200 protein-coding genes (2 of these 200 only partly in view) are annotated in these 230,686 nt (G+C 45.5%); 83 read left to right on the top strand and 117 right to left on the bottom strand.

Translation table 11 applies throughout. The features are described 5' to 3' along the window. On the top strand, nt 1-693 hold the 3' portion of the coding sequence (locus J4N23_RS09540; protein WP_207426737.1) for a zinc-dependent alcohol dehydrogenase. The gene continues 462 nt to the left of window position 1, outside the view; the window shows 693 of its 1,155 coding nt (coding positions 463-1,155); the start codon falls outside the window, past its left edge; the stop codon is at nt 691-693. A gap of 11 nt (nt 694-704) precedes the next feature. Beyond that, entirely contained in the window at nt 705-1,196 is a 492-nt protein-coding gene (locus tag J4N23_RS09535) for a hypothetical protein (protein ID WP_207426736.1), read from the top strand. Nucleotides 1,197-1,226: 30 nt separating this feature from the next. Here the strand turns inward: J4N23_RS09535 and J4N23_RS09530 are convergent, their stop codons facing one another. Both J4N23_RS09530 and J4N23_RS09525 read right to left on the bottom strand, forming a co-directional pair. Then, nucleotides 1,227-1,958, bottom strand: a complete 732-nt coding sequence (locus J4N23_RS09530) for a DUF481 domain-containing protein (RefSeq protein WP_207426735.1) — start codon at nt 1,956-1,958, stop codon at nt 1,227-1,229. Between the two features lie 162 nt (nt 1,959-2,120). Then, on the bottom strand, nt 2,121-2,744 hold the full coding sequence (locus tag J4N23_RS09525) for a carbonic anhydrase family protein (RefSeq protein ID WP_207426734.1): 624 nt from the start codon (nt 2,742-2,744) through the stop codon (nt 2,121-2,123). Nucleotides 2,745-2,891: 147 nt separating this feature from the next. Between J4N23_RS09525 and J4N23_RS09520 the strand changes: the two genes are divergently transcribed. Further along, on the top strand, nt 2,892-3,563 hold the full coding sequence (locus J4N23_RS09520) for a TetR/AcrR family transcriptional regulator (RefSeq protein ID WP_207426733.1): 672 nt from the start codon (nt 2,892-2,894) through the stop codon (nt 3,561-3,563). 109 nt (nt 3,564-3,672) lie between these two features. Then, a complete protein-coding gene (locus J4N23_RS09515; RefSeq protein ID WP_207426732.1) occupies nt 3,673-5,085 on the top strand; it encodes a hypothetical protein in 1,413 nt (470 codons plus the stop codon). On the opposite strand, the gene J4N23_RS09510 is transcribed toward J4N23_RS09515, so the two are convergent. Next, nucleotides 5,067-5,531: an XRE family transcriptional regulator gene (locus J4N23_RS09510; protein ID WP_207426731.1), complete on the bottom strand. Its 465-nt coding sequence runs from the start codon at nt 5,529-5,531 to the stop codon at nt 5,067-5,069. The genes J4N23_RS09515 and J4N23_RS09510 overlap by 19 nt on opposite strands. Nucleotides 5,532-5,656: 125 nt before the next feature. Here J4N23_RS09510 and J4N23_RS09505 point away from each other — a divergent pair, with 125 nt between their 5' ends. The 3 genes from J4N23_RS09505 to J4N23_RS09495 all read left to right on the top strand — a co-directional run bounded on the left by J4N23_RS09505 (nt 5,657) and on the right by J4N23_RS09495 (nt 7,581). Beyond that, a complete protein-coding gene (locus tag J4N23_RS09505) occupies nt 5,657-5,902 on the top strand; it encodes a hypothetical protein (protein ID WP_207426730.1) in 246 nt (81 codons plus the stop codon). A 45-nt stretch (nt 5,903-5,947) separates the two neighbouring features. After that, the gene (locus J4N23_RS09500; protein WP_207426729.1) at nt 5,948-6,730 is read left to right on the top strand and encodes an NYN domain-containing protein; all 783 of its coding nucleotides are present in this window, start codon (nt 5,948-5,950) and stop codon (nt 6,728-6,730) included. A gap of 68 nt (nt 6,731-6,798) precedes the next feature. Continuing rightward, the gene (locus tag J4N23_RS09495; protein ID WP_207426728.1) at nt 6,799-7,581 is read left to right on the top strand and encodes a hypothetical protein; all 783 of its coding nucleotides are present in this window, start codon (nt 6,799-6,801) and stop codon (nt 7,579-7,581) included. A gap of 66 nt (nt 7,582-7,647) precedes the next feature. Here J4N23_RS09495 and J4N23_RS09490 read toward each other — a convergent pair whose 3' ends face one another. Next, nucleotides 7,648-7,881: a hypothetical protein gene (locus tag J4N23_RS09490; RefSeq protein ID WP_207426727.1), complete on the bottom strand. Its 234-nt coding sequence runs from the start codon at nt 7,879-7,881 to the stop codon at nt 7,648-7,650. Further along, nucleotides 7,882-11,775: a T9SS type A sorting domain-containing protein gene (locus J4N23_RS09485; RefSeq protein ID WP_207426726.1), complete on the bottom strand. Its 3,894-nt coding sequence runs from the start codon at nt 11,773-11,775 to the stop codon at nt 7,882-7,884. 393 nt (nt 11,776-12,168) lie between these two features. Between J4N23_RS09485 and J4N23_RS09480 the strand changes: the two genes are divergently transcribed. After that, entirely contained in the window at nt 12,169-13,116 is a 948-nt protein-coding gene (locus J4N23_RS09480; RefSeq protein ID WP_207426725.1) for a sterol desaturase family protein, read from the top strand. 42 nt (nt 13,117-13,158) lie between these two features. Here J4N23_RS09480 and J4N23_RS09475 read toward each other — a convergent pair whose 3' ends face one another. Genes J4N23_RS09475 through J4N23_RS09465 form a run of 3 tightly spaced genes read right to left on the bottom strand, consistent with a single transcriptional unit; the run spans nt 13,159 to nt 15,727 of the window. After that, nucleotides 13,159-14,133, bottom strand: coding sequence for an MlaD family protein (locus J4N23_RS09475; protein WP_207426724.1), 975 nt, complete (start codon nt 14,131-14,133; stop codon nt 13,159-13,161). A 2-nt stretch (nt 14,134-14,135) separates the two neighbouring features. Continuing rightward, a complete protein-coding gene (locus J4N23_RS09470; RefSeq protein ID WP_207426723.1) occupies nt 14,136-14,909 on the bottom strand; it encodes an ABC transporter ATP-binding protein in 774 nt (257 codons plus the stop codon). Between the two features lie 5 nt (nt 14,910-14,914). After that, the gene (locus tag J4N23_RS09465) at nt 14,915-15,727 is read right to left on the bottom strand and encodes an ABC transporter permease (RefSeq protein WP_207426722.1); all 813 of its coding nucleotides are present in this window, start codon (nt 15,725-15,727) and stop codon (nt 14,915-14,917) included. A gap of 450 nt (nt 15,728-16,177) precedes the next feature. Here J4N23_RS09465 and J4N23_RS09460 point away from each other — a divergent pair, with 450 nt between their 5' ends. Both J4N23_RS09460 and J4N23_RS09455 read left to right on the top strand, forming a co-directional pair. Next, nucleotides 16,178-16,468 carry a hypothetical protein gene (locus J4N23_RS09460; protein WP_207426721.1) on the top strand — a complete coding sequence of 97 codons (291 nt, stop codon included), beginning with the start codon at nt 16,178-16,180 and terminating at the stop codon, nt 16,466-16,468. Between the two features lie 116 nt (nt 16,469-16,584). After that, complete coding sequence (locus J4N23_RS09455; RefSeq protein WP_207426720.1) at nt 16,585-16,944, top strand: hypothetical protein; 360 nt, start codon at nt 16,585-16,587, stop codon at nt 16,942-16,944. Between the two features lie 74 nt (nt 16,945-17,018). Here the strand turns inward: J4N23_RS09455 and J4N23_RS09450 are convergent, their stop codons facing one another. Then, nucleotides 17,019-17,450, bottom strand: coding sequence for an SRPBCC family protein (locus J4N23_RS09450; RefSeq protein ID WP_207426719.1), 432 nt, complete (start codon nt 17,448-17,450; stop codon nt 17,019-17,021). Nucleotides 17,451-17,670: 220 nt separating this feature from the next. Between J4N23_RS09450 and J4N23_RS09445 the strand changes: the two genes are divergently transcribed. From J4N23_RS09445 to J4N23_RS09425, 5 genes are all read left to right on the top strand, one after another. Next, nucleotides 17,671-18,123, top strand: a complete 453-nt coding sequence (locus J4N23_RS09445; RefSeq protein ID WP_207426718.1) for an SRPBCC domain-containing protein — start codon at nt 17,671-17,673, stop codon at nt 18,121-18,123. Nucleotides 18,124-18,313: 190 nt separating this feature from the next. Further along, nucleotides 18,314-19,090 (top strand): ThuA domain-containing protein, encoded by a 777-nt coding sequence (locus J4N23_RS09440; RefSeq protein WP_207426717.1) that lies wholly within the window; start codon nt 18,314-18,316, stop codon nt 19,088-19,090. Between the two features lie 46 nt (nt 19,091-19,136). Then, nucleotides 19,137-20,120, top strand: a complete 984-nt coding sequence (locus J4N23_RS09435; protein WP_207426716.1) for a DUF2157 domain-containing protein — start codon at nt 19,137-19,139, stop codon at nt 20,118-20,120. Next, a complete protein-coding gene (locus J4N23_RS09430) occupies nt 20,107-21,273 on the top strand; it encodes a hypothetical protein (protein WP_207426715.1) in 1,167 nt (388 codons plus the stop codon). The genes J4N23_RS09435 and J4N23_RS09430 overlap by 14 nt, the downstream gene beginning before the upstream one ends. 167 nt (nt 21,274-21,440) lie before the next feature. Further along, nucleotides 21,441-21,644, top strand: coding sequence for a hypothetical protein (locus J4N23_RS09425; RefSeq protein WP_207426714.1), 204 nt, complete (start codon nt 21,441-21,443; stop codon nt 21,642-21,644). Between the two features lie 85 nt (nt 21,645-21,729). Here J4N23_RS09425 and J4N23_RS09420 read toward each other — a convergent pair whose 3' ends face one another. From J4N23_RS09420 to J4N23_RS09390, 7 genes are all read right to left on the bottom strand, one after another. Beyond that, nucleotides 21,730-22,194: a DUF6252 family protein gene (locus tag J4N23_RS09420; RefSeq protein ID WP_207426713.1), complete on the bottom strand. Its 465-nt coding sequence runs from the start codon at nt 22,192-22,194 to the stop codon at nt 21,730-21,732. A gap of 74 nt (nt 22,195-22,268) precedes the next feature. Then, nucleotides 22,269-23,765 (bottom strand): hypothetical protein, encoded by a 1,497-nt coding sequence (locus J4N23_RS09415; protein ID WP_207426712.1) that lies wholly within the window; start codon nt 23,763-23,765, stop codon nt 22,269-22,271. A gap of 244 nt (nt 23,766-24,009) precedes the next feature. Beyond that, nucleotides 24,010-25,557, bottom strand: coding sequence for a DUF5689 domain-containing protein (locus J4N23_RS09410; RefSeq protein ID WP_207426711.1), 1,548 nt, complete (start codon nt 25,555-25,557; stop codon nt 24,010-24,012). A 24-nt stretch (nt 25,558-25,581) separates the two neighbouring features. Continuing rightward, nucleotides 25,582-27,150, bottom strand: a complete 1,569-nt coding sequence (locus J4N23_RS09405) for a SusD/RagB family nutrient-binding outer membrane lipoprotein (RefSeq protein WP_207426710.1) — start codon at nt 27,148-27,150, stop codon at nt 25,582-25,584. 4 nt (nt 27,151-27,154) lie between these two features. Then, a complete protein-coding gene (locus J4N23_RS09400; RefSeq protein ID WP_242689169.1) occupies nt 27,155-30,436 on the bottom strand; it encodes a SusC/RagA family TonB-linked outer membrane protein in 3,282 nt (1,093 codons plus the stop codon). 639 nt (nt 30,437-31,075) lie between these two features. Next, on the bottom strand, nt 31,076-31,378 hold the full coding sequence (locus J4N23_RS09395; protein ID WP_207426709.1) for a hypothetical protein: 303 nt from the start codon (nt 31,376-31,378) through the stop codon (nt 31,076-31,078). A 122-nt stretch (nt 31,379-31,500) separates the two neighbouring features. Then, a complete protein-coding gene (locus tag J4N23_RS09390) occupies nt 31,501-31,851 on the bottom strand; it encodes a hypothetical protein (RefSeq protein ID WP_207426708.1) in 351 nt (116 codons plus the stop codon). A 300-nt stretch (nt 31,852-32,151) separates the two neighbouring features. Here J4N23_RS09390 and J4N23_RS09385 point away from each other — a divergent pair, with 300 nt between their 5' ends. From J4N23_RS09385 to J4N23_RS09370, 4 genes are all read left to right on the top strand, one after another. Further along, entirely contained in the window at nt 32,152-33,579 is a 1,428-nt protein-coding gene (locus J4N23_RS09385) for an MATE family efflux transporter (protein ID WP_207426707.1), read from the top strand. 609 nt (nt 33,580-34,188) lie between these two features. Continuing rightward, entirely contained in the window at nt 34,189-35,613 is a 1,425-nt protein-coding gene (locus J4N23_RS09380) for a hypothetical protein (protein ID WP_207426706.1), read from the top strand. Between the two features lie 31 nt (nt 35,614-35,644). Next, complete coding sequence (locus J4N23_RS09375; RefSeq protein WP_207426705.1) at nt 35,645-36,040, top strand: GreA/GreB family elongation factor; 396 nt, start codon at nt 35,645-35,647, stop codon at nt 36,038-36,040. A gap of 92 nt (nt 36,041-36,132) precedes the next feature. Further along, nucleotides 36,133-36,537: a GreA/GreB family elongation factor gene (locus tag J4N23_RS09370; protein WP_207426704.1), complete on the top strand. Its 405-nt coding sequence runs from the start codon at nt 36,133-36,135 to the stop codon at nt 36,535-36,537. A 153-nt stretch (nt 36,538-36,690) separates the two neighbouring features. Here J4N23_RS09370 and J4N23_RS09365 read toward each other — a convergent pair whose 3' ends face one another. Then, nucleotides 36,691-36,963 (bottom strand): hypothetical protein, encoded by a 273-nt coding sequence (locus J4N23_RS09365; protein WP_207426703.1) that lies wholly within the window; start codon nt 36,961-36,963, stop codon nt 36,691-36,693. Between the two features lie 173 nt (nt 36,964-37,136). Then, a complete protein-coding gene (locus tag J4N23_RS09360) occupies nt 37,137-37,787 on the bottom strand; it encodes a hypothetical protein (RefSeq protein WP_207426702.1) in 651 nt (216 codons plus the stop codon). A gap of 287 nt (nt 37,788-38,074) precedes the next feature. Between J4N23_RS09360 and J4N23_RS09355 the strand changes: the two genes are divergently transcribed. Beyond that, entirely contained in the window at nt 38,075-38,395 is a 321-nt protein-coding gene (locus tag J4N23_RS09355) for a hypothetical protein (RefSeq protein ID WP_207426701.1), read from the top strand. Nucleotides 38,396-38,423: 28 nt separating this feature from the next. On the opposite strand, the gene J4N23_RS09350 is transcribed toward J4N23_RS09355, so the two are convergent. Both J4N23_RS09350 and J4N23_RS09345 read right to left on the bottom strand, forming a co-directional pair. Then, nucleotides 38,424-39,005, bottom strand: a complete 582-nt coding sequence (locus J4N23_RS09350) for a YdeI family protein (protein WP_207426700.1) — start codon at nt 39,003-39,005, stop codon at nt 38,424-38,426. Between the two features lie 23 nt (nt 39,006-39,028). After that, a complete protein-coding gene (locus tag J4N23_RS09345; protein WP_207426699.1) occupies nt 39,029-40,441 on the bottom strand; it encodes a glycoside hydrolase family 28 protein in 1,413 nt (470 codons plus the stop codon). Nucleotides 40,442-41,198: 757 nt separating this feature from the next. Between J4N23_RS09345 and J4N23_RS09340 the strand changes: the two genes are divergently transcribed. Continuing rightward, nucleotides 41,199-41,603 (top strand): endonuclease domain-containing protein, encoded by a 405-nt coding sequence (locus J4N23_RS09340; RefSeq protein ID WP_207426698.1) that lies wholly within the window; start codon nt 41,199-41,201, stop codon nt 41,601-41,603. A 579-nt stretch (nt 41,604-42,182) separates the two neighbouring features. On the opposite strand, the gene J4N23_RS09335 is transcribed toward J4N23_RS09340, so the two are convergent. Beyond that, a complete protein-coding gene (locus tag J4N23_RS09335) occupies nt 42,183-43,634 on the bottom strand; it encodes a PLP-dependent aminotransferase family protein (protein ID WP_207426697.1) in 1,452 nt (483 codons plus the stop codon). 93 nt (nt 43,635-43,727) lie between these two features. Between J4N23_RS09335 and J4N23_RS09330 the strand changes: the two genes are divergently transcribed. The 9 genes from J4N23_RS09330 (at nt 43,728) to J4N23_RS09290 (ending at nt 52,552) form a co-directional block, all read left to right on the top strand. Next, entirely contained in the window at nt 43,728-44,627 is a 900-nt protein-coding gene (locus tag J4N23_RS09330; protein ID WP_207426696.1) for a DMT family transporter, read from the top strand. A gap of 11 nt (nt 44,628-44,638) precedes the next feature. Continuing rightward, a complete protein-coding gene (locus J4N23_RS09325) occupies nt 44,639-45,331 on the top strand; it encodes an aspartate/glutamate racemase family protein (protein ID WP_207426695.1) in 693 nt (230 codons plus the stop codon). Between the two features lie 42 nt (nt 45,332-45,373). Next, a complete protein-coding gene (locus J4N23_RS09320) occupies nt 45,374-45,745 on the top strand; it encodes a DUF4406 domain-containing protein (RefSeq protein WP_207426694.1) in 372 nt (123 codons plus the stop codon). Between the two features lies 1 nt (nt 45,746). Then, nucleotides 45,747-46,319 (top strand): GrpB family protein, encoded by a 573-nt coding sequence (locus J4N23_RS09315; protein ID WP_207426693.1) that lies wholly within the window; start codon nt 45,747-45,749, stop codon nt 46,317-46,319. 18 nt (nt 46,320-46,337) lie between these two features. Continuing rightward, the gene (locus tag J4N23_RS09310) at nt 46,338-46,910 is read left to right on the top strand and encodes a DJ-1/PfpI family protein (protein ID WP_207426692.1); all 573 of its coding nucleotides are present in this window, start codon (nt 46,338-46,340) and stop codon (nt 46,908-46,910) included. Continuing rightward, nucleotides 46,907-47,374, top strand: a complete 468-nt coding sequence (locus tag J4N23_RS09305) for a GNAT family N-acetyltransferase (protein WP_207426691.1) — start codon at nt 46,907-46,909, stop codon at nt 47,372-47,374. The genes J4N23_RS09310 and J4N23_RS09305 overlap by 4 nt, the downstream gene beginning before the upstream one ends. A gap of 216 nt (nt 47,375-47,590) precedes the next feature. Next, nucleotides 47,591-48,523, top strand: coding sequence for a hypothetical protein (locus J4N23_RS09300; protein WP_207426690.1), 933 nt, complete (start codon nt 47,591-47,593; stop codon nt 48,521-48,523). A 490-nt stretch (nt 48,524-49,013) separates the two neighbouring features. Beyond that, nucleotides 49,014-51,281 (top strand): catalase/peroxidase HPI, encoded by a 2,268-nt coding sequence (gene katG / locus J4N23_RS09295; RefSeq protein ID WP_207426689.1) that lies wholly within the window; start codon nt 49,014-49,016, stop codon nt 51,279-51,281. Between the two features lie 158 nt (nt 51,282-51,439). Further along, on the top strand, nt 51,440-52,552 hold the full coding sequence (locus tag J4N23_RS09290) for a hypothetical protein (RefSeq protein WP_207426688.1): 1,113 nt from the start codon (nt 51,440-51,442) through the stop codon (nt 52,550-52,552). 25 nt (nt 52,553-52,577) lie between these two features. On the opposite strand, the gene J4N23_RS09285 is transcribed toward J4N23_RS09290, so the two are convergent. The 5 genes from J4N23_RS09285 to J4N23_RS09265 all read right to left on the bottom strand — a co-directional run bounded on the left by J4N23_RS09285 (nt 52,578) and on the right by J4N23_RS09265 (nt 56,388). Then, the gene (locus tag J4N23_RS09285; RefSeq protein WP_207426687.1) at nt 52,578-53,069 is read right to left on the bottom strand and encodes a hypothetical protein; all 492 of its coding nucleotides are present in this window, start codon (nt 53,067-53,069) and stop codon (nt 52,578-52,580) included. 41 nt (nt 53,070-53,110) lie between these two features. Further along, complete coding sequence (locus J4N23_RS09280) at nt 53,111-53,551, bottom strand: hypothetical protein (RefSeq protein WP_207426686.1); 441 nt, start codon at nt 53,549-53,551, stop codon at nt 53,111-53,113. A 25-nt stretch (nt 53,552-53,576) separates the two neighbouring features. Beyond that, nucleotides 53,577-53,855, bottom strand: a complete 279-nt coding sequence (locus J4N23_RS09275) for a hypothetical protein (RefSeq protein WP_207426685.1) — start codon at nt 53,853-53,855, stop codon at nt 53,577-53,579. 1,212 nt (nt 53,856-55,067) lie between these two features. After that, entirely contained in the window at nt 55,068-55,475 is a 408-nt protein-coding gene (locus J4N23_RS09270; protein ID WP_207426684.1) for a hypothetical protein, read from the bottom strand. Nucleotides 55,476-55,695: 220 nt separating this feature from the next. After that, the gene (locus J4N23_RS09265; protein WP_207426683.1) at nt 55,696-56,388 is read right to left on the bottom strand and encodes a hypothetical protein; all 693 of its coding nucleotides are present in this window, start codon (nt 56,386-56,388) and stop codon (nt 55,696-55,698) included. A gap of 194 nt (nt 56,389-56,582) precedes the next feature. On the opposite strand from J4N23_RS09265, the gene J4N23_RS09260 reads away from it, so the two are divergent. The 3 genes from J4N23_RS09260 to J4N23_RS09250 all read left to right on the top strand — a co-directional run bounded on the left by J4N23_RS09260 (nt 56,583) and on the right by J4N23_RS09250 (nt 58,090). After that, nucleotides 56,583-56,831 carry a hypothetical protein gene (locus J4N23_RS09260; protein ID WP_207426682.1) on the top strand — a complete coding sequence of 83 codons (249 nt, stop codon included), beginning with the start codon at nt 56,583-56,585 and terminating at the stop codon, nt 56,829-56,831. Between the two features lie 188 nt (nt 56,832-57,019). Then, nucleotides 57,020-57,442: a hypothetical protein gene (locus J4N23_RS09255; RefSeq protein WP_207426681.1), complete on the top strand. Its 423-nt coding sequence runs from the start codon at nt 57,020-57,022 to the stop codon at nt 57,440-57,442. Between the two features lie 243 nt (nt 57,443-57,685). Next, complete coding sequence (locus J4N23_RS09250) at nt 57,686-58,090, top strand: hypothetical protein (protein WP_207426680.1); 405 nt, start codon at nt 57,686-57,688, stop codon at nt 58,088-58,090. Nucleotides 58,091-58,173: 83 nt separating this feature from the next. On the opposite strand, the gene J4N23_RS21085 is transcribed toward J4N23_RS09250, so the two are convergent. Continuing rightward, on the bottom strand, nt 58,174-58,296 hold the full coding sequence (locus tag J4N23_RS21085) for a hypothetical protein (RefSeq protein ID WP_255534794.1): 123 nt from the start codon (nt 58,294-58,296) through the stop codon (nt 58,174-58,176). A 272-nt stretch (nt 58,297-58,568) separates the two neighbouring features. Beyond that, nucleotides 58,569-59,582, bottom strand: coding sequence for an LLM class flavin-dependent oxidoreductase (locus J4N23_RS09245; RefSeq protein WP_207426679.1), 1,014 nt, complete (start codon nt 59,580-59,582; stop codon nt 58,569-58,571). 551 nt (nt 59,583-60,133) lie between these two features. Here J4N23_RS09245 and J4N23_RS09240 point away from each other — a divergent pair. The 3 genes from J4N23_RS09240 (at nt 60,134) to J4N23_RS09230 (ending at nt 65,363) form a co-directional block, all read left to right on the top strand. Further along, entirely contained in the window at nt 60,134-60,826 is a 693-nt protein-coding gene (locus tag J4N23_RS09240) for a protein-L-isoaspartate(D-aspartate) O-methyltransferase (RefSeq protein ID WP_207426678.1), read from the top strand. Nucleotides 60,827-62,241: 1,415 nt separating this feature from the next. Then, nucleotides 62,242-63,564 carry a serine hydrolase gene (locus tag J4N23_RS09235; protein WP_207426677.1) on the top strand — a complete coding sequence of 441 codons (1,323 nt, stop codon included), beginning with the start codon at nt 62,242-62,244 and terminating at the stop codon, nt 63,562-63,564. Between the two features lie 164 nt (nt 63,565-63,728). Continuing rightward, on the top strand, nt 63,729-65,363 hold the full coding sequence (locus J4N23_RS09230) for an ABC-F family ATP-binding cassette domain-containing protein (protein WP_207426676.1): 1,635 nt from the start codon (nt 63,729-63,731) through the stop codon (nt 65,361-65,363). Between the two features lie 154 nt (nt 65,364-65,517). On the opposite strand, the gene J4N23_RS09225 is transcribed toward J4N23_RS09230, so the two are convergent. After that, nucleotides 65,518-67,113 carry a calcineurin-like phosphoesterase family protein gene (locus tag J4N23_RS09225; protein WP_207426675.1) on the bottom strand — a complete coding sequence of 532 codons (1,596 nt, stop codon included), beginning with the start codon at nt 67,111-67,113 and terminating at the stop codon, nt 65,518-65,520. A gap of 671 nt (nt 67,114-67,784) precedes the next feature. Here J4N23_RS09225 and J4N23_RS09220 point away from each other — a divergent pair. Then, nucleotides 67,785-68,018, top strand: a complete 234-nt coding sequence (locus J4N23_RS09220; protein ID WP_207426674.1) for a thioredoxin family protein — start codon at nt 67,785-67,787, stop codon at nt 68,016-68,018. After that, the gene (locus tag J4N23_RS09215) at nt 68,018-68,281 is read left to right on the top strand and encodes a DUF2024 family protein (protein WP_207426673.1); all 264 of its coding nucleotides are present in this window, start codon (nt 68,018-68,020) and stop codon (nt 68,279-68,281) included. The genes J4N23_RS09220 and J4N23_RS09215 overlap by 1 nt, the downstream gene beginning before the upstream one ends. Before the next feature lie 26 nt (nt 68,282-68,307). Here J4N23_RS09215 and J4N23_RS09210 read toward each other — a convergent pair whose 3' ends face one another. Continuing rightward, a complete protein-coding gene (locus J4N23_RS09210) occupies nt 68,308-69,756 on the bottom strand; it encodes a PLP-dependent aminotransferase family protein (protein WP_207426672.1) in 1,449 nt (482 codons plus the stop codon). Between the two features lie 248 nt (nt 69,757-70,004). On the opposite strand from J4N23_RS09210, the gene J4N23_RS09205 reads away from it, so the two are divergent. Beyond that, nucleotides 70,005-71,729: a hypothetical protein gene (locus J4N23_RS09205; RefSeq protein WP_207426671.1), complete on the top strand. Its 1,725-nt coding sequence runs from the start codon at nt 70,005-70,007 to the stop codon at nt 71,727-71,729. Between the two features lie 226 nt (nt 71,730-71,955). Here J4N23_RS09205 and J4N23_RS09200 read toward each other — a convergent pair whose 3' ends face one another. The 5 genes from J4N23_RS09200 to J4N23_RS09180 all read right to left on the bottom strand — a co-directional run bounded on the left by J4N23_RS09200 (nt 71,956) and on the right by J4N23_RS09180 (nt 77,736). After that, nucleotides 71,956-72,966 (bottom strand): S41 family peptidase, encoded by a 1,011-nt coding sequence (locus J4N23_RS09200; protein ID WP_207426670.1) that lies wholly within the window; start codon nt 72,964-72,966, stop codon nt 71,956-71,958. Between the two features lie 2 nt (nt 72,967-72,968). Beyond that, nucleotides 72,969-73,766: a hypothetical protein gene (locus tag J4N23_RS09195; RefSeq protein ID WP_207426669.1), complete on the bottom strand. Its 798-nt coding sequence runs from the start codon at nt 73,764-73,766 to the stop codon at nt 72,969-72,971. Between the two features lie 70 nt (nt 73,767-73,836). After that, on the bottom strand, nt 73,837-74,808 hold the full coding sequence (locus tag J4N23_RS09190) for a glycoside hydrolase family 43 protein (protein ID WP_207426668.1): 972 nt from the start codon (nt 74,806-74,808) through the stop codon (nt 73,837-73,839). A gap of 680 nt (nt 74,809-75,488) precedes the next feature. Next, nucleotides 75,489-76,511, bottom strand: coding sequence for a polysaccharide lyase family 1 protein (locus tag J4N23_RS09185; RefSeq protein ID WP_207426667.1), 1,023 nt, complete (start codon nt 76,509-76,511; stop codon nt 75,489-75,491). A gap of 670 nt (nt 76,512-77,181) precedes the next feature. Then, the gene (locus tag J4N23_RS09180) at nt 77,182-77,736 is read right to left on the bottom strand and encodes a hypothetical protein (protein WP_207426666.1); all 555 of its coding nucleotides are present in this window, start codon (nt 77,734-77,736) and stop codon (nt 77,182-77,184) included. Nucleotides 77,737-77,836: 100 nt separating this feature from the next. On the opposite strand from J4N23_RS09180, the gene J4N23_RS09175 reads away from it, so the two are divergent. Then, nucleotides 77,837-78,100: a hypothetical protein gene (locus J4N23_RS09175; protein ID WP_207426665.1), complete on the top strand. Its 264-nt coding sequence runs from the start codon at nt 77,837-77,839 to the stop codon at nt 78,098-78,100. A gap of 8 nt (nt 78,101-78,108) precedes the next feature. Here the strand turns inward: J4N23_RS09175 and J4N23_RS09170 are convergent, their stop codons facing one another. Beyond that, the gene (locus J4N23_RS09170; RefSeq protein WP_207426664.1) at nt 78,109-78,339 is read right to left on the bottom strand and encodes a hypothetical protein; all 231 of its coding nucleotides are present in this window, start codon (nt 78,337-78,339) and stop codon (nt 78,109-78,111) included. Between the two features lie 375 nt (nt 78,340-78,714). Between J4N23_RS09170 and J4N23_RS09165 the strand changes: the two genes are divergently transcribed. Continuing rightward, the gene (locus J4N23_RS09165) at nt 78,715-79,377 is read left to right on the top strand and encodes a hypothetical protein (protein ID WP_207426663.1); all 663 of its coding nucleotides are present in this window, start codon (nt 78,715-78,717) and stop codon (nt 79,375-79,377) included. 327 nt (nt 79,378-79,704) lie between these two features. Next, nucleotides 79,705-80,028 (top strand): hypothetical protein, encoded by a 324-nt coding sequence (locus J4N23_RS09160; protein ID WP_207426662.1) that lies wholly within the window; start codon nt 79,705-79,707, stop codon nt 80,026-80,028. Nucleotides 80,029-80,135: 107 nt separating this feature from the next. Here the strand turns inward: J4N23_RS09160 and J4N23_RS09155 are convergent, their stop codons facing one another. Both J4N23_RS09155 and J4N23_RS09150 read right to left on the bottom strand, forming a co-directional pair. Next, entirely contained in the window at nt 80,136-80,618 is a 483-nt protein-coding gene (locus tag J4N23_RS09155; RefSeq protein WP_207426661.1) for a hypothetical protein, read from the bottom strand. Between the two features lie 8 nt (nt 80,619-80,626). Further along, the gene (locus J4N23_RS09150) at nt 80,627-81,589 is read right to left on the bottom strand and encodes an HNH endonuclease (RefSeq protein ID WP_207426660.1); all 963 of its coding nucleotides are present in this window, start codon (nt 81,587-81,589) and stop codon (nt 80,627-80,629) included. A 167-nt stretch (nt 81,590-81,756) separates the two neighbouring features. On the opposite strand from J4N23_RS09150, the gene J4N23_RS09145 reads away from it, so the two are divergent. After that, complete coding sequence (locus tag J4N23_RS09145; protein WP_207426659.1) at nt 81,757-82,920, top strand: hypothetical protein; 1,164 nt, start codon at nt 81,757-81,759, stop codon at nt 82,918-82,920. A 94-nt stretch (nt 82,921-83,014) separates the two neighbouring features. Here J4N23_RS09145 and J4N23_RS09140 read toward each other — a convergent pair whose 3' ends face one another. Beyond that, nucleotides 83,015-85,126: a DUF3427 domain-containing protein gene (locus J4N23_RS09140; RefSeq protein WP_207426658.1), complete on the bottom strand. Its 2,112-nt coding sequence runs from the start codon at nt 85,124-85,126 to the stop codon at nt 83,015-83,017. Next, nucleotides 85,120-86,157: a phospholipase D-like domain-containing protein gene (locus J4N23_RS09135; protein ID WP_207426657.1), complete on the bottom strand. Its 1,038-nt coding sequence runs from the start codon at nt 86,155-86,157 to the stop codon at nt 85,120-85,122. Before J4N23_RS09135 ends, J4N23_RS09140 begins: the two co-directional genes overlap by 7 nt. Before the next feature lie 587 nt (nt 86,158-86,744). Between J4N23_RS09135 and J4N23_RS09130 the strand changes: the two genes are divergently transcribed. Both J4N23_RS09130 and J4N23_RS09125 read left to right on the top strand, forming a co-directional pair. Beyond that, nucleotides 86,745-87,803, top strand: coding sequence for a nuclease-related domain-containing protein (locus J4N23_RS09130; protein ID WP_207426656.1), 1,059 nt, complete (start codon nt 86,745-86,747; stop codon nt 87,801-87,803). A 308-nt stretch (nt 87,804-88,111) separates the two neighbouring features. Continuing rightward, entirely contained in the window at nt 88,112-89,545 is a 1,434-nt protein-coding gene (locus J4N23_RS09125; protein ID WP_207426655.1) for a serine hydrolase, read from the top strand. 176 nt (nt 89,546-89,721) lie between these two features. Here J4N23_RS09125 and J4N23_RS09120 read toward each other — a convergent pair whose 3' ends face one another. Together J4N23_RS09120 and J4N23_RS09115 are read right to left on the bottom strand one after the other, a co-directional pair. After that, entirely contained in the window at nt 89,722-90,162 is a 441-nt protein-coding gene (locus tag J4N23_RS09120) for a GyrI-like domain-containing protein (protein ID WP_207426654.1), read from the bottom strand. 8 nt (nt 90,163-90,170) lie between these two features. Continuing rightward, complete coding sequence (locus J4N23_RS09115; RefSeq protein WP_207426653.1) at nt 90,171-90,344, bottom strand: hypothetical protein; 174 nt, start codon at nt 90,342-90,344, stop codon at nt 90,171-90,173. Between the two features lie 942 nt (nt 90,345-91,286). Between J4N23_RS09115 and J4N23_RS09110 the strand changes: the two genes are divergently transcribed. From J4N23_RS09110 to J4N23_RS09100, 3 genes are all read left to right on the top strand, one after another. Beyond that, on the top strand, nt 91,287-91,856 hold the full coding sequence (locus tag J4N23_RS09110) for a hypothetical protein (RefSeq protein WP_207426652.1): 570 nt from the start codon (nt 91,287-91,289) through the stop codon (nt 91,854-91,856). A gap of 81 nt (nt 91,857-91,937) precedes the next feature. Continuing rightward, the gene (locus J4N23_RS09105; RefSeq protein WP_207426651.1) at nt 91,938-92,690 is read left to right on the top strand and encodes a DUF4262 domain-containing protein; all 753 of its coding nucleotides are present in this window, start codon (nt 91,938-91,940) and stop codon (nt 92,688-92,690) included. A gap of 27 nt (nt 92,691-92,717) precedes the next feature. Continuing rightward, on the top strand, nt 92,718-93,506 hold the full coding sequence (locus J4N23_RS09100; protein ID WP_207426650.1) for a DUF2711 family protein: 789 nt from the start codon (nt 92,718-92,720) through the stop codon (nt 93,504-93,506). A gap of 225 nt (nt 93,507-93,731) precedes the next feature. Here the strand turns inward: J4N23_RS09100 and J4N23_RS09095 are convergent, their stop codons facing one another. Next, on the bottom strand, nt 93,732-94,883 hold the full coding sequence (locus J4N23_RS09095) for a glycoside hydrolase family 43 protein (protein ID WP_207426649.1): 1,152 nt from the start codon (nt 94,881-94,883) through the stop codon (nt 93,732-93,734). A 288-nt stretch (nt 94,884-95,171) separates the two neighbouring features. On the opposite strand from J4N23_RS09095, the gene J4N23_RS09090 reads away from it, so the two are divergent. The 4 genes from J4N23_RS09090 (at nt 95,172) to J4N23_RS09075 (ending at nt 100,060) form a co-directional block, all read left to right on the top strand. Next, complete coding sequence (locus J4N23_RS09090) at nt 95,172-95,852, top strand: GNAT family N-acetyltransferase (RefSeq protein WP_207426648.1); 681 nt, start codon at nt 95,172-95,174, stop codon at nt 95,850-95,852. Between the two features lie 101 nt (nt 95,853-95,953). Further along, nucleotides 95,954-98,041: a PAS domain-containing sensor histidine kinase gene (locus tag J4N23_RS21230; RefSeq protein ID WP_207426647.1), complete on the top strand. Its 2,088-nt coding sequence runs from the start codon at nt 95,954-95,956 to the stop codon at nt 98,039-98,041. Between the two features lie 123 nt (nt 98,042-98,164). Beyond that, nucleotides 98,165-99,214 carry a DUF6688 family protein gene (locus tag J4N23_RS09080; protein ID WP_207426646.1) on the top strand — a complete coding sequence of 350 codons (1,050 nt, stop codon included), beginning with the start codon at nt 98,165-98,167 and terminating at the stop codon, nt 99,212-99,214. 285 nt (nt 99,215-99,499) lie between these two features. Beyond that, a complete protein-coding gene (locus J4N23_RS09075) occupies nt 99,500-100,060 on the top strand; it encodes an RDD family protein (protein ID WP_207426645.1) in 561 nt (186 codons plus the stop codon). Nucleotides 100,061-100,149: 89 nt separating this feature from the next. On the opposite strand, the gene J4N23_RS09070 is transcribed toward J4N23_RS09075, so the two are convergent. Next, nucleotides 100,150-102,723 (bottom strand): TonB-dependent receptor domain-containing protein, encoded by a 2,574-nt coding sequence (locus J4N23_RS09070; RefSeq protein WP_207426644.1) that lies wholly within the window; start codon nt 102,721-102,723, stop codon nt 100,150-100,152. 488 nt (nt 102,724-103,211) lie between these two features. On the opposite strand from J4N23_RS09070, the gene J4N23_RS09065 reads away from it, so the two are divergent. After that, complete coding sequence (locus J4N23_RS09065; RefSeq protein ID WP_207426643.1) at nt 103,212-105,359, top strand: PAS domain-containing protein; 2,148 nt, start codon at nt 103,212-103,214, stop codon at nt 105,357-105,359. Between the two features lie 99 nt (nt 105,360-105,458). On the opposite strand, the gene J4N23_RS09060 is transcribed toward J4N23_RS09065, so the two are convergent. From J4N23_RS09060 to J4N23_RS09005, 12 genes are all read right to left on the bottom strand, one after another. Beyond that, a complete protein-coding gene (locus J4N23_RS09060; RefSeq protein WP_207426642.1) occupies nt 105,459-106,343 on the bottom strand; it encodes a hypothetical protein in 885 nt (294 codons plus the stop codon). A gap of 253 nt (nt 106,344-106,596) precedes the next feature. Next, nucleotides 106,597-108,417 carry a RagB/SusD family nutrient uptake outer membrane protein gene (locus tag J4N23_RS09055; protein WP_207426641.1) on the bottom strand — a complete coding sequence of 607 codons (1,821 nt, stop codon included), beginning with the start codon at nt 108,415-108,417 and terminating at the stop codon, nt 106,597-106,599. 16 nt (nt 108,418-108,433) lie between these two features. After that, entirely contained in the window at nt 108,434-111,532 is a 3,099-nt protein-coding gene (locus J4N23_RS09050) for a TonB-dependent receptor (RefSeq protein WP_207426640.1), read from the bottom strand. A gap of 322 nt (nt 111,533-111,854) precedes the next feature. After that, nucleotides 111,855-112,400 carry a GNAT family N-acetyltransferase gene (locus J4N23_RS09045; protein WP_207426639.1) on the bottom strand — a complete coding sequence of 182 codons (546 nt, stop codon included), beginning with the start codon at nt 112,398-112,400 and terminating at the stop codon, nt 111,855-111,857. Between the two features lie 106 nt (nt 112,401-112,506). Next, nucleotides 112,507-114,702, bottom strand: coding sequence for a TlpA disulfide reductase family protein (locus tag J4N23_RS09040; protein WP_207426638.1), 2,196 nt, complete (start codon nt 114,700-114,702; stop codon nt 112,507-112,509). A gap of 446 nt (nt 114,703-115,148) precedes the next feature. Beyond that, nucleotides 115,149-117,344, bottom strand: coding sequence for a glycoside hydrolase family 97 protein (locus J4N23_RS09035; RefSeq protein ID WP_207426637.1), 2,196 nt, complete (start codon nt 117,342-117,344; stop codon nt 115,149-115,151). 67 nt (nt 117,345-117,411) lie between these two features. Beyond that, nucleotides 117,412-118,974 (bottom strand): alpha-amylase family glycosyl hydrolase, encoded by a 1,563-nt coding sequence (locus tag J4N23_RS09030; protein WP_207426636.1) that lies wholly within the window; start codon nt 118,972-118,974, stop codon nt 117,412-117,414. Between the two features lie 37 nt (nt 118,975-119,011). Beyond that, nucleotides 119,012-120,388 carry an alpha-amylase domain-containing protein gene (locus tag J4N23_RS09025; RefSeq protein WP_207426635.1) on the bottom strand — a complete coding sequence of 459 codons (1,377 nt, stop codon included), beginning with the start codon at nt 120,386-120,388 and terminating at the stop codon, nt 119,012-119,014. A 62-nt stretch (nt 120,389-120,450) separates the two neighbouring features. Further along, entirely contained in the window at nt 120,451-121,509 is a 1,059-nt protein-coding gene (locus tag J4N23_RS09020) for a SusE domain-containing protein (RefSeq protein ID WP_207426634.1), read from the bottom strand. 31 nt (nt 121,510-121,540) lie between these two features. Further along, a complete protein-coding gene (locus J4N23_RS09015) occupies nt 121,541-123,109 on the bottom strand; it encodes a RagB/SusD family nutrient uptake outer membrane protein (RefSeq protein WP_207426633.1) in 1,569 nt (522 codons plus the stop codon). A gap of 18 nt (nt 123,110-123,127) precedes the next feature. Beyond that, entirely contained in the window at nt 123,128-126,127 is a 3,000-nt protein-coding gene (locus J4N23_RS09010) for a TonB-dependent receptor (RefSeq protein WP_207426632.1), read from the bottom strand. A gap of 547 nt (nt 126,128-126,674) precedes the next feature. Further along, nucleotides 126,675-128,327 (bottom strand): DUF6377 domain-containing protein, encoded by a 1,653-nt coding sequence (locus J4N23_RS09005; protein ID WP_207426631.1) that lies wholly within the window; start codon nt 128,325-128,327, stop codon nt 126,675-126,677. A gap of 461 nt (nt 128,328-128,788) precedes the next feature. Between J4N23_RS09005 and J4N23_RS09000 the strand changes: the two genes are divergently transcribed. The 8 genes from J4N23_RS09000 to J4N23_RS08965 all read left to right on the top strand — a co-directional run bounded on the left by J4N23_RS09000 (nt 128,789) and on the right by J4N23_RS08965 (nt 138,247). Continuing rightward, entirely contained in the window at nt 128,789-129,373 is a 585-nt protein-coding gene (locus J4N23_RS09000) for a hypothetical protein (RefSeq protein ID WP_207426630.1), read from the top strand. Nucleotides 129,374-129,445: 72 nt separating this feature from the next. Beyond that, complete coding sequence (locus J4N23_RS08995) at nt 129,446-129,811, top strand: VOC family protein (RefSeq protein WP_207426629.1); 366 nt, start codon at nt 129,446-129,448, stop codon at nt 129,809-129,811. Nucleotides 129,812-129,830: 19 nt separating this feature from the next. Then, nucleotides 129,831-130,115, top strand: a complete 285-nt coding sequence (locus J4N23_RS08990; protein WP_242689168.1) for a YciI family protein — start codon at nt 129,831-129,833, stop codon at nt 130,113-130,115. Nucleotides 130,116-130,315: 200 nt separating this feature from the next. Then, nucleotides 130,316-130,894, top strand: coding sequence for an RNA polymerase sigma-70 factor (locus J4N23_RS08985; protein WP_207426627.1), 579 nt, complete (start codon nt 130,316-130,318; stop codon nt 130,892-130,894). A gap of 49 nt (nt 130,895-130,943) precedes the next feature. Then, nucleotides 130,944-131,978 (top strand): FecR family protein, encoded by a 1,035-nt coding sequence (locus J4N23_RS08980; protein WP_207426626.1) that lies wholly within the window; start codon nt 130,944-130,946, stop codon nt 131,976-131,978. A 160-nt stretch (nt 131,979-132,138) separates the two neighbouring features. Beyond that, nucleotides 132,139-135,507: a TonB-dependent receptor gene (locus J4N23_RS08975; protein ID WP_207426625.1), complete on the top strand. Its 3,369-nt coding sequence runs from the start codon at nt 132,139-132,141 to the stop codon at nt 135,505-135,507. 2 nt (nt 135,508-135,509) lie between these two features. Continuing rightward, entirely contained in the window at nt 135,510-137,093 is a 1,584-nt protein-coding gene (locus J4N23_RS08970; protein ID WP_207426624.1) for a DUF4397 domain-containing protein, read from the top strand. 38 nt (nt 137,094-137,131) lie between these two features. Further along, nucleotides 137,132-138,247, top strand: a complete 1,116-nt coding sequence (locus J4N23_RS08965; RefSeq protein ID WP_207426623.1) for a hypothetical protein — start codon at nt 137,132-137,134, stop codon at nt 138,245-138,247. A 125-nt stretch (nt 138,248-138,372) separates the two neighbouring features. On the opposite strand, the gene J4N23_RS08960 is transcribed toward J4N23_RS08965, so the two are convergent. Both J4N23_RS08960 and J4N23_RS08955 read right to left on the bottom strand, forming a co-directional pair. Continuing rightward, the gene (locus J4N23_RS08960; protein WP_207426622.1) at nt 138,373-138,999 is read right to left on the bottom strand and encodes a chloramphenicol acetyltransferase; all 627 of its coding nucleotides are present in this window, start codon (nt 138,997-138,999) and stop codon (nt 138,373-138,375) included. Between the two features lie 2 nt (nt 139,000-139,001). Continuing rightward, entirely contained in the window at nt 139,002-139,694 is a 693-nt protein-coding gene (locus J4N23_RS08955) for an HAD family hydrolase (protein ID WP_207426621.1), read from the bottom strand. A 73-nt stretch (nt 139,695-139,767) separates the two neighbouring features. Here J4N23_RS08955 and J4N23_RS08950 point away from each other — a divergent pair, with 73 nt between their 5' ends. Continuing rightward, nucleotides 139,768-140,340, top strand: a complete 573-nt coding sequence (locus J4N23_RS08950; protein WP_207426620.1) for a Crp/Fnr family transcriptional regulator — start codon at nt 139,768-139,770, stop codon at nt 140,338-140,340. 17 nt (nt 140,341-140,357) lie between these two features. Here the strand turns inward: J4N23_RS08950 and J4N23_RS08945 are convergent, their stop codons facing one another. Genes J4N23_RS08945 through J4N23_RS08935 form a run of 3 tightly spaced genes read right to left on the bottom strand, consistent with a single transcriptional unit; the run spans nt 140,358 to nt 142,260 of the window. Continuing rightward, nucleotides 140,358-141,011 (bottom strand): HAD family hydrolase, encoded by a 654-nt coding sequence (locus tag J4N23_RS08945; RefSeq protein WP_207426619.1) that lies wholly within the window; start codon nt 141,009-141,011, stop codon nt 140,358-140,360. A gap of 8 nt (nt 141,012-141,019) precedes the next feature. Continuing rightward, nucleotides 141,020-141,631 (bottom strand): sugar O-acetyltransferase, encoded by a 612-nt coding sequence (locus J4N23_RS08940; RefSeq protein WP_207426618.1) that lies wholly within the window; start codon nt 141,629-141,631, stop codon nt 141,020-141,022. 44 nt (nt 141,632-141,675) lie between these two features. Then, nucleotides 141,676-142,260, bottom strand: a complete 585-nt coding sequence (locus J4N23_RS08935; protein ID WP_207426617.1) for a Crp/Fnr family transcriptional regulator — start codon at nt 142,258-142,260, stop codon at nt 141,676-141,678. A 155-nt stretch (nt 142,261-142,415) separates the two neighbouring features. Here J4N23_RS08935 and J4N23_RS08930 point away from each other — a divergent pair, with 155 nt between their 5' ends. Continuing rightward, a complete protein-coding gene (locus tag J4N23_RS08930) occupies nt 142,416-142,799 on the top strand; it encodes a hypothetical protein (protein WP_207426616.1) in 384 nt (127 codons plus the stop codon). Nucleotides 142,800-142,831: 32 nt separating this feature from the next. Here the strand turns inward: J4N23_RS08930 and J4N23_RS08925 are convergent, their stop codons facing one another. From J4N23_RS08925 to J4N23_RS08880, 10 genes are all read right to left on the bottom strand, one after another. Then, nucleotides 142,832-143,296 (bottom strand): GNAT family N-acetyltransferase, encoded by a 465-nt coding sequence (locus J4N23_RS08925; protein WP_207426615.1) that lies wholly within the window; start codon nt 143,294-143,296, stop codon nt 142,832-142,834. 180 nt (nt 143,297-143,476) lie between these two features. Further along, nucleotides 143,477-144,568 (bottom strand): phytase, encoded by a 1,092-nt coding sequence (locus J4N23_RS08920; RefSeq protein WP_242689167.1) that lies wholly within the window; start codon nt 144,566-144,568, stop codon nt 143,477-143,479. A gap of 15 nt (nt 144,569-144,583) precedes the next feature. Then, the gene (locus tag J4N23_RS08915) at nt 144,584-147,385 is read right to left on the bottom strand and encodes a TonB-dependent receptor (RefSeq protein ID WP_207426614.1); all 2,802 of its coding nucleotides are present in this window, start codon (nt 147,383-147,385) and stop codon (nt 144,584-144,586) included. Nucleotides 147,386-147,488: 103 nt separating this feature from the next. Continuing rightward, nucleotides 147,489-148,292, bottom strand: a complete 804-nt coding sequence (locus J4N23_RS08910) for a DUF4197 domain-containing protein (protein ID WP_207426613.1) — start codon at nt 148,290-148,292, stop codon at nt 147,489-147,491. 113 nt (nt 148,293-148,405) lie between these two features. After that, a complete protein-coding gene (locus tag J4N23_RS08905; protein WP_207426612.1) occupies nt 148,406-149,446 on the bottom strand; it encodes a DUF2235 domain-containing protein in 1,041 nt (346 codons plus the stop codon). A gap of 4 nt (nt 149,447-149,450) precedes the next feature. Beyond that, a complete protein-coding gene (locus tag J4N23_RS08900; RefSeq protein ID WP_207426611.1) occupies nt 149,451-153,473 on the bottom strand; it encodes a cache domain-containing protein in 4,023 nt (1,340 codons plus the stop codon). Between the two features lie 48 nt (nt 153,474-153,521). Then, on the bottom strand, nt 153,522-153,959 hold the full coding sequence (locus tag J4N23_RS08895) for a DUF5675 family protein (protein WP_207426610.1): 438 nt from the start codon (nt 153,957-153,959) through the stop codon (nt 153,522-153,524). 27 nt (nt 153,960-153,986) lie between these two features. Further along, on the bottom strand, nt 153,987-155,258 hold the full coding sequence (locus J4N23_RS08890; RefSeq protein ID WP_207426609.1) for a hypothetical protein: 1,272 nt from the start codon (nt 155,256-155,258) through the stop codon (nt 153,987-153,989). Next, nucleotides 155,255-155,677: a hypothetical protein gene (locus J4N23_RS08885; RefSeq protein WP_207426608.1), complete on the bottom strand. Its 423-nt coding sequence runs from the start codon at nt 155,675-155,677 to the stop codon at nt 155,255-155,257. Before J4N23_RS08885 ends, J4N23_RS08890 begins: the two co-directional genes overlap by 4 nt. A 10-nt stretch (nt 155,678-155,687) precedes the next feature. Further along, entirely contained in the window at nt 155,688-156,872 is a 1,185-nt protein-coding gene (locus tag J4N23_RS08880; RefSeq protein WP_207426607.1) for a hypothetical protein, read from the bottom strand. 134 nt (nt 156,873-157,006) lie between these two features. On the opposite strand from J4N23_RS08880, the gene J4N23_RS08875 reads away from it, so the two are divergent. Beyond that, the gene (locus J4N23_RS08875; protein ID WP_207426606.1) at nt 157,007-157,768 is read left to right on the top strand and encodes a LuxR C-terminal-related transcriptional regulator; all 762 of its coding nucleotides are present in this window, start codon (nt 157,007-157,009) and stop codon (nt 157,766-157,768) included. A 106-nt stretch (nt 157,769-157,874) separates the two neighbouring features. On the opposite strand, the gene J4N23_RS08870 is transcribed toward J4N23_RS08875, so the two are convergent. From J4N23_RS08870 to J4N23_RS08820, 11 genes are all read right to left on the bottom strand, one after another. Continuing rightward, nucleotides 157,875-159,797: a PAS domain-containing protein gene (locus J4N23_RS08870; protein ID WP_207426605.1), complete on the bottom strand. Its 1,923-nt coding sequence runs from the start codon at nt 159,795-159,797 to the stop codon at nt 157,875-157,877. Between the two features lie 87 nt (nt 159,798-159,884). After that, on the bottom strand, nt 159,885-160,934 hold the full coding sequence (locus J4N23_RS08865; protein ID WP_207426604.1) for an aldo/keto reductase: 1,050 nt from the start codon (nt 160,932-160,934) through the stop codon (nt 159,885-159,887). A gap of 78 nt (nt 160,935-161,012) precedes the next feature. Then, nucleotides 161,013-161,492: a YdeI/OmpD-associated family protein gene (locus J4N23_RS08860; RefSeq protein WP_207426603.1), complete on the bottom strand. Its 480-nt coding sequence runs from the start codon at nt 161,490-161,492 to the stop codon at nt 161,013-161,015. Between the two features lie 145 nt (nt 161,493-161,637). Continuing rightward, a complete protein-coding gene (locus J4N23_RS08855; protein ID WP_242689166.1) occupies nt 161,638-162,675 on the bottom strand; it encodes a glycerophosphodiester phosphodiesterase family protein in 1,038 nt (345 codons plus the stop codon). Nucleotides 162,676-162,685: 10 nt separating this feature from the next. Further along, complete coding sequence (locus J4N23_RS08850; RefSeq protein WP_207426602.1) at nt 162,686-164,185, bottom strand: calcineurin-like phosphoesterase family protein; 1,500 nt, start codon at nt 164,183-164,185, stop codon at nt 162,686-162,688. Nucleotides 164,186-164,253: 68 nt separating this feature from the next. Next, nucleotides 164,254-165,747, bottom strand: a complete 1,494-nt coding sequence (locus tag J4N23_RS08845; RefSeq protein WP_207426601.1) for a SusD/RagB family nutrient-binding outer membrane lipoprotein — start codon at nt 165,745-165,747, stop codon at nt 164,254-164,256. A gap of 65 nt (nt 165,748-165,812) precedes the next feature. Continuing rightward, the gene (locus J4N23_RS08840; RefSeq protein WP_207426600.1) at nt 165,813-169,022 is read right to left on the bottom strand and encodes a SusC/RagA family TonB-linked outer membrane protein; all 3,210 of its coding nucleotides are present in this window, start codon (nt 169,020-169,022) and stop codon (nt 165,813-165,815) included. A gap of 189 nt (nt 169,023-169,211) precedes the next feature. Continuing rightward, a complete protein-coding gene (locus J4N23_RS08835) occupies nt 169,212-170,255 on the bottom strand; it encodes a hypothetical protein (RefSeq protein ID WP_207426599.1) in 1,044 nt (347 codons plus the stop codon). A 121-nt stretch (nt 170,256-170,376) separates the two neighbouring features. Then, on the bottom strand, nt 170,377-171,186 hold the full coding sequence (locus J4N23_RS08830; RefSeq protein WP_207426598.1) for an SDR family oxidoreductase: 810 nt from the start codon (nt 171,184-171,186) through the stop codon (nt 170,377-170,379). Between the two features lie 69 nt (nt 171,187-171,255). Continuing rightward, complete coding sequence (locus tag J4N23_RS08825) at nt 171,256-171,459, bottom strand: hypothetical protein (protein WP_207426597.1); 204 nt, start codon at nt 171,457-171,459, stop codon at nt 171,256-171,258. A gap of 84 nt (nt 171,460-171,543) precedes the next feature. Further along, nucleotides 171,544-171,939: a (deoxy)nucleoside triphosphate pyrophosphohydrolase gene (locus J4N23_RS08820; protein ID WP_207426596.1), complete on the bottom strand. Its 396-nt coding sequence runs from the start codon at nt 171,937-171,939 to the stop codon at nt 171,544-171,546. 215 nt (nt 171,940-172,154) lie between these two features. Between J4N23_RS08820 and J4N23_RS21080 the strand changes: the two genes are divergently transcribed. The 4 genes from J4N23_RS21080 to J4N23_RS08805 all read left to right on the top strand — a co-directional run bounded on the left by J4N23_RS21080 (nt 172,155) and on the right by J4N23_RS08805 (nt 173,999). Further along, the gene (locus J4N23_RS21080) at nt 172,155-172,289 is read left to right on the top strand and encodes a hypothetical protein (RefSeq protein WP_255534793.1); all 135 of its coding nucleotides are present in this window, start codon (nt 172,155-172,157) and stop codon (nt 172,287-172,289) included. 222 nt (nt 172,290-172,511) lie between these two features. Then, nucleotides 172,512-173,243, top strand: coding sequence for a DedA family protein (locus tag J4N23_RS08815; RefSeq protein WP_207426595.1), 732 nt, complete (start codon nt 172,512-172,514; stop codon nt 173,241-173,243). Nucleotides 173,244-173,485: 242 nt separating this feature from the next. After that, nucleotides 173,486-173,701: a hypothetical protein gene (locus J4N23_RS08810; protein ID WP_207426594.1), complete on the top strand. Its 216-nt coding sequence runs from the start codon at nt 173,486-173,488 to the stop codon at nt 173,699-173,701. 61 nt (nt 173,702-173,762) lie between these two features. Continuing rightward, nucleotides 173,763-173,999 (top strand): hypothetical protein, encoded by a 237-nt coding sequence (locus J4N23_RS08805; protein ID WP_207426593.1) that lies wholly within the window; start codon nt 173,763-173,765, stop codon nt 173,997-173,999. 9 nt (nt 174,000-174,008) lie between these two features. Here the strand turns inward: J4N23_RS08805 and J4N23_RS08800 are convergent, their stop codons facing one another. Both J4N23_RS08800 and J4N23_RS08795 read right to left on the bottom strand, forming a co-directional pair. Next, complete coding sequence (locus tag J4N23_RS08800) at nt 174,009-174,668, bottom strand: hypothetical protein (RefSeq protein ID WP_207426592.1); 660 nt, start codon at nt 174,666-174,668, stop codon at nt 174,009-174,011. 11 nt (nt 174,669-174,679) lie between these two features. Beyond that, the gene (locus tag J4N23_RS08795) at nt 174,680-175,369 is read right to left on the bottom strand and encodes an outer membrane beta-barrel protein (RefSeq protein ID WP_207426591.1); all 690 of its coding nucleotides are present in this window, start codon (nt 175,367-175,369) and stop codon (nt 174,680-174,682) included. Between the two features lie 402 nt (nt 175,370-175,771). Here J4N23_RS08795 and hemW point away from each other — a divergent pair, with 402 nt between their 5' ends. The 6 genes from hemW to J4N23_RS08765 all read left to right on the top strand — a co-directional run bounded on the left by hemW (nt 175,772) and on the right by J4N23_RS08765 (nt 182,965). Further along, nucleotides 175,772-176,911, top strand: a complete 1,140-nt coding sequence (gene hemW / locus J4N23_RS08790) for a radical SAM family heme chaperone HemW (protein WP_207426590.1) — start codon at nt 175,772-175,774, stop codon at nt 176,909-176,911. Nucleotides 176,912-177,027: 116 nt separating this feature from the next. Beyond that, nucleotides 177,028-177,906, top strand: coding sequence for a carbohydrate kinase (locus tag J4N23_RS08785; protein ID WP_207426589.1), 879 nt, complete (start codon nt 177,028-177,030; stop codon nt 177,904-177,906). A gap of 88 nt (nt 177,907-177,994) precedes the next feature. Continuing rightward, nucleotides 177,995-179,095 (top strand): VWA domain-containing protein, encoded by a 1,101-nt coding sequence (locus J4N23_RS08780; protein ID WP_207426588.1) that lies wholly within the window; start codon nt 177,995-177,997, stop codon nt 179,093-179,095. Nucleotides 179,096-179,171: 76 nt separating this feature from the next. Beyond that, nucleotides 179,172-180,683, top strand: a complete 1,512-nt coding sequence (locus J4N23_RS08775) for a sigma 54-interacting transcriptional regulator (protein WP_207426587.1) — start codon at nt 179,172-179,174, stop codon at nt 180,681-180,683. A gap of 94 nt (nt 180,684-180,777) precedes the next feature. Continuing rightward, nucleotides 180,778-182,037, top strand: coding sequence for a metallophosphoesterase (locus J4N23_RS08770; RefSeq protein WP_207426586.1), 1,260 nt, complete (start codon nt 180,778-180,780; stop codon nt 182,035-182,037). Nucleotides 182,038-182,059: 22 nt separating this feature from the next. Then, entirely contained in the window at nt 182,060-182,965 is a 906-nt protein-coding gene (locus J4N23_RS08765) for a UbiA family prenyltransferase (RefSeq protein WP_207426585.1), read from the top strand. A 72-nt stretch (nt 182,966-183,037) separates the two neighbouring features. Here J4N23_RS08765 and J4N23_RS08760 read toward each other — a convergent pair whose 3' ends face one another. From J4N23_RS08760 to J4N23_RS08750, 3 genes are read right to left on the bottom strand one after another with little or no spacing between them, the layout of a single operon-like run. Further along, complete coding sequence (locus J4N23_RS08760; protein ID WP_207426584.1) at nt 183,038-183,724, bottom strand: response regulator transcription factor; 687 nt, start codon at nt 183,722-183,724, stop codon at nt 183,038-183,040. Between the two features lies 1 nt (nt 183,725). Next, nucleotides 183,726-185,393 carry a sensor histidine kinase KdpD gene (locus J4N23_RS08755; RefSeq protein WP_207426583.1) on the bottom strand — a complete coding sequence of 556 codons (1,668 nt, stop codon included), beginning with the start codon at nt 185,391-185,393 and terminating at the stop codon, nt 183,726-183,728. 11 nt (nt 185,394-185,404) lie between these two features. Further along, nucleotides 185,405-187,285, bottom strand: a complete 1,881-nt coding sequence (locus tag J4N23_RS08750) for a S9 family peptidase (protein WP_207426582.1) — start codon at nt 187,283-187,285, stop codon at nt 185,405-185,407. A 155-nt stretch (nt 187,286-187,440) separates the two neighbouring features. On the opposite strand from J4N23_RS08750, the gene J4N23_RS08745 reads away from it, so the two are divergent. From J4N23_RS08745 to rfbC, 3 genes are read left to right on the top strand one after another with little or no spacing between them, the layout of a single operon-like run. Continuing rightward, complete coding sequence (locus tag J4N23_RS08745; RefSeq protein ID WP_207426581.1) at nt 187,441-189,252, top strand: tetratricopeptide repeat protein; 1,812 nt, start codon at nt 187,441-187,443, stop codon at nt 189,250-189,252. A 27-nt stretch (nt 189,253-189,279) separates the two neighbouring features. Then, complete coding sequence (locus tag J4N23_RS08740) at nt 189,280-189,582, top strand: DUF4286 family protein (protein ID WP_207426580.1); 303 nt, start codon at nt 189,280-189,282, stop codon at nt 189,580-189,582. A gap of 2 nt (nt 189,583-189,584) precedes the next feature. Next, on the top strand, nt 189,585-190,133 hold the full coding sequence (rfbC, locus tag J4N23_RS08735) for a dTDP-4-dehydrorhamnose 3,5-epimerase (protein WP_207426579.1): 549 nt from the start codon (nt 189,585-189,587) through the stop codon (nt 190,131-190,133). Between the two features lie 60 nt (nt 190,134-190,193). On the opposite strand, the gene J4N23_RS08730 is transcribed toward rfbC, so the two are convergent. The 19 genes from J4N23_RS08730 to J4N23_RS08640 all read right to left on the bottom strand — a co-directional run bounded on the left by J4N23_RS08730 (nt 190,194) and on the right by J4N23_RS08640 (nt 210,192). Then, on the bottom strand, nt 190,194-191,024 hold the full coding sequence (locus J4N23_RS08730) for an OmpA family protein (protein WP_207426578.1): 831 nt from the start codon (nt 191,022-191,024) through the stop codon (nt 190,194-190,196). A gap of 10 nt (nt 191,025-191,034) precedes the next feature. After that, nucleotides 191,035-191,697 (bottom strand): DUF2461 domain-containing protein, encoded by a 663-nt coding sequence (locus J4N23_RS08725; protein ID WP_207426577.1) that lies wholly within the window; start codon nt 191,695-191,697, stop codon nt 191,035-191,037. A 388-nt stretch (nt 191,698-192,085) separates the two neighbouring features. Continuing rightward, the gene (locus tag J4N23_RS08720) at nt 192,086-192,361 is read right to left on the bottom strand and encodes a hypothetical protein (RefSeq protein ID WP_207426576.1); all 276 of its coding nucleotides are present in this window, start codon (nt 192,359-192,361) and stop codon (nt 192,086-192,088) included. A 57-nt stretch (nt 192,362-192,418) separates the two neighbouring features. After that, complete coding sequence (locus J4N23_RS08715) at nt 192,419-192,958, bottom strand: DUF420 domain-containing protein (protein ID WP_207426575.1); 540 nt, start codon at nt 192,956-192,958, stop codon at nt 192,419-192,421. A gap of 7 nt (nt 192,959-192,965) precedes the next feature. Next, nucleotides 192,966-193,658, bottom strand: a complete 693-nt coding sequence (locus tag J4N23_RS08710) for an SCO family protein (protein ID WP_207426574.1) — start codon at nt 193,656-193,658, stop codon at nt 192,966-192,968. Further along, entirely contained in the window at nt 193,658-194,005 is a 348-nt protein-coding gene (locus tag J4N23_RS08705; RefSeq protein WP_207426573.1) for a cytochrome C oxidase subunit IV family protein, read from the bottom strand. Before J4N23_RS08705 ends, J4N23_RS08710 begins: the two co-directional genes overlap by 1 nt. Nucleotides 194,006-194,022: 17 nt before the next feature. After that, the gene (locus tag J4N23_RS08700; protein ID WP_207426572.1) at nt 194,023-194,715 is read right to left on the bottom strand and encodes a cytochrome c oxidase subunit 3; all 693 of its coding nucleotides are present in this window, start codon (nt 194,713-194,715) and stop codon (nt 194,023-194,025) included. Between the two features lie 6 nt (nt 194,716-194,721). Then, complete coding sequence (locus J4N23_RS08695; RefSeq protein ID WP_242689165.1) at nt 194,722-195,300, bottom strand: cytochrome c oxidase subunit 3; 579 nt, start codon at nt 195,298-195,300, stop codon at nt 194,722-194,724. Between the two features lie 14 nt (nt 195,301-195,314). Then, the gene (cyoE, locus tag J4N23_RS08690; protein ID WP_207426570.1) at nt 195,315-196,187 is read right to left on the bottom strand and encodes a heme o synthase; all 873 of its coding nucleotides are present in this window, start codon (nt 196,185-196,187) and stop codon (nt 195,315-195,317) included. Between the two features lie 10 nt (nt 196,188-196,197). Then, entirely contained in the window at nt 196,198-197,253 is a 1,056-nt protein-coding gene (locus J4N23_RS08685; RefSeq protein ID WP_207426569.1) for a heme A synthase, read from the bottom strand. Between the two features lie 80 nt (nt 197,254-197,333). Beyond that, nucleotides 197,334-199,229, bottom strand: coding sequence for a cbb3-type cytochrome c oxidase subunit I (locus J4N23_RS08680; protein WP_207426568.1), 1,896 nt, complete (start codon nt 199,227-199,229; stop codon nt 197,334-197,336). 22 nt (nt 199,230-199,251) lie between these two features. Beyond that, the gene (locus J4N23_RS08675) at nt 199,252-200,553 is read right to left on the bottom strand and encodes a cytochrome c oxidase subunit II (RefSeq protein ID WP_207426567.1); all 1,302 of its coding nucleotides are present in this window, start codon (nt 200,551-200,553) and stop codon (nt 199,252-199,254) included. A 32-nt stretch (nt 200,554-200,585) separates the two neighbouring features. Continuing rightward, nucleotides 200,586-201,821 (bottom strand): quinol:cytochrome C oxidoreductase, encoded by a 1,236-nt coding sequence (locus tag J4N23_RS08670; protein ID WP_207426566.1) that lies wholly within the window; start codon nt 201,819-201,821, stop codon nt 200,586-200,588. Between the two features lie 18 nt (nt 201,822-201,839). Next, the gene (locus J4N23_RS08665) at nt 201,840-202,424 is read right to left on the bottom strand and encodes a cytochrome c (RefSeq protein WP_370527249.1); all 585 of its coding nucleotides are present in this window, start codon (nt 202,422-202,424) and stop codon (nt 201,840-201,842) included. Continuing rightward, nucleotides 202,417-202,953 carry a DUF3341 domain-containing protein gene (locus J4N23_RS08660; RefSeq protein WP_207426564.1) on the bottom strand — a complete coding sequence of 179 codons (537 nt, stop codon included), beginning with the start codon at nt 202,951-202,953 and terminating at the stop codon, nt 202,417-202,419. Before J4N23_RS08660 ends, J4N23_RS08665 begins: the two co-directional genes overlap by 8 nt. A 5-nt stretch (nt 202,954-202,958) precedes the next feature. Further along, complete coding sequence (nrfD, locus tag J4N23_RS08655; RefSeq protein WP_207426563.1) at nt 202,959-204,422, bottom strand: NrfD/PsrC family molybdoenzyme membrane anchor subunit; 1,464 nt, start codon at nt 204,420-204,422, stop codon at nt 202,959-202,961. 28 nt (nt 204,423-204,450) lie between these two features. Continuing rightward, complete coding sequence (locus tag J4N23_RS08650; RefSeq protein ID WP_207426562.1) at nt 204,451-207,561, bottom strand: TAT-variant-translocated molybdopterin oxidoreductase; 3,111 nt, start codon at nt 207,559-207,561, stop codon at nt 204,451-204,453. 41 nt (nt 207,562-207,602) lie between these two features. Then, on the bottom strand, nt 207,603-208,964 hold the full coding sequence (locus tag J4N23_RS08645) for a cytochrome c3 family protein (RefSeq protein WP_207426561.1): 1,362 nt from the start codon (nt 208,962-208,964) through the stop codon (nt 207,603-207,605). A gap of 253 nt (nt 208,965-209,217) precedes the next feature. Beyond that, the gene (locus tag J4N23_RS08640; RefSeq protein ID WP_207426560.1) at nt 209,218-210,192 is read right to left on the bottom strand and encodes a deoxyhypusine synthase family protein; all 975 of its coding nucleotides are present in this window, start codon (nt 210,190-210,192) and stop codon (nt 209,218-209,220) included. Between the two features lie 176 nt (nt 210,193-210,368). Here J4N23_RS08640 and J4N23_RS08635 point away from each other — a divergent pair, with 176 nt between their 5' ends. Next, nucleotides 210,369-211,457: a BamA/TamA family outer membrane protein gene (locus tag J4N23_RS08635; protein WP_242689164.1), complete on the top strand. Its 1,089-nt coding sequence runs from the start codon at nt 210,369-210,371 to the stop codon at nt 211,455-211,457. A gap of 231 nt (nt 211,458-211,688) precedes the next feature. On the opposite strand, the gene J4N23_RS08630 is transcribed toward J4N23_RS08635, so the two are convergent. Further along, nucleotides 211,689-212,474, bottom strand: a complete 786-nt coding sequence (locus tag J4N23_RS08630; protein ID WP_207426558.1) for an O-methyltransferase — start codon at nt 212,472-212,474, stop codon at nt 211,689-211,691. A gap of 148 nt (nt 212,475-212,622) precedes the next feature. Here J4N23_RS08630 and J4N23_RS08625 point away from each other — a divergent pair, with 148 nt between their 5' ends. Beyond that, nucleotides 212,623-213,489: a transglutaminase-like domain-containing protein gene (locus J4N23_RS08625; RefSeq protein ID WP_207426557.1), complete on the top strand. Its 867-nt coding sequence runs from the start codon at nt 212,623-212,625 to the stop codon at nt 213,487-213,489. Between the two features lie 48 nt (nt 213,490-213,537). Here J4N23_RS08625 and prfB read toward each other — a convergent pair. Further along, nucleotides 213,538-214,615, bottom strand: a protein-coding gene (gene prfB / locus J4N23_RS08620; protein ID WP_207426556.1) for a peptide chain release factor 2 whose coding sequence is annotated in 2 segments (ribosomal slippage) — nt 213,538-214,554 and nt 214,556-214,615 — 1,077 coding nt in all. Because the reading frame shifts where the segments join, the coding sequence is not laid out codon by codon here. A 43-nt stretch (nt 214,616-214,658) separates the two neighbouring features. Between prfB and J4N23_RS08615 the strand changes: the two genes are divergently transcribed. Beyond that, entirely contained in the window at nt 214,659-215,420 is a 762-nt protein-coding gene (locus tag J4N23_RS08615) for a COG3650 family protein (RefSeq protein ID WP_207426555.1), read from the top strand. A 59-nt stretch (nt 215,421-215,479) separates the two neighbouring features. Next, entirely contained in the window at nt 215,480-217,126 is a 1,647-nt protein-coding gene (pgi, locus tag J4N23_RS08610) for a glucose-6-phosphate isomerase (RefSeq protein ID WP_207426554.1), read from the top strand. Between the two features lie 47 nt (nt 217,127-217,173). Here pgi and J4N23_RS08605 read toward each other — a convergent pair whose 3' ends face one another. The 7 genes from J4N23_RS08605 to J4N23_RS08575 form a co-directional block, all read right to left on the bottom strand. Continuing rightward, nucleotides 217,174-218,226, bottom strand: coding sequence for a glutaminyl-peptide cyclotransferase (locus tag J4N23_RS08605; protein WP_207426553.1), 1,053 nt, complete (start codon nt 218,224-218,226; stop codon nt 217,174-217,176). Nucleotides 218,227-218,238: 12 nt separating this feature from the next. After that, nucleotides 218,239-218,595 (bottom strand): YraN family protein, encoded by a 357-nt coding sequence (locus J4N23_RS08600; protein WP_207426552.1) that lies wholly within the window; start codon nt 218,593-218,595, stop codon nt 218,239-218,241. Between the two features lie 61 nt (nt 218,596-218,656). Continuing rightward, nucleotides 218,657-220,603 (bottom strand): DNA primase, encoded by a 1,947-nt coding sequence (gene dnaG / locus J4N23_RS08595; protein WP_207426551.1) that lies wholly within the window; start codon nt 220,601-220,603, stop codon nt 218,657-218,659. A gap of 13 nt (nt 220,604-220,616) precedes the next feature. After that, nucleotides 220,617-221,561, bottom strand: a complete 945-nt coding sequence (locus J4N23_RS08590) for a hypothetical protein (protein WP_207426550.1) — start codon at nt 221,559-221,561, stop codon at nt 220,617-220,619. Nucleotides 221,562-221,618: 57 nt separating this feature from the next. After that, the gene (locus tag J4N23_RS08585; protein ID WP_207426549.1) at nt 221,619-222,803 is read right to left on the bottom strand and encodes a M20 family metallopeptidase; all 1,185 of its coding nucleotides are present in this window, start codon (nt 222,801-222,803) and stop codon (nt 221,619-221,621) included. Between the two features lie 6 nt (nt 222,804-222,809). Further along, nucleotides 222,810-226,118 (bottom strand): preprotein translocase subunit SecA, encoded by a 3,309-nt coding sequence (secA, locus tag J4N23_RS08580; RefSeq protein WP_207426548.1) that lies wholly within the window; start codon nt 226,116-226,118, stop codon nt 222,810-222,812. A gap of 149 nt (nt 226,119-226,267) precedes the next feature. Further along, nucleotides 226,268-226,768 carry a hypothetical protein gene (locus tag J4N23_RS08575; RefSeq protein ID WP_207426547.1) on the bottom strand — a complete coding sequence of 167 codons (501 nt, stop codon included), beginning with the start codon at nt 226,766-226,768 and terminating at the stop codon, nt 226,268-226,270. Between the two features lie 85 nt (nt 226,769-226,853). Between J4N23_RS08575 and purD the strand changes: the two genes are divergently transcribed. Then, nucleotides 226,854-228,128, top strand: a complete 1,275-nt coding sequence (gene purD, locus J4N23_RS08570; protein WP_207426546.1) for a phosphoribosylamine--glycine ligase — start codon at nt 226,854-226,856, stop codon at nt 228,126-228,128. Between the two features lie 53 nt (nt 228,129-228,181). Further along, nucleotides 228,182-228,721 (top strand): hypothetical protein, encoded by a 540-nt coding sequence (locus tag J4N23_RS08565; RefSeq protein ID WP_207426545.1) that lies wholly within the window; start codon nt 228,182-228,184, stop codon nt 228,719-228,721. 14 nt (nt 228,722-228,735) lie between these two features. Here the strand turns inward: J4N23_RS08565 and J4N23_RS08560 are convergent, their stop codons facing one another. Further along, the gene (locus J4N23_RS08560; protein ID WP_207426544.1) at nt 228,736-229,866 is read right to left on the bottom strand and encodes a TlpA disulfide reductase family protein; all 1,131 of its coding nucleotides are present in this window, start codon (nt 229,864-229,866) and stop codon (nt 228,736-228,738) included. Continuing rightward, on the bottom strand, nt 229,867-230,686 hold the 3' portion of the coding sequence (locus J4N23_RS08555) for a formimidoylglutamase (RefSeq protein ID WP_207426543.1). 365 nt of this gene lie beyond the right edge of the window; the window shows 820 of its 1,185 coding nt (coding positions 366-1,185); its start codon lies beyond the right edge, outside the window — the gene reads right to left on this strand; it ends in the stop codon at nt 229,867-229,869.

Genomic DNA, 230,686 nt, shown 5'->3' with positions numbered 1-230,686 from the left:
GATGCCGTTTTGCTTACGGACGTTGTCCCTACAGGGTATCAAGCAGCAGAGATGGCTGGCATCCAGCCAGGCGATACAGTGGTAATATTTGGCGCCGGACCTGTAGGAATCATGGCAGCGAAGTTCTCCTGGTTTTTTGGCGCGGGACGCGTGATCGTTATTGACCACCTGGAATACCGTCTGGACTTTGTGAGAAAGTACGCACCCTGCGAAGCCTACAACTTCAAATCCCTTGAGGACCCTGTGGTGTTCATCAAGAAAACTACCGACTGGATGGGCGCTGACGTCTGTATAGACGCAGTTGGCGCCGACGCTTCAGGAAGCACAATGCAATCCATTACCGGAAAAAAACTATTGCTACAGGCAGGAGCGGCTACAGCGCTGCATTGGGCAATTAACTCGGTAAAAAAAGGAGGAATTCTGTCGATCGTGGGGGTATATGGACCAACAGGAAACCTGGTACCTGTAGGTAATATTCTCAATAAAGGAATAACTGTACGAGCCAACCAGGCCTCGGTAAAACGGCTCCTGCCCAAACTGATTAAGCATATTCAGGAAGGACGTGTAAGTCCGAAAGACATCATTACTCACCGCCTACCATTAGAGGAAGCAGCAGAAGGATACCGGATGTTCGCGGCAAAGCTTGATAACTGTATCAAGCCTGTATTGATTCCTCCGGCAGCCAAAGTTTAATCGACACTACCATGGAAAACAAACCGATAGACTATAAGAATATCACCGGATGGGGAGTAGATGCCGACCCAAAAAACGACCCTACCTATCCGATGAAATACCGAACTGATGAAGAACAAAAAGGCTACACTTGGGATCGGCCGGCACAACAACCTGTAAATATTGAGGTGCTGCACTCGATCGAACGACCGAACGTGAGTGCTGTATTCGGCACCGCACCTCCACCGCAGGGCCTAAGCGGTCAGATTCGCCGTTTTGCCTTCCGATATTCTGAATCGAGCTTTGCGCACTGGCTCCCGCTCATTTTAGCTGACCGCGTAAATGTAGTAGAAGGCCTAGTTGATGATTTCAAGCGGGGACATGTTCCAAATCTGGCCGCAGAACTAGGCTGGAAAGCGGAATGGAAACACAACCGAAAGAACTTCCTGAAGAAGATGATCGGACGAGGCTTCATGATCTATGCACTGTATAAAGTATTGAGCCATAACTCAAAGAAAGCCTGATAAAGCGCTGCGATAATGCTAAGGCCGGCTCTAGAAGTACCTTTCTAAGGCCAGCCCGTAGCTAAGCAGCAAATTTTCCCGGTCAGTGCGAGTGATCCGGTTGTAACCGAGACTACTGTTAAGGTTTAACCAACGGTTTAGGCGGATAGAGATGCCAGTAGTTGACCGAATTATATAATCAGAGCGGGAGTTAAGTGAATTTTGCAGATACCCAGACCCTTCGAATATTACCACTTCGCCAATACGGAATCGAAAAGCGAGGCGGAAGGAGTTACGAAGGGTTTGGTATTGCTCATCTTCTCCAGAGCTAAGTCGCAGGTCGCTGGCTTCATAAAGGAGACCATTGCTCAGGTTTAGCCAGTTTCTTTCAGTCTCAATAAAATTATAGGCTAGCCCCAGCCCTGTCTGAATTTGCTTTTCAATTTTTAGCGAGAAGCTGCTAGTGTAGTTTCCCAGGCCCCAGTAGTAAAATTTAGGGCCCCATGGATGGACATTGAAATCAATGTAGGAACTGTAATCATTATTGGATAGCTTGTCATTCTGCTTTCCATATACCCAACCCTGGGTTGTATTCAATGAAATCTTCTTCTTTTTGATGCTAAATCGCAAGTTGTTATTCAGCAGGTGCGATTCGCTGGTATTGGTCCTGTTTAGGTTACCACTGGACGCCAGACGAAGAAAATGGTGAGTACTGTCGTTGAACTGAGCGAATGCCGTTAAGACGTTTAATAAAAGCGACAGCGATAAAACATGCTTCAACATAGCTAAGCTGCGAAGATATGGATTAGCCGAAAATGTTTATCGAAATACTGTCGTGGTAGTCCAACCTTAAATTGAACGAAGGGTGGTGCAGAAAAGGTAGAATTTTAGCAGAAAAGTCCCGGTATACGCTATACGTTCCCCGGGACTCTTGTATTTTATTAACTATTCAAAAAAATCTACAGCGCCTGTTTCCACATTGTACATGCCGCCTACAATTTTTATTGCGCCTTCTTTCTCCATCTCGGCCAGTATCGGGCTCTCTTTTCTGATACGATCAATAGTAAGATGAACATTGATCTCAGCTACATTATCAACGAAGGTGCTGTTTTTGCTCGTCCGGTCTTCTGTCGTACTAGTTTCACTCTTCACTGCCGGAGTAATTTTTTCTATCAGTTTAGTAAGATTGCCTAATTCTACTCCGTCGCAAGCACCTTTGATAGCACCACATTTAGTATGTCCCAAAACCACTACAGCTTTAGAACCCGCTACCTTACATGCAAACTCCATACTTCCCAAGATGTCCTCATTCAAGATATTCCCGGCAATTCTCGCGCTAAAAACATCTCCCAGCCCCTGGTCAAAAATCAACTCGGCCGAAGTACGAGAGTCAATACAGCTCAAAATTACTGCGAAAGGATGCTGACCGGCAGAAGTTTCGTTTACCTGCTGTAGCAGATTACGGTTAGCCTTCAGATTATTAATAAATCGTTCATTACCTTTCTTAAGGATGTCAATTGCCTGCGCAGGAGTCATTGCGTCCTGAAGCTCTTTTGTAAGGGTTCTCATATGTATTTTCCTAGTCTAATAATTAAAATTATAATGGAGGTTTGAAAATGCAATACTACAAAAATTAATAGCAATACTATTAGAACGCCCCCCTGAAACAGAACCTTGCCTGTAGAACATTTGTTACATTTGCAGAAATAATACATTATGGAATTCCAGTTATCCTTCAAGTTAAATGAGAAAATCTATTTAAAAGATCCGGAGAGTACTGACTTGGGGAAGAGATTGGTGAAGCAAGCTATCGATTTGATTCATGCACTCGGCTTTGAAGGCTTTACCTTCAAAAAGCTGGCTTTAGAAATGGGAACCACCGAAGCAACAATCTACCGCTACTTCGAAAATAAACATCGACTACTGTTATATATCCTCAATTGGTACTGGTCTTACATGGAATTTTTGCTCATGGTGCGCCTACAGAATATCAGTGATGCCAAGGAGCGACTGCACATTATCGTTGAGCTGCTAACCCACGAACTTCCGGAAAGTTCGGGCCAACTTGATTATAACAAAAAAGTCTTGCATCAGATCGTAATCTCTGAAAGCAGCAAATCTTACCTCGTTAAAGAGGTGACCGAAATTAACAAGAGCCAGGTGTTTAAGCCCTACAAGGACTTGTGCGGAAGAATAGCCGAAGTTATTGCAGAGTATAACCCGGGGTATCAGTACCCTCGTTCTTTAAGCAGCACGCTTATTGAAGCATCCCATCATCAGGAATACTTTAGCAATTACCTGCCGAAGCTGACGGATGCTGAGGGTGAAGATAAGAACGAGTTCGCCGCAAAATTCCTGAATGACCTGCTCTTTAAGGTATTGAGCTGAGGCGCTGATTCAAAGCATTTTATTGTAACCAAAGTAATACTTTGAATATACTGCATCTGCCTGTTTAAGTTTGTAATATTGGCTTTACCAATATAAACTCTTAGCGCACATGCAATTCGAACTAGCCCTTGCAACGCTGGCAGCCTCGCTCGTATTGAACTTCTCAGCAAATGCTCAAATAGGCCGACGGTTCCCTTCAGAACGTAAAGTGGTAAAGGATTCGGTAACAGGCAATAAACTGGTTTTTTTAACGAGCAAACCCCACGGTGATAATAAAATATATCCAACCCACCCGCAGTGGACTTCTGACGGACAATGGCTGATCTTTCGTTCGCAATTGGCGGAGGGAGAAGCGCTGGCCGTAAACGAAAAAACAGGAGACATTGTGCAAGTCTCGGAAGGTGGCTATACGGGCATGCTCAACATCGCACAGAAATCGATGAAATTGTATTTCATGCGGCCTACCGGACCTAGAACCACTCTTACCCCCGGGCAAAGACCGGCGCCACGCCCGCTACAGATTATAGAGGTAGACCTTGCCAAAGTATTTGCGGACAGCAAAGCCGGGAAAATGAAGGCAGCGGAAACCTACCAGAGAGTGTGTGGTACAACGCCTGTAGAAATTGAAGCAGGTGGTGACATGGCCCTGGATGCAGACGAGGAATGGGTGTATTTTCGAGTAGGCAAAAACGAAGCCGCAAAACATTTACCCGCAGGAACTAAGGTAGAGGAGAACTTTGGACCACGAAATATGGGTGCAGGACCTTCGGGGATAGCCGGAATGAATATAAAAACCGGTGCACTGAAACACATTATATCTGTGCCTTTTCAAGTTGGTCACATCCAGGCTAACTTATGGAATCCAGGGGAAATCGTTTTTTGCTGGGAGACGGGTGGAAAATCGCCGCAGCGCACGTGGACAGTGATGGCTGATGGTACCGGACTTCGTCCACTATACCCAGAAGCACCTTACGAGTGGGTGACACACGAAGCAGTCATCTCGAAGGATGAGGTAGCAATCGCCATTATGGGGCACCGCCCTATTGCAGGAGGAAAAAGTGCTGTAGATGCGCCGGCTACCGGCGTTGGAGGAGCTAATCCTGGCCAGGAAGCTGCCTGGGGAGCGGCAGGAACGCGGGAAAAGCCCACCGGACTAGCCATCGTGAACCTTCGCACCCGGGAAATGAGCATCGCTGGTCAAACTCCTTCCGGCAGCGGTCTTTGGCATGTTCACGGTTCGCCAGACGGCCGCTGGGCGGTGGGCGATGATTTCAGCAGAAGTGTGTACCTGATTGATAGAACTACGAGAGAGATGCAATTACTGACCACCGGCCACAAGCCCACAGCAGCAGATCATCCGCACCCGACCTTCAGTCCCGACGGAACTAAAATTCAGATACAGTCGGCCATGCTATCCAAAGACAACCGAAGTATGAATATCTGCGTAGTGCCGATACCAAAGAAGTGGATGAAGAAAAAGGCAGTCGGTGCCTGCCATTCTTTTCAGAGACTTTTAAAATAGAAATAGAACATCGCCTTTACAATCTGCGACATGTTCCGCTCGCCGGTTATCCAGCCCGAAATGTCTTTCCGGTCCAAGCCCGTATCAAACGCGATCTGCTTAATCCGAACTTCCTTCTCCTGCATCTTTTTATCTATCCAGTCGGGAGTGACTACCATCGCCGGCGACTCCACAAATTCCTTAGGGAGCACCTGAAGCTTAATAGAGTTCGGCAGTATCTTATCAAACACCTCTCCTGTTCGTTTTATCAATGTCTTGTAATTAGCATAATTGCCCGTCGTTTTTCCCTGCTCTGTTTCTACCGTTAAGGTATTATCCTCCAGGCTCACCAGTGTAAATTCAAGGTTAGACTGCCTCTTATGCAAAGAGGCGGCAGCATCTAGTTTCTGCAGCTCCTGCTCTTCTAAAACATCGGCTAGCATCTCCAAATTCTTGATTGTACTCATTCCTTCAAATTTTCTTTTCTTTCAGTAATAAGGCAATAACGGCCAATTTGTTGAGGATTAATGTAAGTGCCTACACCTAAATGAAATAAATAGACACCATTTGATCAGCATGTTGTTATAAGGGTATGTTTATTTTGTTCAAGCGCCACGGAAAAAGGAGAAACTTCAAGAAGTTCACATCTTTCAATGAATTATATGAAGAGATTGCAAGGGGGCATAATGAAAAGTTCCCGGGGAACAATCAGTTCTACTACGACTGCAACACTAGCGACATAGAGATCCTCAACCGGCGTCTCTCGGTAGTTGAATGTCAGGAATACCTGACTGCCTGCAACCTGGAACAGAAAATTGCCGAGAACGTAAACTCCTAAAGCGAAGTTAGGACACTCGGCCTTTGTAAATACCTTAACTATGAAATGCAGAACTCGAAAGACCTTCGGCTGGCTGTTTTAATAGATGCCGACAATGTTCCTTATTCCAACATCAAGGGAATAATGGAGGAGATTGCTAAATACGGCAATCCAACCACCAAAAGAATTTACGCAGACTGGACTAAGCCTACCGTTTCGGGCTGGAAGAATGTTCTTCTTGAAAACGCCATCACTCCTATTCAGCAGTACAGCTATTCAACAGGTAAAAACGCTACAGACTCTGCCATGATCATTGATGCGATGGATATCCTTTACTCTGGCAAGGTAGATGGATTTTGTATCGTTTCCAGTGATTCAGACTTCACCCGTCTGGCTACCCGCCTTCGCGAAGCGGGCATGCTGGTGATCGGTATTGGCGAAAAGAAAACACTTAATCCCTTTATCGTAGCCTGCGATCGCTTTATTTATCTGGAAATTTTGGGCGACAACGACAAAGAAAAGGAGCCCGAAGAAAGCGCAAAACCTGAAGTAAACCCGACTAAGAAAACGACTCGCAGAAAAGCCAAACCTAAGGAACCAAAAGTAGGAAGAGCCGTTGTTAAACTTATATCAACTTCAATTAACGACCTTGCCGACGAAACAGGATGGGCTTACCTGGCAGATGTCGGAAGCCTGATCATGAAAAAACAACCGGACTTTGATCCGCGCAACTTTGGCTTCCAAAAGCTTACGCCACTGATTCGTTCTATCAATTTAATCGAGATTGACGAAAGAGACACCGCGAATAAGGGCATCAAGCATATTTACATCAGAAATAAAACACAATAAGAGACCATGGATGATGTTGCGTTCCGCAAAGAATCGTCGTACTGACAAGACTTAAAGAAAGCAACGCAATGAACTTAACAAAAGCCCTACTGGCAGTGGTTGTACTAATGTTCAGCCTCTCGTGTAAAAAAGAAAACTTTACCCTTTCGGAGGAAGAAAAAGAACATGCAGCAGACCTCAGTGCTGCCAATTCCCTTCTAACCGTAGAAGTACTACTTAACGAGTTAGAATACATGGTGAGACATGTCCCGCAAAGCCAGCCGGGCACCAGCTTCTTATCCTGCGCCTCTATATCCCGACAAACGGTAGGCGGTGGAGAACAATATGAAGTAACGTTTTCACCCAACTCTACCTGTTCCGACAACTCAACAAGATCAGGAAAAGTGGTTCTATCCTATGATTCAGCTTCTGGCAGCGTAGTTTTAAGTCCGAATAATTACAAGATAGGTGAGTTAAGTGTGAAAGGCACCTATACTTTCACCCCTTCTACCTACCAGCAAAAAGCAGTCATGAAGTTGATGGTATTGAACGGAGAGTTCAGCGTGCCAGGAGGGGATTACATCCGCTTCACTGCAGAACGAGACAATCATTTCAAAACTGGCAGCAACACGACAGCATTAGAAGACGATGTTTTTGAAGTGCTGAATTCGAGCTATGGATTAGAGACGTTTTCCGGGGGTGTGACCGCTGAAATTGAAGGTAACAACGACGGCGCCCTGCTGGTGAAGTATGAGTGCTCCCAGCGTTTCAGACCAAGGGGTGGTAAAATTTCCTTTGAGCGCGATAGCCGTAACTCAAAGGCACTTGTTTTCGGTACGGGTAATTGTGCTGATCAGCCATCGATGCAATAAGATCATAAATATAAAGGCGGAAGAATGGATCTGTCCGCCTTTTTTTTTATTCGAGTGTCTGATATTTTAATCCCGAGGAACTGCGGAAACAATTTTTGGCCGCATCATCACAGCTCCAACAGCTATCCCTGCAACAACAAGCAAGATCGCTCCGTCATCGAGGGGTACATTTGTATCATCATCGTAACAACCGGGATCGTCGAGATCCTCACAGTCTGTTCCGCCCGGAGGTCCGTCAAATTGAGCGAAAGCAACTAAGTTTGTAAACACGAGTAATACAAACAGGATGAATCTTCTCATCTATTCCTTAATAAAAGTTGCGCCACCCACTTTTTTCCCCGACTTGAGATCGACAACTTCGGTTATATACATTCCTGATACCAGCCCTGTCACATCTACACGAGACGTCTTCTGACTTAGCATTTTTGCACCACTCATGGTAAAAATATTAATTACATAACTACCCTCATTCATGTTAATACCCCGAACTCTGATCTCATGTACCGCCGGGTTCGGATAAACGATTAACCTCGTTTCCGTCGCCGATAGTTCCACTAGCTCTACTTCTGAATAGTAGACTGAACCGTCCGCACTCGTATTTTTAAGGCGGTAGTAGTTGATACCCGGAGAGGGATAGCGATCGAAGTAAGCCATGGCAGTTGAAGCGGCATCCGCCTTATCTTCTACCCGTCCGATAGGATAAAACGTCGTCCCATCTACCGAGTGCTCGATATCGTAGCTCAATCCCTTCAATACCCGGTCCCAGCTCAGCTCCACTCCAAACAGTTTCTTATCTGCATTGAAGTTTCTTTTTGCCGTACTTAGTCCAGCCTTCGGTTTGATAAGCAGACTAAAACGCTCCCCGCCAAAACTCGCAGTATTGTTCCTGTCAATCTGAAAGCTATAAGCACTGTCCGCGTATAAGTTTACGATTTTGTTGAGATAGCGATCTTTCAAGAATACTTCAGCAGATGGGAAAGGACTTCTGGCAGAAAGTGAGAAACTGTAAGTACCGGACTCTGCTGCGGTTGCATAAAGGGCCACTTCCCGCTCAGCCGAAGCAGTGGGCATATAGTTTATCGCCAGGTACTTTTTATCCTCACTTAAACTCATAAGCGTAACGCTGGCCTCTCCCTGATAACCTACATCCTCCTGATCTGAAGCGGTGCTTGTTCCCTCTCTGAATACGATAAGAGTTTCGTCGCTGGTAAATTCGTCTTTGGTCAGAATCAGCCCTATCTTATTTGTTTTCTGGGGAGCCGCCGCAGCTATTGAGGGAGCTGCTGCCTCTCCGTTTAAAAGCTGTAAAGAGGATTCGTGAGCGCTCAACAATCGGCCTGGGAGAACGGAGGGCACCACTTTAGCCGCTTCGGTAAAAGTGATGGAAGGATTAGCTGCACGTGCTTTGACAAAGAAACCTTGTCCTGGATAGATGTACTGAGAGCCTCCGTTGGTACTTTCAGTACCTTTGTAGACAGCGAAAGTCCCGTTCTGTTTTTGCACCCAGATGGTACTTTCCAGATTATTCTTTTGAATACCTGCGCTATTCCAGTCAATAACCGATGGATACGGGTTGCCGATCAGGTTGAAACCATTGCCGGCATCTCCAGCATGGTTGGTAAAGGTGAGGACAGGAGAAATATTCCCGGAGTTAATGGTTCCATAGTACTCCATAGTTACATTCTCCGGCAAAGCATAGCTTCCGTTCTTCCGCACCGTCTTGCTGCCATTTGGGTCAAGCCTGTTCCCTCTGAAGTAAAAATAAATCCCTTTGCCTGCCGGAATGGCTTCTGAAATATTAGCTGGATACAAATACTGGTTCTCATTCGATTTCTTCGGCTCGTTGTAGTATTTTATAGTAGAACCATTGGTTGCCGATGGATCAAAACCGTTAGCCTCACCTCCCGGCCCAGTTACCAGCATTGTGCTTTTATAGCCTAAAATTTTATACCCCTTGGTTGGACTACTTATGTCGTGCACAGGAGAAGAAACGGTACGGAAGCTTCTGTAAGCAGAAGAGCTACCTGTAAAAAAGCTTTGCACCCTTACATTGCCTAGTACTGAACCTCCAGCGGTAAGAGGAGCGATGCTTGCTGTGGCACTAGCTGTAGACTCAAGCACCAGCTGCCCGTTTGAATACAATGCAGAAGAGCCGGTAATATCTAACCGTCCCTTAATAACCAGCTTATTCTCCAAAATCACATTTCGGCTATTCCCGTTGATGGTTAAAGTTCTCAAACTGTTACTGCTTCCCAAACTAGTCTGATCAAAACGAAGGTACTGATCGGCAGAGCCGTTTAGGATAAGGCCGCTATTCCCACCTCCCACAATAGCACCTGTTCCCGAGATAGAATTAGCTGTTAGAGTGAACCCATTTAGATAAACTTTGGAATTACCCTGCAGAATCAGATTGTTAACCGAAACATTTGCATTTAGGATAAGGCTCTTTGGAGTTTCCGGAATGGTAACATCTGCGCCAGCCGCCGGAGCGCCGGATGAACAAGAGCTCCAGTTTGAAGCATTATTCCAGGTAGAATTACTACCTCCGGACCAAGTGTACCCACCAAGAATTACCTCTATAGGCACACGCGAGGAACTGGAACTTCCACTATAAGCCTCAACGTAGTAGGTTCTACTGCCTGTGACATCGGAGACGGTGTAGGATGAACCGGTTGCTAGTGGTGAGCCACCACTTTTAGTACTAAACCAACGCAGGGAATAGCCATCAGATGCCGTGGCAGAAAGTGTTGCGCTACCACCGCGGCATGCGGTAGCAGAGGTAACGGAGGTAACACCATTTACATTGACCTGTATGGTAGCAGGTGGACTTACGCAACCGTTTGCTGTCTGGGTTACATAATAAGTAGCTGTACCTACAGTTTTAGTGGAAGGCACCGGCGCTGTGCTGGTTTCATCAGTAGTGACAGAAAACTCAATATGCTTCAAAAAATTTGTAATGAAAGTGTGATCTGTAAGAACTACCGCACCTGTAGGATCTGCTAGCGGATAAACTGGAGCAACGCGATTTACTGCAAATTGAGAGTTACCTTGAACAATTCCGATATAGTAAACCCCGCGTGTTTTTAGGCAATAATTAAATTTGCATGATACTAGTTGGGGATGGGAACCTGAAGATCGGGTAATAATATCGGTGGAGGCTGCCAGAAGAACGCCATTCGCGTCGTAGATACCCAGTTGGAGATTACTAGCGCTTTGATTGGCCGGTAAAATATACGTAACGCGAGCTAAAGTCACATTTGGAGCTTGGGTTTTAAAGCTGATTTTTCTAGAATCAATATATTCTCTTTGGAGGTAAAAGATAGTGTCCGTATTGTTAAATACCTCCAAAGAACTATTAATACTGCTTGTCCAACGTAGATTAGTTCCTGTTGCTGAAAGTGGCGTCGCAGTAGCTCCTTGAACAAGATTTACCATAGGCGTTACAGCTGGAGCGGGCGTGGAATGAACATTGACTACAATAGTTGCAGGACTGCTTTTTTTACCATTTATGGTTTGGGTAACCGAGTAATTTTTTGTTCCAGCCTCATTTGTTGGAGGAGTTGGTGCAACGGAAGACCGAGCTGTATAGGAATATTTTATATTTGAAAAAAGCCTGATTCCGTGAGATGTCCCGGTGATAATCAAGGGAGTTGTACCGATTGGAGCGCTATAGTTTTCATGGGAAAATTGTCCTGCTCCTGCTACTAAACCAATACTGTAGGTTCCCGCAGCTTGAAGCACGTAATTAAATGCATTGGAAATCACCGCTCCCGTATATCCGCCACTTTGCGACGTAACTGTAGAGGAGGAAGCTATTAGTTGACCTGCAGAGTTATAAATGCCGAGACGAATTCCACTCACACTGTTCCAGGCCGGAATAGTGAAATCCACAGAATGAATCGTGACATTCGGAACTGAGGTTGTAAATTGCGTTTTTTTATTACTCCAGGAATTATCGGCATGTTCGTTTGAGTCCGAAATTTTTCCTGTCCCGCCAACAGAAGCACTTTCCGTACTTATCCATTCTAGATTATTTCCCTGGGCAGTCAACGGACTTGCAGGATCGCCCAAACATAAATTCACCGGACTCACAACAGTAGGTGGCGGAGGTGTCTGCCCGTTCGCTTGCTGACAAAAACCAAGCGAGATAAAAAGTATAAGTGCCCTCGATTGTTTGTGTAAAAATACCCCCATAATATCATACATTTTAAAATAAAAAAATGCAAACGCCCTTTCCAACGGCTAGGAACCGTCGATGGATGTTTCCGCTGTACAATGGACAGCTTCACCAGGGAGGCGATTTTTTGAGCGTTAATTATGAGAGCGCTCCCCGACGACTCTTCTTTCGCAAAAACGAGACCGCTTTTCAAATTGGTTAATTAAATAGCCCATAAGGAGTAAAAATGCGCTAGCACAAGCAACGCAACACGCTTTAATTCCTAACAGGAGAAAAACTATCCCCAAAACGAGAAATATTATCTCATATCCTAGTTGGGATTGAAGGTTTGCAGCTGCGCGTAACATCCTGGTAACTATCAAACCTATTTGAAATTTGGCCGTTAGGTAAAGAAAAAGAACTTAGCAGGTATGTCATTCATTGCAACGTTAATAATTGGGGCAGAAAAAATAGCTTTTCAGGATATTACCCGAATGGAGGATACAGCTCCTGATCTTATTGTTTATGCCATCCCTTTTATGGCTTTCTTCACCTTCCTTGAAATTGGCTGGTCCTGGTATGAAGACAGGAAAATTTATAAAACCAAAGAATCTATTGGTTCTACCTTAGTGGGTTTAGGGAATGTAGCAATCAACCTGGGCCTGAAGGTGGGGCTTCTGTATGGATCAGTGTGGATTTACAACCTGGTGCCCTGGCGGTTGTCCCTCAACTGGTGGACACTCATTCCTTGCTATATTCTGTTTGATCTGCTAAGTTACTGGGCCCACCGCATCTCGCATACCAACCGGTTTTTCTGGGCGACCCATGTGGTGCATCATTCAGCCGAACACTACAACCTCACGGTAGCCTACCGCCTTAGCTGGATCCAAAATCTTAAAATAATGTTTTTCCTCCCGGTCGCCTTTGCAGGCTTCCATCCCGTTATATTTTTTGTAGTCAGCCAGATCAGCGTGCTTTTTCAGTTCTGGGTGCATACCGAATATATCCCAAAGTTGCATCCCCTCATCGAGTACCTTTTTGCCACCCCTTCAAACCACAGGGTACATCATGGCTCACAGGAGAAGTACCTCGACAAAAACTACGCAGCTACGTTCATCTTTTGGGATCGGATTTTCGGTACTTACCAGGTAGAGGAGGAAGAGCCGGAGTATGGATTAACTTCTAAAATAGGAAACCGCATGGACCCTCTATTTCTGAACTTTCATGAATTCCGGGACATGGTGCAGGACGTCAGGCAAGCCAAAGGATGGAAGGATAAGCTATTCTTTTTATTTGGCAGTCCTTCGGCGGTGTATCACCGAAAATTAAAAGACAAGGAAATAGCACCAGCGTTCGAAGCGCAGCGAGAACCGGCCTAAAAGACCGGCTGCTTCAATCCGGAAAGGCTTGTTCCTGGAAGACTATTCTTGTTCTGCCGCCTGCTCGCGCTTCTTCTTGAAATATCCCCTGAAAAGGAAATTACTTTGTAAAGCTTTTAAATCCTCATTAAGATTATGACTGCTTTTCTCCAGATTGATTAAAATCTGCTTCACCCGCTCAGCCGACTGCTGATCATTCAACAACACACCGGCAGGGTTGTCGGACTGGTTTAGTTTAGCAGAGGCAGCGTTTAAATTTGCCGCCATGGCTGAAGCAGACCTGGATGCCTGTTGCAGTTCATTTACCGAACTACGAAGCCGGGCAAAAACGGCTGTATCGGTTAACAGCTGATCTGCAAGACCACCCTTTGTGTTGAGTGTACGGGCAAAGCGGTTCAAATCCATCATCATCCGGTCTGCTGCCTGCGTTGTGGCATTTAGGTTGGCAATCGTTGATTTCAGATCGCGAGCCATTCCTTCGTCAGATAACAAAGCTCCTGCAGCTCCCTTTCCAGCTACCAGGTTCGAAGAGAGCTGCCTAAAGTCGCCCGTAATAGCCACTAAATTCTTGTTATTCTCCTGAAAAGTGGCCATAATTTCATCGGTGGAAAGGGTACGATTCGCCTGAATTCGGTCGCCGTCCTGGATGATAGGAGCTTTCGGACTGCCGCCACTAATCTCCACAATCCTGTTGCCAATGAGACCATCGGAACTCAAGGTCGCCGTAGCATCTTTATGGATGTACTGTTGTGCCTCCTCCTGGATATTCATTGACACGAGCACTTGCGAGCCGCCATGAAATTCAATCTTTTTGATTGTGCCTACCTTCACTCCCGAAAACCAAACATTGCCACCGGTCTTTAGTCCTTCAATATCATCAAAAACCACACTAACGGTCACTCGCTCACCAAAAGCCTTTTTCTGGCTTCCAAGCGTAAAGATCCCGATCACAAAAATCAACAGCCCTATAAATATGAAAATTCCTACCGTGATGTGGCGCTTATCTGCTACCTGCATTTCTATTGTATAAAATTATATTCGTAAAAAGTTTTTACTCGTTCATCGTCAGTATCAAACACCTCGCTAAAGGTGCCCTGGCGTTCAAACTTACCGTCCAACAACATAGCCACCCGATTCCCTACCTCCTTCGCACAGGCAAGGTCGTGCGTAATCACAATTGAACTGGTATGAAAGCGCTCCTGCACTTCATTGATCAGGCCATTAATATCGAGACAGGTAATCGGATCAAGCCCTGCGGTTGGCTCGTCATACAGCATAATTTCAGGCTGCAGAATCAGGGTGCGGGCAATACCTATCCGCTTCCTTTGTCCTCCCGAAAGCTCAGACGGCATCTGGTTGATCGCCTTCAACAAGCCCACCGCGTCGAGCATTTCCTCTACTGCGCGCTTTTTTTCTGCCCGGGTCAATTTCCGCTGATTGCGCACCAATGGAAATTCCAGGTTTTCCCGCACGGTCATACTATCGTACAAAGCACTGTTCTGGAAGGAAAATCCCACTTTTAACCGAAGGGCCAGTAGCTCCTTATAGCTAATATCCACTACGTTGTTCCCCAGTACCAACACCCTTCCGCTATCGGGTTTCAACAACCCTACCAATATCTTAATCAAAACAGACTTTCCTGTACCCGATTTCCCCAGCACGACCAGGTTCTCGCCTTTGTACAGATCAAGATCAACGTGCTTAAGCACTTCATTACTTCCGAAAGACTTGTTCAAGCCCCGGATTTCAACTACACGCTCCGCGTTTTTATTTGTAGGCGGCTTCTGCTCCATCTTTACTAAGTAGTTCTGAATAATGCAAAAAACTGTACCGAAATCACCTCCTCCAGGAAGATCAGGAACATGGCAATTACTACAGAGGAATTAGCTGCCTTTCCAACGCCTTCGGTACCTTTAGACGAGTTGTAACCCTGATAACATCCCACCATCCCAATGGTAAAGCCAAAAATCACGGCCTTTACGGTAGACGCAATGATGTCCAGAAAAGTAATAGATTCTAGTGAATCCTGGACAAAGGCCTCCATTGTAGTTCCCTCGTTCACCGTTACATTAAGAAAAGCGCCCAGCATCCCAACCAGGGCAGTATAAAAAGTAAGAATCGGGATAGTGATAGTAGCCGCTAACACCCGCGTAGATACCAGGAATTTAAAAGGATTAGTGGCCGAAACCTCCATGGCATCAATCTGCTCTGTAACCCGCATCGAGCCAAGCTCGGCACCAATACTCGAGCCTACTTTTCCTGCCGCAATCAATCCGGTCAGCAAGGGAGCAAGCGTGCGCAACAGAGCTATGGCCACCAGCGAAGGCAACCAGGAAGTAGCGCCAAATTCTGCCAGGGAAGGCCGCGACTGCTTGGTAAATACCATCCCGGTAATAAGTCCGGTAGTTGAGATCAACAGTAGCGAGCGGTAACCGATGTTATAGCACTGGTTGATTAGCTCCCGGCCCTCGTAGGGAGGTAGAAAGCCCTCTTTAAAAAATCGCGTCACAAATTGTCCCACATCGTACAGGGAGAGAAACATCCGGGCTAACTTCCCCGGGGCTTTCACTGTTTTGTGGTCAACCGGCGATTGTTCACTTTTATTATTCATCGACGTGCAAATATAAGGCCTCAAATCAAAAGGCACCCGAATTCCTTTGAGGAATCAACCATCCTGACAAAGAAATGTTAAAAAGAAATGAAGAGAATTACAATTTTAGCGTCTCTGTCCGCGCTGAATCGCTAAATATCCCATTAACTGGTAACACCATGAACAACAAGCAACTTCACTGGTAACCTTTTATTTTAATTGGAAAACAGTGCTGCTACAACACTCACCTGCAGTCCTGTCATCCGCTCATACTGCGCGGCCTGCCTCCAATCCTCTCACTCAGCATTAACCACGGGCCGGTATCCGCTTCTGCCAGGTTTAGCTTACAACTTCAGTATTTCAATCCCCTCTTCCCGGGCCGCCGCCATTTTTGATTTCAGCAAACCAAGAACAATCGACCTTGTTGCTTAGTCAAAGAAACTTAGTACACATCTACCAAAAATTACGGATATGGAAAACGAACAAGAAAAAAACCCAAACGGAGCCCAGGAAGCGGGTCATGACAATACTATAGGTGGAGCTCAAACTAATCAGCCGGATCCCGAAGCAACCAATGACACGGGCTATCAAGGTACCACGAATGCCGTTAGCGAATCATTCAACGAGGAAGACGGGTACAAGCTGGCAGTTGAGGATACGATGATCGGCTATGACGGCAACGAAGACCAGATGAACATGGATTTTATGGACGAGGAGGCTAAAAAGCGGTCGGGACATTCCGGTGCTGATGATAACTCTTAAATTCCAGAAAGCAGAGCTCCGTCAAATACGCTCTGCCTTTCTCAAGCGTACGGATTGACATTTCGTTAAACCGATTCAGGGGAAGCAGGTTAAGTGTTTACATAAAAGCATCTACTATGAACAGACCAATTTCAAGAAAAGCACACGGGGTAGCAGAACTAATCTATCCGGTGCTTACAGCTCTGGCACCAGAGCTCCTAAAATTCAAAGACGACAAGAAAGCAACCACACTAGCAAGGGCGATGGCCGGAGGTATGGCAGGTTCAGCACTACTAACCCGTTCAGAGTGGGGAGCTGTTAAAGTCGTTCCGTTTAAGGCTCACCTGGCAGCCGACGTTGGCTTCGGACTGTTTTCAATTGCAGCTCCCTGGCTGTTTAAGATCGCCCGAAATACTTCTGCAAGGAACGCCTTCCTGTTTGTTGGCATTTCCAGTTTGCTGATTGGAGGACTACTGACGGAGCGTAAAGAGATGTAAAGGCTTTCGGCCTGGCAACGAAGATGTTCTCATTGAGGCCAGCCGGAAGTTAAAGTTTAATACTGAAGCTGCCCTTATTGCTGCGCAGCTTCGGTATATTTCTTAAAATTATCCAAAATAGCCTGCCAGCCCTGACGCTGCATATCTTCCGGATGGGTCGTTTCCATATCAAAAGTTTCTACCAGGGTGGTAGCGCCGCCCTCTTCACCGAAGAGAACCTCTACTTTGCGACCGTCGCCCAGCACATATACCAACCTTTTATTTTCCTCCACAACCTCATAAGTACCTTCAAAATCGAAGCTAAAACTACCATCCTTTGCTGCCATGGTAGTTCGCAGCTTACCGCCTGGCCGAAGGTCGTTCTCTGAAAACGGAGCATGCCAGTCTTCTGTGGCAAAGCACCAGTTCGTGATGTGCTCAGGTTGGTTCCAATAGTTCCAAACTACGGACATAGGTGCTTCAACTCTTGTTTCTACGGTGATTGCTTTTGAATTTACTGTTTCCATGGCCTTTAATTTTGTTGACCTTACAAAGATACGAGGGGAATATACAAGGCTTCAAGTGCATTTCCGACAAATCAAATGGCTTTTTACGACAGCTACCTGGAAACGGCTATTGCGAACTTGTCGCAAACCCCACCTTTTTTGTCGCTTACAGCCTCCCTTTTTTTGTCGGGAAAATTTAAACTTTGCAGTGATAACAACAAGAAAATCAGGAAAAAAACAAATGAAAAAGCAAACCTTCAGCATTTTAGTCGATGCAAGTCGGGAAAGAGTCTGGGAGATTCTTCTTGGCGAAAGTACTTATCCGGTATGGACCTCCGTTTTCGCAGAGGGTTCGACGGTTGAAACGGACTGGCAGGAAGGCAGCAGGGCTGTTTTTCACGATGGGAAAGGTCAGGGAATGGTATCGCACATTGAACGCAACATCCCCAACGAGTTTCTTTCTATTAAACACCTTGGCTTTATCAAAGATGGCGTAGAGGACTTTGATAGTCCCGAAGTAAAAAAATGGGCCGGTGCTCTCGAAAACTACACGCTCAATGAAACGAACGGCAAAACGGAATTAGTTATCGATCTTCACGTGGATGAAGAGCACCTGAAATATTTCGATGAAACCTGGCCAAAGGCGCTGGAGAAAGTAAAAGAGCTTTCCGAAATGCAGCAAACACTCGCCTAAAAAGAAGGAGACAGCCTGTAAAAGCTGTCTCCCTGACAAATGCCCCCTTCTTGCATTGCCTATCTCCCCTTCTTCTGAATATACGTACGAGATAAATGTTAAAAGGGATGTCCTTCCTCCTAAACTTTTTACATTCATACTTCCAGAGCTATTGCCTGATTTAGTAACTTAGTCGATCACACCAATAAATATGAACCTACGTAAACCCGCGACCTTCGTACGCAAGCCTTTGATGTTTTTTAGCTTCCTCGCAGCACTAATGCTGCTACAGTCGCCTTCGCAAGCACAGTCTTCAAAAAAACCGTTGCGCATATTATTAGTTACCGGGGGCTGCTGTCACAACTACCCTTTCCAGACAGAGGCGATGAAAAATGCCCTCGCAAAAACTACTACAGCAGAATGGACGGTGGTAAACGAGGGCGGAACAGGAACAACTGCTACGATTGCGCTGTATGACGATCCTCGATGGGCCGCTAGTTACGACGTGGTAGTGCATAACGAGTGCTTTGCAGACACCAAGGAACCGGCCTATCTGAAAAAAATAACCAGCGCCCATTTTGCAGGAGTGCCGGCAGTAGTGATCCATTGTGCGATTCACAGTTACCGGTCGGCCGATGTTGACGACTGGCGGCAGTTTCTGGGTGTTACCAGCAGACGCCATGATCACCAGAGTCGCTATCCTGTCAAGAAAACTGTAAAACACTACATTACAAAAAAACTTCCCGCAGATTGGACGGGACCGAAAGATGAGCTATACATTATCGAGAAAGTTTGGCCTGCGACCAAGGTACTGGCTACCTCAGTCAGTGAACGCGACAAAAAAGAACACCCGGTTATCTGGACCAACAAGTACGGAAAAGCCCGCGTTTTTGGTACTACTTTTGGCCATTCAGACGGAATGTTCAGCGACCCTGATTTCCTGACGATGCTTTCCCGCGGAATCATCTGGGCAGCAGGGAGAGATTAAGGCCAGCCGCCCCATTTACTTAATTCTTTTTCCAAAGCTTATCACAATGCGTCATCCTTACTTTGAACAACTGCGAAATGAAGGCCTGCTGAGTCAGGAGAGTTTCGACAGGATAAAACAGCAGGAATCAGGTCCTTTCTCTGTACATTGGGAGCTAAAAACCTTGCTTTACGCAGGCGTACTGATGTTGAGTACAGGACTTGGCATCCTCGTCTACAAAAACATCGACAGTATTGGTCACCAGGTGATACTGCTTTTTATTGCGCTGCTTACTGCAGGATGCCTGGGCTGGTGCGACCGCCATAAAGCACCCTTTCAATACGAAAAGGTAGTGTCTCCTAACGCGTTCTTCGACTACATGCTGTTACTCGGCACATTGAGCTTCCTGACCTTTGTAGGCTATCTCCAATTCCAGTACGAGGTCTTCGGAAACAGATACGGGTTAGCCACCTTTATCCCGATGGTGGTACTTTTCTTCCTGGCTTATTATTTTGATCATCTTGGCATTCTTACCCTGGCTATTACGAATCTTGCGCTTTGGATGGGCGTCACTGTCACACCTAAAGAGCTGCTTAGCAATACTGATTTCGACAACGAAACTATTATTTACACCTATCTTTTGCTCGGACTTCTGTTGCTTGCCGCAGCTTATGCAAGTACTCGCCTCCACATAAAAAGCCACTTTTTCTTTAGCTACCATCACTATGGAGTACATCTCACGTTCATTGCGCTGTTAGCCGCCTACTTTCACTACGATTTCGGCGCCTCTTTCCTATGGCTGGCTTTGCTGCTGGTCGTCGCGTGGCTGCTTTACCGCCGCGCTTATAGAACCGGTTCTTTTTACTTCCTGCTGCTTTGCGTGCTTTACAGCTATATCGGCTTAAGTGGCCTGGCTGTCAGAACACTCATTCAAATGGAAGATCTAGCGGCTGCATACCTTATTTTTATTTATTTCATCGGATCTGGTATTGGCTTAATCCTCTTCCTTTCTGATCTAAACAAGAGTTTAAAACGCCATGATCATTTATAACCTAAAATGGTTGTCCAACCTCCTGCTGGTTAATGAGGTGGGAAACAAGCACCAGGAAGGGTTGCTATCCGAAGAAGAGCTGAAAAATATAAAGAAAGAATATCCGGTAGGATTTTATTCCCCCAACATCTTTGTACGTGCCGGAATGTTCCTGCTTACGCTTGTTATCTCCTTTTTTTCATCTGCACTTATCAGCTTATTGTTTGCGGAAGCAGGGATCGTCGATTCCCCTGGTTGGCTCGTATTTTTGGGCATCGGTAATTATGTTGTCTTGGAAGCGAAAGTTCAGGCCAACTACCATTACCGTTCGGGAGTAGACGATGCGCTGCTCTGGATCTCGGCTGGTTTGTTCAGTGGAGCCTTCGCCTGGGCGGTCAGCAACAGCAACCTTGCGAATATCCTGACCGCGGCCTTTGTGTTTGTGCTCTCCCTCACCCTGGGCCTGCGTTTCATTGATAGGCTTATGGCCCTGGTATCTTATCTATCATTGCTTGCACTCATCTTCTTCTGCTGGCAGGAAACCGGATCTTTCGGAACCAGCACCATGCCTTTTATACTGATGGGCTTCTCAGCCGCTGCTTACTGGTTATTCAAGAGAAGTACGGCTTTTGCCGGCAACAAGTACTACAACAACAGCCTGAGGCTGCTTCAGGTGGCTAGCTTGCTATCCCTGTACTGCAGCGGAAATTACTTCGTTGTAAAAGAGCTTGGAGACTTGCTGAATGGCAGCAAAAGCAGCAGTCTTCCAATGGGCTGGTTCTTCTGGATGTGGACAGTGGGACTGCCCGTTAGTTATATCGCTATCGGTGTCAGCACCAGGAACCGAATTATCCTGAGATCGGGCCTCTTGCTGATAACAGCCGCTGCGCTCACCTACCGCAATTATTATCAGCTAATGCCCGTGGAACTGGCGCTGAGTCTGGCAGGAGTGCTTGCTCTAGCATTTGCCTACTTCTTTAAAAAGTATCTGGCTATAGAAAAATATGGTTTCACTTCAAGGCCTGCAAGCTCCCGGAACGAAAAAGAAGAACCTCCGATGGAATCACTGCTTATTGCGGAAACCTTTTCTGAAACTGGAAAGCCGGTAGTGGATGATGGGGCGGTATTTGGAGGAGGCGAGTTTGGAGGAGCTGGAGCCACTGGAAAATATTAAGGAGGCGAAGATGAGCCGCGACATTTCTATACTTACCCGCCATGGCTCGGTTTTAGGAACAGCGATAGAGTAAGAATTCCTTTAGGAGAGGCCGGAGAGCGTGCCGAGGCTGAAATCAAAATTGGCCGGAAGCTTGTTAAGCTTACATGCATCTTTAGCCCCAGGCCATGAAAAGAATCAGTTTTTACATCCTCGCAAGTATCCTTTTTTCTGCTTGCGGAAGATCGGATCGCCCCGCTACGGGTAGCGACTCTAGCGCCGTTAAAAAGCTGGATACAAGCGAAGCTTATACACCAAGCGTCAATCCTGACACCACCCGAAGCAATATGCCTGTGTTGGAAGACACGATAAACGACGTGCCGAAGTATTGATGCTCCGTTCACTGGTGAGCAGGACATAAAAAAACCGCCTCGGCTAGGCCGGGCGGTTTTATATTTAGCTTTTCTAAAAAGCTTCCTACATGGAAGAAACTTTAGCGTCAAACTTGCCTTCTGAAATAACCATTGTCGGTCCTCCCCCTAACACTTCTCCTGTAAACTCGAAGGTTCCTTTCACGCGACTGGAAGACCATTCCGTAATCTTTACGTTTCCACTGACGCCCATGTAATTTCCGCTGGTACTCGTATTAGCCAAATAGCTGACCATAACTTCGTCTGAACCAACGTTAAAGGTCCCCACCTTAGGCTCCTGGACCATGATAGAGATCCCTGAGCCGCCGCTGAACTGCCCCATAATTTGAAGGGTCTTTTCAGAAGCATAATGCATCGCCACCGGCGCATTCATGCTTGTTTTGGTAGTCCCCGCAACTTTAGCTGAAAAAGATGGATCAGAACTCGCGTCATCTCCCTTGTCTTTCTTGCAAGACGAAATTGCTAATGCGAATACAAAAAGCATTAGCACTGCAGATTTAAGTTGTTTCATAAAATTTATAATTGTGATGTTAAAAAAATGCACTAATTGATTTGAAAGGTTTTATCACCAATATCCGAGCTGTTCTACCAGCTGATCTGATATAGGTCCACGTCGAATTTAATCTTACCAAAGGCTGTCTTCATGTCTAAAACTGGTAAAAAGTAGCCCTGATCTGTAAATAGCATGCTGCTGATATTTCCCACGCTGTCTCCCGCAACTTTTGGAGGTTCAATCAACTTGATCTCCTCGACCTTACCTGAATTGCTACTAACCTTCGCTTGGAGCATCCTACCTTTATCCTCATGGGATGCAAAAACATACCAGGTGCCATTTTTATGATGCGCCTGAATCTCGGGAGTTGATCTATTATTAACCTTTCGGGGAAGAGCAGTAACAGATTTTATATTCAGGTCTTTATCCATACTATATACCAAAAGACCGTTGGCCTTAAAGGTCGGGGGAGCAGCGCCTAACTGCTGCTTATGTACGTCGCTGAGTAGCAAGAGATACCCGTTATCAGACTCTAATATTTGTAGAAGCTCCACGTCCTTAGTACTCCCTAGTTCTAATGACTTAAAATCTTTGGAATTTACAGGCGTATAACCTTTTTCAAAAGCCTTGAATTCATCCCTCGTAAAAGACTTTTTAAACTTCTTATGATTACCTGAGTTAAATTCATACTTATTAAATACGCACACGAACTCATCTTTTTCTTGAAAAGAGCCCGATATGTAGACGACATTGTTATTGATTGTATCTGAGAAAAGACGTAACTGCTCGCCCAAGGTACCACCTCCCAGTAGTCCACGTCCAACGTAATCGTAAGAATCGGTTACTGTTTTTGAAGGTTTCTCCTTCCCTGCTTCGAACCTGGTAATACTCACCCCAGTCTTGCCGTCACAAACAGCAATATATAGATCGTTGTTAAGCGTTTTTACTGCTCCAATGAATTCGCCTGCGGGTACTACCGGAGAAAGAGCTTCTATCACTTCAAGGGAAGAATTGAATGACATAGTCGTAAAACGCCTGACCTCTTTGGCTTCGTTCGCCATCTTTTTTGCAACGACCATTGCGCCCAAGGCACCTGGAGCCACTTTTACATTCCGCTTTACTCCTGTTTCACGGATAATCAAACTGAAGGTTTTTGCATCCTTTCCGACAACTACATCGAGCTCAGTGTAATATTCGTCATTCCCGTTGAAAAGGAGTTTTTGGTTTTCAATTTTTCCGGTTTTGGAATCGAGCAAATAAGCCTTGTAGGTACTATTTTCACGTGTAAACAAAGTAAAGTCCGTACTTACTACTACCAGAACCTTACCTCCTAAACATCCCGCATGTTGCAGGTATCCCTCCATGCTCTGCTCCCATTTTTTTGCCCCAGAGCTGCTTAATGCTACTAGCTTAACCGCCTTGTCGTTGTCTTTTGACGCAAAATAAAGCTGGTCGCCGGACTTGAAGGTGGTAATTCCCGTACTCCCTTCGATTAGATCTGCTGTTTTGTTAATTGTTTGCGCATTTAGGGTAGCTGAGCCTAACAACAGCGACATAGCTACAATGCGATAGCATGAATTCTTTCTCATTTAAAAATTGTGATAATTACTTAAGTTTTTCCCCGAGAGGGTTAAGCTTATACGGAAGAAATATTTAAAAAGATTTAGGAAAAATAATATCGTTTTACGGACAGCCCTTATGAGAGGGCAAGTGAGTCGGAAAAGGTCTCTCGAGATCCGAATTTGAAGCACGAGCTATTACTGACAAGGCTACAAAACAGCAAACCGCCTCAAAATTTCTTTTGAGACGGTTTGCAATGAAAGTGCGCTGGTACTACTTCAAGGTTGTAGCGCCTTCCCCTTCTATTTCAGAAACAGCAGAAGTTTTAGTAAGAATGATACTTGTTTGCGTACGAGCTTTTACCCATCTTCCCAAAGCGGGGTTGTAAACTCCTCCCAACTTGTAAAAGTATCCCACATCAGCGGTTGTATAGGCGAAGTTCATCGTATTTGATCCTTGTCTGTAGTATGGCTGAGGCTCAAGCGTAATAGGATTGATCACGTCATACAAGTCCGTATTTGCTATTTTATATCCCTGAGCAGGGGGCCCCGGAGTAAACAAGCTTCCTCCTGTCCCAACAAAGATCACATCTATAGGCTTACTATCCCGGGTAACATTAGTCCCCTCGAACACGGCGAAGCCAGAGGCGTTTCCGCTGTTAGCGAACAAGCCCCCGTTTTTTAGACCAAAGCCATCTCCGTTTGTCGTGGTATAGTTAAACGCTCTTATCCAATTCAGAGAACTAATGTTTGTAGAGTTGGCCCCATTTATCATCTTGCCCGAACCACCCACATAGAAGAAAGTACCTTTCGCCGCAGTACCGGAGGTCAGGTTGAACTTGAACGTCCTTGCCGTAGTATTAGCGGCAGCACCTGCACCTGTTGCCCAGCCGTTAACAGGGAATCCGGCAGGACTGGAAGCGCCGGCGTTGCTTGTAACTACAACGGAAAAAGGTGTTTGAGCAAAGTCGATATCGCGGGTAGCCATGAACTGCATGTACTCGTAATTACCATCTCCACCTTTTACATCACTAATGAAGCCTGTAATAATGATTGGCGTAATTTCGATGGTTGAGCTTAACACCTGTACGTCTGTAGACTGTCTGATCTGCAAGCGAGGTGTCAGTTTACCATCAGCAGCTTCTGAGTTGAATATGATGCCGTAGAAATTAGCACTTACAGGTAGCGAGCTGTTCGCGAAAGCAGCTTTAGACTCTGTATGCATGGTTATATTATCGAAGCCATCGTTCAGGATTTTGTCACCTGTAAACACCTCACCAGGAGCCGGCAGTGGATCAAAACCTCCTTTAACGATTGCTACCAGCGTGCTCTCATATCTGGAAGGATCGGACAGGATGGCGCTGCTTGTAACCCGGTTAGGAGGAATTACATTTCCTGAAGAAACTTTTGTAACAGCATTTGCACCTACATTGGTTATTTGCAGGATTCCGTTCATCCGTTTCAAGGTTCCACCTTCCACGTCTACAATTACAGAATCTCCAGGTACAAAGCTCGCTGCGGCAGCGCCAATAGGAATTGAGATGCCGCGCAGCTGTTGCAGCCGTCGCTTGTCCTGCAGGATTAGAAGTCCTTCCGGAAGATTCCCCCCAGAGTGATCAGATACCACTACACCTGTAATTTTACTTGAGCCGAACATCGCCTCTTTTGTCAATGCGACTTCCGATCCCTTGTATAGATTTCTCAGATCATACAGGGATATATAAGGACTAACAGTACCTCCCGGGTAGTTGCCTCCTTCTTCACAGCCTATCCAAAGAAGTGCTGAGAATAAGATTAAAGAATAAAATAGTGTCTTTTTCATGTTTACCATCTTCGTTTTCAAAGCTTATTGTTTTTGCCACCAGACAGGAGTTGAGATTGCATCGCTTCCTTGTGCGGCAACAGCTAATTGGTAGTTGGTTGGATTAGCAGATTGAACGTATACCGGATATACCATCCGCGCCGGCATTACGCCACCATTCCTTAGTCCTGGCCCCTTCGGCAGAACAGGGTGACCGGTGCGACGGTACTCAAACCACTGCTGCAGGTCGGTGAGGAACATGGCGTAGTATTTTTGAAGATGAATCTTTTCCATTTTCTCCTCTTCGCTTAGTGATTCATCCCAATCCAAGTCTGCACTAGTCAGGTACTCACGAAACTCAGGGCTTGCGATGGTCGCCGGAGTTGCAGGAGGTGTACCCGCAGCCGTGGGGTTTGGCCACATCGGCAACCAAAAAGTGATTCCGTTTAACACGCCGGTTTCCCAGTATGTCTTCGCCGACCCTGTAATCCAACCCTTCAAAGCCGCTTCTGAAAGGATAAACTGCAGCTCTGAATACGTCATGATGATTCCGGTCATTGGATCGTTTTGCAGTGAGGTTTGCTGTTGATCGCGCGAATAGAAATAGGACTGTTTCGCCTCGCCTGTTCCGGGAACATATCCACTGGCTACTCCTGCAAAACCATTCGACCCCTGCGCAATTCCCAGCCTGTTTACTCCTCCTTTACCATAAACCGGTATGTTAATCCGCGGATCGTTCCAATCCCTTAGGTGCCTAATGAAGAAATCACCAATAGCCGGACCTCTAAAATCCTGATCCCTTACGTTATTTACGTACGGAGAGGTATAAGGACCAACTCCTGTCCAGCGTAACACTGCTGAGTCGTCGTTGCTGGTCATGATTGGATAAGAAGACGCTTTTTCATTCACCATCTCTTTAATCTTGGCGATAACTTCTGAAGAAACCTCCGACTTACCGGAAACCCTTAGCAATAACCGCAGGTAAAGTGAATTTCCGAACCGGCGCCATCTGCCTACATTCCCATTGAATACAGGATCGCTGCTGGCTGTAATAGCTGTATTAGAACTTAATAAGGTATTGGCTTCCTCCAGCTTTTTGAAAATATCCAGGTAGATATCCTTTTGTTTGTCAAACGCCGGCTCTATTATTCCATCTCGGGCCAGGTTGGATTGAAAGTAAGGAACATCACCATAGGTATCCGTTAGCATAGAATAGATCCACGACTGGCAGATCAGGGAGATGCCCTGATAAGATCTGTTTAGCGTGATGGGATTACTGGCTTGTGTATACAAGTCTTTAAAGTTGGTGAGCTGTAGGTACCAGGAATCCCACAAGTAGTTAGAAATCGTGTTACGGAACTCATATCTAAAGACGGAAGCGTCTCCGTCACTCAGACTGACTGTAACCTGCATCAATTCATTGTTAAAATTGCGGTTCCGCAACGCGTTAGCAGTCACTGTTCCAACCAGGGCCGGAGCCAGGAGTTGTTGAGGCAGTGCGTTCGGCGTATTGATGGGATCAGTGTTGATAGTTTCAAAATTATCCTTGCATGACTGAAGTACTACGCTAAGTACTATCAGGGCACTGAGGATTTTATAAAAGTTCTTTTTCATGATGTTAAATTCCAATGGTTAAGTTAAGACCGAAGGTCCGTGTAGACGGGAACTGCGCTGTTTCAAATCCGGTAACGATATCGGTTCCGCTAAGGGTTCCAAATTCAGGATCGAACATAGGCCAAGGAGACCAGATATAAAGGTTTCGTCCATAGGCGCCAATGGTGGCACGCTGCAATCCTAACATCTTTATGGTTTTTGCTGGAAGCGTGTAATCAAAGCGTGCCTCTCTGAACTTGATAAAGTCTGTGCTGAAGGTACTTCCCTCGGCATTGTCGATCCCCATATGAGAGCGATAGTATTCATCGATATCGTAAGTGATTTTATCATTAGGCCGGTACGTTCCGTCGGCGTTTTGAATCACACCGTTACCGATAATTCCGTTGTATCTTCCCGGTAGCGTACTTTTCAGCTTGCCTTGCTCTACCAACTTGTAGTTCATAAGTGAATGAGCTACGGCTCCTACCTGCGCATCGAACAGAACATTTAATCTGAACTGCTTGTAGGAGAAGTTACTGCTAAAGCTTGTTCTGAATTTGGGTATAGTGTTCCCTAGGTAAACCACGTCAGAAGAAATTTTTGCGAAACCGGTGTTCTCATCGTACACCACCTGACCATCAGGTGAGCGAACATAACCACGACCGTAAAGGTCGCCCATACTACCCCCTACCTGAGCAACAATTTGCCCTCCACCAACGGGACCGGTTCGTAATACTACTGAGCTGTCGCCTAGCTCGGTGATTGTATTCCGGTTGGCTGAAAAGATAAAATTCGTACTCCAATTAAAGTTCTTTGTTTTGATAGGCTTAGCATTCACACTCAGCTCCAGTCCCTCATTATTCACCTGCCCGAGGTTGATCAGCATATTGCTAAAGCCTGAGGAGCGGTCGATTACGCGGGTAAGGATCTGATTTTTTGTATTTCCCGTATACAAGGCAAGATCGAATCCCAACCGGTTGCTAAAAAAGTTGACATTCGCTCCTACCTCGTAGGCTGTAGTCATAAGTGGCTTCAAGTCAGGGCTAGGCAACAGCGTTGGATTCGACAGGGATCCACCAGGATATAAACCTCCACCTGCGATACTATAGTTGTAAGATGTTCTGTAAGGCGTTGTTCCGCCGCTACCTACTTGTGCAACGGATGCACGAAGCTTAGCAAAGCTGATCACTTTTGGCAGCTTAAAAAGATCAGAAACAATTAAACTCATGTTTGCAGAGGGATAGAAAAAGCCCACATTGTCAGTTCTCTCCGGCGTCGCCAGTACACTGCTCCAGTCTTGCCGGCCTGTAAGTTCCAGGTGCAAGAAGTTCCGGTAGTCGAAACCGGCTATTCCGTAAAAACTGTTGATGCTATATTTGCTCCTGTCAGGCATGCTTACCAAGGGGCCGGCTGCGTTAGCGATCGTGTAAACTCCCGGATAGGTTAATGAGTCGGCCCTGATCTCGTCTCTATTATAGTTGTTGCGAAGGATGCTACCACCTGCAGATAAAGAAAAATCAAAGTCCTTGCTAACGGCTTTTGCGTACTTCATCAGGAAATCACTACTAACCTCCTGTGAAAAAATATTCTGACTGCGGTAGGATCCTTTGGGCATCCTGGTTCCTGCGTCGTACGGTCGTTCCTGAGCCCTTTGTTCGTATCCCATATCCATTGAGGTACGCAGCTGAAGGCTAAGTTCCTTGCTAAAGTTATAAGTAGCAGAAATATTCCCGGTAACCGTATTACGGTTTGATCTATTGATAAACTCATAGGAAACTGCGTATGGATTTTCCGGAAACGAGCTGTACGGATAGAAGATCCTGCGATTTTCCTGCCCCTTTACCCAATAGTTTTTGAGCCAGTCAAGATCGGCGTTGGGTTGCCAGAAGATAAACCAATACATCAGGGACTGATTACCATAACCAGCTCCCGGAAGATTATCGCTAGACCTGTTATTATAGTTGATCTTTGAAGAGATCGTTAGTTTGTCGTTCACTTTGGAGTTGACCGACAGGGCAACTGAATTCCTTCCATAACCCGTATTGGGAGTGATCCATTTATTGCTCACATTCGTAGCCGAAAAGCGAGCTGTGGTTCTGTCTGTACCACCATCTACACTTACAGTGTTGGTGATTGTCTGACCTGTTTCAAAGAACTTACGAATCTTGTTAGGATAGGCTACCCAGGGAGTACGTTCTGTCCCACGGGCCTGAGTTACCGGATCAAACTGGTAAAACATTTGGCCGTCAAACCGGGGGCCATAGGCCGAACTTGTTCCGCTCGTACTCGCTCCGTCTGCACCCGCTCCAAAGGAGTAGTAGGCCGCGCCGTCTAAGCCCTGCCCATATTCGAACTGCATGTCTGGCCAGCGGTTCACACTCTCCATAGAAGCGTTCGAGTTGAAGGTAATACCCAGTCCTTTACGCTTGCTGCTACCCGCTTTGGTAGTAATAACTATGGCTCCGTTTGCCCCTCGCTGTCCATAAAGAGCAGCAGCGCTGGGTCCAGGAAGTACCGAAACAGATTCAATATCTTCCGGATTAATATCATTAAGTCCACTTCCATAATCCGCAGGCATATTGTCACTTGAAGTACCATAAACAGATTCTCCCGTGTTAGCTGTTCTCCGACCACTACTGTTATTGATCACCACACCGTCCACCACATAGAGCGCCTCATTGTCGCCTGTCAGGTTGTTCTCCCCACGCAAAATGATCTTATTAGAGCCAGCAGGTCCACTGTTTGACCTTACGAGATTCAAACCAGGCACTTTCCCGGCCAAAGCATCCGTCCAGTTACCCGCAACAGCGTCAGTGAGTTGTTCGCCGGTTATAACAGTAGCAGCATAACCAAGTGTCCTTTCCTCCTTTTTGATACCCAGCGCAGTTACTACTACCTCATTCAGATTACTAGTAGAGGGAACCAGACGAATCCGAAGACCAGTTTTGTTTTCTGACAGCGTTAACTGATAGGTCGTATAACCTAGGGCAGTAAAAGAAAGTTGAGTTCCACTTTCCGCAGTTACCCTAAATGAACCGTCCAGTCCGGTCACTGCAAGCGTTCTTTTGTTCTTATCTACGATGCTCACTCCGGGAACCGGTTCTGAATCTTTATCATCAAGCACCACCCCTGTGATGGTTACGGGTGCCAGTTTTTCAATTCCATTAATGCTAGTTGCCAGCAAGGGCAGTTTGACCGTGCAAACAAGCAGCATTGCAATCAAGGCAATTTTCAGCGGGGCCGAAGTCTGAGAAGTCAAGGCCACAGGGGCTCCCAAACTATTCCAATGACCAAATCTGTTACTCATGTCTATTTTATCTGTATGTTATCGTGTAAGCTTTTAAGATTGCGGATGCCGGGGTAGCATCAACTATAATTTCTAATCCCATCAAAGAATCGCTTTTTATCATTTTAATCAGGAAAACGGTCGCTGCCATCGCACTTGCCAATGCTCATGAACCAGCAGAACCACTTCATTATCAGACTGCGAAACTATCGGGGATTTGTTAGGAGAAGACTAAAGCAACATTAAGCTTAATTGCCATAAAGCGTCGGTTTTTTAAATTTTCATTAATTTTTGAGAAAAAAATGACCCCTTGAGGAAAGATCGACAACATTGAAACTACACAGTCCTAACATTGAGATAACTTAGAACAAGTATCTACCTGCAACAGAGTTGATTAAGAAATGAGGGTGGTGTTAAGAAACACATTCAGTAGAAAGAGTGAGAAAAAACCGCAAATAGACATTTTAAGAAGGAGTGTCATTTTCTGCCCCGCTATCGCTAAGCAGGAACTTGGGCTTCGTTCCCTGAGCGGGGAGGCGGAAAGCGTTTACCGCCGTACCTAAAAAACAAAATGTCCGACAACGCAAATTGTCGGACACTTAAGCTGACTTGCTGGTTGAATCACAACCGTCAAGTTCAGGGCACTGCAAAAAGAAGGTTTTATTTTAATCTGGATGGATTGTACGCGATCAGATAGTCGGTTCCAGCTCTTACTCCTGCCATTTCATTTTGGGGAGAGGTTAATTGAAGGCCTTCCTTCACACTCAGGAAAACGCCCGTCAACAACTCTGGCATAAGCCGTGCGGAGAATGTGGGGTAATACTTTTTTTCGAGCTTTTCTTTTTCGGATGCCGTTCCCATGCACAATTCCCAGCCATCCACCTTGAAGCCATACTCGTTGGCGCAATTTTTCAATTCAAAGATGTAGCTTCTTACCTGATTCTCAACTGTTAGTTTCGACATATTTATTTCTTTTTATGTTTAAATTGTAATTCGTCCTTCGACACCAGTGTCTTTCCTGCCTGATAGGCTGATTTCTCCTTTTTTCGCGAGACTAGCTAAAGGAGCTTTTTTCTTGTCTCTGCTCATGATTTATTCAACAGCATGGCCGTTTCGAGCTTGCGAATATTGGATTCCACCAATACGATGTTCAGGTTCTCATAATTATCCACTCTGTACTGCTTCAGCCGTTCTAAGCCTTTTGCTCCTTCTTTAAGAAGTAGATTGATATACGATAGCGCACCCGCTTTCGCCATTTCCATCGCCACAATCAAACCCGGATATTCATAGAACATCGAATCCCCGAAGGGAAGGTGGTAGGACGAGGGCTTGCCATCGCGGGCCGCAATCACGTTACTCTTAAAGTCGTTAGCGGACATCGGGGATACGGCAGTGCCGTTTTGATACACCCGGTAATACATAAAGATCTTCTTCATTCTATTTGTACGATTAAAGCGGCGCTTAAATACTACCGGAGAAAATGGCAATGCCTAAGTGGAGGGCTGTTTGGAATTTCTTAAATGTACACATTATTTATTGATAATCAGCGTGTTTTATTCACTGAACTAAAAATACCCCTTCTATTCGAGCAGATCCGCGTCTAAACGTGATTCGCAGGGAATGACGCAAATCCCCCGTTAACTTGTCGGAAACCGTCCCCTCCTACTGCGGGGACATCGGTATTTTTGCATGGCAGCTTGTACCATTTGCCAACTAATCCTTCAAACGAAAAACCAATGAAAGAAGCACAAATACCTCAAGACCTGGCCGTAGCTCCCCGCACCTCCATCTGGAAGGAGCTGAAGGATGTCATTATGGGCACAGAAGCCGACTATACGCAAATCCGCCTGAAAAAAGCCATCTTTCTACTGGCAGTACCTATGATACTGGAGCTGGTAATGGAATCTACCTTTGCCGTGGTAGATATCTATTTTGTGAGCCGGCTCGGCGCTTCTGCGGTGGCAACGGTAGGACTGACGGAAACCTATTTATTCCTGCTGTACTCTATTGCGATGGGATTATCGATGGCCATTACTGCCACCATTGCCCGAAGAGTGGGTGAAAAAAACAGGGAAGATGCTGCCGTGTCGGCCATCCAGTCGATCTTTCTCGGCCTGCTCGCTTCTATCCCTTTCGCCCTGGCTGGTATTTTCTACGCGAAAGAGCTTCTTAGCTTAATGGGCGCTGACCAGTGGTCTATAGACCATGGCTACCGCTACACCCGGTGGATGCTGGGTGGGAACGTGGTTATCGTTCTCCTGTTTGTCATCAACGCTATTTTTCGGGGGGCCGGAGACGCCGCTATTGCCATGCGGATCTTATGGATCTCCAACGGATTGAATATCATCCTTTGCCCCCTTCTTATTTTTGGCTGGGGACCTCTTCCTTCGCTGGGTATTGAAGGAGCGGCAATCGCCACCACTTTAGGCCGGGGAATAGGTGTGCTCACTCAGCTGTGGCTCCTTTTTAAGGGAGGAAAACATATCGGGATCAAGCTGTCTCAGGTACGCTGGCACTTCAAGATCATGGCCGGCATCTTCCGGACGTCCTTGGGAGGCATCGGGCAAATGGTAATTGCCATGACTTCCTGGATCTTTTTAATGCGCATCCTGGCAGAAGTAGGTAGCGAGGCTGTCGCCGGATCTACCATCGCTATGCGTATCATGATGTTTACGATGATGCCTGCCTGGGGAATGTCTAACGCGGCAGCAACACTGGTAGGCCAGAACCTGGGCGCCGGCAACCCGGACCGGGCCGAGTCTGCGGTTTGGAAGACCGGCTTTTACAACATGATCTTCCTGGTCTGCGTCTCTATCGTCTATTTCTTCTTCAACCGCGCACTCATGCAAATTTTTACACAGGATGAAAGGGTGATAGCTGTAGGTGCCGAGTGGCTGCGCATCCTTTCCTTCTCCTACTTTGTATACGGCTGGTGGATGGTCTCTACCTCGGCTTTTAACGGTTCAGGAGATACCAGGACTCCAACCCTGATCAACCTTGTTTTTTTCTGGCTGATACAGATTCCCTTGTCCTATTTCCTCGCAATTCAACTGGACCTCGAGCAGACAGGAGTTTTCTGGGGAGTTTTTGTATCGGAGACTTCCGTAGGCATCTTTACCGTATGGCTTTTTAGCCGCGGCAGCTGGAAAAGGGCCAAAGTCTGAGAAAGATAATAGAGAGCCTGGGAGGTATGGCGATGTTTGAAATAACGCAATCAAACAAAAGCCTTTTTCTTCCGTCCTTGGAGAAAAGCTTTGACGACATGTAACAATCTCGTCAAACTACGACTGAAAAGCTTTTGCACTTGCGTAAGTCAATTAAAGTTAGACATTTGTATTTGTGAAACAGCCATTGCACTCCTATCGCTTCTGTCAAAGCACCTCTATCGAGGCCCGGCGTTGTCGTGCAATTATTTCAATTTCTCATCTCTCCTACGCTTTCTTAAAAAGTAGTAAAGACTTTATTAATTAAGCCCCAGCGTGTCTTCATGACGCTGGGGAGCAGTGATTAAGTATCCATTTTTTACTGTCTTAATTATTTTTTATGAAGTTCCTTCAAGATGCTAAATTTTTACTCCGCCTCCTTGAGATTGCAGTTAAAACTGTGATGAGGGCGTTGTTGAGCGTTTATTACCATCTTGTATCGACTTACACCCATTTCGGTTATTCTTTTCGTACAGCGAGCAAAGACTTTATCAAGTAAGCCCCAATCCGACAATCGGCATTGGGGCCAGTAGAAAAACTTCCCGTTTTTAACTGTCTTAATAAAGTTTCATGAAAAAATTGCGATGTCAGTCCCGGCTGGGGCTTGGCCTTATTTCCCTTTTTCTGATCAATTGTCTACTGGTAGCATGCACGCTACTTTCCGCGCACTCCCTACCTGCTGTTGCGGCCATATTACTGGCCTCTTTTCAGCTCTTCATTCACCACCGGTTGCAAAAAAACGATGGATCAGATAAAGGGCGGCGTTTTATAAACCGCTTAATCGAGCGTGTCTGGTTCTATGTCCCAAATATCGTCAGCAACGGGAACAAGTTGCGAGCGCTTACCAGAGCTGAACGCATCCTCATCAAAAGAAGATCTGCCAAGCAGGCGGTAGAGAAACATCTGCTCAGCTTTGCAGCACAGCTGGATGGCCTGGACACCAAGGGCACTCATCTGATGTTTGACCAGAATCTGAAAGTGAGTATCGGCACGTCAGCATGTAAAAAGCCGTATCTGATGAGTGTTTTAAATGCTGGTGTTTCCAGTCTTAGCCGTTTTTCTGCGGACACTATTTTTTCTCTCAGCGAAGCATCCAATGTAGAGGGTTTTGGGCTGGCCACGGGGATAGACGGCATCCGGCCGGAACACATCCGGGGAGGCGGCGACTTGCTGTGGCAGTTCAGTCTCGATTATGTTACTATGAAGAACTTTTTAGGTTCTCCCGAAGAGCTGGCATTCCGGAGGAACTCGTCAAGGGCCTATGTAAAGATGATTGAGTTGCTTATCACCAGCCCGGATAAAGCTAAATCCCTGAACATTCCAGCGCTATTCAAGCAACGGATTGGGAAAGACGGGGAGGATGGGACAAGATCGCTCAGGGAAATAAAGGAAATCCTTCAATTTATTGCAAAGCTGAGAGAGGTCTCGGGAGGAAAGCCCGTGGGAATCAGAATACCTATTCGCGGAACAAGTACGCTGATCTCCTTAACGCTTGGTATGCGGCAAACGGGCTTGTATCCGGATTTTATCACCATCGACGAAGAACTTTGCAGCACCAGCTTTTCAAAAAATGGCGCGACGGTCCAAAAGACAGCGCTTGAACTTCTTTCGTTCAGCCAAAAGTTATTTGAAAAGTTCCGGGTGCCGAGTGCACTGCTTTTTTCAGGGATGGTAGTAACGGAATTGGATGTGTTAAAAGCCCTCTCACTTGGCGCTTCTGCCTGCATCTCTACGCTCCCGATGGCTTATGCCTCCCGAACGGCTCACTCCTGGTTTTCGGAAGACCCTTATGCCAGGAGCATGCACGTAGCTAATTATCATAGAAACATAGTGGCGGGATTGACGGCTCTTTCGAAGACGCTGCGGGCGAGTCAGTCGAAAAATGATAATGTGCCACCACCATATTTTCTAAAAACGGAGAGCCCTTTCACTGCGGCGCCGGTATTCATATCGGCCCGGATGAAAGACAGCTTTCCACCTATAATGAACAATTAATAACTACCGATATCATTCTAAAAAAAATTAAATGGAAACTACGCAAATAGTAATTCTAAAAAAGGATGAGGAAATCCTGAAGACCCACTTAGCAAAAAGTCAGCTATCGGATTTTAACAAGAATAAGTTAGCGTCTGAACTAGAGAACGCCCAAATTGTGAAAGATGGCGTACTTCCCCCCGACGTCGTTTGCATCGACTCGGAAGTGGAAATCATGGCGGTAGAAGGGAAACAGAAGTTCCGCTTTCAGCTGGTGATGCCCGCCGAGGCAAATATGAAAAAGAACAAAATCTCGGTATTCGCTCCCATCGGGATCGCCCTGTTAGGTAATAAGGTTGGAGCGAGAGTACAGTGGGAAATGCCCAACGGCCTCCAGACATTTGAAATCCTAAAAGTGGATCAGAAACTATTCGAGCGGAGCTTATAAATCTGCTCCGCTCAATCAACCTCTCGTTGCGGAGGGTAAGCTTTTGGTATGGAGAGGCCGGAAGGCAAGTTTTAAACACTTAATCTTTTGTAATGAAGAAGAACCACCTGATACTTTGTGAGAGCGACTTTGAAGCTTTAACAAACTATTGTTCAACCAGCAATAATGCCCTTGGTGCCCATAATCAGGAGAAACTGATGGTCGAGCTGAGTGAGGCGAAAGTGGTAGCAAGAGACAATTTACCACTGAACGTAGTGGCTACTAACTCTAAAGTACTTATCTGGAATATGACCAAAGGACAGACGTTTACTGTACACATTGTAAGTCAGCAGGAGATGCACAGAAAAGATCACCGGATTTCGGTTTACGACTCCCTGGCTATTGCTTTGTTAGGATACGCTACCGGGAGTATTGTGGAGTGGGAATTAGGCGATGGGCTGAACCGCTTACAGGTAATGTCGGTAACCCAGTTGAACACTGAAACGTCTAACCACTAAATCACGAGAGTTGAAAAAATTACTAAGCGATACTGTGGATGTACAGTAACCAGACCAGCTAAACACACACAATTGAAGTAAAAAAGCCGACACCATCTCCTGCTGTCGGCCTTTTCCTTGTACTTCCCTGTTCCGGAGGTGTTTTCCCTCCTTCTACCACATTGAACCGTAGACCGGGCCTGTATAGGAAGAATAAGCAACAATTTTTTGAGGAAAGTCGTCGGCAGTAACGACCTTTCCGGCAGTTGGCGAGCTGTCCGTCGATGAACTGCCTGTTTCCGACATAGTTACCTGCGCCTGTTCTGTTAATGCGGAAGTTTCCGAATCAACACCACGATTAGCTGTAGTTGCATCAGGGCTTTCTTTTGAAAAGCTGCGGAGGCCCAGGGCTCTGGCAGCACTATTAAGTAAACGAAACAAACCCATAATCGTAAAATTAAGTTGTCAGAGAAGTACAAAGAAGGTGCCAGAGGACACCCGTTCCAAGTCGAACTGGCTAGCCGGGAGTATTCATAGCCAGCAACGCTAATGCTTGCCCTGCCCTAGAGTTCTGAATGCAAAAGTGTCCTGTCTGCGAAAATAAAAAGGTCATTGCTGTCCTATTTAATTACGAGATCAAACTTCAAATTGGCATTGATATAAAATTCCGCACTTTTGTCAAGAGCTGGCGTGTAACGTATTCCCGGGCCAAGATTGAATTCAAAACTGAATACATCCCACACCGACTTCTGGATACCCCAGGTTCCGTAGCCAGCAAAAAAAGAATTATGTTTTAGTCCTTCCACGTTCGTCTTAGCATCAAACATATAGCTAGCTCCTAATCCCACGAAATCAAAGGAGTTATTGGAAACATTCTTCTTTCGGGCCGTTCTCTTTTTGATGTTGTAATAATGCCTCAGCTCAGAAGAGATAGCTGGAACCCAGGAGTAAGTATTCTTATTTTCGAAAGCCGTTTTAACATAGCCGCTTCCGTCGTAAAAATCATAAGATGACTTGGCGGGATCCACGTAGCTATAACGCATGTACAAGGCGCTTCCCGCCATATAATTGACCGAGCTTTCGATATAAACGGTCGCCGAAGCCGACAACTTTCGCTCATAGCTGGCGCCGGCTCCCAGGAGCTTCAGCCCCGCTTTAAATTGATGAGCTTTGAGAAGGGAGTCTTGAGTCTGGGCCGTGGAAGATAAAGCCGAAAATAAGATAAATAGAAAAGGTGCAATAAGTACGTGATAAAGTAAAGGTTTCTTCATCCCGCAAATTTATATCTTTCACAAAACCGCAACAAGAGGAAGAGTTTATCATTTACCGGATTGCGTGTGGGCCTTTTAGAGACGGACAATTCGTAAGCAGGCGATTTCGAAGGCACGTTAGAACTTAGAATGGAGCTGCCTCTCTGTTGATGCTTCAAGGATCCGGAAGGTGCAAGTCTCTACTTCAAAGGAAACGCTGTCCTTCATTTTTCCATAAACTTTAGCACTTTTATGGACTAGGATTGTTAATATGGTAGCGCCTTCAGGGGGTGGGACTAAAAAACGACATGGAAATATCTTATACACCCGTCGCCTGGGATTACAGGGAGCAGATCGAAGAAGCAATCAACAAGAAGAGCAGCGGCAAAATCTTTTACTTCGCGGCTGACCAGACAGTTGCTGAGCTTTCAGGGGGAATACGTGAGATGCAAGATCAGCGCGGAAAAGGAGTCTTTATCCACTTAGAACCGTCTGGTAGTATCAGAATCGACCGGATTATTACTTTGTTCGGCAAGCCTGCTGCGGCCTACGACGAGTACGATGCCTTCGCCAATGCCTGCCTGGATTGTATGGGCGGCTATGATAAGGACCAGCTGGACGCTATGTAAAAGCGCTACACTTTGGGCTACACCTGCTCTATCGGAATTGCTTCGGTTTCAGCTGCTGGCCTGCAAGTTCTGCTATCTCTGCAATGCGTTTCTGCCGGGTATCTGCCTGCTTTGCCAGCACCAGCCATGTTAAAATTTGCTTCTTCGCAGACTTGCTTAAACTCATAAAATAATCCCTCGAACCTGGAAAATTTTGGAACGCTGCATCCAAATCTGCCGGAATGTTAAGTTCTTCCACCTCATCCAGAATAGACCAAAAGCCATTTTGTTTAGCTATCTCAATACTGGCAAAACCAGCTTCGGTCATCAAGCCCTCTCTGATTAGGCGCTCCACTTTTTCCTTGTTGATCTTCGACCATACGCTTTGAGGCTTCCTTTTGCAAAAGAACTGCATCAGCCGCTCTTCGTCCAGCGCCCTCAGCGTGCTGTCGATCCAGCCGAAACACAGGGCTTCGTCTACCGCTTCTCCATAACTAAGCGTGCTTTTGCTGGCCTTCGGTTTATAATAAACCAACCAGACAGAGGGTTTGGAACGATGGTTTTCTTCCAACCACTCCCGCCACTCCTGGCGATTGGCGGGACAGAAGCTTTCTATTTCTTTTTTTTCCATGTCTGTTCTCTAAAAATCACCTGCTACTTCAGCTGATAGGATGCTGCCGGAGCCGGAATTGGAGGAAGAACTTTGGTCGGCTCCAGTGCCGCGGCCTCTTTAATACCTTTTCCGCTTACGTTATAAACGCTTAGCAAAGGACCAGAATAGCCGGTGACCGTTATGTCCCTGATTTCCGCCTTCCTGATGTTTGCCAGTGAAATCCCTTTGCGACAGGTGCCGCTTATGTTCTTTAACGAAAATCCCTCCAAGGGCTTGTCCGGATGAATGGAAGTACCATCTACCAGCACAGGAACATCCGTCACACGCACATTTGAAAAATGAAAATCTTTGATAGTAGGAATCCCCTCATGACCCGGCACCGGCACCTGATCCTGCAGACCACTTCCCAGGATATTGAAACGAAGGAAGCCGCCTTCCATGCCTGAAACTTCCAGATTCCGGCAAACGATGTTTTCTATAAAGGCGCCTCTCCCCGGTCGGCTCTTGATATAAATCGCGTGGGTCTTGGCTTTCGTGAACTTGCAATTCTCTATGAGCAAGTTTCGGATCCCACCTGAAGTCTCACTTCCGATGCCAATGCAGGCGAAGATAGTGTCGGCAAAAGTGCAGTTGCTGATATGGACATCTTCGGTGGTTCTTAGCAAGGAATAGCCTTCCATCCCCCGACCCGACTTCAGGGAGATACAATCGTCGCCCGTTTCAATATCACAGCCATCAATCCGCACGTGCTTGCAGGAGTCGATATCAATACCATCTCCATTACCACCCGTACTCCGGATGTAGAGATTTTTGATGGAAATGTGATTACATAAGGTGGGATGGATGGACCACATCAAATAATAGCTGGTAGAAAAATCTTCCATCCGGATGTGGTTACAGTTGATCGGCTCAATCAAGGCCGGGTGACGCAAGGGGTTCTGCGCATTCGGCCTCCCGCCCAGTGCCCGGTTGCCGGTAATTTTCCCCGGTCCGACGATCCCGATATGGTCAGCATCAAAAGCATAGATCAGACTTACGTGTCCTTTGATCCATTTACCCTCCCAGCGTACCTGACTTACGGGGTAATCAGCAAAATCGGGTGTTCCAAGTATCTCCGCATCTTTCTCCAAACGAAGGGTGGTATTGGAACGCAGCTGTATTGCCCCTGTCAGATAGGTTCCTTTCGGAAAAAGCACCTCCCCTCCTCCCAATACTCCGCAGCGATCGATCGCTTGCTGGATCGCCAGCGTGTCTTTCGTCTGCCCATCGCCGGCCGCACCGAAATCTCTCACGTTGAGGACTAGTTTCGGCTTTTGGGTATCTGGTGCCGGTGAAATAGTACTTTTTTCTGTGGGATAGGATTCCGCAAAGCCAAGTCTCGATGCAAGAACTCCAGCTCCGGCAAGAGCCGATGTTTTCAAAAATAAGCGACGTGTATTATTAGTATCTTTCATTCTTGAGGATGATGGTTTGTTAGTACATCGGTTTTAATGGATAGGCAATTGCCCCGTCTAAACTTAGACAATGTGATGGTGAATTGCAAGGATGGGGTGAAGGTGAAGTTGAACCACCTCCGCCTGCGGCACCTCCGTGACAGTCAAGACGGAAATCTGGAAATATTCCACCTCCGCCAGCGGAGGACAGTTGTTAACAGCACATGTAGGTTAATAACCAAAGTAGTCTTTATCAAGAACCTGCCTGTTGCTTCAATACATTGAAAAACGTATGCCCTCAATAGCACTGAAGCCGAGCACCGCTGTCCTCCGCTGGCGAGCCTGTCCCGAATCAAATTTCGGGAAGGTGGCGAAGCCGGAGGTGGTATTTAATTAAAAAACGATCCTACATTTACTAAAAACTCCCCTCTTCCAAACAATCGACAGACCGTAAAACCTATTTCCAAATAATTTGAAGCTTTACCACCTCTGTCCGAATCAGCATGTTTTACCACCTCCGCCTGGCGGCACCTCCGCCAGCGGAGGACAGTTGTTAACAGCTGTTGTAGTTTAATAAGTAGAGTCATTTCTATCTACAATTTCCCTTTGCTCCCATATTGTGAAAAAGGTCTGCCCTCATTAGTGCTGCAGCCGAGCACCGCTGTACTCCACTGGCGAGCCTGTCCCGAATAAAATTTCGCGAAGGTGGCCAAGCCGGAGGTGGTGATAGCATCCAAAATTCAATAACAAAAACTTATCTTAGAGTTTGTACCTAAACATGAAACCGCAGCAACCAGACCAATTCAATTACTACAATTCCAACCTCCAGCCTTTCGCCTATCGCCTTAGAAGAGAAATGACTAAAGCCGAGGCCTGCTTGTGGAAATATGCGTTGAAAGGCAGAAAGCTCAACGGAGTACAATTCAGAAGACAAAGACCAGTTTTGAACTATATCGCCGACTTTATGTGCCAGGAACTTGAATTGATCATCGAGGTAGATGGGTGGACACATACCTTGCAAGAAGTCGCCGACAAGGACGAGGAACGGCAGAAAAATCTCGAGGCTGCAGGATTCACGGTGCTTCGCTTTTCTGACGAAGAAGTACTTCAAGATATTAATAAAGTCATTTGGGCAATAGAAGATAAGGTAGCGGAGCTGAGGAATAAGGACCAGGACTTGTAGTCATTCCCTCCGTTTTGGCTTTAAAAATGGGAGTGAAGTTGCACCACCTCCGCCTGCGGCACCTTCCCGATGAAGCGGGACTGGCTCGCCAGCGGAGGACAGTTGCTAACAGCACATGTAGCTTAATAACACATGTAGTCTTTATCAAGAACCTGCCTGTTGCTTCAATACATTGAAAAACATAAACCTTCCATTGGCACTAAAGGCGAGTAGTACTGTCCTCCGCTGGCGGAGGTGGCGAAGCCGGAGGTGGTGGTTTACTCCGAAGTATACGCAGCTAGTTGCGTTTTTGCTTCATCATTGAAAAACAGACATCCTAAGCTAACACCAAAGGCGAGCACGGCTGTCCTCCGCTGGCGGAGGTGGCGAAGCCGGATGTGGAGATTTTAACCCGAAGTAGAGGTAGCACAGTAATCAAAGTTGAAATGTGCGTTTTTGCTTCATTCCCATTGAAAAAAACATTCTAAGCTAGCACTAAAGGAGAGCCCTGCTGTCCTCCGCTGGCGAGCCTGTCCCGAATCAAATTTCGGGAAGGTGGCGAAGCCGGAGGTGGTATTCCTCCCCAAGTCGCCGAAACTATCACCCAGCCTTCCTGATTATATCCCCTGCTAAAGCACCCAGCGTCTTTAATGCAAATTCAATTTCCTTATTTAGCGGTGTGCCGAAGCAAATGCGAATGCAATTGGTAAAGCGGGCATCGGTACTAAAAATATGGCCGGGAGAAATACTGATATTATATTTCAAGCCGAGTTTGAACAGTTCAAAAGCATCAATTTTAGGATCCAGCTCCAGCCAGAGTACGTACCCTCCCTTCGGCTGACTTACCTTCGTCGACTCGGGGAAATACTCTGAAATTGCTCGGGTATACAGCAAGCTTTGCGTATGCAGCGTCTTTCGCAGGTTACGCATGTGCAGGTCGTAGCGGCCTGTTTCAAAAAAGCGTCCCACCGCAGCCTGGTTAGGTGTAGCGGAAGAGACGGTATGCATCAGCTTAATATGCATCACCTTGTCCTTAAACTTACCCGGAATACACCAACCTACCCGGTACCCCGGAGCCAGCGACTTCGAGACGGAAGAGCAAAGAAGCACCAGACCTTTTTTATCGAAACTCTTGCAGGTCCGGGGTCTCACATTTCCGAAATACAATTCCCCGTAAATATCATCTTCGATCAGCGGAATCTCTTTTGCGGCCAGCAGTTCCACCAACTGCTTTTTCTTCTCATCCGGCAGGGTGCATCCCAATGGATTGGTAAAATTGGTTACGAACAGACAAGCCTTTATCGGCACCCGTTCCATCGCGCTCTCCAAATACTCCAGACTAATCCCGTCTTGCGGATGTGCAGGTATTTCGAGCACCTTCAAGCCCAGGCTTTTCATTACATTAAAAATGCCAAAGTAAGTGGGTGTATCGATCGCTATGGTATCTCCCGGCTCTGCCACTGCCTTCAGACAGAAAACCAGGGCTTCCATACATCCCTGGGTGGTCACAACGTCCTGCTCCGTGACATTCCCACCCCAGTTGAAGGCGTACTTTGCTACCTGTTTCCGAAGGCTTACATTTCCCTGTGTGCTTTCATAGCCAGTGCAAGCGTCGGCACTTTCCCTGATCGACTCACTCAGGGTTTTGCTCAACTTCTTAACCGGAAGAAGTTCTGCAGAAGGGACAGCGATGGACAGCCGGATCAGGCCTTCTGCATTTAAATTCCCGTACACCATCGCTACGATATCATCCACACTGGCTTCTTCGGGAACTCGCTTCTCCAGCGTCGTAGTAGAAGGAACGGAGCGTGCTGTTCGCCTAGAAACGTAATAGCCGGATTTAGGCCGGGCTTCCACCAGCCCCTTTATCTCCAGTTGGGTATAGGCCTTGAAAGCAGTAGAAAGACTAACCCCCTGCTCTTTACTCAAGGCACGCACCGAGAGCAGCTTCTCCCCCGTCTTTAAAACTCCGTCCAGAATGTTCTTTTCCAGCTTATCCGCCAGCTGGTTGTATAGAAAATCTTCATCTGCAAGGGCAACTTCTGCTTTCATACCAAAAATCTGTTATGCTCAAATTTATAAAATCTGAATCTGTTTTCCTCTTTCTTTTTGACTGACCTTTGAGCTATCATAATCTAACGGAGCATGGAAGTAAAACTAAAAGCATACCTGGCACTGGCGTTCATTTGTATAGTTTGGGGAACTACCTACCTCGCCGTACGTGTGGGAGTGCAAGACTTCCCTCCCTTTTTGTTCATGGGAATGAGGCAGTCCATGGCGGGAATCCTACTCTTCGCTTTCGTGATCATTTCGGGCAAAAGAGCGAGCCTGAACTGGAGCACTGTGCGACTACAAATCGTTCCCGGCATCTGCATGATCACGTTTGGGAACGGGATTGTAGCTTGGGCAGTGCAGTACATTCCCAGCGGTATTGCAGCCCTTATTTGCTCGATGATCCCACTGTATGTGATCCTGATCAACCTCATGATCAATCGGAAAGAACGCCCCAACTGGCAGATCATACTCGGAACTATACTCGGTCTTGCCGGCATCGTCCTGATTTTTCGGGATCACCTCCTGGAGCTAAAAAACAGGGAATACCTGGCAGGGATAATCATCACCATCGCTTCCTGCATATCCTGGGCGGCGGGCACCATCTATACACAGAAAAACAAGAGTGCGTCTGATCCTATTCTGAATGCCTCCATTCAGCTGTTTATCGGGGGTGCCGCTCTCCTGCTGATCAGTACAGTATTTGAGAAAGATACGGTTATCCCGATGCTATCCGGGAAGGCGCTTTTTGCCTGGATCTACCTGGTGCTGTTTGGTTCGGTAGCTGCCTTTGCTGCTTATTTATATGCTTTATCCAAGCTGCCTGTCGCACTTGTTACCGCCTACGCGTATATAAATCCGCTGGTGGCAGTGATCCTCGGCTTTCTGCTGCTGAACGAGCAAATCAATAGGTACACTGTTTTGGCTGCCTTAGTAATTGTATGCGGAGTATACCTCGTGAACAGCGGCTATCGCCTTCAACATAAATCATAACAAAAAATGCAATGAAAAAAATCGGACTAATTGCAGGGATGTCATGGGAAAGCTCTGCCATCTATTACAAACACATCAACCAGTTGGTAAACAAGCGACTTGGGAAAGCGCATGCTGCTGAAATTATCATGTACAGCGTAGACTATGAACCTTTTCTGCAATTAGGCGCAGAAGGCCGGTGGGATATCATATCGGAACGCACAAACAATATCGCTGAGAAGTTGAGCACCGCCGGGGCTGATTTCCTGATGATCTGCTGCAATACCGTTCACCTCGTGGCGGAGGAGTTGGAGGAGCAAGTACAGGTGCCTTTTATTCATATTGTGGATCCCTGTGGGGAGGCAATTCAAAGGCATGGCTTAAAAAAAGTGGGACTACTCGGAACCCGCCTTACCATGGAACGTGATTTCTTCAAGCAGCGTTTGGCAGAGAAATTCGGAGTCGAGACAATGGTCCCGGAAGCAGCAGACCGCCAATATCTGGACAATGCAATCAAGAACGAGTTTTGTAAGGGCGAGTTCCTTCCCGAGACTAAAAAAGAATTCCTGCGGATCATTGAAAAGCTGCAAGCTGCCGGCGCCGAAGGGGTAATTCTGGGTTGTACAGAAATTCCGATTCTTATCCAACCTGAAGATGTGGCCCTTCCAACATTCGATACAACGTTCCTTCACTCGCAAGCCGCAGTTGAGTTTGCATTGAATTGATCCTATGTAATTGTTAATTTCCTTAATCACTTCAATATGACTATGCCTAAAACATCTCTAATGATACTCGTGGCCGGACCGTATCGTTCGGGCACAAATGACGATCCTCATTTGATAGAAGCCAATGTGAAGGCCATGACCGACACCGCATTAGAACTTTATACAATGGGACACCTTCCCGTATTAGGAGAATGGTTTGCTTTGCCTTTAATTGAGGCAGCGGGTTCTAAAGAAACGGGAGATGAGATCTTCAACCGAATCTTCCACCCGGTTGCCATCCAGCTGATCGATCATTGCGACGCGGTGCTTCGGATAGGAGGCCCTTCCTCGGGTGCAGATGAAATGGTCAAGACCGGTAGGGAGAAAGGGAAACGTATCTTTATGAGCAAAGACGAAATACCTACCTTGAGTTGACATGATTCAGATAATCCCACATAAAGCAACATGGCGGCAGGAGTTTGAACAGCTGGGCCGGGAACTGACAGCTACCCTCGGCAACCTCATAGAGGGCGTCCACCACATCGGCTCGACGAGCGTGCCCGGCCTTGCTGCAAAAGATGTTATTGACATCCAGATCTCGGTAAACGATTTTGAGCTTGTCCTAGTGGAGCAGCTCAGCACCCTCGGATACCGGCAACTGGAGCATATCAAGAGCGACCATCGTCCGCCTGGAATGGAGCACCTTCCGGAAGCTGATCTTTACAAGTGGTTCTTTCAAAAGGATGATCGAGCTGTGAACCTTCACGTCCGAAAGGTCGGTACTTTTAATCACCGCTATGCCCTGCTCTGCCGCGACTATCTCCGAAGTAATACCGCAGCGGCTAAAGCCTACGAAGCGGTAAAAGTGAATTTAGGGAGGTACTTTCCGCAGGACATGACCGCCTACTACCATATCAAAGACCCTGTCTTCGACGTCCTGATGGCAGGGGCAGAAATCTGGGCTGCGGGAGAGAACTGGCAGCCGGAAAAATTAGATATCATCAGTTGAAATAAAACTAGCAAGCACATGAAAACCGCAGTAATCATCATATTTGACGACTTTACAGATATCGACGTTTTTTTACCATGGGATCTTCTCAATCGGGTGAAAGCCTTTGTTCCTGACTTTACCGTTAAGATCATCGGGACAGGCAGCGTACACACATCTTCTACAGGAATAGATCTTGCAACCCATGCTTCAATTGAGCTCTGCTCTACCGCCGACCTGGTAGTCGTTGCCAGTGGAAAAGGCACAAGGACCTTGATCAAGGACAATGAGTTCCTGAGTCGCATTCACCTTGACCCCGACCGCCAGGTGATTTGTTCTCTGTGTACGGGTTCACTTATTCTCGCGGCGCTCGGTCATTTAAAAGGTCTTTCTGCCACCACCTATCCTACTGCATTCGACCTGCTTCGCTCCTATGAGGTGGACGTAATTGAAAATGAGTCGCTCGTTATTCAGGGCAATATCGCAACTGCCGCCGAATGTCTTGCTGCCATCGAACTAATGAGTTGGGCAATAGGGAAACTGTTTGGGGAAGATATCAGTTCAAATGTTTTAGCTACAGTGACCCCAAACGGAAAAACGATAAGTGTATGACAAGCGGAATCTACCAGGCAAGTCCTCCACTTTATCCAAACCTGATTGATATCTGGGAGACCTCCGTAAGAGCCACCCATCATTTCCTTGCAGAAGAAGATATCGGATTTTACAAGGAGTTGCTTGCCACGTATCTTCCGCAAATAAAGGTTTACTGTGTGAATCATGGTAATCAGCTGGCAGGATTTATCGGTTTGAGCGAGGGGATGGTGGAAGCCCTTTTTGTACATCCTGCATTCACAGGGAAAGGCATCGGCAAAAGACTTTTGCAGTTTGCGGTACAGGAGCACGGAGTGAACCGGGTAGACGTCAACGAACAAAACCAGGAAGCCCTGGGCTTTTACGAGCACCATGGCTTTGAAATTATCGATCGTACTGAGCTGGATCCGGCTGGCAAAAACTATCCCATCCTCATGTTGCAGTTGCCAAAGGAGTATCGAGCGAAAAGACTACCAGTAAGTTAAGGGCCTTAAAGAAAAAGATTGGCTGATACTACAGCAATTACTGCGCAGGCGGCAAAGCCAGACGGGGTATTTGTACCATCTGTTCACTTATGCTCCTCTTGCAAAATTATTACAAGAAAAAATTCGAATGTAATGTATCTTCGGACCAGGAAACAGCTGACAGGCATTTACCTGCCGACAGCAAATTGACAACCACATTATAAGACGAAATATTGCATGAAAAAGCTCTTCACCTATCTGATAGGAATACTCATGTGTTCCTCTGCATTTGGACAGAAAAACCACCAGGGACCGCGGAAGTTCTTGCTCCGTGATGAGGGTCTTTCACAAGTGAGTTTGGTAAACCTTGATGATTCTACCAGGAATTGGATGGTGAAAGTGCCTGCGGGCCGGGATCTGCAGCTGGTAGGGAACGGACGAGTGTTGATCGGAACCGGCAATGGTTATGAAGAACTGGATATCACTTCCGGAAAGAAGCTGAAAGAAGTAACAACCTATCCGGGAGCGGTGATGGCCCGGCGTCTAAAGAACGGCAACACGCTGCTTGTAGGCTTTAACTGGGAAGGTAAAAAGGGGGCAGTGCTCTTGGAAGTAGCAGACGACGGCAGCAAAAAGAAAGTCTTGAACTTTCCGGAATACGACTACGTGCGGCTGGTGAGGGAAACGAAGAAAGGCTATCTAGTTCCTGCTAATAAAGTCGTGTTTGAATCAGATGCTAACGGAAAGATCATTTGGAAAGCACAACTAACCGGACCACAAAAAACGAACTCCTGGCAGGCTCTGCCTGCTGGCAAAGGAAAAATTGTAGTGAGCGCCGGGTACGCAGGTAACTTCCAGATATTCGACAAAGAAGGCAAGGCACTTACAACCTTCACCGGTCCTGAAAATGTAAATCCTAACTTCTTTTCAGGCTACCAGATCCTGAAAAACGGCAACTATTTAGTAACCAACTGGCAGGGACATGGCCCGAACTATGGAAAAAGCGGCCACCAGCTGCTCGAGTTTACGCCGCAAGGAGAACTGGTGTGGTCCTGGAAACAAGATCCCGCTAAGTATTCGTCCTTACAGGGCGTTCTGGCATTGGATGGATTGAATCCGGAATACCTGTACGTCGAGGGCAAAAAAGGAAAACTGAAAAAGGTAAAATAAGATAACCGATTCAGAAAATACAAAAGGCTGACAGCGTTTCAAACGCTGTCAGCCTTTTTTGTTAGATATCCTCTCGTTATTAATACGAATACTTCATTTCGCAGAACTCCTACGTTAAATATTCCACTGCCACAGCGCCTTCTGCTTTCCTTTGATATTTCTTGCTATCGCTTCGAAAAATTTTGCGGCTATATGCTTTTTCAACATTAGTGATGATATCATCACCACCAGCCGATCGTCTACTCACCCCACTGTTGCCTATTTCTTAAAAATTCGTGACGAATTTTTGCTTTGTTTATGCCGAAAATCATTTTGAGTGGAGAAAGATGCTGCAAAATTGCGACTGCAAGCAAGTAAAGCACAATGAACATAGTTTTCAGCTATCCCATATAGATTAAAGTGATTGTGAGCTCACCCTTTCTTGTCATAGTTTTACAGCCTGATGCTTGCGGAACAGCAGCACAATTCAACTAATTTAAGTTCAACAACTATGGATAAAAACTCAAACGACATCAGCAAATGTCCGTTCCATAACGGCAGCATGAAAAATAATGTTGCCGGGGGCGGTACCCGAAATCAGGATTGGTGGCCTAATCAGCTCAAGTTAAACATCTTGCGTCAGCATTCTCCGCTATCGAACCCGATGGACAAAGATTTCAACTATGCTGAAGCCTTTAAGACCCTTGACCTTGAAGCCGTTAAACAAGACCTGCATGCCTTGATGACCGATTCGCAGGATTGGTGGCCTGCAGATTTTGGACATTACGGTGGTCTGTTTGTCCGTATGGCCTGGCACAGTGCCGGTACCTATCGTGTGACTGATGGCCGCGGTGGAGGTGGTGCAGGCCTACAGCGCTTTGCTCCGCTTAACAGCTGGCCTGATAACGTGAACCTGGACAAGGCCCGCAGACTGCTTTGGCCAATCAAGCAGAAATATGGCCGCAACATATCATGGGCAGATCTAATGATCCTTGCAGGTAACGTAGCGCTTGAATCTATGGGCTTCAAAACTTTTGGATTTGCTGGTGGGCGCGAGGATGCCTGGGAAGCTGACGAATCAGTTTACTGGGGATCAGAAAGAACATGGTTAGGTGGCGATCTGCGGTATGCACACGGCTCAGAAGGAGTAGTCGAAGATCATGGCGTACTGGTTTCTGACGATAATGCAGACGGAAAAATCCACAGCCGTAATCTGGAAAAGCCGCTTGCTGCAGTTCAGATGGGTTTAATCTACGTAAACCCTGAGGGCCCCGATGGCAACCCCGACCCTGTTTTGGCCGCTAAAGACATTCGCGATACCTTCGGACGTATGGCGATGAATGATGAAGAGACAGTTGCCCTGATAGCTGGCGGACATAGTTTCGGCAAAACACATGGCGCCGCATCTGCGGAGCATGTAGGTAAAGAACCAGAAGCTGCTGATTTGGAAGCGCAGGGATTTGGCTGGAGTAATAGCTATGGTTCAGGAAAAGGTCCGGATACCATTACCAGTGGGTTAGAGGTTACCTGGACGAAGACCCCGACGCAGTGGAGCAATAACTTCTTTGAAAACCTGTTTGGCTTTGAGTGGGAACTCACTACCAGCCCTGCCGGTGCTCATCAATGGGTGGCTAAAGATGCTGAAGAAATTATACCGGACGCGTATGATAGCACCAAAAAGCATCGCCCAACCATGTTGACGACCGACCTGTCTTTAAGGTTCGATCCCGTTTACGAAAAAATATCCAGACGCTTTCTGGAAGATCACGACGCATTCTCCGATGCCTTTGCCCGTGCCTGGTTCAAATTGACCCACCGGGACATGGGGCCGAAAGCACGTTACCTGGGCCCGGAAGTTCCTCAGGAAGATTTGTTGTGGCAAGATATCATTCCGGCTGTGGATCATGTATTAGTTGATGATACTGATATCGCCCTACTCAAACAACAGATCCTCGCTTCAGGCTTAAGCATTTCTGAACTTGTTTCTACTGCCTGGGCTTCAGCTTCTACCTTCCGGGGATCGGATAAGCGCGGCGGGGCAAATGGTGCACGGATCCGCCTGGCTCCTCAAAGATACTGGCGGGTAAACAACCCGGTACAATTGCAAAAAGTATTAGGTGTGCTGGAGGGTATCCAGGCAGCATTTAACAGTGCTCAAACAAGCGGCAAAAAGATTTCATTAGCCGATTTAATTGTATTAGCGGGGAATGCTGCAGTAGAAAAAGCGGCTAGTGATGCGGGCCACGACGTAACCGTTCCGTTCAAGCCTGGCCGCATGGATGCTTCCCAGGAGCAGACTGACGTGGAATCCTTCGGCTACCTCGAACCTCTTGCTGACGGTTTCCGTAATTACCGCAAGCCTGGTCTTCGTGTATCTACAGAAGAACTCCTGGTAGACAAAGTTCATTTACTTACGCTTACGCCGCCAGAGTTAACCGTACTGATGGGAGGCCTGAAGGTAATCAATATCAACTTTGACGGTTCCAACCATGGGGTACTTACCTCCAGGCCGGGTCAGCTGACGAATGATTTCTTTATCAACTTACTTGATATGCGTACGGCATGGAAGGCTAAGTCACCAGACAAAGAACTATTTGAAGGAAGCGATCGTTCTACCGGAGCGCCAAGGTGGACAGCTACACGGGCAGACCTGGTGATCACTTCACATGCCGAGTTAAGAGCAGTGGCAGAGGTCTACGGAAGTGCGGATGGTGGAGAGAAGTTCGTGAAAGATTTTGTAGCGGCCTGGAACAAAGTGATGAACCTCGACCAGTTTTAAGGTATAAACTGATCCTAAAAATGGCTTTACCAGTGGTAAGGCCATTTTTGGTTAACCTCCGCCTGAAGCGCCTACTAGGGAGCTTCTCATCGCCACTGGTGCCAAATTTGGATTTATGGAAAAGCTCATAAATTTCATCCTAATGAAAAACCTTTTCCATGAAACAGCTGAACTTCTTAACCCTCTGCATCCTGGCCATACCACTCCTGTTCTTTGCCTTTACCCCAGAGAAATACAAGGACAACGATCCCAATGAGCTGTTATACTCCGAGCAGGCCATTAAGCGACTTCAAAAGGAGATCGAATTGAAGAATGCGAGCTTTAGAGCGGATGTCCCGGCCTCCTTCCTCTCTGTACCCCAGGGGACGGCCGCTTACCTTTCAATAAAAGGAGATGGGGTTGCTCAAATCAAAAAACTAATAGATGGCGGGTCTCGCTGGCAGCAGGTCTCTGCCCTTCTGAAAGCTGGAGAAAGAGCCGACTCGATCTACTTCATCAAAATAAAAACAGAGAAAGGCGTTTCCTTTTATCCTCTGGAGCTGAACAGGGAGAACTGGTCATCTGTCGATACAAAAGTACCGGATCACTACGACCAGGATTTAACCGGTAGCTGGGTCTATTCACACTATCCCCGAACGAGCTATAGTAATGAGCGTCTCGTCGCCCTCTTTATCCGAAAAGAGCTACGGCCCAAACTACTGCCCCAGGCGGCAGCCGCTTGCATTCGCTACGCCGATCACTTGATCGACACGAACAGCAGCATCTTTACCAAGGCTGGCAACAACACCTTCAGAGGTTTCACTTATGGTAATAACCCCATGGTGGATAGGGTATTGAAGCTGGCACACAGTCTGCCCGGCAAACCCGAATGGAAGGCGAACGTCAGCGAAACGAACCGGCAGAACTATGAACAGCAGTACAATGACTGGGAAGCAAATAGAAAAGCCGACCTGGAACAAAAGCTGTCGAAAACGGAGGAGTTCCAAACAGCTTTGACAGCTGCGTATAAGGAGGTCATAGCCAATGACACAGCCAGTCATTTGTACATGAACGAATTCGAAACCTATGTGGAGAAGTACCTGTCGCCCGCAGCCGCCCTGGATTTGAAGCGCAGGCGGGTGGTGGTAGGTGCATGCAGCATGGACCAGTCGCCCATCATGCACGCTGCGAATATCGCCAGGCTTGCGGGTGAAACTTGCTGTATGGAAATTCCTGCCAAGAAGTTGCACACCTGGCACGGGTGGGGGCCCTTCAAAGGGATCTGCACCTAGCTAATCATCGATCACTTGCTTTCACCTACAGCATGCAGTTGGTGATAAAATTCGCGCCCCCCCTTTCAGCTATCAACTTCAAATTATCGATTATTGGTCCCCACATCCCGTTCTTCGAATGCCATTCAGCACCAGTATTTCTCTTGTCGTTTTCGAGGCTTGTCTTTCTCGCACAAATGGCTTCTGAAATCTTCTTAATTAAAAAATCCGGTGTACTTTCAGCCCTTTTTCTAATTACTTCAGGGTCTTCGGAATAATAATATGAAATTAAATAGCCAATCAGCCCCTCTAAAAATAAGTTGACATCAATCTCATCGTCCAAGATATTACAGACTTTAACCCAAAACCTCATTTCAAACACTTGCTCATTTTGTGATAAATAATCCTCTATGTATTTTTTATAGCTACCAAAGGGCCAATGTCCCCCGTATTCTCGATCTGGAATATAATACTTGTCCTTTCCCAAAACAAAGTCGAGTAGTTGATCACTTTCGATAGCCTCTGAAAATAAATTCATTATTTAGTTTTGTTTAGTTTTTGAAAGGCTTAATTCATTTATTATGCTTCAGCATTTCCCGCCTTCCGAATGATCTCATTTAATAATTCCTCAAACCCTGGTTTCGAGGAAAATATATCTCTTGACTGTATCACCTCTTTCAACTTACTCCTATAATCTAATTTTATTAAATCATTATCTTCTATATATTTCAGATAGGTTCGTAAATAGTCTAAAATCAATAATACATTTTTGCTAGTGACGGGAATATTTTTAAAAACCTCCGATATTTTGTCTCTTGATATCTTTCTTTCTAACAGTAGAATATGTAAACCTATCAAAACCTGTGATGGAACGGTTGGCGAGTATTCAGTGGAATATGAAACTCCCAATCCATCTTCACCAATTAAAACCGCCTTAATATGGCCTTCTAGTACCCCGCTGCTAATCTTTTTGTATGTATCCGTACCTTTAAACATGGTTATATATTCTGGAGTTATCATGCTTTTTATAACAGAGTGATTAAACTTATAAACCTGCCCTTATTTCTTCAATCTCCAGCTCTAGCGTTGTTCTGTTAAACCTCTCTGGATAGTTGGAATAATAAAGCTCGGATTTCAAAAAAGGGATCAGACGTAAATCCTTCCCATAGGCTAATCGAACAATAGGAGTGGACACTTCGCAAAGCAGTATATCGATGTCCGTTGCCCCTTCATAGGCTTTTGAAGAACCCATAATTGACCTATGAGAAAAAATAGCTCGGGCAATCGTCATCGCCAATTGGGTATCGAATACTTCCTGGTCCAAAAAATCTTCGCATATTTTAATAGCTCTCGCCAATTATCAAGCCTCTGTCTAGTGCTAAGTTCCAAAAAGTTCTTGATCCTGATTTGTAAGTCCATTAATGGTGCGGAATAAAATATATGTTTAGGGCTACCGTATACTTTTAAAAATCTCTGATAATGTCAGGCAGCTTTTCCTTTTAAGTGCCGACGATTAAATGAATATGATTTCCCATTAACACCCAAGTATAGATTTTTAATCCTTTGCACGCTGACAATAGCGCAAGCTATCCAACAGTTTCCCTGTACACCTCTTGGGCGAACATATCCACCCATTGATGCATGGTGCAGGTGATAAAGTACGGCCGTACTGATCCTTTATGGTATAAATTAGGCCCATCTTTGCCGGATTAGATGATCTATTGATGTTGTTAATTTAACTAAGATTTTTCTTTTATTAGGAAGAAATTAGCTTCAAGCTTGGCAAAGGATAACGCGGTTGCAAATCCCTTTTTATCAGTTAATTCGACATGCCATAGAAAACATGCCGACCAGATTTATCATTCAAACATCTCCTATTGTAAAATGACATTTTGAAAAGTTATCAAGAAGTCCTTGTGTATTTGCAGTAAGTCTCCAATTATAGCTTTGAGGTCTCCTTTAGAGGTACTAATCGGCAGCGAATACTCCAACTCTTCGCCGAAGTATTTGTCTAGTGAAGAAGCTATTCCGTCGAAACGATCCATAAAATACGTTTCGTCTCGAGTATCCTTTATATTTTAACACAAATTTCACTGCAAATAGTCCAATAGCCTCCCGGTGAACAAAACTCCGTTCTACGCTAACAAATCTAGGAGAGATTCCCTTATCTAAAAATATTTTCTCAACCTCTTCCTCGGTCGGTGCTGCCATGAACTCATAGTTACTATGATTAGTACATAATGCTTTATACCGATCTAAAAATCCTATTAAGTTTAGTACTTCAACAATTTTCTCTTTCATATCTTATGAAATTAAGGCTTAGTAAGATAAGGACTGTAATGAGGGGGCAGTATGTTCATTGTAATTTAATTCTTTCAACCAATTACACAGTTCGACACGAATCACACAGCTTAAATAAGTGAAATAATCTCTCTACCATTTTTAAAAGATATCCGCCTAAATGATCAGCCATCTCAACCAATCTAGCTAATTCTTCCTGTTTAAGCCTTCTCATATTAGCTATCTCCCAGTTTTCCTATTTGCTCCATTCAGGCACATGTACGAATATTCCTTTGGTACCCGCTATCTTATTATCGAGTAGTATTTCTGTGATTCTATTTTTCAGGACATATTCCATAAAGCTTGAAGGCATAAAAAAACACTCTCCATGAATGCTTTTCAGTTTAAATATAGGGACGTCCTTTTGGGGATGCGATATTTCAAACTCTAGCCCTTTTTTCTCTTCTAGGATTTCTCTCATAAAAAAGTGACAGTCACTATCAAAAGGTGTTCCCCCTTCTTTTCGTTGATATAAAACCGCTTTTTGCGAACTTTTGAAGAACAAATAGGATGCCTCCTTTCTAACAAAAAAAACACCCGCATGGTATTCCACGTCGACCTCCGTGTAGCAACGAAAGACCTTGTTTTCAATTAATTCTATCATAATTATTTATTAAACTCTCCGTCTGATGTTCCCCGCTCATAATCATGGCCAATTGTGAAGACCTTAGCTTAATAAAATCTAACACCTTGCTAGCGGAAGCTTGTAGCTCGTGCTTTTTACTCCAATTATGACTGTAGCAAAGCTCACTAATCTAAGCCGGGAGTTTTATATTCATTGTGATAGGCTCGATTTGCGGTCACTACTCAAGAATATTAGAAACCTACGTATTCAATACCTTAATTTCATAACTCGTGTCAAAAAACTCTACGCCCATCAAACCCGCATCTTCGATCTCGTTTTTTAATCTTTCCGACGCTAATTTATCTCCAGAAACACGATCCATACAAAAGTCAAACGGCTCTTTGCAGCAAAGAAGCTTCACTTTCAGTTCTTTATCCAGCTCCCTTCCATAATACCGCCTAACTTTCAAATATTCGTCATAGCTATAGATTCTCTCCATAATGTAATCTTCATTTTGCAGATAAAATACGGAATCTGGAAAAATTATGTTATGAACTGTATCTGGGGTAAATTGAAAGAACCAGTAATCTAACTTCTCTCCTTTGTATAAAAGTTTCGATTGGTAAAAATGGTAAGATCCAATAATCTTACACTTTTCTAATAACCTTTTAAATGGTTGTGAAATATACCAACCAGTCATAATACTACCTACTCCGCGCAACTGATGCAAGTCTTGTATGCACCATTCCCACTCCTTTTTTGGGCCAAACGATTTCAAATGAAAAAAATCAAATATAGGGGCGTCTTCAATTATCTCACCTTCTCCTATCCGGGCAAAGTAGTACTTTCCATTGGGCACAGCTTCACCGCTCACTCCGGGAATATCGCTCGGCAATCCCCTCTCCTTTCGTTCAAAATCTATTATCTTTTCTTCAATCTTAAAATATCTCATCATTCTCATGTAATTAGAAATTCGTAATATCGTCTACATTCTTCGTCCCTAGTAGCACGTCTTTTCTCAACCTTTGCTTAGTTTTATTAATCAGTTTTTCGATCATTTCAGAAGTATGATATTAACGATGAATGAACAGCCAGCCAGCACACATTTCTCACAAAAACCTAATTTTAAGTAATAAAGCGAAATCAATGATCTTGAATTTTTATACAACAGAACCGGGCAAATATCCTGAAAAAAAAGAAGAAGCCGGCGAAGATGAATTTATAGGTAATGGTTGGAGCGTAAAAAAAATAGACGAGCGTTTTTTTCTAACTTACCTATCTGGATCTTTACAGGGTGAACTTAAAACCATCGAAATTTCTGGGGGCGACTTTAAGTCTGCGAGAGAAGGATTGTTACAGCTGGAGGACTTTTGCATAAAGTATGGAGTCTACTAGAAAGAGATATTTTTTGCTAGTCCTTGCAAGCGCCCTGTGACCGCGCGTGAGTAACTGTTATTACTAACTGGAAGCAGAATATTAGCGATCAGAAACTGGTTGATCATAGCAATTGATCGCTTAGAATTGCAAATGCTGGCAAACGGATGCGCCAGCCAAAGAGGTAGCATTAATGACTTTAGCAAAAAATGTATAATATAAAAATAGAGAACTCTGGTGGAACACAGATAAGGATCGATGGAAAATTGTTTCATTTGCAATACCGGTTTCACAGCGCTATAGAATTTGATGAAGTAATTGTATTTCATTGTTATCCAATGACGGCAGACGGGGAGGAAATTAAAACTGGCTTCACACTTGAAGGAAGGAATTCTCTCTTTGGGGTCGATAAGATCACGGGGGCCTGCATTTGGGAGATGCCTGACGTGGAAGAAGTGTATCCAGAGCCTGTTAGTTCAAAGAAGGTCACCGACTTTGTTTCAAAAAAACATTTTGAAGCATATCTCCAGGCTTTTCAAGGAAGAAGCCTTATTTCGGTCTATAGCAGCGAGACCCGAAAGCTAGTCGACGCTATTTCGGGCCAAATATTAGGTAGTATGGAAGTGAGATAAGTATTTTGCTGTTCGGCATCCCCCTTGCTAGCGCCCGCCTGCCGAGTGTGGGTAACTTTTATTTTTAATGAAATAATATTACTTCTGAATATGACATTAACAATCAGGAACTGGTTGATAGTAGAAAATTAAATTCTAAAGAAGTTGCACAGGCGGCATGGGTGCGCTAGCCGAGAGACTGGAAGTATCTCATCCACAGATAAAATTTCAAATAAACGCTTTAGAAGACTTTGTAAAATAAAGATGGAACTTTCAATTGCTAAGGAAAAATACCGGTCTTTAAGGGACATAAAGACTAAGCTGTCGTACGAGAAATGGGTGGATTACATTGATAGAAATAGCGATTACTATGAATGGCTAGAAAATACTGAACGAGGTAAAGAACGATTAAAGAACATAGAGAAAATTCCAGAATCTTTTAGACTCGGAATTCTCCAGCAATTGAATAAAAGACAAGCATTTGCGCAATTTAACCCGAAGAAGGGATGGCATGAAATTGTCATTGATTTCCACATTGAGCTAGGTTTAATAAAGATAACTAATATGAAAAGGCTTAAGCAGCAACAATTAGGTAGATTGGTTGAGATGGCTGATTATTTAGGCGGATATCTTTTAAATAATGGAACAGAGATTATTTCACCTATTTAAGCCGTGTGACGCTCTTATTCTCTCCTGTTCGACCTGTTCCGCAGGGTATAGTCGAATTGGTCGATAACACGCCCCCCTAAAAATTACTCCTTCGCCTCTGTCAGAAAACCTTTCCTTACGCCGTCGATCGGCGCATCGATATACAGATATTCCTCTTCCTTTTCTACCACACCTGCCCGCACCGAATTCTGGTGTATGTAATTCAACTTCGAGTGGAAATTCGTTTGTCAAAATTGCTTCTGCATGGTAGCCTTCTTGGCAGAAGAAAATTTCCCCTTCCTTCTTCAACAGCCACAACGTCAACGATTTCTGCTTTCCTGAGTATTTGTTTCTATTTGTGCCCTGTCCGTAGCTTGTATCCCGGGTTCAAGCACAAGGGACTACGGATTGGCAAATAAAAGAGCGTTTCTAAACTCCTTAAGAAACCTGCTTTTACTGGCGCACGTGACTGGCAGTCATCACGCTACCCCTACTGCCCTCAAATCCCTTTATTGATCTCCTCCATCACTTCCGCGAATAATCTTACCGATTTGAGGCGATCTTCCAAGGTGTAAGTGGGAGAAACGATAATGAGCTCGTCGACTTTCGTGGCGTCCAGGAAAGACTGAATTTGTGTCTTGACTGTTTGTTTATTTCCTACGAAAGTATATTTCAGCATCTGATGCAAGCCCGGATGTCGCAACGCATCTTTCAAATCAGCGTCCATCTCTGCAGGAGGCTGCAGCGGTTGAGGCACTCCGGTAAATACCCCGATAAACATTTTAATCAGCGTAGTGAACAGCCGTTCTGCTTCCTCATCCGTGTCTGCCACGAAGACGTTGACGCCGGCTATCGTGTAGGGCTTGTCGAGAAACTCCGAAGGCTGAAATTCTTCGTGATAAATTTTTAGCGCGTTGAACAGGTGCGTAGATGCAAAGTGGCTGGCGAAAGCATATGGCAGTCCTTTTTTTGCCGCCAGATGCGCACTGTCGGTACTGGAGCCGAGGATATAAATGGGCACATCGGTTCCTTCTGCGATGGATGCCCTTACTTTTGAAAACTGGTTTTCTATGGAAAAGTACTCCTGGATCTTTTCTACTTCGCTTGGAAAAGCATGTGCTGCCTCCATAAAGTCGTAGCGGATGGCCTGCGCTGTTTGCGGATCAGTTCCCGGCGCTCTGCCAAGTCCCAGGTCTATCCTATCCGGGTACAGGTGAGCCAGGGTTCCGAACTGCTCTGCTACGATCAATGGCGAGTGGTTAGGTAGCATTACTCCACCAGAACCCACCCGGATCGTCTCCGTATTTTCCGCGACATAACCGATGAGCAACGAAGGAGCGCTGCTGCCGATATAACCGCTGTTATGATGCTCGGCGAACCAAAAACGTTTATAGTTCAGGCGTTCTGCCTCTTTAGCGAGCGCAAGCGAATTATTCAGCGTTTGTTTGATGGTACTGCCCTGCGGAACAAGGGCCAGTTCCAATATAGAATATGCGATATTTTGTTTTGCCATGTCTAGACGTGTGCTGATCAAAAGATCCCGAAAAACCTCCCGGGAACAGCACGCAGCAAAGGTAGCAGATGACGTGCCGGGATACATCATCTGTGCGTCAGAAGCAATTGGACCCGGGAACTCGAGTAATCTTTGACGGGATGCTGACGAAACTGACGGACTGACAGCCCCCTTGCTCACCTTCCGGCTACCTCCTCACGACCAACCGGCTATCTCATTCGGATCTTGTTGGTTGGATATGCACCAGGCGGCCTTACAGATAATGAGTCTCAGATACGAAGCATATAATGGGCAAAGAGCCAGTTGTAGGGAGGTGATCGAGCGGGAATAGGAGATATCCTGGTTTCAGCGGTTCCGGCTTAAAGCGCCCACCCTGACTAAACCCCATTTGTGATCCAACTATAAAAATCCGCCAACACTCTTCACCCTCAACTGTTTTATAGCCAACGGCTTCAAGCTTTCCACAGCTGCCCTACCGGTAAAGGGAGACCGCGGTGGAGGCTGACAAGCGGCCGCTCTTTTCATTCCAGTCTACCTCAATTGCTTTCATCATGAAACTGCTTTTAAAACTCCTCCTACCCCTGTTTGTATCGCATTCCGCTTCTTGCCAGAACCATGAGGAGCTACGAGAGAAGATGGTCCGCAGGCAGCTGGAAGGCCGGGGGATCAAACACGAGCCTACCCTCAAAGCCATGGGCAAGGTAGAACGACATCGCTTTATCCCCGTGGATTACCGGGATCAGGCTTACGAGGATACTCCCCTCCCCATCGGCTATGGCCAGACCATCTCACAACCCTATGTCGTTGCTACCATGACAGAGCTCATCCAGCCGCGACCCGGGTTCCGGGTGCTGGAGATCGGCGCCGGTTCCGGCTATCAGGCAGCGGTCCTGGCCGAGATAGTAGATTCTGTTTACACGATTGAGATTGTAAAAGAGCTGGGCGAGCGAAGCAGGAAGCTACTGAAGGAACTCGGCTACAACAACGTTCGATTGATCATTGGTGATGGCTATAAAGGATTGCCCGAGAAAGCCCCCTTCGATGCGATCCTCGTCACTGCCGCCCCTGAGGAAATTCCCCCGGCACTGATCGAACAGTTGAAAGAGGGAGGTAAAATGGTGATACCGGTGGGTCCGGCCCGCGATATCCAGTCGCTGAAACTGGTCGAAAAAAGAAATGGAAAACTGAAAAGCCGCGAAGTCTTTCCTGTCCGTTTTGTGCCTTTCACCCGGAAAAAGGATTAAGCGGATGGCATTCGTCCTTGCAGGGCCACCTTCCCTCCTCACAGAGTCACCTACGCGGAAGCCATAGCAAAGGAAGGGACGCTGCGTCTTCCTTAGATATTCAAAATCGCCCAGATTCTTAAGTTAAAAATAGACCCTGGCTGGCAGAAGTAACCCCAATGCAACAAGACATATTTAACGAAGGCAGCAGAACCGCAGAGTCCCTAAAGGAGACGCTGCGGGAAAGAGAAAAACCTGTGCCTGCCGGAATTAATATCTTTGCAACAAGACACTTTTAACGAAGGCAGTAGAACCCGCAGAGTCCCTAAAGGAGACGCTGCGGAAAATAAAGGGTCGCTGTGTCTTCTTTGGATTGTATCGTTCCAAATCTTGCTTCCTCGCAGAGTCACCTACGCGGAAGCCATAGCAAAGGAAGGGACTCTGCGTCTTCCTTGGATTGTATCGTTCTAAATCTTGCTTCCTCGCAGAGTCACCCGCACTGGAGCCATAGCGAAGGAAGGGACGCTGCGTCTTCCTTGGATATTTAAAATCGCCCCGATTCTCAAGATAAAAATAAAACCTCCCTGGCAGAAGTAATCTGATGCAACAAGACATATTTAACGAAGGCAGTAGAACCGCAGAGTCCCTAAAGGAGACGCTGCGGGAAAGAGAAAAACCTGTGCCTGCCGGAATTAATATCTTTGCAACAAGACACATTTAACGAAGGCAGTAGAACCCGCAGAGTCCCTAAAGGAGACGCTGCGGAAAAGAGAAAAACCTGTGCCTGCCGGAATTGATATCTTTGCAACAAGACATATTTAACGAAGGCAGTAGAACCCGCAGAGTCCCTAAAGGAGACGTTGCGGAAAATAAGGGACGCTGCGTCTTCCTTGGATTGTATCGTTCTAAATCTTTGCTTCCTCGCAGAGTCTCCTATGTAGAAGCGCCTGGCTGAAGTAAATCTGATGCAACAAGACATATCTAACGAAGGCAGTAGAGCCGCAGAGTACCTAAAGGAGACGCTACGGAAAATAAAAGCGAAGGCTTTAGCTAGAAGAGAGCTCGCTTACACCGATAAACGCTCTTTAACCATAACCCCTTCCTGCAGGATGAAAGCGGCATTTGTATGAAACAGGTTAATTTATCAGTTTAGCGGAGGAGGACAACGATCCTGCTAGCCAGCAAGATGGCACCAACTCATAAGGTTCATTGGAATTCCTCCACAAAATTCATAGCTTGGCGTAAAAATAAACCTGTTCGCCCAAGGCTTTGAAGCGCAAGGCGTTTTTTAAACCGAAGGATAAATTACAAACCAAATGCCTGTTAGTCGTACCTGGATGAACTGCAAACTATTCCTTGCGCCCCTTCATGTAAGAAACTAACTACATTGCTAACAATAAACTCGTAACCAACACCAATAAATTAAGGGCATGACCATGAAAAAGATCTTCTACTTCATCCTGCTTATAGCCGGTGCTTTATGTACAACAGATACTATTGCTCAATCAGCGGCAGCACCTCAAAAGTTCAGACAGAATCCCGATCTAAAAAAGGTCGGAACTACCCCTGCAAAAGTCAGAAGCATAGATTCACTGCTGCAGTCGTTCGTGGATCAGAAAAAAGTGCCCTGTGTAGTAGGTTTTGTAGCAAAAGGGGGCAACGTGGTTTATAAGAAAGCTTTTGGCTGGAAGGATCTGGAAAACAAAGTGCCCGCTACGGTAGATGATTATTACATCATGTTTTCGCAGACGAAAGCAGTAACCAGCGTCGCCTTCATGACACTTGTAGAAAAGGGACTGGTAAAAGTAGATGACCCGGTTGCTAAATACTTCCCCGAAATCTCTGATAAGGTCGTGACAGCGGTTCATCCTGATGGAACGTACGACACCCGTCCTGTTTCACGGCCAATGACCTTTGCACACCTGCTATCGCACTCCTCAGGTTTAGGTGCGGGCTTAGTGGGGAAGATCCGTCAGATAGAACGGCAGAAGGCAGATTCTACCCGGAAAGCCTCGGGTGAAGCAACTGCTAGTACTCCTGACGGCCAACGCACGGGAGGCACCGGATCTGCCCGATATCTGAAAGATGAAATGCTGGCACTGGCCAAGTACCCGCTCGGGTTCGATCCTGGCTCCGAGTGGAATTATCATGTGAGTACCAATATGCTGGCCTATATGATTGAGCGAATTTCAGGCAAGCCCCTACGTGAATATGTCAAAGAGACTATTCTGGTTCCGCTGGGCATGAACGACACCGACTGGTACTTCGAGCCCGAAAAGCTGAGCCGCTTCGTAAAGGTGTATAGTGCGGTGAATGGAAACCTGGAGCCTGCCCCGAATAGGTTCAGCGAGGCAACTATCAGTAAAAATCAGACCTATGCCGAAGGAGCTATCGGACTTAATGGACCGATCGACGATTATGCAAAGTTCTGCCAGATGCTCTTGAATAAAGGGACTTTTAATGGCAAGAGAATTTTAAAGCCCGAAACCATTGACCAGATGACCAAGATCAACCAGCTGCCTGAGAAGAATTCGGGAGGCAAGGGATTCCAGTTCGGACTCGGATTTGAGCTTTATAATGCGGAGAAAAAGCCGACACCGGAGGTTTCAAATTCGGCCTTTGCCTGGGGCGGACTATACGGTACAGAATACATCATCGATCCCGAAAACGACCTGATAGCTCTATTCTATATCAACATGGCCAGAAAGGAAACATTAGTGCCGAAGTTTTTGAGCAAGGCGTATCAGTTGTTCAGGTAGCCGCGGGTCAATGAGACTCGCTACAGGGTAATCAGCGAAATGGGCGGGCGGCAAGAGCTAAGGAAGGCTACAAAACCGGAGCTTCCAACCAGAGATTCTACGCGAATTCAGCGGATTCTTCTAAAATCCACTATCTTTGCCGCTCATTTTAATTTCCTGATTTCGTGATTAATGTAAATAATATTTCGGTTTCTTTTGGCGGAACCACGCTGTTTAGTGATGTAACCTTTCCGATTAACGAGAACGATAAAATAGCGCTGATGGGTAAGAACGGTGCGGGCAAGTCGACCATCTTAAAGATAATTGCCGGTGCTGCGAAACCTACAACCGGTAGTGTTACCGGGCCAAAGGATGCCGTGATTGCCTACCTGCCCCAGCATCTGCTGACGCAGGACAATGTGACCGTATTTGAAGAAGCTTCCAAAGCTTTTCAGGAGGCACAACAACTGCATAAGGAAATGGAGGAGCTGAATGAACAACTCACCATCCGTACCGACTATGAAAGCGACGATTACATGAAGTTGATTGAGCGGGTATCGGAGCTGAGTGAGAAGATCTATTCGGTAGAAGAGATTAATTACGATGCGGAAGTAGAGAAAGTATTAAAGGGTCTAGGCTTCCAACGAAAAGACTTCACCCGCCCCACCTCTGAGTTTTCCGGTGGATGGCGCATGCGGATTGAACTGGCAAAGATCCTATTAAAGAAGCCGGATCTGATCCTGCTGGATGAGCCGACGAACCACATGGATATTGAGAGTATTCAATGGTTAGAGGATTTCCTGGTGAATTCGGCCAAGGCGGTGATGGTGATCTCCCACGACCGGGCCTTTGTGGATAACATTACGAATCGTACGATCGAGGTCACTATGGGCCGGATCTACGACTATAAAGCGAAATACAGTCACTACCTGCAGCTGCGTGCCGAGCGCCGCGTGCATCAGTTGAAGGCCTACGAAGAACAACAACGCTTCATTGCGGACAACCAGGAATTCATCGATCGCTTCAGAGGTACCTACTCCAAAACGCTGCAGGTGCAGTCGCGCGTAAAAATGCTCGAAAAGCTGGAGATCATTCAGATCGATGAAGTCGATACCTCGGCCTTGCGTTTGAAGTTTCCTCCCTCACCGCGTTCCGGCCAATATCCGGTGATCGTCGAAGAGCTAAGCAAATCCTACGGCGACCATGTGGTATTCGAAAAGGCCTCGATGGTGATTGAGCGGGGAGAAAAAGTGGCCTTCGTCGGAAAAAACGGAGAGGGTAAGTCGACCATGATCAAAGCCATTATGGGCGAGATTGAGTATGAAGGAAGTCTAAAAATCGGGCACAACGCCAAGATCGGCTATTTCGCGCAGAACCAGGCTGCCCTGCTGGACGAAAACTTGACGGTATTTGAGACCATCGACCAGATCCCTTTAAGCGATGGAACCGTAAAGATCAAAGACCTTTTAGGTGCTTTCATGTTTAGCGGCGACGATATTACCAAAAAAGTAAAAGTACTTTCCGGGGGTGAGAAAACCCGTCTGGCGATGATCAAACTATTATTAGAACCAGTCAACCTACTGATCCTCGATGAGCCGACGAACCATTTGGACATGAAGACCAAGGACATTATCAAGGAGGCGCTGCAGGATTTTGATGGTACGCTGATCCTGGTATCTCACGACCGTGATTTCTTAGACGGACTGGTTAAAAAGGTGTTCGAATTTGGCAATAAACGCGTTCGCGAGCATTTTGAAGATATCAAAGGTTTCCTTGCCTACAAGAAAATGACGAGCTTAAAGGAGATTGAGCAGGGGTAGGAAAAAAGGCTATAGGGAAAACGTGGGTGGAGTGAAAAGTCGGTCTTAGGGGGACCCTAGGACCAGAAGCAGCGGCCCCTAATGCAAGAAGGGTATCAACCCTGGCTTGAAACGTAGCCGGGGATGATACCCTGTAAAAAAGTCTTCGTGAGTTCTATTTAAGATTACTCGCGGTGCTTGTCTTTTCCAAAATGGTATATTTCTTAGTTTGAGTGAAGGTCTTACCATACATATCCGTTGCTTTAACTTCAATCGTATGTTCACCCGGTTTCAAATTGGTAGGAACTGCAGCTCTCCATAAATGCTTGCACTCCGCAGCATTACTTGGACGCCGTCCCGATAACAGTGTCTCGGTATGATCCCATTTGTGCAGTACGTCTAAGAAGGAAGGGTCGCTTTCAGGCATATACACCATCTTTTTCCAGGTACCATCGTCGATTCTGAATTCAACCTTATCGTTTTCTGAACCCATAAAGAAATTTGCATAGATGCCGGCTGATGTTCTCGCTTTGTGCTCCACAACTTTTGGTGCCGATAGCTCGATCTGGTAGGCCTTCGGCTTACCTGCCGCCTTATAGTCGACGTCATATTGATTTCCCTTAAAGTTGATGAAGGCATACCCTTTCGGAGTGCCATCGCTCATGGTCGATACTGGAATCCCCTGCTCATTCAGTTCGCCTGAATACCAGTTGCCCGAGGTAGTACCGACATTGTAATGATGGTGAGCCTTCTCCTGTTTCCAGCCGTCTTTTTTATGAAAGAAAATCTGCTTTTGGTTGTGGGTATGGGCCGACAAGGACAAAGTATTGGGGAAATCCGCCAGTAATTCAAACAGTTTAATTCTGTCGGCCTCCCTGAACGCCTCATTATTACCAGCCTGGTCGATTGGAATGTGGAATGCGATCACTATCAGCTTGTCCTTAGGAACAAACTTCAGATCGTTGGCAACAAACTCCAGTTGATCTTCCCGAAGGCCTCCCCAGTAGGATTTGCCATCCCTTGGATCCGGGTACAAGATGTCGTCCAATACGATAAAGTGAACGTTGCCATAGTTAAAGGCATAATTAGCAGGGCCGAAATGAGCTTCATAGGATTCATCTGAATATTTATCCTCTTTCACGTCAAAGTTGACATCGTGATTTCCCAGCAGGTTGTACCAGGGAATTCCGACTTTCTTCACCGCCTTGATATATGGCATGAACAGATCCGGGTCGTTTCCTACGAGATCCCCCATGCTTAGGCCAAAAGCTACATTTTTAATTCCCGCAACTTCAGCGACTATTCCTCTGTCGAAATAATCCACTTCCTGCAGGGTGTAGGGTTGCGGATCGCCAAAGATCAGGGCGGTAAAGTTAGGATCTTCTTTTGCAGGGCTAAGGGCGAAGTCGATGGAGGCTGGTAATTTGCCGGTCGGTGCTACCCCCTTATATTTCAGCGCAGGCGAACCTGCGGGTTTATGGTTATAGAAAAACTGGGGAAGCTGATTTTCATCCACCCGCACCTTGTATCCCGAGGGTTTGATCACCGAGATGATCTGATCCTCACTTACCGGAAGCTCATAATATCCTTTTTTATCTGATAGAACCACTTCCTTTCCGTTTGTAACTGCCACTCCAGAAATGCCTGCTTCCGACTTCTCACGTTTTCCGTTTCCGTTTTTGTCTGTATAAATATATCCTTTGGCAGTTTCTTGGGCATACGCGCCATAACTCAATAGCATGCCTGCTATAATCACATTAAGTGCTTTCATAAAATTCTTGTGTGTCTCCCCGGTTAGATCACGCTTCCGACAGTGGAAAGTTCTCTAACCATTTTTCAATTATGCTGCGAAGGTCACAAGCACACGTTAAGACGAGGTTAGCTCATTGTTATATTGTTGGTAAAACTTAACGTTTGGATGAGCACGAAAAACGCAGCTTTGGAAAGATCGGATTGTAAATCCTGCGATAGGAGCTTCGGAATTACAAATTCCGAAGAGCAAAGGTTCGCCAGCTGAGGACAGCGCTATTCAACCATCTACTAAATTCAATTGCTGTTTTCAATTACCCCCCTCTCCACATCCTTCCTCGCAGAGTCACCGATGCGGAAGCCATAGCAAAGGAAGGGACGCTGCGTCTTCCTTAGATATTCCAAATCGCCCCAGATTCTTCCTTAGATATTCCAAATTGCCCCAGGTTCTTACGTTAAAAATAAAACCTATACCTGTCAGAAGTAATATTGAGGCAACAAGACATATTTAACGAAGGCTGTAGAAAGACCTATTTAACGAAGGAAGTAGAACCGCAGAGTCCCTAAAGGAGACTCTGCGGAGAATAAAGGAAGACCAATCAGCCGAGCCAGTTTTTCCAAATTGCCTAAAAACTGGATCCCTTGCAAGCGAGCGCAGGGCCGCATCTTTGAAGCAACGAAAAAAGAAATACTATGGCAAAGACAATTTTTTACCACGCAGGATGTCCGGTTTGTGTTAGTGCAGAACACGACATCTTACAACTACTCGAGGCAGGCAATGTAGAAATAGTCCATCTTGGCGAAGACAACAGCCGTGTTGAAGAGGCGGAAGCAAAAGGAGTAAAGTCGGTTCCGGCATTAATAACTCCTAATGGAAATGTGCTGCACATCAATTTCGGTGCTAACCTAAGCGATCTGAAAAGTTAATGAAAGTAGCAGTATACGACACTTACGTGCAGCGAAAGGATCAAAAGCTGATGCATTTTGATATCCTTGTCCCCGACAGCCTGTCGGATCAGGAGCTGATCTACAGCTACGGCAAAGCCTTCCTGAACAGTAAAGGCATCGATCATGAAGCCTTCGAAACCTCCAGGTGCAAGTTCTGTCACGTGGAGGAGGTACCGGCCAACATCCGGGCTGAGATAGGATCAAAAGGGCATTACATCGTTGAGCTGGAGAATTGTAACTAGGAATTAAGGGTTGACTTGCTCAGCCCTTAAATTACCTCTGCAATTTTTTTGATTCCCTCTTCCAGCTCTGCGGCGTTTAGGGAGGCATACCCTAAGCGAAGCGCATTCAAGGACATGCGTTCAAACGAGAAGTTTTCGCTGGGAATGACCGAAACGCCTCGTCTTAGCAGCTCTTGTTGTAAATGCAAGGTACTTTTCTCCTCCTTAAAACGAAGCCAGTAGGCCAGGCCTCCCTGCGGAGCGTGAAAATCGCATTTGACTTTCAGGTGTTTATGAAGCAGTTGCTCCATCAGCAGGAAACGTTCGTGGTAAATCGCCAGTGCTTCCCGCGCATGCCTGCTCACTTCCCCGTCCTGCATCAGCTCTGCCAGGGCCTGCTCCAAGGTTACATCTCCCTGCCGGTCAACCATCAGCCTATATGCCGCTACAGCCTCTATAAAATCTTCCGGACCTACCACATAGCCTACCCGTAACGAGGGGGCTATTAATTTACTCACCGAACCAATATAGATTACATTATGACTGTTGCTATAACTTTTCAATGGCAAGTTGCGGTTAGCTGCATAATGATACTCGTGATCGTAGTCGTCTTCAATAATGGCAAATCCAAAGCGATTGGAAAGACTTACTAAAGCTTCTCTCCGCTCTTTGCTCATCGCCACGGTAGTGGGAAACTGATGATGAGGTGTGGTATATACCGCCTTGATCGGAAGTTGCTTACATAAGTCCTCCAGTTTATCCACCTGCATTCCCTGACCGTCCACCGCGACGGGCAGGATGCGTGCACCGCATGCTTTAAGGATATCCCAGAATGGAGAATAGCCCGGATCTTCCACCGCCACGCAGTCGCCCGCCTTTAACAAGACCTTTGCGGTAAGATACAAGGCCATCTGACTGCCACGCGTGACGCAGATTTGTAATTCATTAAGAGATAAGGCCCGGTCGTGCGTGAGCATATTGCAAAGGGCCAGCCTTAAGGATTCGTCGCCCCGCTCATGGCCGTAACCCAGCATTCGCCAGCGTCCTTTCCGCTGTATAATTCGCCGGTAGGCATTGCCTAATTCCTGTATGGGTGCTAAACGCACATCTGGTAATCCATCATTGAAAACGATCGTACTCGTTTCTGCATGTGGGAGAAGGCGCAAGGATGAGGGTGGGGTATTCAGCGTGTAGGTATACTTGTTCGCAGCAGGAACAGGGTCAGTCTCCGGAATGCTTTTCCCGGAGGATACGAATGTTCCCTTTTTGGCTACTGTTTCCAGCCAGCCCCGGATGGTCAGATCTTCGAAAGCCATCACAATCACTTTCCGGCTTACCCCCAGTTCCTGTGCAAGGATCCGGGTGCCCGGTAAGGCAGTCGCCGGCTTTAACCTGCCCTTCCGTATTTCTTCGATGATTCCGTTGGCTATCTGGGTATGTAGTGGAGTAACGCATTCAAAGTTTAAGTGAATGAAGGTTTTCCAGGGTCTGAGCATGTCGCGAATTTAAGGATTGTTGGCTTATTACGGGAGTCCATGCTGCGACGCAAAACAGAACTTACTGGTGAGGACAACAGCAAGGGAAGAGCATTACCCTGTTTCGCCTGACACTGCCTCGCCACACTAGAGGGGTATGTTTAAAAATACTAACTAGTGGGTATTGAGAAGGCCCAATCCTTATTAATATTTTTGTTCTTTTGCCGGCGTCCTAAATGCCTGGCTTTATTGATGAGCAAACTTTACATATGAAATATAATTTTACTTACCTTTTAGGATTTGTAATCCTTTTAATGTTCTTCCCCATCCTTAGTTGCAAAAAGGATAAAAAAAATGCAGAGATAGAGCTTGTTACTTTAAGCACTGGTGACGGATCATTCGCGCCGTTTGAGCTGGTGCAACTTGATCTGCCGGACATCACGACCGAAAACGCCGAAACCAACACCGAGATCAATGGAAAAAGTGTGAAGGTTTCGATTTTGAACAATCAAGCTATTTTTGTTGTTCCTGACCTTGCTCCCGGCTCGTATACCCTAAAATTCACAGCGGCTGAAAGGACCTTTACCGCCGCCTTAAAGGTGATAGCGGCTCCATCAATAGCGCAGCCGGCACAGTATGCAGAACGTGTGGAGGAGAGCATCGACAGTTCAATTTTAAGTCTGCAGCAGTATGCGAACCATGCAGAACTGAGTACAGAAGCTAAAAGTGCTGCTAGGGCCGACGCTCAGCTGTATTCACAACTGCTATCAACCTATAAACAGCAATACGAGCAATTGACCGCAGAACAAAAACAGGAGTTTGCAAGGGTGATTGCTGCTAACCTCGACTGGATCACGGAAATAAGATCTTCTCTTTCGGCCACTAACACCAAAGACTATTTACGCCTGTCCCGTCAGCCCTCTACCTTATCGACAGTAGCGGATTTTGAACAGGCGCAAAGAGATGCTATCTCTAATTGGTTACGCTCTACCCGTGTTTTGTTAAGGAACATCACCAAGCTTGCGGCCCTTCTTTATGCGATGCCGGTTACAGGAGCCATTCCTATTGTCGGAACCCTCGCAACTGGAATTGCAGTGGGATACATGTTCACGGAAGTAATGAGTTCTTTAAGTCAGAACATGACCTTAATGGGAGTGGTTGTAGAAACAGCATTCCTGCCCTATCAAAACCTCTCACTCGGCGATTTTACCAGCGACGTATATAATAATGCGCAGGAAAAAGTATATACCGCGAAAGCAAGCTTCCGTAAACTGATGACAGGCGACGAGTCGGGTGCAGAAGCTGGGGAAACACTGCAGCAGTTTCTAACTAACTATACGAACTTTAAAACGTCTATAGGAAGCCTTATACAAAAGCTTCCTAACAGGTTTAAACCCAGCGTTTGGATCGCCGACTTCAAAACTGGTGTTCAGGCAGTGACCCGTAACGTCAACAGCAAGTATATTTCAATCAGTAATATATCCAATTCCGCCGTTCAGCTTACTGCCACTAAACTGACAGACGGCTCTGTAAAACTTGTCGCTCGTACAAGTGCCACCACAGATCAGGACTTCAGCTATGATGTCACTTACAGCAACCCGGCAACTTCTTCCAAGGAGCTTAAGAAAACTGTTACGGCAAAAGTAAAAGCAGAAGTTGATTCTTCCTCTATTTATGCAGCAGCGGCAGCAGGCACATGGATAAATACCTGGCCAGAAGGGCAGGTGGATGAAATCCAGTTAAATGCAGGAGGAACGGGCCAGCGGACGCATTACACGATGCCTAACGGCGGTCGTCAATCCATCCCCATAGGTGACTCGAGAAATATTGTGACCTGGCGCGTATATAAGTCGGAAAACCGTTACTATTTGTCTGTGGGATACGTGAACTTGAACGTAAATATAGGTGGTCTTATCAGTAACTATCCTAATATGGTAGTGATTGGCCGTCCACGGATAGGTGATCCTACCTATACCACGACGCTAAGAAAATAGAGAGGACCGCGAGTAACTAAGGCATATCGAGCTGAAAACCTGGAACCGCTATTGTTTTTACAGCAGATTCTAAATCAGGCCGACTTCTGTCGGCCTGATTCGTATTTTTTCTACTGTCTCTTCTGCGCGACTTTGGCGCAAGTGTGAAGCGCTGCCAGCGCGGGCGGTACTTGTGCCTCCTTGTAGTAAGTCTTAGCGAGGCGAAGATCAGGCAGCGCGATCCTGCTTAAGGCGAAAGCAGGTGAACTGCCGCCTTTTCCAATATCCGATCAATCCCAGCTTCTGCATCCGCGGGGGTATTCTTCACTGGAATATCAGGATATAGTCCGGTGTTTTGAAAGTCACGCCCGGAAGGCAGCATGAGTTGTGAATTCGATACCCGAAGCAGCCATCCATTTGGCAACTCCCTTACTAATGGTATTGCACTACCGCCACCTGTAGTATCGCCCACCAGCGTTACATTAGGCAATACATCAGCTTGTAGCACAAACCATTCGGTAGCGCTATAAGTATGTCTGTTGGTGAGGATTGCAACAGGTTTATTCATATGAAACCCGTTCTCATCCGGAGACACGAAGACATCGATCCAGTCACTAAAATCGTTATGCGCTGGCCCGTTCCGGACTCTGTACTTACCGGCATAGCGCTTTGAGTCTGCAAGTCGGCTTGCAATGATTTTACTGTTCGAAATTTTACCACCGAAATTTGATCGCACGTCTATAATCAGCGCCCGGGTCTGATCTAAAAGATGAAGGACAGAATCGATTTCTTCGAACCGATGCTTATCTCCCTCAAAGGTTTTGATTCTAATGTAGCCGATATTGGAGTTCTTCAGTTTGCCGTAGTCAAATATCCGACCAGGATAATAGTATTCAAAATAGGGTTCACTCCCGGGAGCGATCTGATTTACCTGATATTTCTCAAAGTATTCGGTATTACCCCCTATTCCTTTGTGAGTGAATATATTGGTGTGCGCATCTTGCAGCAGGTTGGTAGTTTGGGCAAGTAATTTGAACAAGCTGTCTTTAGACAATCCCGGCTTGATCCTGCCCCTGTAGGCTGAATACACCGAATCCCAATTCAGCTTGTTTTGCCCGAAGAATGAATAGTGTCTGTCTACTTCTTTCCAGTAGGTATCGAAAATATATTCCGCATCATCGCCCCTGTTCTCAAACAGATCCTTTTTACAGCCGGCAATGAATACCACTAAAATAACCAAGTAAAAGTTGCTCTTCATCGCTAGAATGTTTTACCTACTCCTACCAGATACGAAAATCGCAGATATTTATACTCGCTATCAGCCGAGTATCGGCGATAGGTTGCGGCATACTCCGCCATCACTCCAAAGCCGCGTGAAATTTCATACTTGTAAACAGCTGCAAAAAAGGTGTTTTTGTATTCTTTAAGACCATACACCTTCCAATTCATTTTACTGTCCAAACCGGTTTGTTTCACATAGTTCTCGTCGGGGCGCGCTGCATAATGCAAGAGCGAGTGCCCGGCTTTGAAAGTCAGATCATTTTTTTGCAGGCTTAAATTGATCAATAAAGCAGGAGAAAAGCTAAGAGCAGAAATAGCATAGGATTTCCGAAACTCATCAGAGTCGCCATACAGCAAGCTTTTATAATCTTGCCTTTGCAGGGTAAGATGAGAACTGCTCTGAATGCCAATATAGGCCTGTAGATAATTCCCCGGCCTCGCTATTTCACGAAAGTATTCAAGTGCAAGTTCTGTGTCCCGATGTTGAATGTAGTTATAGGCATAGTAATTATCCGTCAGATCGACAGGTTCCAATCTCGCGGCCTGGTAGTGCAGGTTTAGTGTGATAAAATTTTTGCTTTTGACATACCAAGCATACAGATTGATAGGCACTGCATTTCCTGCATAGTTATGATAGTTTAAGAGCTGGTCGTGTGTTGTTTGCTGTATAAAGCCGGTTCGAACATAAAGGCTCATCGTATTTTGCGCCCCCTGTTGAGCATAGCTATGTATTCTACAGCTAAAAAGGACAAAAACGATCAGGGAAAGCACTTTCATTTCAATCGAAAATAGGCAAAAACCTCCCCGAAGGGAGGTTAATGACAATACCAGCATCAAAGTTTGTTAATTAATACGTTGGCCAGCCACCGGAAAAGTATAGGTCGCTTATCAGCATCTTCGGCGTGCCATTATCATTCGCGTCGTAGGCATGACGTATCATGATATTATTTCTGTAAACATCCTGTCCACCTGGTCCTCTCCACTGTGTATTCCCGGCGTCTAACACGGTAGCTGCGCCATTTAGCATAGAACCGCCATTTCTATCGGTATAAGGGCCGGTAATACTGGTTGATCGTCCGTACGCGATCTTGTAGGTACTGCTGGTACCCTGGCAGCAACGGTCAATGGACACAAACAAATAATAATAGCTTCCATTCTTTACGATACAGGGAGCCTCAATTCCTCCGCTTCTTCTGGCTATAGCCCGTACTGAGCCAGTAGGTTTCATGGTCGTACCATTCAATTCAACAATTTGGATTCCATCGAAAAATGATCCGAAGGTCATCCAAACTCTTCCGTCTGAATTCACAAATACGTCGGGATCGATTGCGTTGTAAGCTGTATTTGATCCTGATGAAATCACCAGGCCATCGTCGCGCCAGTCGCCGTTTTGAATACTTGTGCAAGAAGTAAGACCGATGGCAGAATTTTTAGAACCAAAGGAAGATACCGAATAATACAGCCAGTATCTGCCGTTGCGATAAATAATATCCGGTGCCCAGATATCATTGGTGGTCATATTAGGAGCATATGTCTTCCACCACGAGAGTGCGCTCGGGAATCGTTGAACTCCCTGAGTCCAGTTTCGGCCATCAGATGAATATTTCACCCCGATGCCTTGTCCTGTTGAAAAAGACCACCAGGTTGACCCTGCTTGTATAAGAGTAGGGTCATGAGTAACGGTATTGCCTGAGAGGCCCCAATGAGCAGCTGAGGCTTCATTTACCTGCGCAGCGTCTTTTGAAATGTTGTCGTTTTTAGAACATGAAACGGCCGACAGCAGTCCCAGAAATGCGAAGGTTTTGAATAGTTTTTTCATAATTTTAAGTTAATAACTGGTTAATTGGTATTGATTAGCTGGTATTGATTTAGTTCGGTATTGGTTAGTTGGTTTTTTTAAATAAACTTTCACAGGTTTAAATACATTAGACAGCTCGAGCCCTTTTTTACCAAAAGTTTTTATGGTTTTTTTTCAATAAATCGCCTCAGTAAGAAACACTTAAGCATTGTTCTGATAGGGTGAGTACTTGTATGGTAGGCTAACAAGGGTTCCGCTTTACTACCCGACAATACTGATGAGAGTAATACCGAAAGTATCCACCTCCGCCTATCGGCACCTCCGCCAGCGGAGGACAGCATTGCTCAACACTGTGCTAATTATTCGATACCTATCACTCCAACTGGTTGTAGCGTCTCGCTACAACCTTAGTACACACCTTGCTGCACAACGCTAATCCCCTCCGAGCTTCCGAGAGACAAAACTCACATAACTTCTTCGCTTTTTTAACAAAAACAGGGGTACTACCTTACATAAAGCGTCTATGGACGTCTTGCTCTTTACAAAAACCGATTCTTCGCTGAATATTTTGCCCGGATACAAGAAGAGGCTGGAATCTCAACGATCCAGCCTCTTAAAGAAAAATAGAGGTTTCTCAGCTAGTTTTTCCGCTATTTGAGAGCGTTACTGCAAGCTATTTGCCTAATTATTCCCACTTAAATCTACTTATTTCCTGCACCGCCAGTAACGATTGTTTTCACGTTGGAGCCGGCATCAAGGGTATAAGAATAAGGAATACTGAAGGTAGTGGAAGAGTTTGGCGCCCAGGTAGGAACTGGTGAGTTAACAAAGGTATTGCCGCTGTTCCATTTTATACGATAAGTTGATCCATTGCTGTAGTCAGCCCATGGGCGTCCCTGATTTTCGAAATAGTTGCTTTCCAAAAATATATCCGCTTCGTATCCTACTCCTACCGTGTAGTTGTCTGAGTTAGAACCATAGAAGTTGTTGTAGCAGTGCACCTTTCCGAAGCGCACACGAGGCTGACGCTCTACCACGCCCACATCGTACCAATTATGGTGCATCGTTACGCGCAGTTTGCCTCTGTCGCCTGTTGCTGAATCGCTGTTACCAATCAGGTTACAGAATTTGTGGCTTGTCTGACTAACATAGCGGAACCGGCACCAGGATACTGTGACGTTGTCTGACGCTCTTACCACATCCAGCATCCCGTCGGCACAGTCGGTGAAAGTACATTTCGTCACAAAAACTTTGGTACTTCCGGATATCTCAAGACCATCTCCGGTTCCCACTCCCGAAGGATTCGTAATGTTGAGGTTCTGGATGATGACATTAGTTTTGCCACTGACCCTCAGGTTGCCCTTAATTCCGGCAGTTGCAGTTGCACCGATAATGGTTTTGTTTGAATTGATCAGCACGCTGGTGCTTCCGAGATCAATGTTGCCCGATACGGTTATGATCTGTGCTGTGCTTGATTCAGCGGCGGATTTAAAAGCAGCAGCCGTGCTAACAGTAGTGGATGTGCCCCCCGCACCACCTGTAGTACCTGTAGCGAAACCGTCGGCGGTAGCTACTGTAAAGGCAGAAACAGATCCTGAGGCAAGTTTCGAACTGATAGAAGCCTCGTCCGCTTCAGCCACCTGCTCACTTTTGGAGCAGCTGAAAAAGACAATCGAAAGTAGAATTACTAAGGCATGTAGTGAGATGGATTTTCTTCGTTTCATTTTTTTTAGTTTAAATGTTTACAATTGGAATTGCTGAGAAACGTATGAAGAATAATTAGTTAGCAAGGGGTCATTGAGACATGTGGATGCCCGGCTCGGAAGGATCCGGTGGGTACAATGGAAGGAGTCGTACCGGCGACGCTTTTCCTTCAGAAACATTGGGCCTAAGTGCAGAATACTGATTCACAGAAGCACGCAAAATTGCCGCAGATTCCGATAGCGATTTCATATCTCTGGTTATAAAATTGGTTAGTTAGCCGAGCGCTTGTTGTGTCGCAATCTGTAAAAAGACTACGCATTAATAACTTCGATATGAGGAAGTTGTTGGGAAAATTCTACGCAATCGATCCCGCAAACGATGCCGTAATGGAAGTGGACTCGCTTTTCAGCTGCAGCGACTTATTTGCGGAGGCTTGCATGGAGTGCAAAAAAAAACGATCTCGGAAGATCCTTGATTTATCTATGTCTCAGCACAGTCTCTCCCAGAGGGCTCTACCTTGCAGCAGGCCAATCCTCTTCCCAATCTGAACCTCCCGCTAAGACTTACCAGAGCAAGTTGCAGTTTGTTATTCCTGTTCTTAGCGAGGCGCTAAGCCGAATTGAAGTTTTGCCGTAATTATATAGGTACGAATTAAGAAGGGGGCCTTCCGCCCCCTTCTTAGAAAAACGCCTAGACTTCCTTAACTGTGGTATTGCCGGGTATATCTTTAGCAATAACAGTAATGGTCCCGGTAGCGTAACCGGGGTTATCGGTTTTGGCGATATATACCCAATCGTTCATGCTTTCCGAAAGCGCAGCAGGTCCCTGCTCAATCAGCGCACCGGCTTCGTCTTTTAATTGCACAGTGACACTCTCCACCTGAAAATCATCCATTACCCGCATACTTATTTCATCTCCCGTTTTTCCGGAGTAAGCTTCTGTATAAATGCTCTTGATCTCAGGCGCTTTGCAGAAGTCGCTAACCGCAAGGTTGTAGGCGGACGTATAGCGAGAGGCTTTTGCCTGATATACTTCCTTTCTTGCAGGATCATTGCAAACTGCTTTGGCGTAAGCTACTGCCATACGGAATTTCTCTTTTACCAATTCCTGTCCTTCAGAGTCTGGCACTTCCTTTTTCCTGGGTCGTTTAGCGATGAAGGTTTTGCCGCCTCTCTGGCGAAATACGAGCATATTGCCGATGCGGCCTGTTGCTCCCTGTACTAAGTCGTTGTTTACTGATTCCATTGATTTAAAATTTAATGTTCATACTCTGTTTCGCATTCTCTATTTACCGGTAAGCAATGCTTGAAACAAACATAAAGTCGGTTTTTGTAAAGTTCTAATAATGAGTAGCATATCGACTGCAAACGACCGACATCGGGAGAATTTTACCGATTTTGACCGCTTATTACCGGGACTGATATGGAGAGGCGCTAATGCCCGAACTTATTCCTCCGTCGGAGGTCCGTCCAAAGCCCGTCCAAGCTCCGCCGGGGGAAGAGTGGGTGATGAAGGGAGCTTTGCAGGGTGTTTTGAAGATAGGCGAGTGATGGTAGGTAGCAGATTTTTTCAAAAAAAAAAGCCCCGGGATTTCCGAGGCTCGAACTGAAGTGTTTCCTAGGTTTTTCGACTGACTAAAAAGGGGTAAGACTTCAGGTAGGGAAAAAGCTTTTCAACAGGAATGCCAAGGAATTCGCTGGCATGGTAAACTGTAAGCTGCTGATGTGGCGCGAGCTTGAAAAATTCGCGCATTTGTTGCAGCACTTTTCTGCATGCTTTTTCTCCTTTACCGCTGATTGTCATTAGGTCCATTGTGTAGAAAAAGAGTCTTGTAACTGTTGTGCTCATAGTTTTAATTTTTTTCTTTAAAATTAAATATGAAACCAAGCCTTGTCACCTTGAATTTGCATTTTTAACAGTTTCAAAAATGCTGTTTTAGTCGCGTTGAGAATTTCGAAAGAGCTGAAGAACGAGCTTTATGAAAATGGCAAAGGGTGTTGAAGGGGTATTAACAATTTGATAATCAGGAAAATTGCAGAAAATGGGGAATTTGACGCACAATTCGTTAAAATTCTGCGTGAAAAGAAGGTGGGTAGGTTTCTGACTAGTCTTGCCCGTTACGAAAAACCCAATTCCAATTCAGCCTTGATTTATCTCCCCGGAAGAAGGAAAATCGCACAAACAAACCTTTTTTTTATTTTAGTGCCTGCTTGACCCTATATCATGAAAATTCTTCTTTCATTCGCCGTACTGGCTCTCCTGCTTTCGTCCTGTATTGGTACCAAACGATATCACCGATATCTTAGCGAAGGCTACAAAACCAGTTCCGGTATTCCAGCGGCCAATTCAGCCAATCTCAGTATTAAGCAGAATCCGCAAATTGTAGATACCGAGCTATCCACCAAGAATAAAAAGTCGCAGTTTATTCCAGCTATCATTCTTTGGCAATGGGAAAAGTCCATTTCCTGCAGCCTTGCAGAAAAGCACCAGGCCAATAAGGTGGAATCCTATTTACGCGCTTATGCCGATACTTTGCAGCTGGAGCAAAGCCTGAAGGGCCGGCAACTTGAAATTACAATTGAAAGCGCTCCGGCGAACTTCACCTATACCAGCAAAGGACATGTCCTGTTTCTTTTCCTGGCTTATGCAACCAGCGTTTCCGAAAGTATTAGTCCCGAGTATAGCGATCTGAGGCTTTCGTACAAACTTCTTACCGACAACCAGATCAGTAAACAAGGCGAAATTACGGTGCTCGACAAAAATGAAGCGGTGGCAAACAGATGGAAATCCACCAGGAAGTTTAGTCGGTACTATCTAGATCGATACGAAAACAACGTAAAGGCAATGAGCAAAGACGCGATTGTGAAGCTGGCGAAGGAGATTTGAGAAGAAGGTTGTCGGGTATCAGCCGACACGTCTTTCGCAGAACATTTTGAATCGAACAGTACAAGTGTCAAAAAACACATGAGACAGCAAGGGTGGCAGCTAAGCGTCCACTCTTCATAGTTCCCGCCCGAACGGGGATTTGGCAAATACCCAGTTACGACCCCTACGGATTAACCTAGCGGGGTGCCTAGAAGCGCCCCGCCCCAAATGAGCCTGCACTTGAGAACTGAACGTAATCCGAATTGGAAGATATGTTGAAAAGTTGCTGCTTTAGCAACAGTAAAAGAGCAAGGATTTTAAAGATATTAGCACTATCAAAGATCTGCTATGAATAAATACAAAAATCCCCTTTACTGCGACGGTTGTGGGGAGATTATACTCGATCCGAAAGAAGCAATCGTTGAATATTTTGATCGCGGCGAGGATCTTTTCGACTTCAAGATCGTTCACAACTTCTCCTCCTCTCCTCGGCAACTGATTAAGGGTGGCTGTTTAATTAATAGCAGCCATTCGAACACTCTGGACCTTCGAGACTTCGTGGGCCAACAGCGAGAAAAAACAATATCAGAGCTAGAGGGAGCGCAAGCGGACGAAATCGACAAATTGCTAGCACGAATAGATGAGGCAGGGATCAAATCTAAAAGTTGCTAGCCTTAGCCCCGATAAGAGTTACTATAACTGATAGCATCTTGTTAATTCCTCACCTTTGCGAGACCAAACGGCTTCAATCTGTCGCCAGTGTTATAACAATGAAAAGATCACTCGTCCTTTTGATCATTGATATATACAGAGAAGTAAACGTCGAAAAACTGATATATGCTTAACATAAAAATAACGATCACGAGTATAAAGCAAATAAACGCAATTCCATTGAGGACATCTTGAATAACACTGTGGGAAAACGCTACTATATTGAGAGTTGGAGCATACTTACATATAGAAGCAATGAGAAATAATATTGCGGCAATTACAAACTCAACACCCATCTGCGCTACCGTTTTACTCTTGTCTTGATCCCTACTTTCCAGACTTCTGGACCAAGAGAAGCAGACATTCCCCAGCGCTACAAACATTAGAAAACCAACATTTGATATCTTAATTGTCTCTTCGTTCTGGTCTATAAGCGCCACAAAAGCTACAATTAATATTACAATTGGCACAAAGATCACAAACAGACGAGCTACTAGTTTGATGATTAATATCGAAAGCCAATTGGCTACTGAGATTAGAGTTCTTTTCACAATAATTTTTATTTAAAAATATTACCTCTATGCCAATCCAAATTCTCCAACGACGGATAATACCTCGACCCAAACGGCAAACGCATCTTCCGGCCTTCCAACTGCTTCAAGCTATAGGGATGGTTATCATTCTCGGCAACATGGGAAGAAACAATAATCCGGTAAGAGTTATCAATGGAAACCAGCCCACGATCAAAAGCACGATGCAGGTTCGGACAGAGCGCAATGCCGTTATTCACCTTATCATCATGACTGATGCTAAAAGGCACAATATGGCAAGCGTCTATGAAGTTATGGCCGAAGGTAGATTCGAGTCGCATCCCTGTGAAGCTGCAGGTGGAGTCATATACTTTTGGTACCAGCTTTTTAAACAGGCCGCCTCTTACAAAGACATCTTCTTCTGTTTCTATTTTGATGGTTCGATACTCGGCTTCCGGCTCGTTTAACAGATAGCTTTCCATGTCATGAATGTAGCCTTCGCCCTTCTGCTTGCTCTGGATATAATGCTGCTTAGTATCTGGGAAATAGGTATCTAACAAAACAGATTTAATAACATTCCGGGATACCGGATCAGTTAGAAGAAGATAGAGTGTTTCTGAGAAGTATGCATATTCCAATACTTCCGACAGTCGCGTTACACTCTTAATATGTGCATTGATCTGACAACCCAGCTTCGCCTGAAGAAACCAGATTTGCTGGCCTTCTACCTTCTCGCTTTGCAGGTAGTAGAAGGGCTGGGTAAAATCAGACTGGTGCAGCGTGTTTACCAGTAAGCGCCAGTTCTCCTGAAATGCCGCTACCAGATCTGTGTTTACATACACCCTGTTTTCTGTTACCAGTCCTTTTTCAATTAGCTCAATGATAGAAATTAGGAGAACAGGTTTATGAGGAGCCCTTCCGTAGACAGTATTTGCACGGTTGAGACGGGTGAATTTGGTGAGGTGTTTATTTAGGGTGCTTAACGGACTCATCTACTAGAGCTAAAGTAGTGGATAAAGGTTCGAGTTGCAACTAGAAACCAGCACACGTAGGAAGTTAGACGAGCAAGAGTCATCTACCTGCTTTAAAATATCAATCCCATTCTTTGCGAGAACGCTAAAACCTAAGCAGTTAGTAGAATTGAATTAGTAACTTTGGAATGCAAGAATTAAACATGCAGGAGCCGTTGAAAGATACCAATCTAAGTATTGCCGAAGAAGTAAAAAATGTAACTGGTTTTATTTTGGAACACAAAGTTGCGACAAAATTGGAAGCGTTAAAATGGAACGTTATTCATAATCGTTACTACCTTGACGATTTTCAACCATTGCAGAGAGAGATGGATCTCGTTGCTTATAAAATGGAATACGTCGATAATATTCGTGTATTTACAACCCTCCTAATTTCATGCAAAAAAAGCACCTTCAAAGATTGGATATTTTTGACCAGAAATGCTAAAGGGATGAAGTCTAATGTAAAAAGCATGCCGTTCGTTTATTGGTCCAATGTTAGACCCCTCAACTTCCAATTTGACTCAAAAAAAGGTCAGGATATTATACTAGGAAAAAACGATGCTTTCAAAACTCTAAAGAAGCTATATGACTATAAAGATACAGTGTTCGCGTTTAGAGAATACGATCGCCAGAAAACGAAAAATCGGTTAGAGAATGACACTGCTATATTTGATAGCATTATTACGCTCCTAAAGTCGCAAGCCTACGAACTTGACACTCTTCCCGTCCGGAGAGAAGGGGTCTCATGTTATTACAATTTCAACCTCCTAACGATAGCGGATGTAGAAAAATTTCTCGAATTGAAGTGTAACGATGAGGAGATTACGGAGAAAGAAATTTCTCGAATTAATTACATCAATAGATTTATCATTGCCAAGAAGGAACATCACGCTCGCATAGAATTCATAAAGTATGCTAAGCTTGACAATGCTCTCCAGGACTACGAACATCTTCACTCCCTCAACAAAAAAATTGTCGCCGACCTTTACAACGACTTTTTTGCCGTCCAATTCAGGAAGTCCTATTCGGCGCGTTCAATAATAATTCAAGAATTTGGCTCAAAACTCCTAAACTCACTCAGGTGGGCATGTTATGATAAAGCGGAATATACGTCAGAAGATTTTAAGACGCTTTATTTATCGTATAACGAAGAAACAGCAATTTTAGAGATTGCATGTACCGAATCTCAGAATTTAACGAATTTTCTAAATTCAGATCCAAGGGTAAATAAAGAGACATCAGAATGGCTCTTACTTTATTGCAAGTACACGGAACAATTCGTCTTCCAAGTTGATCTACTCCCGTTCTAATGCTTAGTGCGTCGACTTCAAAGCTGAGATACCCGACGCAACCGATGAGGATGAAACCGAGTGGGTTTAATATAAAGAATGGTATTTCAACGTCCTACCCCACCGCCAGCTTCCCGCTCTCCTTCCACAGATAAGCCGGCATAGGTTCATTTAATTTCCATTCTATATTCATCGGCTTGGAGCCGCTTGATTTCATAAAGTTTGCATCTCCTAAAAACACATAGGACATCGTGTTTCCATACTCATCGTCGTTCTGTTCCCTTACAAAAAGCAGGATGGTTTTATTCAGCTGCTGATGTTTGAGATAGGACTGCCCTTTCGATGATTCAGGCGAAGTAGCGTTTTGAGATTGCCAATGAAAGAGGTATTCGTTGATGGCATAGTCATCGTAAAGGGTAGTCGGAGAATACTCTTTTTCTGATTTCTTTAGGGTAATGAATAAGGCTTCTACATTGAGCTCTTTGTTTAATGCTACTCCCTCGCGGTTGGAGGAGGCTTTTTCAAAAGTATGCAGTCCTAATGCTGTAAGGATCTGGTCACGGTTATAGCGGCTGTGTAGTTTCAGAGGGCTCGGAAAGGGAAGTTCGATATCGTTCTCCACGAAATCAATTTGATCGATCAGGTAATCCACCAGCTCTTCCACTTCAGAAATCATTACCGGGTTGCTTCTTAGCACGGAAAGGCTTTCAGTCACATTTCTATATCCTAGCTTGGTTCCTGCCTCCCGCCAAACGTCATAGTGAAGCATCAGGAGCAGTACTTCTTCCTCTGCTGTTGGCTTTGCTATTTGCCAATCTTCCTTTATTAGGCGCTTAATGAAATTCAGATAGCTGTAGGAATTGCAGGAGAGCAATCGCGTCATAAATCTCGTCAGTTCCTTTTCTTGTGGCTCAACAAAGTCTGCTAAAATACCTGCCGCAGCCAGCAATCTCTTCCAACTTCCCTTTTTATAGAGCAGAGGTAATTCCAGATGATTGAATTCCAGAAAGTTCTTTAGCGTTAAGGGAAGGGTGGAATTGAGCGGAAATCTTCTGATCTTAGCAATGAGCTGGTTCCTGTTAAAGCCTATGGCCTCTCTGATATTTCGCAGAATCACTTCCTTAGCTTTTTTCTCAAGTATTATTGAGCAGCCTAAAGGCAGATGCGGAAACTCGTCTTCTATTTCTTTCTCTATGGAAGTGTGAGTTTTGCCTACTAATGCTCGGAATTTATGTTCGAAGTCGTACTGGGCGTTTGCATTACCTACAAAATCGAGCACGGTCAAACACTCTTTAGCATCAGCTAAGCGGAGTCCTCGACCCAGCTGCTGCAGAAAAATAGTCAAACTCTCTGTCGGGCGAAGAAAGAGAACGGTATCAATTTCAGGGATGTCTACCCCCTCATTGAAAATATCCACCACGAAAAGGTAGTTGATTTCCTTGTTCCTTAGGCGTTGCCGCACGCCATCCCGGTCGCCAGGACTATTGCTGGTCAAATATTCAGCTTTCAAACCTGCCAGAACAAACTTCTCGGCCATGTACTGCGCATGCGCCTGACTAACGCAGAATCCCAGAGCCCGAACTTCATGCAGATCTGTTAAATACTTGTCGCAGTTCTCCAACACTTCGCCTACCCTTCTGTCTTCCGCAGTATAGAGTTTTGTCAATTCGTTGATATCGTAGCGACCGTTTCTCCAGGCTATTTGGCTCAGGTCAACCGAGTCAGAAACAGCGAAATATTGAAAAGGAGAAAGCAACTTCCGGTTAATTGCTTCCGGCAATCTGATCTCTGCAGCGATCGTGTTGCAGAAATCCTTCACGATGTCTTCGCCATCCATCCGTTCGGGAGTGGCAGTTAATCCTAAAAGAACTTTTGGAGTAAAGCGATCGAAAATAAAGCGGTAGCTGGTTGCAGGAGCGTGGTGAACTTCGTCAATGATAATGAAATCATAAAAATCAGGACTAAGCTTCAGATCTACCATACGGTTTCGCAGCGTCTGTACCGAGGCGAAAACGTACTCTAAATTACTTGGTTCAATGCCATCAACCCATAACTCTCCAAAGTTCGCGTTGCGTAGGACGTGTCTGAACGTTTCCTGTGCCTGTTGCAGAATCTCTTTCCGGTGAGTAATAAAAAGCAGTCTGGCCCGCTCCTTCTGGCTCTTGAACCTTTTATAGTCGAAAGCAGAAATAACAGTCTTTCCCGTTCCGGTTGCTGCGACTACCAAATTCTTATATCGTTTATGTACAATTCGCTCGGATTCGAGCTTAGCAATATTTCCTCCTGATAAGGAAATGGCTTCAGATCGAAAAAGGCCGTAAGGCCGGAACGTTCTTGGAATCTCTGCGTTTTTAATGCCCTGCTTAGCTTTTCGGCGTCCCTACCTGTTCGGTAATATTCGAATTCTTTGTCCTCCCAATATGTCTCAAAGGTCTTTTTGAACTTATCAATGATATGATTGATCTCCCTCGTGGTTACTTTTAAGTTCCACTCCAAACCGTTGGTTAAGGCAGAACGGGAAATGTTTGAGGAACCGATATAGCCAGTATGAAAGCCTGTGTTCCTTAGAAACAAGTAAGCTTTCGCGTGCAGTCGCTCATGATCTCCATTATAGGAAACCTTTATTTCTGTGTTCTTAAGACCCGAAAGAAATTCAACGGCTTTCAGATCGGTTGCTCCCATATAGGAAGTGGTGATGATCTTTAACCTCCGTCCGCTGTTTGTAAACTCTTCGAGCTCTTCTTTAAATATCCGGATGCCTGAGTATTTGATAAAAGAGACGAGCCAGTAGATTTCATCCGCAGATAGAATTTCCTTCCTGATTTCGCTTTCCAGGGAGATCCCCACGTTGTTGCCTGTAAAAAGCTCGCTTTGAGATAAACGGGTGTAAGGGGTTATCTGCTTCAGACGCTCCCCAAAGTTGGTGTAAGGGGAATCTAGCTTTGAAAACACAGCCTGCAAAACCTCCCCGCTTTTCAGGAGATTGTTTGAGATGTCCAGTTTAGGAAGTTCATCAATCAATACCTGGATGATCTTATTGGATAACTCTACCTGTTTCAGCAAGCTGTCGTCGCCCTTCAGTTCACTTAAAGCAAAACGAATTGTTTCGGACAGATACTGGCTTAGATAACGGGCAGCCTCTTCCTTGTCAAGAACGGTAGTTTTAACAAAGAATTCTTCATCTGAAATCGTCTGAAGCTTGTTGTAAAAAAGTTTATTAATCAATTGCTCGTATAAGCCGAGCTCGGTCTTCATCATACAGGACTGAGAGTACTAAGGTTTCCATACCCTCCCTATTCCAAATGTAATTGAATATTTCAATAGATGATAAGGGCGAATAAAAATTTGCGGGAAGTTAGATTGCTATCCCGATCTAGAACGGCTGCTCGATAGTGAGCGGGAGAAAGTAGAGATCCTGAGAGGTGAGGCTTTTCTCCTCAACTATCCCAGCATTTCCCTAATCCTTCGTTCCGCCTCTGTTTTAGTTATTCCCGCATAATAATCCTGCACAAAGGGATGTTCGCAGGACTCATGAGGATCACCTCAGGTCGCAAACATTTGTGCGTGTCCTCAGCTGTCGCGAGCATGTAAATAGTTTGCTAGTTAGAGTTTGTAACTCGAACACCTTATTTGTAATACAAAGCGAACTTGCTATTATTGTTAGATGATCAGAATTATTGCCGAAATTCTTCGACTGAACATTTATTTAAAACTGTCATTTATGCTTCGAGTATTCCACTTCGCCATGTTGCGAACCAATACCGGGGAAAAGTAGCAACCCTGAATATTAATAATCGACAGACAAAATGTGCAGGACATATAGAACAATTGGTTCACTTACTGCTTTGAAATCACATTTAGAAGAAAGCAATATTCGTGAGTTCAAGTCCTTGAAGGAAGTGATTAGTTTTCGAGGGGCGTATCCAACTTTGCGACAACAATTGATTGCTGAACATGAAGAACTTATCGAGCAGGAGAAAAGTATACTGAATGCACATTTGCCGCAGTTAGACCTCACAATAGAGACAAAGAAACACCAAGAGGAACAAAGATTGACGAATGAAATTGCTCAACTGAAACAGCAATTAACCCATCTAACATATGGCGACTCAACAAATTTATTTCAGAGACTGCAAAAGAATCTAAAGCAATGGATTTACAAAAGACAAGTCTTTGAGAAAGAACGAAATTTTGATAAAAAGGTAGCGAAATCAATTAGCGAACTTGTTGAGCTTAGTAAAGCAAAGAAGCATCGGTTGCAATTCATTACCTCGCAGTTTGATACAGCTGTTGAAGAAAGTGCTAGATCATCTTTGTGGGAAATCGACAGAAAAAAATCAGTTATTGAAGAAGCAAGCAATCTCATTTATGGAGCCTTGGGGGAGCAAATGGTCGTTAAAACATTGGAAGCTCTTCCAGACGAGTATTTTTTAATTAATGATTTTGCAGTTTCTTTCTCACCTGCCATTTACGATCGCCAGGAGAATGACTATATCAAATCAGTTCAAATTGACCATTTACTTGTAGCACGATCAGGTATATTTCTAATCGAAACCAAAAATTGGAGCGACAAATCGATAGCAAACTTAGGTTTACGTTCACCAGTAGAGCAAATCAAGAGAACTAGTTTTGTTTTATTTAAATTACTTAACAATGAAATAAGCAACCATCATTTAGGGTTGGATAAGCATCATTGGGGTGAAAAAAGGATATCGATTAAAAGCCTCATTGTTTTGACTAATACAAAACCGAAAGAAGAGTTTCAATACGTGAAAGTTTTAAGTGTCGGCGAACTCCTTGGCTATGTAAAGTATTTCAAACCAATTTTTACAGGAGTTGAAACACAACGAATTGCAGAGTTCTTGTTAAGAATTGCTGACGAAAAGACTATCGAAACAAAATGATAGTAATTCCCAGTCCGGTTTAAGTACACCTGCTGCTCTTCGGAATTTGTAATTCCGAAGCTCCTATCGTGGGTCCTGTGAACCGATTAGAACGGTTAGTCAAATTTTATTACAATGAATCTGGATTGAAAATCCAGCGATACGGCTTCGAGATTGCGAATCTCGAAGAGCGGGTATCATTAGGTTTTGTCCCCCACTCACCGCCCTAAACCCCTGACTTACCGAATAGTTCCCTCCGCTGGCCTATTCGCTTGCCGTTAAATCACACTCTCCAACCTACCTTTGAATCTGAACTAACACCTGCTCTCATGACTAAAATCATTACACTCCTCGGCTTCCTGCTCATCAGCTGCGGCTTCGCTCAGGCACAGATACAAACAGAACAAATCCAGGCTCTTATTGATAGAGAGGTGGCGAACAAAAGGGCAAAGAGCATCATCGTAGGCATTGTTGACAGTAGCGGGCGGCACATCATCAGCGCTGGAAGGCTTAGCGATACAGACGGGCGAAAACCAGATGGCAACACCATGTACGAGATCGGCTCTATTACCAAGGTTTTTGCAGGGTTACTGCTGGCGGATCTGAGTCTGGAAAACCAAGTTCAGCTGGACGATCCGGTTTCCAAGTTCGTTCCTTCTTATGTTAGGGTCCCCGCTATGAATGGGAAGCAGATTACGCTCCGGCATTTGGTTAGCCACCGGGCCGGCTTCCCCCGTAATCCTGTCAATGTAGATCCTGGGAATTTAGACAACCCCTTTGCCGACTATACCCCGGAACTCTTGTACGAGTATATCTCGAACTTTACCCCTACCCGGGAAGCCAATGCAAGGTTTCAGTACTCCAACAGCGGATTTTGCCTGCTGGGGGAGGTCGTGACCAAAGTTTCCGGAAAGGACTTCGAAACACTCACCAAAGAAAGAATTAATGCTGCATTGGGAATGGACCGCACGGTATATAAATTAACCCCTCAGCTCCGAGAGAATCTTGCGCCGCCTCATCTGCCCAATGGCGCTCGAAGCAGCGAATGGGATATTCAGCTGGTGGCAGGGGGAGGTTTGCGTTCCTGCGCGAATGATCTGCTAACTTTTGCTGCTGCCAATGCAGGACTGGTCCAAACCCGTCTTCAGCCCGCTATAGAACTCTCCCATCTGCCGCAGGCAAAAAAAGAAGGCAAAGAATTTATGGCGATGGGCTGGACGCTGTATAATCAAAACGGTGAAAACATCGTGTACAAAGACGGAAGCACGGGCGGTTATTACAGCTTTATTGGCGTGGATAAGGTTAGAAAAAGAGGGATCATCATTCTCTCTAACACCAGCAACAGCGTGACGGATCTGGGCAAACATCTGCTGGATTCGAGATCACCAGTGGAAACCTACACCTACACCTGGGCGGTTTACGATACCGTTTATTCCACTGTTAAAAAACGGGGCGCCAAGAAAGCGATCAGCCTGTACCAGGAACTAAAAGCGCAGCAGCACCCTCGCTTTAGCTTCGACGAGCAGCAGCTGTTGTATGTGGGCAATGAGTTGCGTCGACAAAACAAGATCAAAGAGGCCATCCAGATCTACCAGTACAACCTGCAAGAGTATCCCAAGTCGGTAAACACCTATGATCAGCTTGCGGAAACCTACAAACGACAGGGCAATAAGAAAATGGCGATCGAGACATTCGAAAAGCTGGCGGCGATGGATGACAACCTCCGATGGAAATGGATGCTGGCGAAGCTAAAAGCGGAGTGAGGTTGTTCTTTGGAATTTGAAGTTCCGAGGCCCTATCGTAGGTAATGCGCATCGATCAGAATGGTTAGTGTAATTTGATTACGCTGATTTGGATTGCAAATCCGCCGATACGGCTTCGAGATTACAAATCTCGAAGACCGGAGAAGCTGCAAGCGGAGTGATCCTGGAAATATCGTCTAAGCCACCGGCTCTCTTAGTATCGTCCGCAGCTTAGCCGCCGGAGTCTTTCTAAAATCGCTGAGGTAAATCTCCTGATGATGCCCGTTCCGCTGCAGGCCATTGTTCCTGATAAATTCTTCCATCTGCTTCAGGCTCTCCGGCTCGTTAGCAAAAGGGCCCAGGTGCAGCATTTGCACAAAAGCACCGGCGGGTATCTCAAAGAACTCTACGGACTGGGCCAAGGGATTCTGCTTTTTCTGCATTATGGCCAGCTTCGCCTGTTCCACGTCCTCTTCCCCCACGAAGTCAGGGATCCGAATCAGGGAACGGTACTCCCACTCACTCCGCGGAACCTGAAGCGGAGTCTCAGCTGCCGTGGGCAGACCGTATTTCTCCATGTCATACCACCACTGTCCTTCCAGTTTAGCCACCACAAAGTCTTTCCCCTGCGCTTTCATCGCAAACTTTAAGGCAAGGCTACCGGGTAAAGCGCCTCCAACCTGCGGCGATAGTCCTCCTCTTCCGGATCTCCCTTGCCCCTGATCGCCAGATATCGGGCCTTTTCCAGGTTCACCAGCTCGGGTTGCCGGGCAGCTGTGTAGTAGCGCTTGTACAATTTCGTTAGATCTATTTTATTCATGGTCTTTTCTTTTTGGCAAAGGAAAGTGAGTGAGGTGACAAGGGTATGTCAGCAGGCAGCAAGCTTTTTTTCTTTCAATAGCAGGGATGAGAGGAAGGCCGCTGTTCGATGTTCTGCAGGTATTCCAAAGAGCCGTTTGCGGGCTGGCCTTGCTGCTCTTTGGATTTTGTAATTCCGAAGCTGCTATCGTAGGTTCTGTTAACCGATCAGGATGGTCAGTCAGATTTTATTACGGTGAGTTGGATTAAAAATCCATCGATATGGCTTCGAGATTGCAAATCTCGAAGAGCGGCGGCCGTACTAAAGTGACATATCTGTAGCATGCTGCTCTTCGGAATTTGTAATTCCGAAGCTCCTATCGTAGATTCTGTGAACCGATTAGAATGTTTAGTGAGATTTTATTACGCTGAGTTGGATTGAAAATCCATCGATACGGCTTCGAGATTGCAAATCTCGAAGAGCGGAAGCAGTTGTTTTAGCTGCTCTTCGGAATTTGTAATTCCGAAGCTCCTATCGTAGGTTCTGTGAACCGATTAGAATATTTAATGAGATTTTATTACGTTGAGTTGGATTGAAAATCCATCGATATGGCTTCGAGATTGCAAATCTCGAAGAGCAGCGGCCGTACTAAAGTAACATATCTGTAGCATGCTGCTCTTCGGAATTTGTAATTCCGAAGCTCCTATCGTAGGTTCTGTGAACCGATCAGAATGGTTAGCGAGATTTAATTAAGTTGAGTAGGATTGGAAATCCATCGATACGGCTTCGTTGCAAATCTCGAAGAGAGAATTTTACCCGTGTTCTCGGCTTCACAAAATTTCCATTAAACTTATCTCCGAAATTCCTACATTCCATCAGGTTTTGTGCGGCAATGATAAAGCTTTATTTCACCGACTTTGCAAGACCTTATCCTAAGAAATAACAGAGCAAAAATCTAAATCATTGGAAAAGCAACATTCGGATATTGACAACTTAAAAGAGGCGCAGCGGGATATGCGGGAGGGCTACGGTTATGGTTCAGCAGGCATTCTCGTCTCCGGTTTGGTATGGCTAAATTCCGGTATTACTGCAACTATTTATTCGCAGCAATGGGCCATCTGGACGTTAATTATCGGCGGCGCTTTGATAATGCCGATCGCGACGCTACTTGAAAAACTAATGGGTATTAAAGGAGTCCACGACAAAAACAATCCGCTAGGAAAACTGGCTATGGAAGTTACCATTTGGATGCTGATGTGTATCCCGCTGGCTTACGGTTTGTCTTTTCATAAAAGCTCCTGGTTTTTCCAGGGCATGCTGCTGATCATCGGCGGCAGGTACCTCAGCTTCGCAAGTATTTATGGGCTGCGTTTTTACTGGCTCTTGGGAGCGGCACTGGGATTAGCAGCCTATATTCTTTTCTTCCTGAATGCAAGCTCCTTTTCATCTGCGCTGACTGGCGGTTTAATCGAAATCGTGTTTAGTATACTGATGTATGGGATGTACAGGCAGGACAAAAAATCTTTACTTTGAATAGAAGATTTTAAGCATTGAATGCAGACAAGCTCCTGAAGATGCCTTAATAGCATGTTTCAACGGCATAATTAAAGAATAATGAAAGCCCCGGATCAACATCATTGTATTGACGACGACAAGTTCGCAAGCGACATAGAAAAATATGGCTGGATTGTCTTAATGATCCCCGCATCTGATTATTTACCATCCTTTGCCTATACCGTTGGGTTGTTGAAGCACTTCAATCACCCCGAACTGATCTGTTTTGGCATGAAGGAGCAAGTCGCTAACCAAATCCTGAATGACGCGGGCGAGCTGATCCGCAAGGGGGAGGTGATTAAAACGGAAACGAACTATGATCTTTTCGAGAATTCCCGTGCCGAGTTCATCAAGGTAGACAAGCGTTCAATCGGCGACTACTTTGGTTATGCGATCAGCTACTACAAGACCGCCGAGCTTCCAGCGCTGCAATTGGTTTGGACTGACCGGAACAACAGATTTCCCTGGGAGGATGGTTTTGAGGAGGTATTTCGATATAAACAACCCCTTCTAGACAGAAACGCTAATTTCAAATTCCGTGAGCCTGCTAATCTCTGTGTTTTCACCAGCCGACAGCATTTGGAAGAGGATAAGCCCATTTTGTATGTAGTGCACGAGCATGATGGCGACTGGCAGTTTATAACAGGCGATCAGGTAACAACAGAAGATGGCAGAGTCGTGTCGCTCGAACGGATGGTATTAAGGGATAATACCTTGAACGAGGTTTTTGATCTGGAATACGGAGAAGAAGCAGAAAGAGACGTCGTTGGAGGGAAATGGCGCAGATCGAGGTTCGAGAGCGTGGACGATTAAGCAAATAATTTCAACATTAGATTTACTATGGACATTTTCAAGGAGCAGAAGCTTTATACGTATGAGGAACCCTTCAAAAAGCATTTCTCTGGGGCGTTCGATTGGGTGTTTATCAGCTGGTTTCCTTTTTTCAAAATAAAGACCCATACGGACAATGGGGGGAGCTTTAAAAAATCCGTGGAAATATCGCTGGAAGAAGCGAGAGCAAAAGATCCAATCTATGAAAAGATCCAGGCCACCAATGCCGTCATCTATGCTCACAATGAAAGCTATCCCGGCAAGTCTGAGATTCTTCAGCATGGACAGGAAGTTAGTTGGGCAGATATCAAAATTAAAGCCGGCATGAATAGCTACTCAGATGTGTATAAAGCGCTGAAAACCTCCATCGGAGCGTACAATAAAGCATTTGCTCGTCCTGATCTGGAAGAAAATCTGGAACTGTTTTTACAGAAGGAGGCGATCTGGCAGCCGGGGGAAGGGAGCTTTGATCCGCGTACCCTTAAAAAGATCTATTCGCTGTTCAAAACATTCACCAGCCCTCATATTGTAGTAGAGGATGAGTTTTTTGACTCCAAAAAAGAACTCGACTTAAGTCGTTTAACGGTAGAGGATTTTGTAGAAGAAATAGGAGGACGTGATTATTATATCTATGATGTAGAAAAAAGCCTCTTTTTTGCAACAGAATGGGATAGTTTCTTTCATCTGATCTGTTCCTCTTCTCCAATAATAAGGTCCGCTGTAACAGAGTTGGGGTTTGAAGGCTTTTTCGCCGATACCGCTACCAGGCATGGATGGGAGCATCAGGATGAGGAGTAATCCCGCTGTTCGACATGTTCCGCAGGTCGAGCGTAAGATAAAAGGGATTTGTAATCCCGCTTAGTCAAATGCCCCAATAAAATCTCATAGGGTTTAGAGGATTCCAAATCCTCATTATCTGTTCTTCGACATGCCTTACAGAACATGTCGAAGAGCCGTTGCGGCTAGAACTCGTAGTGCTACATCACTATTTCCGGTGTAGCATGATTTATGAACTCCCCTTTTTCAAGGCTTTCTCCCCGTCCCCGATGGCATTTTCTGTGGTTCCGTCGTCGGCCCGTGCACCGTGATCTTTCCTTTTTTCACTTCCATCCGATCTATAAATACTACCCGTTCTTTGCCTGTCGCGGTTGTTCTGCCGTGGTACACACAAAACATCTCCTTACCGTCGGGAGAGTAGGTGATGCTGTTGTGCCCTGTGCCGGTAACCGTGCCTCCTCTATGTGTATTTTTCTGCAGTACGGGATTGCTTTCTGCCTTCTTGAATGGTCCTAAAGGTGAAGATCCAGTGCCGTAACCCACGGCATAGTGTTCGCCTCCAAAATGGTTGGCGGAATACATGATGTAATAAATGCCGTCTTTTTTAAATGTTACCGAACCTTCCGTCCAGCGCCGGTTCACTTCGCCGGTGGTTACTGAAAGGCTTTCCCAGGCGGCTTGTTTGTCGTTTAACTTTACCGGGGGACGAAGCAACAATACCGGTTTCCCGATCACACCGGAGAAGTCGGGCTTCAACTCGATGCCGTATATCCAGCTTTCCTCAATCTCTTTGTACTTACCGTTTTTTCGCGCCTGCTCTGCTATTTCACTTTCTACCGAATGTTTATAGGCCGCCCGCGAATAATACAAGTACGACCTGCCGTTCGTATCAAAAAACACATTTGCATCAATAATGGGGTAGCCGGGATCGAAGAGCGGTTTCGGTGCCAGATCAACAAAAGGGCCGGTAGGCTTGTCGGCTACAGCTACACCGATCCTGAAGTTCTCCTCTTCTTTTGCTGGATTTACCTTCCACTGTGCACTGTAGAAGAGGTAGAACTTGCCTTTTACTTCATATACTTCCGGAGCCCAGTAGGCGCCTCCCCAGGCTGTGTTCGGATCGCTCCAGCCGTTTTTATTATTGTGGAAATAGACCTGTCCTTCCGGCTTCCAATTGACCAGGTTTTTAGAGGAATAGGCGGAGAAGCCTTTGTCTGCTCCACCTCCGGTGCCGTACATGTAATAGGTCCCTTTGTTGAATAATATAAAGGGATCGCCAAACTCTACCTTCAAGGGATTGGTATAAGAACTTTGCTGAGTGGCTGAACTCACCTGAGCCAGTACCGGCTCCGCGAATAGCTGGGCGAACAAAATAATAAGCAGGACAATCTTTTTCATAAGGCTTACCAGTTAAATGAGATGGTGAAAAAGCAGGGCCAACTTAACCACTTTCCTACCGGCAGAAGCAATTACTCCAGGCTGATAATGGCCTACTATTCCATGAGGTTGATTAGTATTAAAAATAGCAATTATTGAAGGATAATCAGTTGGTTGGCAAAAATATAATTGCGGAATCCAAAGTATTGTAGGAGTGCAGATGGTCGTAACAGATAACCGGCTGCCTTTAACATCATCCCGGAACTAAAACAATCCGTATCTTTGCCGGTCATACCTCAAAATAACTTCTTGGAACACCTATTAGATAATCCCATTTGGAACGCTTTAAATACCGGAAATGCTCGTCTGGCGCAAGGAAACGATCATGCCCGCTTTTTCCCGGAAGATTTCGCCGGTTTTGCAGGCCTAAAAAATAATAGTGAGCGTGATTTTGAGGCGCTTTGGCAACTGCTTCCTCCCAAACGGACCGTGGTGCTTTTTTTGCCGGAGGTCGTCCGCATCCCTGCCGGCTGGACGGTTACAACGGTGAAAGACCTGTTGCAGCTGGTATTCGAGCAGGAAGAGTTGATAGAAAGCGGCGAACCGCAGATACAGCCATTAACGGCAAGGCATGTTCCGCAAATGCTAAAGCTGGTGGAAGCAACCAACCCCGGGCCTTTTTTTCAGCGGACCATTGAGTTTGGAAACTACCAGGGGATCTTTGATGGGGATACATTGGTAGCGATGGCGGGCCAGCGACTTCAGCCTAGGCCTTATGTGGAGATCAGCGCGGTTTGTACAGCCCCCGACTACCTGAAGCGTGGGTATGCTGCTGCCCTCCTGCGTCAGCAAATAAGAGCAATAAAGCGTGCCTCCGCTATTCCCTTTCTCCATGTGCTGCCTGAAAACACCGCCGCACTCCACCTGTATGAAAAGCTGGGTTTCAGAACCCGGAAACTGATGCAGGTATATGTACTGGAAAAACAGTAGCCGGGACCGGAACCAGCGCAGGTCTTCAGCTGGCTAATATCCCCCGCACACCTTCCCCTCCTCTTCTCCGTTATAATTAAAAGTTATTCTATTTTTATTGCGTGAAATATTTCAATGAGGCTAGCCGGATGGGGCGCCTGATTAATGCATACCCCTGGGAAAAAAGTTGTTTAGGAAAGATTGAAGACTGGCCGGGTAACCTCAGGACTTCTGTTTCTAACATTCTTGAGGCGCAGATACCGATGTATATTGCATGGGGACCGGATTTCATCCAGTTCTATAACGACGCCTATATCCCGATTCTTGGCGAGAAAAGGGAAAATGAAATCGGCAAGTCTACCTGGGATACCTGGAAGGAGATCTGGGACGTGATAGGCCCCATGTTTGAGAGCGTCCTGCACGAGGGAAAAAGCCATGGCTTTCCGGGCTTCAACCTGTTCCTGCGAAGAAGAACGACCAGCTTGATCGAAGAAACCTTTTTTGATTTCTCCTATAGCCCTATCAGAAACGACGACGGTTCGGCGGGCGGCCTGTTTCTGAGCTGTCTGGAAACCACAGATAGGGTATTGCATGAACGCAGGATGGAGACGCTGGCGACGGCCATCCCCATCCACTACGAGAAGGAGCGTTCCGATCAGTTTCTGCTGGAGAGTCACAAGCAGCTCTCGCTCAGTCCTAAAGACCTACCCTTCTCTTTATTTATTGAACAGGACCTGGCTAGCGGACATTTGCGCTGTCTCTCCTCATTTGGGGTAAGAAACGGCCTGGGGACCCAATCCTTTCTAAGTCCCGAAGGAGTACAAATCGTCAAGTCGATAGAAACCGAGGAGCTGTTTGACACTAGCCTCGTTTTGAAAAGCGGACTGGATTTCTACCTGAATCCCTGGGAGGAGCAGCCCCGGCAATGCTACCTAATCGCTTATTCTTACAATCATTATAAAAAGCGAAATATCGTGCTGATGGGACTGGGCGCCCGGGCGGTGTTTAACGACAGCTATAAGCAATATTTAAGGCTGACGGGCAAGTACCTTCAGAACCAGTACGAGCACTTCCAGATGCGGAAGCAGGAGGAAGAACAGTTGGAAGCAATTAAAGAGCTATCGATTAAAAAGGATGAGTTTATCAGCGTTGCCAGCCACGAACTGAAGACACCACTGACGAGTGCGAAAGCTTATTTGCAGCTAGCCGCCAAAACAGCCAGTAAGGACGGGAATGAGAAGTTTATTAGCGGAGCGTTGAAGCAGCTCGACAGGCTGCAGAAGTTGACATCCGATCTGCTGGATGTATCGAAGATCAATGCGGGTCGGCTGGACTATAAGATGAGCGAATTCGACTTCAATGAGGTGTTGGAAGAGGCGATAGCGAGCTACCAGTCGACCATCAGCAGTCATACTATCGAGCTGATCGAAAAGGTACACGTAAAGATTGAGGGAGACTATCAGCGGCTGGAGCAGGTTATCAACAACATGATCAGTAATGCGGTGAAGTACTCGCCCAAGGCGGACAAGGTGCTGGTCCGTTCCTCTTTGATCAATGACCAGCTAGTAGTTTCTGTACAGGATTTCGGTATCGGCATCCCGCAGGACCGCATCAACAGGTTGTTCGAGCGGTTCTACCGGATCGAAGAAACTGCCATGCACTTTCAGGGAATGGGACTCGGCTTGTTCATCGTGGCCGAGATACTGGGCCGTCACAAGGGAAGGTTCTGGCTGGAAAGCGAGCAGGGCAAAGGCTCCACCTTCTATTTTATGCTGCCCCTTAAAGATGGCTCTGCTAAGGAAGCCACCGTAGTCGACGAAGTTGACTTCTACTCCAACCGTTTTATAAGCATCAAAGCCGACGGGGAGCAAAAGTGGCTGTATGTCGACTGGAAAGGTTTTCAGAATAGCGAGAGCGTACAACGCGGATGTATGAAAATGCTTGAACTGCTGAAGCAGCACTCCTTCAGCAAAGTATTGAATGATAATACAAATGTTCTGGGCACCTGGTCGGATGCGGCCGAGTGGGTGGGGAAAGACTGGTTTCCGATGATGGAAGCTGCAGGCCTAACACACTTTGCGTGGGTCTATTCGCCGAGCAGGTTCAGTCAGCTTTCCGCCGATAAAAGCGTGAACGTTCTGAAAGCTGGGGTAACTACCCGTCTGTTTAATAACCTGAATGCGGCGGCGGAGTGGCTGAAAAGTGTGTAGGAATTGAGGGTAAATAAAAGGGGCAACCAGATATAGATTGATCTAACAGATTAGGGAGAAAAATCATCATTAATTCTCACTCCTTAAATACCCTATATTTGGGCTAAGGAAAACCGCCTTATCATGTTTATCATTGTACTTCTCTTAATTGCCATTCCAGCCATCTTGCTTTTAGTCGAATTTCTCTACTTTACTATTTCCGGTGAGCAAGTCCTCTCGCGGCAGTTGTTCAATGCGGTAGAGCTGTGGAACGTGGTGCTGCTTCCCCTGCTATTTCTGACGGTTGGTGATGAGACTAAAAATGATTGCTGTAGCGACTCTGCCTTTTTTTCCCCTGAGCATCGGCTCAGCATGCTGAGCTTGATTGTTTTATGCTGGGCTGCCTTCCTTTACTCCCGCTGGAGAAGCTTGCTGGCGCCACCCCTTTTAGAAGTTGCGGTAAACTGTCTGCTGCTTATCGGGATCGGCCTCAATATCCTGATGATGATCCATCATTCGGATGAATTGCTACATCTGTTTCACCTACCGGTGATCGTACATTTCATTTATGCGCTTGTTCAAAATCAACGGCTTTTTATGGAAGAGGCTGGTCTTGATGAAAATTACAGGCAGGGCTTTTCCGCCTCCGTGCTGCGTTTACCCGCATTTGTAAAATATCCGATATTACTGCTGCTGTGCCTCCCGCTGATCGTTGTGCTATCGACGATTTTATTGTTATTCGGACAGCGTCCCGACTCCATGATTCGCGCTTTTACAGATACTTATAAACATGGTTTTTCTCAACTGGACTACGAATGTAAAGAAGTAGTTTGCCCACAAGGGCATTTTCTCTGTTCAGTGGCGGCAAAGGGACATCCCGAGCTCGTAAAACCGCTCAGACCGGGTATGAGAGGAGGAGTGGCCATTCTTTGCAACAGGCAGCTACTAGTTTCCAATGCCTTCGAGGAGCTCCTTGCGGAAAAAGTTCCATTCATCCATGGGCAGATCAGAAGACAGTACAACAAAATCGGGAGTTTAATTCACCAGTATTACGGGATTTTCAATCACAAATGGGTATCGAACATTATTTATATCCTGATGAAACCCCTCGAATGCTTCTTTTTGCTGACGCTTTACACTTTCGACCGAAAGCCCGAGAACAGGATTGGCCGGCAGTATTTAGGGAATCGCTGAATGGCCGGAAGGTGTTTATTTTTACGTTAACCCTGGTATTCTCTACTTTTCCACATCTTCAATGGCATCTGCCACTGCAGGCAATCCCTTTCGGATTCAGAGCGTGAGTAGGTCATATAAAGGGGGAACTACCTGCTTCGCGATAGTCAAGCTGTCTTCTTCCACCTGCTTCCGATGCTGGATCGATACATTTTCTGTGACGGCTGAAATTGCTTACGAATCTCATGTTTATCACTATTCGATTTTTAGCTCGCTGTTCCTATCTTTACTTAAACCCAATCACAATTGAAAAGAATATCTGAAATCGCTATCACCCGTAGGGTAGGTCGTCCATACCGTGGAGCAGACGGCCTGCTATACTATGAATACCTGGATTACACGGAAAGGTATAAACCGAACGTAGAGAATGATGTGCTACGGTTTTGGGCTAAGTTGATTGATCTTCTCCCCTTTCTTATACCTGTTTATGGCTACCTTGTACGAGTTGGCTTATCTATCGATATTTTCGGTCTGGAGGTAGTGGCTGTTGCCATCTCTGTTTCCATGGTAATAATTTATGGGTCGGTTATGGAATACTACTTCGGGACTACCCCGGGCAAATGGTTGTTAGGGCTTTGTGTCATTAATGACCTGGGGACTAAACCGAATTTTCGGCTATCGCTCAAGCGCAACATCCTCTGCCTGGGTAATTTGGCCAAAAATCCCATCTTGTCACTATTTTCCTATCCCTGGTGGAGCGCTACCGGCCGGGTAAAAAGAGGTACTATGAGCTTTAACAACGATGTTTGTACTACCTACGTGGTGGAAATAAAGAAGTTGAAGGAGATTCGGGAGCGGTTGAAATAGAATCGAGGGAGAGGTACACAGCAAAGAACAGAGCCGACACACCATCTGCGTCGGCTCTGAAAAGGCATCCACGAACGTGGAGGTTGGAATTATAAAACGTATCTTAAAGTCAGACCGAGGGTACGCGGATCCCCAAGTACTCCCGCATAATGGCCTGCATTACCGCCTGCCGGCAGCAATTGCTCAAAGTAGTTTTTATCGAGCAGGTTGCGGGCCCATAGATAGGCAGACAAGCCGGTAGTTGATCTAAAGCCAATTCTTGCATTGACAAGAGAATAAGCATCGATATTCAAGTAGGCTGAAGGTGATGGACTGGAAGAAAATTCAGAGCGGTAAGAAGCATCAAGAGCGGTAAAGAATTTAGACTCGCGTTCGAAAAGCTTCGCCGGAGTAGTGAACTCACCTCCTAATGATCCGGCCCATTTAGAAATACCCGGCAGGCGGCTTCCTGAAATGTCCTTAAATGCTACTTGCTTTCCATCCACGGTCAGTCCTGTTTCTTCCAGCGGAAGCGGCGCATTGGTAAAGCGTACGTACTTCCCATCGGTATAGGCACCAGCTCCGAAGAAAGAGAAATGACGGCCCGCCCTCAGGTTGGCATCAATCTCAATTCCTTTTACATTGACCTTCTCGGCATTAGCGAGGTAGCCACGGTTTACGCCGATCTCCGGCGACTGCACGTTAGTCTGGTAGTCGTCAATATCTGAATTATGAAGTGTTACGTTGAACGTCAGATAATCTGTAGGATTTGTTTTCACACCTACTTCATAATGCTTTGTATCCTCCGGTTTAATTACAGCCAGATCTGTGGCCACTGCTCCGTTAATGGTTGGCAAACCAGAAACATTCACCCCGATAGGTTTGAAGCTGGTCGAGTAGGTTGCAAAAGCATTCAGGCGCTGATTCGGTTTGTAAGCCAGCGTCAACTGATAGGTAAAGTTGTCCTCATCTGCATCGGCCTCATAGGCCTGGTTGGTATAAATAAGGTTTTTCAGCGCAAGCAAGGCGGGATCATTTGTTTGCAAACCTCCGTAGGTAGTTCTGTTGTAAACTACGTCCTTTCTATCGTAATTAAAACGGATACCTGGCTGAATGTGAAAACCTGGAGTAGCTTCCCAATCGACGTTAGCAAAGACTGCAGCGCTGAGAGATTTGATGGAAAAGCGGTTCCTGATTCCGTAACCTTCGAAAAGGCCGGGGGTTTTCCACAGATCACTAGTGGTACTTTGCGAGAAACGCCAGGTAGCAGATCCTGATTCTTCGATTGCTACCGGATCGGTTTGTACTTCCTGATCGATGTAGAACAGGCCTACCACCCCACTTAACTTCGAACTAAACTCTCCCGCATACCGAATTTCCTGCGACCAGTTATGGTGCCTGGAGTAGTTGTTCGATTTAGCCAGCGACTGCAGACCCGTAAAATCCCGGTCGTTAGAGGGATCCCATTTCCAATAACGCCATGCAGAGGTAGATGTCAGCGTGCCGGGACCAATTTTGATATCTGCATTCAGCGATACTCCTCCCAGGTCATTTCCGGAATTCCATGGCGTATCGTGGTCTACTTTACGATCGAAAGGATTGGTACTTGGAAGTGAATATCCAAGATCCGCAATGATCGAATTAAACTGGCGGTATTGAGGACGGAGTGTGGGTGCTACTCCTGCAACTACCTGTGCATAGCCGTCGGGACGCTGGCGGGAATTATCCCCCGCAAGGGTAATTGATAGATGGTCTGTAGGACGGAAAAGCAACTGAGCGCGGAAACCCAGGTTATTGATGTCGTTGATGTTTTTCAATGTGCGCACGTTCTCGATCAGACCGTCGCGCTGTGTTCCCGAGAAAGATAAACGACCGGCAAAATACCTGCCCAGCGGTCCTGTCACAGATGCTTTCGCCTGCACATAACCGTAATTACCAAAGCTGGTCTCAAAACTTGCAGCAGGGGAAAAACTTGCTTTGCGGGTCACAATGTTAAATGCGCCGGAGCTGGTGTTCTTTCCAAACAGCGTTCCCTGCGGACCACGAAGCACTTCGATACGCTCCACATCGATAAAGTCGAGCGTAGCCGCTGCAGGACGGGCGTAGTAGACGCCATCTACGTAAAATCCTACGCCCGGATCAATACCATCATTGGTTAGTCCGAAAGTGGACCCTAAGCCCCGGATGTTCAGCGTCGTGTTACGTGGATTGGAAGAATACAGCTGCACGGTAGGGATTATTTCTTTCACACGGTTGGCATTAAAGGCTCCCGCCTGATCGATCTGTGAGCCACCCACTACCGATATGGGAATAGGCACGTTTTGAAGTACTTCCGAACGGCGTCTGGATGTTACCACTACCTCCTCCAACAGGTCGTCCTGCAAAAGAGTTATCTGAAAGGGTTCGTCTTGAAACCTAAGCACCTGGAAGTCCTGTGGCTTGTAACTAACAAAACTTACCCGCAGGTAGAAGGGAGTTTCGGTATTGACGGTTAGTTTGAAATTACCGGCAGTGTCAGTAGTGGTAGAAATAGTGGTTCCTCTTACCTGAACGTTGGCGCCGGCGAGCGGTCCGCGGTTGTCTTTTACATTTCCAACAACCAGGTGCTGAGCAATTGCGGGACTAAAATAACCGAGAAAGGAAATAAGGAGTAACAGTTTTAATGCATATGAAAAACGTTTCATTACTTGAATTTTTGTTAAGTGATTGGGTGATCGAAAAAAATTTAAAAGGAATCATTGAGCACTAGTCCCGACAAGGACACAGCGAACAACAGACTGAACGATAAGTAAGACAGGTGATGTTAGTAATTGACTTCTCCATTATAAGCTACTTTTATTATATACTCTATAGATTTGGTAGACAAATATAGATTTGCTTTTCTGGTTTGCAAAATATTTTCTCAGGCAACTAACTTTCTTTTAGATGGGATTCAGGTGAGATGTCGTTAGCGGGGCCAGTGGCGGCGCTAACTTTACGTGCTGCCTTAGCAAACTATCGCGGACCTGTAAAGCCACAACAGCTAACAGTGCCAGGGTGCTTCGCTTCACCGAGCTGTGTATAGCACTACCACCTTATTATCGGATCACAATTTTGTTACAATCACCGGCTATATCCTAATTCTTCTAATTTAGATGATCGATTTCGCTCTCGGAACTAATCAACACCTGCTATGATATTAATTGTTGACGATACCCCCGAGAACCTATTTTCACTTAAAAGTGTACTTGAATATAACCAGTTCAAAGTTGATACCGCTTCTTCTGGGGAAGAAGCTTTACGAAAGATCTTAAAAACCAGTTATACGCTGATTTTGCTGGATGTTCAGATGCCAGGAATGGATGGCTTCGAAGTGGCAGAAATCCTGTCGGGCTACAGCAAGGCGAAAGATTCTGCAATTATCTTCCTATCAGCCAACTATACCACTCCTGAGAATATTCTTCAGGGCTACGGCGTAGGTGCAGTTGATTACATTACTAAGCCTATAGATCCCACCCTGCTTCTGACACGTGTAAAAGCGTTATACGAGATTGTTCAAAACCGCATCGAGATAAAAAGGCAACAGGAGGAAGTAAAGCGCCTGTTTGATCATCAGAAAAAACTGGTACTCTCGCTCTCCCGCGAACGGAAAAAGCTGTTGATCACGCAGAAGCTGGCCAAGATCGCCAGCTGGGAGTATTATTTTGAAAATGAGGAGCTGGTATGCGCCCCTGAAGTGTACAAGCTTCTGGGCCTGAATGGAAAACAGGAGCTCACCCTGAATGATTTTCTTAGTTCCCTTTCGCAGGAGGATCATGAAAAATACCTTTATGTGGTGAAGAGGTTTTCTGAGCACCGCGCGACCTTCAGTTTTTCTCATTACTACGACACTCCGATTGGAAGAAAGTACCTGCATCAGGCCGGGAAAGTAGAAATACGGAACAACAAGCCCTATAAAATAATTGGAGCGGTACAGGATAAAACGGAGGAAAAGAACAACGAACTCGAATTTTTGAAGCTTTATGAGCGATATAAGCTGGTTAATAAGGCTACTAACGATATCATTAGTGATTGGGACGTGATGTCGAATACCTTGGACTTCAACAGTAATCTCGGGAAAGTGCTTGGATATAGCAAGGAGAGCATCGGCCATCCGGAGGACTGGTGGGAATCGGTGGTACATCCCGACGACTGGCATCACATGAAACGAACCTTCGAATCGGCGATCTTCAAAAGGGAAAATAACTGGTCTGCCGAGTGCCGGGTGCGGTGCAGCGATGGTTCCTTCAAAGAACTGTTTGCGCAGTCCTTCTGCCTGTATGACCAGTCAGGTCGTTTGCTCCGGATGGTCACCGCATCAAAAGACCTGAGTGGATTCCGGAATATTGAAAACAAGCTTCACAACACGGAGCTGAAATTGCTGCAAACGGTTGAATCGATTAACGAAGCCTTCTTTACTTGCAATATAGCCTGGGAGATTACTTATTGGAATAAAAAGTGCGAAGATTTCCTCGGACTGAAAAAGCAGGAAACATTGGGAAAAGTATTGTGGGATCTTTTTCCGGGAAGCCGGGAAACCCGCTTCTACAGTGAGTATTCTGCTTGTCTCCGCACAGGTAGATCCTGCTCCTTTGAAGAGTACTATGTTCCTTTAGAGAAATGGTTCAGGGTAAACGTGCATCCGAGCGAAGAAGGACTGGCTATCTACCTGGATGACATGACCGAGGAACTGATGAGAGAACTCGAGTTAAGCCGGGCGCTGGAGAAGGCAGAACTGATCAAGGCAACCAGCCATGATGTAATATGGGAAGCAGATCTAACCACGAACCATGTCCATTTCAACAAAAACTTCTTTACCGAATACGGCTACCCTGCCGATATTTCTACTACTCTTGATTGGTTTGAAGCACGAATTCACCCCGAGGACCGTGAACGCGTGGTAACCACCGTGCACGAGTGCATGGAGAACAATAAGAATTTTTGGGAACAGGAATACCGGCTATTAGATGCCCAATCCAACTACCATCACGTGCACGGGAGGATACACATTGTACGGGATCTGAATAACAGACCGACCCATTTAACCGGCTCTATTATTAACCTTCAGAAGCTGAAAGAAAAAGAATCCCGACTTGCAAAAATTGCCTTTTCTAATTCGCACCTGCTCAGGAAACCACTTGCCAACATTCTCGGGCTACTCGACCTGCTTAACACCGAACAGCTGGAAACTCAGCAGGAGATCATCAGCTTGATCAAGGAATCGGGGCTTGAGCTGGACGATATCATTAAGCAAATCGCTAATACGGCATCGCAGGACAGTGCTACTTCATCCAGTCTTTGAAGAATACGATGCCCGTTGCGATCAATATAAAAAGGGATCGTCCCCGATGAACGATCCCTTTCTTTTTTACCTGATAGGCTTGTAGGGTTTAGTCCCTGCTCAAAACAGGATCGGGTCAGAGGGAGCTAACCACTCCGGACTTACCGTCACCGAAAAGTTGGCCATCGGACTGCCAGTCGGAGTAAAAAGCCGGCCGCGTAATAAGGTCATCTTATTCTTAACAGTAGTTACGCTAGTCACTACTTTTTCAGCAATAACTTGATTTGTAGCGTTGTAGGCTCTAATGGTAACCGATACAGGTTCGGCCGTATTTCCAACATACATAAAGAGCTTTTTACCCGTTTTATTCTCATCATCCCGACTTAGCAGGAAAGTCTTTGACTTGGTAGTGTTCGCGCTGATAACCGGTTCCTCCCGTTCCAAACTGTAGCTGTCCGCTTCATTCGACACCAGCAATTCAAGTTTCGAGGTATTCACCGGGATCGGATCAGTTAATGTTACTTCAATAGCCGATACAATTCTCGCCAACCTGACTTGTTGCTCTATATCCTGGCTTCCGACGGTGAGGCTCATTTTTTTAACAAATGTATCGTACCAATCGCCCCTTGGCATGAAGTACGGTAAGTGCAAACTCACATAACCATTTCCCCTGAAGGCTGCAAAATACAGTGTATATTGCCCCGCGGAGAGCTGATCTTCTATCTGGCCAAAATTACTTGCGGTACTATCCTGCACGATAGACTTGACGAACATTCCAACCGAGTCATAAACATGGTACTCCAGCCGACTGGCATAATTTAGTAATGTGTCCCCTGCGGCGGATGTCCTCGCAGTCTTCCCATAATTCACAATCTCCTCACTAAAATCTGACACGGCAAAGGTCACATTAACCTTTTTCTCACTTTTTTCCGCTAATCCCTGTTCTTCTTTGCATGAGAACAGGACACTGCTAGCAACAGCGATGGTCAATAGAAACTGTTTCATAATGTATTAATTATAGGTGTTTAAAATGAGCATGTGATAGACGCAGGATGTACTACGTCAATTAAGGCTTAGATGGGAAGTTTGTTTCAGGTAAAAAGAATTGGTCCAAAATGGACTGTTTCGGGTGTTTAAAGACCAGGAGGAATGAGAGGTGTGGTAAGGCTTGATCTGGAAGGGAACACTGGAGCAAAAAAAACGGGAAGCCTGTAGTTATTCCTTCAGTGCTTCCCGTTGATTGTATTAAGCGGCCGCCTTAGTAGCCGTTATTCTGGTAGTATGTTCCGCCCTCTTCAATGGTGTTGAGGAAGTTGGTTGGAATTGGCCGCACTTCGTTGACACCGTCTCTGAAGAACTGGCCAACATCCGGGTTGGTTTGAGTAAGATAGCTCTTGCTTAAGTTTTTGGTACGTTTCAAGTCGTAAAAACGCACATACTCGCCACACAATTCCCGGGCGCGCTCGTCAAGAACCGTTTGCATCGATGCAGCTCCGGTTAAAGGCTGTGCACCTGCGCGTTGACGCACCTTATTGATGTAGCCCATCGCGTTTGCACCACCATTTGCATAAATATCCGCCTCTGCTGCAATCAAGTAAACCTCGGGCATCCGCATCATGAAGGTAGCATTAAGATTCCCGTACCGGTTGCTATTTGCGTTATTCACGTAATAGTTGCTGCTATTGTGTTTAATAAGCGAAGGATAAAATCCGAAGAAAGGGTTGGGTGCCTGGGTTCCCGGATCTCTGTTAACCCGCGTATAGGTCATTTTTACAGTCTTGGTAACCGGGTCATACACGTCATTATAATCTACCACCAGATATTTCTGGTCTAACTTTGTTGCAGCCTTTGTCGTGTAATCAGGATCATTCGGATGAATAAAGTCGATCGCTGTATTCCCTGCCGCCAGGCTGCTGCTGGTGGTAACTGCCGCACTTCTGTCGAAAGTAGTAAGATTGGCACTGCTCCAGGTGAAAGAGGGGCGGTTCACTGTCCAGGTGGTTTGAAAAGACTTATGATAGCGGGGATCCAGTGTACCATCCGCCTGCACGTACAAGCTTAGCAAGTGGTGCGATGGCATAAAGCTTCCCCCGGAACGGCGGCCCCAGGTAGTGTAGTCGGCACCTGAAAACTGCATAGCAGGAAAATCAGTAACCACGGCATAGAACAACTCGTTATTCATATTCATGAACCAGGCCTGATTGCTTACCCCTCCTACTACAAAGCGGTGTGACCACAATGACTCCCTGTTTTGCAGATTGTTTGACTCCCGAAACACCTCGTCGAAGGTTGGATACATGAAGGTGTTGTAAGTAGAGCCTCCAGTCTCGCAATCTTGAATAAGGGTTTTTGCAACTTCCAACGCTTTCGGTGCAAATGCTTTTGTATCATCATACTCCACCGTTTGCAGATAAGCTCTTGCAAGGAAGCCCATCGCCGACTTTTTAGACGGAGAGGTAATTCCGTTATTCACCGGCAGCCATTGTGCAGCAAATTCTAGGTCAGGAATGATGATGGTTTTATAGATTTCGAGGGGAGCAACGCGCTCCGGACGAAGATTTACCGTAGCCAGGGGCTCAGTAGGAGCTGTGACTCCACCAAATTGCTCTACCAGATTGTAGTAGTACATGGCACGCAGGAAATAGGCCTGTGCTACCAAAGCGTTTTTCTCCTGTTCCGTTTTGAAGGGAGCTATGTCGGCGTATTTAATGGCCAGGTTACAATAACCTATCCCATCATAACATACATTCCACACAGTGTTCAATGTGTTGGCTGGAATATTCGAAGCTCCTCCGTACTTAAAAAAGTTAATATTAGACGTCGGGCTGTTTTTCTGATTGGTCCAGATATCAGTTCCCGCCTCGGTGAACATCATCCACTGGTTGAAGCCGTATAACTGCCGCTCCATGCCGAAGTAACAGTTGTTCAATATCTTCTTGTAGCCATCCACTGAAGATTTCGCCACCGCTTCCATCGTGAAACCGGAGGGATTATATTCTTCAAGAGAGGTGTCACAGGCCGACAGACCAGCGGTGATCAGTGCAAAGGATATATTTCGGATTATCTTTTTGAATTTCATTGCTATTGTTTTTGAGTTAAAAAGAAACATTAAGGCCTAATACAAAAGTTCGGTACAATGGGAAGGTATCAGATCCATTGTTTTCCGGGTCGGTACCTTTCAACTTTTCTTCTTTGGTAAATACGAGTGGATTATAAGCGGTAGCATAAATCCGGGCATTAGACATGAAAGCCGCACTTCTGATCTTCTCTGGCAGTGTATATCCTAATGTCAGCGTTTTTAGCTTCACGAAGGATCCGTCAACATACTTCAAAGACCCGATACCGGAAGTGCTGGCGATACCCGGACGTGGGAAGTAGGCTGACTGATTTTCTGGCGTCCAGTAATCTACCCCAGCCGGCTGACCGTCATCGTTCGCCCTGTACCAGCCCAGCAGCGAGCTGTTGATCATCTGTCCCCAGCGTATCATCGCGAAGGCGTTCAGGTCAAAGTTTTTGAAGGTGATTGTGTTGTTTATTCCCAGTAACCATTTAGGCACATTGGATCCAAGGATCATCCGATCGCTGTCCGTGTATGGATGAGCTCCGCCGTCTCCTACTCCGTTTGTAAACTTCTCATTAGTAGCCACCTTTACGTAGCCCGGTTGAGCTCCATATTTTGCTGCTTCTGTTGCCTCGTCCATTGACCAAATGCCCTGATAGCGGTAATCATAAAAGGTCTGAATGGGATGCCCCTCGAACAGTCTTTCAGATATTACATCACCGTTAGGCAGATCTACGATCTTCTCCTTGTTTCTGGTAAAAGAGAAGTTTGAACTCCAGTTAAAGGCCTTCTTATCGATGTTCACCGTTCTCAAAGTAAGCTCGTAGCCTCTGTTGTTGGTCTCGCCAATGTTTTGCCAGGTCTGCATTGGAGAAGCCCAGGCAGTAATGGCTGCCGTAACAGGCAGGGTACGTCTGAAGAGAAGTCCTTTAGTATCCGTGTTGTACACATCGGCCGAAAGGCTGATGCGGTCCTTCAGCACTGAGAGATCAAGTCCGACATTCAGGTTGTAACTCTTCTCCCAGGTGATTTCCGGGTTCGAGAAAGTACCCACGTTCTGCAGGTTAGGAACCAGGGCTCCGTTTAACGAAATTACCTGATAAGCATAGGCCTGGGTTTGTGACGAGTAGGCATCCATACCTCCGGAGTTACCTGTTACACCGTATCCTGCACGCAGTTTCAAGTCGCTAACTACTCCTCTTACCCCTGACATGAAGTTCTCATCAGAAATCCGCCACGCGGCTGATGCTGCAGGGAAGGAAGCCCACTTATGCCCCTCGGCCAGGTGCGATACGCCGTCCCAGCGGTTGGTGAATGAAAACAGGTACTTGCCCTTGTAAGAATAATTCATCCTTCCGGCAAAAGACAAGCGATTTTTTTGCTGATAAGCAGAAGCGATGCCGGTTTTCTGGGTGCCCGTACCAATGTTGTAGAAAAGGTAGTAATCTAAATCCTGGCCCTGTCCCAGCGAATTATTCCGATCGAAGCGGCTGTCTGCGTAAGAGGTAATTCCGGTCAGGGTAACATTATGATCAGTGGCAATCGTTCTGTTATAGGTCAGTGTATTTTCCCACACATAGCCATAACCGAAGTAATTATCGAGGGTGGCCACCGGAAGCGCGTATCCTGAGGGTGGGAGTGCCGTCGATTGCCTTCCGAAATAGCGGCCCTGACGACTGCTATTAAGGGTTAAGCCGATATTAGACCGTAAAGACAAGCCTGCCAAAGGCGCCAGTTCTACATAAGTGTTCAAAAATCCAAAGGTTGACCTGGTATTGTCAGCATACTGATCAGGGATCTCATCACCCAGCGGGGTAACTTCGCCGTCGATAAATTGAGCATTAATATTTCCATCGGCATCGCGAACCTCTCCCAACGGAAAGGCGCCCAGTGCCTTAGTGAAAATGTTATTGTTTCTGGCGTTCCTGTTGGTATAGTTCACATTGACATTAGTCCCCACCTTTGCCCACTTCAGCAGTTCGTGATCGAGGTTCAAGCGGAAACCCGCCATCTTTTGGCTTTCACGGGGAAGCAAGCCTCCCTCATTGGTATAGGTGAAGGAACTATATACTTTCGTCTTTTTCACTCCCGTGCTGAACGACAGATTGTACTTCTCCTGAACCCCACTTGTGCTGGTAATTTCATCAATCCAGTCGATCCACTTACCCTCGTTGTAGGCGTTTAGAATATCGCTGTTAGTGAAAACCAGCGACATATCTGCAGGATAGTTGCCGTTTGTGGTACGGTAAAGCTCTCTCCGATAATCGGTGTATTCCTGTCCGGTCATCCCTTTATAGAAATGCGGACGACCGTTGAAGCCGTAGAACATATCGAAGTCAATAGAAGACTTCCCTTCCCTACCCTTCTTAGTGGTAATGATGATTACTCCGTTCGCACCCGCTGATCCATAAATAGCGGTGGAAGAAGCGTCCTTCAACACGTCGATACTTGCAATATCTGAAGGGTTGATTTGGGAATAGGTGGAAGGAATCCCGTCCACTATGTATAAAGGTGAGTTGTCGCCATAGATACTGCGGGTACCGCGGAGCAACACGCTGGCGTTAGTACCTACCGCACCCGAACTACGCATGATGTCAGCTCCGGCAATTTTTCCTTGCAGGGCTTCCATGATATTATTCACCGGGGTAGCGGTAATATCTGCTTCTCTAATTGAAACCACCGATCCGGTGAGATCTCTCTTTTTGACCGTCCCGTAGCCGATTACCACCACCTCGTCCAGTGTAGAGGCGGACTCTTCGAGTGTCACATCTATCGTGCTCCTTCCTTCGGCCTTGACTTCTTTAGTTACAAAGCCCAGCATACTGAATTGAAGGGTTTCAGTGCCGTTTGGTAGTTCGATACGGAAAAGTCCGTCAACATTCGTGCTCGTTGCTTTTCCGGTCTCCTTCACTCTGACCGTTACGCCCGGCAATGGTGTGCCTTTACTATCTCTTACGGTCCCACTTACTGTGACCTGGTTTTTCTGAACGGCAACTTTTGCCATCAGTTTGAGACTGGAATTGCCTTCAACAGCGGAGGACGCTATTGGCAACAGCAGGGCAAAAAGTAATGGAGCGCTCTGGCCCATTAAAGTCTTACCCTTCATGGAGGACTTTCGCAAAGGTAACTTCATGATTTTGTGTTTATAATGTTAGTTAATAGTTCATAGCAAGCCTACTTCCTTGAGGAATATGAGGTATTCAAGAGCTCTTTAGATGTTTTGTTGGTTAATCTCGCCGCGGAATCCTTTTTCTTTCCAGGCTTGTTAGTTAGTTAGTTCAACAGGGGATAAAAATCTCCAATTGCAGAGATGGAAGACTGTATTTTTTTAGCAAACCTGTGTAGAATGTTAGCATGATAGCTCGAAGTAGCAGGCCCTGAATGAAAAACAGGGGATGAATAGAAAAAATATGAGGGTAAAATAAAACCTACTGCTCACCGGAAGTTCACTACTGCTACAGCGTGTTAGCAGTTCGGACTAACACGATTGTATCGGCATAATCAGCAGCAAAGTTCTCCGGTAGTTGGTCAGTTTTAATAAATCCCGCCTTTTGGTAGGACTTGATCGCATTTAAATTCCGGCTGGAAGGAGCCACGTAAATGGCTTCGCAGTCAAACGATCTTTCGAGATAGTTGCATAGTATTTTTACTGCTTCTGTACCTAAACCTTTGCCGCTAAATTTCCGGTCAGCGAGCCAGATATCTATTTCTGTCGATTTTCGCTGCGGGTTAATCACGTTATAGTTAATCTGGCCGATCTCCTGTCCTTCGTATTCCAAAACAAAACAGCGCCCTTTCATTGGCTGGGAGCCATCGAAATAATAATCCAGATAGTCGCCGTCAAATTCTTCCCAGTTGGGAACCGGATTATCGGGAAAGGTTGGAGGGCCAAGCATTTCAGCCGTGAGGTTGGAGTTCGTAAGCCAATTGAATATTTTGATTTTGTCGCCGAGCCTTGCGGGACGCAGCGTTAATAATTCGGATGACAGGAGTTTTTTCATTTGGTCATCGGCTTCCATCGTCTTGGCTATGTATAATCCTTTATTCTTGTCTTTCGGCCCTAAAGGAGTTATTTGAGCTCCGAACGGACATCATGCCTGATAGCTACTATTGTTGAGCCAACAGTTTTTTCAATTCTCCATCAAAGTTGTGCATCGCAAAATCATCGTTCAACACCTGACCTTCCCGGTTAATTACCACATATCGAGGAATACCGTTGAACTTAAACAATTGGCGCAGGTAGCGGAAGTCATCAGCAGATAAGCGATAGGTGTGCTGCAGCTCCTGCTCTTTCACAAATGCATTATAACGCTCTTCCGGCGACTCCTGTGCAGACGTCAGGAAGATAAATTCAATATCCTTACTTCCCTTATAATTCGAGCGAACAGATTTGTTTGCCTTGATGGACGCTACACAGGGTCCACAACTGGTTGCCCAAAAGTCGACAAACAGCATCTTTCCTTTGTACTGGTCGATTACTTTTCTAAAGATCTCCGTTCCTTTTCCGGCAGGCAGATCATAAACGGCCTTAACACCTGCCGGGTAGCTGCGATGATAGAAGGCTTCCACCATCTGAAGAACGGATTCATTCTTCATCCCCCTCTCCAGTGTGCTTAGGTAATTTCGAGCTTCCTCCTTCTGACCTTTCAAATGACTGTTGAAAACATACTTCAGAGAACGGGCTTTCAAGATATCGTAAATGAGGTTATGCTGCAGTCCGAAATAATTGACCAGCAGGCTATCCTTGACCACCCAGTCGCCTAGAAAGCGTTCAGGAATAGTAGGGCTTTTCTTTGCAGGATACTTCGTTTCATATTGATTCAGGTACTTGCTGTACTTCTTTTCAAAGTTTTGACGGGGCTCGTTTAGGGCAGACACCAGCCGAAATCGCTCGGCCGCACTTGCTGCTTTACTCAGCCTATTATTAAGAGCAGCAAGCGAGTCGAGATAGGGCCGATCATCAGCACCCGCTTTTAATTTCAGCTCGTCGAACAGGAAGACATGGAAAGGTTTCCGTGAATACCTGTCGGGCAGAGTGATGAGTGCGCTCGTGAATTCAAAGCGATTAGCAAACACCCAGAAGTCGGGAGCGACAAGCAAGGTCCGGTCGTTCAGGTTCATGTTTTTAAGAAAGTCATAATAGTCGGGAGCCGCTTTTATCCGCACGATTTTGTTAGCGGTGTCTTTCCGGGCAATCGACTCCCGGTTGCTTAAAAAATCCAGCATGCTGGCGGCGTACGCAAGGTCTACCTCACTACGAAGGATTGCTTGTGCCTGAGGGGAAATCGGGTTGGCGCTCATCTCTTGTTCCAGTCGGCCTTTACTTGTATTCCAATGCACTGTCAACATCTTTTTAAACTCATCGGGTTTCTGCTTGGTTATCGCCTGTTGAAGTTCTTTGTAGTCGAAGGTCTGGATTTCCACGCTATTCAAATCCTTATTTATAGTCGCAGAAGGTCCAGCGAATGCTATATCCTTAAAACGGTACCGGATGTTACGGAGCCTGTCGGCAGTCAGGAACTCTTCCCAGTTCAAAACCATTGACAGGGTCTGTCCAGGTTCCAGATAAAAGTTGATGATGGACCTTTGAAAAGCGACGTAGGTATGTTTCGGAAAGTACATGGGAATAGACGCTTCAAACCGGCCATCGTCGTGGATGTTTACCACCAAAGGATAATCTTCATTAGTGATCTCGTTCTTCCCATAGATCATTCCGGTATTGAAGCCTGCCCGGCGATCATACCCTTTTATGTACCCAATGAGGCGGGCAGTATCAGGACTGAAAAACTCAGCAGCACTGTAATCAACTAGCGTCTTCCTTTTAGCCCTTGCATGTTCTGAATCGAGCCAGGATTGTACACGGGCGGGAATGCCTGATTCTTTTGGAGATCCCGAAGCCCTGGGATTCAACGAGAGTCCGAAAATACTGGCCTTGTCATCCTGTCCGTAATGTATTTTTTTGACGTTTTTCGGTAGCGCGGGAAAGACGAGCACAAAGCTGGAATCGCCGGAAGCGCCCATAAAGATCTCCTTATCAAAATCACCTCCTTCCATTGCCTCCGGGAAATACTTCTCACCCGAAACCGCATCTTGTATAAAGGTTTTCTTTGAAAACCTGACCCACCATTTGGGAAGAAACTGGCAATGGATGAAGAGCTTTGTTTCTTTCCTAGTTAACTCAATCTTCTTGATATGGGTAACACCTGAATTGGAAAACTCAAAGGAGGGGTGATTAATGACGGTCTTTGCCTGAATCGAGCTAGTTAGCAACAACAGAAGAAAGGCAAGGTGAAGGGCTTTCATCGACTTTTAGGTTTGGTTACACACTTGGTTAATTATTTAAAGCTACTAATAATATGGAAATAAGAAAAAATCAGGAGAAGGCAAGCAACATGCATCGGTTTGGCAGCTGAGAATGAATTTCTATCACAAAACATCCCAGAGATCCTTTGAAGTAGTGCTATTTCAGAGGTACCCATATAGAGCAATCTGAAAATCGGCAGGAGTTTATTCATCTTATCAAACAATCCGATTTGGAGGGAGACGAAATTATTAAGCAGACTGCGTCATCTATTCATTAAGATAGCTATCTCGTCCGGGCAGATAAGACAGCTCCGATGCTTATTCTTCCTAATCAGATGAAGCCTTCCGCAAAAAAGAAACCGCCGACAGATTCCGATCTGTCAGCGGTTGACTATTGTCCGAAACAAAAGACTAAAAAGAGGCCGCAGCTTTGAGGTAGAGCTAATTTAAAGCTTAGGCAAGCCTTTTATTGCTCCAGGGCTCGCTTCTACAAAGCTTATGGCATACCCGCCACCAGGTGCTACAAATTGTTGCAGTGCTGATTTGTTCGTTACAGCCACCCGTTGAATGTTGTAGGCCTGTGGGTTCGTTTTATAATGGGCGGTCTTCGCATCTGAATATATGGTAGCGATGTAGTTTTTACCCGGCGTCAGAAAGTCGAATTTGATCTTAGACGTCCTGGCGTTGTCGCCGCCCACACTCCCTAGAAACCACTGGCCAGTTTTCTTTGCCTTCCTGGCCACAGTTATGTACTGGCCAGGCTCGGCTTCCAGGTATTTGCTATCGTCCCAGTCTACCGCTACGTCCTTAATAAACTGGAAAGCATCGGGAAACCGCATGTAATTCTCGGGCAGGTCGGCGGCCATTTGTAATGGACTGTACATCGTCACGTAAAGCGCCAGTTGATTGGCAATCGTACTGTTTACGTGAGAGGTGTTCTGAGGATTGATCTTACTGATATCCATTTCAAAAATGCCGGGAGTATAATCCATCGGTCCCCCAATCAGACGGGTAAATGGGAGGATGGTCACGTGATTCGGCTTATTTCCACCGAAAGCCTGGTATTCAGTACCCCGGGCGGATTCGTTCCCGATCAAGTTAGGATAAGTTCGTGCAATACCTGTAGGCCGGACTGCTTCATGGGCGTTCACCATGATCTTGTAGTCGGCTGCCTTTTCCAGCGCGTACTGATAGTGGTTCACGATCCATTGACTGTAGTGATTTTCACCCCGCGGCAGAATATTGCCCACATATCCGCTCTTCACAGCATCGTAACCATTGTCTTTCATGAATTGATAGGCCTTGTCCATGTGGCGTTCGTAATTGCGAACAGAGGAGGAAGTTTCGTGATGCATGATCATCTTTACCCCTTTCGACTTTGCATAGTCTCTCACCTCGCTAACATTAAAGTCAGGATAAGGCGTTACAAAATCGAACACGTAATCTTTTGAATTGCCAAACCAATCTTCCCAGCCAATATTCCAGCCTTCTACCAATACCGCATCAAAGCCGTGCTGAGCAGCGAAGTCGATATATTTTTTCACGTTGGCAGTAGTCGCACCATGAGTTCCGTTAGGCTTTGCCTTCGAGAAATCAGTGATTCCCAACTGTACCGTAGGATACTCGTTGGTATACGACCAGCTGCTCTTTCCGGTAATCATTTCCCACCAGACACCCACATATTTCACTGGTTTGATCCAGTCGGTGTCTTTGATCTTGCTGGGCTCGTTGAGGTTGTAAGTCATCTTGGACGCGAGGATATCCCGTGCGTCATCGCTTACAATTACCGTGCGCCAAGGTGTGGTACAGGGAGTTTGCATGTAGCCCTTATCACCCTTTGCATCAGGAGTTAACCAAGATTGGAACACCATGTTCTTATCGTCCAGATTCAGGTGCATCACGGGATAATTGATCAATGCAGCTTCGTGAATATTAATATACAAACCGTTCGCAGCTTTCATCATCAGCGAAGTTTGGACACCTGTAGGAGAGAAAGACATTTGGGATACGTTAGCCGTCACTGCCTTTGCCATCACGTTTCTGATTTCTGACAGCTTACTGGTGGTGTAGTCGTACTCCTGTGTATCATAATCGCCCGGTAACCAGAAAGCCGTGTGATCGCCTGCCATGGCAAACTGGGTCCGCTCCTCCTTGATCACGAAGTAGCTTAGGTTTTTTTGGGAGGGAAACTCATAGCGAAACCCGAGACCGTCATTGAACAATCTGAATCGGATGATCATCCTGCGATCTGTACTTTTCTGATTCAGCGTCACTTCCAGCTCGTTATAATGATTGCGAATGTTACTTACTTCGCCCCAAACGGGTTTCCAGGTTTCATCAAAGGTGGTTGTTTTGGTCCCGCTAATGCTGAAATTATCGTACAGGGAACTCTTCTGATTAACCGACTTCAATACCATATCGCCCTCAGAAGTAGTGCTCGGCCGCTCCGTTTTCAACTCCAGCCCTAACTTGCCCGGCTTCAAGACTTCTTTGCCTTTATAAGTCAAACTGTACACGGGTGTCCCGTTGGCCTGAAGTGAAAACTTCAGCACGAATTGTTTATCCGGTGATCTTAGCTCCTGCGCATTAAGGGTCTTAAGTACCAAGAGGCAAACGACTATTAATGATAGTATTCTCTTCATATTCATTTTGTTTTTTGAGGATCGTCCTCGAATTATCTCTTACTAATTTTCATCCTGTTATTTCCACCTAGCGACTCAGCACGAGGCTACTGTAAGCCGGCAATTGCACCAACCTATTTCTTACAGACGCCTTTTTGTTCTTAAATTCCACCTTGCTGTAAACGCTGTAAGTAGATGGCAACTGTACCGTCTTTTCCTGAGAGGATAAATTATGGAGCACAAGTACCGACTCTTGTTCTGTCATCCTTACAAAAGCGCATACTTCCGGATATCCTGTTTCCAGGGCCTCCACCTCTCCGTAGCTCAGTGCCTGGCTGTTGTTCCTTAGTTGAATTAAAGCCTTGTAATGATTATACAGGGAACTTTTATCCGCCATCTGCCTACTGGCCGGCACTACTGTTGAATCGGTACTATACCGGGGGCTTATCCATTTGCTTCTTACCTTATCTTTCATGGCGACATCCCAGAGAAAGGGTTCCCGGATATACTCATCTGGTTTCTTGCCGCGCATCCCCAGCTCCTCTCCGTAATAGAGATAGGGTGAGCCCGGCAGTGTGAGCAGCAGGGCGGCAGCCATCTTTGCCTTGTCGATGTTATTGTTCACCGAACTCATAATCCTGTTCTGATCGTGGTTGGTAAGGAATGTGGCATCTACATAGGCCGGATTAACAGACTGGTAAAAGCTGCGGATCTTTCGGTGCTTGAACACCAAAGAATCAGCCCTTGCTGAGTTTACGGCGTTAATAATTGCCCCGCCCATGTCGAAGTTGAATAGTGCGGGCAAGCCCTGCATGTACGGTCCTACCACTTCTGCAGGTGCCCATACCTCTCCTACCAGATACACCTCCTTGTTTACTTTCTGCATCTCGTTACGGAAATAAACCCACCATCGGTGATTGTCTTTAGCGCGATCATCTGGAAAGATGTGTCGAGCAGCGTCGAGGCGAAAGCCGTCCACTCCTACTTCCGACATCCAAAAGCGGCCAATCTTGAAAACCTCTTCCCGCAAGTCAGGGTTATCGTAATTCAAATCCGGCATTCCTCCCCCGAAATAGGAGTAATACAGGTAATCAGAATCATCCAGCTTGTTCCAGCGGTTCACATTATCCGAGTCGCCCGCAATGATCTTCCCTTTGGTTTGCACCTGCGGGTCGTCTTTATGTGCCCAAACGAAGTAGTTGCGATATGGACTATCCTTCTTAGCCTTAGCTTCCAGAAACCAGGGGTGCTGCGAACTCGAATGGTTCAGCACCAGATCCATCACCACTTTGATATTCCGCTTATGCGCTTCACGGATGAAGGTTTTGAAATCGTCTAAAGTGCCATAGTCCGGGTGGATATCGTAGTAGTTCGTCACGTCGTACTTGTGGTAGGAAGGCGAAGGGTTGATGGGCATGAGCCAGACTCCCTCCACCCCGAGGGCTTTCAGGTAGTCCAGCCTGGCTGTCATCCCCCTGATATCCCCAATACCGTCATTATCAGAATCGGCGAAAGCCTGCACAAAGATCTCGTAGGTGACGCCCCGCGGCCACTTGCTTACCCTGGCCTCCTGCGCGACTCCCGCAGTGGGCTCCGCTACAGTGAACAGACCAAGCAATAGGAACAGATAGAGCTTCAAAGACAGTGTCATAGATTAATTTCCTGTTTTTTGTAAGTTCTTAGTGATTTCAATTTAACTCCTTCGGTGCATAAACAGCGTAGCTTTTCCCCTTGCAGGTAATGGTAGCCATGCCCGATGCATCTGTGCTTACATCCGCATTTGCCCCCGTATAATCTTTCAGCAAGGTATTGGCCCAGTTGCTTTGTACCCTCCGGCTGACATCGGAATTGTTGATATTAAAATAAGCAATCACGCCCGGAGTGCCATTTCTCCGCAGAATGTATTCATACTGCGAGGACAACAGCGTTTTTGTAGAGCCTGCGGCCAGGTTTTTCTTCACCCAGATCAGCTGATTCAACTTCACTTTATCCAGCCCCGCCTCAAAATCTTTATAGAAAATGCAGGGCGTCCCCTCAGCAACCATAATATAGGCATAAGCCAGCGGTTTAGACGCAACGCTGATCTCGTCTACATCGTGATTTGCAACGAAAGTGTAAGCCTGAGCCGGGTTTGCGGCTATCAAGCCTTTCGACTGCAGTTCAGCTAGGTTTAAGCCATCGAAAGCAGCTTTCATGGCGTACATCAGGGGAAAGTCGAACGCGGCGCTGTTGGCCGCTTTACACCAGTTATTCACCAGGTTCACATCCCCATCCCAGTACTCTCCAATGGAAATCCCACCCACTGCTGCATTCCAGCTCTTAACTACCGAGGGACTGAAGCCTTTTACATAGTCGAAGCGCCAGCCATCGAACTGAAGACTATCACGATAGTACTTCCCAATCCCGTCGGGTCGGTTGTACAGCCAGTCCTTCACGTTCTCTGTATGATGGCAGAGGTCTGGAAACTCAGCAAATACGCCTTCATCATTCGCATGCAGGGCATTTGGATGAAAATCTTCAAAAGACCTGAAAAACTTCCCGGACCTGGGGCTGAACCTGGTCCAATAGCTCTTTTTGGAGTAGGGACTGTATTCCAGGTCGCCGCCCGAGTTGTGATTCAGAACGATATCAGCAATGAGTTTAAAGTTCCGCGCTTTCGCTCGTACGATGAGCGATTTCAACTCAGCGAATGAACCGAAACGTGTTTCTATGCTGCCATGCTGGTCGTACTGGCCGAAATCAAAATAATCGTAGGGGTCATATCCCATCGAGTGTATCCCACTTTGTCCCTTCGATACCACCGGCAGCCACAAGGCAGTAACACCGGAAGACTTCCAACTGTCGAGTTTTGAACTGATCGTATCCCACCAGGTCCCCTCAGGCTTCACGTCCCAGTAGAACGTTTGCATCAGGATTTGAGCATCCGGCCTTACTGCTTCCGCAGAAGACACAAATTGTTCGGTGTCGGAGCTCCCATCTTTGGAGCACCCTGAATGGAAGAGCCCAAGGACAGCAACTATCAGGCAATAAAAAGTGCTATTCGCTAGTTTGGTCACAGCTGACATGATTTTAAGATGAGGGAGGCTCAACCCGGAAGCAGGACGTTCCGGGTTGAGCCTGTTAACTACTAAAGTTTTGTCAATGTATAGGTGTTGGCTGTGGTGTTGAGCTCGATCTTGTAAGTACCGCCTATGGTCACCGCAATGTCTCCCCCGCCGGCTGTCAGCGTTCCGTTGCTTCCGCCCAGGTTTACCCCCCAGTCGTCATTAAGCCTGAACTTGAAGACGCCAGGAGTCAGCGTGGTGGTGATGCTCCAGGTTTGAGTGCCATTGTTGTACTTCATATCAGTATCGGTAGTCCATCCTCCCGCGGTTGAGGTTCCAATAATTCCCCAGGAATGCCGGCTGAAAGCAATGGTGTTAGCGTTTAAGTCCACTGTCACCTTAAGAGTTCCGGCATTTGGAGCAGAAAGGTCGCCACCTCCAACTGCAATACTTCCAGCTGTTGCCCCCCTTCCATATTCGGGAGGACCCCATGATTTCTTAGTAAGTACCTTGAATCCTAAATTTCCAGGAGTAAACTCGATAACGCCCTCATATATACCATTAGAGGTGAGCGACACCAAGCTGTCAGCATTTGCTGGATTCCAGCCTTGATATGCACCTGGCACGTACAGGTAAGACACCAGCGCAAATGGAGTGGCGGTGATCGTTACAGGAGCGGAATAAACAGGAGCGATGGAAACTGCCGGGCTCTGCACTGTCCCAAGCGTGCTCACTTCTGATTTAACCCGTAGCTCTACCTGAGAGGCAACGCCTGTAGGCAGATTGAGGGCCAACAAAACGTTGTTGAAATCCAAGCCATTAAAAGCCTTTTTAGGAGCAGCATCGGCGGCAAAGGTTCCAACCGGCACCGACTTAGGATTGGCGAAGTTATTTCCTTTCTTATCTACTTCTATGGTGTAGAGGACGCCGGCCTGGTAACCGAAATCGGCCTTTGTCCAGCTAAAGGTTGCCACCGTATCGCTGATCGACTGTTTGGACAGAACGACGTTCGTATTTTGAGCAGTAAGGCTGGCCGGGGTGACGCTTTCACTTACCATTGTCATATCCCCTTCTTTTTGGCAGGAAATTGCTGTGACTGCTACCAGCAGCGACAGTAAAGCTTTCCAAATATATTTTTTCATTTCTATATCAATTAATGATTAGACATCGGGCTTAGTAGCCCTTATTTTGAGTCAGATTAGGGTTGGAAGAAATATCAGAGGCTGGCAAGGGATATAGTTTCCTATCTGCACTGAATTCCCGCCCAGCTTTAACACCACCCTTGAAAGGCCACAAGTAGGTACCCTCAGAAAAGCGGTTGAACCGGATTAAATCTGTCCTTCTAAACCCTTCCCAGTAAAGCTCGCGTCCTCGTTCATCAATAATATCATTTAGTGTGTAAGCACTGATATTTCCGGAAGTGTTACCATATGCCCGCTGCCGCAGAAGATTCAGGTAATTGACTGCAGTACCTTCATTTCCTCCTGAGCCTCCTCTTTTCACTGCTTCAGCATAGATCAGATACATTTCTGCCAGACGGAATAATGGGAAATCGATGGAGCAGACACGCCCCTCATAACCTGGAACGATTTTGTCGTCGGAGGTCAGGTTGTTCCATTTTGCTACGGCCAGCCCTTCATCAAACACATTGTAGTCATCCATTTTGGGATCATTGCCTTTAAACATCGCTCTCTTATCATTTGCATTTGTAAAGAGAGCCGGCAGATTGTCACGCGAGTGATTGCCGGCCCATCCTGCTTCAGGTCCTGTCAGTCCGAACTCTGCTTTCCAGTCGCCTTTAATAGCAGCATTCACCAAAAAGGTAGTCCCTCCAAAATTCTGAGAATTAACTCCGTCATAATTGATGCTTAGGATCACCTCGTTATTATTCAGATGATTGTCGGCACGGAACAGGTTTCTATACTGCGGCATTAGTGAATATCCGGCATTGATCACTCTGGAAGCGTAAGTAATGGCCTCGGTATATTTCGGCTCGCCTGTATATACTTCTGCATTTAAGTACAACCGGGCAAGCAACGCCCATACGGCCGCCTTATCTGCTCTTCCGTATTCGTTTTGACGGGCATTTACCATCAGCGGTTCGATGGCCAACAGCTCTGACTCGATATAGTTGAACAAATCCTTGCGACTAGTTTGCGGGGGCAGGTTTTTCCCAATTGGGCTCTGCTCAGTAACAAAGGGCGGATTTCCGAAGATATCTAACAACACCCAGTATTGGAATGCCCGGATGAAACGTGCTTCGGCAGCAAAATAGTTGATTTGTTCGGCTTCGGCAGAAAGGCCACGGGAGCCGATTTTCTCATCTGTGGTTTCCCGGAGAAAAGCATTGGCGACGGTGATCTGGTATAAACTCCTCGTATACAAACCCTGAATCTGTACATTGTCAGAAGTCCAGGTATTTGTTTGTAAATCCACCAGGCCGCGGTCGCCCCAGGCATTCACTGCTTCATCGGTAGGCATTTCCTGCAAGTTCCAGTACAGCCTCAGGAAATCCGAGTTTCCAGCATCAATGCCACCCAGGTCGCTGCTGCGCACACCGTTACCCGTTAACGCATAAGCTCCGTACACTTTCGCCAATACCTGCTTATATCCCTGCAGGGAGTTATAAGCTCTGTCGGCAGTAATATCGTTTGTTGGTTCCAGGTCCAGGTCCTGCTTGCAGGATATGAGCACCAGGAGAAATAGTGCGATGATGCTCAGACCTTTATATTTCAATTTCATGTTAAGCTCCTTTACTAATTAAAAGTCAAGATTAAACCCTAGTACAAATGTGCGCGGACGCGGATAGAAGTTATTGTCGATCCCGCTGCTGATCTCAGGATCCAAACCGCTGTATTTAGTGATTACAAATACGTTTTGGCAGGTTGCATTGATCCGCAGTGTGCTATTCAGGTTTCTGAACACCCTACCTGCATTGTAACCAAGTGTTAGATTGTCCATTCGCACGAAAGAAGCATTCTCTAGGTAATAATCAGACAAAAGCTGACGGTTAGAGAAATTACTTCTGAAAATTTCGGTTGTAGCGTTACCAATTACGTTGGTAGTTGTACTGATCAGGTTATTCCTGGTGGCAGTATTCGACGAAACGTTGTTGTACACGTAGTTGCCAATGTTTGAGCGGACGATGGTGCTTAAGCTCCATTTCTTATAGCTAAACTGGGAGTTGAAGCCGATGATAGCATCAGGAGCCGCTTTTTCAGAAAAGCTAAGGTCCGATTCATTTACCAGGCCGTCTCCGTTCACGTCTTCATAAACCCCTTCAATGGGCCTGCCGTCGGCGCTATACACCTGCTTGTAGAGGTAGAAGGTACTGGGAGCATAACCTAAAGAATGGATCTGCACGTTCGTTCCCGTACCTCCTGAAATTCCACCGGTGGAAATGCCTGCAAAGGTTGGATCGTCTACCAAAAAAATCTTGGTCACCTTGCTTCTGTTATAGGTAAAGTTTACTCCCACATTCCAGTTAAGTTCCTTATTGGTAACAGGCACTGCGTTAAAACTGAACTCCACACCTCTGTTTTCCATATTACCTACGTTCGTTAAGAGGTAGTTGCTAAAGTTAGTACCAACTGATATGGGTACTGTCGCCAGGAGATCTTTCGTCTTTTTGTAATACACATCCACGCTACCGTTAATCCGGTTGTTCAGGAAGCCATAGTCCAGGCCGGCGTTATAGGTGTCTGTAGTTTCCCACTTAAGGTTCTCGTCGTAGGCGGTTGGTGCATACATCGGGTAGAACTGGCCGCCGATCTGATACAGTGCGTCAGGACCGCTAATGGCATAGTTGGCCAGGTAAGAATAGTTAGCAATCCCCTCCTGCTGACCAGTGACCCCGTAGCTCAGGCGCAGCTTCAAATCAGAAAGTGAGTTGAACTGTTTGAAGAAACGTTCCTCGTTCATCCTCCAGGTTAAAGCAAGACCAGGGAAGGTCCCCCATCTGCCGTCAGGATTAAAACGGGAAGAGCCATCCGTTCTGAGGGAAGCCGATGCGATATATTTATTATTCAACGTATAGATCAGACGACCGTAATACGAGATCATCCGGTTTGCCTGATCCGCGAAAGGAAAAGCAGGTTCGCTGGCCCCCGGAGCTAACTCTCCATTAGCGCTGTAATTCCCATAAAAGTAGTTGCGGGACTTGTTATCGTAATATCCGTACCCGGCAACGGCATTGATATTACTGTTCAGATTCATCAGGTCTTTGTTGTAGCTGAAATAAAACTCGGCCACTTTATTGTTATTTTCCTGTAGATACGGGTTGTTTCTGCCGAGACTGGAAATAGCCTGGAGCGCGTTCGGCTCGACATAGTCGCGGCCTTTCCCTTCTGAAATATCATATCCCAGATTCAAATTAGCATGTAATTCGGGCAGGAAGTGGAAGGAGTAGTCGAGTTGAACGTTCCCGAAGCTCCTTTGCACCTCCCCTTTATTCTCGCGCTGCTCGATTTGTCCAAGCGGGTTCCTGGGCGCAAAAGACTTTGGATTTCCATTGCTTTCAAGCCACTCGAAGTATCCTCCATATTCGTTCTCTGCATAAACGGGCTGGGTCGGATCAAAACTGATGGCAGAACCGATAGCGTCGGTGTTAGCAAAGCGCGAGTTGGTGATAGAACCCTTGAGGTTTAGCTGTACGGACAGGTGCTTGTCAAAAAACTTCGGACTCAGGTTAATGCTTCCGGTAGTTCGCTCCAGCCGGTCGCTTACCAGCAAGCCGGTCTGGTTGAGATAACCTACAGTAAAGCGGTAAGGCATCGTTTTGTAGGTACCAGAGAGGCCAAGACTGTTATCCGAGGAAAATCCACTCTGGTAGATCACATCCTGCCAATCCGTATTAGCAGTTCCTAAAAGTCCCTGGAAGGCCGGGCTGCCGTTGGCGCCTACAAAGGAGCGAATCTCGTCGGCAGAAAGCAGATCGAGGCGATTGCGCAGGGTTGAAAAAGAGTTCTGGGTATTGAAAGTAAGGGCGGGTTTTCCCGAGGATCCTTTTTTAGTGGTGATCAGGATAACGCCATTCGAAGCCCGGGAGCCATAAATAGCAGTAGACGCAGCATCTTTTAGTACCGTGATAGAAGCAATATCGTTAGGATTGATCGTGCTCAGAATGTTTGTCGCGCCTGAAATTCCCCGATCATTACCGCCTCCGGCTTTCATTGGGTCAGAAACCGGAACTCCATCGATCACAATGAGCGGATCATTACTTGCGTTCAATGAGGCGCCACCTCTGATGCGGATCTGGCTACCTGCTCCTGGCTGACCGCTATTTGAAGTTATTTGCACACCGGCTACCTTGCCCGTGATCAACTGTTCAGGTGTAGAAATTACTCCCTCCTGAAAATCTTTCTCGGAAACGGTGGCAACTGAACCCGTTACGTCGCGACGGGTAGTAGTTCCGTAACCAATTACAACTACTTCATTTAGGGCTTTCGGATTAGGCTTCAGATTGAAGTTAATAACGGTATTCCCGTCTACGGTCACTTTACGCTCCAGGGACTGGTAGCCGATGAAAGAGATTGCGAGGGTCAACTCCCCGGAGGATAAACCGCTCAGACGGTAACTTCCATCAGGGCCGGTAGAAGTTCCTTTCCCGATATCCTTGATGGTAACAGATGCTCCTGGCAAGGGAAGGTTATTTTCATCGAAAACCGTTCCCGAGATACTTCCCGCCTGCGCCAATACCAGGAAGGGGAATAGTAGTATCAGGCATAAAAAAGCACCTCTTATTGTAGAAATTCTTTTCATTTTACAGATAATTTAGTGGTTGTTTTGAAGCAATTTGAACTTGGTTAGTGCAAGATTTAGAGTGGGCATGAAAGAACCCAAATGATCCTCCCCGCCGCGGTAGTCTTAACCGTGCTCTCTTCTGCAGGCTTGCTGCCACCGATGCAGATTACACTCATTATTCGTTTTCATAATATCAGATTTGATTGGTTACTATTGGTTATCGCCAGGCGACTTAGCGACCCCGACATAATTGACTAATGCAAATCTGAGCAACTTGTTCTCATTTAGAATGCGTATAGAGATTTTATAACAAAAAGCGCTATTAAAAACAACTAACTTCTTGATTAGGAAGAGAATACAAACAAGTGACAGTCGAAAAATTTAAGAGATTTTTAGCCGATAATCTTAAAAAAACGGCTAAAAGACGCGGTACTCGTTCTTCCCCTGCTGATATCGGAAGTTAACAGACCAAAGTGCGAAGCTTCCTCTGCTGGGCGACCTGCCGAAGGTTGAGATTAATTAGGGGTGAGTGAAGATTTTCAGGAAGGAGAACAGAAGATCGGAACTACGCGGGAATAACTTCCGGGGATTCGAGGGACGCCCTTTTTTGTGTTTCTACTGCCTTTATTGCCATCAACCTTTTCTGAAATTCATCACCATGTACCAAGGCTTTGGCTTTGATCCGCATCTTATACACATAAATGGTCTTTTCAGAATATTCAAGGACGTTAGCGATAGTAGCGTCGTCTTCAATTCCCATCCTGATCAGGGCAAAAATTCGCAGGTCGGTTGTTAACACCTCGTGTTCTTTCGGCCACATCTGATCTTCGGGCTTAAACAGCTTGTTGAATTCCGAGATAAAGTTCGGGAAGATCTTCAGGAAGACATGGTCAAAGGTATTGTAAAGGGTATCCCGTTCTTTCTTGATGTTAATCTTATTGATAATGGCCTGAATATCCTCGAACCTCTTCACACTCAGCTTCATCTCCACAGAGTGTTTCAGTTTTTCCAGCTTCAGGATATATTCCGAAATAACATTGAAGAAGTATCCGATATAGTTCTCTTTAATGGCAGTACCCTCTACCAGCTGCTGGTTAATCAGTTCGAGTTCGGCGTTAGTTTCTTCGATGATGCGCTCTTTAGCCTTTAATTTTTGCAACTGCTTGTACAGCAACACAGAGAAAACCGCAATGACAGCAGCGAGGAGCAGCACGGATGCCAGGACAATCAGAAATTGATTCTTTTCACGTTCTGAGTTACTCACTTTTGCGCCTGCAATAATCGGCAAGACAGTCCCTATCTGAAACTTCCGTTGACGGGCGCCATAGAACTCTGCATCCTGCATAGCGTGAGTAATATAACCGTAAGCAACTTCCACATCGCCTTTTTTATATAAAGCTTCGGCGAGCCAGAACAGGGCCAGCGTTTCCTTAGTAGACGATCGGATATCCGCCATAGCAGCTTCAATAAGTAAGCTCTGCGATCGATTAGCATCCCCCTGCCTGGCATAAATCGTGCTTAAGGTAGACGCCACAATAGCATATTGGTGTTGTGTTAACCTATCGCTACTTAAAATTTTCTCAAACTTAGCCCGGGCCCGGCTATACCTCTGTTGCTTCAAATCCCGGTAGCCATCCCAATACTTTCGCTCAAAAGAGCCAGGCTCCCAGAGCTGAATGGCCGAATCGATATAGCGATTGGCCAGACGATTGTACTCAGGTGCATAATAATTATCACTGTCGTAAGCGGCCAAATCGAAATATGCCCTTGTCAGCATACTATAGTAATTCTTTTTCCCTCCGGCTGATAAGTTCGCAGGGTTAACGTCCTCTACGCTTTCAAAAGCCTCTTTAAACATCCCCGACGATAAGAGGATAAATCCTAGTTTTACTTTTGAGTCAGCCTCCTTCGACCTGTCATTCAGTTTGGTCGCCAGGATCTGCAACTGTTTTAAGTAGACATAAGCACTATCAAACTGATAAACTTTGTACTCTTCGTAGATATCCTCTGCAATAGTATATCTCCTGAGCGAGTTAGTGACCGGGGTATTGGCTAAGTTGTTTTTCAGCCGGCGTATACGAAGTTCCTTGGCTTTATCGTAGCGATCCTTTTCAGCCAGCGTCTCGTTCAGTTTGTCAAAAAGGCTGTCCTGATATGTGCTCGCTTTTGAAGCCAGCGATCGCGTAAACAGCAATAACAAAATCAGAAACAATCTCATGGCATTAGGGACTACTAATCGGTTGAATTAACAAAAAATATTGGAACGTGTTAGATGCAAATATTGGTTAAATGCAAAAGTCTAAAATTTCCCACTAGTACGCAATGAAGCCGGCTTTCTTTTCTTTCTTCCCAAATACTTTCCCCTACTGTAATTCATATTCTGAAACTCAAACCGATTTTGTAAGTTAGATCAAGCGAATCAGCATCAGCTGAGCAGTGCAATATGAAGTTTCAGGAAATAAGCCCTTACCCCTCGCTTCGCAGCTGTATCGACCGCATCTTCGTGCTCGAATGTGAGGGAAAGCTGCCTGCAGACGACCTGAAACGATCGTACCCAATGCGCGGGTAAAGCTGGTTTTCCCTTTCAAAAACTCTATTACTGCCAACTTTAATGGCAGTACATTTCAGTCGAAAGAGAATAAGATTACCCTCATTGGACTGAGCGACCTACCATCGGTAGTGGACATTGGCGAGGACCGTCCTTCAGGAAATATCACAGTCGAGTTTAGTCCCCTGGGCGCCTACCGCTTTCTGAACCTTCGCTTTTCGGAGATTAAAAATACAATCTACTTACTGGAGGATGTATTGGGCAATGAGAGTTTGCGACTGGAAGAACGGCTGCAAGGGGCGGCTAGCCTCGAGGAGAAGCTTCAGGTGATCCAGAACTTTCTGCTCGGCGTGTTTATGAAGCGGGAGGAAGACCGGGTGTTTGAGTTCTGCGTCAGACGGTTGATGCAGGATAATGGCCGCACACTAATCACAAACCTGGAGCGAGCAAGCGGTTATACCACCCGCTGGATTAACGCCAAGTTCAACGAGAAGATCGGAACGAGTGCAAAGAATCTGGGCTCTATCCTCCGTTTCCAGCATTACTATCAGGCGGTCAACTCGAACAAAGAAGCCTTCTTTTTTGAACGCGAATTTTATAATTATTACTACGACCAATCACATTTCATCAAAGACATTAAGCGCTTTACGGGTTTCGCACCTAAACAACTTCTGCATCAAAGCAACGATTACGACCGCTTTTTCTACAAAGGTTAGCACTTCCGATTTTTACAATTATACCTCTTCACCTCAGGCTACTTTTGAGCTGTAATCAAAACAGAAAAGCATATGAAACATCTGGTGAACTGGGTAGAGATCCCGGTAATTGACTTCGAGAGAGCTGTTAAATTTTATGCAGCCATTTTAAGTGCGGAAATCAACGTGTTCGAAATGGGCGGTATGCAGTATGGATTATTTCCGACGGAAGACCAGAAGAACACCGGGGCACTGGTTAAAGGAGAGTACTACCAGCCCTCGGAAAATGGAATTGTTATTTACCTGGACGGAGGAGAGGATTTAAACCTGATTCTGGAAAAAGTAAAAGCAGCAGGAGGAACCGTATTGATGGAAAAAACATTTTTATCAGAAGAGGCAGGATACGTGGGCATGTTTGCCGATACAGAAGGAAATAGACTAGGTTTACAGCATAATTAAGATAGACATGAACTACTTTATGTATAAACTAATTCCTCCCCGTCCTACCTTTCATCTGGACATGAACGAGGAAGAAAAAGCGGTGATGGAATCACATATCCTATACTGGAACGGCTTGTTCGCCGAAAGAAAGACGCTGGTTTACGGTCCGGTGCTGGATCCGAAAGGAGTATTCGGTCTGGCGATACTGGAAGTGGAGTCTGAAGAAGAAGCACAGCAGATGATCAGCGAAGATCCTGCTGTCACTTCCGGAATCAATCAGTATGAGCTGCTGCCAATGATGGTGGGCTTGGTACGGCAGTAATAAGTAGCCTAAGCAGTAAAAGCTGAATCTCAGGAGATTTAAGAATGAAAAAAGGTTAGAGCGGACAGGAAACAGCATACAGCGGGCGGGAAGAAGGTTCCCTTCCTCGAGGAACAACTTCCCGCCATAATGCACCATCATTTAACTTAAACTTAATGCTTTAGAAAAATCCATGCTCTAGTTTGGCAGGCGAAATCGGTATGCCTGCAACAAAAAACCCGGAAGATCTTATATTAAAGTATCTCAAAGAGGATGAGAGTAAAGCATTCGATCTGCTATTCAGGAGGTATTTCCACAAGCTATTTCTATTTACTTGCAAGCACCTGAGGGACGAGCACCAGGCGGAAGACCTCCTGATGGATGTGATGCTTAATTTTTGGGAAAAGCGAGACCGATTTTCTGCAGTTCAAAACATTGAAGCTTTTCTCTATCAAAGCGTCAGAAATAAGATTGTAGATCATTATCGAAAAAAAGCCATTTATACTGAGCCGATTGAAGAAACAACTGTTTCCCTTAGCTCCCCCGACCATACAGATGCCGCCATTTGTCTGCAGGAAACTCGAAAGGTTTATTTACAGGGCCTTAGCCAGCTAAGCGATCAGCGCCGCAAGGTATTCGAACTGCGCAGACATGAACTCCTTTCAGTAACTGAAGTCGCCGAAAAGCTCGACATCTCTACCAAAACCGTCGAAAACCATATGACAGCCGCCCTAACCTTCTTGAGGCAGCATCTTAAGAAATCTGGCATTGCCGGAATCCTTCTGTTCATGATCCGATAAAAAATTAACATAGCATTGGGGGCTGGCCCCGCTCTTTTCGTCATTGTGCATGTCAGGTACAGAAAAGCTGACCTTCTATATGACTGAGAACAATAACAGGCAACTGCTTCAGAAATATATTAACCAGCAGTGCAACGCTGAAGAGTTAAAACAGGTTCGACAGCTACTAGACCAGCCTGCGGGTCAAAAAGAGCTGGAAAATCTGCTCGACGAGGACTGGAATACAATTCAGGAAGCAGAATCAGACGAAGTAAGGCTAAGACGTTGGAAAATTCGTTTTTTCTATGAAAAACCTGATGGGGACAATGCAAAAAAGGGAAGCATCTACCGACTGGTTTCCTATACCGTAGCGGCTTCTGTTCTGCTTGCATTTATAGCCTGGCTGTGGACGGCCGGAGAGTCCTCCACTCCTGCCCCAATGGTAGAACTGATCGAACGGGAAAACCCGGCAGGCCAGCGTTCAAAAATTCTCTTGCCCGATAGTTCAGTAGTCTACCTCGGTCCTGCCAGCTGCCTTTCGTATCCCGAAACATTTGATAGTAACCGTCGAGAGCTAAGTCTGGAAGGAGAAGCCTTTTTTGAAGTTCGAAGAGACGCTAAACGACCCTTCATTGTCAGATCCGGTAAGGTCGAGACAAGAGTTTTGGGCACATCGTTCAAAATAGATTCCAGAGACAGGCGAGTGGCGGTTGCAGTGGCAACGGGTAAAGTTCGGGTAAGCAGTGTTGAGGGGGCTAAGACAAATACCCTTGCTGAATTGCTACCGGGTGCTAAGCTTAGCTATAATGAATTGGCTGGAATAATGGAAAAAAGTGAGACCGATACCTACGAGCTGACCGCCTGGAAAGAGGGCAAGCTCCTGTTTAACAACACCGCCCTTAAGGATATTACTGGAAGGCTACAGAATTGGTATGGAGCGAAGATCCTGCTGCAAGATGAAGAGCTGTCGAGTTACCGGCTCACACTGTCAGTCAACGGGAGCCAACCCTTAAGCCATATCATGGAAATAATTTCCAGCACCGCAAATATCAAGTACATAATTGAAGGGCAAACTGTAACACTCAAAAAAGGAGGAAGAAAATGAGGTAGAGAGAAAGGAAAATAAACCGTCCGCCGTGGAGCGGACGGAAAATGCCTTACTTAACCAACGATTGACAGTCATGGGGTTAAGCCGGGCCTTCAACTGAAGCATGCTTCAGATATAACAGCTTTAATTTTTTTAATACCGTTACAATTTCAAAAATATGCAAAAAGTACTACAACAGTACGCTAGTATCTGTTTTGTTAGGAAAAGCCTGTGGCTTATCCTGTTACTCGTCTCCGAGTCGGCAGCCCTCGTGTACGGCAAGCACAGGAACGAACAAAATATTGATAAGATAAAAATTGATTTTCAGGTAAAAGATGCGAGTTTATCAGAATCGCTGGTGACCCTCGAAAGGAAGAGCGGCGTTCAAATCTCCTTCCTAAACCAAACCGTGGCCAAAGAGAAGAAAAAGGTGACCATCAACCAAAAGGCTATCTCTGTTGCCAACACCCTCCGGCTTATCCTATCCCAAACTAATCTCACCTACAAGCTAGTGAAAGATTATGTGGTGATAGAAGAAAAGGCTCCTCCGGTACCTCCAAAATTTCTTCAGGGAAAGGTTACGGATGAAAAAGGGAACACCCTTCCCGGGGTATCTGTGAAAATCGAAGGCAAACTTCGATCAGCCGTTTCTGACGTAAACGGGGCTTTCTCTATTCAGGTTGAACAAGGCGACAAGCTTATTTTTCAGTTCCTGGGCTTCGAGACGAAAACCCTTACGTATTCGGGTGAAAACTATGTAGCTGTACAACTGAAGGAGAGTAACCAGGATTTGAAGGAAGTGGTGGTGCACGGCCGTCGCTCAAGTGCTTCAGACGTTGCTCTTTTATCAGCGCGGAAAAAATCAACGGCTGTGCAAGACGGAATCAGCGCTGAAGGAATTGCAAAAGCGGGAAGCATCAATACAACCGAAGCGCTGCAACGGGTAGTGGGTGTGTCGGTTGCTGACGGAAAGTACGTAGCAATCAGGGGTTTGAGCGACCGGAATATTGTAGCTCAGCTAAACGGTGCCCGCCTCTCGACGGCCAATGCAGACAGAAGTGCCGTACCACTCGACCTAATCCCGGCAATGCTTCTCGATAACATTTCTGTGATCAAAACCCTTACACCCGATAAGCCAGCGGATGCAACTGCCGGAGTGGTAGAGCTAAAAACAAAGTCAATCCCGGAGCAACTAACAATCAACTTCACGGCTTCTACCGGCTTTAACAACAGGATAGGAGCAAGTGGAAACTTCACCTCCTTTCAGGGCAGCGATCTGGGAACGTTCGGTCAGCTAGCAGGTAAACGAAATCTCTCTTCAGAGTTCAGGAACTTGCGTTACCAGTACCTTGATATAGAAGGAGGAATTGAGTCGGCTTTTAAAAATAGTGCGAGCAGCATGGCCAATTACCAGGAGGCTTTGCGAATTAACCGGCTGATGGAGGCCTTTGATCCCGTCTTGACTACCTCCTTGAAGAAAGCGGAGGCTAATCAGCTTTACTCCTTCACCATAGGAAACAATTACACGGTCCTTAAGCGCAAGTTGGGGGTAATTCTTGGTGCAAACTACTTTAGCCGGACTGATGCTAATCAGGGAGGCGAGTTTAACACCTATTCATTCTACGCCGGGGCAGCAACAGGTGGATACAATACGGGGACTGAAATACCTGACTTCATCACTCCAAACAACATTAAACTACTTCCCTATCAACGGTATAAAGAGCACAGTGGTACGCAACAGCTTACCTACGGAGGACTCGCTGCCCTTGCTTATAAAATCTCCAACGAGCACGAGGTAAGTGCTCACTATGTGGGAAGTAAGGGGGCCGAAGCTACCGGCATGAATTTGATCGGCGGGTACCCTTCTTCAAATCTTATCTCTGAGAAGAAATTTAATATTGGGAACCAGATCTATAACCTTCGTACGACGGAGAGGGATTTCCACACGCTGCAGTTGAAGGGGGAACACAAGCTCGGGAAAAGTCCGTCCGCCTGGAGGTTTAACTGGAATGCCAGCGGGTCGAACGCAATGCAAAATGATCCCGACTTCAGGAGCGTCAACCTGGTTATCGACACAAATCAGATCTATGAAGTGAACCGGGTGACTTACCCGGAATATAGCTTTCCGGAAGGCGACGAGCTGAGCGGCCGCTACTTCAGAAATATGAAGGAGCAAAACCGGAACTATCTGGGAGATCTAACCCGGGAATTCGTGGTAAATGAAGATCTAAAACTCAATCTTAAGTTCGGATATTTCTTTTTGAAGCGCTCCAGGAACTACAACGAACAAGTGCTTGGTCTGCCGGATGCCGGCCAGTTGATGTATCTGAACGGAGATCTAAACGCTTTGGTAGCGCCCGGAAATATCGGCATCCGGGAAGGGGGCCAGGGAGCTGAAGGAGGCGCTTTAGCCACTGCTCACTTGTACAATGTTCGTCCCACAAGGAATAATTATACAGGTTCACAGAAAGTGGACGCCCTCTATCAGATGGTGGATGTGAAATGGAAAGATAAAATCCAATTGGTGGGCGGTGTGCGATTTGAACAAACAAGAATGCGTGGCGATGTTGACACCATCGGTATTGGCATCGACCAAAGCAATTTTACCCGATTCCAAAAAGACTCGCTCTCTGGCAGCTCGTATAATACCGACTTCAAGCCATTCTGGTCGGGTACCTTCATTTACCACCACAACCCGAAGATGAATTTCCGCGCGGCCTATTCGAGGACACTTCAACGCCCGGAAATCCGGGAGTTTGTTCCTACTACGCAGTTCGATGCTTTTGAAAATGCCTTTGTAAGAGGGAATCGGGAATTGAGGAACTCTACCGCTCAAAACCTCGATTTCAGATGGGAGTGGTTTCCCACCCTGACGGATGTCCTATCCGTATCCGTATTTCACAAGAAGATAGAGAACCAATTGGAGAAGGTGTTTAGCGGACCAGCAGGAATTGCAGCTAATGGGCCTGCCTTTACTCCTTCTGTGTCTTACCAGAATAATTCGGAGACAGGTAGAGTACTGGGACTGGAATTTGAAATTCAAAAAAACCTGAGTTTATTGGGACGAGGCTTCAGACATTTTAGTCTGAACACCTCCTTAATGCTGGCGAACAGCTCTGTAAAACTGAATAAAGACCGACTTAGCTCTGCCAGGCTTATTGATCGTTATGCCCCGGACAAAAGCCCCGTGTTCGAGCAGCCGCCCTATGTTATCAACGCCAGTCTCTCGTACGACAATAAAAAGTCGGGCTCGATCTTTAACGTACAGTTTAATCAGATCGGGGAGCGCCTGGTTGAAGTACAGCTGAATGGTGGACCGGACGTGTACGAGCAACCCGCCGGCGTCCTGGACGCCGTTTTTAAGCAGAAGATCTACAAAGGACTTCAGTTAACTGGCTTTGCCAAAAACCTTCTTGACCCTGACTTCAAAAGGGTATACACCAAACCAGGAAGGGATGGCAAATACGGCACCTACAATGAAGAATATGTAAGAAGAAACTACCGTAGAGGTACGGAGTTCATGCTGGGCTTAAACTATAACTTTTAGAGATGAAAAGAATTCTGATATCACAACTACTATTTATAATTACGGCCCTCCTTTTCTCCTGCCGTGAGTCGGAGAATCTCTTTGAAGTGCCGGATCAGTCGAATTCTACAGTAACGCTGTACAATGTAGCAAAAGGAGAAAACGAGGGTATACATAGGGTAAATTATGAAGAGGACCGTTTAAGCGGGAAACCAACACTTTATGGGAAGTTTCAAATCGGGATATGGAATGAAAGCACTGGCTTTATCGGTACCAGCTCAGCATCCATCAAACCAGGCAATCCCATCAATATCCCATCTGCAGCCTTCACAAACGACACTCTACGTCTTCGTATTTTCCAAACGGGGGTACCTGTGGTTAATCAGGTAATTTCCAAGGGCGAAAAGGACATATACTACTATGCTGCCGGAGGTAGGGTGACCCACAATAATTCCAGATCCGCCTCTTACGCGCTGAAGGAGTTCCCTAAAAAAAATGAAGCACCGGCTCCGGGCAAGTTTAAGATCCGGCTATTGAATTTGGACTATGGATCTACCTTTCCGGTGACCGCTGCCGCTGCTCAGTTTTGCTCGCTGAACCTGACGGATGGACGAGAACTGATAAAGGACGTGCCGCTGGGAGAAAGATCGGCGTTTGTGGAGTTGCCTTACGGGACCTATCGCCTTGCTGTGAAGGACAACGATGACAATATAAGATCGCAGGTAATGGCCAACTTTCTACCCGAAATTGCGGGAGGAAGGGCTGCCAGCACCCCTGTTTACTTCAAACCTGGAGGCAACTATACGGTTGTCTGCATTTCTGCATCCAGCTACAGCCAGGGCTACCACCTGTTCGACATCATCGAAGACCATGTTTTCGAGCAAGAACAATTTGGTAAGATTTTATTGCTGAATGCCCTTCCAGGTGCCGCCGGCGCTGAGCTCAGTTCCGGTCCTCATAAAACAGGAATGCTTGATTTTGGAAACTATTCGGGATACCTGACGATGCCTGCAGGGGAACATTCGCTCTCAGTTAAAGCTAGCGGCGCTACTATCATCGACGAGAAAGTAACCTTGAAGCCGAACGACAACCTTACACTAGTACTGTACGAGAAAGATGGCAAGCCTGCATTGAAAGCAATCCAAAACGTTCTTAAAACAGGCTCTGAGTTAGCAGGTGTGAAAACGCAGTACTTCAATTTTTCGGATGCTCCGCTGGTTAGCTTTATGAAAAATAATGACGAGCCGATCACCAATACCCAGTGGGAGCCCATCGCTAATAAGAGTACATATTTGCAACAGGGAAAAACTTTGACAGAGCAAAAGAAGATTGATGACTGGATCATCGAATACTCTGTTTTTGACTTCGAGCCCTGGAGCGACTATTTCCCCATCAAGCTTTCTGTATTCACGAATACATCCCAAAGTGAACCCCTGCCGGGGACACGACTGGATGGAGTGGAAATTGACTATCCCTTCACCTACTCCCAACTAGGGCCAGAAAAGGCGGATCCCGACATTTATTCGGTGTTTTTAATTGGCCGCAGTGCCTCGGCAGGCAGACATGACAAGGCCAGAATTGTGGTAATTCCGCATTCGAACAGGTAAGTTAAGTCCATGGCAGCACCATTAATTCAAATACTATTATGAGAAGAAATTTTTATATACTATCATTTATCCTTGCCGTATTGCTTTTCGTATCGTGCGAGAAGGAGGACATGAAACCTCTGGACAATGCCGCCTACATCCGGGCATTCCAGGGACAAACAAACTTCGGCCTCGGAGAAGGCCCCATGGGCGCAGTCGGTATCCCTACGGGCAATCCCAAGCTCTATTTTATCATCGACGGAGATTTTACCAGGCAGGATCAGCACCCCTTCGGGGCAAGTTCAGCAGAAGCGCTTTGGCCCCGTAGCAATTTCCAGGCGGGCTTTTACCGGTATTCAGGAACTTCTACCACTGAATTCCCGGGGAATAAAACGTTTAATCCTGTAGGGCCCAGCATAAACAAAGCAGATTTGAGTGCATGGATGCAAATTGAACCGGGAAAGCATCGCTTTACCTTCCTTAGATATGATGAATCACAAAAGCCGTTTCGGTACAAAAAGGAGAGTATCGTTCTTGATACCATTTTGGAGTTGTCGGCTGGGCAGTACTATACCCTTCAATCGATCAGTAGTGACTTGGATGACCATACAAAGTACCAGTTACAGGTGTTGAGGGAAAATATGTCGCATGACTTCAACGACAGTACCAAAATCTATTTGAGTTTCTTCAGCTCCATGACCGATCCTTCTGCCCTTGAAGAAACAGAAGTAGACATCTACCATTCCTACTGGTATGTACAATATTTAAACCCGGGGGTGCTTAACAGCCGCTACCGCGAGGTAATATCGCCGGAGGAATTTGTGGCTACCCTTAACACCAACCTCTCTCAGGGATCTGACAACCAAACGGCTTGGGTAGACCTCGATTATCCGGCTATGTTCTACAACATTACCCCTGCCGGAGAAATCCGGAGAAAGCCTTTTAGTGTATTTACCATCTACAAAAAGGGTGAAAATAAAGCAAAGGGAAATACTCCGCTGTTGCAATGGAATAGCTTCTACAATGGATCTCCGTTTAACTTCGGGCTACCGGAACTACTCGGTGGTGATATACGAAGGATTCAGTTGTGCAATTTCAAATATTATTCCTGGGGTATGCCCGTTTCCGATGTTCGTTTCTATGCCCATGGGATAAAACGAATGAGCGGAAACTAGGGGACATGTAAGCCGGCATCTAAACTCGATATCCGGAAGGTTAGACAGGTAGCGGGGAGCGCAGCTCTCCGCTATTTTACTGAATCGACTGAGGTAATCTTTCAGCTCCTTTTTCGCTTGCGAGCTTAGTTCCCATCCAACAATTCCTGAAACCGCTCGACAAACAAACCTACATGATAACCATCCGCCAAGCCGTGGTGTACATGGATCGAAACAGGCATCTTTCGTGCTCCATCTTTTTCGGTTACTTTTCCAAAAGATATTTTCGGACTGCTATCCGGAAAGCTGAAGCTTCGGGCATGGGATATTGCCGTGAAGTTTAACCAGGGTAGCGCTGAAAAATGAATCACGTTTTCTCCGGAGACCGCAGGGATCAGTCCTTCTGTTTGCTGCACTTGCAGGATCACTTCTTTGGCCTTCTCCAGGAATAGATTTTCATCTTCCTCGTAATCCATATAGGCGAAACCAAAAGTTCCATTCGGTCGATTGATGGTGGGAGACGCATGAACCTTATCATATAAAAAAACTTCCTCCCCTACAATACGATAGCGGAAAGCTTCTATCTGATTCGCTGCCTTTAGTGCCCGGTATAAATAGTACAGAAAGAAAGACTGCTGTCGTTCTTTAGCTGCCCAATAAGCTTTTGAGCAGTCAATTTCTACAGTAACGCCGAAAAAGGGATCTTCAAACCGGGAGAAAAAACGATAATGGTCTTTTCTTGCCCATTCATTTATGTTTACTACTGTTTTCATCGCTAGTCGAGGTAATTAATAATTTCATCGATTCGGGTAAGTTCTATAAAATGAGGATGAGTGATCTCCTCGCTGTGCTGTTCATGCTCCCAGGTGGTATGATAGGGAATATGAGCAGCAAAACCACCCAGTTCGAGCACCGGCAGAATATCCGACTTGAGAGAATTACCCAGCATCAGGAAATTTTCCGGCCGGCAGTCGAGGTGTTGCAGCAGCTTTCTATAGTCTGCTGTTTTCTTATCGCTCATGATTTCAATATGATGAAAGTACGTTTGCAAAGCTGACCGTTGTATCTTCTGTTCCTGATCTAATAAATCGCCTTTAGTGGCCACTATCAGCCGGTACTTCCCTTTCAGCCTTTCCAGGGTCTCCTCTACCCCTTCCAGCAGTTCAATGGGTTTCTGAAGCAGCTCTTTTCCAAGCTCAATCGCTTTTGCCACCAACTCCAGGCGGGCAGCTCCTGCTGAAACGCTACAGATCGTCTCGATCATACAAAGGACAAAGCCTTTCACCCCATACCCGTACAGCGGTAAATTCTTCATTTCCGTTTGAAACAGCAGGCGGCCTACTTCAGCCGCTGGCAGATAGTCCTGCAACAACGTACAAAACTCCCTCTCCGTTTCGAGGAAATGCGGCAGGTTTACCCAAAGGGTATCATCGGCATCAAATGCAATCACCTTAATCTTATTTCTCATTGTTATTTTTGCTCAACAGAGCAAAAGTGAGTAGAGAAGTAATCACGTAAAAGGACATTTGTCCCGCACAATTATGTTAAGAACCAATCCATCCTTTCTTTCGCTGATACAAGACCTATATGATCGCCAGGAGCGAAAGGACAATATCCTGCTCAAGCGCTTTTCCCCTGGCAACTTGCTCTTTCGGCAGGGCGACCGGGTGCCGAGGGTACTGGTTTTAAAGAAAGGAATCTCCAAGTGCTTTTTTAACGAAGAAAACGGCAAACAGTATATTGTGGAGTTTCTGGGAGAAGGAGAAGTTTTAGGTGAGATAGAAGCCATCCGAGGCATCAACTGCCTCTGCAACGTCGAGACAATAACTGAGGTGGAGGCCTACTCCATTTCCCTCCCCTATTTCCATTCGCTGATGAATGAGAACCTGCAATTCAATAAAATGCTGATCAGTGAGCTGGCTGAAAGGATTGTCAATACCAGCAGCAGAGCGTCCTTTCAGCAGTTGTACACAGTTGAACACGCTTTGGGCAAGTTGCTGGAATTACAGGCAAAACACGGTCTCCTAATCTCCAAAGAGGACATGGCTGCCTACCTTGGTATCACTATCCGGTCGCTCAACCGGGTGTTAAAGGGGATGAAAACGTACAACTGATGTTCCAGCGTACTCAACTACTCTTCCACGTTTGCCAATACCCATTCGATGAAATCCTGCACGCTCTCAAATAATTTGTCCGGATGTAGCTGTCGCAGCACTTCCACCTCTGCCGTTTCCGCCCAGGCTGCTGCTGCGATGGGGATTCCCGCTGCCCGGCAGGCCGTGATGTCGCTCGGGGCATCCCCCACGTACCAAACCTCTTCCTTGCGGAGGTTGGGCCAGTCGTTTAAAATGTGTTGAATTCCTTCTGCTTTTCTCGGTCCTGTAGGAGAACCTGTTTCGATGCGGTCAAAGAAAGCAGAAAGGCTAAAATAGTCGAGGGAGATTTTTGCGCTGTGCGGCCCTTTGCCCGTTACCATCGCCATCGGCACCTTCCTCCTTTGAAGCTCTTCCAGTAGACTTCTCATTCCGTCAAATGGTTCGGAGCAAGAAGGATGCAGTCGTTCGTAGTGGAACAGGTAATCCGCAACACCCTTATCGTAATGATCGGGCGCCAATGCCATGATCGTACCTTCCTCTGAAGGACCGAAGGTTGCCACAATTTCATCGTCTGCAAGAGATCGATCAATCAGAGGTTCGATGGATTCGCGAAAAGCCTGGATACACAGAGGGAGCGTGTTGGCTAAAGTCCCGTCCAGATCAAATATCACTGCTTTTATTTTTTCCATGGTTTAGGTTAAGACAAGGGTCGCTCTTCTTTGTTTATTTCCCGGATGATACGGCAGGGATTTCCAACAGCCACGCAATTTTCCGGAATTGATTTAGTTACCACGCTGCCGGCTCCAATGACTGAGTTCCTCCCAATGGTAACGCCTGGCAGGATGACCACCCCACCTCCGATCCAGACGTTGTCTTCAATGCTTACTGGTAAAGCATAGGTCCTAAAATACGGCAATCCCGAACTTTCATCCCAATCATCAACTATCCGCTCTACAAGCGGAACAGGATGTGTAGCAGTATAAATCTGCACATTGGAAGCGATCAGCACATTATTGCCGATTGTGATCTTATTACAATCCACGAAAGTGCAATTGATGTTGATGATCACATTGCTGCCAAGGGAGATGTGTTTACCATAGTCGCAGTAGAAAGGCGTATCAATATTGACGTTGGAACCTAAAGTTCCCAATAGATCATTAAGAATCTCCCGTCTCTTCACGGTTTCGGTGCTGGCTGTTGCGTTATAAATTTTAGTAAGACGCCGTGCCTGGTGAATCAGCTTTTGAATCTCCCCATCAGAAGTGTTAAAAAGTTCGCCATCCAGGCATTTCTGTAGCTCGTCCTTCATACACCAAAAATAGAAAAGCCGGGATTTCTATATTTTCATATATCTTAAAATCGCACCTCTCCTCGCAAGGTGCTGAGGTGCTGCTGGGTCATCCCCAGATAGGAGGCGATGAAGCCCAGGTTCACCCGGTTGATCAGGTCCGGGTTTTCCGCCACAAACTTCTCATACCTTTCTTTTGCCGAAAGAGACAGCCGATCGATACGTAAAGTCTGCATCTTCAACAGCACTTCCTGATGGATCACCCGAGACCAGTTTGCAATTTCAATAGTTGTTTCGTACAAGTGATTAAGCCTTTCGATGGGAAGCAGATATAGTCGCGAATCTTCCAACAACTGAACGTACTCAAGTGCAGGAGTACCGTGGTACAGGGCAGTAGAAGAAAACGTGACGTCGCCTTCGCGACTAAACCAGTTGGTGTGTTCTTTTCCGTCGATCAGGAAAAAGGTCCGGGCGCAGCCCTCTTCGATAAAGTAGATATAATGATTACGGATTCCAGGCTCGGTGAGTAAATAATTTTTGGGAAAACGCTTCTCGACCAAATGGCCTGACAACCGATCGATGACCGAATCGGAAACGGGGTAATAACGCCTGATACCCTCGATCGTATTTTGAAGTTTAGCAGATTCCATGTCCGAAAGGATTGCTGCAAATATTTGAAGAAGGTTTTACTTTTACCAGCATTCGCTATGATTTGGATTGAATCTACCTATTCGCCAGCTCAGAAATTCGAATGGGTTTGGCAGTTATCTCTTAAGCCGATATTTTTGCAGGATCAATAATTAACATGACAACGCAAAAACCATATCATATTTATTACCAGGAAACAGAGAAGATGGTAGTAATGGATTGGGATGGCTATGCAACAAGTTCCGAGTTCCATGCGGGCACAGCGTTTATGTTTGAACTAGTTCAGAACTACAAGTGCTCGAAGGTGCTGGCGGATGTAAAGGACATGCTGATGATCAGTCAGGACGACCAAAAGTGGCTGGCGGAGGAGTTCATACCGAAGCTCGTGAGGACGGGCGTTGACATGGTTGCCATGGTTTGCCCTCAGCACTACTTCGGGAAGGTGGCTGCAGAATCGTTAACACAGAAAGCTAATGAGCTAAACCTAGACTGCCGCATTTTCCGTGATGCTGCTGCCGCCCGGGACTGGCTGATCGCTTAGGTTTTGACTATCAAGCTCTGTTGATTTCGGTTTTACCTCAGCTTTTCCATCCGATAATTCGTGATGTGTACCCCTTTTATCAAATTGTCATTCTCTTTCAAAACCTTGAAGCCTTTCCGCTCAAAAAACGGTCGAGCTGTCTTACTTACATCCGCATACAGCCGATCTTTATTTTGCCTTTCAGCTTCTTGCTCAAGCGCCGCGAAAATAGCATCAGCAATACCGCAGCGCTGAAAGAGATGATGGGTGTACATAAAGTCTACATATTCTCCCTCTTTCAGAGAGCCAAATCCTGCGATTTGTCCGGCCAACTCGGCAACAAGGAAATACTGACTCTCTACCGCCTGCCTCCAACGTTCTCCATTTTTAATGGAAGACTTCCATACCGCCAACTGCTCCTCGTCATAGTCATTACCACAGCTATTACTGATCGTATCGACATACAATTGTTGTAAGGATGGGATATCTTCGAGGGCAGCTTTTCTTAATGTGATCATTCTTTTTAGTTCTGTCATAACGTGAAGCATTGAAATGACGCAACAAGTATCTAAGAATTTAAGGACAGAAGCAAAGAAAGCCGGGGATACCGGCGTTCCAACTTCAGGTGATAAAGCGCCTGATGAGAGCTAAAGCAAAACAGGGTAGCCAGCATTTAGCTGCCTGCCCTGTTTTGGTGGCTATTTTTTGTTCAGAGGTTCGAGAATTCGAGATTCGATCAGTCGCCAATCGTAGTAATGAAAAACCTTTCCATTGCTCATTGCCACAAACAAGCCTTTTGGAAATGCTGGTCCCAGGTTTACATTGGTCACCTCAGAGCCATCGCTCTCCAGCGTAGAAAAAGGTATTTCGGTAATGCGATGGTGGGCATGAATGTTAGAACCGCTCCCTTCCCTTGGATAGACATTAAAGCTGTTCGCTTGTTGGTTGGAGATCAGAAGATAGCCGGTTTTATCCCCCGTTTTATAAATGGAAATGCCCTCGATGTCAGACTTGAAGTCCTTTCCACCAAAAAAAGCCAGTTCTTCATTTCCTTTCAGCGGGTCGGCATAGTACTTGTGCACCCCAGATCCTTCGTCGGAAAAGTAAACAAAGCCGAGCTCATTATCTACAGCGATACTCTCGATTTCCTTCTTACGGCTGAATTTACCGAATCGTCTTACCAGACTAGCCCCGACTACACCGTTTTCCTCCTGCAATTGATATTGAAAGAGGTAGTTGTCTTCCGGACCAAATTTCCGACCAACGATGGCGAAAACTGCCTGATCAGACGGCCGCGTGTACAACGCTATTCCCATCGGAGAACGATCGGTTTCTCCACCAAAAACCTCTATGCCACCATTATCGAGCGGACGAAGATCAGGAAGACTGAATACACGGATTTTATCAGTTTCCCTTTCGGTAGCTACAGCAATATCTACCGTTTTACCTCCTACCTTGAAATTATATGCTACATCGACGTTATTTGGTCGCTGAATGCCGGTTACTTTGTTCACAATCTTACCCTGAAGGTCGAAAGCATAAATCCCACCGTTAGTTTCTTTGTCTGTGCCGATTACAAGGCTTTTTGCAGGATCTGCCTTATTGATCCAGATAGCGGGGTCGTCGGTATCAAATTCTACTTGTTGAGAGATAACGGTTGGTTTTAGCGCATTTGGAGCGATACTCCTTTTGGTGCTGCAAGCGAAGAGACTTATTGAAGCGATTAAAAAAAGGCTGGTTCTGAACATAATAAAAGCATAAAAAGCCGGAAACTGATATTCCGGCTTCATAAATTGATAGAAAAATTAAAAATCAAACTTAAGGCCAACGTTATAACGAGGGCGGTAAAATTCTTCCTGCATGGTGCGGCTCTTCACACCTTGATAAAAACGCAGCGGCTGATTGGTGAGGTTGTTGGCCTCGGCAAAAAGACGCCATTTCGATGTAAAGCGGTAAGAGGCGTTGGCGTCGAGGAAAAACTGGCTATCGTAATAGCTGTCTTCGAACGCGTTTCCTCCTAACTCAAAAACATAAGAGTCGGCATAGTTAGCAGAGAGGCGTGAGCTGAAGCGCTTCGTTTCATAAGACAGAGAGAAGTTGTAAAGATTCGGAGCGGTGCCAGGGAACTTCGCGTCGGTTCTTTCTTCTCCGTCCTCGTTGAAAATACCATCCGTCTTAGAACGTGTAAACGTGTAATTCGCATACACTCCAAAACCTTTCAGAAATCCCGGAAGGAAATCTAACTGGCGCTGCAACGCAATTTCAAATCCGTAAACCTGAACGTCATCTCCGTTACGAGGTTGTATGAACGTCCACTCGTCGCCTGCAGCAATCGGATTAGCGACACCAGGAAAATCAGCGCCAAAGTTAGCTGTAGTGTAAGAGTTGCTGCGATAACGATAAATGAAATCGCTGATGTTCTTGTAAAATGCTCCTGCAGAGATAAGACCAACAGACTTAAAGTAGTTTTCGGCGATGAAATCAAAGTTCGTAGCGTAAGCTGCCTTCAAGGATTCGTTGCCTACAAACAGCTCCTCGTCGCTAATCCTATTATCGAAGTAAGGTACCAGATCGTAGTAGTTTGGCCTTGCCAAAGAAGTGGTTGCAGCCAAACGGAAAATCAGGTTGTCCGTAGCATTAAAACGCAAGGTAGCAGAGGGAAGAATATTGAGATAATTATTCTTGTTTGTTCTCGATCCTACCAGCTCTTCTTCATCTTCTACGATATTCCCCGTATATTTCAACCAGGTTTGTTCGAAGCGAACACCGAAGATACCTGAAAGCTTTCTGTTGAAATCCTGGTCAAAACGAACATATCCGGCTCCGATTGTCTCTTTTGCGTTGTAGTTGATCGACGCGTACTCTTCCGGCTTAGCTTCCTGCTCAAACCCATTTCCAAGGTTCAGTTTGCCCAAAAACTGCGCATCGACAAACGGTCCTCTCAGGTAATGAGCCCCAGGCTGATAATTCTTCGGATCGAATGAAAGGGTGGGGACTGTGCCTAAATTCTCGAAAGCATCCTCATTGGCGCCTTCGGGACTGAATTCAAAAAAGTTATTTTCGCGCTCTTTATCTTTCAGACGTAAGCGCGCTCCAAATCTCAGGCGACCTTTTTGTCCGTTCACCAAGCTTAAGGGAAGTCTGAAGTTGATCCGGCCGCCCAGTTCATCCTCCTTTGTGAAGTTTCTATTTTCCGTGATCTCGTTAAGTTCGAAATCAGCAAGACCCGTACTGCTGTTGGCAAAAGGACGCTCAGGATTGGCCAGATCAAGACTTATATCTTGTTCTTCCGCTTCAAAGTTGATATATCGCTCGTTGGGCCTCAACTCGCGGGCAGTTGAATAAGAAAATCCCCAGTCTAAATCCACAGCAGCACCTAAAAGGTGATCGCCGCGAAGGGAATAATTCTGCACACGCTGGTCTTCCAGACGAGTGTCTTTATTTCTGTTGTTCCCGATTCCGCCTTTTGTTTCGCGTTCGATATTACCTACAAAGCTGTTTCCATCCATCTCAATGTCAGTAAAACGAAGACGGTAGCGGTTCTCGCGATCATCCCGCCAGTTGTACATTCCGGTAAAGGATATCGTGTTCTTAGGATTAAATTTAAAGTCGGATGCCAGCGACACACTTCTTCTGATCCGCTGCACAAAATACTGGCGCACTTCCTGCTCTTCCACGAACACTTTTCCGTCCTCTTGTTTCCAGGTAGCCTCGATATCGTCAGAGCCGTAGTCGTTGTTATTGTAAGATCCGCTTAAGACCACTCCCAGTTTATTCTCCAGGAATCGGTTTCCAGCTACAAAAGAACCTGTGTACAAAGCTTTTGAGCGGATCGGATTGTAACCAGACGACAAGGTTCCGGATAGGCGTAAACCATTAGGTGCAGCCCGGGTAATCAGATTTACCGAGCCCCCAATTGCATCGGCATCCATGTCGGGCGTGAGTGTTTTGTTCACCTCTATCGTTTGGATCATATCCGATGGGATCAGGTCCATTTGAATGCGTCGGTTGTCTCCTTCCGCAGACGGGATCCTATCCCCGTTAAGGGAAACTGAATTAAGTTCAGGTGCGAGGCCGCGGATGATGATATCCCGTGCTTCTCCCTGATCGTTCTGCATGGTTACACCGGGAATTCTTTTGATAGCGTCGCCGATGTTCGCATCTGGAAAACGACCGATCTGATCCGTTGAAACGATGTTAGAAATATTTGCGTTTGTTTTCTGCTGGTTCAACGCCCGTGCTTGTCCGCGGAGACGGTCGCCCATCACTACTACTTCCTTCCCGATAATGGAGGCCTCCTCAAGAGCTACCGCAACATCAGTAGCGCGACCGGCATTTACGGCGATATCCTTTGACCAGGTTTTGTAGCCCAGGTAGCTGACTGTTAATGTATAGTTGCCTGCCGGAACATTAAGAAACTCGAAGGTTCCTTTCTCCGTGGAAACAGTATATCTATTATCGCCGCTAAGCCGCAATGTGGCGCCGGGCAAAGACAGCTTCTGACTATCCACCACCTTTCCTACTACCAGCCCGTTTTGAGCAAAAGCTGTAAACGTGCTGAGGGAAATAAAAACAAGAAATTGAAAGAAACGTAAACTTAAATTCATGCCTATAGTTTTGAATGCGCAATTCTAGCTACAGGCTATTAACTGAAGGTTAAACTGAATTAAGGATTAGATCAAGTTTTATCGCTACTTCCAGGGAAAGAATTTATCTTCCAAACACTTTTTTCAGAAGGTCGGACGTCCTGGCTAATGGATCTTTTCGGATCAGTATTTCCTCTGCTGCGATTTCATAGAATACACCCGAGATCGCCTTCCCGGTCACAAAAGCGGCAAGGTCGGGGTTTTGCTTTTTTACCAGGGGAATTTTGTTGTAAGCAGTGATCATCGTATTCCAATTTTTTGTCGCATTCACCTTGTCGAGCGACTGCTGAATAAGGGGTTTAAACGCTGCGACTAGTGAAGCACTTGTCTGCTTGCGCAGATATCCGGTAGCAGCGGTATCTGGTCCGCTAAGAATAGCTTTTGCATCAGCAATACTCATGTTTTTAATTGCGCTAAGAAAGATTGGGGAGGCGCCCTTTGCCGCATCTTCTGCTGCCCTGTTCATGGTGAGGATCGCGTCGTCTACTAGTTTACCCATGCCGGCACTTCTTAGCGTGCTTTCTATTTTCCGTGCTTCTTCAGGCATCAGAATTTTCACTGCTTCCCTTTTGAAGAAACCATCTGTCATGGATAAACGACCTGTCCCTTTTTCTACTCCTTTGTTAAGTGCCTCCTTCAAGCCAGAAGTGATCTCTGCAAGACTCAGCGATGAAGGCTGCAGTACTCCCGAAGCTTTTACTGTTTTAACCAGTGAACTGTCTTTACCCAAATTCTTTTTCACCAGGTTCTTCAGAGTCTGAGCCTGCACATTCGTATTAAAGATAATAGCCAGAACAATAAGAGCAAGCGGCCTTACTTGCAGCGTGTATTTTTCAACTCTGTTTACTCGGTGGTTTACTTGTGTCATATCTGATCATTGAACATAGAATTTATCTCCCTCAAAAAAACTTGGCAAGACAAATCCCTGTCCTTATAGGGATCCGGGGTAGTTAAGGTTACACGAAAGCAAGTTCCCCTTCACTATTGAACACCAGCTAAAGACAGGGCAGGAACGTTCTCGGGCTTGTAACCGAGGCCTGCCTGCATGCGATCGTAAACAGAAGGATGAACCGTTTCATGCGAATCCGGTCTCTCAGCAATCTTTCGAACATGCTGGCCCTGCCAGGAAAACGGCGCGGCGAATGAATCATGAATCGCTGCTAAGGCATTGGGATGTATATTCTGTTGTACGTAGCCCTTCTCAAAAGCTAGCCCTGTCTTTTCGGCCTTCTCCAGCATCCAGGCAAGGGGAATATCGCTTAAGCCTTCCTCCGGATAGCCGCCGCCGACATCCGAATGAACGCCGCAGAACCAGACCTGTTCCAACACCTGTGGCAGTCTGTGTTTAATTACATACTCGCTCTGCTGCCAAACCGCAGGTTTAAATGACTTCCGACGTTCGTCCAGCGCCAGGGCCTGGTAGGCATAATCGACGTAACTGCTTAGCTTGGTATCGTGAAACTCGTATTTCTTGTTGCTCCCAAGAATATTCACCGGTACTCCCAAAGAGCCCACGGTATCCCAAACACCAATAAATTTAATACGAACGTCAGGTTGGCTGTACTTTTCGCGAAAGCTGCGGGAAACCGGTCCATCCGGACTGGTTTCTTCCGAGCGATCGCGATAGATTTCATAGGCTTTATTGATGAGGGTCAGATTATTATTCTTCACAAGACCGGAGTTGCGGATGAGACCGGCCAGACTACGGGCGGTGTAAGCTCCGCGACTGAAGCCGAACAAATAAATTTCATCACCCTGGGAGTAGTTCCAGCAGATAAATTTATAGATGTCTAAGATGTTCTGATCAATACCACCGCCAATCGCACCATCGATCATACGTCGCAACTTACTTCCTTCTACCCCAATTCCTTCGTCGTAGTACTTTATTTGATGGATCCCTGAAGGATCTTCATTGCAAATGGCTTCGAAAATTTTTTGAACATTGGTGCGGACTACCTTGCCCCCCTCTGTATCACCCGGAAGGTTCCAGGTGCCGTCGCTGCAGGTGATGATACGTTTCATATGATCAGGTATTTTTTGGAGTGTTAGTGGTTTCAAACAAGGTAAAGAACCGGAGTACTACAGGTACTGCGGCCGTAAGGATGCCAAGATAAGTGAGTAGGGTAGAGTAGGTTTCCTGCTGGGATGCAAAAAGGAAAGCCAGAACGCCTACGATGAGGATCATAAACGGAACTTTTAGCCTGCCCCAGTTTCCGGTGTCTTTGATTTGCTGCCGGATCTTCATCACCTCCACAGCGCCAATGGCAGTGAGGATAAAATTCCGAAAGCCTTTGTTGAAAAGCGTCAACCGTCCCTCCTCCCTCACAATCAGCCCCTTGCTTAAAAGTAGCGAGAGGTTGTAGTCGTCGTAGGGATTCACCAGGCCGTCCTCCGCCAAATCGTACAGTAAAAACTTCTCCTCCTTTGTTAGTGACTGCCAGATGTACATGTAAAAGTAGTGGGAGGCGGTTTGTAGCTTAAAAGCCAGAGAATCTGGATCAATATCAAGTTCGTTCCTCGCCCCGAGCTCCTTTTCCAGCGGTTCTCGCATCCGTATAAGGAAGTGGGTGCGAGCCGTTTCCAGCTGAAGGTTCTTTTTCCAGAGCGGAGCTTCATCTTCAAAAACCACGTCCTTCTGGTCGAGCTTCTCTACCACGATGCAGAAATGCCCCAGCAGCACATGCCAGCGCTCCAGATCGTGCAGGGGCTGCCGGCAGCTTTCATCCTTTTTCAGCTCCGTTTGGTTCAGTGAATCAAGAAAGGTAATGGGATGGACCGTAGAGAGTATAAAGATTTTACTTCGTACCCGCTTCTGCAACAAGGCCTCCAGAAAATCCAGTTTTATTCGGTTAGTAGCGGCATTTTGGATATCGTATTCGAAGTGATTGACGATGATTAAGGAATAATCTCTCGAGAACACATCCTGTTGGACAGCGAGCCAGTCGGCGTCTGCTCCTGCTTCCTCTTCATTGGCGGGAATAAGGATCATATCAACTACCTTAACGTTGCTTCCCGCCGGATCTTCCTGATCAAATAACAGCTTCTCCCGGCCCTCCTCCGCTTTTCCTTTCAAAACTCCATCGGCTATCAGCTTTTTCAGTTTCTTCAACTTACCAGCCCCCGGTGCACCGATCATAAATACCAGGGAATTCGTCCGGCAGTCAGTAAGTAACACGCTGTCTACCGTTTCCCAGCCGTCCTCCCGCGGCAGGTTTTGTGCAAAAAGCTTACGAATAATGCGATGAAGGATCTGCCAGAAAAGGAGCAGCGCTACCAGGAAGATAAGCAGGTACAGAACGAGTTCAGGCACTCCTCCGGAAAGGCTATAGCCCATTTTGGCGGATTTTAGCCCGAGGTAGGTTCCGTTACCCAAAGCGTAGTAGGTTCGGGTGACAGCTGTGTCTAAAAGCTGGTTGTATCTGAAGAAACCGGAAGAACTCTCTTGTGCACCTCGTACGCGCCCTTCCATATCAAAGATATCCAGGCTGGTCAGGGTTTTGAACAAGGATAACGACGCCTTTTCTTCACGAGATCCCAGTGAATCCTCTTTCTTTACCAAGTCCTGTAGGCCATCAGCAGCAGCTGGATTTTGTAATGCCTCTACCCAAACACCATCCGTGTAATACGTAGCCGGTTTAAATTCGCCCTTGCCGCTAAAGCTTCCGGTCTCCACCAGATCCTGGAGAAACATAGCCTGTTTATACCTGGCTGCCAACCGGAGTTCATAATCGTATACCCCTTCGTAAAACAGAATTACCGGGATACCGCTGGTGATGATCAATCGCGTAAATACCATGAGGGAATAACCAGAGGTGTAAGTCCACCTCCACCGCATTTTTTCTTTCAGCCTGGATAGCCTTCCCTGGATAAACTGTTGATACTTGAGCAGCAGCACCGACAACAGTGCGAGCAGAACTTCGAAGGCATAAAAGGTCCCGAAGCCTGACAGACACCCAGCGGCAATGTTGATAACCAGAAGGATCACTACAAGGGCAATGACTGCTCTTTTCTTGAACACTACTTGCTCTGGCCGGTTAATCTCATAAAACCTCAGGTAGAGATAATTAAGTGCGAGGGTAATTGCCGCCCCGGAAAGAAGGAGTATAAAAAGGAACTGTAAAAAGCTAGAAAAGAAGTAGAAAATAATAAGGAGCAGGATGTTGACCACATTAAGTAGAATGGCCGTGTTATACAATTCGTAAAAGCATTTATGCGGTCCTATCCACGAGATATCCGAATATTGCTTTTTTAGAAAGGATTGCCTTCTGGATACTATAAAAACGACCAGCAGTTCCAGTACCAAAATAAAGAACACACCAAACAGCATCAGGAAACTGAAAATAAAATTCTTGGCATCGCGGGAGTGCTTGAAGGAAGTATCTTCAAAAACGACCAGATGATAGGGTAAGTGAGGCAGCGGCATTGCCAGGACCTTAAATTCCTTTCCCAGGTAACGTGTCTGGAAGAGCTTGCTTGTTCCCGAGTTTAAGGCAGTAGACAGTTCACCAGGCTCGGTAAATTCGGCCAACAGGTTTTCGTTCAGATTCTTGGTATTGTCTGAATGATACAACACCTTCCCATCCTTATCCACCATGCTAAATAGATAGCCTCGAGGTAGAACCGGCTTTTGAAGTGATTTAAAATTAAACGACATTACAGCTACCTCCTGCTTCTCGGCGGGAATTGATATAACAGAAGTGAACTTTCCGCTGGTAAGAGAAAGAATCTGGTCGAGATAGTAAGGTTGGCCGCTGTTGTCACTGAGGAAGTAAGTGTTAGCCTTAATAATGCGGCGAAAATACTCCCGCTTGCTTAAATTGTTTGGCGGCGCTATTTGCCGCTCTGCAGTCCAGCTATTGATTTCATTACCGTTGAAGTCGAGCCAGAACACCTGGTTAATATCTACCCCTTTCTTTTCAAGGGAATCCAGCTTTCTCCTCAAGGGTTTGGCCCGAGACTCTATTGCTAATGATCCGGCAGTATCGGCAGCTACCGACAACTTCTGTAACACACTATCTCGCTGTCTCTCTGAATCAAGCCCTTTTAATGCCCCCACAGCAGCCAGCAGTTCTTTTTGAAAAGATTGCTGAACCGATGCGGCCAGATTTCGTAAGGGTTGTCCGGAGTTTTCTGGTGCATGCCTGAAAACGGCATTGTATTTCAGGAAGGCAAAAAACAGTAGCGACATCAGCAGCATGGAGACGCTCAGGCAAGCCGCCCCGTCTGCTACCGTAAGCCGGTCTTTGCTTCCCATCTGGTAAAGCTTAATCCAGGGTAGAAACAGAACCAGCGCAATCGCCAACGTAAGCAACAGCAGGGTGATATTTTCAGGTAGTTTGTTCTTGAGGTACTGATAATTTTTCTCTCTCAGCAGACCGGTAAGCGTCAGTGAATCAACCGAGATGTGAAGCTGCTGCGAAAAAACTTTATAATCTGTTCCGCTAAGGCGGATTGTTTTTTCATCGAGCTCTAAAGATGCACTTTTTCTTAAACGCAGTGAATCAGTTGGAATGTTGGTAGCCCCACTAGGGAAGGTCTGGTAGACGATGTTATTCTTCTTCAGCAGCAGATATTCGTCGAATTTGTCGTCGGAAAGCAAAGGCCGTAGGAATGCCTCGATTTTGTAGCTCATACCGATTTCGAAACTGTCCTTTCTATGTGTGATCAGCAGCTCCCCGTTGCTGAACGCCACCGCAGAGCTACTATCGGAAGAGCTCCCTCTCCCGTTCCCTGCCACTCTTTTTATCGGTAAAATTTTAAAATTTTCTGTAGAATAGTTCCTGATGTAGCTTACTACCTTCGTAGCATCGTACTCTTCCCGACTTTCCCGGTACCTGTAAAGTAGATTACCCAAAAGGCCAACCGAATTGTCAATCTTTGCCTGAATGTTCTTTTCTGCGTTTTGTAGGCTGCGGTACTGCCGCGCTTCCAGGTGTCGGACGTTGCTGGGTACGTAAATGAATAAGTACACTGCAGCAAGTACCAGCACAAAGAACAGCGTGGAAAAGGCTATTCGCTTATTTCGGCTGAAAGAGAAAAAGTTTTTCATGCGCTACGAGTATTAGGGACAGGAGTACAGGTAGTTTTAAGGTCGATATCAAGCCAAAGGAGCTTTTTCTTCCCTCACTATCTCGATCCACATCTTCTCCTTTTTCTCGATGCTTCTCAGGAGACTTATCAGGCCATTTACTTTGCTGGCACAATTCCAGATCTTCGTTTTCATATCCCCTTCGGCACCAACTAAAATGCAACCTTCTGAATCTTCTGCGGTGTTTCCGCCGTGGATACGAATTCCTTCAAAGCACTTCACATTCAGCAGCAGCGGGAGGTATTTCTTGAAGCGGTTACTGTAGCTAAGCACCACCTCATACCGACCATCCCTGATAGCTGTCTGATTTTTAATTTTTCCACTGCAGTCGGCTTTTAAATCCCGGACTGTGTCTTCGCAGGTATAAGCGAAGAATTCGCCATTTACGAAGAGCTTTCCGAAGGTGGACTTTGGGTTGAAAACGGAGCGTACAAGTTTTAATTCCATGGGTTGCGGATTTATCTGATTTGCTGATTAGTTTTTGGAGGGAAAGAAGCTGCTAAAGCCAAAATTGAAACCACCAACAATGAACATTCTGGAGGGCTCGCTGTAGGTTGTTGAGTTTCCATTGAAGTTACTCCCAAAAGTGGTCTTAAATGTGACCAGATCATTCAACTTATAACTTAGGGTAAGGCCGGTTTTGGAAGTATAGCCCTTTCTTTGGCCCGCTGGTTTATCGGTGAGATAACGAAAAACGCCCTCGGCAGAAAGGCTTACCCGGTTATGGATCCACTGCAGCTTTCCGCCCAAATCCAGGTAGTCTGAAGAATCAATGCGGCTGGAATTGGCAGTAAAACGGGCTACTGCCATGATATCTACAAAGTCAATAATGGAAGGATCTTTATTTACATTAAAGCGATAAGAAGGGGTCAACCAGATGGCAGTTTTAGCGTTGCTCAAATTATCCCAGTTGCTATCTTCTGCCACACGCCCATTTGCAACAGACAGCTCGAGCATGAACCCTTCCCTCGTAAGGGGAAACTGATACTTGTTCACATCGCTGAGGCTACGCTGGCTTCGTCTTTCAATGTCCGACCTCATCCTGCGTAAAAAAGGAAGGTCCTCCGCAGTAAGCGACTGCTTATTAATTTTCGTCTTGAGTAGATTCTTAATGACTGACTTTTCAGCAATCGGAATTTTTTTATTGTCACCGATCCCGAGCAGGTCGTCAATCCAGCCATCCACATCGTCGATGTAATTGTTATTTCTTGCCTCCAGTTTCTGAATGGTGCTTTCCAGAAGTCCCTTCATCCGGGAACTGTAGTACCAGGCGAACAATTTGTCTTTCACCCGGCTACTTACGCTACCCTGCACCAGCTGAACATGCATACCAATTCCGAGTCCCGTCCCGGAGCTGAAGTTTGGGAAAGTTGTCGTATCGATCGTGGAGGTTGCAAAAGAAAAGGTAAGGCTGCGGGCAAGGTTCTGCCAGTAGTTATTACTGATAAGATAATCTACAATATTGAACTTGAGAGAGTCCGGCCCTGGCTTTCCCCAGAAATAGGGGGAGGTTTCAATAGCAAAGTTTGGCTGGAGGCGCTGATTGACTAGGGCAGACTGAACATTGGCGGCGAAATCAGTAGGAGAATTAGGGCGCTGGATATTTTCAGGCTCTACTCCGAGGATAACGTACCCGGGGGAAGAGTTAATTTGTAACGACTTAAACTGCTTTTCGATATCACTGCTCTGGCTATAGCCCTTTGCCGTATAAAGAATTAAAAGAACGGGTAAGATGTATCGCATCATGATTGTAGTTTAAAGGTGATTTTAGTATAAAGCGATACGGGATTGGTCTTATCCGTAGTGGTTGTGAATTCAGCGATTGTGGTTCCACCGGCCTCGAGTTTGAACTTATAGGATACTGGTGGCGGGTCAGAACTTGCAGCGCCGTTTCTAATTCTTGCAGCTGCCGAACAGAGCGCGAACTGCATTCCATCCAAATTAGCTCCTGTTCCCAGCATCAGTCTCTTGATATCAGGGTTTGCATCAAAATCAAGCGGATTACCGTCCAGACTAAGCACATGAGTAAGGTCTAATTGCCAGCCTGGTTCACTTATAATAGTTTCTGTACTGAGGTAGATATCAGAGCCACTATACTGCTCATCAATTGAAAAGTCAGCATAGCTTTGAGGATCTTTGGTTTGGGTGGGATTGGTATTGGCCATATGTTCTTATTTACTCGGTTCTGCGGCTACTATCGGATGGTAAAACCGTGTTGTCGCTGTTGGTATTTGTGCTCGATTGAGGTTGTTTTACTGAGGTCCGGAGTTTCATCAACTTGTTAAGCAAGTCAAACCAGAAGGGCGCTCCAAGTGAAATGGCAAGAGCGGTGAGAAGAAAACCGGGCCAATGTTTCCCCAGGAGAGAAAAAAAGTAGGAGCACTTGTTGCGGAAGCTAAAAAATGCAAAAAGCTGGTTGTTTACCATCTCCTCCTTGTACTTCGGCAGCAAAGTGGCATCTATCGAAGCGCCAAAAGTCCTTTGCCCTGTTTTCGGATTTGTCTTTATTTCAAGCGAGTCGGGCAGCCAGCTTCCAACACCAAGAATAGATTGGGTAGCGATAATATCTCGCTGAAGCTCCTGCTTAATCGCCATCAGCGAGTCCATCTGCTCCTTGTATTCCCGCGCCGCAGCGGAATCCAGGCTTGCACCTACTGTACGGGGACGCTCGGGATGGCTTTCCAAATAGGCACTGGCTAGCTGAACCATCTGCTCGCGTGCTCCCTTGTCTTTGGAAAGCTGTTTAGAGATCGCGATGGTATCCACATTAAAAAGGGAGGCCAGCAGAAAACCAAGAAAAAGGAGAATGACCTGGATTTTCCGTTTGTACCATTCGGTGGCTTGCTCCATCGTCCGATCGAACCAGGCCTCCAACTGCAGCTTAAACCGTACCAGATCGCGTTGCGAATCCTCCCATATGTTCAAGACATATCCTGCCGTTTCTTCTCCAAATACTGTTGCTGCTTTAGTACGAAGTAGCGTGTCTATCTTATCCGCGTCTAGTTCCCGGCTGCAGTTAAGGAGGAATATCACGGTTTTAGAAAAGCTGACCGCTTTGAAGGAGGAGGGATTTCTGAACAAGCCGGAACTACCCAGGTATTTTATTTCTGGATGGTTGTAAAAATTATTGATCAGCTTGTTGCTCGGATTCTTCCAGAGTTTAAGGAAGTTCAAAAACCTTTGGAAACGTGAAGAATCAATTTCATCATTCAACATTCTGTCTACGGCTTCTTTCAGATTTCTAGCTCGTAAAGCCAGAGCCGTGGCAATAATCTCGGCTACTACTGTTGCCAGCAAACTGTAAAGCAGGTAGATGAAAACGAGCGATATAATTACCTCGAGGGTAGCACTCCCGAACATACGAGTTGTGATAATTGAAGTTTAAAGGGACAATTTCCAAACTAATTTCCTTTTCTCTTATCCCCCAAAAGGGTGATTTTCACAATTTTAAATTCCGCTTTTTTCTTTAACTTTAATCTAAGCCTTCACAGGATATGCCTCAAGCAACATACTTAACCGACGACCTGCAGCTCCTGGCAGGATATTCACGTGAGCTTAATGAAGACAGCGCTTCGTACGAGCGTTTGCAATGGCGCGCACCTCATGAGCCGCTAAAATCTTTAAACGGCTATTCGTGCATCTTCAACTGGAGATTGATGAGCTATGAGTTTGTGAGCCCCTCTATTCAAACAGTCTTGGGTTATAGCGATGAGGAATTTCTTGACAAGGGCCTGAAGCTCTTTTTTCAGATCATTCACCCGTCAGATCTTGAGCAGTTCAGGGACATCCACCTCTGTATTTTCAATTACTACTATACCGTACCTGCAGAGGAGAGGCAAAAGTTGGTATTCTGTTATAACTTCAGGGCTAGGACTGCGGAGGGTAGCTATAGGCAAATCCTGCGGCAAAGCTCATTTACTGACATTAGCTCTGATGGTAAGCCCGGTCTGGAATTTATCAACGCAACAGATATTACTAACTTCAGCCCCTCTGAACACCTTACACTTACCATACACACCCTTTCTGATTCTGGACGCTATGTTTTATGCTTTGAGAAGGAGTTCTCTGAACCTACAAGTATACTATCGCAGCGGGAACGAGAAGTGATGGAACTGGTAAAACAGGGGATGACTACGCGAAAGATAGCGGAGCGTCTATTTGTAAGCGTGGAAACGATAAAAAGCCACCGCAAGAATATTATTGCCAAGATGGGCGTTGGTAATATGGCAGCAGCGGTAAATGTTGCAGGGAAATAATAGAGAGGGTGAAGACAGCTTACCGCCAGTATCGGTTTTTCAGAGATTGCACCGGTGGGAGTAGCATTGGGGAATGATAATTTTTTCCGCTCTACTACTCCTTTGTTTACATCTTTCTATTGCTTACGGGCAGCGTAAAGTAGAACGTACTTCCTCTATCAGGTTCACTCTCAAACCACAACTTTCCGCCTGATTTTTGAATTATTTCCTTGGAAATATATAGCCCTAAGCCCAGGCCAAGGTTTTGCCCTCCGCTTGCCACTTGATGGAAGCGCTCAAAAACATAAGGTTTTTGCTCTTCGGCTATCCCCATCCCGAAATCCCGCACGCTACACAAGGCAAGCCCTTGCTCTTCTCTGAGCCTGATCTCAATCTTTTCGGCTCCCGGAGAATATTTCACCGCATTGTTCACAATATTGGTAATCACTTGAATCACACGGTGCCGATCGGCAAGCACCCAGAGGGATTCACTTTCTTCAATTTTGAGCTCGTGGCTTGCGTTGAGGAGCTGTAGCTCTTCTACTACCTCTAGCAGCAGTATGTCCAAATGCACCTCCTCCTGCTTCAAAGCTAATTTTCCGTGGTCCAGACGGGCGATTTCCAGCAGATCCTTAATCAGCTGTTCAAGGCGATTTATTTGGACGTTGATCCGCTGAAGGAAATTTTTAGTGTTGTTTTGATCTCCTGTTAACAGGCGTTGCAACACCTGTGCATAAGCTTTGATGGAGGTGACGGGAGTCTTCAACTCGTGGCTTACAGTACTTATAAATTCATCTTTCAACTGCAGGGATTTCCTGCGGGCGGTGACATCCATAAAGGAGCCGATTCCCCCTGTAATATTCCCGTTTAAGTCCTTCAAGGGCGCCGCATTGATAGAGATATAAAAACGCTCGCCATTCGGAGGTTGTACCGCTATCTCATGGTCAAACACCTGCTTACCTGTGCTAAGGGAAATATACATGGGATGTTCGTGCTCCGGCAAGGGACTGCCATCGAGCCGAAGGTTCGTCCACTTAGCGTCGTGATAAGTCCTGTCCAAAATTTCGTCTCGTTTTAAACCCAGTATCTCCTGAGCCATCCGATTAGCGTAAATCAGGTTACCTTCCGTGTCTATAATTCCTACTCCTTCGGCCATGGCTTCAAGTACCTGATTAAACCGCACTTCCGTGTTCAGCAATTCATTCTCCGCCGCCAGTTTTTCATTCAATATCACTTCCAACTGCCTGCGAGATTGTACCAGCTCGGTCACTTCGAAGCCGAACATATATACCCCGTCGATGTCGCCGTTCTCACTATGTCGCGGCAGCCCCACGAAGTTCCAGTAACTTTCATCCGGTTCAACGTTGTTGCCTCGGTACAGCTGCGTCATCACTTCATTTCCTTCAAACGTCTCCCCCTGGTGATATGCTCGCTTAAAACCATCAACTAAGGGGTGCCCTGCTAACTCGGGAATTGCCTCTAACAACGGTTTACCCAGCAGTTCCCGGCCAGGAAAGAAAGACTGATAGGTGGGATTGATGAGCTCAAAGACTAGGTCAGGACCACTGAAAACGACAATACGAGCAGGAGCGTTATCGAAGAGATTATAAACTGACTTCAGCTGCTCATTCGAAGATCTTTTCCATACATTATCCTGACTCGGCCCCCGCTCTTCAACATTTATTTTTATTACACTTTGACTGATATAAACCAGTTCCCCTGCGTCGTTCAAGACCGGAGCGTGAATAAAAGCAACCTGCTCCTTCTCCTCCCCGTTGTTCCTCTGCACGCGATAAGTTGTCTGGGGAAAAAACTGTGTTGCCATCGATTCTACCACGATGGAAAGGGAATCCTCCAACGCCCTCCTGCTCTCGCCTTCATAAGGTGTTATTATTTCAAAAAGGCTTTTCCCCAGCAAGTCATTCTCGTTCTTCTGAATCCAATCTAAATAGAGGCTATTGGCCTGGGCAATAGAATACGGTGGATCAGGATGAAGGAGGAGAACAGGTATATTGCTTTTTGAGATCGAAGAGAGCGGGATAGACGTCATATTCAAACATAACAAATTATCGGAGAAGCCAAAAAGCGGCTTTTGGCCCCAAAAGTCCGTGCACGGCTTTTACCCGAGGTGCTTGGACTATTTCAAGCGCCCATAAAGATCGGGCAGCGGATTCAACCGGGTGTTCTGCCGCTGATGCCAGTAAGGATAAATAGTAGGCTGGTCACTCACCGCATCCAATCGCTGCATCTGCTCCAAACTGAGATTCCAGCCGGCAGCAGCGAGGTTTTGCTTCAATTGCTCCTCATTACGTGCTCCAAAGATGATACTGGAAACAGTTGGACGTTGCAGTAGCCAGTTGAGGGCGACTTGTGCCACCGTCTTACCCGTTTCTGCAGCTATCTCATCCAGTACATCAATAATATTATAAAACACTTCTTCATTAATTACAGCTTCCGGAACCGGGCTTCCTCCCTGTGCAACCCGACCTTCTGGCGGTAAGGGCTGGTTGCGTCGATAACGGCCTCCCAAGCGGCCAGCCGACAGAGGAGACCAAATAATTGCTCCTACGTTCTGGTCCAATCCAAGGGGCATTAGTTCCCATTCATATTCCCGGTTGAGCAACGAGTAATACACCTGGTGTCCTACGTAGCGGTTCCATCCGTAACGATCGGATATAGAAAGTGATTTCATCAAGTGCCAGCCCGAAAAATTAGAAGCAGCCAGGTATCGCACTTTTCCACTTGCCACCAGGTCATCCAGTGCCCGCAACGTCTCTTCTACGGGCGTGTTCCCATCGAAGCCATGCATATGATAAATGTCCACGTAATCCGTGTTCATCCGCTTCAGGCTGCCCTCCAGCTGACGGATCAGTCTGTAGCGGCTCGACCCCTGATTGTTCGGTCCCTTACCAACAGGAAAAGTTGCTTTGGTGGAAATAAGAATTTGATCTCTTTTTCCCGCAATAGCTTTCCCGAAAATCTCTTCGGCCATGCCGTCGGAGTAGGTATCAGCGGTATCAAAGAGATTGATGCCCGCGTCAAGGCAAATATCAACGAGACGTGTTGCTTCGTTAACTTCTGTGCTTCCCCAGGCTTTGAAAAATTCGTTACCTCCTCCGAAAGTAGCCGTCCCAAAGCTTAATACCGAAACTTCCAGTCCGGATGCTCCTAGTTGTCTGTATTCCATTTTTGTTGTTTTTTAGATAATTACAATCGACTTCGCAGAAAGATTAGAAAAAGATGGGCAAGGGCTGTAATGCAGCTTTCAGGGTTTATCTCTCCCTACAAACCTCCCATTCCCTTTAAGGAAATCAATGGCTCTCTTCACATTCCGATCCAGGCTTTCTTCTGTCTTCAATTGTGCCAGGTACCGCACAATTTCAAGGGCGCGGGAAGGCGGAAGCTGCTCGAAAACGGATTTAGCTTGGGAATCAGCAGCCAGAGCCTCCCTAAACTTAGTCGGCATTTCAATTTCTCTGCTTTCTCTATCTAGCTCGATGCTTATTTCAATCAGCTCCCCAACTCGGTTTGGAGAATCTTTTAGCATGCGGGTGTTGATGTAGAGACGCCAGGCACCGCCGTACTTCACTAAGGTCTGCCGGTAGGGTTGGCCATTGATTAGACCACGAATAGGAATAGGCCCTTTCCTTTTCCCCGCTTGCTGGAAGATTAGTTCCAAAATAGCATCGGGAACATAAACGAACGGGTTAATCCCTATGATTTCGATTACTGCGCTGAACTTCATTGAGCTGTCCATACAGGGTGACCTCGGTTTCTCCCGAAGATAAGAATTTCGCGGTATCGGACTTTTGTACTATCTCACCTTAAACAATAAACCCCTCTGAAAAACTCAGAAGGGTTCGGGGTATTTGAACTTAAATAAAGCCAGATTAAAGTTTGCTTATTTTCTTAAGCAAGAGTTCGGGTTCGTTGGTGGTGATGAAATCCACCTGCTGCTCCAGCAGCCAGTCCATAGCGTCAGGATCATTGACGGTCCAAACGTTAACGGTTAGCTTCTGCTCCTGTGCCTGTTTGATCCATTCTTTGTTTTTCTGAACCACTTTCAGGTTGTAGTCGAAGCCATAAAAATTCTCAGCAGCGAGTTCCGCAGGAGTTTTATCTCCGTTTAAGTAGGCCACCTTAACATAGGGGTCGAGCCGCTGCAATTCCTTGCAGACATCATAATCAAAGCTGATGTACTCCACCCAGGCTTGCGCCTTCAGCTCCCGCACAATATCCATTACCTTATGGCTAAGAGCCAGAGACGAAGCCTTTCCCAACTCTGACGGCTTGATCTCCAGGATAAGCTTTGTCTGGTTTTGATTCATCCCATTTTCGAGGTATGCCCGAAGGGTCGGCAGGCTCTCTCCGTTAGAAAGTTTCAACTCTGACAAGGTTTTCGAAGCTGATTTTGCAATGGAAACTCCCCCCAAATGAGGATCATGATTAATAAAAGGAACTGAATCTGCCGACATATGCACATCGAATTCGCTTCCCTGACATCCCATGGCAATGGCATGCTTTAGAGCGGCGATGGAATTTTCAGTGGCTCCCGTATGTTTCCAGGCTCCCCGATGGGCAATCACCTTGTTTGTCAGGAACTCGTCCTTTACAAGACGAAAGTCGGCTGAAACCGGTCCATTCTTAGTCTCTGCACTAATTCTCAGATCTAACCATTTTTTGTCTGCAGCCGGTTGTTGGTTCAGGATAAGTTTTCCCTGTTTGACTTTAAACAGCCGGGCATCTACACCTGATAACACTATTTTCTGCAAAGCTATGTTGGGATCAGTAAACGCAATTACTCCAACCGATGTCCTTTTCGGGGAAAAGGTGTAGTTGCTGAGTGTAATTTGGGCCACCTGGGCCAGTAAACTTCCTACTGCCATCATCAGAAGGAATACCATCACCGGAAGTATCTTGTTTACCATTCTCATCAGCTTATGCGTTAAGTGCCAGCGTTTCGCCGTACGTATTTCCAAAAGGATCAGTAGCCGTTACCCGAATATTTTTAACATCAGCCGCAGGCTTCATGAAAAAGATATGATCAGTAAGGTTTGGCTCAGCCCAGCCTCTTGTTGCCGGCAGTGATTTTCCCAACAGCGTTTCCAATGCCCATGGGTCATGAGCTGTGCGCTGTTCGGGTTGCCCCATCGATCTTCCGTCGGCAAACCACTCCAGCTTCCAGTTTTTATCGTAGTTCCAAACGTTCACTGCTACATCTTCTGGGAAACTTTTATGGCGACCACGGCCATAGATCCGCAGCTGGTGGGTTTTAGGTTTACCCGTTGCTTTGTAGTACCAGCTTAGTTTATCCCCATCTACTTCATACACGCCGTAGCCGTTTGGAGTACCGTCGCCGCAAATGGGCCCCGTCCACCAGGCGCCGCAAACAGTACCGTGATTATGTTCAGTAATATTTTCATTAATCCAAACCTCGTTAAAATGGGTATGTCCGGACATGATGTGAACTGTATAAGGCTTCAACAGGTCATACAAGCGCTGACGATTGATCACTACTCCACCCAATTCGGGTTCTGTTGATTGGTCGCGCTGGCGCTGCCCAGTGTTGGTAGGAATGTGAACGCTTAGTACCACTGTAGTACCCGGTTTTACCTGTTTCAAATCCTGCTCCAGCCACTTCAGCTGCGTTTCATTGATATAGCCCATATACCGCTTAGGCACCCCCATAAAGAATACATCGTCGAGTACCACGTAGTGAATTTTACCGCGGTTGAACGAGTAGTAGGTGGGACCAAACTGTTCTTTAAAAGTTTCAGTCGAGCCTTCATCCGTACGCGCTTCCAAATCCATGTCGTGATTACCGATGACATTGAAGAAAGGGATACCGCTCATCGCAATTGCTTTTTTATAATCAGCGAAAAGCTCAAAACGATCGAATATCAGGTCGCCGCAGCCGATGCCATGCATCAGCATATTCTTCCCGTAAGAATCAACCAGTTCTTTCAGGTCGGGAGCTGACTGCGTAAGGAGTAAGTCCGCATCTTTTCTATTCTGAATTTGCGGATCTGCCCACACCACGAAAGCATGCTTGTCGTCGCTCTGGGAAAGTTTAGTCAGCTGAAAGTCCGCTGCGAAAGTATTTTTAGAATGATCGATCTTTTTATAGAACTGGCTAATGCTATTTTGATGAGGAAACTCGTACCCTGCAGGAAGTGAGATGTACACAAAGCCTGTCGTTTTATTGCTTAGTAACTCATAGCTTCCACTTCCGTTGGTGCGGGTAACATTGATGCCGTCTGTTACGGCAACACCTTCTATACCCTTACCTCCGGCACTTACCCTACCCTTTAGCGTAGTGGTAGAAAGGTCAATTCCTTCGGTGCTTACAGGGGCTTCCGCTGCCTTTATCAATTCAACGGGCGCTGCAGCTGCTACTCCCAGAACACCTAAATTTTTAATGAAACTTCTTCTAATCATTGTAAATATTCTTTAAGTAAGATGAGTGAAGCAGGAGCTCCACTCATCTACCCTTTTCTGTTAATCAATTATTTTTCCCACCAAACTTTGGTATTGATATCATCTCCTCCCATGTTCTGCACCGCCTTCAGATAGTTGTCGCGGTTTAGAGATGCAACAGTGGTAGGATATTTGAACCGCACCGGCATCACGCCATTATTCATCAAACCAGCACCTTTAGGTAACACCGGCAAACCAGTACGGCGATACTCAAACCACTGCTGATAATCGTTGAAAAACAAGGCGTAGTACTTTTGCAGCATGATGCGCTCCAGCGTACCATTATAGGCTGTATGAGTAGCTGTAGTAGCCTTCGTAAAATAATCTGCCGGCATTACAGCCCCCCACTGCTCTATAGAAGCTTTCACTCCCTTTTCATAATGCGTCCTTGGATCGCTTGCAATAATGCCTTTAAATGCAAGCTCAGCCTTGATAAACTCCACTTCGGCATAGGTCATGAGCACCGAAATCATGGGAGCCTCCACCAAACTTCTAAGCATGTTTGACGGGGTGTAATCGAAAGTACTGCTACCAGCAAATGCACTTGGAATACCTTTGTATCCAATGCTCTCGTTCTTGTTAGTTGCAGGATTTAGTCGGGTAGCCGCAGTTATCCATTTTGCACGTCTCGGATCGTCAAAATTATTCAGGTTGCCGATAAAAAATTCGGCGGTTGCCCTTGCATTTGTAAAGTCGATAGACCGGCCCCATGGAGAAATATTGGGCGTAACACCGGTAATTTTTAGAATTGCAGAGTCGTCATTACTACCAAAAACAGGATGTTGAGTAGGATTATTTACTATCTCAGCCATTTTGGCCGCTGCATTCATTTCAGGTTTATTGGAAACGCGCAATAACAGACGCAGGCGAAGTGAGTTGCAAAACTTCCTCCATTTATCTACTGTAAGCTGATTCGCGTTAGTGCCGGAGGTATTTACAGCATAAAGGATGTCTGTACCATAACGTAAGGTTTTAGTAGGATCGAACAGGGTATTTGCAGTTTCGAGATCAGCCAGGATCTTTGTGTAAATCTCTTTTTGAGTATTGAAAGCTGGACGGTAGATCTTTTCGTCGCCCTTTCCTGCTTCCTCCATTGGCACATCTCCAAAGCTGTCTGTCAGGAGAGAGTAGACCCATGCATTGAGCGTAAGAGCAATTGCTTTATAATTTGGATCACCAACAGCCTCTGCTGCAGCTTCCATCTCATCAATGTTTTTCAACCACCTGTAATAGGTGTTCCAGGTCGAGTTTCCAGCGCTCTCGCTTACATCATAACGGTGAATTCCTCCTGACACACTTGGAAAGGGCAGAGACACCTGCATCAGATCGAAGGTGAACGCATCGCTCCGCTCAGTATTAAAACTGGCTACTTCATAGATAATGGGATTCAGAAGTGTGCCCGGACTTACCTGGTCCAAACGATTAGGATCGGTGTTCAACTCTGCAAACTCGTCCGTACAGGACGTGTGAAGCGAACTAAGACCTATAATTGCGGCTATAGTAAATTTTTTAAAAATGGTCATTGTATAGAGTTTTTTAGAAAGTGGAGCTACAGGAGATATCCACTTCCGTTATAAATCAACTTTAATTAAAATCTGAGTGTAAGATTCATCCCGAAAGTTCTGGTAGATGGCAACTGTCCCATCTCGATACCCGGCAATAAAGTAGAACCGTTTAATGCAGCTGTTTCAGGATCGAACATTGGGAAATTGGTGATCATGGCCAGATCCCTACCGTAGACTGCCAGGCTAGCTCCGTTCACGCGGATTTTGCTTGTCAGCGACTTTGGCAATGTGTATTCAAAACGAACCTCGCGTAATTTCAGGAACGATGCATCAAAGGAGTTTGATTCTACGTTAGCACGGCGATAGTAATCTCCGTAATAATCTCCTACCGCTACTTTTGTAGTATTGGGAGAGTAAGTACCGTCAGCGTTCAACACAACACCCTTTCCGATGATATAACCCTCTTCCCGGCCTGGTAGAGTATGTTTCAGCTTACCCTGTTCTGACATCTTATGGTGTGTTTGAGAGTAGATGATGCCGCCGTACTGCCCGTCGAGAAGGAAGTTGAAGCGGAACGCTTTGTAGGAAAACTCGTTGAAGAAACCGCCCTTCCAGTCCGCGTAAGCGTTACCGATACGTTGAATTTCCGCCGGACGAGCAGGTAGACCTGCCGCAGTGTAAACAATCTCTCCTTCTGGTGATCTTACGAATCCAAATCCATAAATATCTCCGGTACTGCCACCCACTCTGGCTTGTAAGGTTGCATTACCTCCATAGCCAATATCCTGTCTGTCGGTCATCCCTTCGGCAAGTTCCAGCACTTTGTTGTCATTTTTCGCCCAGTTGATACTGGTATTCCACTTGAAGTTCTTGGTATCAATTGGACGAGCACGCAGCATCAGTTCGATACCCCGATTCCGAACGGTTCCAGCATTTAATACGGCTCTTGTGTATCCTGTTGTAGGATCCAGAGGAACGTCAAGGATTTGGTTCTCGGTGGTATTTTCATACAAGGTAATATCTGCACCCAATCTGTTTCCGAACAGGTTTAATTCTAAACCTCCCTCGTAGCTGGTAGTAAGCTCGGGCTTGAAATCTGCGTTATGAAGGGTGGTTGGAGCTACAGCAGAGCTTGGAAAATCGCTTATACCATAGTATTTGCTAGTCTTATAGGCATCGGTATCGTTACCCGCCTGAGCGGCGGAAAGACGAAGTTTTGCATAAGAGACTTGCTCCGGCAGCCTAATTAACTCATTAAGAATAAAGCTGGCGCTGGCTGAGGGATAGAAGAAAGAATTATTATTTACCGGTAATGTACTCGACCAATCATTTCTTCCTGTAAGATCCAAGAAGATCTTGCTCTTGTAATCAAACGAAGCTATTCCGTACACACTGTTCACCTGCTTGTTCCAGTAGTTCGATTTTGATAAAGGTGTATTTATGCCGTTCGCAAGCTTGTATACGCCGGGAGTAACCAATCCATCTACAGAACGGTCTAAGCCGCGATAGCGCTGAGTACGAAGATTTCCACCGACAGTAGCACTGAAGTTGAATGCAGTATTTATGTTGGTTTTATAGGTTAGCAACGCGTCGTTATTTAGCTCATAGTTGTAGATATTCTGCTGCTTGTAGTAGCCTCGCTGAAAATTAGCGGTACTGTAAGGACGGCGGGTATCGCGATCTTCTGTACTGTAATCAAGAGCGGTCCTGATCATTAAATTCAACTTGGGGGTGAGATCCAGGTGAGCAGAGATATTTCCTACAGCTTTGTTGTTATCCACAGCGTTGGTCATCTCATATGCAATGAGATAAGGGTTATCGATGAAAGAGCTGAACGGGTGGATCTGATCAATCTGGTTCAATCCATTTTTCCAGCGCGGTTCATACCAGGACAAGTCAACGTTCGGATTCTGGAAGATCATGAAGTAGGACATCGACTGGTTGTTGTAACCCGTAGCCGGCAAATTGTCGCTTGACTTGTTTGAAAAGTTCACCTTCGAGTTAAGCTTTATCTTATCAGAAATATCGTAGCTCAAGCTCAATGCAGCGTTCAAGCGCTGATAACCAGTGTTAGGCATAATCCACTCATTCTTCGAATGGGTGATAGATGCTCTTGCTGAAGCTTTTTCAGATCCACCTTCAAGCGCAACACTGTTTGTAATTGTTGAACCGGTTCTGAAAAATCCTGTTACGTTGTCTTTGTAAGGTTGCCATAATCTCCTTTCGGGACTCTGACCTTGCACAGTAGGGTCGTACTGGTAATACATTTGCCCGTTGAACCTGGGGCCAAAAGCACTACTGGTTCCGCTGTTTCCGGCTCCATCGGCAGAGTTGCCATAAGAGTAATATTTTTGGCTGGCTGGAATTAATCCTTGTTGAGCAGTCATGGTACCCTGGCCGTATTCATACTGGAAATCTGGCCATTTCAATACGTCATTAAAGCTTACGTTTGAGTTCACAGTGACACCCAATCCTTTATCTCTTCTTTTCCCGGATTTGGTGGTGATGATGAGGGCGCCGTTGGCCGCTCTGTTTCCGTAAAGAGCTGTAGCGCTTGCTCCTTTTAAAACAGTAATACTTTCAATGTCATCCGGGTTGATATCCGAAATACCATTTCCGAAGTCAATAGGAACATCATTACCAGAGCCTGCGCCATAAGCATTATCAACACCTGAACTGGTCATTCCGCTATTAACCGGCACCCCATCCAACACAATAAGAGCGAAGTTTCCGTCGGTATTTAATGAAGTATTTCCACGTAGAGTAACACGTGTAGAATTCACTGGACCTGACCCAGGAGAGATCAGGGTTAAACCAGCCACTTTACCAGATAAAGCGCTGATCCAGTTATTGGAACGAGCGTCGTTTAACTGTTCTGAATCAATGTTCTGAATAGCGTACCCTAAGGCTTTCTCTTCTCTTTTGATACCAAGAGCGGTTACCACTACCTCATTCAGTTTTTGGCTATCCTCCTTCATCTTAACCGAGATGGTATTGCTTCCAGAATATGGAAGCGTTAAGGTCTGAAATCCGAGGTATTTAAAAATAATATTATCAGATGTTGTTAATGCTTTCTCCAGCCGAAGTGTAAATTTTCCTTCTGCGTTAGTTGAAGTAACTAAAGTTGTTCCTTGAATAGAAACACTAACCCCGGGAAGCGTGAGCCCTTCCTCGTCAGTTACTGTTCCGGAAAGACTTTGTGTTTGCGCCCCTGCCCTTAAGCAGGAGATGAACATTACTAAGACAAGTGCCGCCTGCCTTAGGTATTTCCCTTTTTTAACAATTGAATTCATACTCATTACTTTCATTGCGGCAAAAGTACCTCAGGAGTATTAAGGGAAGATCAAAGCGGAATTAGGATAAGGTTAAGACCTACCCGCCTTTGTTTCGAAATCTTTAAGGAAAGCTGTTTAGAAATTTTGAAAATTAATATTTAGATAACCTGGAACAGAAAGAGACCTGCCACTTCCCGGTTGAAAGAACTACAGCACCGGCCTTTTGATTGCTTTCAGGGCGAGGACACGAACAGTTCTGGTTGCCCACTGTTGCTTCACCTGTACCGCCGTTACCTTAACCAGGACATCTATCGGTTCAATAAGATTATCGTTTTCCAGCGCCAGGAAAATCTTCCCTGTTACCGGACTCTTCATCTGGACCGCATCGTTCACAACGTTACCTTGTTTGTAATGCGTAAATTTTTGTCCCCTCCTGTACTTCTGTACTTGCTCCCAGCCTGGCAAAAACCAGTATTTGACGTTATCATCACCCTGCGCTTTATCAAACGCATTTATTCCATAAAGGGCCAGTGCAGCCATGGTGCCATATCCTTCAAACTTAGAAAGTAGAGACGCGGAAGTATTCAAAAACTTAGAACGAGCCTCAGCCTCCGCTTTCATCCCCTCCGTGCCTACGCCGATGTAATAAGCCCAGGAAACGGTGCCAGCAGGCAAGGTAAAGTCGACGATAGTCTGATTGCTATTCTGATTTAAAGCCGATCTGGAAGACACTTTTGCAATTTGATTCACCAGCGACACGGCCACGGTATCACTTCTTTTTAAATACCTTTCGGTGATGGAAAAAAAGACGGAATCCCCGCGGACCTCCCTATAAACGCTGGTATTGTGGGTAGCATTGGCAGGACGGAAAGGTACTCTCTGAATCTTGAGCTTGCATACCCTTCCGGAGAGCGAACTATTCGAAATACTGAATTTATAGATGCTGTTCTTATTTGCTTTGAGGGTCTTACTGTTTATCCTGGTAGTTTTATAATCCGCAAAGACGGTATTCCCCGGCAACTCAACCACCTCGAACGACTTCAGCTCCTTCTCATTCAATTCCTGCAGGCTGATAATGATCTTATCGCCCTCCGCGAAGCTGTAGAAAAAGTCTTCTTCAGTTCTGGCTGCAATTTTTAGTGTCTGATCAGTAACGTCAATTAAAGTTTGTGCAAAGGCCAACTGGCTCAGCGCAAGCATTAACAATAAGAAGAAGGAAGTTCTCATCAATTCACTAGTTCGGGCAAGCATCAATAAATGTTTTACGAGGAACAAAAATAGCAGATTGAGATGAGCTTCGGGTGGGAGGATAGAATTTAAGGTTCGTTGAAAAGCCGGCCTGCAAAAAAGGGAAGCGCGACCGGCTTTAAGTTTATTTTTCTGATTCTTCGTCTTTTGAAGGCTTGACGTTTTTGTGCATCATGTCTGCTACTGTTTCATCTGGCAGGATAGTACTTGTTGCTACCATTGCCTTGTTTGCAAAGCCCGAAATTATTTTATCATCGCCTGCCATTAGCGCTTCAAAGCCATCCTTGGCCACCTTTGCCGGATCTGCACGATGGCCTTCTTTGACCATCCTTGCTTCTTCCATATCTGCTTTATTGAAGAAGTCGGTATCGGTAACACCAGGCAGCAGAAGAGTAATGGTAATATTCCGGTCTTTGGTCTCACTTCTGATTGCTTCCGTGAAAGACGTAACGAACGCCTTTGTAGCATGATAAACAGCCTGAAGCGGACCAGGCATCTCACCTCCGATGGAAGATACGTTCAATATTTTACCTTCTCCCCTCGCGATCATGTCTTGCAGAAAAAGCTTTGTAAGGGTAACATAGGCCCCAATGTTTAGTTGAATCAGATCTAATTCCCGATTGATATCGATATCTACAAACTCGCCATACTGCCCCTGACCGGCATTATTGATAAGCGCATTGATACTGATTCCTCTTTGTGTTACTTCGTCAAAGACTTCGAAGGGCGCTTCCCGCAAGAAAAGGTCTTTTGCAATAGGTACTACTTCAACACCAAATTCCTGCCTGAACTCTCCTGCTGTTCGTTCAAGCTCCTCACCACTCCTGGCAACGATGACAAGATTATACTTGTCTCTTGCAAAGAGCTTCGCCAGCTCGTATCCAATACCGCTTGTCGCACCCGTTATCAGTGCATATTTCTGATTAGTTTCCATAGGTAGATGAATTTATTTGAGTATTGAATTCAAATAACTATGCCATAACCAGCTCTTTCCAAGAATAAATTAACGTTTGTTTCGCTTTATCAGCTCATCTCTAATGATCGCACATTCTTCATACTCTTCGACCGCGACTTTCTCCTCCAAAAGCTGCTCAAGTTCATTTTTAGATTTTGAAACATAAAATAAACTATCAACAGTTAAGGAAGAGATCTCCTGGAAGTGGCCATCAGTACTAATTAAACCTAAAGCTGATTTTTTCTTGTTCATAGCGATGTTTTTCAATCTTCTACGGGAAGTCGTTTAGATAAGTTATACTCGTATTGGTAAAAGGATGTCGAATTGATAGAGTACTTAAACTAGCCGGGGAAACAGCGATATCAACTCCTGCACGATGGGAAGATCTGCCTCCGCCCAGTCTAGTTGCAGCAGCTCCCCCGGAGCAAGCCAGAGATAAGCCTTATGCTCCTTGAGTTTTATCTCGCCACGGGCAATTTGAGCTATGAATGGGATTAATAAAATTGTCTTGTCTCCGTAGGAGTGCATCACCGGACTCAAGCGATTTTTGATGTCAATCTCAACCTCCAGCTCTTCCGTGATCTCCCGTATCAGGCTCCCCTCCTCACTTTCGCCTTTTTCTACTTTCCCTCCGGGAAACTCCCATTTCAAGGGATGACTCATCGTCTCACTCCGTTGCGCGACCAAAACTTTTCCTCCTGCAAGCAGGACTGCACAGCTAACTTTTATCATCAGATCATTCCCCCGCCTAGATGAAACGCTTTGCTGCCAGCCATTGGTTTAACGCTTGGAAGCTTTTTTGCCCAGTATTTTGAATACGGCTTCCCGAGAATGTCTACTTTTATATACAAAAATTTTAAATGCGAATAGCTAATAAGCTGAAAAAGGTGGTATCCGTTCCGCTGGCACACAATTAGCATACGTTTAAACATCTAAATTGAAATTTTATGAATACAATAAATACAACTCTTGAAAAACAAACAGAATTAGAACTTCTTGCCATCTTGAAAGCTGATTTATTGAACTTTAAGATGAAGCAAAAAGATAAAACCAAAAATGAGCAAACTTTAAAAGCCGCTTAACCATACACTGAACATCTACCCTCTTGAAAAACCGAGGGAGTCTCAGAAGTTGAATCGATAAAACAACTAGCAGTACTACTTGCAGATTTGGCACCTCGGCCTGAGGTGCCAGAGCGAAAGAAACTTTTGAGGCACCCTCCTTCCTTTTTCTGCTAAAGCACTGGTCTAAAATGACTTTGTGATTATCAGATTTCTCCTATTTTTGCCATCCTAATTAAACTTATGGAAGCGATTCAGGGGATTATAGATATTTTATTACATATTGACAAACACCTAAACGTCATCATCCAGGATTATCAAGTCTGGACCTATCTTATTCTATTCATCGTCATCTTCGCGGAAACAGGCTTTGTGGTTACACCATTTTTACCAGGTGACCCGCTTCTCTTTGCAGCCGGAGCTTTAATTGCAGCTGGAGGTACAGGTCTTGATATTTACATGCTGACGCTTATCCTAAGTGTTGCCGCTATAGCCGGAAACTTCGTCAATTACACCATAGGAGGTTTCCTTGGTACCCGAATATTTAAGCCTACGAATAAAATCCTCAAGCCCGAATACTACGAGAGCACAAAAGAGTTTTTCAAAAAACATGGCGGGAAAGCTGTCATCTTTAGTCGCTTTTTCCCCATTTTTAGAACATTCGTTCCCTTTGTTGCCGGAGTTGGAAAAATGAGATTCAGGCTCTTCGCGTTGTATAACATCACCGGAGGTATCTTCTGGATTGTTACTTTCCTGTTTTTAGGTTATCTGTTTGGAAATATCACAATCGTAAAAGAGAATTTCAGCATCGTAATAATTGCTATCACGATTCTTAGCAGTACGCCTCCTATTATCGCAGCAGTGCGATCCAGGATTAAAAAAGCAAAACCTGTTGTGCCAGCTGATGAAGCACCATTCGCAGTAGTTCCTGTCACCACTTCCGAGCAGAAGATGGGCGAGGACGTGCAAAGTTAAACTGCAGCAACTACGAGTAGAGCTGGACATCAACCTTTTCAGAAAAGGTACAGCTACTCCGTTCTCATTTTATTTTGGAAGCAGTCGTTACCGTTTTAGAAGAGCATAAAAAATCTTTATCAAATTCTTGCTGCTGACATACCGCTGTCACCGGTGGCAATCATTTTTGTGCGAAATAAATTCCTGTGCAACAATTTGCAGGGAAGAGCATCTAATTAATCGCAAAAGCCATAAGATCAAAAATGAAAGTACTGGTATTTCGAACAAACGTAAAAAGGCAGGAACAAGTTGGGCAAATTAAACAGTTACTTAATCCCGTACGGTCCATCATCGACTGGAATTTTGACCTCGAAGACCGGGACAAGATTCTTAGAGTAGTGACAGAAGGGCTGCAACCTAAATTTATTGAGTCGCTGCTATTAGCCTTCGGTTTCTACTGCCGGGAACTGGAAGATTAGTTATCAACGTTGACTAACTTTTCTGCAGAAGTGCTGTTTCCTGTTCATTTACAAATAGCCCATGGATAAACTCTTGATACCAATAAATAGAGACGACGAAGTTTTTGAATTCGAAGTGGTAGACTATGTTCATGACGAGACACATCGTTGTAAGTTTGAGGTGACATTAGGAAATGAACTAGTAGCCAGCTTCGAGCCTGATCGGCACGGACACTTGCATCTTTGTAATAATTTCGGCAAGATCGACAAACAAATTCTGCACCTGCTCGCCGAAAAAATTGAAGCCTATAACCTTTAGATAAAGGTGTTATTTTATCAGGTAGTCAATTAACTCTACAGAGCCGATGACGCTTGGACCGTTGGACGCCACGACTTTAATAATTCCTACGTTTTTTGCAATGTAGTAGTCGGCAGTGACGACAGTAACAAAAGCACCATTGCTTTTAAGCTGGTAGGCAACGGACGTTTGAATCACGTCTTTGTATTGTTTTCCTGCCACCTGCATCGCAAAATTTTTAGCCTTTGACGTCACCTGCGTCCTTGCTTCCGGCAAACCTGCACCCAACTCATAATTGGTAGTCCAGCTGGTATTTATAGCCTTCTTCGTGTCCAGGTAATCGCATGGCGTCTCTTCGTCCTGATTGATATTTGATGAAATGATGCTATAAAGTCCTGCCGAAGAACAGTGGTAGTAAGCCTTCTCATCCGAAGGCTGACCATCATACATTACCGAGGCCTCATAAAATTCCTTCCCACCCTTCATCTCTTTTTTTCCGGTAAGGGTATGGGTAAACTCTGCGTACTGCCCAAGCATATCGGTGGCGGCGTAGGTCCAGTAACTACCTTCGGTTGTGGACTGAAATATGCCAGCTTCCACGGTCATTTCCTCTGGAAGTTCCGGAGTGTCTTCACGGCAGGAGGCCAGAGAAATTACAAGGGGCAAAAATAGGAGTAATAGTTTTTTCATAGTCTAAAGTATTAGTAGTGCTGCCGATACCATCTTTTCCCAAACAGACAAGCTTTGAAACCGAGCGTTAATTGCGAGATGGCATCCTTATACCTGCCGACAGTGAACCCGTCAACTTCGTCGCCCAGCACAAAGTTGTGCGTGTAGGCCAAATCTATTTTCATCCTAGTTTCGCGGTAGGCGTCCTGGATTTTGAATTCATAACCCAAACGGACAGGTACGAACACATTCATACTCCTGTTTACGCCGCCAGAGAAAAAGTCGGGATGAGCGGAAGATCTGCGATTCACGTCTGTAATATTATTCATGATCATGCCGATGCCAACGCCCGTATAGATGTTTTTAGCAAGATTGGTGATAGGATCTTTACTGTAAGGCAAAAACATCCCAAGTTGTAGCTGTCCCCGCAGATTGAGGGCATTAAAACGATTGAGAAACTGCCTGCCTGTAATGGTACGCAAAGAATCTCCGCCAGCAAGACTCCCGCTCTGCACTTCGGCTATCGCATTCAAGTAAGGGTCGATATTATAACTGAGATTCAAGTGAAACGACTGGGTACGCCTGAACGTTTCTGCGTCCCCCGTTGCGGTATTCATGCTTAAGCCGGCACCTAAATCAATCGCACTAAATGGACGAATGGCCTGAGCATTGGCAATAGCTGCTGACAGAAATAGCAATAGAAGGGTAAAGTTTTTTTTCATAGTGATAGAATTTTTAAGATGGATAGATAGATATCCTCACTTCAACTCGCCGCTTGGAGCTAGAAAAGAGGACTTAATGTTTAACAAATGAAAAAAGTTTAAGTTTTAAGACAATCAATCGACATGACAATAGGAGCTAGATTAAATAGTGCTACATGAGCCTTCGTCTACTGATCAGCAGTCACTTATCATCTGTCAAAAACCAAAAAACTACGGGATTAGCAGAAAGTTATGTATTAATTTCGATAGGCACAGGCAGATGCCTAATAAAGGTAAAACTTTTGGTTAACTAGCAAGAAATCATTTTATAAACATTTGTTCAGGTTTTTAGCCTACCCTCTTTCCTGCCCTTCCGATAACATTTTTTGCAGTCCGGCAAATTTTTGAGCGTAACTTTGCATAATGGCCGGCATCTATTTACACATTCCTTTCTGCAAACAGGCATGTCACTACTGCGACTTCCATTTTACCACCTCCTTTAAATATAAGGACGAGCTTCTACGGGCCATGCATAAAGAGATGGAACTGCAGAGCAACTATCTCCAGGGAGAGGAGATTCAAACGGTTTATTTCGGTGGAGGGACACCTTCTTTGATTGGAGCATCGGAGATTCAGAAATTTATAGATCAGATAGCGGCTACCTTCTCGCTTGCAGCCAACGCGGAAATTACTCTCGAAGCAAATCCCGATGATCTGGATGCGATAAGTGTAAAAGCGTTAAGGGAAACTGCGATCAACAGATTCAGTATCGGCATTCAATCGTTCTATGAGGAAGATCTGAAATGGATGAACCGTGCTCATAATGCTGTTGAAGCCGAAAGTGCTGTTAAACGAGTGCAGGATGCAGGGTTCGAAAACATCACTGTTGATCTGATTTACGGTTATCCACTTCTGAGCGACAAAAAATGGAAAAGCAACATCGCTAAGGTTATAGAATTTGAGGTACCCCACGTCTCCGCCTATTCCATGACGGTGGAACAAAAGACTGCCCTGGCCCACTCCATCCGCAAGGGAACTCAGCCGGGGATGAACGATACGCAGAGTGCTGAGCAGTTTATTATTTTGATGGAGATGCTGGAGGAAGCTGGGTTTGAGCACTACGAAATTTCAAATTTTGCAAAGCCAGGGTGTTACTCCAAACATAACTCCAACTATTGGAAAGGAGTTTCCTATCTGGGATTAGGGCCCTCCGCGCACTCCTTTAATGGCGAAAGCAGACAATGGAACGTAGCCAACAACAGCAAGTATATCGAAGCTCTTCAGTTGGGCCAACTAGCTGCCGAAACAGAAAAACTAAGGACGGAGGATAGGGTGAATGAATACATCATGACTGCGCTGAGAACAGCCTGGGGGCTCAACTTAAACCACCTTCGCTCTGTTTATGGATCGGATGTCGCGGCCGCCATCGCAGGAGACGCTCAGGAATTTATTGAAAAAGGATGGCTTCAAGTTAGTGACGAAATCATCACGCTAACACGGGAGGGGAAGCTTTTTGCAGATCACATCGCTGCCGAGCTTTTTGTAGATTCAGAAATCGGTTGAGGTCCAATCATTTCCGGTCTTTCCCCGAAGTTCTTATTTCGAAAAATACTTTCAAGATCTAAAACACTTTTTCCTGATTTAGCATTTATGAATTACCCTCTTTAAAATAGCGCCTTATGCATCAGGTAATATGTTTTGGTGAAGTTTTGTGGGACAAATTGCCCAGCGGAAAAAAAGTGGGCGGAGCGCCTTTGAACGTCGCGCTTCACCTATCCCGGCAGGGTGTAGATAGTCGGCTAATTAGCAGCATTGGCCGCGACGAAGAGGGCCAGGAATTAAAACATTTTCTGAAACAGTATAAGCTCGATTTTTCTCTGGTACAGGAGCATTTTGACTTGCCAACGGGAATAGTTGATGTAGAACTGGATGAGTACATGCAAGCCAGCTACATCATAGTCGAACCAGTTGCCTGGGATGAAATCTACTTTAATGAAGCACTATCCCGCATTACGCAAGCTGCAGACGCAATGGTCTATGGCAGTCTGGCAGCCAGAAACGAAATAAGCCGAAAAACCCTTATGCAGTTGCTGGCACTGGCTAAGTTCAAAGTGTTTGATATGAACCTTCGCCCGCCTCATTTTAGTTCTGTAATTCTTGAGGAGCTGATGCAACACTGCAACCTTTTGAAGATCAACGAACATGAACTGGATTATCTTAAAAATTTATACCACCTTCGGGGATCAGACACAAAAACCCTGCTTACCGAGTTAAGCATTGCAATAAACACTCCTACTATCTGTGTTACTCTTGGCGCCGAAGGAGCTGCAGCGTATCACGAAGGGGAGTACTTCAGCCATAAAGGATTCAAAGTTACCGTAGCAGACACTGTGGGTGCCGGCGATGCCTTCTTGGCCAGTTTCGTGAAAGGATGGCTGGATGAGCTCCCGGTAGGGACCATTCTAACCCAGGCTTGTGGAGCGGGTGCGCTCGTAGCTTCTAAAACCGGGGCTACACCTGACTATACCCTCAGCGACATCGCGGCGATCATCGGTTAAGCATCAATTTTACATCCCCTTAACATCCCCTCTGCCACAAACTATTAACTTCGTTTATCCGTTATCATTAACTGAAGAAAGGCGAAATATGCGGGGTTATTCATTTTCCAAATATGTTCCACGTGAAATACCAAAGGGTGGATTTGATGAACTGCTAAAGCTTTTCCTCGAACTACTTAACTATACCGCCGGCGACGCAAACGAAGCTTTAGCCTGGATGAACGAACTTGATAAGCAGTACAATCTGACCACCGATGAGTACGGCATGGGCGATTTTATTGACGACCTGAAGCAGCGCGGGTATATCGACAACGATGATAACAACCCAGGGGGCTTTAAGATAACAGGCAAAACCGAGCAAAGCATCCGGCAGTCGGCGCTCGAAGAGATTTTCGGGAAACTAAAAAAATCAGGAAAGGGGAGCCACAACACGAATCTATCGGGGCTTGGAGAGGAGAAAAACGCCGACCGGCGGGAATTTCAATTTGGCGACAGTCTTGATCAAATTGACATGACTGCCTCCATCCACAATGCACAGATCAATCATGGCATAGGCGATTTTACTATGACGGAGCGAGACCTGGAAGTCGAAGAAAAAGACTACAAGACCTTGACCTCTACCGTGCTGATGATTGACATTTCACACTCGATGATCCTGTATGGAGAGGACCGCATCACGCCGGCAAAAAAAGTGGCAATGGCGCTGGCCGAATTAATTCGGACGAAGTACCCCAAAGATACTCTCGATATTGTGGTTTTTGGGAACGATGCCTGGCCGATCACGTTAAAAGACCTCCCCTACCTTCAGGTGGGACCGTACCATACCAATACTTATGCTGGCCTCGAGTTGGCGGTAGATATTTTACGGCGCAGGAAAACGCACAATAAGCAGATCTTTATGATCACCGACGGTAAGCCGACCTGCTTAAAAGAAGGAGCGAAATACTACAAAAACAGTATAGGTCTGGATAGAAAGGTGGTGAACAAGACGTTGAACAAAGCGGCCGAATGTAAACGACTTAACATCCCCATCACTACATTCATGATTGCACGGGACCCCTATTTACAACAATTCGTCAGGAAGTTTACCGAAATAAATGGTGGTAAAGCTTTCTACAGCTCCTTGAAAGGCTTAGGTGAATATATCTTTGAAGACTATATCCGCAACCGGAGAAGAACCGTAAGATAGCCAGCATCCGAAGCTGCATCAATTTGCAGAAGAGCACAGAAACAGCTCACGCTGAGCATCAACAAAAAGAAAAACAATGAACAAACTACTTGATATTAAAACATTTGGTGAGTTAAAAAAATCTGGATATACGCCGCGCTCCATAAAACAGGAACTACGTGAAAATCTGATCAAACAACTTAAGAATAAAGAAGCTGGTTTCGAAGGAATCATTGGGTATGAGGACACGGTGATGCCTGATCTTCAAACTGCGATCTTGTCACAGCATAATATTCTGCTGCTAGGGCTGAGGGGACAAGCAAAAACGCGTTTAGCAAGGTTAATGGTGAACCTGCTGGATGAGTACATTCCCTATGTAGCGGGATCAGAACTGTATGATGATCCCTTCGCACCGATTTCCTGGTTTGCCCGAACCAGCATCGAAGAACAGGGAGACAACACTCCCATCGCCTGGCTACACCGATCAGAACGTTATACAGAAAAATTGGCTACTCCCGACGTAACTGTTGCGGATCTAATTGGTGACGTTGACCCGATCAAAGCTGCAACCCTGAAACTTACGTATTCGGATGAACGGGTAATTCACTTTGGACTGATTCCGCGCGCTCACCGGAGCATCTTCGTCATCAACGAGCTACCGGATTTGCAGGCGCGTATTCAAGTAGCTTTATTCAACATCCTACAAGAAAAAGACATTCAGATCAGGGGCTTCAAACTACGGCTTCCCCTCGATGTCCAGTTTGTATTTACGGCAAACCCTGAAGATTATACCAACCGCGGCTCGATTGTTACCCCGCTGAAAGACCGTATCGAAAGCCAAATCCTGACCCACTACCCGAGAAGCATCGATATCTCCAGGAAGATTACCCAGCAGGAGGCATCCTTAACCAAAGAACAACGGGAAACTGTGGAAGCCGACGGTTTAGTGAAAGACCTGGTGGAACAGATTGCGTTTGAAGCAAGAAATTCAGAGTATATCGATAAGAAATCAGGTGTGTCCGCAAGGCTTACTATTTCGGCCTACGAAAACCTAATCAGTACCGCCGAAAGAAGGATGCTGGTAAATGGAGAAAAGCAAACCTTCGTGCGCATCTCCGACTTCCTTGGTGTAATCCCTGCCATCACCGGCAAAATTGAGCTGGTTTATGAAGGCGAGCAGGAAGGTCCGGCGAAAGTGGCAAATATTCTGGTTGGAAAGGCCATTAAAACGCTCATGATCCAGTACTTTCCGGATCCGGAAAAGCTAAAAAGATCAAAAGGTAATAATCCTTACTCCGAAATTATCAACTGGTTCGGCAGTGGAAATAGCCTGACTTTACTGGACGACCAGTCGCAACAGGAATATAAGGACCTGTTACATTCAGTACCCGGATTAAAAGCTGTAATAAAACAATTCCATCCCCGTCTAAGTGAAAACCAGCAATTGTTATTGATGGAATTCTTGCTTCATGGCCTTTCTGAGTTTTCGCAAGTCAGCAAATCGTTCCTTGATAAGGGATATGCATTCAAAGACATGTTTGGCAGCTTGTTCAATGCCTCCTTTAACGATGATGATGACGAAGAAGGCTTCGATGACGACAAGTATTAAGCCAACAAGTATTACTTTTGCCCGATTAAGTTGCCGAAGAAATTATTTCAATCGGCCTTAACGACTTTTGAACTAAAACGGACTTTTCATAAAGATGTCAGATCGCATTATTCCGCTTCTTATTATCAGCTCACTACTGCTCATAATCGATTGGTATATTCTCAATGCTCTTAAAACCTTAAGCAAAAAGAAGACAGAAAAAACCAGAAACACCTTCACCTACATTTGGTGGGGCTATTCTTTTCTGTTGATTGCAGGGGTTTTCGCCAGCATTTTCTTCAATCTGATCCTTTCCATCCGGGCCATTATTCTGGTCGCTTTCTTTTTGACCTTTGTTACAAAGGTATTTTACCTTCCTTTTCTGTTTGCTGACGACATCAGGCGGGCAATTATCAAATGGACGGGCAAAAAGAAGCAAGAGCCAGCTTTGTCGAAAGCGAGCAACACCGCTTTGGAGGAAGATAAAATTCCACGGTCAGAGTTTCTGGTGAAAGCAGGACTCGTGATGGCCTCAATTCCGCTTGCCTCCTTAACCTGGGGAATAGCCTCAGGAGCACACGACTATCAGGTAAAACGACGGAAGCTCTACCTCAAGAATCTTCCCAAGGCTTTTGATGGCATACGGATGGCTCAAATTTCAGATGTGCATTCAGGCAGCTTTTATAATAAAAAAGCGGTGCTGGGCGGCGTAGAAATGCTAATGGCTGAAAAACCTGATTTTGTGTTCTTCACTGGTGATCTTGTCAACAACGTTGCTTCTGAGATGCGCGACTATCAAGACATCTTCTCGAAAATAAAAGCGCCTCTCGGCGTCTACTCGGTATTGGGAAATCACGATTACGGTGATTATTATTATGGGAAGGGCCCCTCGGCTGCAAAGGCTAAAAACCTTGCCGACGTGAAAGCAACGCACAAGAATATGGGTTGGGATTTACTATTGAACACCCATAGGCGACTTAAAGTAGATGGCGAGGAAATTGGAGTACTGGGCATAGAAAACTGGGGAGCGGGACGCTTCGTCCGCCATGGGCGGCTTGATCTGGCCGTGCAAAACACCGACGACTTACCTGTGAAGTTGCTACTATCGCACGACCCGTCACATTGGCGTGCCCAGGTCCTGGGACAAACAAACATTGATGCAATGTTCAGTGGCCACACCCACGGAATGCAATTTGGTGTACGATTAGAGGAACTGCAATGGAGCCCGGTTCAATACATCTATAAGGAATGGGCAGGCTTGTACCAGGAGCAAGAGCAGCAATTGTATGTAAACGTTGGATACGGTTTTCTGGGCTACCCGGGCCGGGTTGGAATATTACCCGAAATAACTATATTTGAGTTAAAGCGGGCTTAACCGTCTTTAAAACAATAGTTTAATGCCAGACCCCCGATCGTTTAGCATACAAAAAACCATCAGGCAAACGTTAGACTTCCTGCTTTTCAGCAACGTTTTTATAGCTCTTTGTGCTGTAGCTCAAGCTTGTGTAACCTATCATCTTTTAGATGCCCGGTGTGACGAGTACGTGCTGGCACTACTATTTTGCTCGACGTTAGCGCTCTATAACTTTAGCGCTATTATGTCGAAGCCGGCAAAGCCTGAACAATCACTGTTCAGGCGGGTAAAATGGGTATTTTCGCATTACCGGATGATCATTACACTTACCTTGATCGCCGTGCTTTCGATCATCCCCTTAGTGCTGTTTGTATCTACCGCCTCGAAGGTCCTGTTGTTTTTCCTGGCAGTAACTGCCGTCACCTACAATTTGCCGATTTTCAGCATCAATGATAAAAAGTTTGGTTTGCGAAATGTGCCGGGCTTGAAGCTGTTTCTCATCGCCCTGATCTGGTCCCTCAGCTGTGTCCTGCTGCCTATTCTGGAGATCGGGCAACAGGAGGACTTTAACGTTTCGGTCAACAACACCATTCTTTTAATAGCAAAGCGCTTTCTCTTCATTGCTGCCATCACCGTACCTTTCGATATCCGGGATCTGTACCAGGACAAACGGTACGAGCTGAAAACGATTCCCGTTATTTTGGGCGAGAAAAAGGCTTATTATTTCTGTCAACTTCTGCTGGGAGCCTATGTAACGCTGCTTTTTGCCTTCACACAAGAGTTCGACGCATATTTCTTCGCCTTAACACTGACCATCGTACTCACCGGGTGGCTGATCTTCAAATCGGAATTTAAGAAAAACGAATACTACTATTTTCTTCTCCTTGACGGGACGATGATCTTACAGTTTATTCTGGTTTATCTTGCCAGTCTGGTTAGCCCACTGTAAGACTGTACCTATCCGGAGTTTTAGGTAGAGACAACAAGACAAAAAAAAAAACCGGTCGCCCGGTTTTCATGCTTATGCTACAAATTTATACCCTATTCCCCGTACCGTTTGGAGATAATGAGGTGAGTCCGGATTGTCTTCAATCTTCTTACGCAGCCGTACGATGTGCATGTCTAGCGTGCGCGTGTTCACATCCGAATTATATCCCCATACTACCATCATCAGCTCATCCCGGTGAATCACCTTATTGGCATTTTTAAGAAAATAAAGCAGAATTCGGTTCTCAAGAATAGTAAGTTCGATCTTCTTTCCATCCTTCAATAGCGAATGAGTATTCGGATGATGTTCCATATTTCCGAACTTGCCTACCTCAGAGCGTTCGTTGTTAATTACAAATTTCACCTTGTTCTCAATCAGCGCTACCAATACGTCCATGTTAAACGGCTTAGTGACATAGTCGCTTACTCCGAAACTATAGGCATCAATCTTATCAACGTCCTGCGCTTTAGCAGTCATCATAATCACGATGTTTTCAAAACCTTTTTCCCTCACGGCCTTGCACACATCCGATCCTTGTTTTCCTGGCAGCATCCAGTCCAACAATACAATTTCTGGCTTTTCTTCCAGAATCAATTTCTCAGCTTCATCTCCATCCGATGCTTCAAGTACTGTATACCCTTCTGATTGCAGGCGGTGGGCAACCAGAAACCGAAGGTTTTCATCATCTTCAACAATGGCAACTTTGATATCTTTCTTCATGTTAGTCATTATAAGGAAGTATTATAGTAAACTCAGAGCCGACTCCGACTTTACTCTTTACAGAAATCTGTCCGTTCATAAAATTAACCAGTTCTTTGCAAAAAGCCAATCCCAGGCCCACGCTACCCTGCTGGTTGTACTGACTTTGAATGCGGTAGAACTTCTGGAAAATATTGTTCATCTCTTCTTTGGGGATGCCAATACCCTGATCAGCAAATCGGAAGATAATATTGCCCCTCTCTAAACTAATAGAAATATCCAGGATCTTTCGTTTGGGCATGGAATATTTATAGGCATTATCAATCAAATTCTGAAAAATGCTGGTAAGCAATACAGGGTCGCTGTTAAATCGCTCTACATTGCGGATATCATACTTGATCTCAAACTCCGGATACTTGATCTGGTAAGCATCAACAAGATTCTGAACAAAAACGTCGAGGTTAATCTCCTCCTTTTTGATTTGAATACTCTGGTTTTCGATCTGTGTGAACGACAGCAGCTTGTTCATCAGATCATTCAGCTTATCCGCCTCCTCATCAAGAATTTTTCCATAATGCAAACGCTCCCGCTCTGAAAGCTCTTTTGCGCTTCTGATATTATTCCCGGCAATCTTGATTACACTTACAGGTGTCTTAAACTCGTGAGTTAGGTTATTGAGGAAGTCGTATTGCAGCTTGAACAGGCGGTTATTGATATAGAGGTTCCTGTAAATCAAGTAACCGATAAAGCCGAGCACCAGATATACAACCAGGATAATTAGCGCCACCGGCAAGAATTTACTATTAACCCGGGACAACAGGTGTTCTTCAGTGGACCTGAAATAGAGCTTATAATCGGCAAAAGCGCCTGATAGTGGTATTTCCGTAGTAACGTACCTGTCGCCTTCGCCCACCGCCTCATAAACAATTGGTTTAATAGTCACGAATTGATAGAGTTGTGGGTGGCTATTTACCACTCTGAACTCGTAGGCGTTAAGTTTAAACGATAGCACATCCTGCTCAAAAACAACCGGTCGCTCTGAGGGGTCAAACATCAGCTGTTTAAATACCTTCAGATCTTCCTCCCGGGGGATATTCATATACGTTACGCGATTTTGCGTGATATTGTAAAATACGTTTGCAAACTCTTCGCCTGCCATTGCCTTTACCGAGTCTGTAACCTCAACATGCGCAGCTAATTTCCCGGCAACTTTATTAAACTCCTCCAGGTAACGCAGTGAAATAGGACCCTCATTTCGACGGTGATAAATAAGCGTAAAATTGGTGCTATCTCTTTTGAATTGATAAATGGAGACCGGGGATATATAGAGATTATGCGATCGAAAAGCAATCGGTGAAGGCCGGTTCGAGATCTGAGTATCGTAAAAGACGATGCTGGAAATAAACTTGTACTCCCGCAAAACAGTGTATGCAAACTTTGCAGCAGAAGTAGAATCAAGGTAGCCTTGATAAAAAGAGACCTCAGGCAACGTGTTCTGAAAAAAATCATTATAGGGCCTCACGGTTTCCTCCAGCACATCTATTTTTTTTGCCTCAAACTCACTTCGAACTTGGTCTTTCGTAAGATTATAAGCGATAGACAGTGCTGCCAGCAAAGACAATAGCACTAAAACGATGAAGGTTATATTAAGGAAGAAATTTTTCCGGTATGAAGAAGCTTGAAATCTCATTCCACAAATCTCTATTTCAGATTTTTTTCAAGAAAATCTTCCAACTGCCTGTAGAAATCAATTCTGTTCTCGGGGTTACGCAAGGTATAACGCTCCTTCTCTTTCACGATGTAGGTAACAGGAATTTGCCTTTTCTTGAGCTCCTTCACAAACTGGTTTGTTTCGTTCACCTTAACCCGTGGATCCTTCGCATCCTGCGCAATCAGAACCGGAGCTTTTATCTTATCCGCATGAAAAACAGGAGAAACGGCTCTCAGGTAATCCATGTCCTTTTCGGGATTCCCTACCATCTCATAATACATCTGGAGGATAGGTTTATAATAAGGCGGAACGGCTTTGAGATAGGTAAACAAATTTAAATATCCCGACTGAGAGGCACCGCAGACATACAAATCGGGTTGAAAACAGAGGCCATGCATGGCGCTGAACCCACCGAAACCGGAGCCGTAAATAGCAATTTTCTTTGGGTTGGCTACGCCTTCACTAATCAACCATTTTACTCCATCCGTAATATCATTCTGCATATCCGTTCCCCACTTTTTAAAGCCACTGATCCAAAACTGCTTCCCATAGCCATCGGAGCCCCGATAGTTGATCTGGAAAACGGCATATCCCCTGTTGGCCAGAAATTGCACTTCGGCACTAAATCCCCAGGAGTTTCTATTGGACGGACCTCCATGAGGCAGCACCACTACGGGTAAATTTTTAGCGGTTCCGTTCAGAGGCAGGGTCAGGTACCCATGGATTACCTTTCCGTCGCGGCTCTTGAAAGATAGCGGCTCCATTTTACACATCTCTTCCTCTTGAATAGAAGAGTTAACATCACTAAGCTTCAGAAGTTTATTATCAGCTGTTGTATAGAGGTAGAAGGCACCGGGAGAGCGATCAGTAAACGTTTTAACAATGTATTTCGTGCCTAGAGCGTCCTGATCAACTAGAACGATCTCTGTATTCGGCATTTGCTTCTGCAAAGCTGCGTAAACAACTCTTGAAGAATCGTCTATATAGTGCCGTTCCTTTTTCCAGGTTTCATAACCAGCGAAGATAAGTTTACGGCGTTTGTTCGAGTAGCCCCCTTCGGAAACATCCACCTCGTCATGACTAAAGATCGTCTCCATCTCTTTACCCGTATTGCAGTTGAATTTGACAAGATGCAGCTTGTCGCGATTGACATTCGACAATGCATAAATACAATTCTTGTTGCTTCCGCAAAAGCCTACAGGAATAATCCGGCTCTTGAAGTTATTTGAGATAACAGGCTTAAACCGATCATTCTCACTGATCCGAAATAGCAAGGTTTCATTCACACCGTCGCTAGCCATTGCCATCCTAAGCTTTCCATTCTCGTCGGCATACCATTGGAAAATGTTTCCTGGATTTTTCTCCTCCAGCTTCAGGTCGCCAGTGCGGAGATTGAGGCTATAGGCATCAAACACGGTAGAGTCGCGCCTGTTCAACCCCACCAGCACCCGGTTTCCATAAAAATTTTTGGTATTGATTAGCTTCAAATTAACCCGTTCATCCGAAATCAGCTCTTTAAAATTGCTCCCATCTTTAAACACTGAATACAGGAAAGCGCCACTGCTCCGATCCGTTCTGAACAACAGCTGATCATTGCTGGCCCAACTATAATAAGTAACGTTACTATTGTCTATTTCAGTGATACGTTTTACATTTTTGCCATCCAACGTTTGGACGAAAATATTAAGACGATTTTTGAAGGGTTTCAGGTAAGAGATGTACTGTCCGTCAGGGGAAATCTGGAAGCTAGTCATTTCAGGGCTTCTGAAAAAGTCCTCAACGGGGACAATTCTTACATTTTTACCCTCCCGACAGCTGGCACCGATCCCTAACAGAAAAATACATAAAACGATCTTAACTATAATTTGCATAAGCATCCGAACCCCTCTGTGAAAAACCAAGTTTGAATTACTAAAATAACCGTTTTAGGTTTTAAGAGAAGTAACATTTAGAATACAGCATTTTTACATAGATACATTAAAACAAAGCATTAGTCGTTATCTTTAACTAGCAAGGATAGCGCTGCATGAAAAAACTGGTTCTGCATTTACTACTCATTTTTACTATCTCCTCCGCTTTCTCTCAAAGAAGCAATGAGGATGCCCTGGCTGCGCAATATTATCAGAACGGCGAGTTTGATAAGGCTCTCACTATCTATGAGAAGCTTTTCAGGCAAAATAGCGCGGGCTACTACGACCAGTATCTGAATTCCCTTTTCAACTTAAAAAAACATGATGAAGCAGAAAAGGTGATCAAAAACATGATAAAAACATTCCCTGACAACTACACCTACCAGGTAGATTACGGGAAATTACTGCAGGAACGCGGTCAGCAAGAAAAGGCGGCCGACTGGTACAACGGCCTGGTTCGGAATCTTCAAAAAAATGAATACGCTATCCGCGAGTTGTCAATCAACTTCTACCGTGCTGATGCGTTTGACTATGCCATAAAGACGCTGCTGAACGGCAGAAAAGTTTTAAATGACGACATGGCATTTGCCTTTGACCTGCTGTCTTTGTATCGCTTTCAGAAGAACAAGCCCATGCTGGTAGAGGAATATATTAACCTGATGAGTGTTCCGCAGGAGAGCGATCAGATCGTGAATCAGGCGAAGAGTACCTTTTCGATGGTATTTGAAACACCGGAAGATTACAATGGGCTAAGACAAACGCTTATCAAAAGACTACAAAAAAATCCTCAGAACCTTGCCTATTCTGAGCTGCTTTCCTGGGTCTATCTGCAGCAGAAGCAATATGATTTAGCTTTGCGGCAGACGATCGCGCTTGACAAACGATTGAAGGAAGAAGGAGACCGTGTATATGATTTGTCGCTTTTACTTGTAGCTAATAAAGCTTACGCACCAGCCGTCGAAGGTTTTCAATACCTGCTTACCAAGGGAGATAAAAACCAATATTACATCCCTTCCAAAATCCAGATCCTCAGTGCTAAAAGCGAGCAGCTTACTGCCAGGAAGTTTAGTCCGGCAGAGCTCACTACCCTGGAAAAAGAATACCTGGAGATGCTAAAAGAATTTGGTAAAGGCAGGAACACTGTGTTTGCGATGCGACAATTGGCACGGCTGCAAGCTCAGCATCTGGGAAAAGCGAAAGAGGCCGAACTTCTATTAGAGGAGACTCTAAAAGTACCAGCCTTGCCCCCCTCTATAGTTTCCCAAATTAAGCTGGAACTAGCCGACGTCTACATACTAACAGGTGAAGTTTGGGAAGCTGCCTTAATTTACGGCCAGGTAGAGAAAGATTTCGCGAACGAGCCCGCGGGCCAGGAAGCAAAATTCCGGAATGCCAAGCTTTCTTATTTTCAGGGGGATTTTGCCTGGGCTAAAGCCCAGCTGGACGTATTGAAGAGCTCCACCTCTCAACTAATTGCAAATGACGCACTGAATCTGAGTTTGCTAATTCAGGAAAACACCGCCACAAGAGCGGATACAAATGCGTTAAAGATCTATGCTCGTGCTGACCATTACATCTTCAGCAACATGCTGGATAAAGCGTTAACGGCGCTCGATAGCATTAACGTGCTTTTTCCGGGAAATTCCCTGGCCGATGATATCCTGATGGCGAAATCAAGAATCTATTTAAAACAAAACGATTTGTCGAAGGCCACAGCACAATTGCAACTTATCGTAGACAATTTTAGCTTCGACCTATGGGCCGACGACGCTCTTTTTATTTTGGGGGATCTTTATGAAACCCGGCTGAATGACGCCGAAAAAGCAAAGGTGTTCTACCAAAAAATAATCACCGACTATCCCGGAAGCCTGCATGTTACTGAAGCACGGAAGCGCTTTCGTACTTTGCGTGGCGATTCACTGGGCTAAGCTGAATTTAAAGTTTTATCTTCGCGAATGATTTTATACAACATCACGATAATCATTGATGATGCCATAAATGAAGAGTGGTTGAATTGGATGAACGATAGATTTATTCCAGAAGTAATGGATAGCACGCTGGTGGTTTCCAAACGGCTTCTTAAAGTTCTTGATTCGCCCAATGAAGGCACCACCTATTGTCTTCAATTCGTCATCGATACCGTTGGGAATCTGAAAGATTTTCAGGAAAATCACATCCCAAAAATCATGGATCTGCATGCAGCAGAATTCAAAAATAGATTTGTTTCCTTTAGCTCCTTGATGGAATACGTAGATTAATAATGAACTTCATCCAAACCTCTATCCCCGACTTAATTATTATTGAACCAAAAATCTGGAAAGACGATCGCGGCTACTTCTACGAAAGCTATAACAAGAAACTTTTTAGCGAAGCAGGTATTGACGAAGATTTTGTACAGGATAATCAGTCCTTCTCCCAACGGGGTACACTACGGGGGCTTCACGGACAAGCAAACCCATTTGCTCAGGGAAAATTAGTACGGGTTATCCAGGGAAGGGTCATTGATGTCGCAGTAGATATCAGGAAGGGCTCAGCAACTTACGGACAACATGTAAGCATTGAAATGAGCGGCGATAACTTTAAAATGTTCTGGATCCCACCTGGATTTCTGCACGGTTTCGTCACCCTTGAAGACAACACCATCTTCAGCTATAAAGTGACTAATCTGTATGACAAGGCCTCTGAGATCGGTGTGATATGGAACGATCCTGAATTGAATATCAAGTGGGGGTTGAGCGAGGACGAGGTGATCTTGTCCGCAAAAGACAAAGTACTTCCTCGCTTTAACGAATTCAACAGTCCTTTCTAAAACTTAAAAAGCTGTAATGAGTCTCATTACAGCTTTTCCATATAATTTTTCGAACGTCTCTTACTTTATTAGATCGTACAGTTCATCAAGCTTTGGCGAAAGAACGATCTCAATTCTCCGGTTGCGGCTACGTTCCTCAGGTGTGTTACCACTTGCCAGGGGCTGATACTGCCCTTTCCCGGTTGCCGTAATCCTCGTATTTTCGATCTTCTGCACGTCAGTAAGGTAACGAACCACTGAAGTGGCTCTCAACACACTTAAGTCCCAGTTATCCTTAATCTGACCCAAATTAGCAACCCGCTGATTGTCGGTATGACCTTCCACCGAAATATTGATTTCCGGCTGCGTCTTCAAAACCTTCGCAAGTTCAGTGAGGGCTTGCTTCCCTTTTTCATCAATGATGATACTTCCCGTATCGAAAAGGAGTTTGTCAGTCAGCGAAACGTATACCTTACCATGCCGAATCTCTACCGTAAGTCCGCTTTGTTGAAAACCCAGCAATGCCTTCTGGAGCTTATCGCGAAGTGCGTTAGTCGCTTCGTCCCGCTTGCGCAAGATATCTTCCACCTCTTTCAAGCGGGCTTCCCTTTTCTGAAGATCAGCAGACAGCTTCTTAATTTCTGACGAACTATTAGCCCTTAAAGATGCGTAATTAGCATCCAGGCCGGTAAGCTTAGCTTCCAGAGCAGCTATTCTATTATTAAGAGAAGCCGTATCTGCACGCAGACGAGTCAACTCCTCCTCCAAGCTAGTAATTTTAACATTTGCGCCGTTCAGGCCATTAGCAAGAGAATCACGCTCTGCCACCAGTGTTTTGTATTTTTTTGTAGATAAAACTACACAAGAACTGAGGCACATAGTCGTAAAAAGTAGGAAAAACAATTTCTTCATAATTGCAATATTAAGCAATGGCATTACGTAAAAAAACGATTAAAGGATATAATTTTTCGAAAGCTGCCTGCGCTAAAGCGTTTACCTTAGGGCTAGATAGCTCAGCATCTGTCACCAACCGGCTAACGGTAAAGCTCTTAAGCTTCAGATATTCGATCTCAGGATGATCGGCAGAATAGCCTTTTGGTACAGTCTTTAACTTGCCCTCTGTATCGAGATCCCCAAACATCTCCTTAAAAGCGGCATCGTTAACTAAGTCATGAAAGTCGCTTGCATTATAGTCGATCTCTTGCCTTATGGCTTTCAATTCCTCCGCTCCGGGAAACCAGGAGCCTCCCGCAATGAACGACTTTCCCGGCTGGATATGGAAGTAATATCCGGGCCCCTTAAAGTTTTTCCCATTTCCAGAAATGGCAATGCCAAAATTAGTTTTGTAGGGCGTTTTGTCTTTGCTGAAACGAATATCCCTGTAGATCCTCATCACACAGTTTTTGGGGTCGAGATCAGCTGGCACCGTCGGATCAATTTCAGATAATATTTTTATAAGAGCCAAAGTAAACTCATAAACGTTCTCTCTGGCACTTTCATACTCACTCTTATGCTCCTGAAACCATTCCCGGTGGTTGTTTTCCTGGAGCTTGGAAAGAAAATCTAAGGTGGATCTAGTAATCATTTATCAAGATCAGGGTTATATTTTACTTTTGAGACAACCAATGCAGAAAAATTACCCGCGAATACCGGTAATTAAATGGAACGAGCATCAAGATCACGGCAAAAATCACCCCGAGATAGAGTAAAGGACCTTAAGCAGTAACATAGAAGGTCAGAAGGGCTGTTCCTGCATTTCGGCCACGTTAAAGGCCTAACTTATACATAGTGCTGCCTAAAAGTAGCCCGGCTCCACCTCAAACTTCAAACCTCAGTTCGGGCAATGCTCGTCCATTCGTTGCACTCCCAGACTATACGTGGCTCCGGGAAAAATTTTTCCTCTCCGGCACCTGGGGCACCTTGACTCAGCTACTGCTTTGAATATTGAAGTCATCAGCCTTCAATATCTCCACTTAATTGAGATGAATTCTTTCTTCCGGCAGTTCGATAGTAACGTTCTTCTTCCTATATCGCTTGTACCATAGATAACCTACTGCAGCCACTGCCAAATAAGGTGCAGCGAGCAAGTATAGAATCCCATCGTTCAACCCCTTCCCTTGTGTATTTCCGTTTTGCACGGAATTCTCTGCATTCATACTACACATAGCACACTGAGCAGAAGCCTGGTTATGAAAAGTCAGGACCATCCCCAAGCATAAAGCGACAACACAAAACCTAAAAACTTTCATAGTACAAAATTATACTAAAGATCCCTATAAACGACTATCCTGCTATCATTTTCCAGGCTAAAAGGTATAATAAGGGGCAATCATTACATAAACAATTACGCCGGTCACCGTTACATATAACCATATCGGGAAGCTCCAACGCACGAGCTTCCGATGCCGCGCAACATTCATCTGGAGTCCACTATAAAAGCTAAGTAACACCAGTGGTAGGACGACCGCGGCAAGGATTATGTGTGTGATCAGGATAAAATAATAGATATATCGCACCAGCCCTTCGCCTCCGTAACTAGTACGAATACCTGTTGCATGAAAGATGATATACGAAACCAGGAACAGAGAAGACAGAATAAACGTAATGACGTTAAGTATCTTGTGCGTACGTATGTTGCGATTCTTAATTTGAATTAGGGAAATCACCAAAAGAACGCTACAGGTTCCATTGATAAACGCATTTAGCCTCGGCAGGTTAAATACCCACTGAGGGACCTCAGTCCCTTCCGGGAAGATATTAATAACTTTCGCCTGCAGTACGGCGACAACTAAAAAAACAAAAATGGAAACAACTGTAACCAGTCGTAAAACTACCTTGTCGTTCATACCAAATTTAGTAATGGGCCACCTGACGCAGCTCTTCAGCAATCTGGACCTTTATTTCGTCCAATAATTTATCAACCTGTTCTCTACTAGAAGCATCGTAAAAACCACGTATGCGCTTTCTGGGATCTACCAGCACAATTATCGGACTAGTCACCGTATCTCCTGTTTTTCGCTCGAAGACATCAACTAAAAACTCCTTCCGCGCTAGATCGGATATCTCCCCCGAGTTGCCTCCTAAAAACCTCCAGTTGGCACCATGTGTGTTGAGTGAGTCGGATAGTTTGGCAAGCACTGCGGAATCGTTGCCGGTTTTATCAACCGCAATAGAATAAAAGAGAACCATTTGGTTATCGTTGTAAACTTCCGCCACTCTTTGCATAACGGGGATGCCCGGACAAGTTTTACACTTTGTGTCAAAGAAATGAACGACCGCTATCTTACCCGTATCAGCCGGAAAAGCTACCGAGTCGCCTGTTCTACCGACAAGCTTAAAATTACCTATTTGATGATAAATGGTGTCCGGAATTTTCTTACCACGTTTTGTGTGAAAGGTAGAAGCAACTTCCTTAGGCCCGTAAATACTGAGAGGACGGTATCGGTTTTTCCCTTTTTCCTGTAGTAAATAATATAAAAATCCTGGTACCGCAAGGATGGATACCAGGATTAAAACTTTTTTTAAAGAAGAAGATTTGTTGCTCATTAGCGAGGCATATGAGTATGGAGATATGCTCCTTCTGTCAGCATCAAGACAATAAAGTAAACTATAAAAACTAGTGAAACAACAATGCTGGAGATGAAGGCATATTTCTCAAACTTCAAGTGCATGAAGTAAGCAACGATATAGAAAGCCTTCCAGAGCGTCAGAACAATATAAATAAAGTTCGCTACCCCCTGGCTCATTCCAAACTTAGGAATAACAACTAAAGCGATAAAAAACTCAAGCGCTGTAATTCCCAGCAAATAGAAGAATACTTGCCAGATCTTCTTTTTAGACATTGAGGCATGTTCATCATGCCCATTATCGTGTGAATGTGTATGTTCAGCCATTTCTGTAAAATCTAAAGTTAAACCAGATAAAAGAAGGTAAATACGAAGACCCAAACAAGGTCTACAAAGTGCCAGTAAAGACCTACCTTCTCAACCATCAGATAGGTACCGCGTTTCTCAAAAACGTTACCCAGGGTCATAAACAGGATTATAATGTTGATAATTACCCCGCTAAATACGTGGAATCCATGGAAGCCTGTGATGGTAAAAAAGAGATTGGCGAACTGGAGAGCGCCGACCTGCTCGATACCTTTATAACTTTCAGGGATACTTCCCCACCAATAACCTTCATGATGCAAGTGTGACCACTCAAGAGCCTGACAGCCAAGGAATGTTATTCCACCGATGATAGTCCAGATCATCCAGTTAACTACTTCCTTTTTCGAACCTCTATGGCCTGCTTCTACCGCTAGTACCATCGTAACAGAACTCATGATCAGGATAAAAGTCATGATACCCACAAAGACAAGAGGATAACCATGATCCGCTACCCCGGGAATAGACTGGAATACAACATCAGGATCAGGCCAAAAAACTTTACTAAACCTTATTGCACCGTAATAAATCAAAAATGCGGAAAATGTAAAAGCATCTGACAACAGGAAGAACCACATCATGATCTTTCCGTACTCGACATTTACTGGCGAGGTGCCACCGTCCCAGGCGCCCGTTTTTACTTCGTCTAATTTCGAAACAGTAGTAGTACTCATATTAAGTTATTGGTTCAAAAGTAAGAAAACATATAAATAAATCCATAGTATATCCAGAAAATGCCAGAAAATGGCGGCCATCTCCATCCGAAAAACGTTCTTTACCTGAGCAACGCTTTTGAAAGTTCCGGCAAAACTAGTTAGCAGCACTATGAGCCCCGCAAAAATGTGGAGTAAATGTGCTCCCGTTAGTACATAAAGAAAGGATTGAGAAGCATTTGGGTTTACAAAATAGACGCCGTTCTCAATCAAACCTCGCCACGAAAGCAACTGCATGACAAAAAATAAGATACCCAACACGATGGTGATGGCCAGGAACAGGCGCTGTCTGCTAAATTGCAACTTCTTTGCTGCCCCATATGCAAGATGCATGGTTACGCTGCTGGCTACAATAGCGATAGAGCTATATAAAAACAGCTTTGGCAGGATCATTTTTATTCCTCTCGAGGGGTCGCCGGCCGTGTACACAATAAAGCCACTGGTTAAGGCAGCAAAAAGCATGAAGGACGTGATGATGAATAACCACATCAAAAATTTCTTGGGTCTCAGGTTTAATCTATCCTGATCAACAGAACTCGGTACCATATACGTCAACATATTTATCTAACAAAATCAAACAACAACACTAACTGAACTAAAGGCAAATAAAAAAATGAAGTGAACATTACCTTCCTTGCGGAGGAAACATCAAGGTTTCTATACAACAGATAACCATACCAAACAAATACCAGTCCTGCAATTAATGACACTCCACCTATTACATAGCCACCGAAGCCCATAAAAGTGGGAATCAAACTTACCGGCACAAGTACGATGGTGGAAAGGAAAGTCATAAAAGCGCTGATCTTATCCCTTTTTGTAGTAGGTAACAATCTGAATCCGGCCTTTTTGTAATCATCGTCGAGTACCCAGGCAATTGACCAGAAATGCGGAAACTGCCACACAAACTGGATCAAAAAGAGGATGATTGGTATCCAGGAGATTTGCGGATTGTCGAAAGCCGCGAAATAGCCAATCAGCGGTGGCAAGGCTCCGGGAAATGCTCCAACAAAGACAGCAATCGGGCTTTTCCGCTTTGATGGCGTGTATAAGAACGCATATAAAAAGATCGAAAAGACTGACAGGACACCTGTAAGAAAGTTCAGCCGAACAAGAATCAATGTCCCAGCTAAGCCCATGAACAGACTCAAAACCAGCGCCTGCCCGGTAGTCATCCTACCTGCAGGAATCGGGCGATCACTCGTTCTTGACATCAGTTTATCCAAGTCCTTTTCAATAATCTCATTGAATCCATTGGCCGCTCCGGTGACTAAAAAGCCGCCTATAGTCAAAATGATCCAGTTGATCCAGTTAATCGCCCCTTGTTCCTTACTTCCGATGAGGAAGGAAACAGAAGCTGAAAAAACCACTAAAAATGTAAGCCTAAGTTTAATAAGCTTCTTAAAGTCCGATATAAAACTTCCCTCGCCCAATTCTTCCTAATTATTTGTACAATTTACTTTGCTTAAGGATTAGCAACAGATAGTACTGTGCTCCGAAGGCCAAACTCGCTAGCAGGATATGCAGGGCTTGTGATACCGGTGGCAGCGCCATGTAAGAAAGTGTAATCCCGGTGATTAACTGCGCAAATATCAACAGCACCACATAGCTAACGAACTTGAATTGATGGCTATTCCCAAGATATTTCCTTCTCATAAGGACCAGAAGCGCAAGATTAACCAGCAACACTAAAATGGACAAGTTCCTGTGCAAGCTAAAGCTAAACCCAACCTGCGATACCCATGAATCACGATTTGCGAAGTCCAAAGCCGTTGCTATAGCATCTATACCTTCGCGGACCTCTGTCCCGATTGCGATTTGAACTACCGTAAGGCCAACAGAAACTACTGCCAGTGTTTTTATCACTCCAGGCGCTTTGTTTGCCAGTATTTGCCTGTCCCTTAAAATACGGGCATGGAAATAAGTATAAATAGTGATCCCAACAATTGCCAGAGCCAGTAACATATGAATTGTTACTACCCAGGATAATAAATTGGTGGAGACCACAATCGACCCCAGCCAAGCCTGAAATACTACTAAAAAGAGATTAAATACGCTCAGGAAAAAGATTCTCTTTTTCGACTTGATGTAGGTTAGGGAGAGTACGGCACAGGCTAGCAACACCAAGCCAGTAAGTGCGCCAATTAAGCGATTGACATACTCTGTCCAGGTCTTTGCCGCATTAAAGCTCTCCGGCTCCAAAATACTCTTGTCGTTTCTGATCTTTTCAGCTAGGGAGCCAAAACCCAGAAGATCTAAACTTCTGGCGAAACGCTCATTTTTTTTAACCCGCCCTTCAACGAACTTATGCTGATAACCCTCCGGTAGCTGTGAGACATGCGTTGGAGGTACATATTGATCGAAACACTTCGGCCAATCCGGGCATCCCATACCAGAACCCGTACTTCTAACTACCCCTCCGGCAAGGATAAGGACAAAAAGCGCAACTATCGCTATCAGATTAGCTGCAAGAAACCTCCTTTCGCTTGACGGATACATATCTCTCTTTATACAAATTTGGGGTATCTGTAAGTAATTAGCTTACGGCAGATACCCCAAAAATTTAATTTATTTTGCTATTAAACCCCTTGTTCAGCTTCTGCCTGCTGCTTTTTCTGCCATTCTAACTGAATACGCTCTGCCTCTGGATTTCCTTCGAAATCATGTGGAAGATTAGAGCTCATGGTTTGAGAGAAAGGTGTCGTCTGAGGGATAAAGTCCTCAGAGTGACCAGGTTTGCTGTAGTCGTAAGGCCAACGATACACCGTTGGTATTTCACCCGGCCAGTTACCGTGCAGGTGTTCTACCGGCGTTGTCCACTCCAATGTATTAGATTCCCATGGATTTTGAGTAGCCTTCTTTCCGTAGAAAATTGAGTAGAAGAAGTTCCAAAGAAAGGCAATCTGACCAATAGCAGCTACGATGGCAGCCCAAGAAACGAATGTATTTACAGTTAACCATTCTTTCATGAATTCGAACTCGGTGAAAGCGTAGTAACGGCGAGGCACGCCATCCAGTCCCATAAAGTGCATTGGGAAAAATACCAGGTATGCACCGATGAATGTTAACCAAAAGTGTAGGTAAGCTAGTTTATCGTCCATCATTCTTCCGAACATTTTCGGGAACCAATGGTAAACACCACACAGCATACCGAAGATAGCTGCAGATCCCATTACCAAATGGAAGTGGGCAACTACGAAATAGGTATCGTGAAGGTTAATATCCAATGCTGCATTACCCAAAAAGATACCAGTTAAACCTCCGGAAATAAAGAAGGATACCAACCCGATTGCAAATAACATTGCTGGAGTAAACCGGATGTTTCCTCTCCACAAGGTGGCTAAATAGTTAAACGTTTTTACAGCTGAGGGTACTGCAATGATCAGCGTAGTAATCATAAACACCCCTCCAAGGAACGGGTTCATACCAGTTACAAACATGTGGTGTCCCCAAACGATGAAGGAAAGAATGGTAATACCGATCAAGGAATAAACCATCGCGTGGTACCCGAAAATTGGTTTACGGGCGTTAGTCGCTATTACTTCAGATGTGATACCCAAAGCAGGCATAATTACAATGTATACCTCTGGGTGACCCAGGAACCAGAACAAGTGTTGGAACAGGATTGGGCTTCCCCCCTGCTGAGGCAAGATTTGACCTTGAACAACGATGTCTGAAAGATAAAAGCTGGTTCCAACGCTACGGTCAAAGATTAGTAACACCACACCTGCAACAAGAACCGGGAATGAAAGTACCCCTAGTACAGCTGTAAGGAATAACGCCCATATGGTCAAAGGCATTTTCCAGAGGTCCATACCTTTAGTACGCATGTTAAGAATAGTACTGATATAATTCAAAGCACCCATCAACGAAGAGGCAATGAACAATACCATACTCGCCAACCAGAGCGACATACCTGCTGCTGATCCGGAGATAGACTGTGGTAAGGCCGAAAGTGGTGGATAGATAGTCCAACCGGCACTTGCTGGTCCGCTTTCTACAAAGAAAGAAGTCATCATGATCACGCACGCCGCAAGGAAAAACCAGTACGATAGCATGTTCAGGAAGGGAGAAGCCATATCTCGTGCGCCTAACTGAAGCGGGATAAGTAAGTTACTGAATGTACCACTTAAACCAGCTGTCAACACAAAGAACACCATGATGGTACCATGGATGGTTACCAGGGCCAGATAGAAGTCCGGCTTAATACGTCCGCCTTCTGCCCATTTACCTAAAAATGTTTCCAGCAAAGGAAAACTTTGATCAGGCCAACCCAGCTGAATACGGAAAAGGATCGAAAGAAGCATCCCGATCACCCCCATAATAATTCCGGTGATAAGGAACTGCTTAGCGATCATTTTGTGATCCTGGCTGAAGATGTACTTGGTAATGAAGGTTTCGTGGTGGTGATGACCGTGGTCATCATGCCCATGTCCTGAGTGCTCTATTGTATTATGAATTGTAGTGCTTGACATAATAATATCGCTCTATCGTATTTTAATTATTAATAGCTAAGTTGTTATTGGCAGGAACTTCTGTTTGCTGAGCTGCCTGTAGTTCCTTTTTCATATCATCATTGAAGAATAAAGGCTGTTTCACAATCCATTCTTCATATTCTTTTTCACTTACAACTGTAACTCTGTACTGCATGTTATAGTGCCCGGAACCACAAATTTTAGCACATAATAAAGTGTAGTTGAAGGTCGGGTTGTTGATCTTTTCCCTCATCTCTTCCGTAGTGAACTTCGGCGTAAATTGGAAATACGTTGGCATCCCCGGAACCGCGTTCATTTGAACCCGGAAGTTAGGCAGGTAAAAGCTGTGCAACACGTCTTTAGAGTTGATAGTCACCCGAACCGGACGACCTACAGGAAGAACGATTTCAGGACCCAATTTATCGTCCCAGCTCTTCTTATCACGAAAATCAATACCCAGCGTGTTTGTAGGTGTAGTCAGCTTATAGTTCCGTAAACCTAACTGATTGTCTGCACCGGCATAACGTACGTTCCATTTAAACTGCTCACCAGTTACTTCAAGACTAAGTGCGTTGTTCCGCTCTTCTTCGCTTGGGTTGGTGATACTTCTCCAGGTAAAGAAACCGAACACCACTAATCCAGTAAGCACTAAGGCAGGAATAATTGTCCAAAGTCTTTCAAGGGCGTTGTTGTGCGGATAATAGTATGCTTTACGAGTATTAGACCCTGTGTATTTGAACGCGAAGCCAAACAACAGGATCTGAGTAATTACAAATACGATAGTAGTGATCGTGATGGTGATATACATCATTGCGTCTAACCTGTCTCCATGAACGGAAGCAGACTCCCCAGATGCCATATTGCCCCAGATGTCGTATGACCAATAAGTACCATACAGGCCTGCAACCAGGAAAAGGATAAAAAGAACGCTCTGTATAGCATTCCAGTTAATTCCGCCTTTCTTGCCCTGAACCTCCCTGGTAAGTTCATACACCTTCAGCACCTTCCCGATAATTCCCAGGAAAATACATAAAAGCACGAATAACAATAAGTAAAAGTATACCGACTTATATAATGCAGAATTATCTACAACTTCTTCAGCAGCGGCAAGGGTACTTTCATCGTCTGTTTCTGAATCATCTGAAGACATAACAGCCGAAGGAGTATCACCGATCGAACCGGTAGAAGAATTTAGCTCCTGAGCAGTATCTGTCAGAGCGGCGTTCGGCTCTTCCTGTGCAGAAACCGTTTGCCCTATCATTAGAAAGAAAAGAACAAGCCCTGTGAGCAAAAACCTGAACTTAGAAATTTTAATAAACCCCATTTTATTATCTATAAAATTAGTTCCGTTAACGTTTAAATATGGTGATGTAAACTTTCCTCCAGGAAAGGGTGGTTTCGTGCTACAAGTGGCTTTTTAGCAAGCTGAGTAAGCATCAGGAAGCTGAACAAACCTGCGAATCCAAGGGCAATACCAACTTCAGTGATACCAAACGTATGGTTTTCCTCCATAGTACCTGGCATGATCATCATGTAGTAATCCAGCCAGTGTCCGCATAACAACATGATACAAACAAATGTAAGTACGGCAGTCTTTCGCTTTGCATCCCTCGTCATCAGAATCAATACCGGTGCAAGGAAATTGATAGCGATATTTATCCAAAACCAAGGCTTATAACTAGGCTCCCATCTTTTATAAAAATAAACTGTTTCTTCAGGGATGTTAGCGTACCAGATCAAAAGGAACTGTGCAAACCAAACGTACGTCCAGAAGATAGAGAAAGCGAAGATAAATTTACCTAAGTCGTGTAAGTGATTTTCATTCACCCAGGTTAAGTATCCCGACTTCTTAAGCAGAATGATTGTTAAAGTAATAGCGCACAAGCCACTAACCCACATTGCCGCAAAGTTATACCATCCGAACATGGTAGAAAACCAGTGCGCCTCTAATGACATGATGGTATCAAAAGACCAGATGGGAGTAGTAAAACCGAAGATTACAAGAAAAATAGCAGAGTACTTGAAGCTCTTGTTGTAGCTATTCAAACCTCCTTCTAAATCTTCATTGTAAGAAAACCTGGCCAGGGCAATAGCGAAAATACTATAGATACCCAGAAAAATCACCTGGCGTGCAAGAAAGAACGGAATGTTCAGGTAACCTGCCTTACCAGCAATGAGATGATCATAATTAGGATGTCCCTCCTCAGCAATCCCCTCCAGTGTCCAGTGATGGTACAAGTTGTGGGAAAGCAATCCTGCAGCGATAATAATGATTAACACTACAGAGGCGATAGGTAATACTCTGGCAAAAGCCTGAGGCACGCGAAGTAAGCCTGCTGACCAGCCCGCCTGTGCAACAAACTGAAGCGCCAGGAAGAAGGCACCTGCAGCACAAACACAGGTAAAGTAATATCCCATCAGTAAAAGATTAGAAAAAGTACGTTCAGCTCTGTGTTCTACGTGTGGATCCAGAAAGAATCCGTAGACAATTGCAAGTACTCCTATAGCAATAGCAATTAAACTCCAGGTTTTAGCTTTTCCTGAAAATTCGAATTGCTCGTTGAAATTATGTGTATGACTGTGAGTTCCCATTTTGGCTAAAACAATTTACTATTGAACTTTTTGCAATTCATGAACGTACATTACAATTTTCCATCTCTCTGCCGGAGACAGTTGACTACGATGGGGGCCCATAAGGTTTAGTCCATGAGTAATAGTGTGGAAAATTCTACCGTCAGACATAGCACTCATAGAACCGCCTCTTGAAGACGTCCCTTTAGAATATGAAGGGGGAGCGGGGAATTTTTCCAACTTTATAATCTCACCATCACCGTTACCTTGAGCACCGTGGCAATGAGAACACATATGATTGTATAGAACTTTACCCTGGGCAAGGTTTTGCTGATTTACAGGAAACGGATTTTTCAAAGTCGCTTCTGCCGCAGCCAGGCCTTCGGGCGTGTTCGGGTACTCTTCCATTTTATCGTAACCTATCGGATTTGTACCGGCAGGTGGAATCTGAGCAGTTTGTCCGTTGGCGAAATTCTTATTGGGTTGATCATAATTGTATGCAATCGGGTCATACATATTACGAGCGAACTCCCAGCCACGGCCTTTACTATCGCCGCAGGAAGAAATAACAGAAGCAGCGGCTACTGTTAAAAAGGTGATACCTAATATCCTGAGCTTATTCATAACTAACATATTTCCTTTCGTTGTGCAGTATTTCTACGGCACCAGCTGAGTTTAACAAATCGTTAATTTTATCAGGGTAAGGATTAGTCTGAGCGTCTATAGCGATCACAAAGCGATCGTTAGTAGCACGCAGATCCATCACCCTTGGAGCTCTCCCTGGGAAAAAATGGTTCGCAAAGAAAAAGGTGAACATCATTCCGTAGGAAGCAAATAGGATAGTAAGCTCGAAACATACCGGCACAAAGTCGGGCATTGCAAAGGCAGGCTTACCACCGATATTCATTGGCCAGTCGTAAACCAGCATGTAATATATCATTGAGAAAGCAGTGAACGTCCCGGTTAAACCGAAGCAAAAAGCTGCGATAGGCAAGCGTGAACGTTTTAAACCAAGCTTATCTTCAATCCCGTGGATAGGCATTGGAGTGTATACATCATAGATCTTGATGTTATTCTCCTGTAATTTATCGATCCCGTGCATCAAATCATCAGGATCTGTAAAATGACCTAAAATATATTTTGTGTTGCTCATTGTCTTTAAACTTTTAGGTAATCTACGCTATCAAATTTCTCCAGAGACTCCTGGTAAGCTTCCGCTTGCTCAGGCTTGATTTTACCATCAGCAATAAGCTTTTGCTTCACCTGATCACTTGAGCTTTTCAGAATCAGTTTCACCTCTGCTATTGCAATACCCGGTAGAACGCGAAGGAATAAAAGGAATAAAGTAAAGAATACGCCTATTGATCCAACAAATAGAAGCACATCGATCAGACTAGGATAGAACATTACCCAGCTGGATGGAATATAATCGCGGTGCAGGGAGGTTACGATAATTACGAAACGCTCGAACCACATACCGATATTTACTACTATTGACAATAACCAGGAAGCCCAGATGCTGGTACGGATCTTTTTGAACCAGAAAAGCTGAGGAGAGATTACGTTACAAGTCATCATGCTCCAGTAGGCCCACCAGTAAGGACCGCTAATACGATTCAAGAATGCGTACTGCTCATACTCCACACCTGAATACCAGGCAATAAACAACTCTGTTAAATACGCCACCCCTACTATCGAACCGGTAACAGTGATGATTTTATTCATCGACTCGATATGGAACATAGTGATGTAATTTTCCCATTTCATCACCTTACGAGCAATCAGCAATAGTGTTTGCACCATGGCGAAACCGGAGAAGATCGCTCCCGCAACGAAGTATGGAGGGAAAATGGTAGTGTGCCACCCTGGTTCAAGGGAAGTAGCAAAGTCGAAGGATACGATGGTGTGTACTGAAAGTACCAGTGGTGTAGATACACCTGCAAGGATCAGAGATACTGCTTCAAATCGTTGCCAGTTCTTTACAGAGCCAGCCCATCCGAAAGAAAGAATAGAGTAAATCCGACGACGTAAACCTGTAGCTCTGTCACGGATAGTGGCGATATCAGGAAGAAGTCCAGTATACCAGAACACCAGAGACACTGAGAAGTAGGTAGAGATCGCAAATACGTCCCATACTAGTGGTGAGTTAAAGTTTACCCATAGTGAACCGAATTGATTCGGAAGCGGGAATACCCAGTACGCTAACCATGGACGACCCATGTGGGCGAAGATGTAGGTGGCGGCACAGATAACGGCGAAGATCGTCATCGCCTCTGCAGACCGGTTGATGGAGTTACGCCAGTTTTGACGGAATAGCAACAATACGGCCGAGATAAGTGTTCCGGCGTGACCGATACCTACCCACCATACGAAGCCGGTGATATCCCAAGCCCAACCTACCGTTTTATTTAGTCCCCAAACACCTAATCCTACCCAGAACGTATAGCTGATGGCTCCCACCCAAACCAGGGCAAAGAACACCGCTACACTGAATCCAATCCACCAGGCTTTATTTGGTTTATTTTCAACGGGAGCCAATATATCTTCCGTGATCTGAGAATAGGTTATATTCTCACCCGTGATTAATGGTTCCCTTAATATTGATTCGTTATGACCTGCCATAATCTTTTATAATCTTAATAGATAATAATTAAGCTTCTTCTACTGTATTTCTAACTAGTGTTTGATAACCAATACCTGGCTGAGTGTTCAACTCCTGCAATACGTAGTAAGTCCGCTCATTATCTAAAGCTTTACGTACTGCTGAATTCGGATCGTTGCGGTCTCCGAAAATGATCGCGTTACCAGGACAAGTTTGCTGACAAGCAGTTTGAATCTCTAAATCACGTAGTGGGCGTTTTTCGATTTTAGCCTGAAGTCTGCCGGCTTGTATACGTTGGATACACATCGTACATTTTTCCATTACCCCACGGAAACGTGTAGTAACATCAGGGTTAAGTACTAACTGTGTAAACTCGTTGTTCATATAGTTGTCAAAACGGGAATCGTTCCAGTAGTTGAACCAGTTGAATCGACGTACTTTGTATGGACAGTTGTTAGCGCAGTAACGAGTACCAACACAACGGTTGTAAGCCATGTGGTTCAAGCCGTCTGTTGAGTGCATTGTTGCAATTACCGGACAAACTGTTTCGCAAGGTGCATGGTCACAGTGCTGACATAGCATCGGCTGATTTACGACAGTAACGTCTTCAAAGTCATTGTTATCCAAGTGCTTCAGCTCGTTCTCTTCAGTAACCGAGTTTTTGCCATCCTGAATGCTGTAATAGCGGTCAATACGTAACCAGGTCATTTCACGGCGACGGCGAACTTCGTCACGACCAACAACCGGGATGTTATTCTCCACGTTACAAGCTACTACACAAGCACCACAACCCGTACAGGCATTCAAGTCGATTGCCATTACCCAGCTGTGACCTACCTGTTTGTGCTCTGGCCACAAGTCATAAGTCTTGTGTTCCATCTCATGCTTTCCGGTTCCCGAGTAAGGATCGTTTGCGTACTGATTGAAAGTGGTTTCACGCACTACGTTACGACCCTCGAAAGAGTGGTGAGTTTGTGTTTGCGCAAGCTCATAGCGACCGTTGCCCTTTTCAATAGTAACCGAAGCTACACGATGAAATGTACCGTTTGTATAAGTAATGAATGGATAAGCATTTTTACCTACCTCGTCTCCGGCTTTACCAACTTTACTACGGCCATAACCAAGAGCGATAGAAACTGTTCCCTGAGCCTGACCTGGTTGATAAAGAGCTGGAAGCTCGATAGACTTATCACCAGCTTTCACGATCACATTGTCAAATTCAACAATCCCCAGCTTCTCTGCGTATTTAGGGTTGATGGCAACGTAGTTGTCCCAGGTAACCTTAGATACCGGATCAGGTAATTCCTGTAACCAGGCATTGTTCGCATATCTACCGTCACGAAGAGCAACTGATTCGTACAAACTCAGCTCAGCGCCTTTTTCAGCACCTTGAGCAAGTGCCTGACTTGTTTTAAGAATGTTTTGAGCCGCTGCTCCAATATTTACCGCGCCAACACGTGCTCCCGAAGCTACTGGTGCTGATGTTGCAGCTATAGTTCCGGCCGCTCCAGCTCCTTCCTGCAGAGTAGAACCTGTATTGGCAATAATTGAAGCACCACCTGTAGTAGCTACCCCTTTCTGTAATAGCTCCTTCCAGCTCATTCCAACAGATGGAAGAATCGTTCTCTCCCAGTTGTTCTTAACATACTGGTAGTAGTTCTTTACTGGATTATCCGACCAGATCAGCAAGCTCTGCTCCGCCTGACGGGTATTATAAACAGGATTGATGGTTGGCTGAACAATCGTGTAATATCCGGCAACCGGATTAGCATCGTTCCAGGTCTCTAAATAATTAGGTACAGGAGCAAGTACATCACACAATGCAGCGGTTTCGTCCGGACGATCAGAGAAAGACACTTTCAGTCTTACTTTAGATAGTGCCTCTGAAAACTCTTTTTGGTTACCAAAAGTGTAAGCCGGGTTAGCGTTTACGAAGAAAACTCCGTCTACTTCCCCACGTTGCATTTCTCCAAGTAAGGTCATGAAGTCAGCATCGTTACCGGCGTACTGGTAAGAAGGATTGTTAATATCAATAGTAGTACCGTAGCTGCCGATCAACGAGTTGATGGCGTTAACCACGATCTGAACGTTCACATCATTCGAACCACTCACTACAAGCGCACGTCCTCTGGCTGCAGTTAATTCCTTTGCTACCAGCGTTAATGCCTTTTCAGCTTTTGGATTCGATAATTTTTGCGTTTGAGCAGCACCGCCTAAGGCACTGTAAAGATTAAGCAGTACCAGTGCTTCTTCTGAAGGTTTAACAGCGATACGTACGTCCGCATTGGTACCGGTTGTCGTCATACCAGACTCAATCTGGATATGTCTCGACATCTTCTTATTTTTTAAAGAAGCGATATTTCTCTTCCTGATGTACTGACGGTTGAATTCAAGAGGAGAGATCCATGAACCCAAAAAGTCAGCACCGAAGCTTACGATAACATCCGCTCTTTCAAAATGATAGTGAGGAATTACCGCTCTTCCAAAGCTGCTCTGATTAGCCTGAATAATACCGCTGTAAGAAACAGCGTCGTACTGGATATGTCTTGTATTAGGATACTGAGCAATAAAATCAGCAATTACTGCTTTTCCTGACGGGCTGTTGATGGTTGAAGAAACGATTCGGATCTTTTTACCGCCAGCCTGTATTTTGTTTAATTCACCACGAACAAAAGAATCTACTTCCTGCCAGCCAACATTCTCGCCTTTCAGTTTCGGTCCCTTCAGTTTCGATACATCATAAAGATCAAGAATTGATGCCTGACCTACTGCATCTAAACGCCCCTCACCTAGTAAACACGCTGGATTTCCTTCGATTTTGATAGGTCGACCTTCTCTAGTTTTAACAAGAACACCCACTCCATTAAAACTCGAAGCATAGTAATTTGCAACACCTGGAGTAACTTCTTCAGGTTTTATAAGATAAGGAATTGACTTATGTACTGGTGCCTTCTGACAAGCAGCAAGAGTCACTGCTCCCACTCCAAATCCCAGCGCTTTTAAAAAGTCACGACGAGGAGTAACAGTTTTTAATCCCGCATCGTTCAGCACTTCTTCGATTGGAAGTGACTCAGAGAATTCGCCTTTATTATTTTCAACAAACTCAGGAGTCTTTTGCAGCTCTTCTAAACCTTTCCAGTATTTTTTATTGCTTTCCATTTAAGCTATATATAACTGTATTCGTAAGTTCTAATTAATTATTAATAATGACATTTACCACACTCAAGACCACCTAACACAGCCGGAGTAACTTTCACACCCTTCTTGATGGTTTCGTGTACTGCAAGCACCTTGTCATAATAAGCGTTGCCTTTGTGATTCACAGATCGCTCACGGTGACAGTTGATACACCATTTCATGGTAAGAGGAGCATATTGGTACACCTCTGGCATAGTCTGGATAGGACCGTGACATTCCTGGCACCGGATACCCGCAACCGTTACGTGTTGTGAGTGATTGAAGTATGCAAGATCAGGGAGGTTGTGTACTCTCACCCATTGAATTGGCTTTGGATTGTCGCCATATTGTTTTGTTTGAGGATCGTAGTCCAGGGCTTTATAGATCTTAGCGATTTCCGGAGAAGTTTCACCGTTGTATTTCTCGCTGGCCGTAACGTAGTTATGACAGTTCATACACACGTTAAGCGAAGGGATTGCCGCATTTTTAGATTTGTAAGCACTGAAGTGACAGTATTGACAATCTATCTTAAGCGTACCTGCGTGTAACTGGTGCGAATATTTGATAGGCTGCTCTGGTTGATATCCCTGATGCACACCAACGTTCCATAAAGTCACCCAACCCCATGAACCAAAGAAGATAACGAGCAATAAGATCGTAAAGAAAACGAACTTCTTATTCTTAGCTAACCTTCTGAAACGAACCGCAGCACTTTCGCCCTCTACTACAAGATCTTCTTCAGTAAGTAACCCCTGTTTTTGCAAGATTACTTTTTCAAGCGTTTTGATGACCCTGTTAAGCACAAGGATTACCAACAAAGCAACGATCACCACCAGGATTAAACTTCCCAGCATGAAATCGCTGACCCCGTCTCCACCCGCGGCGGTTTCGCCCTCAGCACCTGTACCAGTTCCTGCAGCAGCTCCTTCTGGTTTGTTGCTTTCTGCCTCTACGTAAGCAAGGATGTTTCTGATATCATCATCGCTTAATTCAGGGAAGGCAGTCATTACAACTTTGTTGTATTCGTTGAATACTTTCACCGCAGCAGGATCGCCCGCCGCAACAAGTGCCTGCGAGTTCTTGATCCACTTAATCAACCATGCCTCATCATACTTTTGATTGATACCCTTAAGTGCAGGACCTACCACCACACGACTCATAGCGTGACAAGAGGTACACTTCTGCTTAAACAGCGCGCCACCTGCAGCAGCGTCGCCGGCAGGAGCGGCACCTGATTCAGCAGCAACGTCACCTGAAGCAGCCTGAGGAGCGGCAGTATTAGACGCTGGCTGATTTTGAGCATTAGCCTGGATACCTAAACTTAAAGATGAAATTAAAAGTAAAGATTTTGCAATTCTTCTAAAAACCAATGAGATGCTTCTCATATTTATATTTTTCGCTAAAAAATTGAATGTAAAATCGAAAATGCAGTCCAAGTCACATTTTCGGATGACAAAAGTATAATTAATTAACTGATCCATGACACTTGGATGACCTGTATTATCAATTTATAATCATTCTAAATAATTGAAAAAGCGCCTTAACGAATTCGTTAAGGCGCTTTTTTTACTAAAGTCAATATTAGTTCAGCGTCTGCTATTTGAACTTAAAAAAACTTTTTTTTATACTCTTCTTGCGCTATTGCTTTAGTACCCACGCAAAGATCAAAGGAGCAACAATCGTCGCGTCTGATTCAACGATAAACTTCGGTGTATGAATGTCTAGTTTACCCCAGGTAATCTTCTCGTTTGGAACTGCTCCGGAGTAAGATCCATAAGACGTGGTAGAATCAGAAATCTGACAGAAGTAGCTCCAAAAAGGCACTTCGTGCATTTCCAGATCCTGGTACAGCATTGGTACTACGCAGATCGGGAAGTCGCCCGCAATACCTCCGCCAATCTGGAAGAAGCCGATACCTTTACCATCACAATTAGCCCGGTACCAGTCTGCCAGCCAGGTCATGTACTCAATTCCGCTTTTCATAGTAGAAGCTTTCAACTCCCCCTTTATCACGTAGGAGGCGAAAATATTCCCCATGGTACTATCTTCCCATCCTGGTACGATGATCGGAAGATTTTTTTCTGCGGCAGCTATCATCCAGCTATTCTCAACCGGAATCTCATAGTTCTCCTTCATCACCCCGCTTAACAGGAGTTTATACATGTACTCATGCGGAAAATAGCGCTCGCCCTTATCGTCCGCGTCTTTCCAGATCTTATGGATATGCTGCTGAATACGGCGGAAGGCTTCTTCCTCCGGAATACAAGTATCAGTTACCCGGTTGAAACCGTTTTCCAATAAGTCCCACTCTTCCTGCGGACTAAGATCCCGGTAGTTAGGCACCCTCTTGTAATGTGAGTGCGCTACCAGATTCATAATATCTTCTTCTAAATTCGCTCCTGTACATGATATGATCGACACCTTATCCTGACGGATCATTTCGGCTAGTGAAATACCCAACTCAGCAGTACTCATGGCACCAGCCAGCGTGATCATCATTTTTCCACCTTCATCAAGATGAGTCTCATAGCCCTTCGCAGCATCAACAAGCGCTGCAGCATTGAAGTGCCGATAGTTATGTTCGATAAATTTAGATACTGGTCCTCTTTCCATTTTTTTATTAAAATTAAAGGCGCAAAAATACAATTTTTATATCTGGTGATGAATATCCTTTACAGCTACTATATGTAATTCTCATATAGATTGTTCAGAGAAACGTAACAACCACTATCTTCGTGCCTGATATGTTTCAAAAGCACCTGATATTTTTATTTATCCTTCTTTCGAGCATGCCACTGCTTGCGCAAAGGAAGCTAATCGATAAGCTGACCTCAGCAAACGGCGACTCGACCCGAAGCGGTTCTTTTCTGATACTCCCTTCGGTTGGATACGCCCAGGAGACAGGCTGGGAATTTGGAATTGTATCATTATCTTCCTTTTATACCGATAAAACAGATACGCTCACTCGCCCTTCTACCCTGGGAGGGTTGGCAGCTTTTACTACCAAAAAACAGTACAATTTTGTCTTAAAACCAGACATTTGGTCGCCGGGCAACCGCTACCACTACCATGTCGAACTCCGGTACAAAGACTTTCCATTTAATTTCTATGGCGTGGGAGATCAGACCCGCGAGGCTGATAAAGATGTGATTACGCAACGTCTCATCCGGGTAGCAGCAGAGGCCGAGAAATTACTGAAAAGAGGCGCTTACCTCGGTCTCAACCTATCCTATGAAAACTACCGTTACACCGACCAGCAGAGCGGAGGTATCTTCGAAACTTCACCCTCTTTGAGAGACAGAAATGGCGGGGAAGTAGTGTATATCGGCCTCTCTCAAATCGTTGATTCACGGGACATTAATACCTATACGACCCGGGGAACGTATCTGAAATTCAATTATTCTTTTATCCCCGACCTGTTTGGTGGAGAAAACTTTACCGGAAGTCTCTTTAAGTTCGACTTAAGAACCTTCAAAAGCTATAATCCGAAAACCGTTCTTGGCTTTAATTTAGTGTACAATACCCTTCAGGGAAGCAACACGCCGTTCTACCTGATGCCGCAGCTGGGAAATGATCAGATCATGAGGGGATACTACAGCGGCAGATACCGGAACGACAATCTACTTGCCGCACAAACGGAGTTACGCTACCGGTTGATCCCGAGATTTGGAGTAGCTGCTTTTGCCGGAGCCGGCACCGTCTATGGCAATCGTCTGCTGAGACTGAACAACGTAAAACCGAGTTATGGAGGAGGAATCAGGTACTTTGTAGATCCTAAGAAAGGCATGACGCTACGCTTTGATTATGCCTTTGGGGAAAAACGACCGGGTGAAGAAAGACAAAAGGGCTTTTATCTCTCGCTGAACGAAGCGTTTTAGAACGCATCCCATTCATGTTGCCTGGTGAAAACCTCCTATGTTCCTCCCTGGTTTTGCCTGTGTTATGCCCGGAGCTCGTATGAGTCCTCTATAAGTCTGCAATGAGTCCACATTGAGTCCACCTATTGCCAAAAAAAAGGTGGATTTATCACTGACTCAAGCTTCAATCAAGGGAGACTCAGTAGAAATTTAGGTGGAAAAAGGGCGCAATGTAAGCAGGAGCGAATAGCGCTAGTACCTGATCTTAAAATCCTGTTTTACCTGTCCCTTGCGGAAGTAAACCAATCCGATCCAGAATAAGTCAACGGTTACGGTGACCCGGGGATGAGCTTTAATGGTGTTCCAGGCTTCTTCCATACCTTTGCTCCAATAGATATCGTCAAAGATCAGTAAGCTATCCTCATGAACTTTTGGCAAACACCAATCGAAGTAGTTTAAGGTTGCCTCCTTACGGTGATTTCCGTCCACGAATACCACATCTAAGGAATCCGCGGAAGCGATCACCTCGGGAAGAATATGATCAAAATTTCCGGTTCTGATCTCCACCTTCGAGGCACCTAACTGCTGAAGGTTCTCCTGTGCGACTGCCGCAGTTTCAGGACACCCCTCAATGCTTAACACCTTTGCCGCGGGAGCTGCTTTTGCTAAATACGCTGTCGTTAATCCCAAACAAGTGCCCAGCTCAATAATATTCTTCGGCTTCCTTTCGTTAGCTAACCTGTATATCAGTTGAGCCAGCTTTGCCGGCTTTAAGGCATTTCTGGCAAGCTGCTTAACTTGCTTCTGCTTATTGTTGTTGATGTGAGATCCGGCTCCAAGGTCCGTGATGGTGACGGTTCTAGCGTCGGTCAAAAGTTGCTTCCGTAAGGCTTCGATCTCCTGATAATCCGTACGGGGGCTATAATCGTAAATTACTTCGTCAACAAGCTTGTATACAAAAGGCGAGTGAACGCCATGCCGGGTATTGGCCTGAAGCCGATGTTGGATGAAGGATTTAAGCAGCTGAAAATTTAACATCTGAGGCAAAAGTAGATAAAAAACTTTATCGCGGCTTCTACCTGTTTTTATAATATAACAGGGCTTACAACTACAATTTCCTGCGAAATCGGTTATCATAGAAAGTAAGCTCGGCGGTAATTGCGCGTTTTATTTTAAATTAGTAGAAATGATTAATCATAAAGAAGTAGAGTCATTAATAAAACTGCTGGACGATCCGGATCTGGAGATTGCACAGCACGTGGAAGAACGGCTTCTTTCTTATGGGAACGAAGTAGTTGAATATTTGGAGTCGGCCTGGGAGCAATCCTTCGACGCAGTACTACAAGAGCGGATCGAAAATCTCGTACATAAAATTCAGTATACCGACGTCAAGAAAGAGTTGGAGCTTTGGTATCATGGCGGGGCTTTCGACCTGTTGCAGGGTGTGATCATCATCAACAAATATCAATACCCGGATATGGACCCGCAGAAGATCACCAACCAAATTGAAGATATCAAACGGGAGATCTGGCTTCAGATGATGTATGACATGAGTGCCATCGAAAAAGTAAAGCTGATGAACCATGTGCTGTACAACATCTATGGTTTCTCGGGCAACACCACCAATCACCAGGATCCGCAGAACTCTTACATCAGCCAGGTGTTGGAGAGCAAAAAAGGCAACCAAATCTCGCTTGCGGTCATCTATTCGGTCATTGCCCAAAAACTCGACATTCCTGTCTACGGCGTCAACCTCCCGCAGCATTTTATTTTGGGATATGTAGACGAAACCCAGGAGTATAGCCAGGAAGACGGCGTACTGTTTTACATAAATGCTTTTAATAAAGGCTTCATTTTTGGTAAACGTGACGTGGATTCGTTTCTGAAACAGTTGCAGCTGAAGCCGGAAAAGTCGTTTTATGAACCTTGCCGGAATGAAGATATCATCCGAAGGATTTTAAGAAATCTTATTGCTGCCTATACCAAGCTGGGCTACGATAAGAAGGTGAAAGAAATTGAAGAGCTGCTTTCTGTGGTAGAAACCGAGAAGTAGGCAGATTATAAAACAGTTAGCAGTAATACACTGCTAACTGTTTTGAATTTAAAATTCCATAAGGTAAGCCTTCAGAAAATCGTTTAGATCCCCATCCAGCACTGCCTGTGCATTAGAGGTTTCGTAATTCGTCCGAAGATCTTTTACCAGTTTATAGGGATGAAGTACGTAGTTCCGTATTTGTGAGCCCCATTCGATCTTTTTCTTGGAGCCTTCAATAGCGGCTGTAGTTTCCATCTTTTTCCGCATTTCGATCTCGTACAACTGTGATTTCAATAAGCGGATCGCGTTCTCCTTATTCTGCAGCTGAGAACGGGATTCCTGGTTCTTAATAATGATGCCGGAAGGTTTGTGGTAAAGGCGAACAGCAGTTTCTACCTTGTTCACGTTCTGTCCGCCGGCACCGCCTGACCTGAAGGTTTCAAATTCAATGTCTGCTGGATTCACTTCTATTTCGATGGTATCATCCACCAAGGGGTAAACATAAACCGAGGCAAAGGAAGTGTGGCGCTTGGCATTTGCATCAAAAGGAGAAATACGAACAAGCCGGTGAACCCCGTTCTCGCCTTTCAAATAGCCGTAAGCAAAATCTCCTTCAAACTGAATGGTCACGGATTTAACTCCTGCAACCTCCCCTTCCTGGAAATCCTGCTCGGTAACCTTATAGCCATTCTTCTCACCCCACATGATGTACATCCGCATCAGCATCTGAGCCCAGTCACAGCTTTCTGTACCACCGGCGCCTGCCGTGATCTGCATTACTGCGTTTAGCTGATCCTCTTCGGAGCTCAGCATATTTTTAAACTCCAGTTCCTCCAGCTGTTTGAGCGCAATCTCGTACTGCTCCTTCAGGTCCTCCGGACTTGCTTCTCCGGCCTGGTAAAAATCAAACATGACGGCAACATCTTCAACTGCCGCTTTAACTGCAGTGTAGCCATCGGTCCAGGTTTTCTTATTTTTTATGGAGTGAAGGACTTTCTCAGCTTCCTTGGGCTTATCCCAGAAACCCTCGGTAGTGGTAAATTCTTGTTCAAGGCGTAATTCATCGAGCTTCCGTTCGATGTCAAAGATGCCTCCTCAGGGACTCTACTCTGTCCCTTAAATCCTGTAGTTGTTCTTTGGTCATGCTGCAAAAGTAAACTTTTGCAGATCTTAAATGTTCAGAAAAAATGAAAAGATGGTTTCTCTTTGTTCTTATTGTTGCAAATCTCTCGGCATGCATAAAAAGACAACCACCGGTAACCACAGGAGACACGCTGGCCACTGACGGGGTTCAGATCGACACGACGGTTATTACCGATACCTCCTCTGTCCACCCCGTCTCCATCCCTAAAAAAACCTACAGAGGAATGTATATCACAGGCAACGAGGTGAATATTTTCAAAGACTGTGCGGCTTCAGACCAGACCTATTGGGTGGAAGACGAGAGCGGAAAATTGCAGTCGCTCTATAAAAGCGCAAAAGCTAACCTTTCCTATGATTATGAAAGCGTATACGCGGAAGTCAAAGGTTACTTACGGGGCAAAAGCCGGATAGGCTACGCGGAAGAGTACGATCAGGTATTGGTAGTGACAGAGGTGGTGGCCTTGAAGCAAAAAACACCCAACACAGCTTGCTATGAGTATGAGTTCCTGGTCCGGGGTAACGAGCCCTTCTGGGCAGTAGAAATCATCCCCTCGGAAAAGATAATTGCGCTTAAGGACGTGGCTGCAGAAAAGACCTACGTTTTTCCTTATCGCGCCCCTGAAAAGCAAGGCACCAATTTCATTTACGCGCTCAAAAACGACCGGAACGAGAACTTAAGGATACAAATCAACAAAGAAGCCTGCAGCGACGGCATGTCTGATCTAAAATATAACTACTCGGCCACCGCTACCATCAATGGAAAAACCTTGAAAGGCTGCGCCATTAAAAAAGGCGAGCCCTTATAGCATCAATCAACTTTTACTATCATTAAATCTATTATATCTTCGTCGAAAAAAAATTAACAATGCTTCCTAAAATAAACTTCACCCAGACTCAGGCCTATCAGTACCTGTCAGACCATTTAGTAGAAATCAGCAATCAACATTTAAGAGACCTATTCGCCCAGGACCCCTCCCGCTTTGAAAAATTCTCTATTCAGTTAGGAGATATTCTACTTGACTATTCAAAAAACAGGATCAACGAAAAAACCTTCGCCCTTTTGATCCAACTGGCAAAAGAGTGCAAGCTGGATGAAGCTATTGAAGCGATGTTTTCCGGTGAAAAGATCAATGCTACCGAAGGAAGGTCTGTACTGCACGTAGCCTTAAGAAACCAGGGAAACAGTCCGGTAATGGTAGATGGTGCGGATGTGATGCCGGAAATAAATGAAGTGCTGCAGAAGATGGAGAAGTTCTGCAATTCGGTGATTTCCGGGGAGTGGAAAGGCTATACCGGCAAAGAGATCACTGATGTGGTAAATATCGGTATTGGCGGATCTGATCTGGGTCCTGTGATGGTAACGGAGGCTTTAAAGCCTTATAAAACCCGTTTGAATCTCCACTTCGTCTCCAACGTAGATGGTACCCATATCGCGGAAACGCTGAAAAAAGTAAACCCTGAAACGACTCTTTTCCTGATTGCTTCTAAAACGTTTACTACCCAGGAAACGATGGCTAACGCGCATACGGCGCGGGACTGGTTCCTGGAGTCGGAAGCTGCGCAGGCCGATGTAGCAAAACATTTCGCTGCCCTATCCACCAACGCCAGTGCGGTTTCGAGCTTCGGAATCGATACGCAGAACATGTTCGAGTTTTGGGACTGGGTAGGCGGCCGCTACTCCCTGTGGAGCGCTATTGGAACTTCAATAGCACTGGCTATCGGCTTCGATAATTTCAAGGCGCTGCTTGGTGGTGCACATGCGATGGACAAACATTTCCGCGAAAGCGAATTTGAACAGAACATGCCGGTAATTCTGGCGCTGCTGGGCATCTGGTACAACAATTTCTTCGAAGCAGAAAGCCATGCAATTCTTCCTTACGACCAATATTTACATCGCTTTGCGGCTTACTTCCAGCAGGGAGATATGGAAAGCAATGGAAAATACGTAGACAGAAACGGGGAAGTAGTGAACTATCAAACCGGGCCTATCATTTGGGGAGAGCCGGGCACTAACGGTCAGCATGCCTTCTACCAGCTGATCCACCAGGGAACCAAACTGATTCCTTGTGATTTTATCGCCCCGGCGCAATCTCACAATAAAATCGGCAATCACCATACCTTACTGCTTTCGAACTTCTTTGCGCAGACAGAAGCCCTCATGAACGGAAAAACGTATGAAGAAGTGGTAGCGGAGTTAGAAGCAGCAGGCAAATCAGAAGCAGCTATTGAAGAGCTGGCGGCCTTTAAAGTATTTGAAGGCAACAGACCGACCAACTCCATCCTGGTAAAACAACTGACGCCCGAGACCCTGGGTATGCTTATCGCGATGTATGAACACAAGATCTTTGTACAGGGCATTATCTGGAACATCTACAGCTTCGACCAATGGGGCGTAGAGCTGGGCAAGCAACTGGCAAGTAAGATCCTACCGGAGCTGCAAAACGACGAACAGGTGAGTTCGCACGATGCATCCACCAACGGACTGATCAATCAGTATAAAAACTGGAGATAACGTAACAAAAACGGGGCAAACTCTTGAAATTTGCCCCGTTTTTAAAACTAATTAGAAGCTATTGCCTGTTGCGCGAGCTTTATCTGAAAAAGCTTGCTCCACTTTTTACCGGTCACAAAAAGCCTTTTTCCCGCAGGATCAAAGGCAATTCCATTCAAGACGTCCGTGATGCCTTCCACTCTTTCGCTATCCGGAAGTATCCCTTTCAGATCCACCACACCTTCCACGGCTCCCGACTGCGGGTTGATAATCACAATTTTGTCTGTCTGGTAAACGTTTGCGTACAACTTTCCATCAATGAACTCGAGCTCGTTCAATTGTTCAACGGCGCCGTTTGTATCATAAACTTCAATAAACCCTTCTTCCTTGTAGGTTTCCTTATTTAACTTATAGAGGCGATTGGATCCATCTGACTTCCAGATCTGCGTGCCGTCAAAGGCGAGTCCCCAGCCTTCCTGACTTGCCTGGTACGAAAACTCCCCTAGTTTTTTGAAGGTGTTCTTGTCGTAAATGAAGCCAATCCCATTTTTCCAGGTTAGTTGAATTATCCGGTCACCAACGACCGTGAGCCCTTCGGCAAATATGATCGCCGGAAGATCTACCTTTTTCAGCACCTTGCCGGTTTGCACTTCGACCTTCCGCAGGCTGGAGCCGCCATTTTCGCCGTCGCTTTCGTAGAACACTCCGTCGTGATATTCCAGCCCCTGGGTATAGGACGTAGTATCATGGGGATAAGTATTCACTACACTATAACCATACTGAGCGGGAGCGTTTGCCGGCAGCAAAAGGATGTTCGAGGTTACCTCCTGAGCCGCGCCGCCTTTATACACTTGGGCCGTCAGCAACCGTGCACCCAACTGCATACCCCCTGTTGGCAGCTGCACAGGATCTACAGTTGTTTTAGTAGTAATATACGTTGTATCTACCAGGTAACGGATGGAGTCGAAACTACCTTGTTCGATGTCTAATTGAAGTGTCACTGCCTGTCCGACCGTGATATTTTGTCCTTCCTCCGGTGATAGGAATGCGGCCGTTCGCGATTTGTCTTGCTTACAGGCAAAAACAAGAGAAAGCAGTGCTGGGATAAGTAATTTTCTCATTATGCTTTGTGATTACCAAAAGGCATCTTCTATGTGATGCAATTTGTGCTCTCCAACTTTATTAAAAATTATAGAAATTATATCGAAGCGAATTTCGCCTTTAAAGTTCATAACGTAAATATATTCTTCTGCTGCTTTCTGAAGATTTTTTTGTTTGGCCTCCGTGACAAAATCTTCGGGCTCCCCGAAATTGGTGGAGCTCCGCGTTTTAACTTCCACAAAGACAATTCTGCGATCTCGGTAGGCTATCAAATCTACTTCGGCTTTCCCGTGGCACCAGTTTTCATCCAGGATTTCGTAGCCCGCTGCCTCGAGATATTCTTTAGCAAGCCTTTCGCCCTTAATACCAAGTTGATTGTGGGAAGCCATAGAGGTAGGATTAGCTATTCTCTTTAGGGTTTAATGGTAATCTTTAGCAGGATAACAATATCTATTTTACAACTACGGAACCCAGAAAAGAAGAGATGCCTTTCTCTACCTCTTTGATCCGCATATAGCGTTGCATTAATATGGCCTGATCGTCTTCGTTGGTTTCCCTTTGCAACTCCTCCCTGATCTCTTTCAATATCTTATCTACCTTCTTCTTCTTCAAGTGAAAAATGCCTCCGAGAACAGTAGCACGCATATTTTCCGACTCATGCTTCACGTAGATTTTCCTGGTGTTATACCAGTTTTCACTTAGAGAATATGGTGAAGAGACCAGTGAAATCGCTAGCTCCGAAATTTTTGAATTTTGATGCTGGATAAAATCATTAATGGTTGGAAGCTCCCCGCGCTCCATGTAATGGGTATACTCCTCGATGATGGCCTTACACTCAGGATGATCAAAAGAAACATCAGCAAGGTTCGAGATCACATATGGAGCGATATAGGTGTCGGTGATGCCGTCCCAGTTTACCAATTCATGCCCGTAGTTAATTAACAGTCGGATAATTTCCTTTTCCTGCAGTTCGTCTGATGCCGCGACCGTTTCCTGGATGAGGAATTCATCCGGGGGAGGAAGTTCGTCGGGCGGATAAGAGGGATATTGCTGCGGAGGCGGTGCCTGCTCCGGCTTATTATCCTTCTTAAACTTATTGAGCCGCAGCTTATTCAACTCCGAAATAAGCACCCTTTCCTCGATCTGCAACAAAGAGCTACACTCCCGAATGAATACAGCAGCCTTAATATCGTCCGGGATTTTGGCGATGCTTTCAACCACGTCGTGAATGACACCCGCCTTTTTTATAGGATCATTTGCTGCATCCTTTAGCAGAATGGAAGTTTTGTAGAGGATGAAGTCTTTTTGATTCTTCTCGATGTAGGTTTTAAACTCCGAGCTTCCCACCTTCTGAACGTAGGAATCGGGATCGTGTCCATCCGGGAACAGGACGACCTTTACGTTAAGACCCTCTTCCAGGATCATGTCCAAGCCCCGTAAAGAAGCCTTTATACCTGCTGCATCGCCATCATACAAGATGGTAACGTTCTTAGTGAAACGACCGATCAGGCGGATCTGTTCGGTGGTAAGGGACGTTCCGGACGAGGCGACTACGTTTTCAATACCGGCTTGCTGTACGGAAAGCACATCAGCATATCCTTCTACCAGGTAACAATTGTCCAGGTCTCTTATCGCTTTCTTAGCAAAAAAGAGCCCATAAAGGACATTGGACTTATGATAGATCTCGCTCTCCGGCGAGTTGACGTACTTTGGTACTTTTTTGTCGGTGATGAGCGTTCGCCCCCCGAAGCCGATGATCCTCCCGGTAAAGTTATGGATCGGAAACATCACCCGTCCGCGGAAGCGGTCATAAAGCTTCCCTTTATCGTTGCGGATGGAGAGTCCTGTCAGCTCCAGAAACTCTTCCTTAAATCCTTCCTGAACCGCTTTATCTGTTAAGGCGTCCCAGCTATCGGGAGAATATCCCAGCTGGAACTTTTTAATAATATCGTCGCGAAATCCCCGCTCTTTAAAATATCCAAGTCCAATGGTCTTACCTTCATTGGTCTCCCACATAGTATCTGCGAAAAACTTAGCAGCAAAGGAAGACACGATGTAGAGGCTCTCCCGGCGGTTATCTGCTTCCAGCTGCTGAGGCGACTGCTCCAGCTCCTCAATCTCGATGCTGTACTTATTGGCCAGGTATTTCAGCGCTTCGGGATAGGAGTATTTCTCATGATCCATGATAAAGCGGACCGAATCTCCACCCTTACCACAGCCAAAGCACTTGTAGATCCCCTTGCTTACTGAAACATTGAAGGAAGGCGTTTTTTCATTGTGGAAAGGACAATTGCCGATTAAGCTCGTTCCCCTTTTTTTGAGGTGCACGAAGTCACCGACCACCTCTTCAATACGGGCAGCTTCAAGAATTTTATCAACGGTTTCCTTAGCAATCATCTCGCAGCACGATTTACTTTTCTTTCTTATATCCCTTATGGAGGATTAAAAATGCAGCTCGCTCCTCCGCTTTAAGCGGTATGTCCCAATTTCCCTGATAACTGATTTTTGTAGGAAGCAGAGTCTCCCCATTATCGAAATACCCCAGCTCGATGTTCATCTGTACGTCAAACTCGAAGGCCAGGTTATCGTATTTCATATCCACGTACCTTCCCAGGATTTGCATATTCCGTTTATCAAAGATGGTAGTCAGCTCCTTGATCATGATACCGTCTTTCGTCCAGTTCGACAGATCTTTCTTCTGGGTAACCTTAAATTTGTAAACAGGAATAGAATCCAGATAAGTAGAACTGAAAAAAGCATAATCGTAGTACTGCTTCATATTTGCAGTAAAGATCTGTGTTTTGCTACCGATGAAGGGAACTCCTTTTATCGGTCGACCAGGACTAAAAATAAGAGTCTTCAGCTTGTCTTTGTAGGATTCATTACTTCCACCGCCTTTGCCGGCGGGCGAACTACTGGGGGCAAAATCAGAATTATAGGCGTTCATGAAGATGTAATCAAACATCTCCACCGTATACAACTGGTACTTGCCATTCTTCTTATACACCTTGCCGCTATCCTGCCTGGCCAGATACTGCATTTTATAGGACCCGTCGTTGTTATGAAAGATCTTCCGGTAAATTTTCCCCTCTACCTTGTTCTTTTTGTTGTAGGTAAAAATTCTGTTCTCGGCCGTAAAACTGTACTTTTTCATATTCCTAAAGGCCTCATAGAAACTGGTATCTTTCAGGATTTCGTTAATGAAGGTTTGTACATTAATGCGGGTCGACTTGATGCTGATAGCAGAATCGAGCGTAATGGTCAGTACAGTATCAGGATTAAAACGGGGAATTCTTTGGGCAAAGCCAGAAGTAGTAAGGCAGGCAAAAAAACAAAAAAACAGAATCTTTCTCATCACAGCTAGAAAAAAAAAGCCCTCCACAAAGATATGGAAGGCCTGGTATTTTGAAGCTTAATTACCGAGCCTCTTTATCGCGATGTATGCCATCAGGCCCGTGCCGGTAATCAGCGCAGTTTCATCAATATCAAAGGTAGGTGTATGCACCGAAGACGTTATTCCTTTTTCTTCATTCCGGATACCGAGACGATAGAAACACGAGTCGGCTACCTGAGAGTAATAGGCAAAATCTTCTGCAGCCATCCAGATATCCAGATCGAGTACATTTTCTCTTCCCAGGTAGGCTTCAGCAAAACCCCGAACCTGCGCAGTGAGATTTTCTTCATTTATCAGATAGGGATAACCATTCACAATGTTAAACTCACAACTTCCCCCCATGCTTTCTGCAATTCCTTCAGCGATCTTCTTCATCCGCCGATGCGCTTCAGCCCGCCAACTTTCGTCCAGTGTTCTGAAAGTCCCTTCTAAGTGAACCTCGTTTGGAATTACATTTGTCGCTCCGTTCGCAATTACTTTTCCAAAAGACAGCACGGTAGGCATTTTTGGATCTGCAATGCGGCTAACTACTTGCTGTAAAGCGACAATGATGTGAGAAGTAATAAGTACGGGATCGATATTTTGCTGAGGTTGAGCAGCATGTCCACCTTTCCCTTTAACAGTAACATAGATCTCATCGGTAGAAGCCATGTATTTGCCTGAGCGGATACCGATTTTACCAGCATCAATCAGCGGCATTACATGTTGTCCGATTACGGCCTGCGGAGTTGGATTCTCCAGCACTCCCTCTTTAATCATCAGGCTCGCTCCTCCCGGAAGCTTCTCTTCTGCCGGTTGAAAGATCAGCTTCACTGTTCCGCCAAATTCGGCTCTCATTTCCTGAAGGATCCGCGCAGTTCCGAGCAGTGATGAGGTGTGGACATCATGACCGCAGGCATGCATTACTCCTTCATTTACAGATTTATAGGGGACGTCGTTTGCTTCTACAATGGGTAGTGCATCCATATCGCCTCGTAAGGCTATCACAGTATCAGAAGGAAGTTCTCCTCTAATAATGCCCACTACTCCGGTGTTCGCCATGCTTTCCCACTCTATACCCAGCTCGGTTAATGCATTTTTAACGTAGGCCGAGGTTTCATATTCCTGAAAAGAAAGTTCGGGATGGGCATGAAGATGACGGCGATGTCTAACAACATCGCCGTGAAACCTTTGGGCAAGCTCCTGAATTCTATCTCTTAGCATTTGATATTATTCTAAGCCCGCTCCGTGACAGTTCTTGTATTTTTTGCCGCTTCCGCAGGGACAAGGATCATTACGACCGATCTTATTCTCGTTACGGATAGGCATTGTTTTTTGAATTTCGCGGGTGTCTTCCATCGGCATGCCTGCTCCTCCATCTGCTACTGCAGCCAGCTCCGGCTTCGAAACTTTCAGCTTCGACAAATCTTGCCTAGGCTCAGGACGGGCTTCTCTTACTTCCTCTTCCTGTACCGGAATACCACCTTTAAATAGGAAGCTGACAATATCCTTGTTAACGCTGGCCAACATCTGCTTGAACAGATTAAAGGCCTCCATCTTATAAATCACCAATGGGTCCTTCTGCTCGTACACGGCGTTCTGCACAGATTGCTTTAACTCGTCCATTTCACGGAGGTGCTCTTTCCAGGCATCGTCGATCAGTGCTAATACCACCGTCTTTTCAAATGCTCGTGACACTTCGCGTCCGCCTGTCTCTACTGCCTTTTTAAGATTGGCAGATACTTGCAAACCTCTCAGGCCATCAGTAAACGGTATGATGATATTTTCAATGAACTCTCCACGTTCCTGGTATACCTGTTGTAGCACCGGCAGTGCCTGGTGGGAGATGGCATCTATTTTTTGCTGGTAGTAAGCCGTCACTTTCGCAAACAGTTGCTCGGTAAGTTTAGCGATAGAAGTACCGTTAAACTCTTCGTGCGACAGCTGAGGATCTACGGTAAACACTTTGATCATTTCCATTTGGAAACCTTCAAAGTTAGCCGTCTCCTTATATTCCGTAACGATGTCCTCTACAGTATCGTAAATGGTATTGTTCAGGTCTACTTCCAGACGCTCTCCAAACAAAGCATTTTTACGCTTCGCATAAACCACCGTACGTTGCGAGTTCATCACGTCGTCATACTCTAACAAACGCTTACGAATACCAAAGTTATTCTCTTCTACTTTACGTTGCGCACGCTCGATGGACTTAGTGATCATCGAATGCTGAATTACCTCCCCCTCTTCGATTCCCATCCGGAGCATGATGTTCGCAATTCTCTCTGAACCAAACAGACGCATCAGGTTATCTTCCAGAGAAACGAAGAACTGTGAAGAACCCGGGTCGCCCTGACGTCCTGCACGACCACGCAGCTGGCGGTCAACACGACGAGATTCGTGACGTTCAGTACCTACGATTGCCAAACCTCCCGCTTCTTTAACGCCGGGACCCAACTTGATGTCGGTACCACGACCAGCCATGTTTGTAGCAATAGTTACTGTTCCTGCTTGTCCTGCTTCCGCCACGATATCCGCTTCCCGTTGGTGTAATTTCGCGTTAAGCACATTATGTTTGATACCACGCAGCTTTAACATCCGGCTCAATAGCTCAGATATCTCGACGGAAGTGGTACCCACCAGCACCGGACGACCAGCCTGTGTCAGTGCTGTAATTTCATCCGCGACTGCGTTATATTTTTCACGCATGGTACGATAAACCTTATCCTCCATGTCTTTACGCTTCGTTTGAACATTGGTCGGGATCTCTACCACATCCAACTTGTAGATCTGCCAGAGCTCTCCTGCTTCTGTTGTAGCTGTACCCGTCATACCCGCTAATTTGTGGTACATCCGGAAATAGTTTTGAAGCGTAATGGTAGCGTAAGTTTGTGTAGCATCTTCTACCTTTACATTTTCCTTCGCCTCTATCGCCTGGTGTAAGCCATCAGAATAACGACGGCCTTCCATGATACGACCAGTCTGCTCATCCACGATCTTTACCTTACCTTCGTCTATGATGTATTCTACATCGCGCTCAAATAAGGTATAGGCTTTCAGCAACTGATTTACCGAGTGAATACGCTCTGACTTCACAGAGAAATCCCGCATCAGCTCGTCCTTACGTGCGATCTTTTCGTCGTTAGAAAGTGCTGATTTTTCCAGTTCGGCGATCTCTGTGCCTACATCCGGCATTACAAAGAAACTTGGATCTTCTCCGGTTGCGGTAATAAATTCAATACCTTTTTCAGTAAGCTCCACCTGATTATGCTTCTCGTCGATAACGAAGAACAGTTCAGCATCGGCCTTAGGCATCTCTTTCGCCTGATCCTGCAAGTGATAGTTTTCACTCTTCATGAGGATTTGCTTGATACCCGGCTCGCTTAAGTATTTAATCAGTGCTTTGTTTTTAGGTAATCCACGGTGTGCACGTAATAAAGCCAGGCCGCCTTCTGTAGGGCCAGTCTTACCTTCGCCGATGAGCTTTTTGGCCTCATTCAATACGCTGGTAATATAGTTTCTTTGTGCATTCACCAATCGTTCGATCCTTGGCTTTAGGGCATAGAACTCATGTTCATCACCACGAGGAATCGGACCAGAAATAATTAAAGGCGTACGAGCGTCGTCAATTAATACAGAGTCAACCTCATCCACCATGGCGAAATGCAGTTTGCGCTGAACCATATTTTCCGGGCTCAACGTCATGTTGTCACGGAGGTAGTCGAAACCGAATTCATTATTGGTACCAAAGGTGATGTCTGCAAGGTATGCTTTACGACGAGCCTCAGAATTGGGCTGGTGTTTATCGATACAATCCACGCTTAGACCGTGGAACTCAAAAAGAGGTCCGTTCCATTCAGAGTCACGACGGGCAAGATAATCGTTCACTGTAACGATATGCACCCCCTGACCCGAAAGGGCGTTCAGGTAAGCGGGAAGCGTTCCTACCAGAGTTTTACCCTCACCTGTTGCCATCTCAGAAATCTTACCCTGATGCAGTACAATACCACCAATCAGCTGCACATCATAGTGGATCATGTTCCAGGTTACTTCCGTTCCGGCAGCTAACCATGTATTGTGGTGTAATGCTTTGTCGCCATTGATAACTACATTTGGCTTTCTTGCAGCCAGATCCCTATCAAACTGGGAAGCAGTTACTTCAATTACTTTGTTTTCAGTAAAACGACGTGCGGTTTCTTTAACAACGGCAAAGGCTTCAGGAAGGATGTCCATTAACACTTTCTCCAGTTCCTTATCCCGCTCCTTACCTAGTTTATCCACCTGATCATAGATTGCAGTTTTTTCCTCCACTGCAATTGCCGGGTCTTCCCCCTGAGCTTTCAGCTCCGCAACTTCTTTATCGATAGAGGCCAGCGCTTCCGCTATCCTGGCTTTAAAATCAAACGTTTTCTGCCTTAACTCATCATTGCTGATCGAAGCAAGTTTTGAATATTCAGCTTTGATTTGCTCCACCAAGGGCTGAATTTGTTTTATATCCCGTTCAGATTTGCTTCCGAAAAGTTTATTTAAAAATCCTAACATGATTTACTCTTAAAAATCCTTATTACTCAACAATTAGGCCATCAACTACAATAAGCCAATATGGCATAAGGATGCAAAATTAGATTAATTAATGAATTTAATTTGGGATGAAGCTATAAAATTAAACTTAAAAACGCCGGGCGTAGTATCTATTCCTCTTCATCAAATCCCCAGTCGAAATCACTGTTATCAAAATCGAAGTCCTTTCCCTCTGCCTGAACCATCTTCACCTCATAGTCGTCAGAAAGATCGATGGCAAACCTAATCCCCCAGTCGTCTTTAAAATCAGCTTCAATGTCGAAAGTCCGGATCCACTTAACGAACTCCTGCCTGAACTCTTCAATGGTGTTTCTGACCAGCTGTACGTAGTCGTTGTTGTTTATCTTGATGATGCGGGCGAATAGTACCGCATCAAAGAGCTCCTTCACTGCAAACTTTATACGAAGGGCGTTTTCCATTTTCATAGTGTACAGCTCTGCCGCCTCAGCTCCTGCAATTTTAATAACGATAAGCATCGCGTTGCTGAGGATTTGGGCTTTCAGCTCCTCCCTTTGCTCATCATCTTTGAAAAACTCAGAAATATGCTCGGCCAGAATCATCAGTTCCTTCGCCTTCTGATAGACCGGAAGATTTTCTATTTCATCCCTCATCTATGCAAGTTAAACATCTTTACCTTAAATAAAAGGCTCCGTCAATTCTTGTAACAATAACAAGCTAGAATTTTATCTTTGCCGCATGAACATTCTTTTACTAGGTTCGGGCGGAAGAGAAAGTGCTTTTGCCTGGAAAATCTCACAAAGCCCCTTATGCAGCCAGTTATTTATAGCACCTGGAAATGCAGGAACAGGAGCTTTCGGAAAAAATGTAAATATTCAGGCAACGAATTTCGCGGGTATTCGTGAGTTTGTTTTGCAAAATAATGTTCAGCTTGTGCTGGTTGGACCAGAGGAACCGCTGGTAAAAGGTATTCACGATTATTTCCTTGCGGATGAGGATTTGAAAAGCATTCCCGTTATCGGTCCCCGGGAAGAAGGTGCTAAGCTGGAAGGCAGTAAAAACTTCTCTAAAGCGTTCATGAGAAGACATTTTATCCCGACCGCAGCCTCGGCATCTTTCACTATCAACTCCCTAAATGAAGGTCTTTCCTATCTTGAAACCCACAAATATCCTGTTGTATTAAAAGCTGATGGCCTGGCAGCTGGTAAAGGCGTATTGATTTGCCAGACGGTGGAAGAAGCGCAAACAGAATTGGTAGCCATGCTTCAAGATGCCAAGTTTGGTGAGGCGAGCAGCACCGTAGTCATTGAGGAATTTCTGACTGGGATTGAGCTTTCAGTCTTCGTCCTTACAGATGGTCATACCTACAAGATCCTGCCGGAGGCAAAAGATTATAAGCGTATCGGCGAAGGCGATACCGGACTTAATACGGGCGGAATGGGTTCTATTTCCCCGGTTCCGTTTGCTGACGCAGCATTTATGAAAAAGGTAGAGGATCAGATTGTAAAACCGACCATTGCCGGCTTGAAAAGCGATCATATCCCTTACAAGGGCTTTATCTTCATTGGCCTGATGAACGATAATGGCGATCCCTATGTAATTGAATATAACGTACGCATGGGCGATCCGGAAACTGAAAGTGTAATGCCACGTATCGAGAGCGATTTTGTTGACCTTTTACTGGGTGTAGCGCATGAAAACCTCGCGGAAAAAGAATTGAAGGTGTCTGACAAGACAGCAGCCACGGTAATGCTGGTAGCCAGCGGTTATCCTGGAACCTACCTGAAAGGAAAAGTAATCTCGGGCCTCGATAATATCCGGGATTCTCATATATTCCATGCCGGCACTACGCTGGAGGACGGTTTGATCAAAACATCGGGCGGTCGCGTACTGGCGGTAACCTCACTGCAGGACACCATGTTTGACGCCGTACAGCAAGCAGTGGCGGATGCCGGAAGAGTATATTATGACGGCAGGTACTTCAGGACAGATATTGGTTTCGATCTGCTTTGATCAGAATATTTTTCACCTAAATTCGTTAGATTACTTCTCTAAAAGTAATAGCGTTGGAAGATAGTTTAAGGAAAGGTTTTTTGGCACAAGGTTTCAATATTTGTTTCAACAGCATGGGCCAGAAAACCTTTTTCTATTGGGCGGTGGCCTTCTTTATTTCTGTAGCTGGGCCAGCCTCTGCGCAGGACTCAGTAAAAAAAATAACCGTTAAGGTTATCGCTGCTCCCAAACCTGTTTCTATCTCGATTGACAGTGCACTAAACCAACCAGTAAGTGCGTCTTCAAAACCAGAAAAGAAAGAGAAAAAAAAGATCCAAAAGGCTGAACAAAAATCAGAAAGGGCGGTAAGGGCCTCAATAGCTCAGGAACCGGAAAACCAGGTGCTACCAATTCAGAAACCAGCGAAACAGGAGCCGGCAGAGGTCCAGATTCAGTCGCGTTCCCAACCTCCGGCAACAACTGATCTTACCAAGTCTGAATCGCTTGTAACAACTACAAACACATCTAAAGTGCAGCTTTACTGGATAGCGTCCGTGGTGTTGATAAGCCTGATTTCCTTTGCCCTGCTATTTGGCAGGAAACCAAGCCGCTAGTTTTTCTTTGTACGCTAATCCTCTGAAAATAAGTTGGCAAGAAAGCTTTGAAGTTCCGCTCCACGGAGATTTTTAGCGATGATCTTACCTTTCGGATCCAGCAGGAAGTTTTGCGGAATAGAGCGGATGTTATACATTCTGGCTACTTCATTCTGCCAGAATTTCAGATCTGATACATGCGTCCAGGCCAGTTCATCGTCTGCAATCGCCTTCAACCAGGCGTTTTTCGCACCTTCGCGATCAAGTGAAACCCCCAATACGGTAAATCCTTTTCCTTTATATTGATTAAAAGCGGCTACTACGTTTGGATTCTCATCCCGACAAGGCTTACACCAGGAAGCCCAGAAGTCAAGGAGGACATACTTCCCTCTGAAATCAGTTAAATTGATTGGTTTCCCAGCAGTATCCACCTGCGTAAAATTGGGAGCAACGGCCCCAACTGAAAACATCTTTTGTGCCTCAATCTCAGCGGCAATCGCCTGTCCGGAAGGCGTCTTCTTCACTTCCTTCGCCAGAAGCTGAAACAGGGAGTCGGCTTTATTATAATTCTGAGAACTTTCTGCAACCTCTTTTATTACCAAAAGGCTTACGAAAGAATTTTTGTTATCCTTAAGGAAGCCGATCTTGAGCTTCTGCTGTTCTTCCAAGAATTTAGCATAACGCTCCTGAAAGAGTGTCTGCAGGGAATCCTGATTTTTACCCGCACTTGACGCCTGCTGCACTTCCTGATAGAATTTATGAAAATTTTCTTGCTGTTCGCTGCCTGACTGCAGAAAGCGGGTAAACGTCGAATTTATCTTCGATCCGCTTACTACGGATGCACGAATATTGGAAGGAACCTGAATCTTAACAGATCCTGAATCAATTAAAAACCTAAAGGCAGTTTCCCTCTGGCGAAGATCTTCGGTAAGTGAAATGATCGCTTGCTGCGGTTCATCCAGTTCTCCTTTGATTACGAATTTACCGTCCTTTATATTGATGACCCGCGGTTGCGGCGCCTGACTTCCGAACAGCTTTACCTGCGAGAAGTAGATTTTGTCGGCCTTGAAGCTTGTATCAACGCTTCCATTAATAGTGAACTTTTTACTCTGCCCCAAGGTAATGGAGCTCAAAAAGGTAAAAAGTAGTAACAGGGTGAATCTCATTTAAATTAGCTTTTGGTAAGTGCGCCACCAGAGGTCCGGCATCTCTCCTGAAACGGCAATCTGATAATCTTCGTATCTGCAGGGCACTAAATGGTACCGCTCATTTCCGGAAGGCCCGGTTGGGTAAGGGACTTGCATCCACCAGCGGTCGGACTTTTTGCTCTTTACGAAGACGAGTTCGTGCGAGTTATCCTTCAGCGAAGCGCGGTATATAAGGTATTGTGATTTAGGCTGCAGCGGAAAGTCCTTTTTACGGTTGTAAAACCCGTCAATAAAGTACCAGATCATTTGTGCTAGCAGCATCGCTGTTTGTCCATTCCTGTCGTAAGCCGGATTAAACTCATAAAAGCCTATGGAGGTAAGCTTATCACTCATTCCTGCATAACGACACATTTGACAAGCGTCCTCCCCATAAAAACCATTGGGTGTAGCATTTCCGTTTGCACAGGCATCGGAGGCGCGAACAGCAGAAATATCAAAACTAATCAAGCTGGCATTCCTGACAATTGGCTCAACCAGAGGAATACTATTCGTAAACTCCCCCAGCCGGTGCACGTCGAACAATAACTTCTCCATAACGCGAAGGCTCTCCTGATTAACAAAATAGGTTTGGTAGCCTATATTGCTGAAGTTGAACAGGTAGTTTGGCTGATGCAGGAAAATCTTGTTAAGGTATGATTTGGATGAGGTCTCGATCGACTCGGCATCAAATGAGTCGTCTAAATCAAACTTGGGATCAATCACCACCAGGTCCGCCTTTTGTTCGAGATCCTCGTAGGCCATGTACTGTGCATACGTTAGATCTTGCCCTCCGCCAATA

The organism is Pedobacter sp. SYSU D00535 (assembly GCF_017355855.1).
Taxonomy (GTDB): domain Bacteria; phylum Bacteroidota; class Bacteroidia; order Sphingobacteriales; family Sphingobacteriaceae; genus Desertivirga.
This window is presented reverse-complemented; position numbering and strand designations above follow the sequence as displayed.

Bases quoted from the DNA above. Each gene is read 5' to 3' on its own strand.
- J4N23_RS09345 (WP_207426699.1), bottom strand. From the start codon at position 40,441: ATGAAAGATACTAATAATACACGTCGCTTATTTTTGAAAACATCGGCT.
- J4N23_RS09475 (WP_207426724.1), bottom strand. From the start codon at position 14,133: ATGCAGGTAGCAGATAAGCGCCACATCACGGTAGGAATTTTCATATTT.
- J4N23_RS09460 (WP_207426721.1), top strand. From the start codon at position 16,178: ATGGAAAACGAACAAGAAAAAAACCCAAACGGAGCCCAGGAAGCGGGT.
- J4N23_RS08615 (WP_207426555.1), top strand. From the start codon at position 214,659: ATGAAAAGATGGTTTCTCTTTGTTCTTATTGTTGCAAATCTCTCGGCA.
- J4N23_RS09060 (WP_207426642.1), bottom strand. From the start codon at position 106,343: ATGAAACAGTTTCTATTGACCATCGCTGTTGCTAGCAGTGTCCTGTTC.
- J4N23_RS08855 (WP_242689166.1), bottom strand. From the start codon at position 162,675: ATGGTAAACAAGATACTTCCGGTGATGGTATTCCTTCTGATGATGGCA.
- J4N23_RS08635 (WP_242689164.1), top strand. From the start codon at position 210,369: ATGCCACTGCTTGCGCAAAGGAAGCTAATCGATAAGCTGACCTCAGCA.
- J4N23_RS09145 (WP_207426659.1), top strand. From the start codon at position 81,757: ATGCAAGAATTAAACATGCAGGAGCCGTTGAAAGATACCAATCTAAGT.
- J4N23_RS08575 (WP_207426547.1), bottom strand. From the start codon at position 226,768: ATGAGGGATGAAATAGAAAATCTTCCGGTCTATCAGAAGGCGAAGGAA.
- J4N23_RS09120 (WP_207426654.1), bottom strand. From the start codon at position 90,162: ATGAAAGCGCAGGGGAAAGACTTTGTGGTGGCTAAACTGGAAGGACAG.
- J4N23_RS09270 (WP_207426684.1), bottom strand. From the start codon at position 55,475: ATGATAGAATTAATTGAAAACAAGGTCTTTCGTTGCTACACGGAGGTC.
- J4N23_RS09480 (WP_207426725.1), top strand. From the start codon at position 12,169: ATGTCATTCATTGCAACGTTAATAATTGGGGCAGAAAAAATAGCTTTT.
- J4N23_RS08720 (WP_207426576.1), bottom strand. From the start codon at position 192,361: ATGAAAGTTTTTAGGTTTTGTGTTGTCGCTTTATGCTTGGGGATGGTC.
- J4N23_RS08795 (WP_207426591.1), bottom strand. From the start codon at position 175,369: ATGAAAAAAAACTTTACCCTTCTATTGCTATTTCTGTCAGCAGCTATT.
- J4N23_RS08870 (WP_207426605.1), bottom strand. From the start codon at position 159,797: ATGACGTCTATCCCGCTCTCTTCGATCTCAAAAAGCAATATACCTGTT.
- J4N23_RS09370 (WP_207426704.1), top strand. From the start codon at position 36,133: ATGAAGAAGAACCACCTGATACTTTGTGAGAGCGACTTTGAAGCTTTA.
- J4N23_RS08890 (WP_207426609.1), bottom strand. From the start codon at position 155,258: ATGATGCGATACATCTTACCCGTTCTTTTAATTCTTTATACGGCAAAG.
- J4N23_RS09430 (WP_207426715.1), top strand. From the start codon at position 20,107: ATGATCATTTATAACCTAAAATGGTTGTCCAACCTCCTGCTGGTTAAT.
- J4N23_RS09150 (WP_207426660.1), bottom strand. From the start codon at position 81,589: ATGAGTCCGTTAAGCACCCTAAATAAACACCTCACCAAATTCACCCGT.
- J4N23_RS08810 (WP_207426594.1), top strand. From the start codon at position 173,486: ATGAAAGTACTGGTATTTCGAACAAACGTAAAAAGGCAGGAACAAGTT.
- J4N23_RS08915 (WP_207426614.1), bottom strand. From the start codon at position 147,385: ATGAATTTAAGTTTACGTTTCTTTCAATTTCTTGTTTTTATTTCCCTC.
- J4N23_RS08770 (WP_207426586.1), top strand. From the start codon at position 180,778: ATGTCAGATCGCATTATTCCGCTTCTTATTATCAGCTCACTACTGCTC.
- J4N23_RS09050 (WP_207426640.1), bottom strand. From the start codon at position 111,532: ATGAAGTTACCTTTGCGAAAGTCCTCCATGAAGGGTAAGACTTTAATG.
- J4N23_RS09015 (WP_207426633.1), bottom strand. From the start codon at position 123,109: ATGAAATTGAAATATAAAGGTCTGAGCATCATCGCACTATTTCTCCTG.
- J4N23_RS08845 (WP_207426601.1), bottom strand. From the start codon at position 165,747: ATGACCATTTTTAAAAAATTTACTATAGCCGCAATTATAGGTCTTAGT.
- J4N23_RS09200 (WP_207426670.1), bottom strand. From the start codon at position 72,966: ATGAAGAGCAACTTTTACTTGGTTATTTTAGTGGTATTCATTGCCGGC.
- J4N23_RS08680 (WP_207426568.1), bottom strand. From the start codon at position 199,229: ATGTCAAGCACTACAATTCATAATACAATAGAGCACTCAGGACATGGG.
- J4N23_RS08710 (WP_207426574.1), bottom strand. From the start codon at position 193,658: ATGAGCAACAAATCTTCTTCTTTAAAAAAAGTTTTAATCCTGGTATCC.
- J4N23_RS08745 (WP_207426581.1), top strand. From the start codon at position 187,441: ATGAAAAAACTGGTTCTGCATTTACTACTCATTTTTACTATCTCCTCC.
- J4N23_RS08850 (WP_207426602.1), bottom strand. From the start codon at position 164,185: ATGATTAGAAGAAGTTTCATTAAAAATTTAGGTGTTCTGGGAGTAGCA.
- J4N23_RS09080 (WP_207426646.1), top strand. From the start codon at position 98,165: ATGTTTATCATTGTACTTCTCTTAATTGCCATTCCAGCCATCTTGCTT.
- J4N23_RS09095 (WP_207426649.1), bottom strand. From the start codon at position 94,883: ATGAAAAAGATTGTCCTGCTTATTATTTTGTTCGCCCAGCTATTCGCG.
- J4N23_RS08630 (WP_207426558.1), bottom strand. From the start codon at position 212,474: ATGTTAAATTTTCAGCTGCTTAAATCCTTCATCCAACATCGGCTTCAG.
- J4N23_RS09285 (WP_207426687.1), bottom strand. From the start codon at position 53,069: ATGAATTTATTTTCAGAGGCTATCGAAAGTGATCAACTACTCGACTTT.
- J4N23_RS08995 (WP_207426629.1), top strand. From the start codon at position 129,446: ATGAAACATCTGGTGAACTGGGTAGAGATCCCGGTAATTGACTTCGAG.
- J4N23_RS08805 (WP_207426593.1), top strand. From the start codon at position 173,763: ATGGATAAACTCTTGATACCAATAAATAGAGACGACGAAGTTTTTGAA.
- J4N23_RS09215 (WP_207426673.1), top strand. From the start codon at position 68,018: ATGAAAGTAGCAGTATACGACACTTACGTGCAGCGAAAGGATCAAAAG.
- J4N23_RS09445 (WP_207426718.1), top strand. From the start codon at position 17,671: ATGAAAAAGCAAACCTTCAGCATTTTAGTCGATGCAAGTCGGGAAAGA.
- J4N23_RS09055 (WP_207426641.1), bottom strand. From the start codon at position 108,417: ATGAAATTCAAAAAGATAATCCGAAATATATCCTTTGCACTGATCACC.
- hemW (WP_207426590.1), top strand. From the start codon at position 175,772: ATGGCCGGCATCTATTTACACATTCCTTTCTGCAAACAGGCATGTCAC.
- rfbC (WP_207426579.1), top strand. From the start codon at position 189,585: ATGAACTTCATCCAAACCTCTATCCCCGACTTAATTATTATTGAACCA.
- J4N23_RS08605 (WP_207426553.1), bottom strand. From the start codon at position 218,226: ATGAGAAAATTACTTATCCCAGCACTGCTTTCTCTTGTTTTTGCCTGT.
- J4N23_RS08985 (WP_207426627.1), top strand. From the start codon at position 130,316: ATGCCTGCAACAAAAAACCCGGAAGATCTTATATTAAAGTATCTCAAA.
- J4N23_RS08875 (WP_207426606.1), top strand. From the start codon at position 157,007: ATGCCTCAAGCAACATACTTAACCGACGACCTGCAGCTCCTGGCAGGA.
- J4N23_RS09025 (WP_207426635.1), bottom strand. From the start codon at position 120,388: ATGTCAGCTGTGACCAAACTAGCGAATAGCACTTTTTATTGCCTGATA.
- J4N23_RS08715 (WP_207426575.1), bottom strand. From the start codon at position 192,958: ATGAACGACAAGGTAGTTTTACGACTGGTTACAGTTGTTTCCATTTTT.
- J4N23_RS09205 (WP_207426671.1), top strand. From the start codon at position 70,005: ATGAAATATAATTTTACTTACCTTTTAGGATTTGTAATCCTTTTAATG.
- J4N23_RS08970 (WP_207426624.1), top strand. From the start codon at position 135,510: ATGAAAAGAATTCTGATATCACAACTACTATTTATAATTACGGCCCTC.
- J4N23_RS08945 (WP_207426619.1), bottom strand. From the start codon at position 141,011: ATGGAAAAAATAAAAGCAGTGATATTTGATCTGGACGGGACTTTAGCC.
- J4N23_RS09520 (WP_207426733.1), top strand. From the start codon at position 2,892: ATGGAATTCCAGTTATCCTTCAAGTTAAATGAGAAAATCTATTTAAAA.
- J4N23_RS08955 (WP_207426621.1), bottom strand. From the start codon at position 139,694: ATGAGAAATAAGATTAAGGTGATTGCATTTGATGCCGATGATACCCTT.
- J4N23_RS09500 (WP_207426729.1), top strand. From the start codon at position 5,948: ATGCAGAACTCGAAAGACCTTCGGCTGGCTGTTTTAATAGATGCCGAC.
- J4N23_RS08725 (WP_207426577.1), bottom strand. From the start codon at position 191,697: ATGATTACTAGATCCACCTTAGATTTTCTTTCCAAGCTCCAGGAAAAC.
- J4N23_RS08780 (WP_207426588.1), top strand. From the start codon at position 177,995: ATGCGGGGTTATTCATTTTCCAAATATGTTCCACGTGAAATACCAAAG.
- J4N23_RS08825 (WP_207426597.1), bottom strand. From the start codon at position 171,459: ATGAACAAGAAAAAATCAGCTTTAGGTTTAATTAGTACTGATGGCCAC.
- J4N23_RS08765 (WP_207426585.1), top strand. From the start codon at position 182,060: ATGCCAGACCCCCGATCGTTTAGCATACAAAAAACCATCAGGCAAACG.
- J4N23_RS09470 (WP_207426723.1), bottom strand. From the start codon at position 14,909: ATGGAGCAGAAGCCGCCTACAAATAAAAACGCGGAGCGTGTAGTTGAA.
- J4N23_RS09490 (WP_207426727.1), bottom strand. From the start codon at position 7,881: ATGAGAAGATTCATCCTGTTTGTATTACTCGTGTTTACAAACTTAGTT.
- J4N23_RS09300 (WP_207426690.1), top strand. From the start codon at position 47,591: ATGAAAAAGCTCTTCACCTATCTGATAGGAATACTCATGTGTTCCTCT.
- J4N23_RS09170 (WP_207426664.1), bottom strand. From the start codon at position 78,339: ATGAGCACAACAGTTACAAGACTCTTTTTCTACACAATGGACCTAATG.
- J4N23_RS08905 (WP_207426612.1), bottom strand. From the start codon at position 149,446: ATGAAACGTATCATCACCTGCAGCGACGGCACCTGGAACCTTCCGGGT.
- J4N23_RS09225 (WP_207426675.1), bottom strand. From the start codon at position 67,113: ATGAAAGCACTTAATGTGATTATAGCAGGCATGCTATTGAGTTATGGC.
- J4N23_RS08800 (WP_207426592.1), bottom strand. From the start codon at position 174,668: ATGAAAAAACTATTACTCCTATTTTTGCCCCTTGTAATTTCTCTGGCC.
- J4N23_RS08685 (WP_207426569.1), bottom strand. From the start codon at position 197,253: ATGTATCCGTCAAGCGAAAGGAGGTTTCTTGCAGCTAATCTGATAGCG.
- J4N23_RS08665 (WP_370527249.1), bottom strand. From the start codon at position 202,424: ATGAATAAGCTCAGGATATTAGGTATCACCTTTTTAACAGTAGCCGCT.
- J4N23_RS08760 (WP_207426584.1), bottom strand. From the start codon at position 183,724: ATGAAGAAAGATATCAAAGTTGCCATTGTTGAAGATGATGAAAACCTT.
- J4N23_RS09415 (WP_207426712.1), bottom strand. From the start codon at position 23,765: ATGAGAAAGAATTCATGCTATCGCATTGTAGCTATGTCGCTGTTGTTA.
- J4N23_RS09405 (WP_207426710.1), bottom strand. From the start codon at position 27,150: ATGAAAAAGAACTTTTATAAAATCCTCAGTGCCCTGATAGTACTTAGC.
- J4N23_RS08590 (WP_207426550.1), bottom strand. From the start codon at position 221,561: ATGAGAAAGATTCTGTTTTTTTGTTTTTTTGCCTGCCTTACTACTTCT.
- J4N23_RS09425 (WP_207426714.1), top strand. From the start codon at position 21,441: ATGAAAAGAATCAGTTTTTACATCCTCGCAAGTATCCTTTTTTCTGCT.
- J4N23_RS08860 (WP_207426603.1), bottom strand. From the start codon at position 161,492: ATGAAGTTCAGCGCAGTAATCGAAATCATAGGGATTAACCCGTTCGTT.
- J4N23_RS21080 (WP_255534793.1), top strand. From the start codon at position 172,155: ATGAATACAATAAATACAACTCTTGAAAAACAAACAGAATTAGAACTT.
- J4N23_RS09290 (WP_207426688.1), top strand. From the start codon at position 51,440: ATGAAACAGCTGAACTTCTTAACCCTCTGCATCCTGGCCATACCACTC.
- J4N23_RS09280 (WP_207426686.1), bottom strand. From the start codon at position 53,551: ATGATAACTCCAGAATATATAACCATGTTTAAAGGTACGGATACATAC.
- J4N23_RS08600 (WP_207426552.1), bottom strand. From the start codon at position 218,595: ATGGCTTCCCACAATCAACTTGGTATTAAGGGCGAAAGGCTTGCTAAA.
- J4N23_RS09250 (WP_207426680.1), top strand. From the start codon at position 57,686: ATGGAACTTTCAATTGCTAAGGAAAAATACCGGTCTTTAAGGGACATA.
- J4N23_RS09340 (WP_207426698.1), top strand. From the start codon at position 41,199: ATGAAACCGCAGCAACCAGACCAATTCAATTACTACAATTCCAACCTC.
- purD (WP_207426546.1), top strand. From the start codon at position 226,854: ATGAACATTCTTTTACTAGGTTCGGGCGGAAGAGAAAGTGCTTTTGCC.
- J4N23_RS08895 (WP_207426610.1), bottom strand. From the start codon at position 153,959: ATGGAATTAAAACTTGTACGCTCCGTTTTCAACCCAAAGTCCACCTTC.
- J4N23_RS08785 (WP_207426589.1), top strand. From the start codon at position 177,028: ATGCATCAGGTAATATGTTTTGGTGAAGTTTTGTGGGACAAATTGCCC.
- J4N23_RS09320 (WP_207426694.1), top strand. From the start codon at position 45,374: ATGCCTAAAACATCTCTAATGATACTCGTGGCCGGACCGTATCGTTCG.
- J4N23_RS08740 (WP_207426580.1), top strand. From the start codon at position 189,280: ATGATTTTATACAACATCACGATAATCATTGATGATGCCATAAATGAA.
- J4N23_RS09065 (WP_207426643.1), top strand. From the start codon at position 103,212: ATGATATTAATTGTTGACGATACCCCCGAGAACCTATTTTCACTTAAA.
- J4N23_RS09355 (WP_207426701.1), top strand. From the start codon at position 38,075: ATGGAAATATCTTATACACCCGTCGCCTGGGATTACAGGGAGCAGATC.
- J4N23_RS09235 (WP_207426677.1), top strand. From the start codon at position 62,242: ATGAAAAAGATCTTCTACTTCATCCTGCTTATAGCCGGTGCTTTATGT.
- J4N23_RS08705 (WP_207426573.1), bottom strand. From the start codon at position 194,005: ATGGCTGAACATACACATTCACACGATAATGGGCATGATGAACATGCC.
- J4N23_RS09195 (WP_207426669.1), bottom strand. From the start codon at position 73,766: ATGAAAGTGCTTTCCCTGATCGTTTTTGTCCTTTTTAGCTGTAGAATA.
- J4N23_RS09105 (WP_207426651.1), top strand. From the start codon at position 91,938: ATGAAAGCCCCGGATCAACATCATTGTATTGACGACGACAAGTTCGCA.
- J4N23_RS08830 (WP_207426598.1), bottom strand. From the start codon at position 171,186: ATGGAAACTAATCAGAAATATGCACTGATAACGGGTGCGACAAGCGGT.
- J4N23_RS08755 (WP_207426583.1), bottom strand. From the start codon at position 185,393: ATGAGATTTCAAGCTTCTTCATACCGGAAAAATTTCTTCCTTAATATA.
- J4N23_RS08650 (WP_207426562.1), bottom strand. From the start codon at position 207,561: ATGGAAAGCAATAAAAAATACTGGAAAGGTTTAGAAGAGCTGCAAAAG.
- J4N23_RS09220 (WP_207426674.1), top strand. From the start codon at position 67,785: ATGGCAAAGACAATTTTTTACCACGCAGGATGTCCGGTTTGTGTTAGT.
- J4N23_RS09035 (WP_207426637.1), bottom strand. From the start codon at position 117,344: ATGAAGAGAATACTATCATTAATAGTCGTTTGCCTCTTGGTACTTAAG.
- J4N23_RS09115 (WP_207426653.1), bottom strand. From the start codon at position 90,344: ATGAATAAAATAGATCTAACGAAATTGTACAAGCGCTACTACACAGCT.
- J4N23_RS08925 (WP_207426615.1), bottom strand. From the start codon at position 143,296: ATGATCACATTAAGAAAAGCTGCCCTCGAAGATATCCCATCCTTACAA.
- J4N23_RS09335 (WP_207426697.1), bottom strand. From the start codon at position 43,634: ATGAAAGCAGAAGTTGCCCTTGCAGATGAAGATTTTCTATACAACCAG.
- J4N23_RS09125 (WP_207426655.1), top strand. From the start codon at position 88,112: ATGACTAAAATCATTACACTCCTCGGCTTCCTGCTCATCAGCTGCGGC.
- J4N23_RS09030 (WP_207426636.1), bottom strand. From the start codon at position 118,974: ATGACACTGTCTTTGAAGCTCTATCTGTTCCTATTGCTTGGTCTGTTC.
- J4N23_RS09515 (WP_207426732.1), top strand. From the start codon at position 3,673: ATGCAATTCGAACTAGCCCTTGCAACGCTGGCAGCCTCGCTCGTATTG.
- J4N23_RS08585 (WP_207426549.1), bottom strand. From the start codon at position 222,803: ATGCTAAGAGATAGAATTCAGGAGCTTGCCCAAAGGTTTCACGGCGAT.
- J4N23_RS08835 (WP_207426599.1), bottom strand. From the start codon at position 170,255: ATGCTTGCCCGAACTAGTGAATTGATGAGAACTTCCTTCTTCTTATTG.
- J4N23_RS08940 (WP_207426618.1), bottom strand. From the start codon at position 141,631: ATGAAGGACGAGCTACAGAAATGCCTGGATGGCGAACTTTTTAACACT.
- J4N23_RS08965 (WP_207426623.1), top strand. From the start codon at position 137,132: ATGAGAAGAAATTTTTATATACTATCATTTATCCTTGCCGTATTGCTT.
- secA (WP_207426548.1), bottom strand. From the start codon at position 226,118: ATGTTAGGATTTTTAAATAAACTTTTCGGAAGCAAATCTGAACGGGAT.
- J4N23_RS09190 (WP_207426668.1), bottom strand. From the start codon at position 74,808: ATGAAAAAACTATTCAAAACCTTCGCATTTCTGGGACTGCTGTCGGCC.
- J4N23_RS09450 (WP_207426719.1), bottom strand. From the start codon at position 17,450: ATGGAAACAGTAAATTCAAAAGCAATCACCGTAGAAACAAGAGTTGAA.
- J4N23_RS08920 (WP_242689167.1), bottom strand. From the start codon at position 144,568: ATGAAGCCGGAATATCAGTTTCCGGCTTTTTATGCTTTTATTATGTTC.
- J4N23_RS08950 (WP_207426620.1), top strand. From the start codon at position 139,768: ATGTTAAGAACCAATCCATCCTTTCTTTCGCTGATACAAGACCTATAT.
- J4N23_RS08820 (WP_207426596.1), bottom strand. From the start codon at position 171,939: ATGATAAAAGTTAGCTGTGCAGTCCTGCTTGCAGGAGGAAAAGTTTTG.
- J4N23_RS09100 (WP_207426650.1), top strand. From the start codon at position 92,718: ATGGACATTTTCAAGGAGCAGAAGCTTTATACGTATGAGGAACCCTTC.
- J4N23_RS09365 (WP_207426703.1), bottom strand. From the start codon at position 36,963: ATGGGTTTGTTTCGTTTACTTAATAGTGCTGCCAGAGCCCTGGGCCTC.
- J4N23_RS09380 (WP_207426706.1), top strand. From the start codon at position 34,189: ATGAAAAAATTGCGATGTCAGTCCCGGCTGGGGCTTGGCCTTATTTCC.
- katG (WP_207426689.1), top strand. From the start codon at position 49,014: ATGGATAAAAACTCAAACGACATCAGCAAATGTCCGTTCCATAACGGC.
- J4N23_RS09010 (WP_207426632.1), bottom strand. From the start codon at position 126,127: ATGAAAAGAATTTCTACAATAAGAGGTGCTTTTTTATGCCTGATACTA.
- J4N23_RS09410 (WP_207426711.1), bottom strand. From the start codon at position 25,557: ATGAAAAAGACACTATTTTATTCTTTAATCTTATTCTCAGCACTTCTT.
- J4N23_RS09350 (WP_207426700.1), bottom strand. From the start codon at position 39,005: ATGGAAAAAAAAGAAATAGAAAGCTTCTGTCCCGCCAATCGCCAGGAG.
- J4N23_RS09185 (WP_207426667.1), bottom strand. From the start codon at position 76,511: ATGAAACGAAGAAAATCCATCTCACTACATGCCTTAGTAATTCTACTT.
- J4N23_RS09160 (WP_207426662.1), top strand. From the start codon at position 79,705: ATGAATAAATACAAAAATCCCCTTTACTGCGACGGTTGTGGGGAGATT.
- J4N23_RS08750 (WP_207426582.1), bottom strand. From the start codon at position 187,285: ATGCAAATTATAGTTAAGATCGTTTTATGTATTTTTCTGTTAGGGATC.
- J4N23_RS08660 (WP_207426564.1), bottom strand. From the start codon at position 202,953: ATGAGCAACACAAAATATATTTTAGGTCATTTTACAGATCCTGATGAT.
- J4N23_RS09135 (WP_207426657.1), bottom strand. From the start codon at position 86,157: ATGATGAAGACCGAGCTCGGCTTATACGAGCAATTGATTAATAAACTT.
- J4N23_RS09440 (WP_207426717.1), top strand. From the start codon at position 18,314: ATGAACCTACGTAAACCCGCGACCTTCGTACGCAAGCCTTTGATGTTT.
- J4N23_RS09530 (WP_207426735.1), bottom strand. From the start codon at position 1,958: ATGTTGAAGCATGTTTTATCGCTGTCGCTTTTATTAAACGTCTTAACG.
- J4N23_RS09210 (WP_207426672.1), bottom strand. From the start codon at position 69,756: ATGCTCAGACCCTGGAAAACCTTCATTCACTTAAACTTTGAATGCGTT.
- J4N23_RS09330 (WP_207426696.1), top strand. From the start codon at position 43,728: ATGGAAGTAAAACTAAAAGCATACCTGGCACTGGCGTTCATTTGTATA.
- J4N23_RS09180 (WP_207426666.1), bottom strand. From the start codon at position 77,736: ATGGAATCAGTAAACAACGACTTAGTACAGGGAGCAACAGGCCGCATC.
- J4N23_RS09245 (WP_207426679.1), bottom strand. From the start codon at position 59,582: ATGGCAAAACAAAATATCGCATATTCTATATTGGAACTGGCCCTTGTT.
- J4N23_RS08980 (WP_207426626.1), top strand. From the start codon at position 130,944: ATGTCAGGTACAGAAAAGCTGACCTTCTATATGACTGAGAACAATAAC.
- J4N23_RS08910 (WP_207426613.1), bottom strand. From the start codon at position 148,292: ATGACACAAGTAAACCACCGAGTAAACAGAGTTGAAAAATACACGCTG.
- J4N23_RS08990 (WP_242689168.1), top strand. From the start codon at position 129,831: ATGTATAAACTAATTCCTCCCCGTCCTACCTTTCATCTGGACATGAAC.
- J4N23_RS09305 (WP_207426691.1), top strand. From the start codon at position 46,907: ATGACAAGCGGAATCTACCAGGCAAGTCCTCCACTTTATCCAAACCTG.
- J4N23_RS08775 (WP_207426587.1), top strand. From the start codon at position 179,172: ATGAACAAACTACTTGATATTAAAACATTTGGTGAGTTAAAAAAATCT.
- J4N23_RS08880 (WP_207426607.1), bottom strand. From the start codon at position 156,872: ATGTTCGGGAGTGCTACCCTCGAGGTAATTATATCGCTCGTTTTCATC.
- J4N23_RS08930 (WP_207426616.1), top strand. From the start codon at position 142,416: ATGACAACGCAAAAACCATATCATATTTATTACCAGGAAACAGAGAAG.
- J4N23_RS09535 (WP_207426736.1), top strand. From the start codon at position 705: ATGGAAAACAAACCGATAGACTATAAGAATATCACCGGATGGGGAGTA.
- J4N23_RS08840 (WP_207426600.1), bottom strand. From the start codon at position 169,022: ATGAATTCAATTGTTAAAAAAGGGAAATACCTAAGGCAGGCGGCACTT.
- J4N23_RS09070 (WP_207426644.1), bottom strand. From the start codon at position 102,723: ATGAAACGTTTTTCATATGCATTAAAACTGTTACTCCTTATTTCCTTT.
- J4N23_RS09005 (WP_207426631.1), bottom strand. From the start codon at position 128,327: ATGAGATTGTTTCTGATTTTGTTATTGCTGTTTACGCGATCGCTGGCT.
- J4N23_RS09240 (WP_207426678.1), top strand. From the start codon at position 60,134: ATGAAACTGCTTTTAAAACTCCTCCTACCCCTGTTTGTATCGCATTCC.
- J4N23_RS09165 (WP_207426663.1), top strand. From the start codon at position 78,715: ATGAAAATTCTTCTTTCATTCGCCGTACTGGCTCTCCTGCTTTCGTCC.
- J4N23_RS09505 (WP_207426730.1), top strand. From the start codon at position 5,657: ATGTTTATTTTGTTCAAGCGCCACGGAAAAAGGAGAAACTTCAAGAAG.
- J4N23_RS08935 (WP_207426617.1), bottom strand. From the start codon at position 142,260: ATGGAATCTGCTAAACTTCAAAATACGATCGAGGGTATCAGGCGTTAT.
- J4N23_RS09485 (WP_207426726.1), bottom strand. From the start codon at position 11,775: ATGGGGGTATTTTTACACAAACAATCGAGGGCACTTATACTTTTTATC.
- J4N23_RS08700 (WP_207426572.1), bottom strand. From the start codon at position 194,715: ATGAGTACTACTACTGTTTCGAAATTAGACGAAGTAAAAACGGGCGCC.
- J4N23_RS09510 (WP_207426731.1), bottom strand. From the start codon at position 5,531: ATGAGTACAATCAAGAATTTGGAGATGCTAGCCGATGTTTTAGAAGAG.
- J4N23_RS08695 (WP_242689165.1), bottom strand. From the start codon at position 195,300: ATGGTACCGAGTTCTGTTGATCAGGATAGATTAAACCTGAGACCCAAG.
- pgi (WP_207426554.1), top strand. From the start codon at position 215,480: ATGCTTCCTAAAATAAACTTCACCCAGACTCAGGCCTATCAGTACCTG.
- J4N23_RS08670 (WP_207426566.1), bottom strand. From the start codon at position 201,821: ATGGGAACTCACAGTCATACACATAATTTCAACGAGCAATTCGAATTT.
- J4N23_RS09310 (WP_207426692.1), top strand. From the start codon at position 46,338: ATGAAAACCGCAGTAATCATCATATTTGACGACTTTACAGATATCGAC.
- J4N23_RS09375 (WP_207426705.1), top strand. From the start codon at position 35,645: ATGGAAACTACGCAAATAGTAATTCTAAAAAAGGATGAGGAAATCCTG.
- J4N23_RS09390 (WP_207426708.1), bottom strand. From the start codon at position 31,851: ATGAAGAAGATCTTTATGTATTACCGGGTGTATCAAAACGGCACTGCC.
- J4N23_RS09435 (WP_207426716.1), top strand. From the start codon at position 19,137: ATGCGTCATCCTTACTTTGAACAACTGCGAAATGAAGGCCTGCTGAGT.
- J4N23_RS09260 (WP_207426682.1), top strand. From the start codon at position 56,583: ATGATCTTGAATTTTTATACAACAGAACCGGGCAAATATCCTGAAAAA.
- J4N23_RS09040 (WP_207426638.1), bottom strand. From the start codon at position 114,702: ATGAAAGCCCTTCACCTTGCCTTTCTTCTGTTGTTGCTAACTAGCTCG.
- J4N23_RS08625 (WP_207426557.1), top strand. From the start codon at position 212,623: ATGATTAATCATAAAGAAGTAGAGTCATTAATAAAACTGCTGGACGAT.
- J4N23_RS09020 (WP_207426634.1), bottom strand. From the start codon at position 121,509: ATGAAAAAATATATTTGGAAAGCTTTACTGTCGCTGCTGGTAGCAGTC.
- dnaG (WP_207426551.1), bottom strand. From the start codon at position 220,603: ATGATTGCTAAGGAAACCGTTGATAAAATTCTTGAAGCTGCCCGTATT.
- J4N23_RS09315 (WP_207426693.1), top strand. From the start codon at position 45,747: ATGATTCAGATAATCCCACATAAAGCAACATGGCGGCAGGAGTTTGAA.
- J4N23_RS09395 (WP_207426709.1), bottom strand. From the start codon at position 31,378: ATGTCGAAACTAACAGTTGAGAATCAGGTAAGAAGCTACATCTTTGAA.
- J4N23_RS08640 (WP_207426560.1), bottom strand. From the start codon at position 210,192: ATGGAAAGAGGACCAGTATCTAAATTTATCGAACATAACTATCGGCAC.
- J4N23_RS09455 (WP_207426720.1), top strand. From the start codon at position 16,585: ATGAACAGACCAATTTCAAGAAAAGCACACGGGGTAGCAGAACTAATC.
- nrfD (WP_207426563.1), bottom strand. From the start codon at position 204,422: ATGGCAGGTCATAACGAATCAATATTAAGGGAACCATTAATCACGGGT.
- J4N23_RS09255 (WP_207426681.1), top strand. From the start codon at position 57,020: ATGTATAATATAAAAATAGAGAACTCTGGTGGAACACAGATAAGGATC.
- J4N23_RS09495 (WP_207426728.1), top strand. From the start codon at position 6,799: ATGAACTTAACAAAAGCCCTACTGGCAGTGGTTGTACTAATGTTCAGC.
- J4N23_RS09265 (WP_207426683.1), bottom strand. From the start codon at position 56,388: ATGAGATATTTTAAGATTGAAGAAAAGATAATAGATTTTGAACGAAAG.
- J4N23_RS08975 (WP_207426625.1), top strand. From the start codon at position 132,139: ATGCAAAAAGTACTACAACAGTACGCTAGTATCTGTTTTGTTAGGAAA.
- J4N23_RS09400 (WP_242689169.1), bottom strand. From the start codon at position 30,436: ATGAGTAACAGATTTGGTCATTGGAATAGTTTGGGAGCCCCTGTGGCC.
- J4N23_RS09360 (WP_207426702.1), bottom strand. From the start codon at position 37,787: ATGAAGAAACCTTTACTTTATCACGTACTTATTGCACCTTTTCTATTT.
- J4N23_RS08675 (WP_207426567.1), bottom strand. From the start codon at position 200,553: ATGGGGTTTATTAAAATTTCTAAGTTCAGGTTTTTGCTCACAGGGCTT.
- J4N23_RS08815 (WP_207426595.1), top strand. From the start codon at position 172,512: ATGGAAGCGATTCAGGGGATTATAGATATTTTATTACATATTGACAAA.
- J4N23_RS08645 (WP_207426561.1), bottom strand. From the start codon at position 208,964: ATGAGAAGCATCTCATTGGTTTTTAGAAGAATTGCAAAATCTTTACTT.
- J4N23_RS09175 (WP_207426665.1), top strand. From the start codon at position 77,837: ATGAGTAGCATATCGACTGCAAACGACCGACATCGGGAGAATTTTACC.
- J4N23_RS09525 (WP_207426734.1), bottom strand. From the start codon at position 2,744: ATGAGAACCCTTACAAAAGAGCTTCAGGACGCAATGACTCCTGCGCAG.
- J4N23_RS08865 (WP_207426604.1), bottom strand. From the start codon at position 160,934: ATGGAATACAGACAACTAGGAGCATCCGGACTGGAAGTTTCGGTATTA.
- J4N23_RS08730 (WP_207426578.1), bottom strand. From the start codon at position 191,024: ATGAAGAAATTGTTTTTCCTACTTTTTACGACTATGTGCCTCAGTTCT.
- J4N23_RS09465 (WP_207426722.1), bottom strand. From the start codon at position 15,727: ATGAATAATAAAAGTGAACAATCGCCGGTTGACCACAAAACAGTGAAA.
- J4N23_RS08560 (WP_207426544.1), bottom strand. From the start codon at position 229,866: ATGAGATTCACCCTGTTACTACTTTTTACCTTTTTGAGCTCCATTACC.
- J4N23_RS09045 (WP_207426639.1), bottom strand. From the start codon at position 112,400: ATGAAAAAACTCCTGTCATCCGAATTATTAACGCTGCGTCCCGCAAGG.
- J4N23_RS09385 (WP_207426707.1), top strand. From the start codon at position 32,152: ATGAAAGAAGCACAAATACCTCAAGACCTGGCCGTAGCTCCCCGCACC.
- J4N23_RS09420 (WP_207426713.1), bottom strand. From the start codon at position 22,194: ATGAAACAACTTAAATCTGCAGTGCTAATGCTTTTTGTATTCGCATTA.
- J4N23_RS09325 (WP_207426695.1), top strand. From the start codon at position 44,639: ATGAAAAAAATCGGACTAATTGCAGGGATGTCATGGGAAAGCTCTGCC.
- J4N23_RS08885 (WP_207426608.1), bottom strand. From the start codon at position 155,677: ATGGCCAATACCAATCCCACCCAAACCAAAGATCCTCAAAGCTATGCT.
- J4N23_RS08900 (WP_207426611.1), bottom strand. From the start codon at position 153,473: ATGAAAAACTTTTTCTCTTTCAGCCGAAATAAGCGAATAGCCTTTTCC.
- J4N23_RS08960 (WP_207426622.1), bottom strand. From the start codon at position 138,999: ATGAAAACAGTAGTAAACATAAATGAATGGGCAAGAAAAGACCATTAT.